Annotated in this window: 199 protein-coding genes, 1 tRNA gene, 1 rRNA gene, 3 pseudogenes and 1 other annotated feature (1 of these 205 cut by a window edge); of the genes and pseudogenes, 123 read left to right on the forward strand and 81 right to left on the reverse strand. The window is 45.5% G+C overall.

The features are described from left to right. From BS19_RS04905 to BS19_RS04940, 8 genes and pseudogenes are all read left to right on the forward strand, one after another. Window positions 1-369: the final stretch of a methyl-accepting chemotaxis protein gene (locus BS19_RS04905; protein ID WP_038173736.1), read on the forward strand. It extends 1,293 nt beyond the left edge of the window; the window shows 369 of its 1,662 coding nt (coding positions 1,294-1,662); its start codon lies beyond the left edge, outside the window; its stop codon occupies window positions 367-369. 36 nt (window positions 370-405) lie between these two features. After that, window positions 406-876: an ASCH domain-containing protein gene (locus BS19_RS04910; protein WP_051686498.1), complete on the forward strand. Its 471-nt coding sequence runs from the start codon at window positions 406-408 to the stop codon at window positions 874-876. Window positions 877-925: 49 nt separating this feature from the next. After that, window positions 926-1,282 carry a hypothetical protein gene (locus tag BS19_RS04915; RefSeq protein WP_038173737.1) on the forward strand — a complete coding sequence of 119 codons (357 nt, stop codon included), beginning with the start codon at window positions 926-928 and terminating at the stop codon, window positions 1,280-1,282. A gap of 21 nt (window positions 1,283-1,303) precedes the next feature. Then, window positions 1,304-1,570 (forward strand): hypothetical protein, encoded by a 267-nt coding sequence (locus tag BS19_RS04920; protein ID WP_038173739.1) that lies wholly within the window; start codon window positions 1,304-1,306, stop codon window positions 1,568-1,570. A gap of 166 nt (window positions 1,571-1,736) precedes the next feature. Further along, entirely contained in the window at window positions 1,737-3,023 is a 1,287-nt protein-coding gene (locus BS19_RS04925) for a methyl-accepting chemotaxis protein (RefSeq protein WP_038173741.1), read from the forward strand. 385 nt (window positions 3,024-3,408) lie between these two features. After that, window positions 3,409-4,953 carry a methyl-accepting chemotaxis protein gene (locus BS19_RS04930; RefSeq protein WP_245609256.1) on the forward strand — a complete coding sequence of 515 codons (1,545 nt, stop codon included), beginning with the start codon at window positions 3,409-3,411 and terminating at the stop codon, window positions 4,951-4,953. Window positions 4,954-5,066: 113 nt separating this feature from the next. Next, complete coding sequence (locus BS19_RS04935) at window positions 5,067-5,468, forward strand: DUF3319 domain-containing protein (RefSeq protein WP_051686499.1); 402 nt, start codon at window positions 5,067-5,069, stop codon at window positions 5,466-5,468. A 198-nt stretch (window positions 5,469-5,666) separates the two neighbouring features. After that, a pseudogene (locus BS19_RS04940) lies at window positions 5,667-6,086 on the forward strand (IS66 family transposase); the annotation flags it as partial. Here BS19_RS04940 and BS19_RS20745 read toward each other — a convergent pair. Beyond that, a complete protein-coding gene (locus BS19_RS20745) occupies window positions 6,048-6,503 on the reverse strand; it encodes a NifB/NifX family molybdenum-iron cluster-binding protein (protein WP_084185941.1) in 456 nt (151 codons plus the stop codon). The pseudogene BS19_RS04940 and the gene BS19_RS20745 sit on opposite strands and share 39 nt — an antisense overlap. 635 nt (window positions 6,504-7,138) lie before the next feature. Here BS19_RS20745 and BS19_RS20470 point away from each other — a divergent pair. From BS19_RS20470 to BS19_RS04960, 4 genes are all read left to right on the forward strand, one after another. Then, entirely contained in the window at window positions 7,139-7,747 is a 609-nt protein-coding gene (locus tag BS19_RS20470) for a helix-turn-helix domain-containing protein (protein WP_051686500.1), read from the forward strand. Window positions 7,748-7,865: 118 nt separating this feature from the next. After that, window positions 7,866-8,270 (forward strand): DUF1801 domain-containing protein, encoded by a 405-nt coding sequence (locus BS19_RS04950; RefSeq protein ID WP_038173746.1) that lies wholly within the window; start codon window positions 7,866-7,868, stop codon window positions 8,268-8,270. A gap of 146 nt (window positions 8,271-8,416) precedes the next feature. Continuing rightward, window positions 8,417-8,953, forward strand: coding sequence for a nucleotidyltransferase family protein (locus BS19_RS04955; RefSeq protein ID WP_211252987.1), 537 nt, complete (start codon window positions 8,417-8,419; stop codon window positions 8,951-8,953). A gap of 215 nt (window positions 8,954-9,168) precedes the next feature. Continuing rightward, entirely contained in the window at window positions 9,169-9,600 is a 432-nt protein-coding gene (locus BS19_RS04960; protein ID WP_038173748.1) for a GNAT family N-acetyltransferase, read from the forward strand. Between the two features lie 114 nt (window positions 9,601-9,714). On the opposite strand, the pseudogene BS19_RS04965 reads toward BS19_RS04960, so the two are convergent. Beyond that, window positions 9,715-10,227, reverse strand: a pseudogene (locus BS19_RS04965) (IS30 family transposase); the annotation flags it as partial. Between the two features lie 141 nt (window positions 10,228-10,368). On the opposite strand from BS19_RS04965, the gene BS19_RS04970 reads away from it, so the two are divergent. From BS19_RS04970 to trpS, 3 genes and pseudogenes are all read left to right on the forward strand, one after another. Next, window positions 10,369-10,812, forward strand: a complete 444-nt coding sequence (locus tag BS19_RS04970) for a GNAT family N-acetyltransferase (RefSeq protein ID WP_038173749.1) — start codon at window positions 10,369-10,371, stop codon at window positions 10,810-10,812. A 139-nt stretch (window positions 10,813-10,951) separates the two neighbouring features. Continuing rightward, window positions 10,952-11,378, forward strand: a pseudogene (locus BS19_RS04975) (GNAT family N-acetyltransferase). A gap of 412 nt (window positions 11,379-11,790) precedes the next feature. Then, on the forward strand, window positions 11,791-12,813 hold the full coding sequence (trpS, locus tag BS19_RS04980; protein ID WP_038173750.1) for a tryptophan--tRNA ligase: 1,023 nt from the start codon (window positions 11,791-11,793) through the stop codon (window positions 12,811-12,813). 75 nt (window positions 12,814-12,888) lie between these two features. On the opposite strand, the gene BS19_RS04985 is transcribed toward trpS, so the two are convergent. Continuing rightward, a complete protein-coding gene (locus BS19_RS04985) occupies window positions 12,889-13,821 on the reverse strand; it encodes an alpha/beta fold hydrolase (protein ID WP_038173751.1) in 933 nt (310 codons plus the stop codon). Between the two features lie 171 nt (window positions 13,822-13,992). On the opposite strand from BS19_RS04985, the gene BS19_RS04990 reads away from it, so the two are divergent. After that, complete coding sequence (locus BS19_RS04990; RefSeq protein ID WP_038173752.1) at window positions 13,993-14,712, forward strand: helix-turn-helix transcriptional regulator; 720 nt, start codon at window positions 13,993-13,995, stop codon at window positions 14,710-14,712. Between the two features lie 440 nt (window positions 14,713-15,152). On the opposite strand, the gene BS19_RS04995 is transcribed toward BS19_RS04990, so the two are convergent. Beyond that, window positions 15,153-15,890, reverse strand: a complete 738-nt coding sequence (locus BS19_RS04995; protein WP_038173753.1) for an SDR family oxidoreductase — start codon at window positions 15,888-15,890, stop codon at window positions 15,153-15,155. A gap of 93 nt (window positions 15,891-15,983) precedes the next feature. Between BS19_RS04995 and BS19_RS05000 the strand changes: the two genes are divergently transcribed. The 3 genes from BS19_RS05000 (at window position 15,984) to BS19_RS05010 (ending at window position 19,047) form a co-directional block, all read left to right on the forward strand. Then, on the forward strand, window positions 15,984-16,886 hold the full coding sequence (locus BS19_RS05000) for a LysR family transcriptional regulator (RefSeq protein WP_038173754.1): 903 nt from the start codon (window positions 15,984-15,986) through the stop codon (window positions 16,884-16,886). Between the two features lie 285 nt (window positions 16,887-17,171). Continuing rightward, a complete protein-coding gene (locus BS19_RS05005; protein ID WP_038173755.1) occupies window positions 17,172-17,744 on the forward strand; it encodes a YdeI/OmpD-associated family protein in 573 nt (190 codons plus the stop codon). Window positions 17,745-18,033: 289 nt separating this feature from the next. Then, window positions 18,034-19,047, forward strand: coding sequence for an AraC family transcriptional regulator (locus BS19_RS05010; RefSeq protein WP_038173978.1), 1,014 nt, complete (start codon window positions 18,034-18,036; stop codon window positions 19,045-19,047). Window positions 19,048-19,261: 214 nt separating this feature from the next. On the opposite strand, the gene BS19_RS05015 is transcribed toward BS19_RS05010, so the two are convergent. Further along, window positions 19,262-19,831, reverse strand: a complete 570-nt coding sequence (locus tag BS19_RS05015; RefSeq protein WP_038173756.1) for an outer membrane protein — start codon at window positions 19,829-19,831, stop codon at window positions 19,262-19,264. Window positions 19,832-20,048: 217 nt separating this feature from the next. Between BS19_RS05015 and BS19_RS05020 the strand changes: the two genes are divergently transcribed. The 12 genes from BS19_RS05020 (at window position 20,049) to BS19_RS05080 (ending at window position 32,082) form a co-directional block, all read left to right on the forward strand. Beyond that, window positions 20,049-20,711, forward strand: a complete 663-nt coding sequence (locus BS19_RS05020) for a DUF4386 family protein (RefSeq protein WP_038173757.1) — start codon at window positions 20,049-20,051, stop codon at window positions 20,709-20,711. A gap of 229 nt (window positions 20,712-20,940) precedes the next feature. Further along, on the forward strand, window positions 20,941-21,960 hold the full coding sequence (locus BS19_RS05025; protein WP_051686502.1) for an alpha/beta fold hydrolase: 1,020 nt from the start codon (window positions 20,941-20,943) through the stop codon (window positions 21,958-21,960). A gap of 3 nt (window positions 21,961-21,963) precedes the next feature. Beyond that, window positions 21,964-22,158 carry a hypothetical protein gene (locus BS19_RS05030; RefSeq protein ID WP_038173758.1) on the forward strand — a complete coding sequence of 65 codons (195 nt, stop codon included), beginning with the start codon at window positions 21,964-21,966 and terminating at the stop codon, window positions 22,156-22,158. Between the two features lie 142 nt (window positions 22,159-22,300). Next, window positions 22,301-23,188, forward strand: coding sequence for a chemotaxis protein (locus BS19_RS05035; RefSeq protein WP_157631136.1), 888 nt, complete (start codon window positions 22,301-22,303; stop codon window positions 23,186-23,188). Between the two features lie 151 nt (window positions 23,189-23,339). Continuing rightward, window positions 23,340-24,356, forward strand: a complete 1,017-nt coding sequence (locus BS19_RS05040; RefSeq protein ID WP_245609257.1) for an HDOD domain-containing protein — start codon at window positions 23,340-23,342, stop codon at window positions 24,354-24,356. Window positions 24,357-24,535: 179 nt separating this feature from the next. Continuing rightward, a complete protein-coding gene (locus BS19_RS05045) occupies window positions 24,536-26,176 on the forward strand; it encodes an EAL domain-containing protein (RefSeq protein WP_038173759.1) in 1,641 nt (546 codons plus the stop codon). 18 nt (window positions 26,177-26,194) lie between these two features. Then, window positions 26,195-26,551 carry a hypothetical protein gene (locus tag BS19_RS05050; protein ID WP_038173761.1) on the forward strand — a complete coding sequence of 119 codons (357 nt, stop codon included), beginning with the start codon at window positions 26,195-26,197 and terminating at the stop codon, window positions 26,549-26,551. A 473-nt stretch (window positions 26,552-27,024) separates the two neighbouring features. Further along, window positions 27,025-28,932: a methyl-accepting chemotaxis protein gene (locus BS19_RS05060; protein WP_038173764.1), complete on the forward strand. Its 1,908-nt coding sequence runs from the start codon at window positions 27,025-27,027 to the stop codon at window positions 28,930-28,932. A 665-nt stretch (window positions 28,933-29,597) separates the two neighbouring features. Further along, entirely contained in the window at window positions 29,598-30,164 is a 567-nt protein-coding gene (locus tag BS19_RS05065; protein ID WP_038173765.1) for a TetR/AcrR family transcriptional regulator, read from the forward strand. Between the two features lie 89 nt (window positions 30,165-30,253). Then, complete coding sequence (locus BS19_RS05070) at window positions 30,254-30,649, forward strand: nuclear transport factor 2 family protein (protein ID WP_038173766.1); 396 nt, start codon at window positions 30,254-30,256, stop codon at window positions 30,647-30,649. A gap of 48 nt (window positions 30,650-30,697) precedes the next feature. After that, a complete protein-coding gene (locus BS19_RS05075; RefSeq protein ID WP_038173767.1) occupies window positions 30,698-31,234 on the forward strand; it encodes a nuclear transport factor 2 family protein in 537 nt (178 codons plus the stop codon). A gap of 80 nt (window positions 31,235-31,314) precedes the next feature. Beyond that, the gene (locus BS19_RS05080; RefSeq protein ID WP_038173769.1) at window positions 31,315-32,082 is read left to right on the forward strand and encodes a DUF5131 family protein; all 768 of its coding nucleotides are present in this window, start codon (window positions 31,315-31,317) and stop codon (window positions 32,080-32,082) included. Between the two features lie 361 nt (window positions 32,083-32,443). On the opposite strand, the gene BS19_RS05085 is transcribed toward BS19_RS05080, so the two are convergent. The 7 genes from BS19_RS05085 to radC all read right to left on the reverse strand — a co-directional run bounded on the left by BS19_RS05085 (window position 32,444) and on the right by radC (window position 35,569). Then, window positions 32,444-32,671, reverse strand: a complete 228-nt coding sequence (locus tag BS19_RS05085) for a hypothetical protein (protein WP_038173770.1) — start codon at window positions 32,669-32,671, stop codon at window positions 32,444-32,446. A 40-nt stretch (window positions 32,672-32,711) separates the two neighbouring features. Further along, window positions 32,712-33,080, reverse strand: coding sequence for a hypothetical protein (locus BS19_RS05090; protein WP_038173771.1), 369 nt, complete (start codon window positions 33,078-33,080; stop codon window positions 32,712-32,714). A 30-nt stretch (window positions 33,081-33,110) separates the two neighbouring features. Next, the gene (locus BS19_RS05095) at window positions 33,111-33,845 is read right to left on the reverse strand and encodes a transcriptional regulator (RefSeq protein WP_038173772.1); all 735 of its coding nucleotides are present in this window, start codon (window positions 33,843-33,845) and stop codon (window positions 33,111-33,113) included. Between the two features lie 139 nt (window positions 33,846-33,984). Beyond that, entirely contained in the window at window positions 33,985-34,161 is a 177-nt protein-coding gene (locus BS19_RS20145) for a hypothetical protein (protein WP_157631137.1), read from the reverse strand. Between the two features lie 3 nt (window positions 34,162-34,164). Continuing rightward, the gene (locus tag BS19_RS05100; RefSeq protein WP_038173774.1) at window positions 34,165-34,608 is read right to left on the reverse strand and encodes a DUF2787 domain-containing protein; all 444 of its coding nucleotides are present in this window, start codon (window positions 34,606-34,608) and stop codon (window positions 34,165-34,167) included. Window positions 34,609-34,658: 50 nt separating this feature from the next. Next, on the reverse strand, window positions 34,659-35,096 hold the full coding sequence (locus BS19_RS05105; protein WP_038173775.1) for a DUF2787 domain-containing protein: 438 nt from the start codon (window positions 35,094-35,096) through the stop codon (window positions 34,659-34,661). Then, window positions 35,093-35,569 carry a RadC family protein gene (gene radC / locus BS19_RS05110; RefSeq protein WP_038173776.1) on the reverse strand — a complete coding sequence of 159 codons (477 nt, stop codon included), beginning with the start codon at window positions 35,567-35,569 and terminating at the stop codon, window positions 35,093-35,095. Before radC ends, BS19_RS05105 begins: the two co-directional genes overlap by 4 nt. 378 nt (window positions 35,570-35,947) lie before the next feature. Between radC and BS19_RS05115 the strand changes: the two genes are divergently transcribed. The 6 genes from BS19_RS05115 to BS19_RS20150 all read left to right on the forward strand — a co-directional run bounded on the left by BS19_RS05115 (window position 35,948) and on the right by BS19_RS20150 (window position 41,878). Then, on the forward strand, window positions 35,948-36,541 hold the full coding sequence (locus BS19_RS05115) for a tyrosine-type recombinase/integrase (protein WP_038173778.1): 594 nt from the start codon (window positions 35,948-35,950) through the stop codon (window positions 36,539-36,541). 153 nt (window positions 36,542-36,694) lie between these two features. Further along, window positions 36,695-37,768 carry a helix-turn-helix domain-containing protein gene (locus BS19_RS05120; protein ID WP_038173779.1) on the forward strand — a complete coding sequence of 358 codons (1,074 nt, stop codon included), beginning with the start codon at window positions 36,695-36,697 and terminating at the stop codon, window positions 37,766-37,768. Beyond that, window positions 37,749-38,237 (forward strand): PIN domain-containing protein, encoded by a 489-nt coding sequence (locus tag BS19_RS05125; RefSeq protein WP_038173780.1) that lies wholly within the window; start codon window positions 37,749-37,751, stop codon window positions 38,235-38,237. The genes BS19_RS05120 and BS19_RS05125 overlap by 20 nt, the downstream gene beginning before the upstream one ends. Before the next feature lie 97 nt (window positions 38,238-38,334). Further along, on the forward strand, window positions 38,335-39,714 hold the full coding sequence (locus BS19_RS05130; protein ID WP_038173782.1) for a Shedu immune nuclease family protein: 1,380 nt from the start codon (window positions 38,335-38,337) through the stop codon (window positions 39,712-39,714). Next, window positions 39,711-41,729, forward strand: coding sequence for a hypothetical protein (locus BS19_RS05135; protein ID WP_038173784.1), 2,019 nt, complete (start codon window positions 39,711-39,713; stop codon window positions 41,727-41,729). Before BS19_RS05130 ends, BS19_RS05135 begins: the two co-directional genes overlap by 4 nt. A gap of 8 nt (window positions 41,730-41,737) precedes the next feature. Continuing rightward, window positions 41,738-41,878 carry a hypothetical protein gene (locus BS19_RS20150; protein ID WP_211252988.1) on the forward strand — a complete coding sequence of 47 codons (141 nt, stop codon included), beginning with the start codon at window positions 41,738-41,740 and terminating at the stop codon, window positions 41,876-41,878. A 185-nt stretch (window positions 41,879-42,063) separates the two neighbouring features. Here BS19_RS20150 and BS19_RS05140 read toward each other — a convergent pair whose 3' ends face one another. The 3 genes from BS19_RS05140 to BS19_RS05150 form a co-directional block, all read right to left on the reverse strand. Further along, window positions 42,064-42,999 (reverse strand): LPD25 domain-containing protein, encoded by a 936-nt coding sequence (locus tag BS19_RS05140; protein WP_038173785.1) that lies wholly within the window; start codon window positions 42,997-42,999, stop codon window positions 42,064-42,066. A gap of 121 nt (window positions 43,000-43,120) precedes the next feature. Continuing rightward, window positions 43,121-43,813, reverse strand: coding sequence for a hypothetical protein (locus tag BS19_RS05145; RefSeq protein WP_038173786.1), 693 nt, complete (start codon window positions 43,811-43,813; stop codon window positions 43,121-43,123). A gap of 96 nt (window positions 43,814-43,909) precedes the next feature. Then, entirely contained in the window at window positions 43,910-44,350 is a 441-nt protein-coding gene (locus BS19_RS05150) for a DUF2787 family protein (RefSeq protein ID WP_038173788.1), read from the reverse strand. Between the two features lie 509 nt (window positions 44,351-44,859). On the opposite strand from BS19_RS05150, the gene BS19_RS05155 reads away from it, so the two are divergent. The 3 genes from BS19_RS05155 to BS19_RS05165 are packed head-to-tail and all read left to right on the forward strand — an operon-like array spanning window position 44,860 to window position 52,567. Further along, the gene (locus BS19_RS05155) at window positions 44,860-47,469 is read left to right on the forward strand and encodes a type I restriction-modification system subunit M (protein WP_038173790.1); all 2,610 of its coding nucleotides are present in this window, start codon (window positions 44,860-44,862) and stop codon (window positions 47,467-47,469) included. 1 nt (window position 47,470) lies between these two features. Further along, on the forward strand, window positions 47,471-48,721 hold the full coding sequence (locus BS19_RS19760) for a restriction endonuclease subunit S (RefSeq protein ID WP_038173791.1): 1,251 nt from the start codon (window positions 47,471-47,473) through the stop codon (window positions 48,719-48,721). A 9-nt stretch (window positions 48,722-48,730) separates the two neighbouring features. Further along, window positions 48,731-52,567, forward strand: a complete 3,837-nt coding sequence (locus tag BS19_RS05165) for a type I restriction endonuclease subunit R (protein WP_038173792.1) — start codon at window positions 48,731-48,733, stop codon at window positions 52,565-52,567. Between the two features lie 146 nt (window positions 52,568-52,713). Here BS19_RS05165 and BS19_RS05170 read toward each other — a convergent pair whose 3' ends face one another. The 6 genes from BS19_RS05170 to rpsU all read right to left on the reverse strand — a co-directional run bounded on the left by BS19_RS05170 (window position 52,714) and on the right by rpsU (window position 58,852). Beyond that, window positions 52,714-53,955, reverse strand: coding sequence for an integrase domain-containing protein (locus tag BS19_RS05170; protein WP_038173793.1), 1,242 nt, complete (start codon window positions 53,953-53,955; stop codon window positions 52,714-52,716). A gap of 165 nt (window positions 53,956-54,120) precedes the next feature. Beyond that, window positions 54,121-54,196: transfer RNA gene (locus tag BS19_RS05175), tRNA-Ile, on the reverse strand. 153 nt (window positions 54,197-54,349) lie between these two features. Beyond that, a complete protein-coding gene (gene rpoD / locus BS19_RS05180) occupies window positions 54,350-56,203 on the reverse strand; it encodes an RNA polymerase sigma factor RpoD (RefSeq protein ID WP_038173794.1) in 1,854 nt (617 codons plus the stop codon). Between the two features lie 98 nt (window positions 56,204-56,301). Next, window positions 56,302-58,059: a DNA primase gene (gene dnaG, locus BS19_RS05185; RefSeq protein WP_038173796.1), complete on the reverse strand. Its 1,758-nt coding sequence runs from the start codon at window positions 58,057-58,059 to the stop codon at window positions 56,302-56,304. A 107-nt stretch (window positions 58,060-58,166) separates the two neighbouring features. Further along, window positions 58,167-58,610, reverse strand: a complete 444-nt coding sequence (locus BS19_RS05190; protein ID WP_038173798.1) for a GatB/YqeY domain-containing protein — start codon at window positions 58,608-58,610, stop codon at window positions 58,167-58,169. Between the two features lie 26 nt (window positions 58,611-58,636). After that, window positions 58,637-58,852 carry a 30S ribosomal protein S21 gene (gene rpsU / locus BS19_RS05195; RefSeq protein ID WP_001145625.1) on the reverse strand — a complete coding sequence of 72 codons (216 nt, stop codon included), beginning with the start codon at window positions 58,850-58,852 and terminating at the stop codon, window positions 58,637-58,639. A 231-nt stretch (window positions 58,853-59,083) separates the two neighbouring features. Here rpsU and tsaD point away from each other — a divergent pair, with 231 nt between their 5' ends. Both tsaD and BS19_RS05205 read left to right on the forward strand, forming a co-directional pair. After that, window positions 59,084-60,100 (forward strand): tRNA (adenosine(37)-N6)-threonylcarbamoyltransferase complex transferase subunit TsaD, encoded by a 1,017-nt coding sequence (gene tsaD / locus BS19_RS05200; protein ID WP_038173799.1) that lies wholly within the window; start codon window positions 59,084-59,086, stop codon window positions 60,098-60,100. Window positions 60,101-60,185: 85 nt separating this feature from the next. Further along, window positions 60,186-61,001, forward strand: coding sequence for an alpha/beta fold hydrolase (locus BS19_RS05205; RefSeq protein WP_038173800.1), 816 nt, complete (start codon window positions 60,186-60,188; stop codon window positions 60,999-61,001). Window positions 61,002-61,029: 28 nt separating this feature from the next. On the opposite strand, the gene plsY is transcribed toward BS19_RS05205, so the two are convergent. Further along, entirely contained in the window at window positions 61,030-61,641 is a 612-nt protein-coding gene (gene plsY, locus BS19_RS05210) for a glycerol-3-phosphate 1-O-acyltransferase PlsY (protein WP_038173801.1), read from the reverse strand. A gap of 156 nt (window positions 61,642-61,797) precedes the next feature. Here plsY and folB point away from each other — a divergent pair, with 156 nt between their 5' ends. The 11 genes from folB to rpoS all read left to right on the forward strand — a co-directional run bounded on the left by folB (window position 61,798) and on the right by rpoS (window position 69,439). Next, complete coding sequence (gene folB, locus BS19_RS05215; protein WP_038173803.1) at window positions 61,798-62,151, forward strand: bifunctional dihydroneopterin aldolase/7,8-dihydroneopterin epimerase; 354 nt, start codon at window positions 61,798-61,800, stop codon at window positions 62,149-62,151. Further along, on the forward strand, window positions 62,148-62,636 hold the full coding sequence (folK, locus tag BS19_RS05220) for a 2-amino-4-hydroxy-6-hydroxymethyldihydropteridine diphosphokinase (protein ID WP_038173807.1): 489 nt from the start codon (window positions 62,148-62,150) through the stop codon (window positions 62,634-62,636). Before folB ends, folK (BS19_RS05220) begins: the two co-directional genes overlap by 4 nt. A gap of 14 nt (window positions 62,637-62,650) precedes the next feature. After that, window positions 62,651-63,454: an undecaprenyl-diphosphate phosphatase gene (locus BS19_RS05225; protein WP_038173809.1), complete on the forward strand. Its 804-nt coding sequence runs from the start codon at window positions 62,651-62,653 to the stop codon at window positions 63,452-63,454. Window positions 63,455-63,554: 100 nt separating this feature from the next. Beyond that, a complete protein-coding gene (ftsB, locus tag BS19_RS05230; protein WP_038173810.1) occupies window positions 63,555-63,833 on the forward strand; it encodes a cell division protein FtsB in 279 nt (92 codons plus the stop codon). Next, window positions 63,834-64,535: a 2-C-methyl-D-erythritol 4-phosphate cytidylyltransferase gene (gene ispD / locus BS19_RS05235; protein ID WP_038173811.1), complete on the forward strand. Its 702-nt coding sequence runs from the start codon at window positions 63,834-63,836 to the stop codon at window positions 64,533-64,535. 3 nt (window positions 64,536-64,538) lie between these two features. Next, window positions 64,539-65,015, forward strand: coding sequence for a 2-C-methyl-D-erythritol 2,4-cyclodiphosphate synthase (ispF, locus tag BS19_RS05240; RefSeq protein WP_038173812.1), 477 nt, complete (start codon window positions 64,539-64,541; stop codon window positions 65,013-65,015). 37 nt (window positions 65,016-65,052) lie between these two features. Continuing rightward, on the forward strand, window positions 65,053-66,096 hold the full coding sequence (truD, locus tag BS19_RS05245) for a tRNA pseudouridine(13) synthase TruD (protein WP_038173813.1): 1,044 nt from the start codon (window positions 65,053-65,055) through the stop codon (window positions 66,094-66,096). Continuing rightward, window positions 66,096-66,854 carry a 5'/3'-nucleotidase SurE gene (surE, locus tag BS19_RS05250; protein ID WP_038173814.1) on the forward strand — a complete coding sequence of 253 codons (759 nt, stop codon included), beginning with the start codon at window positions 66,096-66,098 and terminating at the stop codon, window positions 66,852-66,854. Before truD ends, surE begins: the two co-directional genes overlap by 1 nt. A gap of 2 nt (window positions 66,855-66,856) precedes the next feature. Continuing rightward, entirely contained in the window at window positions 66,857-67,483 is a 627-nt protein-coding gene (locus tag BS19_RS05255) for a protein-L-isoaspartate(D-aspartate) O-methyltransferase (protein ID WP_038173815.1), read from the forward strand. 2 nt (window positions 67,484-67,485) lie between these two features. Further along, the gene (gene nlpD / locus BS19_RS05260; RefSeq protein ID WP_038173817.1) at window positions 67,486-68,385 is read left to right on the forward strand and encodes a murein hydrolase activator NlpD; all 900 of its coding nucleotides are present in this window, start codon (window positions 67,486-67,488) and stop codon (window positions 68,383-68,385) included. A gap of 73 nt (window positions 68,386-68,458) precedes the next feature. Continuing rightward, window positions 68,459-69,439, forward strand: a complete 981-nt coding sequence (rpoS, locus tag BS19_RS05265) for an RNA polymerase sigma factor RpoS (RefSeq protein WP_038173818.1) — start codon at window positions 68,459-68,461, stop codon at window positions 69,437-69,439. 92 nt (window positions 69,440-69,531) lie between these two features. On the opposite strand, the gene BS19_RS05270 is transcribed toward rpoS, so the two are convergent. Together BS19_RS05270 and BS19_RS05275 are read right to left on the reverse strand one after the other, a co-directional pair. Then, window positions 69,532-70,812 carry an HlyC/CorC family transporter gene (locus BS19_RS05270; protein WP_038173819.1) on the reverse strand — a complete coding sequence of 427 codons (1,281 nt, stop codon included), beginning with the start codon at window positions 70,810-70,812 and terminating at the stop codon, window positions 69,532-69,534. Between the two features lie 137 nt (window positions 70,813-70,949). Then, window positions 70,950-71,744: a cytochrome C assembly family protein gene (locus tag BS19_RS05275; protein WP_038173820.1), complete on the reverse strand. Its 795-nt coding sequence runs from the start codon at window positions 71,742-71,744 to the stop codon at window positions 70,950-70,952. Window positions 71,745-71,953: 209 nt separating this feature from the next. Here BS19_RS05275 and ffh point away from each other — a divergent pair, with 209 nt between their 5' ends. From ffh to rplS, 5 genes are all read left to right on the forward strand, one after another. Beyond that, window positions 71,954-73,342, forward strand: a complete 1,389-nt coding sequence (ffh, locus tag BS19_RS05280) for a signal recognition particle protein (protein ID WP_038173821.1) — start codon at window positions 71,954-71,956, stop codon at window positions 73,340-73,342. 207 nt (window positions 73,343-73,549) lie between these two features. Continuing rightward, window positions 73,550-73,798, forward strand: a complete 249-nt coding sequence (gene rpsP, locus BS19_RS05285; protein ID WP_004742593.1) for a 30S ribosomal protein S16 — start codon at window positions 73,550-73,552, stop codon at window positions 73,796-73,798. A gap of 25 nt (window positions 73,799-73,823) precedes the next feature. Beyond that, window positions 73,824-74,372, forward strand: coding sequence for a ribosome maturation factor RimM (rimM, locus tag BS19_RS05290; RefSeq protein ID WP_038173822.1), 549 nt, complete (start codon window positions 73,824-73,826; stop codon window positions 74,370-74,372). A 25-nt stretch (window positions 74,373-74,397) separates the two neighbouring features. Further along, a complete protein-coding gene (gene trmD, locus BS19_RS05295; RefSeq protein ID WP_038173823.1) occupies window positions 74,398-75,147 on the forward strand; it encodes a tRNA (guanosine(37)-N1)-methyltransferase TrmD in 750 nt (249 codons plus the stop codon). Between the two features lie 48 nt (window positions 75,148-75,195). Continuing rightward, window positions 75,196-75,549, forward strand: coding sequence for a 50S ribosomal protein L19 (gene rplS, locus BS19_RS05300; protein WP_038173824.1), 354 nt, complete (start codon window positions 75,196-75,198; stop codon window positions 75,547-75,549). A 106-nt stretch (window positions 75,550-75,655) separates the two neighbouring features. Here the strand turns inward: rplS and yacG are convergent, their stop codons facing one another. The 8 genes from yacG to nadC all read right to left on the reverse strand — a co-directional run bounded on the left by yacG (window position 75,656) and on the right by nadC (window position 82,639). Beyond that, complete coding sequence (gene yacG, locus BS19_RS05305; RefSeq protein WP_038173826.1) at window positions 75,656-75,850, reverse strand: DNA gyrase inhibitor YacG; 195 nt, start codon at window positions 75,848-75,850, stop codon at window positions 75,656-75,658. A gap of 65 nt (window positions 75,851-75,915) precedes the next feature. Continuing rightward, entirely contained in the window at window positions 75,916-76,656 is a 741-nt protein-coding gene (gene zapD, locus BS19_RS05310) for a cell division protein ZapD (RefSeq protein ID WP_038173827.1), read from the reverse strand. A gap of 34 nt (window positions 76,657-76,690) precedes the next feature. Then, window positions 76,691-77,299 (reverse strand): dephospho-CoA kinase, encoded by a 609-nt coding sequence (gene coaE, locus BS19_RS05315; protein ID WP_038173829.1) that lies wholly within the window; start codon window positions 77,297-77,299, stop codon window positions 76,691-76,693. A 1-nt stretch (window position 77,300) separates the two neighbouring features. Beyond that, window positions 77,301-78,170: a prepilin peptidase gene (locus BS19_RS05320; protein ID WP_038173830.1), complete on the reverse strand. Its 870-nt coding sequence runs from the start codon at window positions 78,168-78,170 to the stop codon at window positions 77,301-77,303. 37 nt (window positions 78,171-78,207) lie between these two features. Beyond that, window positions 78,208-79,437: a type II secretion system F family protein gene (locus tag BS19_RS05325; RefSeq protein ID WP_038173831.1), complete on the reverse strand. Its 1,230-nt coding sequence runs from the start codon at window positions 79,435-79,437 to the stop codon at window positions 78,208-78,210. Window positions 79,438-79,443: 6 nt separating this feature from the next. Further along, window positions 79,444-81,135 (reverse strand): type IV-A pilus assembly ATPase PilB, encoded by a 1,692-nt coding sequence (pilB, locus tag BS19_RS05330; protein WP_038173832.1) that lies wholly within the window; start codon window positions 81,133-81,135, stop codon window positions 79,444-79,446. Further along, entirely contained in the window at window positions 81,135-81,539 is a 405-nt protein-coding gene (locus BS19_RS05335) for a pilin (RefSeq protein ID WP_038173833.1), read from the reverse strand. Before BS19_RS05335 ends, pilB begins: the two co-directional genes overlap by 1 nt. 212 nt (window positions 81,540-81,751) lie before the next feature. Further along, window positions 81,752-82,639, reverse strand: coding sequence for a carboxylating nicotinate-nucleotide diphosphorylase (gene nadC, locus BS19_RS05340; RefSeq protein WP_038173834.1), 888 nt, complete (start codon window positions 82,637-82,639; stop codon window positions 81,752-81,754). A 131-nt stretch (window positions 82,640-82,770) separates the two neighbouring features. On the opposite strand from nadC, the gene ampD reads away from it, so the two are divergent. Continuing rightward, complete coding sequence (gene ampD / locus BS19_RS05345) at window positions 82,771-83,322, forward strand: 1,6-anhydro-N-acetylmuramyl-L-alanine amidase AmpD (protein WP_038173835.1); 552 nt, start codon at window positions 82,771-82,773, stop codon at window positions 83,320-83,322. Here ampD and fldB read toward each other — a convergent pair. Then, the gene (gene fldB, locus BS19_RS05350) at window positions 83,319-83,840 is read right to left on the reverse strand and encodes a flavodoxin FldB (RefSeq protein ID WP_038173836.1); all 522 of its coding nucleotides are present in this window, start codon (window positions 83,838-83,840) and stop codon (window positions 83,319-83,321) included. The genes ampD and fldB overlap by 4 nt on opposite strands. Before the next feature lie 164 nt (window positions 83,841-84,004). Between fldB and xerD the strand changes: the two genes are divergently transcribed. From xerD to lpdA, 7 genes are all read left to right on the forward strand, one after another. Next, window positions 84,005-84,901 (forward strand): site-specific tyrosine recombinase XerD, encoded by an 897-nt coding sequence (xerD, locus tag BS19_RS05355; RefSeq protein ID WP_038173981.1) that lies wholly within the window; start codon window positions 84,005-84,007, stop codon window positions 84,899-84,901. Window positions 84,902-84,940: 39 nt separating this feature from the next. After that, on the forward strand, window positions 84,941-85,684 hold the full coding sequence (locus tag BS19_RS05360; RefSeq protein WP_038173838.1) for a thioredoxin fold domain-containing protein: 744 nt from the start codon (window positions 84,941-84,943) through the stop codon (window positions 85,682-85,684). 42 nt (window positions 85,685-85,726) lie between these two features. After that, window positions 85,727-87,463, forward strand: a complete 1,737-nt coding sequence (gene recJ, locus BS19_RS05365) for a single-stranded-DNA-specific exonuclease RecJ (RefSeq protein WP_038173982.1) — start codon at window positions 85,727-85,729, stop codon at window positions 87,461-87,463. Window positions 87,464-88,015: 552 nt separating this feature from the next. Beyond that, a complete protein-coding gene (gene pdhR / locus BS19_RS05370; RefSeq protein ID WP_038173839.1) occupies window positions 88,016-88,783 on the forward strand; it encodes a pyruvate dehydrogenase complex transcriptional repressor PdhR in 768 nt (255 codons plus the stop codon). Window positions 88,784-88,838: 55 nt separating this feature from the next. After that, window positions 88,839-91,502 carry a pyruvate dehydrogenase (acetyl-transferring), homodimeric type gene (aceE, locus tag BS19_RS05375; RefSeq protein ID WP_038173842.1) on the forward strand — a complete coding sequence of 888 codons (2,664 nt, stop codon included), beginning with the start codon at window positions 88,839-88,841 and terminating at the stop codon, window positions 91,500-91,502. A gap of 12 nt (window positions 91,503-91,514) precedes the next feature. Next, window positions 91,515-93,416, forward strand: a complete 1,902-nt coding sequence (gene aceF, locus BS19_RS05380; protein ID WP_038173843.1) for a pyruvate dehydrogenase complex dihydrolipoyllysine-residue acetyltransferase — start codon at window positions 91,515-91,517, stop codon at window positions 93,414-93,416. 267 nt (window positions 93,417-93,683) lie between these two features. Continuing rightward, entirely contained in the window at window positions 93,684-95,111 is a 1,428-nt protein-coding gene (lpdA, locus tag BS19_RS05385; protein WP_038173844.1) for a dihydrolipoyl dehydrogenase, read from the forward strand. A 115-nt stretch (window positions 95,112-95,226) separates the two neighbouring features. Here lpdA and BS19_RS05390 read toward each other — a convergent pair whose 3' ends face one another. After that, window positions 95,227-95,847, reverse strand: a complete 621-nt coding sequence (locus BS19_RS05390; RefSeq protein ID WP_038173845.1) for a LuxR/HapR/OpaR family quorum-sensing transcriptional regulator — start codon at window positions 95,845-95,847, stop codon at window positions 95,227-95,229. 318 nt (window positions 95,848-96,165) lie between these two features. Between BS19_RS05390 and hpt the strand changes: the two genes are divergently transcribed. After that, window positions 96,166-96,696, forward strand: coding sequence for a hypoxanthine phosphoribosyltransferase (gene hpt, locus BS19_RS05395; protein WP_038173846.1), 531 nt, complete (start codon window positions 96,166-96,168; stop codon window positions 96,694-96,696). A 78-nt stretch (window positions 96,697-96,774) separates the two neighbouring features. Here the strand turns inward: hpt and can are convergent, their stop codons facing one another. Then, window positions 96,775-97,443 (reverse strand): carbonate dehydratase, encoded by a 669-nt coding sequence (can, locus tag BS19_RS05400; protein WP_038173847.1) that lies wholly within the window; start codon window positions 97,441-97,443, stop codon window positions 96,775-96,777. A gap of 400 nt (window positions 97,444-97,843) precedes the next feature. Here can and BS19_RS05405 point away from each other — a divergent pair, with 400 nt between their 5' ends. From BS19_RS05405 to BS19_RS05415, 3 genes are all read left to right on the forward strand, one after another. Beyond that, window positions 97,844-99,514, forward strand: coding sequence for a SulP family inorganic anion transporter (locus tag BS19_RS05405; RefSeq protein WP_038173848.1), 1,671 nt, complete (start codon window positions 97,844-97,846; stop codon window positions 99,512-99,514). Window positions 99,515-99,681: 167 nt separating this feature from the next. Continuing rightward, complete coding sequence (locus tag BS19_RS05410) at window positions 99,682-100,599, forward strand: ABC transporter ATP-binding protein (RefSeq protein WP_038173849.1); 918 nt, start codon at window positions 99,682-99,684, stop codon at window positions 100,597-100,599. 1 nt (window position 100,600) lies between these two features. Beyond that, on the forward strand, window positions 100,601-101,371 hold the full coding sequence (locus BS19_RS05415; RefSeq protein ID WP_038173850.1) for an ABC transporter permease: 771 nt from the start codon (window positions 100,601-100,603) through the stop codon (window positions 101,369-101,371). Between the two features lie 83 nt (window positions 101,372-101,454). Here the strand turns inward: BS19_RS05415 and panC are convergent, their stop codons facing one another. The 7 genes from panC to sfsA form a co-directional block, all read right to left on the reverse strand. After that, on the reverse strand, window positions 101,455-102,354 hold the full coding sequence (gene panC / locus BS19_RS05420; RefSeq protein ID WP_038173851.1) for a pantoate--beta-alanine ligase: 900 nt from the start codon (window positions 102,352-102,354) through the stop codon (window positions 101,455-101,457). Between the two features lie 11 nt (window positions 102,355-102,365). Further along, on the reverse strand, window positions 102,366-103,160 hold the full coding sequence (gene panB / locus BS19_RS05425; protein WP_038173852.1) for a 3-methyl-2-oxobutanoate hydroxymethyltransferase: 795 nt from the start codon (window positions 103,158-103,160) through the stop codon (window positions 102,366-102,368). A 22-nt stretch (window positions 103,161-103,182) separates the two neighbouring features. After that, window positions 103,183-103,668 carry a 2-amino-4-hydroxy-6-hydroxymethyldihydropteridine diphosphokinase gene (folK, locus tag BS19_RS05430; protein WP_038173853.1) on the reverse strand — a complete coding sequence of 162 codons (486 nt, stop codon included), beginning with the start codon at window positions 103,666-103,668 and terminating at the stop codon, window positions 103,183-103,185. After that, entirely contained in the window at window positions 103,665-105,029 is a 1,365-nt protein-coding gene (gene pcnB, locus BS19_RS05435; protein ID WP_038173854.1) for a polynucleotide adenylyltransferase PcnB, read from the reverse strand. The genes folK (BS19_RS05430) and pcnB overlap by 4 nt, the downstream gene beginning before the upstream one ends. A gap of 81 nt (window positions 105,030-105,110) precedes the next feature. After that, window positions 105,111-106,001: a tRNA glutamyl-Q(34) synthetase GluQRS gene (gluQRS, locus tag BS19_RS05440; protein WP_038173855.1), complete on the reverse strand. Its 891-nt coding sequence runs from the start codon at window positions 105,999-106,001 to the stop codon at window positions 105,111-105,113. Between the two features lie 72 nt (window positions 106,002-106,073). Continuing rightward, window positions 106,074-106,520 carry an RNA polymerase-binding protein DksA gene (gene dksA, locus BS19_RS05445; RefSeq protein WP_038173856.1) on the reverse strand — a complete coding sequence of 149 codons (447 nt, stop codon included), beginning with the start codon at window positions 106,518-106,520 and terminating at the stop codon, window positions 106,074-106,076. A gap of 139 nt (window positions 106,521-106,659) precedes the next feature. After that, on the reverse strand, window positions 106,660-107,367 hold the full coding sequence (gene sfsA, locus BS19_RS05450; protein WP_038173858.1) for a DNA/RNA nuclease SfsA: 708 nt from the start codon (window positions 107,365-107,367) through the stop codon (window positions 106,660-106,662). 61 nt (window positions 107,368-107,428) lie between these two features. Here sfsA and hrpB point away from each other — a divergent pair, with 61 nt between their 5' ends. From hrpB to BS19_RS05500, 10 genes are all read left to right on the forward strand, one after another. Next, complete coding sequence (gene hrpB, locus BS19_RS05455) at window positions 107,429-109,882, forward strand: ATP-dependent helicase HrpB (protein WP_038173859.1); 2,454 nt, start codon at window positions 107,429-107,431, stop codon at window positions 109,880-109,882. Then, window positions 109,879-112,239: a penicillin-binding protein 1B gene (mrcB, locus tag BS19_RS05460; RefSeq protein WP_038173860.1), complete on the forward strand. Its 2,361-nt coding sequence runs from the start codon at window positions 109,879-109,881 to the stop codon at window positions 112,237-112,239. The genes hrpB and mrcB overlap by 4 nt, the downstream gene beginning before the upstream one ends. An 84-nt stretch (window positions 112,240-112,323) precedes the next feature. Beyond that, complete coding sequence (locus BS19_RS05465) at window positions 112,324-114,609, forward strand: patatin-like phospholipase family protein (protein ID WP_038173862.1); 2,286 nt, start codon at window positions 112,324-112,326, stop codon at window positions 114,607-114,609. Window positions 114,610-114,885: 276 nt separating this feature from the next. Continuing rightward, window positions 114,886-117,474, forward strand: coding sequence for a bifunctional aconitate hydratase 2/2-methylisocitrate dehydratase (acnB, locus tag BS19_RS05470; protein ID WP_038173863.1), 2,589 nt, complete (start codon window positions 114,886-114,888; stop codon window positions 117,472-117,474). A gap of 127 nt (window positions 117,475-117,601) precedes the next feature. Continuing rightward, a complete protein-coding gene (locus BS19_RS05475; RefSeq protein WP_038173865.1) occupies window positions 117,602-117,973 on the forward strand; it encodes a YacL family protein in 372 nt (123 codons plus the stop codon). Between the two features lie 186 nt (window positions 117,974-118,159). Then, the gene (gene glnK / locus BS19_RS05480) at window positions 118,160-118,498 is read left to right on the forward strand and encodes a P-II family nitrogen regulator (protein WP_038173867.1); all 339 of its coding nucleotides are present in this window, start codon (window positions 118,160-118,162) and stop codon (window positions 118,496-118,498) included. 26 nt (window positions 118,499-118,524) lie between these two features. Then, a complete protein-coding gene (locus tag BS19_RS05485; protein WP_038173868.1) occupies window positions 118,525-119,754 on the forward strand; it encodes an ammonium transporter in 1,230 nt (409 codons plus the stop codon). A gap of 161 nt (window positions 119,755-119,915) precedes the next feature. Next, on the forward strand, window positions 119,916-120,932 hold the full coding sequence (locus tag BS19_RS05490; protein WP_038173869.1) for a Fe(3+) ABC transporter substrate-binding protein: 1,017 nt from the start codon (window positions 119,916-119,918) through the stop codon (window positions 120,930-120,932). Between the two features lie 164 nt (window positions 120,933-121,096). Further along, complete coding sequence (locus BS19_RS05495; RefSeq protein ID WP_038173870.1) at window positions 121,097-122,722, forward strand: ABC transporter permease; 1,626 nt, start codon at window positions 121,097-121,099, stop codon at window positions 122,720-122,722. Beyond that, window positions 122,722-123,753 (forward strand): ABC transporter ATP-binding protein, encoded by a 1,032-nt coding sequence (locus tag BS19_RS05500; protein ID WP_038173871.1) that lies wholly within the window; start codon window positions 122,722-122,724, stop codon window positions 123,751-123,753. Before BS19_RS05495 ends, BS19_RS05500 begins: the two co-directional genes overlap by 1 nt. Window positions 123,754-123,839: 86 nt before the next feature. On the opposite strand, the gene BS19_RS05505 is transcribed toward BS19_RS05500, so the two are convergent. The 13 genes from BS19_RS05505 to BS19_RS05565 all read right to left on the reverse strand — a co-directional run bounded on the left by BS19_RS05505 (window position 123,840) and on the right by BS19_RS05565 (window position 144,709). Then, window positions 123,840-125,252: a phosphoglucomutase/phosphomannomutase family protein gene (locus tag BS19_RS05505; protein ID WP_038173983.1), complete on the reverse strand. Its 1,413-nt coding sequence runs from the start codon at window positions 125,250-125,252 to the stop codon at window positions 123,840-123,842. 56 nt (window positions 125,253-125,308) lie between these two features. Continuing rightward, entirely contained in the window at window positions 125,309-127,714 is a 2,406-nt protein-coding gene (locus tag BS19_RS05510; RefSeq protein WP_038173872.1) for a glycoside hydrolase family 94 protein, read from the reverse strand. 90 nt (window positions 127,715-127,804) lie between these two features. Beyond that, window positions 127,805-129,718 carry a beta-N-acetylhexosaminidase gene (locus BS19_RS05515; RefSeq protein WP_038173873.1) on the reverse strand — a complete coding sequence of 638 codons (1,914 nt, stop codon included), beginning with the start codon at window positions 129,716-129,718 and terminating at the stop codon, window positions 127,805-127,807. A gap of 11 nt (window positions 129,719-129,729) precedes the next feature. Beyond that, the gene (locus BS19_RS05520; protein WP_038173874.1) at window positions 129,730-130,605 is read right to left on the reverse strand and encodes a glucosamine kinase nucleotide-binding domain-containing protein; all 876 of its coding nucleotides are present in this window, start codon (window positions 130,603-130,605) and stop codon (window positions 129,730-129,732) included. Further along, the gene (locus BS19_RS05525; RefSeq protein WP_038173875.1) at window positions 130,602-132,320 is read right to left on the reverse strand and encodes a glycoside hydrolase family 9 protein; all 1,719 of its coding nucleotides are present in this window, start codon (window positions 132,318-132,320) and stop codon (window positions 130,602-130,604) included. The genes BS19_RS05520 and BS19_RS05525 overlap by 4 nt, the downstream gene beginning before the upstream one ends. A 65-nt stretch (window positions 132,321-132,385) precedes the next feature. Beyond that, a complete protein-coding gene (locus BS19_RS05530; RefSeq protein WP_038173876.1) occupies window positions 132,386-133,381 on the reverse strand; it encodes an ABC transporter ATP-binding protein in 996 nt (331 codons plus the stop codon). A 42-nt stretch (window positions 133,382-133,423) separates the two neighbouring features. Further along, a complete protein-coding gene (locus BS19_RS05535) occupies window positions 133,424-134,407 on the reverse strand; it encodes an ABC transporter ATP-binding protein (protein ID WP_038173877.1) in 984 nt (327 codons plus the stop codon). 2 nt (window positions 134,408-134,409) lie between these two features. Further along, window positions 134,410-135,438, reverse strand: a complete 1,029-nt coding sequence (locus tag BS19_RS05540) for an ABC transporter permease (protein ID WP_038173878.1) — start codon at window positions 135,436-135,438, stop codon at window positions 134,410-134,412. A gap of 2 nt (window positions 135,439-135,440) precedes the next feature. Next, the gene (locus BS19_RS05545) at window positions 135,441-136,427 is read right to left on the reverse strand and encodes an ABC transporter permease (protein ID WP_038173879.1); all 987 of its coding nucleotides are present in this window, start codon (window positions 136,425-136,427) and stop codon (window positions 135,441-135,443) included. A gap of 172 nt (window positions 136,428-136,599) precedes the next feature. Further along, a complete protein-coding gene (locus tag BS19_RS05550; RefSeq protein WP_038173880.1) occupies window positions 136,600-138,282 on the reverse strand; it encodes an ABC transporter substrate-binding protein in 1,683 nt (560 codons plus the stop codon). 653 nt (window positions 138,283-138,935) lie between these two features. Beyond that, window positions 138,936-142,319, reverse strand: a complete 3,384-nt coding sequence (locus BS19_RS05555) for a response regulator (RefSeq protein ID WP_038173881.1) — start codon at window positions 142,317-142,319, stop codon at window positions 138,936-138,938. Between the two features lie 209 nt (window positions 142,320-142,528). Next, window positions 142,529-143,551 (reverse strand): 16S rRNA (guanine(1207)-N(2))-methyltransferase RsmC, encoded by a 1,023-nt coding sequence (gene rsmC, locus BS19_RS05560; RefSeq protein ID WP_038173882.1) that lies wholly within the window; start codon window positions 143,549-143,551, stop codon window positions 142,529-142,531. Window positions 143,552-143,623: 72 nt separating this feature from the next. Then, window positions 143,624-144,709 (reverse strand): AI-2E family transporter, encoded by a 1,086-nt coding sequence (locus BS19_RS05565; RefSeq protein ID WP_038173984.1) that lies wholly within the window; start codon window positions 144,707-144,709, stop codon window positions 143,624-143,626. Window positions 144,710-144,758: 49 nt separating this feature from the next. Between BS19_RS05565 and BS19_RS20160 the strand changes: the two genes are divergently transcribed. Further along, window positions 144,759-144,926 (forward strand): hypothetical protein, encoded by a 168-nt coding sequence (locus BS19_RS20160; RefSeq protein WP_157631140.1) that lies wholly within the window; start codon window positions 144,759-144,761, stop codon window positions 144,924-144,926. A gap of 60 nt (window positions 144,927-144,986) precedes the next feature. Here BS19_RS20160 and hemL read toward each other — a convergent pair whose 3' ends face one another. After that, window positions 144,987-146,279 (reverse strand): glutamate-1-semialdehyde 2,1-aminomutase, encoded by a 1,293-nt coding sequence (gene hemL, locus BS19_RS05570; RefSeq protein ID WP_038173883.1) that lies wholly within the window; start codon window positions 146,277-146,279, stop codon window positions 144,987-144,989. Between the two features lie 256 nt (window positions 146,280-146,535). Here hemL and erpA point away from each other — a divergent pair, with 256 nt between their 5' ends. The 3 genes from erpA (at window position 146,536) to BS19_RS05585 (ending at window position 151,342) form a co-directional block, all read left to right on the forward strand. Then, on the forward strand, window positions 146,536-146,877 hold the full coding sequence (gene erpA, locus BS19_RS05575; protein WP_038173884.1) for an iron-sulfur cluster insertion protein ErpA: 342 nt from the start codon (window positions 146,536-146,538) through the stop codon (window positions 146,875-146,877). Between the two features lie 255 nt (window positions 146,878-147,132). Beyond that, complete coding sequence (locus tag BS19_RS05580; RefSeq protein ID WP_038173885.1) at window positions 147,133-148,212, forward strand: efflux RND transporter periplasmic adaptor subunit; 1,080 nt, start codon at window positions 147,133-147,135, stop codon at window positions 148,210-148,212. A 10-nt stretch (window positions 148,213-148,222) separates the two neighbouring features. Further along, window positions 148,223-151,342 (forward strand): efflux RND transporter permease subunit, encoded by a 3,120-nt coding sequence (locus tag BS19_RS05585; RefSeq protein ID WP_038173886.1) that lies wholly within the window; start codon window positions 148,223-148,225, stop codon window positions 151,340-151,342. A 56-nt stretch (window positions 151,343-151,398) separates the two neighbouring features. Here BS19_RS05585 and shyC read toward each other — a convergent pair whose 3' ends face one another. Beyond that, on the reverse strand, window positions 151,399-152,685 hold the full coding sequence (gene shyC, locus BS19_RS05590) for a peptidoglycan DD-endopeptidase ShyC (RefSeq protein ID WP_038173887.1): 1,287 nt from the start codon (window positions 152,683-152,685) through the stop codon (window positions 151,399-151,401). Window positions 152,686-152,814: 129 nt separating this feature from the next. Here shyC and tyrS point away from each other — a divergent pair, with 129 nt between their 5' ends. Together tyrS and BS19_RS05600 are read left to right on the forward strand one after the other, a co-directional pair. Continuing rightward, window positions 152,815-154,002 carry a tyrosine--tRNA ligase gene (gene tyrS / locus BS19_RS05595; RefSeq protein ID WP_038173888.1) on the forward strand — a complete coding sequence of 396 codons (1,188 nt, stop codon included), beginning with the start codon at window positions 152,815-152,817 and terminating at the stop codon, window positions 154,000-154,002. A gap of 441 nt (window positions 154,003-154,443) precedes the next feature. After that, window positions 154,444-155,289, forward strand: a complete 846-nt coding sequence (locus tag BS19_RS05600) for a magnesium transporter (RefSeq protein ID WP_038173890.1) — start codon at window positions 154,444-154,446, stop codon at window positions 155,287-155,289. Here the strand turns inward: BS19_RS05600 and dacB are convergent. Further along, window positions 155,268-156,698: a serine-type D-Ala-D-Ala carboxypeptidase gene (gene dacB / locus BS19_RS05605; RefSeq protein ID WP_038173891.1), complete on the reverse strand. Its 1,431-nt coding sequence runs from the start codon at window positions 156,696-156,698 to the stop codon at window positions 155,268-155,270. The two genes, BS19_RS05600 and dacB, sit on opposite strands and share 22 nt — an antisense overlap. Before the next feature lie 101 nt (window positions 156,699-156,799). Beyond that, window positions 156,800-157,861 (reverse strand): porin, encoded by a 1,062-nt coding sequence (locus tag BS19_RS05610; RefSeq protein ID WP_038173892.1) that lies wholly within the window; start codon window positions 157,859-157,861, stop codon window positions 156,800-156,802. A 556-nt stretch (window positions 157,862-158,417) separates the two neighbouring features. Between BS19_RS05610 and greA the strand changes: the two genes are divergently transcribed. After that, a complete protein-coding gene (greA, locus tag BS19_RS05615; RefSeq protein ID WP_038173893.1) occupies window positions 158,418-158,891 on the forward strand; it encodes a transcription elongation factor GreA in 474 nt (157 codons plus the stop codon). 70 nt (window positions 158,892-158,961) lie between these two features. Here greA and yhbY read toward each other — a convergent pair whose 3' ends face one another. After that, window positions 158,962-159,261 (reverse strand): ribosome assembly RNA-binding protein YhbY, encoded by a 300-nt coding sequence (yhbY, locus tag BS19_RS05620; RefSeq protein ID WP_038173894.1) that lies wholly within the window; start codon window positions 159,259-159,261, stop codon window positions 158,962-158,964. Window positions 159,262-159,374: 113 nt separating this feature from the next. Between yhbY and rlmE the strand changes: the two genes are divergently transcribed. The 6 genes from rlmE to rimI all read left to right on the forward strand — a co-directional run bounded on the left by rlmE (window position 159,375) and on the right by rimI (window position 165,276). Continuing rightward, window positions 159,375-160,004 (forward strand): 23S rRNA (uridine(2552)-2'-O)-methyltransferase RlmE, encoded by a 630-nt coding sequence (gene rlmE / locus BS19_RS05625; RefSeq protein ID WP_038173895.1) that lies wholly within the window; start codon window positions 159,375-159,377, stop codon window positions 160,002-160,004. Between the two features lie 107 nt (window positions 160,005-160,111). Beyond that, the gene (ftsH, locus tag BS19_RS05630) at window positions 160,112-162,061 is read left to right on the forward strand and encodes an ATP-dependent zinc metalloprotease FtsH (RefSeq protein WP_038173896.1); all 1,950 of its coding nucleotides are present in this window, start codon (window positions 160,112-160,114) and stop codon (window positions 162,059-162,061) included. Window positions 162,062-162,111: 50 nt separating this feature from the next. Continuing rightward, window positions 162,112-162,942, forward strand: a complete 831-nt coding sequence (folP, locus tag BS19_RS05635; RefSeq protein ID WP_038173897.1) for a dihydropteroate synthase — start codon at window positions 162,112-162,114, stop codon at window positions 162,940-162,942. 27 nt (window positions 162,943-162,969) lie between these two features. Then, complete coding sequence (gene glmM / locus BS19_RS05640; protein WP_038173898.1) at window positions 162,970-164,310, forward strand: phosphoglucosamine mutase; 1,341 nt, start codon at window positions 162,970-162,972, stop codon at window positions 164,308-164,310. A gap of 112 nt (window positions 164,311-164,422) precedes the next feature. Next, window positions 164,423-164,821, forward strand: a complete 399-nt coding sequence (locus BS19_RS05645; RefSeq protein ID WP_038173899.1) for a DNA polymerase III subunit psi — start codon at window positions 164,423-164,425, stop codon at window positions 164,819-164,821. A 2-nt stretch (window positions 164,822-164,823) separates the two neighbouring features. Next, window positions 164,824-165,276 (forward strand): ribosomal protein S18-alanine N-acetyltransferase, encoded by a 453-nt coding sequence (rimI, locus tag BS19_RS05650; protein ID WP_038173902.1) that lies wholly within the window; start codon window positions 164,824-164,826, stop codon window positions 165,274-165,276. Between the two features lie 5 nt (window positions 165,277-165,281). Here rimI and BS19_RS05655 read toward each other — a convergent pair whose 3' ends face one another. Next, entirely contained in the window at window positions 165,282-167,333 is a 2,052-nt protein-coding gene (locus tag BS19_RS05655) for a putative bifunctional diguanylate cyclase/phosphodiesterase (RefSeq protein WP_038173903.1), read from the reverse strand. Window positions 167,334-167,549: 216 nt separating this feature from the next. Here BS19_RS05655 and prfC point away from each other — a divergent pair, with 216 nt between their 5' ends. After that, window positions 167,550-169,139 (forward strand): peptide chain release factor 3, encoded by a 1,590-nt coding sequence (prfC, locus tag BS19_RS05660; protein ID WP_038173904.1) that lies wholly within the window; start codon window positions 167,550-167,552, stop codon window positions 169,137-169,139. A 208-nt stretch (window positions 169,140-169,347) separates the two neighbouring features. Here the strand turns inward: prfC and srmB are convergent, their stop codons facing one another. Both srmB and BS19_RS05670 read right to left on the reverse strand, forming a co-directional pair. After that, on the reverse strand, window positions 169,348-170,586 hold the full coding sequence (srmB, locus tag BS19_RS05665; RefSeq protein ID WP_038173906.1) for an ATP-dependent RNA helicase SrmB: 1,239 nt from the start codon (window positions 170,584-170,586) through the stop codon (window positions 169,348-169,350). A gap of 88 nt (window positions 170,587-170,674) precedes the next feature. Then, on the reverse strand, window positions 170,675-171,382 hold the full coding sequence (locus BS19_RS05670) for a tRNA1(Val) (adenine(37)-N6)-methyltransferase (RefSeq protein ID WP_038173907.1): 708 nt from the start codon (window positions 171,380-171,382) through the stop codon (window positions 170,675-170,677). Window positions 171,383-171,699: 317 nt separating this feature from the next. Here BS19_RS05670 and brnQ point away from each other — a divergent pair, with 317 nt between their 5' ends. The 5 genes from brnQ to BS19_RS05695 all read left to right on the forward strand — a co-directional run bounded on the left by brnQ (window position 171,700) and on the right by BS19_RS05695 (window position 178,274). Then, window positions 171,700-173,013, forward strand: a complete 1,314-nt coding sequence (gene brnQ, locus BS19_RS05675; RefSeq protein WP_038173908.1) for a branched-chain amino acid transport system II carrier protein — start codon at window positions 171,700-171,702, stop codon at window positions 173,011-173,013. Between the two features lie 172 nt (window positions 173,014-173,185). Continuing rightward, a protein-coding gene (prfB, locus tag BS19_RS05680) for a peptide chain release factor 2 (RefSeq protein WP_157631141.1) occupies window positions 173,186-174,284 on the forward strand; the annotation gives its coding sequence in 2 pieces (ribosomal slippage) (window positions 173,186-173,260 and window positions 173,262-174,284; 1,098 coding nt in all). 40 nt (window positions 174,285-174,324) lie between these two features. Then, the gene (gene lysS / locus BS19_RS05685) at window positions 174,325-175,857 is read left to right on the forward strand and encodes a lysine--tRNA ligase (protein WP_038173910.1); all 1,533 of its coding nucleotides are present in this window, start codon (window positions 174,325-174,327) and stop codon (window positions 175,855-175,857) included. Between the two features lie 328 nt (window positions 175,858-176,185). Next, window positions 176,186-177,520 (forward strand): cyclic-di-GMP-binding transcriptional regulator VpsR, encoded by a 1,335-nt coding sequence (gene vpsR / locus BS19_RS05690; protein ID WP_038173912.1) that lies wholly within the window; start codon window positions 176,186-176,188, stop codon window positions 177,518-177,520. Between the two features lie 502 nt (window positions 177,521-178,022). Beyond that, the gene (locus tag BS19_RS05695; RefSeq protein ID WP_038173914.1) at window positions 178,023-178,274 is read left to right on the forward strand and encodes a hypothetical protein; all 252 of its coding nucleotides are present in this window, start codon (window positions 178,023-178,025) and stop codon (window positions 178,272-178,274) included. A gap of 37 nt (window positions 178,275-178,311) precedes the next feature. Here BS19_RS05695 and BS19_RS05700 read toward each other — a convergent pair whose 3' ends face one another. After that, complete coding sequence (locus BS19_RS05700) at window positions 178,312-179,346, reverse strand: NADP(H)-dependent aldo-keto reductase (RefSeq protein WP_038173916.1); 1,035 nt, start codon at window positions 179,344-179,346, stop codon at window positions 178,312-178,314. A 129-nt stretch (window positions 179,347-179,475) separates the two neighbouring features. On the opposite strand from BS19_RS05700, the gene BS19_RS05705 reads away from it, so the two are divergent. Next, a complete protein-coding gene (locus BS19_RS05705; protein ID WP_038173917.1) occupies window positions 179,476-179,787 on the forward strand; it encodes a DUF6482 family protein in 312 nt (103 codons plus the stop codon). Here the strand turns inward: BS19_RS05705 and mutH are convergent. Continuing rightward, a complete protein-coding gene (gene mutH, locus BS19_RS05710) occupies window positions 179,784-180,449 on the reverse strand; it encodes a DNA mismatch repair endonuclease MutH (protein WP_038173986.1) in 666 nt (221 codons plus the stop codon). The genes BS19_RS05705 and mutH overlap by 4 nt on opposite strands. 618 nt (window positions 180,450-181,067) lie before the next feature. Between mutH and rppH the strand changes: the two genes are divergently transcribed. The 5 genes from rppH (at window position 181,068) to BS19_RS05735 (ending at window position 186,381) form a co-directional block, all read left to right on the forward strand. Continuing rightward, window positions 181,068-181,586: an RNA pyrophosphohydrolase gene (gene rppH, locus BS19_RS05715; protein WP_038173918.1), complete on the forward strand. Its 519-nt coding sequence runs from the start codon at window positions 181,068-181,070 to the stop codon at window positions 181,584-181,586. A 2-nt stretch (window positions 181,587-181,588) separates the two neighbouring features. Next, entirely contained in the window at window positions 181,589-183,835 is a 2,247-nt protein-coding gene (ptsP, locus tag BS19_RS05720; protein ID WP_038173919.1) for a phosphoenolpyruvate--protein phosphotransferase, read from the forward strand. Between the two features lie 35 nt (window positions 183,836-183,870). Further along, the gene (locus BS19_RS05725; RefSeq protein WP_157631146.1) at window positions 183,871-184,635 is read left to right on the forward strand and encodes a sulfite exporter TauE/SafE family protein; all 765 of its coding nucleotides are present in this window, start codon (window positions 183,871-183,873) and stop codon (window positions 184,633-184,635) included. Window positions 184,636-184,698: 63 nt separating this feature from the next. Further along, the gene (gene lgt, locus BS19_RS05730; RefSeq protein WP_038173922.1) at window positions 184,699-185,520 is read left to right on the forward strand and encodes a prolipoprotein diacylglyceryl transferase; all 822 of its coding nucleotides are present in this window, start codon (window positions 184,699-184,701) and stop codon (window positions 185,518-185,520) included. Window positions 185,521-185,529: 9 nt separating this feature from the next. Next, window positions 185,530-186,381 (forward strand): thymidylate synthase, encoded by an 852-nt coding sequence (locus BS19_RS05735; protein WP_038173923.1) that lies wholly within the window; start codon window positions 185,530-185,532, stop codon window positions 186,379-186,381. 138 nt (window positions 186,382-186,519) lie between these two features. Here BS19_RS05735 and BS19_RS05740 read toward each other — a convergent pair whose 3' ends face one another. After that, window positions 186,520-187,665: a Na/Pi symporter gene (locus BS19_RS05740; RefSeq protein WP_038173924.1), complete on the reverse strand. Its 1,146-nt coding sequence runs from the start codon at window positions 187,663-187,665 to the stop codon at window positions 186,520-186,522. Window positions 187,666-188,076: 411 nt separating this feature from the next. Between BS19_RS05740 and nhaR the strand changes: the two genes are divergently transcribed. Next, complete coding sequence (gene nhaR / locus BS19_RS05745) at window positions 188,077-188,967, forward strand: transcriptional activator NhaR (RefSeq protein WP_038173925.1); 891 nt, start codon at window positions 188,077-188,079, stop codon at window positions 188,965-188,967. 177 nt (window positions 188,968-189,144) lie between these two features. Beyond that, on the forward strand, window positions 189,145-189,438 hold the full coding sequence (locus BS19_RS05750) for an ArsR/SmtB family transcription factor (protein WP_038173926.1): 294 nt from the start codon (window positions 189,145-189,147) through the stop codon (window positions 189,436-189,438). 104 nt (window positions 189,439-189,542) lie between these two features. Here BS19_RS05750 and rpsT read toward each other — a convergent pair whose 3' ends face one another. Continuing rightward, window positions 189,543-189,803 carry a 30S ribosomal protein S20 gene (gene rpsT / locus BS19_RS05755; protein ID WP_038173928.1) on the reverse strand — a complete coding sequence of 87 codons (261 nt, stop codon included), beginning with the start codon at window positions 189,801-189,803 and terminating at the stop codon, window positions 189,543-189,545. A gap of 247 nt (window positions 189,804-190,050) precedes the next feature. On the opposite strand from rpsT, the gene murJ reads away from it, so the two are divergent. The 6 genes from murJ to ispH all read left to right on the forward strand — a co-directional run bounded on the left by murJ (window position 190,051) and on the right by ispH (window position 197,669). Further along, window positions 190,051-191,613 carry a murein biosynthesis integral membrane protein MurJ gene (gene murJ / locus BS19_RS05760; RefSeq protein ID WP_038173929.1) on the forward strand — a complete coding sequence of 521 codons (1,563 nt, stop codon included), beginning with the start codon at window positions 190,051-190,053 and terminating at the stop codon, window positions 191,611-191,613. Window positions 191,614-191,704: 91 nt separating this feature from the next. Then, window positions 191,705-192,652, forward strand: coding sequence for a bifunctional riboflavin kinase/FAD synthetase (gene ribF, locus BS19_RS05765; RefSeq protein WP_038173930.1), 948 nt, complete (start codon window positions 191,705-191,707; stop codon window positions 192,650-192,652). A 55-nt stretch (window positions 192,653-192,707) separates the two neighbouring features. Further along, entirely contained in the window at window positions 192,708-195,536 is a 2,829-nt protein-coding gene (ileS, locus tag BS19_RS05770) for an isoleucine--tRNA ligase (protein WP_038173932.1), read from the forward strand. 64 nt (window positions 195,537-195,600) lie between these two features. Continuing rightward, window positions 195,601-196,110 carry a signal peptidase II gene (gene lspA, locus BS19_RS05775; RefSeq protein ID WP_038173934.1) on the forward strand — a complete coding sequence of 170 codons (510 nt, stop codon included), beginning with the start codon at window positions 195,601-195,603 and terminating at the stop codon, window positions 196,108-196,110. 138 nt (window positions 196,111-196,248) lie between these two features. Next, the gene (gene fkpB / locus BS19_RS05780) at window positions 196,249-196,680 is read left to right on the forward strand and encodes an FKBP-type peptidyl-prolyl cis-trans isomerase (protein WP_038173935.1); all 432 of its coding nucleotides are present in this window, start codon (window positions 196,249-196,251) and stop codon (window positions 196,678-196,680) included. A 23-nt stretch (window positions 196,681-196,703) separates the two neighbouring features. Then, window positions 196,704-197,669 (forward strand): 4-hydroxy-3-methylbut-2-enyl diphosphate reductase, encoded by a 966-nt coding sequence (ispH, locus tag BS19_RS05785; RefSeq protein ID WP_038173936.1) that lies wholly within the window; start codon window positions 196,704-196,706, stop codon window positions 197,667-197,669. A gap of 103 nt (window positions 197,670-197,772) precedes the next feature. Here the strand turns inward: ispH and BS19_RS05790 are convergent, their stop codons facing one another. Next, entirely contained in the window at window positions 197,773-199,257 is a 1,485-nt protein-coding gene (locus tag BS19_RS05790; RefSeq protein ID WP_038173987.1) for a carbon starvation CstA family protein, read from the reverse strand. A 219-nt stretch (window positions 199,258-199,476) separates the two neighbouring features. Here BS19_RS05790 and BS19_RS05795 point away from each other — a divergent pair, with 219 nt between their 5' ends. Continuing rightward, the gene (locus BS19_RS05795) at window positions 199,477-199,803 is read left to right on the forward strand and encodes a DUF2799 domain-containing protein (protein ID WP_425425007.1); all 327 of its coding nucleotides are present in this window, start codon (window positions 199,477-199,479) and stop codon (window positions 199,801-199,803) included. A gap of 72 nt (window positions 199,804-199,875) precedes the next feature. On the opposite strand, the gene murQ is transcribed toward BS19_RS05795, so the two are convergent. Both murQ and BS19_RS05805 read right to left on the reverse strand, forming a co-directional pair. Then, a complete protein-coding gene (gene murQ, locus BS19_RS05800; protein WP_038173939.1) occupies window positions 199,876-200,808 on the reverse strand; it encodes an N-acetylmuramic acid 6-phosphate etherase in 933 nt (310 codons plus the stop codon). An 8-nt stretch (window positions 200,809-200,816) separates the two neighbouring features. Next, window positions 200,817-201,929, reverse strand: coding sequence for an anhydro-N-acetylmuramic acid kinase (locus tag BS19_RS05805; RefSeq protein ID WP_038173940.1), 1,113 nt, complete (start codon window positions 201,927-201,929; stop codon window positions 200,817-200,819). A gap of 101 nt (window positions 201,930-202,030) precedes the next feature. Between BS19_RS05805 and nagZ the strand changes: the two genes are divergently transcribed. Continuing rightward, window positions 202,031-203,017 (forward strand): beta-N-acetylhexosaminidase, encoded by a 987-nt coding sequence (nagZ, locus tag BS19_RS05810; RefSeq protein ID WP_038173941.1) that lies wholly within the window; start codon window positions 202,031-202,033, stop codon window positions 203,015-203,017. A gap of 44 nt (window positions 203,018-203,061) precedes the next feature. Here nagZ and btsR read toward each other — a convergent pair whose 3' ends face one another. Together btsR and BS19_RS05820 are read right to left on the reverse strand one after the other, a co-directional pair. Then, complete coding sequence (btsR, locus tag BS19_RS05815; RefSeq protein ID WP_038173943.1) at window positions 203,062-203,781, reverse strand: two-component system response regulator BtsR; 720 nt, start codon at window positions 203,779-203,781, stop codon at window positions 203,062-203,064. Window positions 203,782-203,793: 12 nt separating this feature from the next. After that, a complete protein-coding gene (locus tag BS19_RS05820) occupies window positions 203,794-205,467 on the reverse strand; it encodes a sensor histidine kinase (protein ID WP_038173944.1) in 1,674 nt (557 codons plus the stop codon). Between the two features lie 237 nt (window positions 205,468-205,704). Between BS19_RS05820 and BS19_RS05825 the strand changes: the two genes are divergently transcribed. Both BS19_RS05825 and tyrA read left to right on the forward strand, forming a co-directional pair. Continuing rightward, complete coding sequence (locus BS19_RS05825) at window positions 205,705-206,778, forward strand: 3-deoxy-7-phosphoheptulonate synthase (RefSeq protein WP_038173945.1); 1,074 nt, start codon at window positions 205,705-205,707, stop codon at window positions 206,776-206,778. A 22-nt stretch (window positions 206,779-206,800) separates the two neighbouring features. Then, entirely contained in the window at window positions 206,801-207,928 is a 1,128-nt protein-coding gene (gene tyrA / locus BS19_RS05830; protein ID WP_038173946.1) for a bifunctional chorismate mutase/prephenate dehydrogenase, read from the forward strand. Between the two features lie 52 nt (window positions 207,929-207,980). Here tyrA and BS19_RS05835 read toward each other — a convergent pair whose 3' ends face one another. The 3 genes from BS19_RS05835 to ettA form a co-directional block, all read right to left on the reverse strand. After that, window positions 207,981-208,958: a M23 family metallopeptidase gene (locus BS19_RS05835; protein ID WP_038173947.1), complete on the reverse strand. Its 978-nt coding sequence runs from the start codon at window positions 208,956-208,958 to the stop codon at window positions 207,981-207,983. Window positions 208,959-208,968: 10 nt separating this feature from the next. After that, window positions 208,969-209,340 (reverse strand): PilZ domain-containing protein, encoded by a 372-nt coding sequence (locus BS19_RS05840; protein WP_038173948.1) that lies wholly within the window; start codon window positions 209,338-209,340, stop codon window positions 208,969-208,971. 164 nt (window positions 209,341-209,504) lie between these two features. After that, window positions 209,505-211,172: an energy-dependent translational throttle protein EttA gene (ettA, locus tag BS19_RS05845; protein WP_038173949.1), complete on the reverse strand. Its 1,668-nt coding sequence runs from the start codon at window positions 211,170-211,172 to the stop codon at window positions 209,505-209,507. Window positions 211,173-211,436: 264 nt separating this feature from the next. Between ettA and sltY the strand changes: the two genes are divergently transcribed. Both sltY and trpR read left to right on the forward strand, forming a co-directional pair. After that, window positions 211,437-213,392, forward strand: a complete 1,956-nt coding sequence (gene sltY, locus BS19_RS05850; RefSeq protein ID WP_038173950.1) for a murein transglycosylase — start codon at window positions 211,437-211,439, stop codon at window positions 213,390-213,392. 14 nt (window positions 213,393-213,406) lie between these two features. Then, the gene (trpR, locus tag BS19_RS05855; RefSeq protein WP_038173953.1) at window positions 213,407-213,703 is read left to right on the forward strand and encodes a trp operon repressor; all 297 of its coding nucleotides are present in this window, start codon (window positions 213,407-213,409) and stop codon (window positions 213,701-213,703) included. 21 nt (window positions 213,704-213,724) lie between these two features. On the opposite strand, the gene yjjX is transcribed toward trpR, so the two are convergent. From yjjX to BS19_RS05885, 6 genes are all read right to left on the reverse strand, one after another. Beyond that, window positions 213,725-214,264: an inosine/xanthosine triphosphatase gene (yjjX, locus tag BS19_RS05860; RefSeq protein WP_038173954.1), complete on the reverse strand. Its 540-nt coding sequence runs from the start codon at window positions 214,262-214,264 to the stop codon at window positions 213,725-213,727. Then, window positions 214,230-216,566 (reverse strand): putative bifunctional diguanylate cyclase/phosphodiesterase, encoded by a 2,337-nt coding sequence (locus BS19_RS05865; protein ID WP_038173955.1) that lies wholly within the window; start codon window positions 216,564-216,566, stop codon window positions 214,230-214,232. Before BS19_RS05865 ends, yjjX begins: the two co-directional genes overlap by 35 nt. Continuing rightward, the gene (locus BS19_RS05870) at window positions 216,550-217,590 is read right to left on the reverse strand and encodes a polyamine ABC transporter substrate-binding protein (protein WP_038173956.1); all 1,041 of its coding nucleotides are present in this window, start codon (window positions 217,588-217,590) and stop codon (window positions 216,550-216,552) included. The genes BS19_RS05865 and BS19_RS05870 overlap by 17 nt, the downstream gene beginning before the upstream one ends. A 155-nt stretch (window positions 217,591-217,745) precedes the next feature. After that, complete coding sequence (gene pheA / locus BS19_RS05875; protein ID WP_038173957.1) at window positions 217,746-218,924, reverse strand: prephenate dehydratase; 1,179 nt, start codon at window positions 218,922-218,924, stop codon at window positions 217,746-217,748. A 13-nt stretch (window positions 218,925-218,937) separates the two neighbouring features. Further along, window positions 218,938-219,058 (reverse strand) — a sequence feature (Phe leader region). Window positions 219,059-219,169: 111 nt separating this feature from the next. Beyond that, the gene (hpf, locus tag BS19_RS05880) at window positions 219,170-219,508 is read right to left on the reverse strand and encodes a ribosome hibernation-promoting factor, HPF/YfiA family (RefSeq protein WP_038173959.1); all 339 of its coding nucleotides are present in this window, start codon (window positions 219,506-219,508) and stop codon (window positions 219,170-219,172) included. Between the two features lie 568 nt (window positions 219,509-220,076). Next, window positions 220,077-220,802 carry an outer membrane protein assembly factor BamD gene (locus BS19_RS05885; RefSeq protein WP_038173961.1) on the reverse strand — a complete coding sequence of 242 codons (726 nt, stop codon included), beginning with the start codon at window positions 220,800-220,802 and terminating at the stop codon, window positions 220,077-220,079. Between the two features lie 134 nt (window positions 220,803-220,936). Here BS19_RS05885 and rluD point away from each other — a divergent pair, with 134 nt between their 5' ends. From rluD to BS19_RS05905, 4 genes are all read left to right on the forward strand, one after another. Continuing rightward, entirely contained in the window at window positions 220,937-221,917 is a 981-nt protein-coding gene (rluD, locus tag BS19_RS05890; RefSeq protein ID WP_038173962.1) for a 23S rRNA pseudouridine(1911/1915/1917) synthase RluD, read from the forward strand. Between the two features lie 2 nt (window positions 221,918-221,919). Beyond that, on the forward strand, window positions 221,920-222,648 hold the full coding sequence (gene pgeF / locus BS19_RS05895) for a peptidoglycan editing factor PgeF (protein WP_038173963.1): 729 nt from the start codon (window positions 221,920-221,922) through the stop codon (window positions 222,646-222,648). Window positions 222,649-222,759: 111 nt separating this feature from the next. Then, on the forward strand, window positions 222,760-225,333 hold the full coding sequence (gene clpB / locus BS19_RS05900; RefSeq protein WP_038173966.1) for an ATP-dependent chaperone ClpB: 2,574 nt from the start codon (window positions 222,760-222,762) through the stop codon (window positions 225,331-225,333). 563 nt (window positions 225,334-225,896) lie between these two features. Continuing rightward, window positions 225,897-225,978 (forward strand): 16S ribosomal RNA (locus BS19_RS05905); the annotation flags it as partial.

Genomic DNA, 225,978 nt, shown 5'->3' on the forward strand with positions numbered 1-225,978 from the left:
ACACAAGAAAGTACCGGTGACATTCATCAAATGATAGAGCGGTTAAAAGCCGCGTCCGATGATGCGGTCAGTGCCATGTCATCGAGTCAGGCGAGAGGCATCGCTACGGTCAGTGAGGCGAAGGCAGCGGCGAAGGCATTGATAGAAATACAAAGTTTCATTGGTACCATCATGGATATGAACACGCTTATCGCCACGGCCACAGAAGAGCAAAGTCTGGTCGGACAGGAGATATCACAACGCGTTGTGGTGATTTCAGAGCAGAGTTTGCAGTCGGCTGAGTTGGCGAATGAGAACCGGTCGGGAAGTGAGACCTTAACGGGACGAGCCACCGAGCTTTACGATTTAGTGAGTCGTTTTAAGGTGTAGAGTTTTTAATTTGAAGTGATAACAAAGGAAATTATTGTGAATGAGGTTGTCATAGAGGGGGCTTCTGTAAACTTGAGTACCCTCGAAAGGCGTCAATTTTGTAACAATCAAGTAGACAGTAACCGGTGTGCGGAGCTGGTGAGCATGGGTGAAAAGAAGGCGACTTCGAGCCTTTATGATGCCTACCTTATAGAAGGTGAAGCGCTGCCAGAGAAAGGCTCACTGTACATTGTCGTCAATTGGTACGGGGAAGAGCAATGCATTATCAGGGTGACGGATGTGTCTCGACTGCCCTTTAATGAGGTCAGTGAAGAGCACGCCCGAATGGAAGGGGAAGGTAATCGGACACTCACATACTGGCGCAATACCCATGAAGCTGCTTTTCGGATGGAGTGCGCGGAGTATGGTCTGGAATTTAACGAGGCCATGCCAGTGGTGTTTGAAGTGTTCGAGGTCGTCCATACGTTTGCTCGAGTAGTCAAGAAGAGCATCGTACCAACGGCTTAGCTTGTTGGCGGCGTAACTGAAAGTGATAGGCAGAGAGGATATTAGGTAAATGTTACAGAAGTACTGTTGCAAACTATGTACGGCTGAAGTTTCGTTTGAGGAGCAGAATGTCACGCCATTTCATGTTGAACATGGCGTCTGTGAGATGTGCATGGGGGATATTTATGTCTATCTTCAATCATCGCACCAGCTTAGAAATGAGGAGCTTAGTCTTAAAGTGAATTTGCGCAAAATGCGGAATGTTTTGCAACGGGTCGATTGTCCCCAAAATATTGACCAGGTGCTAGAGCGTGTTCGTAAAGAAGTGTACGCCATTGAGAAACAGTTGAAAGACTCTGTTCAGGATTATCCATCAGTCTCAGAAGCACTTTCGGAGTACCATAGCCTTATTCGTGTCTACCGTTAAATGCAATAGGAATCGATAATTTTGGTCGAAGTCACATTCAAACATTATGGTTACTCAGGTTCGTTAACCGTTAGCGAGCCTTTGAATGTAAGTAAGATACAAGAATGCATTACGCTGGCAAATCGGGAAGCGCTATTGGTGCTGATTTTGTCCTTTCTCGTCAACCTTGAAGCGCGTCAGACCTTTGAGAGCCGCGTTGCAATGACGGCGATACAAATGGCAGAGTTATATAAAGTCAGTGAGGTGGTTGTTTGTTTAAAAAGTGGTGAGCGTTTTAGGGTTGTTTAAGTCCATTGGTGACGGTGAAGTCTCTCAGTAATCCATTCATTACCGCTAGTGGATTATATATTTATGATAGAGCGTTAAGGCTAGGAAGGCATATCGCCATAATTTGGCTTGAAAGTTTATAGGAAAAACAATGGAAAGGATTAACCTAATAGTAAAAGGGCTCGTAATGACTATTCTCAGCCTAAGTATTTACTTTGCAACTCTAAATTCATTGGGAATTGCGCTGGTCTTATGCGTCATTGCCGCAGCTTACTTGATTTATAAAAGCAACATTAATTTGAAAAGTCAGCTTCATTTGTATGAGCAAATTATAGATGCCGTCCCCCACCCATTGTCAGTTACCGATATGGACATGAAATGGACATTTGTCAATAAAGCGGCCACGGCTCCCTTGGGAGTGACGCGAGAGGATGTGTTAGGCAAACACTGCTCAAATTGGGGAGCGAACATATGCGGAACACAAGACTGTGGTGTCCATTGTTTGAGAAACAACACACCGACAACATTTTTTAACCAATGGGGTAAAGACTTCAAAGTCAGCACCTCTTATATTACGGACATGAACGGTCAACACTTCGGACACATCGAACTCGTTCAAGATATCTCAGAAAAAGTCGCGCTTCAAAATGTATACCACGAGGTAAAAGGATTAAGTGAGAGTTTGACTCACGGCTCAAATAATTTGAATGATGCCAGCAGCGCTTTGACGGTGGGTTCAACACAACAGGCGGCGTCCATTACTGAGATTAATCAATCCGTTACCCAGGTTTTAGAGCAAGCCAATGGCAACGCTCAGCGAGCAGAGATCGCCTTATCTACTTCCTTGAGTGTCGAAAGCGCGACACAGCAGATTTCCACTCAGATGAATGAACTGAGAAATGTCATGGCAGGTATTGAACAATCGAGTGGCTCTGTGAGTCAAATTATTACCGTCATTGGTGATATCGCATCTCAAACCAATTTGTTGGCTTTAAACGCTTCTATCGAAGCTGCAAGGGCTGGGGAGTTGGGGCGTGGCTTTGCAGTAGTAGCGGATGAAGTCCGTCAGTTAGCTGAGCGAAGCAACACTGCCGCGAGTGACTCAGCGACTCATATAGAGCACTCCGTCGATGGTGTTAAAAAGGCGACGGAGATTTGTCAACTGTGTGTAGAAACACTCGATCAAATCGTCACCGAGGTGAAAAGTAACTCAGAAATAGTTCAAACAATAGACAGAGCCTCAAAGGAGCAAGTTGAAAGTCTCTCTCAAGTCAATCAAGGAATAAGCGAGATTGATCAAGTGGTTCATTCAACGGCAGCATCCGCTGAGCAAACCTCATCATCGGCGAGTGAACTCAATCACTTGGCTGAGGCGTTGCGTGTTCAGTTAACCGAAATGGAAAGGATTGAAGGATTATTCGATCAAACCAGAATAGGTAGAGCGTCCGATCAAATTGACATTGTTCAACTTTAACTAACTGCTAAAAGAGCAAGTGTGTTTGGTATGAATACGAAAGAGCTAAATTGATAACAAAAATCATAGTTTGAGTGGATCCCGATAGATAGAGGAAGTCTGATTAAGACTAATTTTAGATGCACCTGAGGGGATATGATGGGGCATTGACAACAAGAATTATCGTCTGGCTAATTAAGGTAAAAGATCATGCTCGCGGCTCCCGTTGTAATCGATGGAGATGCGAGAATTTGGCTATTAAGTCGCGCTTGCTCTTGTCCTGCTTCAATATTGACCACTATCAATAGTAATTACTGCTAATGTCGTAGAATGTTTTTTCGACTGAACTAGAGTTCAATAAGCCTATCAATGAAGTGTATAACTAAGGGAAGTAGACGCAATGCCAATGGAAGACGAACGAGTACAATACTCAGAGCATGATAACTTAATTTCGACCACCTCACCGAATAGCCACATTACTTATTGTAATGAAGATTTTTGCCGTGTTGCTGGTTATGAAGAGGAAGAGTTGCTTGGTAAGCCGCATAATGTCATACGTCATGAAGACATGCCCAAAGCGGCATTTGGGCAGTTGTGGAGCTACATTCAGTCTGGGGAGAGCTGGATGGGCTTGGTCAAAAATCGGTGTAAGGAAAGAGGTCATTACTGGGTATCTGCCTTTGTTACTCCTATTATGGACAAAGATGGCAAAGTGTTTGAGTACCAATCTGTAAGAACGCAACCAAGTGATGAGCAGATAATAAGGGCGGAATCGCTGTACCAAAACTTGAAGCAAGGCAATTCAAGCCCAAAGCGTATCAGATGGATAAGCTTACTGACACTTTTCTTCGGCCTGCAAAGTACTGCGTTGTTTCTACTACTCACTGAGATTATCCCTTCCGCGATAACTTTGGGCGGACTACTTCTGTTTATGTCCTTGCAAATCATTGCTATTTTCTCTTTAAGTAAGCGGATGAACTCGCTGAATGACTTAGCTCTAAACTGTTATGACAATGCTTTAATGGAAAAGCCTTATACAGGATACTGCGATGACCTGTCACGCATTGAGCTTGCACTTATGATGAAACAAGCGGAGCTGAGAGCCGCAACCGCTAGAGCCACTGATACCACAGAGAGTATATTGCAGTCTGCAAGCGAAGACTTGATGAATAATCAGGCAATAGATAAGGAGCTTCACGATCAGCAAGTGGCGACAGATGCCATGGCGGTTTCTTCAGAAGAAATGTTGAGTTCGATTGGTGAAGTGTCTCAACATGCGAAACAATCGGTTGAATTTGTTGATAATGCGCGCCGTAGTGCACAAGAAGGCATGCAGACCGTTGATATTGCAGTGGAATCTGTTAGGACGTTGAGTCATCAGATTCATTCGTCAAGAGGTTCGCTTGAGAAGCTTAATAATGATGTACAAAGCATCGAGTTCATTCTAAGTATGATCCAAGAAATATCCGAGCAGACGAACTTGCTGGCTCTCAATGCAGCAATTGAAGCGGCGAGAGCCGGAGAGCATGGAAGAGGTTTTGCTGTGGTTGCTGATGAAGTGAGAGCTTTGTCTACAAAAACGAGTTCTTCGGTAAGTGACATACGTTTGAAAATCAACAGCCTGCAATTGGCGGTGACGGAGACACGTCAGGTTATGGAGCAAGGAATGGTGACGTCAAATCAAAATCTCACACACTCTCAAAAGAGTAAAGAGTCTTTTGAGGCGATTGTTAGCGATTTATCGTCAATTGCGGAACAAAGTGCGAGTACTTCTTTGGCTATCGAAGAGCAAGTAGAAGTAACGAAAGGTATGAGTGAGCATGTAGTACGGATGAATGAGGCCATTGTAACCACTAAGGAACTTTCCTCTCACTCGGTGAATAGAACTAATGGCTTAGTTGCAAATTTAAAAAGCCTGCAGAGACTGGTTATGCAGTTCAGTCAGACATAGGTCAATATTGCTCATACATAGATAAAGTAATAATTGTTTCATACATCTTTTACTTTAAGTTGTGGGCGGCCAATTGATTAACCTTCGGTATTTACTATAAACAAGGAATGGGCATGTTAGATATTTTATTAAGCCATCAGCGTCGTAAAAAGAAAGTAGTCGTAAGAACAGATTTTTATCGAAGCTTTCTCCTTAAAAGGAATTTAGAAACAGATAAATGGGCCGTGACAATTGACGGGCAGAGTTATGTCGGTCTGATTTCCTCAGTTAAACAATCGATCGATAACTGGTTGGATAATAGACAGCTTATCCCACCAGAGTATTTTGAACGTAATAAGTCACAACCTCAAACGCGAAAAATCGACATTCATAATAGCGTGAAAATTATAAACGACACCGGAAAAGACTATGACTGGTATGCAATTGTAGGCAGTCGATTAATAAAAGGAACGAAGCCCGCGCTAGTAGAAATTATAGATAAAGCTATGAATCAGGCTAATACTCTTAATGAGTAAAGGGCTTTGTTGCGTAATTCGATGGAACTAAATCAAGAAGTTACGACCTGATCGGCTAAATCAGCTAATCTTCGTAGCCTTATGCCGAACCTCGTTATTAAACAACTAATACCAATTAAAGAAAAAATATGATCTAATTAAGGCTGTCGAAACTATCGTTGAACGTCGCTATGGATAGCCTTAATAATACCGATTTTAGAAAGCTTGCTTGTTAATATCATCCTTGGCAAATACCAATACGCGATGCCACTTTATCGCCAAGAATCGCTGTTTACTCAGTCGGGTATCGAGCTATCACGAACCACCATGGCACGGTGGGTTATCCAAGTCAGTGAGAAGTTTGCACCACTCTACGCAGCCTTGAAAGAGCACCTACTAGAGCAAGTGGTGGTTCAGGCGGATGAAACACCACTCAATGTACTCAAGGAAGATAAACAGTGTTACATGTGGCTCTACTGCTCGGGTGCAGACTCGCCAGAAGCTACGTTACCGAATGTGAAAAACATCGCCTTGTACGACTACCAAAACAGTCGCGCGAGGGCGTGCCCTGTTGCCTTCTTGGGTGACTATAGTGGCTATCTACAAACCGATGGCTATGGTGCTTATGATGGGCTTCACTGGCGGCCGAGCAAATTCAATTTGAGTAACAGGAGTTAATAGGTTTTCATCAGAGCTCTCCAGAGAGAACCCACGCGGTGCACTCAGAACACGAACATTGAGCTTAAGTAGTGTACTCAACATGTTCGAACCAATGGAACGAACTACAACAGCATTGACCTGATTATCTTGCAACACTTCGCGCCAAAAGTGCTTACGACCACAACATGATGATGACTTAGGCAGCTCGAGAATTCGTTTGGCTTTGGTTTGGTTATCCCACAGCATAATCTGAGGAGCTTTGGCAAAATGATTGGAAAGAGAAGATTCGTGGCAGGGAATGGCAAATAACATAGTGTTCTCCTTTATGTGTGAGGAGGACACCTTACAATCATTATTGGCATATGCCAATAATGATTGTAAGAAGTTAGGATCCATTGAGTTACTACTTTGAGAGGCGACTCAGTGCCTGGATTGGTAGGACGACAGCTCTTTTTCTCTTAGTTTGACGATTTTGGTGAAAATCTAAGCGAATGCGAACAAACTAAACCCTGGGGGAAGTTCAGCTACTTCTACCTGGTGCTTTGATGGCTTCACACTCATGAGGCATTGTGATGGTTGGTCTCTACTTTTAGTGTATTTACCTACATTAACATCGACTGATCCGAAATTGTGAATAGATTACCAACTAGTATTCCAATAGCAAGCATCGTTGAAGTAGATAACGTTTAGATGAATTGCTTTTTTGTTAACTCCCATCTATTTGGGGTGGGGTCACAAGTAGTCAATAAAGGTGCTAGTTAAGTTTATGTATTTGGTGATAAAGCCCGACCTTTTGATAGTTGTGCATCTAAAACTACAAATTTGAGATTGTGTGCAAGGAAACAGACATATAACCAAATTAGGGTAAGCCAAGAGCTGGCGAAAGCAGAGCCAGATATCGATGTACTCCTACATTGGAACTTCAAACATTAGTAATATCGCCCCGTGGGTGCATGGAGCGGATACATTGATTTAGTGGCTTTAATCGATTTAATTAATACTATCAACTATAAGTAAAGGATTCACATGAAATGAACCATACTGAACGAGTCAGTTCGATTCTAGAATACTTGGAAGATCATTGTCATGAAGAGCTAAATTTAGAACATGTCGCAAAGCGTGCTAGTCTTTCCCCTTTTCATTTTCACCGCATATTCAAGTCTATCGTCGGTGAGACTGTCGCTGAGTACGTTCGAAGACTTCGCTATGAGAAAACGGCTCAAGCTCTGTTATTTCAAGATAAAAGTGTTACCGCAATAGCTCTATCGTTTGGCTATTCTAGCCCTCAATCTATGGCAAAAGGCTTCAAAAAATATTATGGAGTTACGCCCAGTCAAATAAAGCAATGCAAGAATTTGGGGGAATATGCAGCACTAATGCAAAATAGCAAGATAGGATCCTCTCTTCACAAGAATAGACACGAACTTCCTGACCATCTAACTTATGCTGATCTTAACAACAAACTAAATGGTAAATCTCAGATGAAAACTATTAGAATGAATGCAAGAAAAATAGCATATGTACGTGTAATTGGCCCTTATGGTGAAAGTTACGATCGTATTATTTACAGTTTAAGCCATGAAGTTCGGGTGCTAACAGTTCGTAATTGCCGTCAGATTTTGACGGAAAGTGACGTGTAAAACCGTGTTATAACAAGGCGTTTAAGAGTGATTCCAAACGCTTGCCGGTTTCGCTTCGCTCAAGTATGGCAAACGATTGTCACACCTTAACGCAGCGTTATGTGAATAGGAGGTTTCAGTGAACAATGTAGTCAAAGAACGCTTCGATGAATATCCGGAAAATGCTCGTATTAGGCTAGAGGAGCTACGAAATCTAGTCTTTCAAATCGCATCTGATTTGGAGCTGGGTGAAGTCGATGAAACTCTAAAGTGGGGTGAACCTAGCTATAGTGTAAAAACAGGCAGCCCGCTAAGAATGGACTGGAAGCTAAAATCTCCTAACAACTATTACCTGTTCTTTAATTGCCAAACTAAGTTAGTCGATACATTTCGAGAATTGTATGGTGAAGAACTGGTGTTTCAGGGAAACAGAGCAATCGTTCTGTCCATATCGCAAGTGTTGCCAGAAATAGCAATCAAGTCCTGTTTAGAGTTGGCTTTAACCTATCAGCAGCGTAAACATTTACCTCTTTTGGGCGCGTGAAAAATTCACATAACAAAGCGTTCAAGAGGGATTCCCAACGCTCTGCATTTTGGGTTTGATTCCGCTTCAGTGATTACGGCACAATGGTTTAGGTTGGGTGGCCTGCGTTGCTCACCCCCTAACGCGGCGTTATGGCGCAGGGCAAAATGAACAAAATCGTCGAATTAATAAAATGTGATCCAATAAGAACTGAGGCACTAAATCATGTGTCTAAGCTGAATCTACCTCAGTGCTATATAGCAGCGGGTTTCGTTCGAAACTTAATCTGGGACTCGTTACATGAGTTTGAATCTGCGACTCCTTTGAATGACGTTGATGTGATTTACTTCGATCCTAATGAATCCAATCCTGATGCCTATCTGTGTTATGAAGAATACTTGAAAGGCTGTATGCCAGAGCTTAATTGGCAAGTTCGAAATCAAGCTCAGATGCATGAACGTAATGGTGATGAACCTTATCAAAGTTCAGTGGATGCTATGAGCCACTGGCCTGAAAACGAAACAGCGGTTGGTGTTCGTCAAACAGGCGTGAATCAATATGAAGTTATATCAGCATTTGGGTTTGAATCTTTATTTGGTTACTGCGTCACGCATAATCCTAAAAGGTCACTAGCAACATTTGAAAATCGTGTAAATTCGAAAGAGTGGTTAGTTAGGTGGCCATCTTTGAGAACTGCGCCATAACAATAAATTTAAGCAGATTCGTAACGCTTGGCATTTTCGGTTTGAATCGACTTTAGTGTTTACGTCACAACGGCCTAGGTTTGGTGGTAGTGTTGCTCACTACTTAATCTGGCGGTTACTGACATTATGTGATTGGTGGACACTTCATATCTATTGGGGCTAAAATGCCTTCTCGCGGCTGCACATGAATTTCAGTCAACTTTAGAGAAAATACGATGATTGTAGAAAATGTGCTTCCTGAAAATTACGCAGAAATGCTTAGTGTTTGGGAAAATTCAGTTCGAGCAACTCATGACTTTATATCAGAAGAAGATATTGAGTTTTTTAAACCAATTATCATTGAGCAGACTTTTCCTGCTGTCACGTTAAGATGTGTGAAAAATGAAAGTGGTTCAATTTTAGGTTTCGTGGGTATCCACGACTCAAAGGTTGAAATGCTGTTCATCTTAAACGAAGCAAGAGGACAAGGTATTGGTGAGGTGCTACTGCAATACGCAATAGAGCAGTTAGGCGCAACCAAAGTGGATGTAAACGAACAAAACCCGAAAGCCGTAGGTTTCTACGAGCATATGGGTTTTAAAGCAGTTTCTCGCTCACCGCTTGATGATATGGGAAAACCTTTTCCCATTCTGCATATGACACTTTAGAGCTCGGTTTGTCGTAACCAGTTTGCTAGAAGAAACGCCCAAAGCTAATAACTTCGGGCGTTTCCGTATGCAATGAAAAAATCACTTAGTATCAAGTTTGAAGTGCGACACTTTCTACAGATACGCATGAATATACTCCGTTGGTGTCCTATACCCAAGCCTTTTGCGTGGGCGTGTATTTAATTTGTGTGCTATTTCATTGCAGAGCTTCTGTGTCACGTGTGACATAGAAGTTCATTTTGGTAAGTATTGTCGTATCAAGCCATTGGTGTTTTCATTAGTGCCTCGCTCCCATGATTGGTATGGATTTGCAAAGTAAAACAGACAGTTATGGTGTTTTTCTAGTTGTGCATAACCATGAAGTTCAGTGCCGTTATCTGCAGTTATCGTCTTAAAAGGTAAGTCAGAGCGGGTCATGATTTTGCTCATTCTTACGTTGAGTGACTCGCTTGTTCTGTCGTCCATTTGCCCAATAAAAGTGTAGCCAGTCATTCTGTCGACTAAAGTCACGATACAGTGCTTGGTTCCACGGCCAACGACGGTATCAATTTCCCAATGACCAGGCTCTTTTCTATGCTCAGCTTTTGCCGATCTTTCGGTAATATGGCGCTTTACTGCCAAGCGTCCACTGTTAATGTTAGTTTGACCTACAAGAGGTATCTGAAACGAGTAAGATTGTGGTCTGTTGAGTATGGTGCTTTCCTTATTAAGTGCAGTTTAAAGTAAAGCCATAATTTACTAGTACAATTTAGAGGTGAATGAGGGAAAATGAAAATTTCAAATTTAACTGATTATCCAGATGAGATAGAGACTATCGCCAATTGGTACTTTAACGAATGGGATTGCAAGGATTCGGGAGCTACTCTTGAAAGTGTTATTGAAAAGGTATCTTCTGTTTCGAATAGAATAGCATTTGTAGCTCATCTTGATGGAGAGTTGGCAGGAGCTGGAGAGCTTAAATATCGTGAGTACTCTAGTTATCCGAAGTATAACTATTGGCTCGATGGGATTTATATTCCTATAGAGCAACGTGGAAAAGGTATTTCAAAAGCATTAATCAAATTTGCTAAAAAAAAGGCTGGTGAGTTAAGAGTACCGACAATATATCTTCGCTGTGAAGAGCATCTCGTGAAACTTTATGAGGCTCATGGGTTTCAGGTGGTATGTACAGAAAAAACTAAACTCATAATGGAGCATAAAGTTAACACATAACAGAAGCTTCAAACCGACAAACAACGCGTGACATTTTTAATTTGCGGTGAATTTAGTATTTAAGGTGCAATGCCGCGGCTTTTTTGTGCGTTGTCTGCGGTTTAAGCTGGCGTTATACGCTTTTAGAAAACAATCGGATATGAACACGTTAGTATTTGAAGTTTGTGATGAGATTAGTCCGTATTGGGCAGAACTAGAAAGGTTATTTCAAAGTAATTGGACTGAGTTTTCGTTTGTAGATACCTACAAGGCGAAATCTGAGCTTCCTCCTGTTATTTTTGCTGTAAGAAACTGGTGGTTTAGCTTACTCTCGATGTCAAGAGCTACATGGTAGTTCAGAAGTGGTGTGGGTTAATGCTGTTTATGTTTTACCTGAGTGGCGTGGTAAAGGTATTGCTAGTGAACTGATCAATCGAGGTGTTAGCCAAGTATCATCAACAACTCAAAGCAACCTTTATAATGTACCATCGTTGTACGAGTCATTAGGTTGGCTAGCGGTTGGCATTGAAAGTGAGCCAAACCATAGCGTAATGAGTATCTCACTTAGGACTCAACCACGCGTATAACATGAATAGCCACCGACAGAACATCGGGAGGGGATCCCATGTCATTCGTTAATTGTCAGCGAGACAACGCAGCTAAAGTAGATGATTTCGGGTCAATGTAATTTACAGTTATGTTCGGATCTATTTCTAATTCTAGTTTGCTAAAGTTGTGTTCCATTTTTATTGTTGTGGTTTTGTTTTGCCGTTTCAGACGCGAGTGTACTAGTTGAAAGTATTTACTCTGGGGATTGAGTTTAGAACCAATTATTGTTAGTTTGCTTGGATGAAACGTATCTCGACACCTTTATCATTTTTCTCTTGGTGGCGCTCTAACTAGAGCGGCACAGGATTTTCACATTCTTAAGCTGCTGGAAGGTAGCTAAGACTGTGTTCTGATTATCTCCAGTAGCGATCTATTTACTAGGAGACGAACATGAACACTAACCACTACTCTGAAAATTCAGAAGTCATCTTAACCGGTGACAGAGCTACGGGCCCATTGCATCTTGGCCACTATATTGGTTCACTGAAGCAGCGTGTTGCTTTACAGCATGCTAACGACCAAACTATCCTTGTTGCTGACATGCAAGGTTTAACAGATAACGCTCACAATCCATCTAAGGTATCTTCCAACATACTTAATGTCGTCGCTGATTATCTGGCGGTAGGTATTGACCCAAGTAAAACCACAATTTGTCTCCAGTCGCAGTTACCCGCATTGGCTGAACTAACGATGTATTACAGCAACCTTGTGACAATAGCTCGGTTAGAGCGAAATCCTACGGTGAAAAGTGAGATTCAAAACAAAGGCTTTGAGCGCTCAATCCCTGCTGGTTTTTTGACATATCCCATTTCTCAGGCCGCTGACATCACGGCTTTCAACGCCACGCTTGTTCCTGTAGGGGATGACCAACTGCCGATGCTTGAACAAACGAATGAAATTGTAAGGAAGATAAACGCCCTAGCAGGCAAAATGGTTCTTAAAGAATGTCGTCCGCTACTGAGCAATGCATCACGTTTACCTAGCACAGATGGCAAGAATAAAATGTCAAAATCAATGGGGAACGCTATCAATCTTGGCGCTTCCCAGAAGGAGATCAGTGCTGCAGTAAAATCAATGTATACCGACCCAAATCACTTGAGAATAGAGGACGCTGGTTGTGTTGAAGGAAACGTTGTTTTTACCTATCTTGATGCATTTCACCCCGATTCAAACTACATTACTCACCTGAAGGAACATTATCAACGAGGTGGACTTGGCGATGGAACAACAAAAAAGATCTTGGAAGAATGCCTGCAAGAGCTACTTCGACCTATTCGAGAGAAAAGAGCCGAACTACTCGATGACAAAGCACAGCTAATTAGTATTTTGGCTGAAGGAAGCCAGCTATCTAAAGAGAAAACTGAGAGAGTACTTTTTGATATTAAAGATATATTTGGGTTAAATATCTTCTAAACAGACGTTACTCCGGGAGTGTCAACTCAAATTAATGAGTAATGCTCCCGAAGTGCTCCGCGTTACGTTAATACATCATTTGTTGAGCCAGTTTAAGATTGCCCGATTTGTTTCTTCCGGTAACTCTTGCTGTATCCAATGACCACAGTCTAAATGAATGACTTGTACATTGGGTACGAATTCTTTCAGATTTTCCGGTTGAGGTATCATGTCTCTATCACCATAAATCATCAGTGTCGGATGCTGGAGTACAGGGTTTACATCTGCTAATTGGTGCCAGTTCCGGTCCAGATTTCTGTACCAGTTGATACTACCGTTAAACCCCGAAGATCTAAAGGAAGATACATAGACGTCTAATTCGGACTCACTCATCACAGGATTCCCAGAAATCGTTTCCGATTGCGCGAGATTTATCATCATCATACCGGATTCGACACTTGGGGTGGGAGTATCTTTTCTGTACAAGTTATGAAGAAACTGAAATGTGTTCTCTTCTAATATGGCATCAGCAACCCCGGGTTGTTGATTAAAGTGAACAAAGTAATAATCCGGACCAAGTAGTTGTGACATGAGCTCTATCCAGGGCACCTCACCGCGCTCCTGATAGGGCAAGCTCAGGTTTATTATCTTGCTGACACGTGTGGGGTGTAGTAAAGCGAGCCCCCAGACAACCATTGCTCCCCAATCATGACCAACAAAAATGGCATCGTCGTATCCATAATGATCGAGCAAGGCAACAAGGTCACCAGACAAATGTTCGATATCATACGCCTCTACTTCCTTAGGGCATGAGGAATTTCCATACCCCCGTTGATTAGGAGCGATGACATGGTAGCCTTCAGCTACTAGGGCAGCCATTTGGTAACGCCATGAATAAGCAAGCTCCGGCCAGCCATGGCAAAGTATAATTGGCTTTCCAGCGTGTTGCTGGCCAGCTTCGAACACTTCTAGCTCGATATTATTAACGGAAATTAATTTGGGTGTGGGAAAGTGATTAAAATTTAACATAGTCCTTCTCCTGATTGGTGACATGATTGGTCTTACATTTTGGCTACACGTTTGTTTATTAAGATAATTGTCAGGGGCGAACACAGCATTTGGGTTCACTGACAAACATTGTTAAGTAATGTATAACTTAATGGTGACACTAGTTGGCACTAAATATCAGGAAGCGTAAAAATGAACGTTAGAGTAAGACAAGACGCTATCATTCGTAATCTTCGACGAAATGGAACATTAACTGTTGGGAGGTTGGCTGAAATTGTTAGCGCATCAAGGCGTACAGTATTAAGGGATATCAGTACGTTGAGAGAAGAAGGATTTATTATTCACTCGGAAGCAGGGCCTGGTGGGGGGCTTAGACTTGAGCCTCAGTCCGTCTTGACCAGCTCTCGAATTTCTGTTGTCGAGGTATTTTCTCTTATCATCAGTGTGACTGCGATGCGATCAACTGGTAGCATGCCTTTTTCATGTGTTGCAGATACAGGTTTAGCAAAAATTGAGGAGTCTTTGTCGTCAGACAAGATTAAAGACCTGCGCCGCTTGTTGGATGGTGTATATATTGGAAAGCTAGCACCAGGTGTTGATACTGCGAACATAAGAGAAATAGATACCAACCTTTTGTCTGTTTTCGAAACAGCTTTTTTACAACGCCAAATCATCCGTTTTAAATACTTTGATGTGAAAGATGTTACTACAAGTCGTGAAGTAGAGCCGCAAGCCGTACTAATTCTATGGCCTCTCTGGTATCTGGTTGCATGGGATCCACTACGAAGTGATTTTCGCCACTTTCGCATGGATAGAATAAAATTACCTGAGCTTGTTGAAGGTAGTAAATTTCGCCAGCGTTATGTACCGTTTGAAGACAACGTTTCTCAATATCGTAACCTAGTTCGTTGACCACACAATTTTTTTGTTCTAGGCTCAAGTGACACAAAACTTATTCAAAGTGTTTGCTGGTTGACCATACAGGCCATACAGGTTTTATGTACTTTTTTAAAGACATAGGTTGCTTTTCTAGTAATCTCTCAGTAGTACGGTGCCGACGCAACAGTATTCGTCAGTACCAAAGCGGTATCACCAGGCTCCAATGCTTCCATAGCGTTTTGGATGCCTTTCAGTCCGTTTATGAAATAAACTGCTATAGACTCAAACGCTTTTCTAATGGCTTGTTTGCTAGTAACGTTTTACCAGGCTCGACAACTAAGACTGCATCTCTGGTATACAGACATTAAGGTGTATCTATCTACCGCAACTATCGCTTTGTCAGCTCTTTCTATTTGATTGATGATTGATGATTGATGATTGATGATTGGATGACACATGTTCCAACTCCCGTGTCACACATTGATGCTCTCCTGGTCGTTATAGAGAACAGGCATTTCATTTTTCCAGATACTCCAGATTTGAGGTGAACAAATCAATTCCACCATAAAACTGGCGACATTGATGCGACTGCTCTCCTTTGACGCAAATATGGGGTCAGAAAGCGGTGAGGGGTGGACAGAAAACTCCGTTTTAAATGGTAGGTCAACTAAGCTATCTGGTCTGACTGCAACCCACTGCAATGGATGCTTGGAGCCGGAAATATTGTATTGCAGGTACTGGGCAGCTTCTTCATTATCCACATGGGGAGGCATGGTTTTTCTTAACAATTGAATCACCATTTTATGCATCCATGAAACTGACTCGCCGCTTAGTGAGTTTTGATATCCGGACGTACTCATCAAAACAAATTTTACTGGCTGTAATGGTTTCAGTTCTGCAACAGCTCTGCATATCCGCTTTGTGGTGTCTGCGACCAGTTTTCTTGGTTGGCCGTAAATGCCCTTCAGCGTCAAATTGTGCCCAAGGCAGCAAATCACAGCTTCGCAACCTCTGACATGGAAAAGCAATTGCTCCTCAGATAAATCAACTATGCTGGCAACCACTACTTCTACCTGATTGTTGTCAATCAGGTCACTTTCTACTCTATCTAATGATCGCACAATGGCTTTTACGTGGTAACCCCGCGAGATTAGTTCTCTTACGACAAGTCGCCCTGTTGCTCCTGTCGCTCCCAACACTAAAACTGTCATAAATAACCTCAATAAAACAATTGTGCAGATACTATATCTATACATATAGTTAATGGTAATTACTTGAAAGTGTATAGAGGTATACATATTTGTATGAATTGGAAATCAATTTCTTTTGACTGGAATCGGACAAGGGCCTTTTTAGCAACTGCAGAACTTGGAAGCTTGTCTGCAGCAGCAAAATCTTTATGTGTGACACAACCGACGCTGAGTCGTCAGGTGTCAGCCCTGGAGCACGAGCTTGGAGTTGCTCTTTTTGAGCGCTCAGCCCATAAGCTAAAACTCACTCGCAGTGGTGATGAGTTGCTTAATATCGCGCGCGAAATGGGAGATGTGGCCCATAAATTTTCAATGGCTGCAAATGGCCAGTCGGAAGCTCTGACAGGCGTTGTTGTGATATCAGCTTGTCAGCTTGACGCCGTATATAGGTTGCCACCGGTTCTTAGCAAATTAAGACGTAAAGAGCCAAATATATCCATAGAGTTGGTTGTCACAAACGACCTAAGTGATTTAAAACGTAGAGATGCCGATATTGCTCTTCGAAGTTTCCAACCTACTCAGTCGACTCTCATCGCAAAGAAGCTGGGTGAAGAGCAAGTCTATTTGTATGGTACCCGAGACTACCTCCAACCGTTCTTTGATCTAAGAGCCACAGGGGATTTCAGTGATATACAAATTATAGGGTTTGGAAATAACAGAAGAATAATTGAACAGTTTGCTGAGTATGGTTGGCAGCTAGTTGAAGATAATTTCAAGCTTTCTACTGAATTTCAGCCTGCTCAACTAGAGTTATGCAAAAACCATTTAGGGTTGATGTATTTGCCAGAAGACATAGCGAAACAAGAGCCGAAACTTATTCGAGCTCCCGAGGACTTCTTTCCGATGATGCAGATACCACTATGGCTTGTATGTCATGAAGAACTTAGAACAAACTTGCGGGTTCGCCGAGTGTTCGATCTATTGGCAGCAGAGCTGGAAGCTCTCGACATTCCCTGATTGGCTGCTTGTTCCGTTGTCAGGAAGCGTCTTCAGATGAGAGCACTGACCGACTGAAATTGAAGTTGAAAAAACAGAGAAGCTAAAGCTTATACAAGCTTTTCTCCGAACATCGAACATGGGTGTCAAGATGTGTCACCAATGCTTTTTATAATCCTCCTCATCCTAAGTTGAAAAGGGGCGGCGTCTGCATGAGTTGCGGTGAGGTACTCAATTTTAAACCGTTCATTCGTTTAACCTTAAAAAGCGTAAAAACACCAAAGCAAGTACATTTGGAGACAATAAATGTCCGATGTAATATTTTTTAAGAATCAAGAAGAAATGCACGCCTGGTTAGAGTTAAATCATGCTAAGCAAACTGAGGTTTGGGTGGGTTTTTATAAACAAGGCTCTCGAAAGTTAAGCTTTACATGGTCCGAATCAGTTGACATCGCGCTTTGTTTCGGTTGGATAGATGGCATTCGGAAATCAATAGATAAAGAGAGTTATAAAATTCGTTTCTCACCTCGGAAGATAGATAGTGTTTGGAGTGCTGTGAACGTGAAGAAAGTGCAGAATCTTCTACAAATGGGAAAAATGAGGCCGGAGGGCATTTTGTTATTTGACAATCGAAATGACGTGAAAGGCTATTCCTCTGAACAAAGAAATATCCCGCTAGATAAAAAGTATGAAGAGTCACTTAAGGCGAATGCACCCGCCTGGCAATACTTTACTAGTTTAGCGCCTTCGTACAGAAGAGATTCGATATGGTGGGTTATGACTGCTAAGAAAGAGGAAACTCGTGATAAAAGATTGCATGTACTCATTGAATCATCTGCAGCAGGTCAAAAAATACCTATGTTACGTAAACATAAGTAAGAATAGTTCCTACCCACTATGTGCTAATGAAATGATGAGTACGATTAAGTTTTGGTTGGATTAGAAAGGCTAATGGAGAGCAAAAGAGGCCAACTGGTTGAAAGGAATTTCTCAGAAGGGTGAAGGCCTTTAAACGTCTATGCTCACAAGCATTTTTATCGATGGGGTTACACCTTTGTATAGCCCTGGTAAATGTTTCTGGTAATCTAGATTGAATGTAAAGGCAAAGTAAGTTGGGAGTCCACCCTAATATGAGCCGGAAATTTTTGGAAAAGAAGGATGTTTGAAGTTGTCAAAAACTGATAATAGTAACCATGTTTCTGTAGCTGCGGCTCTTGACCTTGTTGATGAACTTAACACGGTTAATTTGGAATATAAGGAAGTGAGGTTACAACAGCTGTTAAAGAAGTTCTCTACCCTTGATTTGATCGATCGTTTACCAATCGCTGACTATTTCTACCTTTGGGATGTGATTCGCAAGAATCACACTATTCCTGAGATCGGACTCACTCTCGGGCAAAAGATCAATCCAAGCTCTAAAGGAGTACTAGCTAGCTGGGTTAGTCAAACAAGTTCTCTAGCTGAAGCAGTAGATACCTTCATTGAGAACACTTCTCTAATGAACACTGCAGAACAATGGCAAGTGGATATGAATGGGTTCACTTGCACCTTGAAGCTGACTATTCATAAATGTGATGATTACCCTACGATAGCCGTCGAAAGAAGTATGAGCGCAATGGTTGCTTGGGCTAACTTGTTAAGCGGGAACAAGGTCAAGATATCAAGGGCAAATTTTACTTTTGATGCTCCGGACTACAAGAGTAAGCTCGTACCAATATTTGGAAAGAATATAATCTTTTCATCCGATGTCAATTCACTAGAGTTTCCTTCTACCCTCTTAGAGGAACCAATTCAAACGAGCAGTATGTTCCTTAAAAGTATCGCAGAACAAAAAGCTAAGGAGGTATTAGTAACTATTCGAGGCAGTTCAATTATCAAGGACAAGACAAAGGCTTTAGTCGTTGATTGTTTGAACAATGGTCAAACCCCCTCTATAAATGTGATAGCTAAGCAACAGCACATGAGCAGACAAACACTCTATCGAAGACTTAAAGAAGAAGGATCGAATTTCAAAAAAATTGTTGACCAAGTCCGTAGCGAAAGAGTTCGAAGCTTGATCAGTTCTGGGCAGCATAGTATTACCGAACTATGTTTTGGCCTCGGATTTAAAGAGCCATCAAGCTTTTACAAAGCGTTTAAAAGGTGGTTTGGAGTTACACCAGCACAGTACATCAATGATTAGCTAGATAATTTGTCACTTGCAACACCCAGACTGTAAAACTGGCTCAATAGTTATAGTACTTGCTCATCAAACCGTATGATCATATCTACAAGTTGAGTAACAATTGTATAAATAGCTGAGTCCATATCTAGCTAAAAGGCGTCTAGGACATCAGTGGCGATTCATACCAGTTAAGTTGTTATAGATTTCAATCTAGCTAGATTAAGCAACTTTATTAAAAATGGTATCCGAGCGTCGCTCCCCATCCAAAGCCACCAGCGTCTCTCTTTTCACCGCTCAGCTCCACATCAACACTTGAGTAACGAGCGTCAAGACCCATAGACCACTGGCTGTAAAAGTGAAAGTCGATACCACCCCCAACCCAATAGCCAGTGCCAGTACCGTCATGGGTAGTTTTGGTTCCCGAGTTGATTTCCTCTAGTTCGACCGCTACGAAGCTGACACCACTACCCAAATAGGATGTAAATACATTTGATGTAATTTGGGGCTGATATCTTAGACCGATGTTCATTTCACCTATTGCTGATTCTGTTGTTTTACCAGCTACTTTGTTTTCATAGCTATTGCCATGAAGGTCAAATGCTATACCGAATGGCAGGGCTGCAGGTTGAAAAGTCGAAAGGACAGCAAACGTGTGCATTGAGTTATTTTTGCCCCAGTTTGATTCTAATGTTTTATTACCAACCATTACCTTTATAGAAGTTTGACTATTTGTTGCATTTACAACACCACTAGGTAACAGCACTAAACCAATCGTAGTAATTAAGATGGGGTTCTTCTTCATGTTAAGTCCTTAATTTGTCGTTCTTTATAAGCATGATTCTGTTGATGGAAGTATGTAGTAGAGGGTCAATCTATCAAACAATGATAACTGCAATGATGTCTACCGGTGACAATTTATTGTCCTTTGGTTTCAGTTCATTTAACTAGCTTGTGTTCAACGCTTATGGTTTAGTATCGTCATAGCGTATGTGGTGTTAGTAGTTGAAGGGAAAGCATAAATGGATAGATTTCAAAAATTTGTAGGTGCTGCAGCTTGGATTGAGGCACTCATTTATGTCTTTGCCTTTGTATACTTTGGTGCTTTTTGGGCATATCCCCCGGAGGGTAGTGCATCAGAAAAAATGACCTATTTAGCAGAAAATCAATTTTCTTTTTCAATGATGTATTTTCTCATGTATGTCGTATTTGGCGTTTTTCTATCCGTACTTGTCGTGGGATTATTTGAAAAACTAGAATCGACAAATGATCCACTTGTTAAAATCGGTTCAGTCTTCGGCTTTGTTTGGGTTGTTCTGGTCATTGCAAGTGGCATGTTGGCGAATATTGGGCTTGTACATGCTGTTGAGCTAATGGACCAATCCGCAGAGAAAGCTTTCGATATGTGGAGAGTGGTTACAGTAATAATAGAAAGTCTTGGAGGAGGAAACGAACTCGTTGGAGGACTTTGGGTTCTGTTACTTAGCCTAGCAGCTTTAAAGGCGACAGTATTTCCACGAGGGCTCAATTACCTTGGCATATCTGTAGGGTGTGCTGGAATCTCGACAATATACCCTGCCGAAGTCTTAAATGAAATTTTTGGTATCACTCAGGTTCTATGGTTTTTCTGGTTAGGTGTGTCCATGTTAGGTCAGCACTCCACCAGTAAATTAGCCGACAGTTAACGCGTGTGGTGATTCATCGCAGGCTGAACGCTAATGGAATTGAATGAACTTTATGAACGTGTGACAGTTCGGTGATGTTAAGTCATAGGGTGAAGAATTTAATTGTTTGCTTTTAAAATAAATTTAATAATTTCAATGCCTTAAGTGTTCTTTCAAGTTGCACTAAGAAAGAGAACAGAGACTAATAGAGTCCTATCTTTACCAACGGGCCTTATTTTAGAGAGAGTATATGTCTGCAGAAATTTTATTCATTAGACTACAGGTGTTTGTTTTTACATTGGTATTGCTATTGGTTCAGGCTCTTGTCTTCCCTATTAACGCGTTTGCCAGTCAATCAGATGATGGTGAAAGCCGTTTTTTCTCACTCAAAGAAATTCAGCTTTCTGAAAAAAAGGAATTAGCGCCTTTGGATTTTATATCGTCAAGCGATGGTGTGCCACTCGCCTTTAGAACTTACCGTTCCAAAAATACTAAAGCTATTCTGATTTTCTATCACGGTGCAGGAGCACATAGTGGGCTTCTATATAATCATATCGGAGTAGGGTTGAGAGACGAGTTTCAAATGACGGTATACATGCCTGATATCAGAGGGCATGGGAGCTCGGGTGGCGCGAGAGGAGATGCGCCCAGTGAAAACCAAGTTTGGCATGATATTACAACAATGATTAATCATATTAGGACTTTACATCCGGCTACACCTATTTTCTTAGGTGGTCATTCAGCGGGTGCGGGACTGGTACTGAATTACTCGAATTGGGAGCCGCGGCACGCCGTAGCAGGTTATGCTCTTGTCGCACCATACTTGGGTTTTCGTTCAAAAACAAACCGTGAACCTGACGATGAAGAGTATAGTTTTTCAGAGGTAAATGTAGCTAAATTTGTAGTTAACTCAATAACTAAAGGTCTGCTTTTTGGCCATTCAAAAGCTGTGGAATTTAACTTTCCCGAAGACATTCTCGAGAAAAATCCAGAAATAGTGACTTTTAATACAGTGGTAATGTCCAACGCTGTAACCCCAAATTCTCCAGATATCCAATTGCATCAATTGAAACGATTCGGACTTTGGATTGGCTCTGAGGACGAAGCTTTTGATCCGGATAAGGTCATAGCGTTTGTTGATAATAATACTCATAAACATGCAGATGTAGAAATCGGTGTGCTTGATGGGGAGAAACATTTCTCTATTGTTCTCAAAGCAGCAGATTTCATAGGCTCATGGGTGTCGCAATTACTCGAACAGGATATTTAGTGAGTGTGTTCAAAATTAATCGCGACAGCGGCAGAAGAGCAATCAGTCGTGGCTTCCCAAATTAATGAGTCTGTTTCAGACCTCAATGTGTTAGCTGGACAAACGCAGAAAGGCTCTTCTGAAAATAGAGAGTTAGCAAGTCAACTGAAAGGTAGCGCTGAGCGCTTGGAGCAGCAAGTCAGTCAATTTAAGTTCTAACACAACGCCTTTGAAGCCCGTATAGAGCTCAGTGATTCGTTTTTTTCCTGAGCTCTGTTCGGCAGTGAGCACACTCTGTATCATTATAACCAAGGATGAAGTTATCTTGACCATCTTATCAGAACAGCCCCAAGGCGCGCTGATGTTTCGTTTACACGCGCGCTCTACACGGTTTGCGCTTGGTACGATTAAAATTAAAGAAATCGTGCCTTATCAAAGACCCACGGTACTTCCAGCCTGCCACAAAGACGTAGTGGGAGCGGCCACGATTCGAGGTACGAGTATGCCCATCATTGATCTGTCCGCAGTCATGGGAGGGCAGGCGGTTCCGGTTGAAGAGAGAGACTCTCAGACACTGATTGTGGCTGATTGCATGCGTATATTAGTGGCGCTCATGGTGCATCAGGTTGAGCATATCGTGCCCTGTGATTGGAAATCTGTTACACCATTGCCAGACACGCTAGGACAAGAAACTTTTATATTGGGTACGACGCGTTATGAGGAGCAACTGGTGCAGTTGCTTGATATCGAGCAGGTGTTGGTGGACATTTTTCCGGCACAGACCGACGAAGCAGGGGTAAGACTTTCTCAAGAAGAAATCGCTCTCCTGCAACAAGTGTCGGTCATGGTGGTTGATGACTCCAGTATTGCTCGCAAGCTTATTTCCGAATTGTTAGACCGTTTTGGTGTGTCGTATCAAACCTTTGAGAATGCCGATGAAGCCTTGTCTGTGCTGAGGGAGCGTTCTGCCTCTCGTTCTGCATTCCATGTGTTAGTGAGTGACATAGAAATGCCGAAAATGGATGGGTATGAGTTGGTGTTTGCGGTCAACGATGACCCCAACACTCGAGCACTGTACACCATTTTACACACGTCTTTGTCCAGTGAGATGAGCCAAGAGCGTGCGAAGCAAGTCGGTGCTAACGAAGCGTTGTCAAAATTCAATGCGAGAGATTTGATGAACGCTTTGCTACGAGGAGCGAAAGAAAGCGCTGGCTTATCATCAAAACTAAAAGACCCTTTAACGTGATGCGAGATGTGGACGCTTGATAATGCAGACAATCAATAAATCGTCATATAAAGGGTCTTGCTCACTTAAAGGTCGAGCGGCCATAGTGACCGGGCGTCGTTATAGTGATGAAGCAAACACAATAGCAGAAAAGGTGGCACAAGCGACCAGGATGAGGCACGCCAAGTGGCTAGTGAATCGTCAGTTTGTACTAGACCAGAGTAATGTCGATGCCTCACTGAGTGAGCAAGCACGGTATTGCGAGAGTGTCATAAACGATGAGCGTGAGAGAGTGACGCGCAATCAACGTCTGCTACTTCAATGTGAGCGCGATAGAGTGAAAGACAAGTTACGCCAGCAAGAGGCTAGGCAACGTATTCATGCCGGTGTAGTGGATGACATACTGGCCGAAACCGAAAGCTCGATGAGTACGCAGCTGTTAGGCATGTCGCCGGTTCAGCTATTTGGTCGCTTTCCCGACTTTGCCTACTTCGCATCAACGGCATACTCCCCTTCTTTAAGTGTGAGTAAGCTATCTGTGTTGACGACGAATGATGCCTCATTAAATAGTGAAGTATTGTCTCTGATGGCGAATGCGAAGTTTCTTGAGCGGATTAAGCGCCGTCCGATGCCCCTGCAAGATGCAAAAGTCGCTATCGGCGCCTTAGGGCTGGATAACTGTATTCGTCTTTTCCCCATATTGATGAGTAAGCCTCTTTTAAAGTGGCAAGAGCCCGTGACAAAAAACATCGCTCCAAAGCTTTGGCAATATATGATGGTTACTGCCAACGCCACCTGTCAGCGGCTTCGAGCCGCCGGGTGGCGTACCCCTGAGCAAGGTCTGTTGCTTGGTGTCCTATTGTCGCTGGGCGCATTTTCGGTGGTTAACCAATACCCTCGTTTTTTTGAAGAAGCACTGATGACCAAAATGCAACAATACCGTGAGTCGAATGCGCGAGATAAGTATTACGCGTGTGCGGATGTCGCTCTCGATGTCAGCCGGCTACCTCATATATTGGCGTCCTTAGCCATCCCGTTGACAAAACATATTGTCAAAACGCTGCACTGGACGATGGCCACGCAGCCTCTCAAAGTCGCTTTGGAAGAAGAGTTAAGATCAGGTGCCCGTGCTCGAACGCAGCTTATTAGGTGTCGCTCTGGCGCAAGGTCATGCATTTTCTATCTATGAAGCATTAGAAAGTAGTGGCGTGTTTATTGAAAAACATAAACCCTTTTGGTTTGCCAATGTGCAGTTGTCAGCCAATGACCTATCAACATTGACCAATGCCCATCTTGGGCGACTTGAATTGTTGTCATGACGACATGGAGAAATGAAGGGGACGTTCCTTCTTATTAAAGGAAAACAATATGGACAAGCAGGCTTTACCCCAAGCGTTACTCAGCCTTTTTGACACGGCAAGTGAAGGTTTGTGGTTTATGAGTGATGACAATGTCGTTCAGTTCTACAACAACTCCTTCTACCAACAGTTCGCACTCTCGACAGATTATTCAACGTTGGATGATTGGCTCGCACTTGTTCACCCTGAAGACCGAGAGCGATTAGCGCAAGAAGTGGATGGCCATCAAAAAGAGCAAAGCTCGACACGTGTCAAAACCCGCTACCGGGTAAAAAACACCTCAGGCCGTTATCTATGGATTGAAGCCACGGGGGTGAGAGTGGAGTATCAAGGTGGCTTTGCCATGGTCGGCTCTCACAAAAACGTGTCAGAAGAAGTGTTCCTGAATCAGTATCTCACGCATATGGCTAACCATGACAGTGAGACGGGACTACTGAATCGGCACCAGTTTTTACAAAATGCGCCAAAGTTGAATAAAAACGGCTGGATTCTTGTGTGCTGCTTAACTCAACTGCAGCGGTTTCAACGACGAGTGGGGTATGATGCGACGGGCCAGCTTTCTTCAACTCTGGTGTCGACCCTAGATGATGTCTTGAACTTAAGGTACGGGTTGTATCGAATCAGTGCAGATGTCTTTGTGGTGACGATGGAGCAAGAGTTGGATGATGAGAAGGCGTATTCATTAATGAGTCAAATCGAAGCGGTGTTTCAGCAGGGGCGAATGTGCAGTACAACGCTGACCAGTCGACTCGGTCTTGGAGCACTCCCCGTCAGTGATTTGGATGTCACCCACCCTTTAGAGCAAATCTTTAATCTTTCTGAGTACACGCGATTGGTATGCTCCCCGGTCACCTATACGGGGCAGTCACAACGTGACATTGACCGACACTTTGCCATACAAGACGCATTAGAAGCGGCCATTGATACACACCAAATTGTGATAGCGTTGCAGCCAATAGTCGAAGCATCGACAGGGGACCTGATAAGTTTTGAAGCGTTAGCTCGGTGGGAGCACCCTGAGTTGGGCTCGATTTCACCCGCAGAGTTCATTCCTATCGCCGAGCGGTTAGGACATATACATGCGTTGGGCTTGTTAGTTCTAGAGCACGCGTGCCAATATTTGGTGATGTTTGACTCCACACACAATGCGAGACCTTTAGTCAATGTAAATGTGTCGGCGCATCAATTATTGAAGGCGAGTTTTGTTGATGATGTGTGTGAGATTGTCGCTCGATTTGGTGTTTCCCCTAGTCGTATTGTGCTCGAAGTGACCGAGTCCTACCTACTTGATGAAGACCCTACCATTACAACAACACTTAATGAGCTGCATATCCACGACTTCAAGTTGTCCATCGATGATTTTGGAGCAGGAATGAGTGCGATTACAAGCTTATTTAAGCTTCCGTTGTATCAGGTTAAATTGGATAAAGCGTTGATTCACGAAGCGATGCGACGTGATGCCTGCCTAAAGCTCATCACTCACTTGTGTGAGTTTGGTCGTACACACAATATCAGTCTAGTTGCGGAAGGCGTAGAGACATCGGCGATGTTTAATACATTAACCGGGGTAGGTGTACCTTACCTTCAGGGATATTGTCTTTACAAACCTTGCTCGCCTGAAGTGTGGTTGGAAAAGCGCGCGCTGGTTTAAGATTTAGGGAGAATACGAATGTTAAATTACACCTGCAAGTTATGTACTTTTGAATCAACGGTTGATGTACAAGAAACGGTTCCGTTTCAGATTGAGCATGGAGTATGCGAGTTTTGTATGGATGATGTCCACCACACGTTAAAAGCGAGTCATCAGTTCAACAAAGTTGAGCTTCATTTGAGAATCAATTTGCGTAAGCTCAGGTACAACTTACAGCGAGTGACACGCTATGACAAAGAAGTGAGTTCGGTGCTTGATATCGTTCAATCAGAGGTGAGCGCCATTGAGCATGAGTTGGGAGAGTTGATATCAGACTATCCTTCGATAGCTGAAGTGTTATCGGAATATCGAAGTTTATTATGTGTGTATAAATAGAGAGCAGGTAGCAACACATGGTCATTGCGGAGTTTAGTTTTATTCATTGTGGCTATTCAGGCTCATTGAGTGTGAGCGACCAAAATTTAATCAGAAGAATACAAGAGCATATCAACCAGGGGAGGCGTCGAGAGCTGTTTGGGATGCTTATCGTACTTTTACTTGGAGAGTCTGCGGGGGGAAATGTGGTTATAAATGTCAACTCTACTTTAATCGAGCTGAAAGAGCTTTATGAACTGAGCGATAGTTCGGTCAAGTTAAGTAATGGGGTGAACCTGCGAATTGTATAAAACCAAACGTTCAGTGGTTATTAATCATGGGGCAGACATTACCATTCAAGATTAAGTCGATGTTATGCGGCTAGTAAGACACGTACATATAGCCTTGATTCAATGTGTTTTCAACACTGCGTAGCACAATTAGGAACACTTATTTAGCGGTTTTTTATTAGGTACGATTAGGACGAACGAATTATGAAAAAAGGACTTTTTGGGTTTAAAGGGATACTGCTGAGCGCCATGGCTTGTTTGCTAACAACGGCCCTTATTGTAAGCGCTTGGATTGGCTATAATGAAACTCGCGAAATCGTCGTGGAAAATGTGGAGCGTTATTTTACTGACTATACACGACAACAAGCGATGGCTGCAGAGAGCTATTTCGGACAGAAAACACGCAGTATCAATAAAGTGGCGAAGCATTATAAGGCTCAGCCTTTTCCTGAAAACTATATTGAGCAGACTAAGTTACTCGCTAATGCCATGGACATAGACAGTGTTGTGATATCACTTGACAATGGTGATGCGTACTGGAATCAAACAGCCGATACATGGCCAAACCACAAATATAATGGCGATGTTACGACACGTGAGTGGTACCAACTGGCTCAAGGAAAATCACAGGTCTCTGTAACCGAACCGTATGTTGCTTCTGATGGTGTGATCTGGATTAGTTTTGTTGAAAAAACATTCAATGGCACGGTTTCTTCTGACTTGACACTGGATTTTCTAAACCAGATCGTCAATAGAGTGAGTGATATACCTGGCGCGGTTGCTGTTATGATGGATAGTGAGACGACAATACTTGCTTCATCTTCACCCGTCATTAAAAATGGCGAAAAGGCAAGGGACCTGAATGGGTTCCGGGATACTGCGCTGAATGCTGTCAGAATGCCTTCCGGTGTTCAGTCTTACGAACTGGATGGTCAAAAGAAGCTGTTCTTTTCTCACAGATTCCAAGTGGCGGATAAAACATGGTACCTAGGTGTAGGGGTTGATGAAGCAATTGCATTTCAAGAGTTAGGAGAGTTGGAAAACCGCCTTACTCTCAGTGTCGCGATTAGTGTCCTGTCTGCACTCGTTGTTATGTCACTACTCTTCCATCGCTTATACCAACCCGTCCTAGCTCTTAGGGATGTCGTAGAGGGGCTCGCCAAGGGGAATGGCGATTTAACCAATCGGATCCCAGTAACGTCAAGCGATGACCTTGGACGGATAGCCGTTGGTATCAATGAGTTTATCGCGCAGTTGCAGACAATGTTCCTAGAGGTTAAAACCTTGTCCAAGGAACTTGAAAGTCGCATTGGTACCCTTGCAACTCAATCCCAACAGAGTGCTCTGCGCCTCACAGAGCACGCTTCCGAAACCGAGCAAATTGCTGCAGCAATTGAAGAGATGAACTCCACCGCGGAAACGGTTGCTCAGAGTGCTGCGACAACTGCGCAACTGACACAGAAAGCAGAAGACTTGGGGCGTGACGCTTCTCAGAGTATTGACCAGTCCAAAACAAACATGAATTCATTGCGTCGAGAGGTTGATGTGGCCGTCGGACGTGTAGAAGAGATGAATGGTAAATCACAAGGTATCCACTCTATTTTAACGGTCATCAGTGATATTGCTGAGCAGACAAATCTGCTTGCCTTGAATGCGGCGATCGAAGCGGCTCGTGCGGGTGAGCAAGGACGGGGATTTGCGGTTGTAGCGGATGAAGTTAGAAATCTCGCGGGACGAACAAAATCCAGTACAGAGGAAATTGAGCAGGCGTTAAATGAGCTGTTAAGCAGCAGTCATCTAATGGTGGATTCAATGGAAAGTACCAAAGTGTGTTGCCAAGAAGCTGACTCTAGCGCTAATGCCTTGGAAACGAATGTTTCCCATGTTGCAGAGTTGGTCACACACATTAATGACGCCAGCATGCAAATAGCAACATCGGCTGAAGAGCAGAGCAGCGTTACACAGGAAATTGGTCGTAACATCACCCAAATTAACGATATTGTGAATGCACTAAAATTATCGGGCGTTGAAATTGAAGAGGAAACACTCAGACTAGTAGAAGTTAATCAGCAATTGAGCGGGTTGATGGCGAAGTTTAAAGTTGAGCAGTAGAAGGTGTAAATCTTAGTAGTCGAAGAGGAGTCGATAGACTTGAAGAGAGTCGTACTGACGTATGGGGATGCGCCAAGAGCTGTTTTTGATGCTGGTTGTGCTTTTACTCGGAGACTTTGCGCATAGAAGTTTGGGTTGAGAGGCTGACTTAACTTTTATGGGTGTTGAAAGAGCGGATAAGTTGGTAGTCGATGCTGCGAGAAACGACATCGACTAACACAACAATGCGGATTGTAGGTATCAACCCTACAATCCGCTATTGCCTGTTATTTGCGTTTTTCTAGATAACATATATCTGAAGGTGGATGCGATGTGGGAGTGAGAACGGGCATTAGAACAACCGCTCTCTTATAGCAATTTTTTGCCCCTTTCCAATTTAACGCAATGACTCAGTGGCAGATCGTGCCACTGGAATCACATACTTTTTCTCATGTTTGGCAGCGTAGAAGTGGTGAAAGGAATCTCCCAAATTCGTGCATGTACTTCGTATTGACGCTGTAACTTTCATTTGTATGGTTATGCAATTTCGCTGTAGCGTTGTGTGCTCGATTATTAACCACAACACTCTATTCAAAAAACCATTGACACCTTACTTACTAGTAAGTATTGTTCATCAAACAACAGGGCTCTTGCGCCGACCACAATAAAAGAACATGTAAAGTTATATGAGTAGTAGAAAACAGCAAGTATTAGATGTTGCAGCAGAACTTTTGCAATCAAGAGTGTTCAGTGCCTTTAGTTATCAGGACATTGCAGATCAACTAAGTATTTCTAAAGCTGCAATTCATAGTCATTACCGCACCAAAGAACAATTAGGGAACGCTCTGTTAGATAGCTACCTTGATGCAACCAAGCAAGTGCAGGCTATTGCAGATAATGCTGGCTCCAGTGCGTGGCAGAAGTTTGATGCTTATATCGATACGATGGCTTCGCGAACGATAAACTCAGGCCAAGTCTGTATGGCAAGTGTTCTTAGGTTGGAACATAACGTTATCTCCCCTGCTATGCAAAAAGGGGTAGAAAAAGTATATGAGCTTGATAAAGACTGGTTAGAAAAGGTACTTATACAAGGCCTTGAGAATGGCGAAATGAGTTTCAAAGGATCTGCTCGAAGTCAGGCTTCCTTGATCGTGATTGCAATTCAGGGCGCACTTATAAATGCCCGAGCTGAAGGAGAAGGTGCTTTTTTCGATACGATTGAACAGATTAGATGCAACATGATGCCAGATTAAGGTTTCATAGTTGAAAACAGACCTGTATCTATGCAGGTCATTTTTTTAAGCTAATAGCTTACCTACTAGTAAGTTGTATGGAGAGGGTTATGAACAAATACAGTACTAGCGCAGAAGAACTCATGGAGTTAGAGCGTGAATCTTATCGACGCAATGTCACCAGAGATATCGAATGGATGAAGAAGATCCACGCAAAGAATGCCCTTCTATTTAATCCTGGTTCGGAAGTTAAAAATGCACATGAGTTCTTTTCAGAAAGACTTAAATCTGTTTCTACGGAAGTTGTTTCTGAGAATGCACCCAAGTTCTCTTGGGAGCCTACGTATTCTGAGGTAAGCAGTTCCAATGACATGGGCTGGGTGCACGGAGTGATCACAATTGAATACCCTGATGGGCACAAGGAGTTTGGTAAATATGTTTCCGTTTGGATTCGGGAGGATGATGAGTGGAAAGTTACAGCAGAAATAAGAAATTCAGATAGTTAAATCAATTTATCGAAAATAATGTAAGCAATATTTACATAGGATCAAGTAATGAAATCACTAAGTCAAATCATCTTGTCTGGAGTAATGTTAGCTGTATCTCTTGTCCCTTTCATTGCGTCAGCAAAAGACTGGACAGACCCAGCTAATCAGACCAATGAGCCGTGTGTTGTCAACGGTGTAGAGAACTTTAGAAGCCCAATGTTTGTGGATACTGATGCGACAGCTGAAATTATGCAACTTGAAAGAGATCTATGCTGGATGGTGGCAAAAAAAGAGCTAGATAAGCTAGCTAGTTACCTCGACAAGGATGGTCTTTTGTTCCTTGATAGAGGGAATATCTTGTATGGTCGAGACCAGCAGATGGCCCTGTTTACTCAACTGTTACAAATCGAAGGCTTATTGTTTGCCTGGGAACCTATCGAGGCACATGTTAGCGCGTCTAATGACATGGCATGGGCGTTTGGTCTAGTAAAGCTTCAGATGCCAGGTGAAGAGATGCAAGTTGCTAAATATACTTCTATCTGGGAAAAAACTGATGGCAAGTGGCTAAATGTTTCAGAGATGCGTAATCCATTTAGGCGTTAACAGTTGAACCACCCTTTTAGCTGCGATGGAGAAATCCTATTTCTCCGTTTTTTTTTAACGTCTGAGCGAGTGTAAATTCGATGGCTGAACTTAAAGTTACCTCTTGGAATCCATTTACGGGTTGCACCAAAATATCCTCAGCTTGCAAAAACTGTTACGCCGAGAGTTTAGCGCTTAAGCTGAATCGATGGGGTACCAGCGGATACGACAACAAGTTTGTTTTTACTGTTCATGAGAATAGGATCACTGATGCACCCCCGCTGAAACGGCGCAAACCCACTCTCTACTTTATTAACAATATGAGCGATTCGTTCCACGAACATGTTACTGATGAAACATTGGATCGAATTCTCGAAATTGTGGAAAAGTGCCATTGGCATAACTTTTACATGCTAACTAAAAGAAGTGGTCGAATGAGAGCGTACTTTAGAAATCGCCTTGTACCCGCTAACCTCTGGCTAGGAGTCACAGTCGAAAACAAAAAGTATGGTCTAACAAGACTTCGTGACCTTCAGGCAATAAGAACATATAACAAACATATATGTTGTGAGCCTCTTTTGGAAGACCTTGGCAATATTGATTTAACAGGAGTTCGGTTGGTTGTTGGTGGAGGTGAAAGCAGCCAAAATGCAAGGAGAACATCGTTAGCTTGGGTTGAATCTTTGCGTGATCAATGTGAACAGTATAAAGCTCATTTCTACTGGAAATCTTGGGGAACTTACGACCAAGATGGAACCCGTAAAGGCAACGGAAAAAGTGGCTGCCTTGTGAACGGTATGGAATACAAGTCATTTCCTATTGAGATAATGCCTGGGCTTTCGTCGAAAACGCTTCCATTGTTTACTTAGACTGAAATTCCAGTATTGATTTAGTGATTCATGATATTGCGGTGTACTTACCTAACTTAAGTTACTACGGATGTGAATAAATCGTGTCTTTTTCAGGATAAAAATTATATTGATGCTAATAATAATGATGCATGACTATGTCCATTCTCTTCCATCTCATACTCTGCGAACTGCGGAGCCTGATCTTGCTTTGGGATACCAGAAGTTATCCGAAGGGTAGATTTCGTCCGAAGCGGCTAAGAAGGTTCTGTCCAGAACCTTCTTACTACTTTGGGGTGTGGGCTGTGAAATTTAGGTACAGAAAAAAAGAATGGGGAGCGTGATTGCTCCCCATTGTCATTTTTTACCGTCGCTGGTGGTGTTACTTTTCTTTGATTGCGTCACAGCCTTCAGGAACTGTGATGGTCGATATGTTCTTACCTTCCTGTTGCGCCGCTTTCACATCCATTTTGTATTGAGTGCATTTGCCTACACTGACGTTGACGGCTCCCGAATCTGCGGATGGGTTACCGCCCAGTGTTCCACCAGCAAAGGCGGAAGAGGTGGAGAAAACTAACGCTGTAGTGATAAGTAGAGTTGACTTGTTCATAGTTGCTCCTTACGAGTTGGTTGAGTGTGTTATTTGGAAGTTAGAAGGTGTAGACAAAGGTGCCAGCACTGGAAGTGACTTCGATTTCTTTCACGCTGTCTACGGTGCAGTTGTTGCTGTATCCGGTGTAGGTTTGGCCGAAGTTCAATGAAACGTTTCTTGATAGCTCTGAAGTTGTGCCTGCGGGTAATCGGCAGTTGCCACGGTTAATCACCACATTGCTAATTACGGTGTTGTCGGCGATAGCTTGCAGGTCAAAGACCAATGTTCCCCAGTGCGAGTTAGTCGATATCGACACTTCAATATCTGTCGTTGCTGCTTGAGTCTCTTCTTGATCGCCACAAGCGGTGAGTCCTATAAATAGGATGGTCATAGCGGCGTATCGGAGTAGGGTGTCGGTTAATGTCATAACGGTGCTCTCCTTATCGGTGAGTGAAATTTAGGACGCACTGACTCCATCGTGTTCACGCATGAACCGCTCTAGATTGAAATCAGTGGGATAGATAAAAGAAAACGTCGATACACTGGCCTCATCAATCAGAGGCAAGGCTAGGGTGCGTATCGTAGGTTGACCGGATAATCGAAAAAGCAGCAAGAGCGCGTCACATTGAACCGAGAGTCCCAATGGCTCGATGAGCGCTTTCTCTTGCTGCAAAACTTGACTCGATATTTTGAGCATGCGGTTGTGCAGTAATGCCGCGTGTACCGCATTCAATACTTGCCGCTGCTCATGACTCCACTCACGAATAGTGGGTAATGCCACATGTACTTTGGCTAACCATTCTTGCTCTTTTGAATGTGCTGACCCCTTGTGTGGCAAGGGTTTGTCTCTCTCCGAGGAGGACCCTTGCCCATAATTCAGTGCATCAGGAACTAGCGGTAGTAAGTACTTGTTGGTCAGTTGCCAATGGAGCATTTCCTGCTTGTTGAGCTTCAGTAATTGCTCTGAGGTTTTCCGATAAACATGGGGCATGCTCACCGAATCACACTCCACGTTAAACACCTCCACAATGACTTCATCGAGGTAGCGTTTAATGCTGCGCGTGGTGCGGTGGATATCGAGTAGGGCTAACTGCTGCTGCAACTCCCTAACGGTAATCCATCGATGTTGAGGAATAAGCATCAGCGTGTGCAGCAAAGCGGATAACCCTTCAATGCTGGTTTTATTGCTCATGACTACGCTCTCAATACATCAAAGCTCCAAGACCGGAGGTGGACATTTAATGTCGGGAGAATAGAGGTGGGTCAGACACATAATGTCCAACGGTGAAAACAGCATCAATCGGCTTCACTAAAGCGTGAGCCGATTAACATTAACGAGGCTTATGCTTATCACTGAGCTCTACAATGGCTGCCAATAACCCAATCAACAGCACCACCAGAAACCCTAAAGTGGATAGGGTCCCGATGGCGCCGAAGAACGGAGATAGTGAGAACAGCGTAATGAGGGCAGTGACAAGTTTGATGGTTTGTAGAAGAAGGGAAGTCATGAGCTATTGCGGGGTGACGGCTATCTCGTCGTAAGCGTCCATATCGACGTATGCGAGAAAGTTACTCTCCCATAGCCGATACAGCTCTTTGGCATCACGGCTACCTTGCATCGGTAGCCAGCCACGATAGGCCACAAAGAACTGCCCAACTCGAAAATCAAAGTCTAAGTTTCGCTCCAGCTCTGGGTAGTAGTTGCCCATATAAGCAAAGTCGGTGATGTACTCAATGCTCCATTCCCCTGATGAGGTTTGGCAAATCGCCATCTCAACCGGATGGAAGCCGCCTTCATCTGCACTGTAAGTTTTATCGCGAAAGTTAAACACCAGATACCGGCTGGTGGTCAGTGCTTCATTAATCAGTAAATGGGTGGTCAACTGCTCACTTAGCAGCTTATGCAGTTTCTTAGACACAGGTAGTGATGATGCTGTGAAGGTTAATTTGGACATAGTGAGTCCTCCTTGTTTCAGGATTCAAATAAGAAATAACAGAGTGAGAATTATTGGAGCGTACCGACCATCGTCAGCTGCACGTCATCAAAAACGTTTCGAGAGAGGTGGCGAGCAAAGGCTTTCATCCATACTGAGAGCAGCTCTTGTACTTCTGGGTGGGATAAATCCGTGCTCCCCACATCGGGCTGATAGCACCAGCGATTAGCCAGGTGAAAGTACAGCTCAGGCTCAACGGTTGTGCTGTGGTCATCGGGGTAAGAGAAGCTCGCAAAGAACGCCACCAGCCAAGGGCTGGTGGCTGACTCGCGTTTAAACTGCACCTCTATCGGATGCAAACCTTGCCGACGTCTGTAGTAACTCATCTGACGGCAGTTCAGGACGAGTCGCTCTGCGTTCTCTGGGAGAGTGTATCGATTCAAAAGGGCTTCCAGTGACGTATGTAATGCATCATCAATAGAAAGCTCACCATAATGTTGCTCAATCATAACCACCCCCTTTCGGCAAACGAGGTGCAGCTATCGCCTGTCACGATATGGTCAAGTACGCGAACGTCCACCAGCGCTAACGCGTCCTTGAGTCTTTCGGTTATGCGTCTATCAGCTTGAGACGGCGTTGAGTCACCGGATGGATGGTTATGGGCAAATATCACCGCTGCGGCATTCACTTCTAACACCGTTTTCACCACTTCACGTGGGTAGACGCTGGCCGCATCCACCGTTCCATGAAACAGCTCTTTAAATTCAATCAGTCGGTTTTGGTTATCCAGTAGCAATAAGGCAAACACTTCACGCTCATAGCTACCTAGCTTACAGCGCACATACTCTTTGGTGGCATCTGGGTTAGTTAGGGCATCACCACGCACGTAGCGTGTGGCGAGTATCTCAGCCGCATGCTCTAGGATTTCATTCTCCTGATAGCGCTGTTGTTTTTTGTAATCAGAATTTTGGGTAGTTGCCATTACGGGCTCCTGTCGGATTCAATGGTGGGTATTCACATTGATGACATATGCCTGAATATTTTTGGGGTTAGGGTGTGAAGCGCTGGAAGAGCATAAGGAAAGATGTGTTATTGAAGTGGGCGTATGGTTTGTTAGCTTTAGAGGTAGGTTAGAGAGGAAAGCTGCTTGTGTTAGAATGAGAGAGCGCTGGAGAGAGTCACTGGTGATCATAGTTAATTGAGTTGTTACTCTAAGTGATTTTTGCCCCCTTATCAGATAGAGCAAAGATTCTAACCCACTTTAGTCTGCAATATTTGTCAGTCCCTAACTGCATAACCATTCAATCTAACTCATCTAAACTTATTCAGGCCACTTCTAAAGTTAGACTGGAGGTCAATTATGTGGACGAAGAAAGGTCACTTAACTGGGCAGAAAAAGCCCTTCAAGCTCGAAGACATCTGGCGAATTCGCACTAGACTAGAAATCGAAGGCAATATCATGGAATTGGCCCTGATCAATCTTGCCATCGATTGCAAGCTCCGTTCTTGTGACTTGCTAAGAATGAAAGTGAGGGATGTTTCTTCCGATGGTGTGATTCAAGATCGCGTGCTTTACAGCCAAAGCAAAACGGGCAGAGAGGTACAGTTTGAGATCACTTCACGCACCGCACAATCATTGACTCAATGGTTAATTCACAGCCAACTATCGGCTCAAAACTATCTGTTTCCTAGCCCTCGCAAACAAGGGAGGCCAATGAGCTATAGCTGCTATGCCACCATTATTCGCCGTTGGGCAACTGCACTTGGCTACGATCCCTATCTGTATGGTACGCATTCCATGCGCTGCACCAAGGCGACATTGATCTATGCTCGAACCAAAAACATTCGCGCAGTTCAATTATTGCTTGGTCACGTGAAATTGGATAATACCATTCGCTATTTAGGAGTAGAGATGGAAGATGCACTCAACATATCTGAAAATTTAGAACTGTAACTTTGTTCTGATAAGACAGCTTCCATCTAAGGGTGTAATAATGCCAAACATTAAACCAATGTGACTTTTTCACTATAAAAGTGTACCAACAAGGTTTACAATTCTCTATAATTTATATTTTTTATAAACCAACCCGTTGCTTGAGAGGATACCATGTTTGCAGAACGCCTAGAACGAGCCCGCAAGGCTGCCGGGCTATCAATGAGTGCATTAGCTAGCGAAGTTGGCCTGTCCGCTAACGCCATTAAAAAGTACGAACATGGTACAACTATGCCTTCTTCTTCAAACTTGCTTAAGCTTGCGAAAGCGCTAGATGTACGCACCGAATATTTCTTTCGACCAACCAAGGTGAAGTTAGAAGGTGTTGAGTACCGCAAGCGTGCTAGCACCCCAAAGAAAGTACTAGATCGAATCAATGGTGACGTCTTAGATCAAGCTGAACGTTGGAAAGAGCTTTTAGAGCTTTATCCCGATTCAGTGAAACCTATCCCTGATTTCGAGCTACCAGAAGACCTTCCTGTGCAAATCAATTGCTTAGAGCAAGCCGAAGACTTGGCTGTTCAAATGCGCCACACATGGGATCTTGGTTTAAATCCAATCCACGATATGATCGATACCCTCGAATCTAAAGGAGTGATGATCATTACCACTGATGTGGAAACGGATAAAAAGTTTGACGGTCTTGCGGGGAAAATCGGGAACACGCCTGTAGTGGTTATTTCTACGGCTCAAAGCGGCGATCGCCAGCGCTTTACGTTGGCTCATGAACTAGGTCATTTAGTTGTGCATGGGCGCTTGGCTGAAGGCCTTGATGAAGAGAAGGCTTGTAATATGTTTGCTGGTGCGTTTCTTCTCCCTGCTCAAACACTTATTGAACACTTGGGCGAAAAACGCCGTCACATCGAACCACGTGAATTATTCATGGTTAAGCATGAATATGGTATTAGCATGTTGGCAGCACTGTTTCGTGCTGGGCAGTGTGGGATTATTACGCCAGCGACTCAGAAAAACTTGTTTATGTTGTTTAGTAAAAATGGATGGCGCACTCAAGAGCCTGGAAAGGCCTACCCTCATGAATCGACATATCTACACAAGCAACTGGTTTACCGTGCTTTAGGTGAGGAGTACATAGGGGAATCAAAAGCCGCTGAGTTACTTGGCATGTCTGTCTCTAGCTTTCATAAAGAACGAAAGTTGGAGGTGTTGAGTGCAGCAACTTTTAATTAGTGACGCCAATATCCTCATTGATATGGAAGAAGGTGGTCTGTTGGAAGCAATGTTTCAATTACCTTTTGATTTCGCAACGCCAGATATTCTTTTTTTCGAAGAGCTGGAAGAAGAACATTCCCACTTACCCGATTTAGGGTTAGCGTTAAAAGAGGTTTCTTCAGAATCAATGATGTATGCCATGCAGCTAACAGGCACCTATACCCAAGCAAGTAGAAACGATTGCTTTGCCCTTGCTTTAGCTAAGCAAGAGCAGTGCCCTTTGCTAACGGGAGATATGGCACTTAGAAAAGCAGCTGAGAAAGAAGCTGCCATTGTCAAAGGCACAATTTGGCTAGTAAGCCAGCTGGTAGTACATCAGCAAATTAACACAGAACAAGCGAGAGAGGCCTATAGGCAGATGCAAGCCAATGGTAGGCGTTTACCATGGACTATCGCAGAAAAAGCTTTAGTAGAACTAGAGAGTTGAGGGAGTAGTTGATATATGTCGTCAGAAGCAGATACCAGAGCAAACTACATAGACCCAGCATTAAAGGCCGCACATTGGCAAGCTATAGGGAGATAGGATGGCTAGGCTACTACCTGAAGATTTCAGCCCTGAAGATCTGAATATTGAGATTGAAGAAGTATACCCTAACTGTACGGAAGTTTTTTATGTTCCGAGTAAAGGGGAGCTTGAAGATGCAGGAAGAGGGATGGAAAAGCCTAGCCAGCATAAAAGAAAGATTGCACTATTTTGTGGTCAAGACCATTTCATTTCTATTTTTCCAATAGTTACCTTACCAACTCATCCAGATTACTTAAAAAACAAATACAAGGGTATAGATGAGATTAGTATTGAGGTCGCACTTGACTCAGCACCTTATACTAAAGAGGACGTATATGATTGCTTGCAACATTTACCTTCTGGGTTTATTAAAGACATTCGTTATGGATTGGGATTAAAAAAAGAATACAGAGCAATAATATCAGCGATCGAAGAACAAACTGAGCACCAATGCATTGCCATTGGTGATGAAAAAACCGGCGATACCGATTATGGTTACTTTCATCTAAACTTTAATGATTTTGACGAAATGCGCCGTTCCTGCAACCGTATTACAGAAAGAGCAAGGAAGGTTGCTCGTATTACGAAGGAAGTAACGGCTTACAACTATATTGCATATCAATTGGGAAATAATCAAAGACCATTACCAACCGACAATGATGCTATTAGCAAAATGCTTCGGATTAATATCACGAACACCGATAAGCAAGTTGCCATGAATCTGATTGCTGGAGATAAAGCTACCGTCAAACAAACAGATCCTGTTACTTTGGCCAAACTAAAAAGTGATATAGAGTTAGTCTCGCTTGAGCGTTTGATTAGTTCATATGAAGACTTATTAACTAAAAAGACTAAAGAGGATACTTGGCAGAAACTCTTTAATCAAAACCCATTTATCTTGAGCCTTGCTTTTGGTTACCCCGCAATAAAAATATCGGATCAAGCCAGTGTTGGCGGAAAACGTCTTAGTGGTGATGGCGAAAAAATCACCGACTACCTAATTAAAAATAGTATTACAAATAACCTAGCCTTGATTGAAATAAAGAAGCCTTCTTCTGTCTTATTAAACAAAACCGCTTATAGGGCTAGTGTTTACTGCGCATCAACAGAACTTACGGGCTCCGTAACACAAGTACTGGATCAGTCTTATCAGCTACAACAGAACATTGCCGCGATAAAAAATAACAATCGCCTTTATGACATTGAGTCATATGCTGCCCACTGTATTTTGATCATCGGAACAATCCCTGATGATGAAGACAAAAAAAAGTCTTTTGAGATATATCGTCGCAACTCTAAGAACGTGCAAATAATTACTTTTGACGAGCTCTTACTCAAGCTAAAGCAACTACACGAGTTTCTCAGTAATTATGATGAACAAAGGGAGGCTACACTGTGAGCCTACAAACTAACTTAAAAGGTCGCTTACGAAACACTTATCTACCCAAGAGCCACGGCCTGATGCCTGTTTTTGAGGCGGTGGTAAACTCTATTCACTCGATTGAAGAAAAAGGGAATAGCGATAACGGTAAGGTTGTTCTTCGGATCAATCGCGCGACTCAGGAGAGTCTAGATTTCGACGCCAAATCGCTACCACCTATATTGGGTTTCACTATAACTGATAATGGTTGTGGTTTTGATGAAACCAACTTTAAGTCATTTGAAACACTGGATTCCGACCACAAAATTGACAAAGGCTGCCGAGGTGTCGGTCGCTTGATGTGGTTGAAGGTGTTTGACTTAGTCGAAGTGGAAAGCCATTTTATCGATGTTGATGGCCAGCTTAAAAAGCGTGTATTTCGCTTTAACGATAAATCAGGTGTCCACAGTGAAAATGTTCAGGTAGCTACCGAGCAGCAGCCAGGTACTCAAATCAAACTGGTGGGATTTGATGAAAGTTATCGAAAGCAGGTACCTACCAAGGGGCTAACAGTAGCTAATCAGCTACTTGAACATGTGCTCTGGTACTTTGTTCGTCAAGGCAGTGCTCCCAATATACAAGTAGAAGACGCTGGTGAGATTTTCGAACTAGATTCCTTGCTCGAAGAACATATACACGCTAGTGCATTTCTCGAAACGATAAAAATACGCGATTATGCGTTCGACCTAACTCACATCAAGTTTCGTGCATCGGTGAATAAAAAGCATCAGTTAGCCTTGTGTGCCGCTAATCGTTTGGTTAAGGAAGAATCCATTCAAGGAAAAGTTCCCGGCTTATACGGCAAAATATCTGACGCATCAGGGGAATTTACCTATACCTGTTACGTGTCTTCAGGCTACCTAGATGAGCGTGTACGCAGCGAGCGCACCTCTTTTGATATTGCCGAAAACGTAGAGGACATGCTCAACGAAGTAAGCTTTAAAGATATTCGCGATGCAGTGCTCGCACGCACTAAAGAATATCTGCAAGATGTTTTGGCAGAAAATGTCTCAGCCGGTCGTAAACGCGTAGATGATTTTATTGACAGTCATGCTCCTCGATACCGGCCTATTGCTCACTATGTAGCAGAAGAACAGCTCATTGTTGACCCAGAAAAATCGGACAAAGACTTAGAGTTACATCTACATGCTCATTGGTATGAGGTCGAGCGACAGTTAGTAAGCGAGGGCCATGACATCATGCAACCTCAAAATGAGGAGCACGTAGAGGAGTACAAGGAACGGCTGAGTGAGTATCTGCGAAAAGCTGAAGACCTGAAAAAATCAGACCTCGCCAATTACGTATCACATCGAAAGGTCATTATTGATCTGCTGCAAAAATCCATCGAGCGACTGGATGATGGCAAGTATGCTCGTGAGGATATGATTCATGAGTTAATAATGCCTATGCGTAAAGATTCCAGTGAGGTTTTACTGGATTCTTGCAACCTTTGGTTGATCGACGAACGTTTAGCATTCCACAATTACCTAGCTTCCGACAAAACACTCAAAGCGATGTCGATTACAGGTAATGACTCAACAAAGGAACCAGATTTACTCAGCCTAAGAGTGTTCGATAACCCGCTGCTTGTTAATGATCAAAATAGCTTTCCCTTAGCATCTATCACCGTAGTCGAAATCAAACGCCCAATGCGCAACGATATGCGAGAAGGTGAAGATAAAGACCCAATTGATCAAGCGCTGGGTTATTTAGAGAGGATACGAGAAGGTAAAGTAACGACAAAATCTGGTCGCCCAATACCCGGCAACAACGATATCCCAGGGTATTGCTATGTGCTTTGTGACCTAACCGAGTCCATGCATCGTCGCTGCCGTCGAGCTAATCTGCGAATCACATCTGATGGGATGGGTTATTTTGGGTACAACGAGCCATCCCATGCATATATAGAGGTGATAAGTTTCGATCAGTTAGTAAAAGCGGCCAAAGAACGTAACCGTGCATTCTTTGACAAGCTTGGATTACCCTCTGTTTAGGAAATTTAGTGACAACATACAATGTCGATTGCGATGAAAGTCGACATACTTCCGATACGACTCAACACAATATTGTCGGACGCTTGCATGGCCTGATGACCAAGCATGGCTATTCAATAACACGCATCTTTAGTTTTATTCATTTTTAAAGAGTATTAATTCAAATTAATGGACACTATGGAACTTTAGTAGATTTTTTACTCTAACCAATAATGTGTCCAGAAATTAGTTTCAAACCTAGTAGGTTGATTGTGATCACCAAGCGATTCAGTCGTTGATAATGGCAAAAAATAAGACTACTTTGAGAGAGGCGAATTGATCGCCTCTCTTTCTTTTATTCGTTTATCGCGATCTCACCTAAGGGCACATAACGTGCTTTGTTGTCCTCTCTGTAAAAGTTTCGCTTTTTGACTTGCCATCCGTAACGAATGTATTTGGTGTCGGTTAGGTAATAGCCTTCTCCCATGGCAAAGCGCTCACGGTGTTCAACGCTTTTCTCTGGGTCATTAAGAAAAGCCGTTTCAGGGTGATTCAGACATGCTTTGCGCAGCTCAGGGAATAGGTTTCGAGAGTGTTTCGACCACGCGAGAATGATGGTCTTCAACGTTTTGGTGTGAAACTCTCCTGCATACGGCTCACTGATTTCAGCGTCATAGTCCGTGAGTGTGGCAACAATCACACCCTTGGCCCATTGTGGTACTTCTAAGGTTTCTTGAAACGCCTCCTCCGCTTGTTGGTGTTCACGCCATGCTCTTTCCCGCTCCTGTTGTTTGGCTTCTTCTTTTGCCGCTTCTTCGGCTTTAGCTTGCTCCTCGACCTGCTTAACCTGGATACGTCCTAGGTCTACGAATGAGTGGTTCAATTCATAAGTGTTTATGAGTTCGATTAACTGCTGGTGGTGTTTGTCATAAAGCCAAGGCTTGTCGACATCCCCTTTATGTTGACGGTAATAACGCTCCATACTTAAGCAGTGCTCAGCAAAGCCTTGGTCATTACCGCCACAGCCTAAATCTAAGCGGCATTCATGTTGGTGTTCATTATCGAAGGTCACGGTAACTTTTGTCTTATCGTACCCGCCTAATGGGTTGCGTTTGGCAACTTCCAGCGCTTTCTTTTCGAACTCATTAAAGTCATAGAGTGTCTCTTCAGTGAACTCGCGAGATTCAGACCATTGGACAAGTACCGTGAGTGGTTTAATTTTTTTTGCCTCTAACGTAGGTAAAGAATCATGTTGGTTTATCGATGAGCTGTTTGGTTGTGTTGTTTGCATAGTGGCTTCCTTTTTACGAATAAAATAAAAAAGACCACCTTGATAACAAGGTGGCCTCTAGAGTGGTGGGTAAACGTGTTTTTGGGTTGTTAAGCTGTGGTGCTAACGGGGTTAGGAGTTATTAGATTGAGTGCTTCTTTACAGCGTGATAGGGCGGCTCTGAGCCATTTATCCAGCACTTGCCTTGGTAGCGATTGATGAGCTGCTGAAATAGCCACATCTCAAAAGCAGACTTGGGTTTTATTGTGACATCAAAACCATCGTCACCAAATCGTTGCTGCTCTTTCCAAGTTGCCTCTAAATCGGAAAGGCGTATTTTTAACTCATCTAGTTGGGTTTGTTTCGAGGTGTCTAATGGTGCTTTAAGCCATACCTCTAGAGAGCGGCAATACGGCATCACGCCATAGTCTTTAGCGAGGTTCAGAGTGTTACGTAATGCTCGTATCCAACCTTCAGCTTTGGTGTCACGACCATTGAGTTTGACTTCACCTGACTCAGCGGCTGCTGACCAGTCACAACCGTATTTCACGAGTAGGTGGTTGAAGGGGTTTACACCACAAAACTGCCAGCTACGTGCTCGTTTGTTTGTTTCCGTGTCAACGAGATTGCTAGAGCCAATGAGCATGTGGAGCATGAATAGATCTTCAGCTCGTAGCGTTAGTCCGTAACGCTCATAGAGGGCTTGTTTAAGTTCGCTGGTGCTTTGGGGGTCGGTGTGGTTGAGGCGTTCTTTGAAGAAGGTACAGGCTTGCTGAACAACGTCTTCTTCTGGTACACGCAGTGCCAGTTGTTCATAGACAATGTCATAGGACATAAGGATTTCTCCTGTGAAAGAGTAAGGTAGTAAAATCATGGTGATAGCGAGAAGCGAGGGAGCGGTAGTGTGGTGGTTATCAATTGTGCTCAGGTCTTAGCGGCTACGCAGCTCGACTTGGCTGTAGGCTCCCTTGGCTAAGTTATCGATAAACCTGGACTCCCAAAGTGTATATAGCTTGTCGGTGTTGGGGGCGCTCATACTCTTTAAACCAGAGTATCGCGTAAAGACCGTGGCATGAGTGAAATCGAACTCTATGTCTCGTTCAAGTGTCGGGTAAGGGTAGCCATTGAAGCTAAAGTCAGTGATGCAAAAGATTGAATAGAGATTGTGAATGTCTTTCGCCAGGGCAATCTCAATAGGGTGATAGCCTCCATGTTCAGCGGTGTAGTGCTTGTTACTGAAATGAATGATGTGATGACCCTCTACGAGTCCTGTGTGTTTGTTTAGAACGTTGTTTAATGTATCTAGAAGAGTCAGAGAGATAGGCAAAGCTGTCTTGTTGAATGAAGTTGCGGGTAAGGAATTTCTATGCATAATCGGCTCCTTTTTTCTATCGATGGGGTTATGCATAGTGATGAAATATATTTGAAAAGATTTTGATTCGAATGAACTGTAGGAGCTGAAGGGCGTGATGCTGAATGGTGAGTTATTTCGGCTAAAACAAAAAATTGTATATGAAACCGGAGTGCTGAAAGTTTGGTTTTGCGCATTGTCGACGTTCTAATTCTCCCGTATTCTCCGTGTTTCAAAATGGATAAAGAATTCGCGAGTGTACAACTCGGTGGTTGCTGAAATAGTAGCGATTAAAAAAATCAGCGACATAGTTAAAGTCAGCTTAGAAAAACACTTAGAGACTTGCCTTTAAAGATCGGCTCCCATCGGCTTCAAAGTCGGTAGTTTTTGGCGTTTAAGAGTGAAGCTCTTGAAGCCTAGATACCAGAGCAAGAAGATCAGGTTTAACTGAGTCCCTAAACACAATATGACGAACATGTGCCGACTGTTTTCACGATGTCGGTCAATAGTTGAAATGAATTGAGCAGAATATGAATAAGCAACAATTAGCGGCAAAAATCTGGGAATCAGCGAACCAGATGCGTTCAAAGATCGAAGCAAACGAATACAAAGACTACATCTTAGGTTTCATCTTTTATAAGTACCTCAGCGACCAACAGGTGCAGTTTGTCACCAAAGAGGGAATGACGCCCGGTGAAATCAAAGCGCTAACAGAAGAAGACGCTGAAACAGTCAAGTACATTCAAGATAACCTTGGCTATTTTATTGCTTACGAAAATCTGTTTTCAACGTGGGTTGATCCAACGTCCGACTTTGATGAATCTAACGTACGTGATGCACTTTCTGCTTTTAGCCGTTTGATTTCTCCCACTTACAAAAAGTTGTTTGAAGGCATCTTTACTACTCTAGAAACAGGGTTAAGCAAACTCGGAGAAAGCGCGGGTAAGCGAACTAAAGCTATTAGCGACTTACTGCACTTAATCAAAAGTATCCCTATGAACGGTCAGCAAGGCTATGACGTTCTGGGCTACATCTACGAGTACCTGATTGAAAAGTTTGCGGCTAATGCGGGTAAAAAAGCTGGAGAGTTTTATACGCCTCATGAGGTCTCGGTTCTCATGTCGCACATCATCGCTCATGAACTAAAAAATAAAGACACCATTGAGATCTATGATCCAACGTCCGGCTCTGGCTCACTCCTTATCAATATTGGTGAGGCCGTTGAAAAATACGCTAAAAACAAAGACAGCATTACCTATTATGCACAAGAGTTAAAAGCGAACACCTATAACCTTACCCGTATGAATCTGATCATGCGTGGTATTAAAGCCAGCAATATTAAAACCCGCAATGGCGATACTTTAGAAGACGATTGGCCATACTTCGATGAGAACGATCCACAAGGCACTTACGATGCCTTATACGTGGACGCTGTTGTCTCTAACCCACCGTATTCACAACAATGGGACCCTAGCTATAAAGATAGCGATCCTCGTTATTCGCGTTTTGGTCTAGCCCCAAAAACTAAAGCCGATTTTGCCTTCCTATTACACGATCTCTATCACCTAAAGCCCGATGGTATTATGACCATTGTATTACCTCATGGTGTGTTGTTCCGTGGTGGTGAAGAGGGGGAGATCCGCAAGCAGCTGATTGAGCAGAACCACATTGATGCCATTATTGGTTTGCCGGGTAATATCTTCTTTGGTACGGGTATTCCAACCGTGATTTTAGTACTCAAACAAAAGCGTCAGAATACCGATGTATTGGTTGTTGATGCTTCTAAGCACTTTACTAAAGAAGGCAAAAACAACAAGCTGCAAGCGAGTGATATTAAGCGTACCGTTGATGCTGTGATCAATCGAGAGAGCGTCGATAAATTCTCGAAAGTAGTGAGTAAAGAAACCTTACGCAATAATGGTTATAACTTAAACATACCACGCTATGTAGACTCTTCAGCTGCGGCTGAAAGCTGGGACTTACACGCCACCATGTTAGGCGGTATCCCTAACAGTGAAATTGATGAACTCAATGTATACTGGCTTGCTTTCCCACAGCTACGCAGCGCTTTGTTTGCGGCTAAATCTTCTGCGTACAGTGAGTTAGCTATTGCTAAAGACGCTGTCAATACAAGTATTAGCAGTCATCCACAAGTAGTTGAGTTTATCGCTACTTATAAGCAGGCTTTTGCTGGGTTTGATGACGACTTAAACACCAAGCTAATTAAAGGTTGGCAAGGGGTTAACCGCAATCAACAAGAGGCTTCATTAAGTGCTGATCTCTTTAACCGCTTAAGTCCTATTACTTTAATCGACAAATACCAAGCCTATCAGCTTCTAAACAACCAATGGCAAATCATTAGCGCTGATTTAGAAATGATGCAAACTGAAGGTTTTGACGCGACTAAGCAAGTTGAACCGAATATCGTTATCAAAAAGAAAAATGGTAAAGATACTGAGGTACAAGATGGTTGGAAAGGTCACATCTTACCTTTTGATTTAGTACAAAAGGCTCTCTTAAGCGATGACCTAGCAGCACTGGCTAAACAAGAGAATCGTTTGGCTGAAATTGCCAGCACTCTTGAAGAAATTTTGGAGTCCCTCAGCGAAGAAGAAAAAGAGCAAGATACGGTCAAAGAAAGTAAAGACGCCTTTGCCAATGCTGAAGTCGCAAAGGCTGCTAAGACATTTTTGAAAGAACAGAAAGACAGTAATGTTAAGTTCACTGAAGATAGTCTTGTACTTGAAGAAAGCTACAAGGCAAAAATCATTCGTGTTAACAAACTTATCAGTGAAGAAAAAACACTGAAAAAGGCCGTGAAAGAAGCGACCACTAAACTACATCTTCAAACCAAAACTACCATTGAGGGCCTAAGCGACGAGCAAGTGAATAATCTACTGCACCTAAAATGGATCACGCCATTAGGTAACGAACTCGCTGCAATGCCAAGCAGCTTGATTGCCCAGTTGACCAACAAGGTACAAGCCCTTGCGGATAAATACGCTGTAACCTATTCGCAAGTCGCGAGTGATATCAAAACCACCGAAGATGAATTAGCGGAAATGATGGACGGGCTCACTGGTAACGAGTTTGATATGCAGGGCTTAGCTGAACTGACTAGTTTGTTGAAGGGCGAATAAGATGACTGTGGATAAAAATGTGCCAGACATCCGCTTTAAAGGGTTTAGTGGGGAGTGGGGAAGGAGTCCTTTGGGTAGTCTTTGCCTCATTGGAGATATAGACCATCGTATGCCAGAATCGAAAATAACGGGCATACCATATTTAATGACAGGTGACTTCTATGGTATTAACGGCCTTGACCTTAACAATGCCAAGCTAATATCCATTGAGGACTATGAGCAGTTATCAAAAAAAATAAAGCCTGAATTTGGCGATATATTGTTTGCTCGTTATGCATCTGTTGGGGCTGTAAGATATGTTGAAACAGATATAAAATTCTTGATTTCATATTCTTGTGCAATTCTGAAAACGAACAACACCACTTACGGTAAATATTTGTTCTATTTTTTTCAGACTGAAAAAACGCAAGGCCAGTTCGAATTAGGTATCAATACCGGATCTCAAAGAAATATTGGTATTGACTCACTAAAATCCCTTTTGGTGACTTTACCTAAACCAGTAGAGCAAACCCAAGTAGGAAACTACTTCCAAAAGCTCGATAGTCTAATTAACCAGCAACAACAAAAGCATGAAAAACTCAGTAACTTGAAAAGAGCCATGCTTGAAAAGATGTTTCCCAAACAAGGTGAAACCATTCCAGAAATCCGTTTTAAAGGGTTTATTGGGGAGTGGATAGAGAGTCCATTAAATAAGATAGCTATGGATATCACTGATGGTAATTGGATTGAAGCTGAGCATATTTTTGATAGTGGGGAATATAGGATTATTCAAACAGGAAATATTGGCGTAGGCCAATATTTAGATAGACCGAAGCATGCAAAATATTTCCAACAGTCTAATTTTGATACCGTTAGGGGAAATGAAATATTTCCTGGTGATATTCTGATTTCGAGATTGGCTGATCCTGCTGGTAGAGCTGTAATTTTGCCTGATACAGGTTATAGAATGGTAACAGCAGTTGATGTCGCGATTGTTCGTCCCGAGCCATGTTTTAACTCTTATTTTTTGATGATTCTATTAAACAGGAAAGAAGCACTTAAGTCTGTTGGTGAATGGGTTTCTGGTACATCGCATAAAAGAATTAGTCACGCTAATTTAGTAAAAATTAGGTTTGTAGTCCCTTGTGTGAAAGAGCAATCTCTAATCGGCAACTACTTCCAAAAGCTTGATACATTGATCGAACAACACCAACAACAGATCACCAAACTCACTAATATCAAGCAGGCCTGCTTGAATAAAATGTTTGTCTAGGGAGAGACTATGACTACCTTTAAAACTGAAGCGCAATTTGAGCAGGCTTTTATTGAAGTTCTCACTCAAAAAGGGTGGGAATCTAAAATACTCAAAAACAAAACTGAGGCCGAGTTGTTGCAAAACTGGGCAAACATTTTGTTTGAAAACAATCGCCAGCAAGATCGCTTAAACGATGTGCCGCTGACTGCAAGTGAAATGCAGCAGATTATTGAGCAGATCAAAGCGCTGAAAACGCCGCTTAAGCTCAACGGGCTAATTAACGGTAAAACCGTCGCGATCAAGCGTGATAACCCTGATGATACACTGCACTATGGTAAGGAAGTTAGCTTAAAAATTTATGACCGCCACGAAATAGCAGCAGGTCAAAGCCGTTACCAAATAGTCCAGCAGCCTAAGTTTGAGCGCGGCAGTCCATTACGCAACGATCGTCGTGGTGATGTGCTGTTACTGATTAACGGGATGCCGGTTATTCATGTTGAGCTAAAGCGCAGCAAAGTACCTGTTAGTCAAGCAGTCAATCAAATAGAGAAATACAGTAAAGAGGGCGTGTTTAGCGGCCTGTTTTCACTGATCCAAGTTTTTGTGGCGATGGAGCCTGAAGAGGCCAAATACTTCGCCAACCCAGGGCTAGATGGTAAGTTTAATCCAGACTATCAATTCCATTGGGCTGATTTTAATAACGAGCCTGTGAACCACTGGAAGGATATCGCCTCAACGCTGTTATCCATCCCGATGGCACACCAGTTGATTGGTTTTTACACCGTGGCCGATGATACCGATGGCGTGCTCAAAGTCATGCGCAGCTACCAGTATTACGCCGCTAATGCTATATCTGACCGCGTTGCCAAAACTACTTGGAATCAACTGGGTAGTGTAAATAATAAAGACAGACTGGGTGGCTATGTGTGGCATACCACCGGCTCGGGCAAAACCATGACCAGCTTTAAGTCAGCGCAGTTGATTGCTCAATCAAAAGACGCCGATAAAGTAATTTTCTTAATGGACCGTATCGAGCTTGGTACTCAGTCTCTAATCGAATATCAAGGGTTTGCCAGTGATGGAGAAGTGGTACAAGCCACTGAGAATACCCATGTACTGGTGACCAAACTAAAGAGCACTAAACCTGCTGATACTTTGATTGTTAGTTCCATTCAAAAAATGAGTAATATCTTTGAAGAAGTGGGTGATGAGGGAGTAGCAACAAACTCGGCTGATATTGAAAAAATTCGAGCTAAGCGCTTGGTGTTTATTATTGATGAGGCGCACCGCTCAACGATGAGCGCAGGAAAAGAAGATAAAGAAGGCATGTTGGTCAGGGTGAAAAAAAACTTTCCTAAAGCTCTCTTCTTTGGTTTTACAGGCACGCCCATTCATGAAGAGAACCAAGTCAATAGTAATACGACTACTGATGTGTTTGGTAATGAGTTGCACCGCTATAGCATTGCTGATGGTATTCGTGATGGAAACGTGTTGGGTTTTGACCCTTACAAAGTGTCTACCTTCAAGGATGGCGAACTAAGAAAAGAAATTGCCTTACAGCAAGCTAAGGCCGACTCGGTTACTGATGCGATGGCAGAGTCTGGCAAAAAGAAAAAGTTTAATCACTTTATGAATGATGTGCCGATGGCGGGTTATAAAGATGCCGCAGGCAAATATCATAAAGGCATTGAAGACTATGTCCCGAAAAGCCAATACTTAACGAAGGCTCATCAAGAAAAAGTCGTCGCTGACATCTTGGATAAATGGGATGTGCTGAGCCAAGGCAGTAAATTTCACGCCATTTTAGCAACGAATAGTATCGCTGAGGCGATTGATTATTATCGCCGTTTAAAAGCCGAGAAACCTGAGCTAAAAATATCGGCGCTATTTGACCCTAACATTGAGAACGATGGTAGTGGTGACCGTGGCCCTACGTTTAAAGGTGATGGTCTAGAAGAGATTATGGCTGATTATAACGCCCGCTATGGCCTAGAGTTTGATTTTGCCCGTCACTCGGCCTTTAAAAAAGACATCGCTGCGCGTCTTGCCCATAAAGAGCAATACAAGAATATTCACAAAGAGCCTTCAAAGCAGCTGGACCTACTAATCGTGGTCGATCAAATGCTGACTGGCTTTGATTCCAAGTGGTTGAATACTCTGTATTTAGATAAAGTGATTAAGTATCAGAATATCATTCAGGCTTTCTCACGCACCAATCGTTTGTTTGGTCCCGATAAACCTCACGGTATTATTCGTTATTATCGCTATCCACATACCATGGAGCAGCACATTAACGATGCAGTCAAACTTTACTCCGGCGATAAACCTATTGGACTGTTTGTTGATAGGTTGGTAAGTAACATTGAACTTATGAATCGGTTGTCAGCGGATATCTCTGAACTGTTTGCTAGTGCGGGTATTGAAAATTTTGAAACACTGCCAGACGATGTAGAACTCTGTGCTAAGTTTACCGAATTATTTAATACCTTTAACAAGCACCTAGAAGCTGCCAAAGTACAAGGTCTGAATTGGGAGCAGTCTACCTATACTGACTCATCAGAAAGTGAGGGCGGTGCTGAGCGTGAGGTCACTCTGGCTATCGATGAGCTCACTTACATGAGCTTAGTTCAACGCTATAAAGAGCTTGCTGGTAAAAGGGACGGCAATGGTGACGGTTCAGGTAGTGATGTTCCTTTTGATATCAGTGGTTATTTAACTGAAATAGACACCGGTAAAATCGACGCCGATTACATGAATAGCCGCTTTGATAAATATCTAAAAGAGCTTAATCAACACCAAGACTCTACTAGCGTTGAAGTCACACTCAATGAGTTACATAAGACATTTGCGTCGCTGAGCCAAAGTGAACAAAAGTATGCCAAGCTCTTTTTACACGATTTACAACGTGGAGATGCAAAGTTAATTGAAGGACATACTTTTAGAGACTACATCAATGACTATCAAAATCAGAAAGAACAGTTACGAATAGCCGCTATTGTTGAGGCTCTTGGTTTAGATAAGGATTTACTTCTTCAGTTGATGACTGGTGATGTGAATGAGCAGAGCATTAACCGTTTTGGTCGCTTTGATACGCTGAAATCAACGGTCGATAGAACTAAGGCAAAAGCCTACTTTGAGCGCATTGAAGGTGCGGCGATACCCCCGTTCAAACTGAACATGCGTATTGATAAGTACCTTCAAGAGTTTATCTTTGGGCAAGCGGAGGATTTTCTGGAAGATAGTCGAATAGACACTCATGAAGAGAGTCAAAATGTTTCACCTAAGCCACTTGTTTTTGGTGATATTAAGCTCTATCAAGCAAACCAAGTTCTAGAGCTTGAAAACGCTGTTGAGTTGGGTTCAGTTACCTTTAAAACAGATACCTTGTATGAAGACAATCCCGCTTCGTTATTATCCACAGGCTGCTACAGTGAGCTAAAGCAACTTGGTGTGGTGTCTTCTCATGTTTTAGATACGACGCTTACAGCACTTTTAGAGCTTGAACAAGTAACCAAAGAGCTTGATCTTCCTCTATATCAAGAAGGGAAGAGTGGTGTTGTTTGGGCTCTCAAAGAGGCGCGAGAAGGAAGTGTCGTTGATGAATTCATTGCGGTTGCCATTCAATATGCAGGTGATGAAAGTTATAAACCATTTATTGATAACATAATTTACGATGGTGCCAAAAGTGCTCTGTTTGCCAGCTTTGTTGTATTGCCAAAAATGGCATTCAGCAAACTAAAAGCTAAGCATGAAGAACAAAAAGAGCGCAACGCTGAAAAGGCTGCCATTGAAACTTCACCAAATGTCATCGATTTTAAAATGAACAAGAAGCTAGCAGAAAAATGGAAAGGCAGTCAGCACTAACATTGGGAACAACCACAATATAGGCTGAATGCAAAATTAGGGGAGCTTACCTGTATTAGCTCCCCGTTATATTCAAAGTTTGCATCGATCATTTTTTACGTTGGACTGGAACCGTTTAGTTTGATCTTTGCAAACCGATATTAGACTTAGCTGGCTAGCTTTAACCCTTTTTTGCCAGCCAATGAGAGATTCCCTTCAGCAGCAGAGGTGATATGTTCACTCCACCAGCACATGAGCGTCCTACGCTGTTCTAGGTACTCTGCACGGTTGTATGCCTTCCTAACGTCATTTCTGTCAACATGAGCTAATGCGGCCTCTATAACATCAGGATTAAAACCTTGCTCGTTTAGAGTGGTACTTGCTAAAGCCCGTAACCCGTGAGAGACCAACTCCCCATCAAACCCCATTCTTTTTAAGGCCATATTAGCAGACTGGCTGTTTACATGACTTTTCGGGTTTTTGTTACTTGGAAAAATGTAATCTCTATGATTACTAATAGGTTTCATGATCTCCAAAAGCGCCAATGTTTGTTCTGTGAGCGGGATAGTGTGAGGGCGCTTCATCTTCATTCTTTCTTCAGGAACAATCCAAACCTTATTTTCGAAATCAATGTCTTGCCAACGGGCTGTTGCGCTTTCAATTGGCCTTGTCATTGTGTGTAATTGCCATTCAAGTAAGCAGCGAGTAGATAGCGTAATGTTCGCATTTGCGATAGCTTGCATTAACTCAGGTAATCTTTCTGGTCTGATGGTTGCCATATGCTTACGCTTAGGTGCTGGAAATAGTTTGGTTATATCTGCCAGATAGTTAACTTCTATATGCCCAGAGGCTACGGCAAGGCGCATTACTTCGTTAATGATGCGACAGAGTCTTTTTACTGTTTCTAACGTTCCTTGAGCTTTTACAGGAGCAAGAATGTCTAGTACCAGTTTAGGCTTAATATCCTGAATGGGAACATTAGCGAGTTTGGGAAGGATATGCTTCTCAAGTGCTCGATATGCTTTTTCAGCTGTTTCTGGTTTCACACTTTCTTTTTTCAGCTCCAGCCACTTATCAGCAAGTTTGCCAAAGGTATTCTCAAGCTCAGCTCTTTCCATTAAGAGCTGTTCATCTTTATGTTGCTTAGGATCAATGTTGTGAGCGATTAGCTTTTTTGCATCTGCTCTTCTTTTTCTTGCTTCAGCAAGAGGTACGTCCGGATAACTACCGAAACTGATGTTTGTTCTTTTTTTCGTAATGGGGTGGGTGTATTTCAGAATCCATAGCTTTGTACCATTGGTTTTGATACGCAATTGAAGTCCATCACCATCAGAGAGGGTATATTCTTTGTCGGATTCTTTAGCTTGTTTGACTTGAGTATTCGTTAAAGGGACAACTCTTCTTGCCATGATGTACCACCAATATTGTCGATTCTTAGCCGTTGGTACATTCGATGGTACATTAAAACGTGGATGTTACAAGATGAGCATAGACAGCTATAGACAAGGATTGATTACTAAGTGTTGATTTTACTAGGGTAGATAGACGTCGGTAGATATGTGTAGAAGAGAAAGTGGTGGCCCCTCGCAGACTTGAACTGCGGACCAATCGATTATGAGTCGACTGCTCTAACCACTGAGCTAAGGGGCCGTTAGGGGATTGATTATAGGGGATGAGGATCTAGCTGTCTAGCCAGTAGATAGGGTAAATGCGCTTAGATTTTATCCACTTAAATCTAATAGAGACAAAAAAGGTGAGCTGTTGCTCACCTTTTAATCAATTGTGCTAAATCACAAGCTGTGATTACTCGTCAAGGAAGCTGCGCAGAGTTTCTGAGCGGCTAGGGTGACGAAGCTTACGCAGTGCTTTTGCTTCGATTTGACGAATACGTTCACGGGTTACGTCGAACTGCTTACCTACTTCTTCCAAAGTATGGTCAGTGTTCATATCGATGCCAAAACGCATACGCAGTACTTTAGCTTCACGAGGCGTTAAACCCGCTAGAACGTCTTTGGTTGCCACTCTGAGACTGGTTGAAGTCGCGGAGTCTAATGGCAGTTCTAGAGTGGTATCCTCGATGAAGTCACCAAGATGCGAATCTTCGTCGTCACCGATAGGTGTCTCCATAGAGATTGGCTCTTTAGCAATTTTCAGTACCTTACGGATCTTATCCTCTGGCATTTGCATACGCTCAGCCAGTTCTTCCGGTAACGGCTCGCGTCCCATCTCTTGTAGCATTTGACGCGAGATACGGTTGAGCTTGTTGATCGTTTCGATCATGTGCACCGGAATACGGATGGTGCGTGCTTGGTCTGCAATTGAGCGCGTGATCGCCTGACGAATCCACCAAGTAGCATAGGTCGAGAACTTGTAACCACGACGATATTCGAACTTATCTACCGCTTTCATCAGACCGATGTTACCTTCTTGAATCAGATCCAAGAATTGTAGACCACGGTTGGTGTACTTTTTAGCGATAGAAATAACCAAACGTAAGTTCGCTTCAACCATCTCTTTCTTCGCACGGCGAGCTTTCGCTTCACCGATAGACATACGACGGCTGATGTCCTTAATGTTTTGTACTGTTAAAGACGTCTCTTTTTCGATCACTTTCAGTTTGGCGATTGAACGACGAATATCTTCTTCGCTACGGCGGATTTTTTCTGCATACGGTTTATCCGATGCAAGAATCTCATCTAACCAAGCTTCACTTGATTCATTACCAGTGAATAGGGTAATGAATGATTTCTTCGGCATCTTACCGTACTCAACGGTCGCCTTCATGATCAGGCGCTCTTGGGTACGGACACGTTCCATTGACTTACGCAGCTCGTTTACTAAGTAATCAAACTGTTTTGGTGTTAGACGGAACTCTTTAAATACGTCAATAACAAGCTCGTGCGCGATTTGCGCTTTCGGGCTTTCTCTACCGTATTCGTTGCACGCTAACTGATAGTTCTGGAATGTGTTACGCAGCGATGTGAATTTCTCAAGAGCAAGCTCAGGATCGATACCTGTATCTTCCTCTTCTTCATCCTCATCGTCTTCTTCCTTATCTTCCTCTTCCTTATCTTCATCTTTCAGATCAGACTCAGCGAGTTCCGAACCGATATGAGTCGCAGTTGGTGCTGCAGTTTCATCGGCATCAGGATCGACAAAGCCATTGATAAGGTCAGTAAGGCGTAGCTCTTCGGCTTGAACTTTATCAAACTGTTCAAGAATATATGGGATAGTGCCCGGATACTCCGCAACCGCATTTTGAACTTGGTTAATACCATCTTCAATACGCTTGGCGATATCGATCTCGCCTTCACGAGTCAATAGCTCAACTGTACCCATTTCACGCATGTACATGCGCACAGGGTCAGTGGTGCGGCCGATTTCACTTTCTACGCTTGAAAGCGCAGCTGCAGCCGCTTCGGCCGCATCTTCATCGGTGATTGTATCGTCATCGTTCAGTGCTAGGTCATCGGCGTCAGGAGCAGTTTCTACTACTCGGATGCCCATGTCGTTAATCATCTGAATGATATCTTCGACCTGCTCTGAATCGACAATTTCTGCCGGCAGATGGTCGTTTACTTCTGCGTATGTCAGATAGCCCTGTTCCTTGCCTTTAATGACAAGTTGTTTTAGCTGTGACTGCGGATTTTGATCCATAGACGGTATCCAACTTAGTATCTGGTGAAGGAATTAGTATGCGAGTTGCAAACCACACATCATAACAAATTTATTTATTGCTGACTAATCGAACAGGGTTACGCTTTTAAATCTAGCATTAGTGCTAGCAGCTCCCTTCTCTCTTCGGTTGATAAACCGACACTTCTTTCTTTGGCCTGCAGGTTTTCAATTTGTTTTTCAACGCATTGGGCAAGTATCTTGTCCAATGAATCTAAAAATATATCTTGCTCGTTGTCGTCGTCGAGGGGGATTTCCCACCCTGCAAGACGCGACATCAGTGCTTCGTGGCGACTATTTCGCCAATACTCAAGTAACTGGCCTGTAGTGATATTGGGATGCTGATGACAATATTCAAGCACTTCCACAAATAAACTTAATCCTGGTACTGATAATTCTCTTACGCTAGAGAGGTCTGGTACCATTTCAGCATAGCTCGGATTTTGAATAAGCAAAGTGACCACTTGTCGCATAGGTGTACGTTTGATCTCTTTGTGCGGTTGAGATCGAGTTACGCCGTGTTTGTTGCGTGACTGGCGTAAGCGGTTATCAAAGCCTGTCCGCTCATCAAGCAATTTCTCTAATAGCTCTTGGAAGTACGGATCGGGAATTTTCTCGATCAATGCACTCGCGTGTGCGCGAAGAGCCGATTTACCTTCGTTACTGCCAAGATTCAGTTGATGAATCTCAATCAGGTTATCAAACAGATAGTTCGAGAGTGGCGTTGCTTGCTCTATTTGTTGTTCGAAAGCTTCTTTTCCATGTTGGCGCACATAACTGTCAGGATCTTCGCCATCTGGCAAAAAAAGGAACTTGAGTGTGTTACCAGTTTTAAGATACTGCAACGCATTTTCTAATGCTCGCCAAGCCGCTTCTTTACCCGCTCGGTCACCATCGTAGCAACACACGACCGTATTGGTTTGGCGGAACAAAAGTTGGATATGATCACCCGTTGTTGAGGTGCCCAGTGAAGCCACGGAGTAATCGACCCCATATTGCGCCAGAGCCACCACATCCATATAGCCTTCAACCACCAAGATCTGCTTAGGCTCGCGATGCGCTTGCATCACTTCATACAGGCCGTATAGCTCTTTGCCTTTGTGAAATATCGGTGTTTCAGGTGAGTTAAGATATTTTGGTGTGCCATCGCCAATCACGCGGCCACCAAAACCAATCACTCGGCCGCGGCGGTCATGAATCGGGAACATCACCCGACCGCGAAAACGGTCATAGCGATTGCCTTTGTCGTTTTCAATCAGCATACCGCCGGAAACGAGCATCTCTTGCGTCTGTGGGGTTTGACCAAAGTTCTTACGTACCAGATCCCATTCATCCGCCACATAACCGATGCCAAACTTTTGCACAATTTGTCCAGAAAGGCCGCGTTGTTTTAGATACTCGATGGCCACCTTACTGTTCGGTTGTTTAAGCTGATCGCGATAAAACTGTGCAATGCTGCCCATCAAGTCGTAAAGATTTCGTTTTTGCTCGGAATTGACTTGGGGTTGGTTCGTGTTGAAGTCGCCACCTTGGCGCTGCTCACGAGGAACATCAAGCCCTAGAAATGAGGCGAGTTCTTCAATGGCTTCGACAAAATCAAGACGTTCGTACTCCATCATAAAGTCGATGGCGTTGCCGTGCACACCACAGCCAAAACAATGGTAGAACTGTTTTTCTTGCGAGACACTAAATGATGGTGTTTTTTCGTTATGGAAAGGGCAGCAAGCGCCGTAGTTTTTGCCTTTTTTCTTAAGTTTTACGCGAGCGTCGACAATGTCGACAATATCAAGTCGAGCGAGGAGGTCATCAATGAAACTACGAGGGATGTGTCCTGCCATAAAACCTTAGAAAAACGCACTAACTATCAAAAAACATCGAAAGGGTAGATACAAACAAGCCGTGCATTCCAAAGGAGAGCACGGCTTGTTGCAATTGGGTTGGGAGGTTAAGCCAATTTAGCGCGAACTAAACCGCTTACTTTACCCATGTCTGCACGCCCTTGAATCTGAGGCTTGAGAATAGCCATTACTTTACCCATGTCTTGCATGCCCGCTGCGCCAGATTCAGTCATTGCACTGTCAATGAGTGTTGCGACTTCTTCTTCGCTAAGCGGTTGAGGCATAAAGTCCTCAAGTATCGTAATTTCTGCTTTCTCAGCATCGGCTAAATCTTGACGATTCGCTGATTCATATTGAGCGACAGAATCGCGACGTTGTTTAACCATTTTAGTCAGCACGGCAAGAATGTCGTCATCGCCCAGAGTAATCCGTTCGTCGACTTCACGTTGCTTAATCGCTGCTAAGGCTAAACGAATAGTACCAAGGCGCATTTTGTCCTTGGCTTTCATCGCTAATTTTTGCTCTTCTTTGAGCTTGTCAATAAGAGCCATAACTATAATCCTTTTGGACTTAGTTATTAGTACAGGCGAACGCGACGAGCGTTTTCGCGAGCTAGCTTCTTAGCGTGACGCTTTTGAGCTGCTGCTTTAGCGCGTTTGCGAACTGTAGTTGGTTTTTCATAGTGCTCACGACGACGCACTTCAGAAAGGATACCTGCTTTTTCGCAAGAGCGCTTGAAACGACGTAGTGCAACGTCGAACGGTTCGTTTTCACGTACTTTAACTACTGGCATATGCCTTTCACCTCAGGGGTTATTCGTTAACGCTGGTAACTTAGTGGACTGAACTAAATATTTTTCAGTCATAACCAGCTTGATCAAAAATGGTGCGGAATTTTAATCTGATCACACTAGCTTTGTAAAGTATTTTGTTGGGTAGAGTTTGCACAAAATTTGTTTGCAAAGCAAAGGCGCGGTAAGATTGCGCCAATTTTGAATTAAACACAGAAACATCCAAGGTAAACCATGCGCATTATTGGTATCGAAACCTCTTGTGATGAAACAGGAATAGCCATTTACGACGATGAGAAAGGCTTACTTTCCCATCAGCTTTACAGTCAAGTAAAGCTGCACGCTGACTACGGCGGTGTTGTCCCAGAACTGGCTTCCCGTGATCACGTTAAAAAGACCATCCCTCTTATTAAAGCGGCGATGGCACAAGCGAACTTAACGCCGCAAGATATCGATGGTGTCGCTTACACCGCAGGACCTGGCTTGGTCGGCGCCTTGTTAGTTGGTGCAACGATTGGGCGCAGCCTTGCTTACGCATGGGGCGTGCCAGCAGTACCAGTGCATCATATGGAAGGGCATTTGTTGGCTCCAATGCTTGAAGACAATCCGCCGCCTTTTCCATTTGTTGCGGTCTTGGTGTCGGGTGGCCACTCTATGATGGTGGAAGTTAAAGGCATTGGTGAGTACAAAATTTTAGGTGAGTCGATTGATGATGCGGCCGGTGAAGCGTTTGATAAAACCGCTAAGCTGATGGGGCTAGATTACCCCGGTGGCCCGTTATTATCTAAGTTGGCTGAGAAAGGCACTCCGGGTCGCTTTAAATTCCCACGCCCAATGACAGATCGTCCAGGTTTGGATATGAGCTTCTCGGGGTTGAAAACCTTTACGGCCAATACGATTGCTGCCAATGATGATAGCGAACAAACACGCGCAGATATTGCACTGGCGTTTGAAGAGGCAGTTTGTGCCACGTTAACCATTAAATGTAAGCGTGCATTGGAACAAACTGGCCTTAAGCGCATCGTGATTGCTGGTGGGGTGAGTGCTAACCGTCGTCTGCGTTCTGACCTTGAGCAGCTAGCAAAGAAAATTGGTGGTGAAGTCTATTATCCGCGCACTGAATTTTGTACCGACAATGGTGCAATGATTGCGTATGCAGGTATGCAACGTCTGAAAAATGGTGAAGTGGCCGATCTTGCTGTACAAGCAACGCCACGTTGGCCAATTGACCAGTTGGAGCCGATTGGTTAATCGGTTGTCATGATAAATAGGGTCGCCTTTATGGCGACTTTTTAACGCTTAGCGTTACCGTCAGATGAAATGAGTGAAAGAAGAAATGAATAAGTTTGCCGTTGATGGAGGCGAAATGGCCTACCTAGATGTAGGGCAAGGCCCCGTGGTTGTATTTGGCCATAGCTACCTTTGGGATAGTGCAATGTGGGCACCACAAGTTGCAGCCTTGAGTCAAGATTATCGCTGTATCGTGCCAGAACTGTGGGCTCATGGTCAGTCTGATTATTGTCCTGCGACAACACGTTCACTACAGGATTATGCGGCGCAAGTACTTGCCTTGCTCGACCATTTAAGCATTGAAAACTTCTCAGTCGTTGGTCTGTCAGTCGGCGGCATGTGGGGCACTGAGCTGGTGACGTTAGCGCCTGAGCGAGTGCAATCACTGGTTTTAATGGACACCTTTGTCGGTCTTGAACCAGAGGTGACGCACGCCAAGTATTTTTCAATGCTAGAGACTATCTCTGATCTACAGGCCGTTCCTGAGCCGATGGTTGCGGCAATCACGCCACTGTTTTTCGCCAATAACGTTGAGCAAGATAACCCGCAGCTTGCCAAGCGCTTTGCACAACAATTGGCAGAGTTAAAAGGCGAGAGTGCGGTCGAAGTCGCGCGTGTGGGGCGAATGGTGTTTGGTCGTCGCGATCAGATTGACGAGGTTGAAAAGTTTGCGTTGCCAGTATTGATAGCGGTTGGTCAAGAAGATAAACCACGCCCAGTGCTTGAGTCTTATCTGATGCATGATTGTATTTCAGGCTCAGAGCTGATTCAGATCCCTAAAGCAGGGCACATCTCTAATCTCGAGCAGCCTGAATTTGTCACTCAGATGCTTAAGCGCTTTTTGACACGTGTCTACGCGTAGATGACGTCGATGTAAAACAAAAGCCTTGCTATGAGGCTTTTTTTAATCCGCTTTTCTTGGCGCCAACCTTAGGTTCAGTCCCTTCAAACAGCCGCTTAATATTTTGATGATGGCGAAAGACAATCAGGCAGCACAACATCGCGACGGGAAGCGTGTATTGCGGTTTGACCATCCAAGTGTAAAAGGGAGCAAGTAACACCGTGATGATCGCAGCCAACGATGAGTAGCGGAATAAAAACGCCACCCCAATCCAAGTTGCAATGATCATCGCACTAAGATCGAGCCCGATTGGCGCGATTGCACCGAGTGCGGTTGCCACACCTTTCCCGCCTTTAAAATGGAAAAAAATCGGATACATGTGGCCCAAACAGGCCGCGATGGCGACGATGCCTAAAATGATTGGTTCAATATTTAAAAAATAGCCGCCCCAGACCGGAATTGTGCCTTTGAGCATGTCACACAGCAGCACTGCGACGGCCGCCTTTTTGCCACCAATTCGCAGCACATTAGTTGCGCCAGGGTTATTTGAGCCCACACCACGTGGATCGGGTAAGCGTAGTACCCGACAGATCAATACCGCACTTGAGATCGAGCCCAAGAGGTAGGCGAAAATGATCATGATCAGTGCTAATGGGGTCATAGTAGAGTAACTCGTCTGAAACAGGTGTTAGCCAAGCAAGTAACTGATATCATAACGCGCCTGACACTCTCAAACCATGGCAGTGGCCGAGTTTGAGCAACAAATAGTACGACTTTTTACCCCTCTTGGGTATCCGACCTGTAAAGGAAGACACACATGGATAAAGTATTTATCGAGCAATTAGAAGTCATTACCACCATTGGTGTTTACGATTGGGAGCAACAGATTAAGCAAAAGTTAGTGCTTGATTTAGAAATGGCTCACGACAACCGACCAGCGGGTAAAAGTGATGATGTTGTTGATGCTCTCGATTATTCACAGGTTAGCCAAGCGGTACTGAGTCACATCGAACAAGGTCGCTTTCTATTGGTTGAACGAGTCGCCGAAGAGGTGGCAGAGCTTATCATGACGCGCTTTAATGTGCCTTGGATTAAAATTCGTCTGACCAAACCAGGCGCGGTACCACAAGCCAAAGGGGTTGGGGTTGTCATCGAGCGAGGTCAGCTATGATCACAACCTATATTGGGGTTGGGTCAAACATACAACGGCGTAAACACATTGCAGCTGCTATTGATGAACTCAGTGGGATCGGCGAGCAGTTGCGTCTTTCGACGATATTTGAGTGTGAGGCAGTCGGTTTTGACAGCCAAGCGTTTTATAACCTCGTTGTTGAAATGAAAACGCCACTGAGCTTAGCCGAATTTGCCAAGCAGTTACGTACTATCGAGCAGAAATTGGGGCGGGCTGACAATGCCAGCAAGTTTGAGCCAAGAACCTTAGATCTCGATATTATTCTGTTTGGCGAGCAAGTGAGTGCATCGCAACCAGAGCTGCCTCGTAGTGACATATTTCACTATGCTTTCGTGCTTGAGCCACTCTACGAGCTTTGTCCACAACGGGTAGTCCCCGCAGATGGACGCAATATTGCTCAAATCAGGCAACAAACGAATTTTGATACCACCCTCACTCCAGTTCCACTGTGGTTTAGCTATTAATTAATGAGATTGTGATGAGTTATTTTGAAGCCTTTGTCCTTGCTTTAATTCAAGGGCTAACCGAGTTTTTGCCCATTTCTAGCTCTGCCCACCTGATTTTGCCTTCGGCGATCTTAGGTTGGGAAGATCAGGGCTTAGCGTTTGATGTTGCCGTTCATGTCGGTACTCTGTTGGCGGTAATGATCTATTTCCGTCATGAAGTGGTGAGTTTACTGCGGGCGTTTTTTGCGTCGATATTTAATGGCGATCGGAGCAAAGAAGCCAAGTTGGCATGGATGATCCTATTGGCCACCATTCCAGCGTGTGTATTTGGCTTGTTGATGAAAGATTTCATAGAGCTTTATCTGCGCAGTGCGTGGGTGATTGCCACCACGACAATCGTATTTGGCTTATTGCTTTGGTACGTTGATAAGAAAGCCACGCTGACCGATGATGAGTATCAAGCGGATTGGAAAAAAGCGTTATTCATTGGTATCAGCCAAGCCATCGCGATGATCCCTGGCACGTCGCGTTCTGGGGCCACCATCACCGCTGCGCTGTATCTTGGCTTTACTCGCGAAGCTGCCGCTCGCTTTTCTTTCTTAATGTCGATCCCTATTATCCTTCTTGCGGGAGGGTATCTTGGCCTTAAATTGGTCACCAGCGGAGAACCGATTCATATTGGCTTTCTCATGACAGGGATCGTGACGTCATTTATTAGTGCTTACATTTGTATTCACTTTTTCCTTAAGCTGATTTCGCGAATGGGGATGACGCCATTCGTGATTTATCGTTTGATATTAGGTGGCGCTCTGTTTGCGTTCCTATTGATCAATTAAGCGCATAATCTTAACCAAGGCCACACAGTGCAATCTCGCGCCAGCAGTGACATTGTGATATATATGTGGTCTTTCTATTCTCTCTGCTTAGATTGACGATATGCGAATTTTTGCTCTGTTATTAACCCTGATTTTAGGCTGGCTACAATATGAATTGTGGCTAGGTAAAAATGGTATTGTCGATTTTCAAGCGGTCAATGCTGAAACCCAAGTTCAGCATCAAGTGAATAGCAACCTTCAAACACGTAATGATGAAATGTTCGCTGAAATTGACGATCTGCGCCAAGGGCTCGACGCGATTGAAGAGCGAGCAAGGCACGAACTTGGAATGGTCAAAGACGGTGAAACCTTTTATCGAATTATCGGTGAGGATAATTAAATGCTAACGCCTTTTTCACTGGTTGCGATTGTTCCTGCTGCGGGGGTCGGTAGCCGTATGAAAGCGGATCGACCTAAGCAATATCTTACTATCGAAGGTAAAACGGTTCTCGAACATACCGTTGAGAAACTGCTTTCGCACCCTAAGGTTGGGCAAGTTGTCATTGCAGTGACCGATGGTGATCCCTATTTTGCTGAGCTATCGCTAGCAAGTCGTCCCGATGTGGTCCAAGTTTCAGGTGGCAAAGAGCGCGCTGACTCGGTGTTATCGGCGCTTGACTATGTGCAAGCGCAACAAGCGTCAGAGTGGGTAATGGTGCACGATGCCGCCCGGCCGTGTATCACTTTGGCCGATATCGACAACTTAATCGAGCAATCGCTAGCAAACGCGAATGGCGCTATTCTTGCTGCACCCGTGCGAGATACGATGAAACGTGCCAATGGTCAGCAAAAGATCGATCATACCGTTGATAGGGAAGCACTATGGCATGCACTGACGCCACAAATGTTTAAAACTCAAATGCTCTTTGATGCTTTATCTGGCGCATTAGCGCAAGGCGTCGCCATTACCGATGAAGCCTCGGCTATCGAGTGGCTAGGCCATTGTCCTGCACTGGTACAAGGGAGAGCGGACAATATCAAAATAACCCAACCGGAAGATTTGGCGTTGGCTGAGTTTTATCTCAACAAAAACAAAGGATAACTCATGATTCGAATTGGTCACGGCTTCGATGTCCACAAATTTGGTGGTCAAGGCCCCGTCATTATCGGCGGAGTTGCCATTCCTTATACGCAAGGTCTTATCGCGCATTCTGATGGCGATGTGGCGTTGCATGCGTTGTGTGATGCCTTGTTAGGCGCGATTGCCGCTGGCGACATTGGCCGTCATTTTCCAGATACCGATGATAAATGGAAGGGGGCAGACAGCCGCGCTCTACTTCGGGATGTGTATCGTCGTGTGCGTGAACAAGGCTATAAGTTGGGTAATGCGGATATCACCATTATCGCTCAAGCGCCTAAAATGGCACCGCACATTGAGGCGATGTGCCAAGTCATTGCTGAGGATTTAGATACCGAACTCGGTAACATCAATGTCAAAGCCACCACCACTGAAAAACTTGGCTTTACTGGCCGTAAAGAAGGCATTGCAACCGAAGCGGTTGTGTTGCTCATTAAAAAATAACTTGAGTTGCCCTCTGTTTGTGGCACGGAACTGAATTATGTCTGATCTTTTATCATCACTGGCGTACCTCCATGGTAAGCCAAGCGCAACAGGTAAGCTCAAAGCCAAGCCTGAGCATTTCCAAGTTAGCGAAAACTTAGGCTTTGACTTTACTGGTCAAGGCGAGCACCTGATGGTGCGCATTCGCAAAACAGGCGAAAACACCAGCTTTGTTGCTAATGAACTCGCTAAAGTTTGTGGCGTAAAATCCAAAGATGTCAGTTGGGCCGGCCTGAAAGATCGCCATGCTGTGACTGAGCAGTGGCTAAGTGTACATTTGCCGAAAGGGGAAACACCCGACTTTAGAGCCTTCCTCGCTCAGTACCCAAGTATCGAAATCCTAGCCACTGACCGACATAATAAAAAGCTCCGTCCTGGTGACTTAGTCGGTAACCAATTTGTCGTGACGTTGTCTGAAGTTTCAGACGTGGAAGATGTGGTTCAGCGCTTGGCGTTGATTAAGCAAAACGGTGTACCGAATTACTTTGGTAGTCAGCGTTTTGGTAACAACGGCAATAACCTTGTAGAGGCGAGACGTTGGGGACGTGACAATGTTCGCACTCGTAACCAGAACCAGCGTAGCTTGTACCTTTCGGCGGCACGTTCATGGATCTTTAACGCCATCGTTTCGGCGCGTATTGAGCAAACGGTGTTTACTCAGGCGGTTGTCGGTGATGTGGTGGTGAAGCAAGCTGAGCAATTGCCAGTGACTGCAGACTCGTTAGAGTCGATCAATCAGCAACTTTTGCAGCGTGAGTTAAGCTTAACGGCGGCGCTTGCAGGGGACAATGCTTTGCCAACCACAGAGCAAGCTCTCGCGATTGAGCAGCCGCACCTAGACGCTGAACCGGATTTAATGGCCTTAATTCGTTCTAACCGTATGCGCCATGAGCGCCGTGAAGTGGCATTATTTCCTCAACAATTGAGTTGGCAAGTCTCGGGGGATGAAATTTGCTTACAGTTTGCGCTTGATGCAGGCTGTTTTGCCACGGCGATTGTACGTGAGCTTATCGAAGAAATCGCCGTGGAGCGTCACTATTAATGAGCGATAAACGATTGAAAATACTCATCAGTAATGATGATGGTGTGCATGCCGAGGGGATACATGCCTTGGCTGACTCCCTGCGAGATATGGCCGACGTGACGATTGTAGCTCCTGACAGAAATCGCTCTGGCGCTTCGAACTCGCTCACTTTAGAGCAACCATTGAGAGTTAATCAAATTGCGCCTAATGTCTATTCAGTGCAGGGCACGCCGACAGACTGTGTCCATTTTGCGCTCAATGAATTGATGAAAGATAACTTACCTGATTTGGTCTTGGCTGGCGTCAATCATGGCGCTAACCTCGGTGACGATGTGCTCTATTCAGGAACGGTGGCGGCAGCAATGGAAGGTCACTTTCTTGGCGTACAGGCGATGGCTTTTTCACTGGTTGGCAAACAGCACTTTGCGACGGCTGCAGCGGTGGCTCGTCAATTGGTGTCTCAACACTCTGTATCGCCGATACCAACCAATCGGTTGTTGAACGTCAATATTCCTGATGTAGCATTGGCAGATCTCAAACCGACACAGATCACTCGATTGGGTGCGCGTCATCACGCAGAAGCGATGATTAAGCAGCAAGACCCGCGAGGCCATGATATTTATTGGTTAGGTCCTCCGGGTAAAGAGCAAGATGCTGGTGAAGGGACTGATTTTTATGCCATTGAGCACGGCAGCGTCTCGATTACACCACTACAGGTTGATTTAACCGCGCACGAATCGCTTTCAAGTATGGATAATTGGTTAAAGGAAAAATAACAATGGCAAACCCACATGCGGACAGATTAATCGACTTTCTTGTCGCGAGTGGCATTCAAGATCAGCAAGTGTTAGATGCTATCTATCGTTTGCCTCGAGAACAATTTGTTTCTCAGGCAATGATGCACCAAGCGTATGATAATAACGCGTTGCCGATCGGACAAGGACAGACGATTTCTCAGCCATACATTGTGGCTAAAATGACCGAGATGCTTGGTTTAGACCGAACGAGTCAAGTGCTGGAAGTTGGTACTGGATCAGGCTATCAGACGGCGGTTCTCGCTCAGTTAGTTGACCATGTTTATTCGGTTGAACGAATTAAAGCCCTGCAGTGGGAAGCGAAGCGTCGTCTTAAGCAGCTTGATATCTACAATGTTTCAACCAAGCACGGTGATGGTTGGCAAGGATGGGCGGCGAAAGGGCCATTTGATGCGATCATTGTGACTGCGGCTGCCGAATCGGTGCCTTCAGCGCTACTTGAACAGCTAAGTGAGGGCGGAGTAATGATGATTCCTGTCGGAACCGCTGAACAAAATCTGTATAAGATCACGCGTCATGGTGATGAGTACCAATCTGAATTAATTGAAATGGTTCGATTCGTTCCTTTAATTGCAGGTGACCTCGCGTAGCCATGAAGTTTCTTTCTTTGCCGTTATTATTGGTGGTGTTCTCCAGTGTGCTGATTGGCTGCGCTGCCCACTCACCTGCGCCAGTTTCAGGGTTAAAGAAAGACTACAGCTCGGTTGCTCGTGGGAGCTATCGCGGCAGTTATTATCAGGTGGAAAAGGGCGACACGCTCTATTTTATCGCTTACGTCACAGACAAAGATGTAAATGATCTGATTCGTTACAATGGTTTAAAAAAGCCTTACACGATAAAACCAGGTCAGAAGCTAAAGTTGTGGCAGCCTGCCTATAATCCGCCAGCCTTTGGTGGAACTGGTGCGGGTGGCGTCGTAGCGGCGGCGGCGATACCTGCGACATCAACACCAAGTAAAAAAACCACTCAGAAAACCAGCACAAATAGTACAAAAAATACCCAAAAACCGATCAAAAAAGAATCAATAAAGAAGGTTGATCAATCGAAATCAAAAGAGTATGTTGGAGTTAATGGTAAACAAAATGTTAACAAAAACGTCAGTGAGCCTAAACAGAATAACAATAAAATTTCCAAATGGTTATGGCCAACGAAAGGGAGAGTAATCAAACAGTTTTCTGCTGGAGACCAAGGGAACAAAGGGATTGATATCGCAGGACAGCGAGGCCAATCCATCGTCTCAACAGCAGGTGGCACCGTCGTTTATTCAGGCAATGCGCTACGTGGTTACGGTAATCTCGTGATAATTAAACATAACGACAATTACCTCAGTGCATATGCACACAATGATAGGTTGCTCGTACACGAAGGACAGAGTGTAAAAGCCGGCCAAAAGATTGCGACAATGGGCAGCTCAGGAACGTCCAGTATTCGATTGCACTTTGAAATTCGCTATCAAGGTAAGTCAGTGAATCCAAATCGCTACTTACCGTAAAAATTTACTTATTATAGTAATATGGCGACATTAGACGTAGTAATGTCTTGCTAGCTCGCCAGGGGGAGGCGCTATGAGTATCAGCAATGCAGCAACGAAAGTCGAAGAGTTCGATATGGCCAACGAAGCAAAGGAATCGCTTCGAACCAAGAATTCTACTAAACCCACCAAAACCGTCGATGCTAAAGAAGAGTTTGATGCGTCCACGAAAAGTCTCGATGCCACACAGCTCTATTTGGGCGAAATTGGTTTTTCTCCACTACTCACTGCAGAAGAAGAAGTTCTTTATGCTCGTCGAGCGTTACGCGGAGACGAAGCGGCGCGTAAACGCATGATTGAAAGTAACCTGCGCTTAGTGGTTAAAATCTCCCGCCGTTATAGTAATCGTGGTTTGGCTCTGCTCGATCTCATAGAGGAAGGCAACCTTGGTCTTATTCGCGCTGTCGAAAAATTTGATCCCGAGCGCGGTTTTAGATTCTCTACTTACGCTACTTGGTGGATTCGTCAAACGATCGAACGGGCGTTAATGAACCAAACTCGCACCATTCGTTTACCGATTCATGTCGTTAAAGAGCTCAATATTTACTTGCGTACTGCTCGTGAATTATCACAGAAGCTTGACCACGAACCTACCGCGGAAGAGATCGCAACACAGCTTGATAAACCCGTTGATGATGTCAGCAAAATGTTGCGCCTCAATGAGCGTATAAGCTCAGTCGATACACCGATTGGTGGTGATGGCGAAAAAGCATTGTTGGATATCATTCCTGACATCAACAACTCTGATCCTGAAGTGTCAACTCAAGATGATGACATTCGTGATTCTTTAATCCATTGGCTCGATGAGTTAAATCCGAAGCAGAAAGAGGTGCTAGCGCGTCGTTTTGGTTTGCTCGGCTATGAGCCATCAACACTTGAAGAAGTGGGTCGTGAAATTAATCTAACTCGCGAACGTGTTCGTCAAATTCAAGTTGAAGGTCTACGTCGCTTACGTGAAATCCTAATCAAACAGGGTTTGAATATGGAGAACCTGTTCAGCGTAACGGAAGATTAATGCTGTCTAAGTTGAAAAAAAGCCTTGGTTTCAAACCAAGGCTTTTTTGTTGGACAACATTTTTTATGGGACGATATAAAAACAGCGGACGCTTAAGCCGACTTCGCTTTCTTAAGAATAGGAAAAACCTTGACCAGCTTGATTCGATTCTCTTCCAGCTCGACGATTTCCATCGGGTGGCCGGAAACATGAACACTAAGGTGACTTTCAGGAATCTCTTCTAGGTGCTCTAAGATCAAACCATTGAGTGTTCGTGGCCCATCAGTAGGTAACTTCCACTTAAGTCCTTTGTTGATATCGCGAATGTTGGCACTGCCTTCGATCAAGAAACTGCCATCACCTTGCGGAGTAATTTCATCCGACAAGCTTGGTGCAATCGAAGTGGTAAACTCTCCGACAATCTCTTCGAGAATATCTTCTAGAGTCACTAGACCAATGATGTCACCGTATTCATCAACGATCAGGCCAATACGTTGTTTATTACGCTGGAACTTGAGCAGTTGTACGTTGAGAGGAGTGCTCTCTGGAATAAAGTACACTTCATCGGCTGCGCGCAATAGCGTCTCTTTGGTGAACTCATTCTTCTCTAACATCAGGCGATAAGATTCTCGTAGGCGCAACATCCCTACCGCTTCATCAATTTGATCGCGATATAACACGACTCGGCCATGAGGAGAGTGCGTTAACTGGCGTACAATCGATTTCCAGTCATCATTGATATCGATGCCGGTGATCTCATTACGTGGCACCATGATGTCATTGACGGTGACATGTTCGAGATCGAGAATCGAAATCAGCATGTCTTGGTGGCGGCGAGGGATCAAACTGCCTGCTTCGTTGACCACGGTTCTTAGTTCATCCGAACTTAAGTGATCATCTCCGCCGTGTACGGCTTTAAGACCTAATAAACGGATAAAGCCATTAGTGATCATATTGATAAACATCACTAGCGGCGACAACAGTTTCATTAAAATGGTCAGTAGGATACTGCTAGCGTATGAGACCCGCTCAGGGTAAAGCGCGGCCAGGGTTTTTGGTGTGACCTCAGCGAACACTAGGACGACTAAGGTAAGAGCGCCAGTAGCAATAGCAACCCCCAGATCGCCATACAGACGCATACCTAAAATGGTGGCAATCGCAGAAGCGAGAATATTAACGAGGTTATTACCGATTAAGATAAGACCAATGAGTCGGTCTGGTCGGTCGAGCAGCTTCTCGACGCGCTGTGCGCCTTTGTGCCCGTTATTGGCGAGATGCTTGAGACGGTAGCGGTTCAGAGCCATCATGCCTGTCTCGGAACCAGAGAAATATCCTGAAATAACAATAAGACACGCGAGTAGCGCAAATAAGATACCCGTTGATATGTCGTCCAAAGCTTATCTTTTCCTTGTTAGGTTTGATTAATTTATGACCTAAATTGTCATTGAAGTCAATTTCAAATAGGGAACTGCGTAGTGTAAAAGAAAGGTGCTCATGATGCACCTTATGTCGGAAATTTTATCTTTACCTGCTAACGCAAAATGATTTCACGCACAAAACGACTGCCAAAGTAGGCCAGAGTCAATAAGGTTGCCCCTGCGACCGTAAACCATGTCACTTTACGTCCGCGCCAGCCTTTTTGATAGTGACCCCAAAGCAGTACAGAGTAGGCAATCCAAGCAATAAAAGAGAGAATCGCTTTATGTGCTTTGCCTTGGGCGAACATATCTTGCACAAAGAAAAAGCCGGTCAATAAGGTACCAGTCAGAAGAAGGGTGCCAATTAAAATGATATTAAATAGCTGACGTTCAACCATCAACAGTGGCGGCAAATTGGGGTTAATGGCTAGCGCTTTTTTGGTTTTCAGTTTGTGGTCAAGCCAAGCCAATTGAAGCGCGTACAACGCACCAATGGTCAGTGTTGAGTACGAAAATAAGGCAAACGAAATATGAATCAGTAGTTTCGGATCTTGCTCGAGATGGGTAATAAAGGTGCTCGGCAATACCGCGGCTGCAACGAGGTTAATGGCGGCAAAGCTATAAACCACAGGCAGTAAGAACCACAAACGGGTTTTGAGCATCGCGATGCTCATCACCAAAGAGATAATAAAGCTTATCAACGAGGCGACGTTGAGAATACTGAGGTTTTGTCCGGAACTGCCTAATATCAGATCACTAAGTAGCCAAGCATGAAAAGCCAGCGCAAGAAAAGCACTGACAAACACAGTTTTAACGCGGATGCCTGTCTGGTGAACAAGTCCCGGAACTATGGTAGCAATCGCTAATAGATAGAGTATTGCAGCAACGATGGCGATTAGGTTATCCATTAGTCTCTATAAGCTGGTGGATTTTTAACAAATTATACCCTGCATCAACGGCTTGAGCTATGAATTATCACTTTCATTTGCGTGACATGAGATATCAAAAGTTATCTAGGCAGTGTCAAGCTTGGGTTGGCTAAGGTATACTTGTAGTAATTTGTCGCCGAAATGACACGGCGAGTCTCCCTAAACACCGTCAAGGTAAAGAGAGTAAGATGTTTGAGAATTTAACGGATCGTTTATCCAAAACGCTGAAAAACATCAGCGGAAAAGGTCGTTTGACCGAAGATAATATCAAAGAGACGTTGCGTGAAGTGCGTATGGCGCTTCTTGAAGCCGACGTGGCACTACCGGTTGTACGTGATTTTATTAAGCGCGTAAAAGAGTCTGCAGTTGGTGTTGAGGTCTCTAAATCGCTCACTCCAGGTCAAGAGTTCATTAAGATTGTTCAAAATGAACTTGAAGCCGTGATGGGTGAATCCAATGAAGCGTTGAATCTGGCTGCGCAGCCACCGGCTGTGATTTTAATGGCAGGTTTACAAGGTGCGGGTAAAACAACCTCGGTAGGTAAGCTGTCTAAATTACTGACTGAGCGAGACAAAAAGAAAGTCTTAGTTGTTTCTGCTGACGTTTACCGTCCTGCGGCGATAAAACAGCTAGAAACATTGGCATCAGATGTTGGTGTTGATTTCTTCCCTTCTTCAGCGGATCAAAAGCCGCTCGATATTGCTAATGCAGCGATTGATCATGCCAAGAAGAAATTCTACGACGTGTTGGTTGTCGATACGGCTGGTCGTTTAGCGATTGATGAGCAGATGATGGGGGAGATCAAAGATCTTCACTCGGCAATTAACCCGGTTGAAACCTTATTCGTTGTTGATGCAATGACAGGTCAAGATGCAGCGAACACGGCCAAAGCGTTTGGTGATGCCCTGCCTCTAACTGGTGTGATTCTGACCAAGGTAGATGGTGATGCTCGTGGTGGTGCGGCACTGTCTGTACGTCATATTACCGGTAAGCCGATTAAATTCCTCGGTGTTGGTGAAAAAACTGACGCGTTAGAACCATTCCACCCTGATCGTGTTGCCTCGCGTATCCTTGGTATGGGTGATGTGCTGTCTTTGATTGAAGATCTGCAGCGTAATGTCGATACCGAGCAAGCTGAGAAACTTGCGAAAAAGTTCAAAGAGAAAAAAGGCTTTGATCTTGAAGACTTTCGTGAGCAGCTAGGTCAAATGCAAAACATGGGCGGCATGATGGGCATGATGGATAAGCTGCCCGGCATGAGCAACTTACCAGATAATGTTAAAGATAAAGTTGATGACAAGATGTTCCATCAAATGGAAGCGATCATTAACTCAATGACGATGAAAGAGCGTCAACGCCCAGAGCTTATCAAAGGGTCACGTAAAAAGCGTATTGCGGCAGGTTCTGGTACTCAGGTACAAGATGTAAACCGCCTGCTCAAACAGTTCACTCAGATGCAGAAAATGATGAAAAAAATGCAGAAGGGTGGCATGAAAGGTATGATGCGCAACATGCAAGGCATGATGGGTGGCATGGGCGGAATGGGTGGCGGCGGCTTCAATCCATTTGGCCGTTAAATCCAAACTGCGACAAAAATTTCAAGGTGTTAGCTACGTCACAAACTTAGAGCGATTTTTATGTTGGTGAAAAAGTAGCTAAAGACCTTGCAATGATCCGGAATAAGAGTAAAATTCCGGAGCTTTATTTTGGCACGAGCCCCAAACTATTTAGCGATAAATGGTTCTTGGGGTTAATTTTATTTTTGAGAAAGCAAAGAGGACGACATGGTAACCATTCGTTTGGCACGTCACGGCGCTAAAAAGCGTCCATTTTATCAAATCGTAGTTGCGGATAGCCGCAACGCAGCAACTGGCCGTTTCATTGAGAAAGTGGGTTTCTTTAACCCAACGGCTCAAGGTCAAGAAGAAGGTCTACGTCTAGACCTAGATCGCGTTAACCATTGGGTTGGTCAAGGCGCATCTGTATCTGACCGCGTTGCTAAGCTAGTTAAAGACGCTCAAAAAGCGGCTTAATTCTTGATAAAGAAGAAATTAGCTTATGTCGATGAAAGGTAATGAAACGATGAGCGAAGACAAGATTGTTGTGGGTAAGTTCGGTGCTTCTTACGGCATTCGTGGTTGGCTTAAAGTTTTGTCCTATACAGACGATGCTGAAAGCATATTTGATTACACCCCTTGGTACATTAATCAAGGTGGAAAGTGGGTTGAGTACAAAGCTGAAAGTTGGAAGCGCCATAACAAAGGTTTGGTGGTAAAACTTGAAGGTCTGGAAGTGCGTGAAGATGCACAAATCCTGACAAATTTTGAAATCTCAATTGACCCTGCGGTTTTACCAGAATTGCCATCAGATGAATTCTATTGGCGTGATTTGATTGGAATGCAAGTCGTGACTGATAAAGGTTATGATCTCGGCATTGTCTCTGACATGCTTGAGACAGGTTCCAACGATGTTTTGGTAATTAAAGCAAATCTTAAAGATGCTTTCGGGCAAAAGGAACGACTAATCCCGTTCCTTGAAGAGCAAGTGATCAAAAATATTGATCGTGAAGCTCAACGGATCGAAGTTGACTGGGATCCTGGATTTTAACTCCAAGTAACGGAGCGATTGAACAATGTGGGTTGGCATAATTAGCCTATTTCCAGAAATGTTCCGCAGCGTTACTGATTTTGGAGTAACAGGTCAAGCGGTTAAAAAAGGTCTTTTGTCGATTAAGACTTGGAATCCTCGTGATTTCACGCACGACAAGCATCGCACTGTTGATGATAGACCTTACGGTGGTGGTCCTGGCATGTTGATGATGGTTCAGCCTTTGCGCGACGCTATTCATACTGCCAAGCAAGCAGCACCGGGAAAGACGAAAGTCATCTACCTTTCTCCTCAAGGTCGTAAACTCGACCAGCAAGGAGTTGAAGAGTTGGCAACCAATGAGAACTTGCTTCTTATTTGCGGCCGCTATGAAGGGGTAGATGAGCGTATCATTCAATCCGAAGTTGACGAAGAATGGTCAATCGGTGATTTTGTGATGACGGGTGGTGAAATACCAGCCATGACGTTGATAGATTCTGTTTCGCGGTTTGTTCCGGGAGTGCTAGGAGATTTCGCGTCAGCAGAAGAAGACTCTTTTGCCAATGGTTTGTTAGATTGCCCTCACTATACGCGCCCTGAGGTATTAGACGGTCGAGAAGTACCTGCGGTACTTAAGTCTGGTAACCACAAGGATATTCGTCTCTGGCGACTTAAACAATCGTTAGGCCGAACTTGGCTGAGAAGACCAGAGCTCCTGGAAAACCTAGCTCTGACTGACGAACAGGAACAATTACTGGCCGAATTTATCAAAGCACATCGCAATGGTGAAAAGTAAGCAGTAACCTATTTAATTTAGTATCAGTTTATTCTAGGAATTTATAAAATGAGTAACATCATCAAGGCTCTTGAAGAAGAGCAAATGAAATCAGGCCTACCTAAATTTGCACCAGGTGACACTGTTGTCGTTCAAGTTAAGGTAAAAGAAGGTGAACGTGAGCGTCTACAGGCTTTTGAAGGCGTTGTAATCGCAATCCGTAACCGTGGCCTACACTCTGCTTTCACTGTACGTAAGATTTCTAACGGTGAAGGTGTTGAGCGTACGTTCCAAACACACTCTCCAATTGTTGATAGCATCGAAGTTAAACGCCGTGGTGCAGTACGTCGTGCCAAGTTGTACTACCTACGTGAGCGTTCTGGTAAGTCGGCTCGTATTAAAGAGAAACTTGCTAAGAAGTAATGCTATAACTAGCGTTCTCATAGTATTAGCGGAGGCCTTAGGCCTCCGCTTTTTTATTTGAGGTTTTTGGTTTGCTCTTTTAATCGGCTAAAGACATTTTGCTTCTTTAGTATTGGTCTTCTGACCAGCCATCCGAGTCTGACATGTCTGGTGCTCCAGCAATGGCTTTTTCCTCATCGGCCCACTCGCCAAAATCGATCATTTGGCACTGTTTGCTGCAAAAAGGACGATAAGGACTTTGCTCGCCCCATTTGACGTCAGTGCCACATTGTGGGCATTTTACAATGGTTATTTTTGACATGGTTACTCTCTTACAAGGAAAGGGATAGATTGACTCGATACCGCGGCAAGTGCTTGAGTGTATGGCTAGCTACACACGGCCAACTGAAACTCAATATTGGCAACCGATGCTTGCCCTGAGCCAAACTCAATAAATTTAATCGCAAAACGGTTTTTATGACCTGAAATCATAGGGTACACACCATATTGCATTGGAATTTCTAAGCGTAGAATGTTCGCGTCTTCAGCATCACTTTGAAAAAATCCTGACTGAGCTTGAATCGAACGGAAGTGGCCTGTTTCGCGAGTCAGCTTTAGCCATAACGTTAATGCATTGGCTAACGGGCTTAATGAGCTAAGCCACTTTTGAGCATCGGCTTTTTTCTTATCCAGTGGCAGGTGAAGCCAATGGTGTAACGCTGGCAAGTCAAAACAGCAAGAGCCGCCGGGTAAGTTGAAACGCTGACGAATCGCACCTAAGAAGCGATCTTCTTTAAAGCTTTGGCCAAAACGCTCTGCTGCCATTAAGTCACTATGTACTTGATCAACTTCATTCAAAATCGCGCTCAGCATCTCTTGATCGACACCGTCAACATTTGACCAGGCGCGATACGCGAGGCGCTGTTTTTCGATATCTTTGGCCAATTCACTTTTGAGCTGGATCTGTTCGAAGATTTCGAGCAGATCAAACAGTGAGCGATAGAAAATTAAATGCTGCATATCATCACCAAATTGAGCCGCAATATTTAGTTGATTGAGCAGGGCTTCTACTCTCAAGTAAATACGCGTTTTCTCATTAAGTGGATGTTCGAAGTGATGCGTGGTCATTAATATGCAGCTCTGAATGATTCAGTCTTTATTCTCACAGATTTTCCCTACTCATTTCTAGGAACTTTTGATGCAATTCTGTGATTTGAGGCAAAAGTTTTTGGTTTGCTGTACTATTTTTAATCACATAGTCGGCAATTGCCAATCTTTGCTCTCGCGATGCCTGTGACGCAAGGATCGATTTGGCTTGTTCACGACTGACCTTGTCGCGCGCCATTGTGCGTTCAATTTGTATTTCTGGCTCGACATCCACCACTAAAACCTTGTCGGCAAGTGCTTGTAAATTATTTTCGACCATCAGCGGAATAACTAATAACGCGTAGGGGGTTTGGACTTGCTTTAATTGCTGCAACATCTGGCGACGAATCATCGGGTGCAATAACTGGTTCAACCAATGTTTCTCAGCTGGTTGAGTAAAGATAAGCTCACGCAACTGTGTGCGATCAAGTGTTCCTTGAGCCGTTAAGATCGACGCTCCAAAGTGTTCGACAATCGCTGCTAATCCCTCACTGCCAGGCTCGACAACCTCTCGGGCGATCACATCAGCATCAACAATCTCAACGCCAAACTGTTGGTGAAATAGGTTTGCCACTGTGGTCTTTCCGCTCGCAATGCCGCCTGTTAAGCCAATCACAACCGCCATGTTACACCCCCAAGAATTGGTTGAAATACCAAGCCATAATCGACTCGCCCCACATCATGCTTATCCAGCCGGCAATCGCTAGGTAGGGACCGAAGGGAAAAGCTTTATCTATGCCTTGCTGCTTGAGGCGTAACTGAATTAGGCCAAAGATTAATCCGACTAAAGAGGAGAGTAAAATGATCAGTGGGAGATGCTGCCAGCCAAGCCAGGCCCCAAGCGCCGCGAGCAGTTTAAAGTCGCCATAACCCATGCCCTCTTTTCCGGTGAGTAGTTTAAATAACCAATAAACCGACCAGAGCGATAAATAACCCGCCATCGCCCCAATGACTGAGTCTTGCAAAGAGAGTGGGCTGATATTAAGCAGCGCTAAGGCAATACCCGCCCACGTTAAGGGCAAAGTGAGCTGATCGGGGAGCAGCATGGTATCGAGGTCGATAAAGGTCGCGGCGATCAGAGTAAAAGTGAAAAACAATAAAGCGACGGAAAAATAGCTGAACCCTTGTTGGTAGGCAATGGCCAAACAGAGCGCCGCACTTAGCAGTTCAACCAGAGGGTAGCGAATACTAATCGATTCAGAGCAGTGACGACATCGCCCTTTCAGGCGTAACCAACTAAATAGTGGAATATTATCTTTTATTGCCACAGGCTGCTGACATTTGGGGCAACGTGAGCGCGGCACACTAAGGTTAAACTCTCCTTGTGGTGGCTCTATATGGTATTCGGCAAAGCTTTCTGCGCACTCTTGCCGCCACTCTCTTTCCATGATCAAAGGTAAGCGGTGAATAACAACATTCAAAAAGCTGCCAATGATCAGACCGAACACACTTGCGAGGGCAGCAAACAGCCAAGGGTAATCGTTAAATAGTTCCATTTATTTAGGTACGCAGGAAAAGTGTAAGCTCAATATACTATCCTAAGACATTCATTAAGTTAAAGATAGGTAAGTAAAGCGCAACCACTAAACTACCGACTATCGTGCCGAGTAGTAAGACCATTAAGGGTTCGAGCGATTTCTCGAGGTTTTCGATTTGATTGTCGATTTCCAATTGGTAAATATCCGCCACTTTTCTCAGCATATCATCAAGTTGGCCAGACTCTTCACCCACCATGATCATTTGGACCATTAACGCTGGAAAAGCGCCTCTTTCACGCAAAGCAATGTAGATCGGCATACCCGCTAAAGTTTGTTCAAAAACGTGCTGTATTGCCTCTTGGTAATAGTGATTAGGTGTGGTTTTTATCGCGCTCGCTAAACCGTGATGTATCGCTACGCCTGCACTGACGCTGGTCGATAGAGAGCGGCAAAATTTGCTCAAGGCCGCCTTCTCAATCGCACTGCCAACCACCGGTAGCTTTAACACCCAAGAGCTGAGGCGCAGCTTCATTATTGGCGAGACCGAAACTAGCTTACGACAGCCCCAGATAACAGCGCCAATCGATAGCAGCAGATAGCCAGTGTAATTTTGGATGAATCTTGACACCTTTAGTACCTGTTGGGTGAACCATGGTAGTTGAGCGCCAAGACCTGCAAACATAGCTTCAAATTGTGGGACCACGAAGGCCAGCATCAAATAACTGACTATGATGGCGGTGGCAAGAACCAAAGTGGGATAGATCAAGGCGGTTTTAAGTTTTGCTTTTAAGCGCTGACTTTTTTCACGATAAGTCGCCAGGCGCTCAATGACGTCGCTGAGTCGACCGCTCTGTTCGCCGACTTTGACCAGGTCGCGATAGAAGTCATCAAACAGTACGCTTGTTTGCCCCATCGCCTGTGAAATCGGTGTGCCAGATTCGACAATAGCGCTCATGCGTGTTATCAGCAGTCTCATTTCGGCTTTACGCTGGTTATGGCTAATCAGTTTGAGCGCATGCACTAGCGTCACGCCACTGGCTAACATGGTGGCTAATTGGCGTGTCATGACAGTGATGTCTTGTGGGCGAGCTTTATGTTGCCAGCGAGATAGTAATGAGCTGTTGCGTCGTTTGAGGCTCAGCAAGGTGATCGAGTTGTTTTTTAAGTGGTGGCGAATGTCACTCTCGTGACTGGCGAGCATTTTTCCGCAGCAACGTTTGCCAGCGGTGTTGATGCCTTTCCAGTGATAATGACTTAATGGCGTGCGCGAGGGTAACATCATCATTAAGCGCTAAAAGTAGAGTACGCGTTGTAACTCATCAATACTGGTAACCCCTGCGCGCACTTTTTCGATCCCAGATTGGATTAAACTCTGCATACCATTTTCTATCGCAATCGCTTCCAATTGCTCGGCTGTGGCCTGATTTGAAATCGCTTCAATAAGCTCGGCATTGATTGGTAACAGCTCGTAGATGCCTATTCGGCCGAGATAGCCATTGTGACAGTGCGGGCAACCTGCTGGGGTGGCGATGAACATATTCGAGTTCGGTGCGAGATGAAACTGTTCAGCGACAAGAGTTGGAGTTGCGATGCTTTGTTTGCAGTGCCGGCACAGCTTCCTGACTAGGCGCTGTGCGATAAGTAAAGAGAGCGAAGAGGCCATATTAAAGTGGTTGATCCCCATATTGGCTAAGCGAGTAATGGTCTGTACCACCGAATTGGTGTGCAAGGTAGACAGTACCAAGTGGCCGGTTTGAGCGGCTTTAATCGCGATCTCTGCTGTCTCAAGGTCGCGGATTTCGCCGAGCATGATGATGTCTGGGTCTTGGCGTAAAAACGCGCGTAATGTTTGACTAAAATCGAGGCCAATTTCAGGGTGAATGTGTACTTGGTTGATGCCGGGAAGATTAATTTCGACCGGATCCTCTGCCGTTGAGATATTAACATGCTGTGAGTTCAAGTGATTGAGCGCCGCATAAAGCGAGACGGTTTTACCACTGCCGGTGGGGCCGGTGAGCAGTATCATCCCTTGAGGTTTTTTCAGAGCTGATAGGTAGATGTGTTGTTGCTCAGGGTTAAAACCTAAAGCATCGATAGCGAGGGCAATGGCGCGATTATCGAGAATACGCAGGACGATTTTTTCTCCCCACAATGTCGGTAAGGTGGATACGCGCATATCCACTGCCATGGTGTCATTTAAACGCAGCTTGATTCGGCCATCTTGCGGTAGGCGGCGCTCGGCAATATCAAGTTTGGCCAATATTTTCAGCCTAGCGGCTAAACGGCGACTGAGTTGATGTGAAGGTTGCTGAGCGGAAATTAATAGACCATCACAACGTAAACGGACTCGATACGACTGTTCGTATGGTTCAAAGTGAATGTCAGAGGCGTGGCGAGAGACGGCATCTAACAAGATCTGTTGTATGTAACGACTGACGGGCGCTTTATCATGAATAAGGTCATCTTGCTCACGCTGTTCATCGGCGCTCAAGGTGACTAATTGGGTAAGTTGATGGTCATTGATAGCAGGGCTGTCAGTCAGAGGTGAGCGCGTTGAATCATGCTGTGATAGCCGCTCTATGGCGTTAATCAGTGCACTGTATTCGGTTATCACCAATTCAATCGCGAACCCAGTAGCAAAATGAAACTCATTTTCTATCTCGTGTTGGCAAGGGTCAGCGACGGCCAGTTGTAATGTTTGCTGCTCAAGGCGAACAGGAACGGCTTGGAAGCGATCGATTAATGGCCGCAGGTCGAACGGAAGGCTGAGCGCTTGATAATCAAATTCGGTGAGTTGAATCAAGGGCAGCGCAAGGTGTTCGGCCAGCTGTTTAGCTAACTCGGTGTCACTGATAACCCCATCTTCGATAAGGGCTGTGAGCGGATGCTGGCCAAGTTCGTCGATGCTTGCTTGGGCGCGTTGCTGCTGCTGTTTGCTTACGAGTTGCAGTTGAACGAGTAGGCTGAGTAATTCGCTTTGCATCAAGAGCACCCGGCGAGAGAGACACTGCTGGATGCACTGCAACGCCAGGCTCCATTGGCATCACGTTTTAAGGTTATGCTTTGACCCGAGCCTGATCCTTGGGTTATCGCGACCACTAAATCATTGGTGGCGTTGTCAGTGGCTAATGGCGCGGATTCAGCGCGAATGGTCCCAATCGCAAAGGTTTGTGAGATAGCAGGAAAGCGCCCTTCTAAAGCAATGGCATCTTCAACAATCACTTTGTACGCACTCGCGGAGGCAAGGGCGGTACTTAATGCCGCCTTCTTTACGTAACTTTGGTAGTGAGGAATCGCTAAGGCGGACAGCAGACTGATTACCGCAACGACAATCATGAGTTCAATCAGTGTGAAACCGAGGGCATGGCGCTGGCGTTGTGGGTGCATAGTCTCTTCGAACGGTTTGAATGGGACTAGAGAGACTAGTGGTCGCGAGTGTTAGCGTGGAGACGAATTGTGTGAAAGTGAGATCTGATTAGGTGGGGTTAACTGTGCGTCACTGTGATGATTCAATAAAGTATGAACTGGATCTGAGTTTCTCACCCTAGAAACAATAACGGAGGCGCACAGCCTCCGTTAGTTAAATCGCTCAGTGATGGCTACTTAAAGCGCATTGAAAGATCCATTGCTTTAAGGTGTTTGGTTAGTGCGCCGACGGAAATATAATCTACGCCAGTTTCTGCGAACTCTCGAATCGTTTCGAGCGTGACATTACCTGAGTTTTCTAACGCCGCGCGGCCAGCGTTGATCTTGACGGCTTCACGCATCATCTCGGTGGTGAAGTTATCTAACATGATGATGTCAGCGCCGGCGTCAATGGCCTCTTGTAGCTCTTGCAAGCTTTCGGTTTCTACTTCGACCGGTTTACCAGGGTTGAGCTCTTTCGCTGTTTTAATGGTCTGAGTAATGCCGCCGTTGGCGATGATATGGTTCTCTTTGATCAGATACGCATCGAAGACACCAATGCGGTGATTAAAACCACCACCACAAGCCACGGCGTATTTGAGTGCGCTGCGCAGCCCAGGAATGGTTTTACGCGTATCGAGTAGGCGACAACCAGTGCCTTGAATTTTAGCGGCGTACTCGGCAACAACAGTGGCACAACCTGACAGCGTTTGGATGAAGTTCATCGCGTTACGTTCACCGGTCAATAAAGCGCGTGCAGGACCCGAAAGGGTACACAACACTTGGTTTGGTTCAACGTGGTCTCCATCGTTGACATGCCAATCGATGTTGACTTCGCCACCAAGCTGCTTAAACACTTCATCGGCCCAGGCTTTGCCGCAGAACACGCCGTGCTCTCGGGTGATGATGGTGGCTTCATTGTGCGCATTGGCAGGGATTAGACTTGCTGTGATATCAGCCGCTGGGTCGAGCGTGCCACCCAGATCTTCTCTGATGGTGTCAGCCACGGCGCGGCTGATCTCAAGAGGCAGTTGCTGTTTCAAATATTCGAGACGTTGTTGGCTATTATGTGTGTTTTTCATCGCAAATCTAATACGCAGTTGAACAAGAGGTGGGCATGATACGCTGACTGAGTGCGAAATTCAGCCATTAATCTCGCATTTCATGGTCAAAGGGATAAAATCATAACAAGACGAAAACAGTGAGCCTTAAAATGATAGATGACAACGGTTGGTATTGCGCTGCGCGCCACGTTCCTTCGCCCTTTTTTGATCAAAGGCCGCCAGGGCAAGATGTCTCTTTGCTGGTGGTGCACAATATTAGCTTGCCGCCCGGTCAATTTGGCGGCCCTTATATCGAACAGTTTTTTACCGGTCAGCTTAACCCTGACACGCACCCATTCTTTGCTGTCATTCATAAAATGGGCGTATCGGCGCACTGCTTGATTCGGCGTGATGGAGAGGTGGTGCAGTTTGTCTCTTTTGCTGAGCGAGCTTGGCATGCGGGGAGCTCAAGCTTTGCTGGACGTGATAAGTGCAATGATTACTCGATTGGCATTGAACTTGAAGGAAGCGACTATGTGGTTTACAGCGATGCACAATACGCTGCGCTAACCGCGTTGACTCAGTCGATACAAAGTCGCTATCCGAAGATCACCATCCCGCGCATTACAGGCCACCAATATATTGCGCCGCTGCGTAAAACGGATCCGGGGTTGGTGTTTGATTGGGCCAAATATAGGCGTGCGCTGCTCGCTGCGGGCTAAAGTGTCTCTTGGTACTCAAGTAAGATCTGTTCAACCCAGTTGGCGATGCGCTCATCACTCAGTTCATATTGGGAGTCTTCATCGAGAGCTAAGCCAACAAACTGGCTGCCATCCTGCGTGAGAGCTTTGGAGGCTTCAAACTGATAGTTTTCATCATTGGGCCAGTAACCGATGATGTTAGCTCCGGTCTTCTTCAGTTCGTCGTGGAGCAACCCCATCGCATCCAGATACCATTCGCCATAACCTTCTTGATCGCCTAAGCCAAATAGTGCGACGGTTTTGCCATTTAGCGCTACGCCATCGATTTGATCCCATATTTCATTCCAATCTTCTTGGATTTCACCAAAGTCCCAAGTCGAAATACCCAAGATAAGAAAATCGTAATCTGCCATCAAAGCGAGTGGCGACTCTTTAACGTTGTGAATATCAACAAGGTCTTCACCAAGAATAGCGCGGATTTTTTCTGCTGCCATTTCGGTATAACAAGTGGTTGAGCCGTAAAACAGACCGATCTTCATAATATGCTTTTATCTATTGCAAAATGGATGGTGAATTCTAACCACAAAATGACCAGCTTTGCAGTCAATATCCGACTCAAAGACGATTTTTTATAGCATTATTCGCTTGTGCCCCTTACATTTGAGCGCAGAACAAAAATAAGAGGTTAGCTGTGTCAGAACAAATGTCACCCGATCAAGGGGTTGTTGAGCTGTTTTTAGATGCGATGTGGATGGAGCGAGGATTATCTGAAAATACGCTTTCATCTTACCGCAATGATCTGTTTAAACTATTACAGTGGATGGCGGCCAACAATTATCGACTCGACTTTATCAGCTTATCTGGCCTGCAAGAGTATCAATCCTGGCTGGTAGACCAACAATACAAGCAGACATCACGTGCGCGGATGTTGTCGGCCATCCGGCGACTGTTCCAATATTTGCACCGAGAAAAAGTCCGCGCGGATGATCCGAGTGCGCTGTTGGTTAGCCCTAAATTGCCCAAACGTTTACCGAAAGATCTTAGTGAAGAGCAAGTGGAAGCACTGCTTGATGCTCCGGATCCGAATGATGCGATAGAGTTACGGGATAAAGCGATGTTAGAACTGCTTTATGCGACGGGTCTACGCGTGACTGAATTGGTCAGTTTAACGATGGAAAATATTAGTCTGCGTCAAGGGGTTGTGCGCGTAACGGGTAAAGGCGGTAAAGAGCGTTTGGTGCCGATGGGCGAAAATGCGGTCGATTGGATTGAAACTTTTCTCCAACAAGGTAGGTCTGAGTTACTTGGGGATAATACTTCTGATGTAGTTTTTCCCAGTAAACGTGCGCGGCAAATGACTCGCCAGACATTCTGGCACCGTATAAAGCGCTATGCCGTATTGGCAGGGATTGAGACGGAATTACTGTCTCCCCATGTCCTGCGCCATGCCTTCGCGACCCACTTGCTTAACTATGGTGCGGATCTTCGTGTGGTGCAGATGTTACTGGGGCATAGTGACTTGTCGACCACACAAATTTATACTCATGTAGCAACAGAGCGTCTGAAGCAGCTACACAGTGAACACCACCCAAGAGCGTAATCGCTTTTGGCTCAACCAATCGAATTTAAGGTGACTTGAATGAGCGTATTACGCCGAATGACCCTACTGACTTTACCTTTGCTGTTAGCGGCGCAAACCGTATCGGCCAATGAGGTTAAGTTTGACAAAGCACAGCTAGAGGCGCGTTTTGCCAAGCTGGGTTTAGAAGTGAAAGATATTACTGCCGCAGATATTGATGGCCTAATCGAAGTGAACACCAGTGGTGGGGTATTGTTTGCGTCACCAACCGGGGATTATTTCTTAGCGGGAACCTTATACCAGTTGGATGAAAGCGGCCAATATCAAGATGTACTGGCTAAGCGCCAAGCACCGATTAACGCGGCGAAAATCGCTGCGTTTAAAGACAGCATGATTGAATTTAAAGCCGATGATGAGAAATACGTCGTGACAGTCTTTACCGATGTTACGTGTGGCTACTGCGTGAAACTTCACAGTCAGATGCAAGGCTACAATGATCTCGGTATTACGGTGCGTTACATGGCTTTCCCTCGTCAAGGTGCAACAGGCATGGTCGCTGATCAAATGGCGGCAGTATGGGGCGCGAAAGATCCGCAAGCGGCAATGCATGACGGTAAAGTGAATCGTCAATTCCCTAAAACGGGTGACGATTTCGCTAAGTTCCAACAGATCATCAAACAACACTACTCGCTAGGCCGTGAGCTTGGTATCAGCGGTACTCCTGCGATTTTCTTGCCAAATGGTGAGATGATTGGTGGTTACCTACCGCCAGAACAGCTTGCTCAGCGTCTTGAGCAACTTTAATTAACTTGATGAAGAGCCTCATTTGAGGCTCTGATGCCCTTTATGATAGAAATTCAACGTAGACCTGAAGTTGATTTAACCCTTCTTCCCGACACCATCGCACCACTGCTCAAACGCATTTATATTGCGCGTGGTATTCACCATGTGGAGCAACTAGATACCGCTGCGCGAGCGCTGCACTCTTACCAAAAATTGCATGGAATTGAAGCCGCCGTTACGCTGCTGTTTGAGGCGATTCAAACCGACAAACGCATTATTGTGGTCGGTGATTTTGATGCCGATGGCGCTACTAGTTCGGCGCTGTCGGTGCTGGCGCTACGCATGCTGGGATCGAACAATGTCGATTACTTAGTGCCGAATCGTTTTGAAGATGGCTACGGCTTGAGCCCTGATGTGGTCGATCAAGCTATCGCGCTTGGTGCACAAATGATCATGACGGTTGATAACGGTGTCTCTTCCATTGAAGGGGTTCGTTACGCCAAGCAGCAGGGGTTACAGGTTTTGGTCACCGATCACCATCTTCCCGGCCATGAACTGCCCGAAGTCGATGCCATGGTCAATCCTAATTTACAAGAGTGCGCTTTTCCCTCTAAAGCCTTGGCTGGCGTTGGCGTGGCTTTCTATCTGATGATGGCGTTGTGTGTTCACATGCGTAAGCACAACTGGTTTGTAGATAAAGGCATGGCAGAGCCCAAGTTGATGGAGTTGATTGACTTGGTTGCCCTCGGCACAGTGGCTGACGTTGTGCCGCTGGATGAGAATAATCGCATTTTGGTCCATCAAGGTTTGCAACGTATTCGCGCTGGCAAGGCGCGACCAGGTATTCAAGCATTGATTGAAGTTGCTAAGCGTGATGCACGTCGCTTGGTGGCGTCTGATTTTGGTTTTGCGCTCGGTCCACGTATTAATGCAGCAGGTCGCTTGGATGATATGTCTTTTGGCGTTGAACTGCTGATGAGCACCAATATTTATGCAGCACGGCGTATGGCGAGTGAGCTCGATGGTCTTAACCAAACGCGTAAAGAGATTGAAGAGGGCATGAAACAAGAAGCGATGGCTTTTTGTGAGCGCCTGCAGTTTGGTGAACAAGACATGCCCCATGGTTTGGTGTTATTCCAGCGTGACTGGCACCAAGGTGTGATCGGTATTTTAGCTTCGCGGATCAAAGACAAATTTCACCGTCCTGTAATTGCTTTTGCCGATGGTGGGGAAGGGAGCATCAAAGGATCGTGTCGATCGATTGCGGGCGTTCATATGCGTGATGTGCTTGATCGTATTGATACGCAAAACCCAGGTTTGATTGTTAAATTTGGCGGTCATGCAATGGCGGCAGGTTTGACCATCTTAGAACAAGACTTTACTCGCTTTGCAACGCTGTTTGATCAAGCTGTCAAACAGGATTTAGATGAAGCGGTGCTAAAAGGGGTATTACTTTCTGATGGTGAGCTAAAGCCTGAAGAATTTTCGATGCACACCGCAGAGTTACTGCGATCAGGTGGGCCATGGGGACAAGCGTTTCCGGAGCCTCTGTTTGACGGCGAATTTAAAGTTTTACACCAAAAATTGGTCGGCGAGAAGCACCTCAAATTGATGCTAGAGCCGCTGCATAAAGGCCATCCGACCAACATTATGATCGATGGGATCGCGTTTAATGTTGATCTGCGCCGTTGGCCTGATGCTTCTGTCAAAACCGTTCGCTTAGCCTACAAACTTGATATTAATGAGTTTCGTGGCAATCAGTCGTTGCAGTTGATGATTGATCATATTGAGGCGAGGTAGTGCCTTAACTTGTGTCATTGCATAGAACGTCGAGGGAGCGAGTAGGAATCTCTAAAGGTTTTCTGCTTGCTTCAAGAGCTCCTCAACTCGTGCTTCCCTCGTTCTTAAGGATGACGCTGCTTTACATGGTTTGTTAGATACATTGTCATTCCAGAAACGAGGGATGAGTTATCTGGAATCTATTGTCAACGATCACTTTGATTAGATTCTGAATCACGCTCGTACCTCACAGTTCAGAATGACGCCCTGATGTTCTTAATCTCTCGCTTTTTTCATCGCATCCCCTAATAACCTTTCATATTTCTTTAAAACTGATCAATTAAACCGTGATCGCTAGCACGTTTTATTCCCATCTGTATACAATTTGTAATTGGTCAGACCAATTAGATTGCTGTTTTAATCATCTATTGTTATCAAAGTGTTGGTGTTAGGCGCGTTCTATGATTTGGGTCAATTTTTGACTGGAACTTGCGTTTTAATTATGTTAATTTTCTCGCCAACTTAGAATTGGTATTACCAATTGACTGCGTACAGAGTAGAAGAAAAACAATTATGGCTTATCAAAGGATTCGTCAGCCAAAACTCTCAGACGTTATTGAGCAAGAGTTAGAAAGGCTGATTGTGGAAGGAACACTATCTCCAGGGCAGCAGTTGCCTCCTGAGAGAGAGTTAGCGAAGCAATTTGATGTCTCGCGTCCTTCAATCCGTGAAGCGATACAACGCCTAGAAGCGAAACGTCTTCTTACTCGACGTCAGGGTGGTGGCACATTTGTTAGTGAGAGTATTTGGACAGGTTTTTCCGATCCTCTGCTAAATTTATTGTCTAGTCACTCTGAAACTCAGCTGGATTTACTTGAAGCGCGTCATGCGATGGAAGGTATTGCAGCGTATTTTGCAGCAGTTCGTGGTACCGAGGAAGATTTTGCACGTATTCAGGCTTGCCTGACTAACATCAGCGAAGAGCAAACTAACAAGAATGTTGAAGCGGAGGCCGCTGCAGTGATGCAGTTTCTGATTGCTTTAACCGAAGCGGCGCACAATGTTGTGTTACTTCACATTGTTCGCAGTCTTGGTCCTCTGCTTGAGCAAAATATCTTACAGAATTTAAAGCTCTTACATCGCCGCGATGAAGTGGTCGATAAAGTAAGTACACACCGAGCTAACATTGTCGATGCGATTGTTTCTGGACAGCCTGAAAAGGCGCGTGAAATGTCACATTCACATTTAGCTTATATTGAAGAGACATTGTTGGATTTGACGCGTGAAGAGTCGCGAAGAAAACGTTCTTTACGTCGAATTCAGCAAGGTAACGATTCTTAACACAAGAAACGGTTACTTAAATAAGTAGATCCAACCAACAGAAGGATAGATCGCCATGTCTGACATGAAGCATGACGTAGACGCACTGGAAACTCAAGACTGGCTAGAAGCCCTTGAATCAGTTGTTCGTGAAGAAGGTGTAGAACGTGCACAGTTTCTACTAGAAACCGTACTAGAAAAAGCACGTCTAGACGGCGTTGATATGCCAACCGGCATCAACACAAACTACATTAACACCATTCCAGCAACACAAGAGCCAGCTTACCCAGGTGACACAACGCTTGAGCGCCGTATCCGCTCGATCATTCGCTGGAACGCAATCATGATTGTATTGCGTGCTTCTAAGAAAGATCTAGACCTAGGCGGTCACATGGCTTCTTATCAGTCAGCGGCTGCATTCTACGAAGTCTGTTTCAACCACTTCTTCCGTGCTCCAAATGAGACGGACGGTGGCGATCTCGTTTATTACCAAGGTCACATCTCTCCAGGCATCTACTCTCGTGCATTCGTTGAAGGTCGTCTAACGGAAGAGCAGCTAGATAACTTCCGTCAAGAAGTCGACGGTAAAGGTATCCCATCATACCCGCACCCTAAACTGATGCCTGAGTTCTGGCAGTTCCCAACGGTATCAATGGGTCTTGGTCCAATTTCTGCGATCTACCAAGCGCGTTTCCTTAAGTACCTAGAAGGTCGTGGTCTTAAAGATACTTCCGCTCAGCGCGTATATGCGTTCCTAGGTGACGGCGAGATGGATGAGCCAGAATCACGTGGTGCTATCTCTTTCGCTTCACGTGAGAAGCTAGATAACCTATGTTTCCTAATCAACTGTAACCTACAGCGTCTCGATGGCCCTGTAATGGGTAACGGTAGCATCATTCAAGAACTTGAAGGTCTATTCAAAGGCGCAGGTTGGAACGTTGTTAAAGTTATCTGGGGTAGCAACTGGGATGCACTACTGGCGAAAGATACCACTGGTAAGCTGCTTCAGTTGATGAACGAAACCGTTGATGGTGACTACCAAACATTCAAATCTAAAGATGGCGCATACGTACGTGAGCACTTCTTTGGTAAGTACCCAGAAACAGCGGCACTCGTTGCCGATATGACGGATGATGAAATCTTCGCTCTTAAGCGTGGTGGTCATGACTCATCTAAGCTTTTTGCTGCATTCAACAATGCCAAAGAGACTAATGGTAAGCCGACAGTAATCCTAGCTAAGACCGTTAAAGGTTACGGCATGGGTGACGCCGCAGAAGGTAAGAACATCGCACACGGTGTTAAGAAAATGGACATGACGCATGTTCAATACCTGCGTGATCGTCTAGGCCTACAAGATCTTCTTTCTGATGAGAAAGTGGCTGAACTTCCTTACTTGAAACTGGAAGAAGGCACTGCTGAGTACGAATACCTTCATGCTCGTCGTAAGGCGCTGCAAGGTTACACTCCAACTCGTCTGCCTAAGTTCACTCAAGAATTCAAAGTACCTGAACTAGAAGAGTTTGCTCCTCTATTGGGTGCTCAGAAGCGTGAAATCTCAACTACGATGGCTTACGTTCGTACGTTGAACATCCTGCTTAAAGATAAGAACATTGGTAAGAACATTGTTCCTATTATCTGTGATGAAGCACGTACCTTCGGTATGGAAGGTCTATTCCGTCAGGTTGGTATCTACAACCCACAAGGTCAAGAATACACACCTGAAGATAAAGGCATCGTTTCTTACTACAAAGAAGCAACGTCTGGTCAAGTTCTTCAAGAAGGTATCAATGAACTAGGTTCAATGGCTTCATGGGTTGCGGCGGCAACGTCATACAGCACTAACGATCTACCAATGATCCCGTTCTACATCTACTACTCAATGTTCGGTTTCCAACGTATTGGTGACATGGCATGGCTAGCAGGCGACCAACAAGCTCGTGGTTTCCTACTTGGTGCAACGGCTGGTCGTACTACACTAAACGGTGAAGGTCTACAGCACGAAGATGGTCACTCGCACATTCAAGCGAACACTATCCCGAACTGTATCTCTTACGACCCAACATTCGCTTACGAACTAGCGGTAATCATGCAAGACGGTATTCGTCGCATGTACGGTCCTGAGCAAGAGAACGTTTACTACTACCTAACAGTAATGAACGAGAACTACGCAATGCCAGCAATGCCGGAAGGCGCTGAAGAAGGCATCCGTAAAGGTATCTACAAGCTTGAATCTCACGCAGGTAGCAAGGGCAAAGTTCAACTAATGAGCTCTGGTACTATCATGAACGAAGCGCGTAAAGCGGCGGTAATTCTAAGCGAAGAGTACGGCGTTGCATCTGACGTGTTCTCGGTAACCTCGTTCAACGAACTGACTCGTGACGGCCAAGCGGTTGAGCGTGACAACATGCTGCACCCAGAAGCTGAAGAGAAAGTACCGTACATCACGACGGTTCTTGGCAGTGAGCCTGCAATCGCGGTCACTGACTACATGAAGAACTACGCTGAGCAAGTACGTGCTTACATGCCAACTGAGTCTTACAAAGTACTTGGTACTGACGGTTTCGGTCGTTCAGATAGCCGTGAGAACTTGCGTCGTCACTTCGAAGTGAACGCTGGCTATGTTGTCGTTGCTGCGCTAACTGAATTGGCTAAACGTGGTGATGTTGACAAGTCTGTAGTGGCTGAAGCGATTGCTAAGTTCAACATCGACACTGAAAAAACTAACCCGCAATACGCATAAGGTAGAAAAACAATGACAATCGAAATTAATGTACCAGACATCGGTGCTGATGAGGTTGAAGTAACTGAGATTCTAGTCAACGTTGGTGACAAGGTTGAAGAAGAGCAGTCACTGATCACTGTTGAAGGCGACAAAGCTTCAATGGAAGTTCCTGCGTCTCAGGCGGGTATCGTAAAAGAGATCAAAGTAGCGGAAGGCGATAGCGTTTCGACTGGTTCTTTAATCATGATCTTCGAAGCAGAGGGTGCTGCAGCAGCGCCTGCTGCGCCAGCAGTTGAAGCGGCGGCACCTGTTGCTGCAGCGCCTGCCGCGGCCGTTGAGCTGAAAGAAGTTCACGTGCCAGATATCGGCGGTGATGAAGTAGAAGTTACTGAAATCATGGTTGCAATTGGCGATGCAGTAGAAGAAGAGCAATCTCTTCTTACTGTTGAAGGCGACAAGGCTTCAATGGAAGTTCCAGCACCATTCGCGGGTATCGTTAAAGAGATCAAAATCGCTTCTGGTGACTCAGTTTCTACGGGCTCTTTAGTGATGGTGTTTGAAGTGGCTGGCTCTGGCGCCGCGGCTTCGGCTCCTGCAGCAGTAGAAGCACCAGCAGCACCTGCGGCGGCTCCTGCGGTAGCGGCTGACAAAGAAGTAAACGTGCCAGATATCGGTGGTGACGAAGTAGAAGTTACTGAGATCATGGTTAAAGTTGGCGACACAGTAGAAGAAGAGCAATCTCTAATCACTGTGGAAGGCGACAAAGCGTCGATGGAAGTTCCAGCGCCGTTCGCAGGCACTGTCAAAGAGATCAAGATTGCTGAAGGTGACTCAGTCACAACGGGTTCTCTTATCATGGTATTTGAGGTTGCAGGCGCAGCGCCAGTAGCAGCACCGGCAGCGACGGCTCCAACGCCAGCACCAACAGCAGCACCTGCGGCGGCTCCAGCAGCCAAAACAGAGTCTGCTCCAGCAGCGAGCGACTTCCAAGAAAACAATGAGTACGCTCACGCGTCTCCAGTTGTTCGTCGTCTTGCTCGCGAATTTGGCGTCAACCTTTCTAAGGTGAAAGGATCTGGTCGTAAGAGCCGTATCCTTAAAGAAGACGTTCAGTCTTACGTTAAAGAAGCGCTTAAGCGTCTAGAGTCTGGTGCGGCAGCATCTGGCAAAGGCGGTGACGGTTCTGCTCTTGGTCTACTACCGTGGCCAAAAGTGGACTTCAGTAAGTTTGGTGAAACCGAAGTTCAGAAACTATCGAAGATCAAGAAGATCTCTGGTGCAAATCTACACCGTAACTGGGTAATGATCCCTCACGTTACACAGTGGGATAACGCTGACATCACTGAGCTAGAAGCATTCCGTAAAGAACAAAATGCTATCGAAGCGAAGAAAGACACTGGTATGAAGATCACGCCTCTTGTGTTCATCATGAAAGCAGTAGCGAAAGCGCTAGAAGCCTTCCCAGCGTTTAACTCTTCACTGTCTGAAGATGGCGAAAGCATCATTCTTAAGAAGTATGTTAACGTAGGTATTGCTGTTGATACGCCAAACGGCCTAGTTGTTCCGGTATTTAAAGACGTGAACAAGAAAGGCATTTACGAGCTATCTGAAGAGCTGATGGTTGTCTCTAAGAAAGCACGTTCGGGCAAGCTGACTGCGGCTGACATGCAAGGTGGTTGTTTCACTATCTCTAGCCTTGGTGGCATTGGTGGTACGGCATTTACACCAATCGTCAACGCACCAGAAGTTGGTATCCTTGGTGTGTCTAAGTCTGAAATGAAACCTGTATGGAACGGTAAAGAATTTGAACCGCGCCTACAACTGCCACTGTCTCTATCATACGATCACCGTGTGATCGATGGTGCGGAAGGTGCACGTTTCATTACGTTCCTAAATGGTGCGCTATCAGACATTCGTCGTCTTGTTCTTTAATCGAGACTAGATGATAGAGAGGCGGCAAGTGAGCCGCCTCTATTACAAATAATTACTGAACAATTTGATGCGAGACTTTAGATAAAATAAGGTTTTCACAATCGAATTGTTGTCTAGCTCACAGGCTAAATTGATTTACTTTTCACTCCATTAACATCTCTGTAAACTGTTGGCGGTCTGAAAAATAACTGTTTAAAACAAATTGACTTGAACAAATAAATCAATACCCACTCAGCCTGTTAGGGATAATGACTACAAGAGGTCACAATGAGCAAAGAAATTAAAGCCCAAGTTGTTGTACTTGGTTCTGGTCCTGCTGGTTACTCAGCTGCATTCCGTTGTGCAGACTTAGGTCTTGAAACTGTACTTATTGAGCGCTACAGCACCCTAGGTGGTGTGTGTCTGAACGTGGGTTGTATCCCATCAAAAGCACTGCTTCACGTTTCTAAAGTTATCGAAGAAGCGAAAGCGATGGCTGACCACGGCGTTGTATTCGGTGAGCCACAAACTGACATCAATAAGATTCGTATCTGGAAAGAGAAAGTTGTTAACCAACTGACTGGCGGTCTTGGCGGTATGGCGAAGATGCGTAAAGTTAACGTGGTTAACGGTTACGGTAAATTCACTGGCCCTAACTCTATCCTTGTTGAAGGTGAAGGCGAATCAACAACAGTTAATTTCGATAACGCTATTATTGCTGCGGGCTCTCGCCCAATCAAACTGCCGTTTATCCCACATGAAGATCCACGTATTTGGGATTCGACTGACGCGCTAGAGCTGAAAGAAGTTCCTGGAAAACTGCTTATTATGGGCGGTGGTATCATCGGTCTAGAAATGGGTACGGTTTACCAATCTCTTGGTTCTAAAGTAGACGTGGTTGAAATGTTCGACCAAGTTATCCCAGCAGCCGATAAAGACATTGTTAAAGTTTACACTAAGCGTGTGAAGAACAAGTTCAACTTGATGCTAGAAACGAAAGTAACGGCAGTTGAAGCGAAAGAAGATGGTATCTACGTCTCAATGGAAGGCAAAAAAGCACCAGCAGAAGCTGAGCGCTATGATGCCGTTCTTGTTGCTATCGGCCGTGTACCAAATGGTCTACTTATCGACGGTGAAAAAGCGGGTCTAGAAATTGACGAGCGTGGTTTCATTAACGTTGATAAGCAAATGCGTACAAACGTACCGCATATCTTTGCCATCGGTGATATCGTTGGCCAACCAATGCTTGCTCACAAAGGTGTGCATGAAGGCCATGTTGCTGCAGAAGTTATCTCAGGTAAGAAGCACTACTTCGACCCGAAAGTGATTCCTTCAATTGCTTATACTGAGCCAGAAGTGGCTTGGGTTGGTAAAACAGAAAAAGAAGCAAAAGCGGAAGGTCTTAACTACGAAACAGCGACATTCCCATGGGCTGCTTCGGGCCGTGCGATCGCCTCTGACTGTTCTGACGGTATGACTAAGCTTATCTTTGATAAAGACACTCACCGTGTTATTGGTGGTGCTATCGTGGGTACTAACGGTGGTGAACTGCTGGGTGAAATCGGTCTTGCCATCGAGATGGGTTGTGATGCAGAAGATATCGCACTAACGATCCACGCGCACCCAACGTTGCACGAATCTGTTGGTCTTGCGGCTGAAGTGTTTGAAGGTACGATCACTGACCTGCCAAACCCTAAGGCGAAAAAGAAAAAGTAATCATCACTGGTGATTGAATGTTAAAAACCGCTGCTAAGTCAGCGGTTTTTTATTGGCTGAAATACAGCAATAAAAAAGCCCACTGGTAAAGTGGGCCTGATTCAGACGTGATTAATTAGCCATTTTTTGCGTGCTTGTAGATGCACAGCATGTCTAAGTAATTTGTCGTGAGCTTCTTCATCATCTCTTCATCATGTGTACGTGTTGCTTGGATAAACAGTGAGTAGAAGATACCGTGGAACAAGGTTGCAAGCTCTGCTGGTGAATGTTGATCGCACACTTCGCCACGTTCAATTGCTTTAACAAACATATTTTGTACCAGCAATTGGTTAGTGCGGTTAGTGGTCACAAACAGTGGCCAAACTTCGTCGCGAGTCGATGCGCTCCACTCGAACCATACCTTCAGCCAGTGACAATCGTTAATGACCAATTCGATCATTGCAGACGTCAGGTTGCTAAGGTTTTCTTTGGCGTGAAGGTCAAGATCGATATTGTCAGATAAGAAGTTTGAGAACTGACGTACAACGTAGTTAAGTACATCGTCGACTAGATCTTCGCGAGTCGGGAAGTAGTTAAACACGGTTGCAACCGAAACTTGTGCAATTTCTGCAATGTCTGCGTGGCCGCCACGGCCTATGCCTCGTCGGGCAAAGACTTCGACAGAAATTTCCATCAGTTGTTGCTTACGTTTTTGCGGAGATAGCCGCGTACGCGGTCTTTTCGCTATAGAGTCCATAGTTAATTTCCTTGCCAAATGACTTGTTTATAGTATTTATTGGGCTTTGCCCTAATTAGTATTATGTGTATTGCTTGACGCCCTATGAGTGTAATGGTGCATATCAAGAAGGTCAACGATTTACGTTTATTTTATAATCAGATTTATTAATATGTTATGAAACCTGAACATAGAAAATCCTGTTGTTCTGTGTTTATTTTTAGGCAAACGTTTTTCTCATCGCTGGGTAATGTTAGACTACGCGCCTCAAACATCAGACAGTACTTGAGCAAAGACAATACCGCTTAAGATACGGCTAACGTGAAAAAAGAGATCAGTATGAAACATACAGTAGAAGTGATGATTTCTGAGCAAGAGGTTCAGGATCGCGTACGTGAATTAGGTAAGCAGATCACTGCACACTATCAAGGTAGTGAAGATTTAGTCTTGGTGGGCTTGCTACGTGGCTCTTTTGTCTTTATGGCTGACTTGGCACGCTGTATTGAGCTGACGCATCAGGTGGACTTTATGACCGCTTCTAGCTACGGCAATACGATGGAAAGCTCGCGTGATGTGCGTATCTTGAAAGACCTTGATGATGACATCAAAGGCAAAGACGTATTAATTATCGAAGACATTATCGATACTGGTAATACGCTGCACAAAATCAAAGAGATCCTATCTTTGCGAGAGCCTAAATCGATTGCAATTTGTTCACTGCTCGACAAACCAACGCGTCGCGAAGTACAAGTGCCAGTAGAGTGGATTGGTTTTGAAATCCCAGACGAGTTTGTCGTTGGGGTTGGAATCGACTATGCACAAAAGTATCGTCATCTACCGTATATCGGCAAAGTGGTGCCACAAGAGTAATGTCTCGTGCTGCGACTATCATTGGTCGTGTTCTGACGATAAAAACGCCCGCATTTGCGGGCGTTTTGCATGATTAACTCAGCGACATAACAAACGGTGTTGAGGGTTAAGGATCGCTTCCATCGCTTTGTGGTAAGAGGTTTCAACCGAATCATGTGAGTGGGAGCGAACACCGAGGTATTGCAGTTTACCATCGCCAATACCATATACGACACCATGAATCTCTACATCCTGCCCTCGTTCCCATGCATTTTGCATTATGGTTGAGTTGCCCAAGTTGTACACTTGTTCGGCGACGTTGATCTCACACAGCTTATCGGCGCGATCTTGGGCTGGCATATGCTCAAGGTATTCACGGTGCTTGAAGTATAAATCGCGAATATGCAGTAACCAGTTATTGATCAAGCCGAGTTTAGGGTTATCGATTGCGGCATTCACGCCTCCACAATCGTAGTGACCACAGACAATTACATGTTTAATTTTTAATACATCGATAGCGTACTGCACGACGGAAAGACAATTAAGGTCAGTATGAATCACCTGATTGGCGACGTTCCGATGAACAAACAGTTCTCCAGAGTACAAACCCGTTAAACGTTCAGCGGGAACGCGGCTATCGGAACAACCAATCCACAAAAACTCTGGGCTTTGACCCTGTTCCAGTTTGGTAAAGTACTCGGGACGATCTGCTGTGATTGATTGAGACCATTTAGAGTTATTCTCAAATAGCTGTTTTATTTCTGGCATCTTAGTTGCGGTCCTTCAAAAATACTTGAATGACTATACACAATGTTACAATTTTGGTCGCGTTTAAAATGGTCTGATAGCGACTCATCTGACGTGTTTGAACTAAAAAAATCATAAACTTAGCGATTATGCTAACCAATAGTTATAACGTATGAATTATGTGGCGTAATTAACCCTTATCTGGTGCAGATGTCATTTGGTAGAGTGATGAAGTTAGTGGTTTTTTTAGCAAATCGATTACATTTTACTAAAAAATTTATGGTTATTTCGCCACACTAACCAATCCAATTAAAATAAGTTAAAACTAAGATGTTGTTTATTGTGTCGCAACACGCCTAGTGATGAGGAAGCGTCATGGCCAACTCGCGTGTTCGGACATCAAATGGAATGGAGTATTGCTGTGTTCACAAGTCGTTTTGAAGATTTTAACCTACGAGGAGATGCGTTTGGTGGGGTTACCACAGCGATCATTTCTCTGCCGTTAGCCTTAGCTTTTGGGGTTGCATCGGGGGCAGGGGCCGAAGCCGGTTTGTGGGGCGCGATTATGGTCGGCTTATTTGCCGCGTTGTTTGGTGGTTCAAATACGCTGATTTCAGAGCCGACTGGCCCTATGACGGTGATCATGACGGCAGTGCTGACCAGTATGATGGCCAAGTACCCAGAAACGGGTATGGCAATGACCTTTACCGTGGTGATGATGGCCGGGGCATTTCAGATATTACTCGGCACACTCAAGCTCGGTAAATACGTGACACTGATGCCTTACAGTGTCGTGTCTGGCTTTATGTCGGGTATTGGCGTTATCTTAATCATCTTACAACTTTCGCCTTTGTTAGGTCAGCCTGCGCCGCCAGGAGGCGTCACGGGGACGCTCTCTGCAATTCCTGACATTATCAGTAATATGAAGTTTAGCGAGTTGTTTCTTGGCTTATTGACCTTAGGCATTTTGTTTTTCTTCCCGCAACAGTATCGCAAGTACGTTCCTGCCCAGTTGGTGGCACTGGTTGCGGTTACCTTATTGTCGGTGATTATTTTCGATACTGATTCGATTCGTCGTATTGGTGAGATCCCTGCTGGTTTGCCATCATTGGTGATACCTCATTTTGACGGTGCAATATTTACTGAGATGGTGATTGATGCCTTAGTGCTTGGTACGTTGGGCTGTATTGATACCTTGCTCACCGCAGTTATTGGCGATTCTTTAACACGAAAAGAGCACGATTCAGATAAAGAGCTGCGAGGCCAGGGGCTTGCGAACATGATCTCCGGTCTGTTTGGCGCGCTACCAGGGGCCGGCGCTACCATGGGAACGGTCACCAATATTCAAGTTGGCGCGCGTTCTCCTCTATCCGGTGTTATTCGTGCGTTGGTGCTGGCACTGGTCGTGTTGGTCGCAGGCGGTTTAACCGAGCCGATTCCAATGGCGGTACTGGCCGGTATTGCTGTTTATGTCGGTTTTAACATTCTTGATTGGAGCTTTATTCAGCGCGCCCATCGTGTCAGCTTCTCTGGCATGGCGATCATGTATGGGGTGATGTTGCTGACGGTGTTCGTGGATCTTATCGCGGCCGTCGGTTTAGGGGTGTTTATCTCTAATATCATTATCATTGAGCGCTTAAGTCGCGAGCAGGCTCGTCAGGTTAAAGCGATCAGTGATGCCGATGATAATGATGTGCCGCTGACAGACAGTGAACGTAGCTTATTGGATAAAGCCAACGGTAAGGTGCTGTTTTTCTATCTTTCCGGGCCCATGATCTTCAGTGTTTCGAAAGCGATTTCACGTCAGCACTCAAGGATTAGTGATTATGAAGTGATGATCTTGGATTTAACCGATGTGCCTATGATTGATGTTACGGTAGGTCTGGCTTTAGAAAACGCGATCAAAGATGCGCAGGATGCCAATTGTCAGGTTTATCTCTTGTGTCCCAACGAGACGACACGTCAGCAGCTAGAGAAATTTCATGTGATCGATCTTATCTCAAGCCACAACAGTTTCAAGTTCCGTTATGAAGCGCTCAATGCGGCGATTAAGCATGTTAATGGTGAATTGCCACAGCTGCAGACTTACTAGCTTAGTCTGGCCCAAAACAGCGCCTTGGGAGTCATCTCAAGGCGCTGTTTTATTCTTGGTTAAGGCGAAAATATTATTTCCAAAACATTCGAAAGGTTTAATTGTAATCAAGGTATCCCAACGATAAACTGATTGACGTTTTAGTTTGAGCAATGGCAATACTATCTATGTACGCATTAGAAATAGAACAGCTGCGCAAAACCTATGCTGGTGGTTTTGAAGCGTTAAAAGGCATCAGCTTGAATGTGGCTAAAGGCGATTTTTACGCGCTATTAGGGCCAAATGGTGCTGGCAAGTCGACGACGATTGGGATTATTTCTTCACTGGTGAATAAAACCTCGGGCCAAGTGAAAGTGTTTGGCTACAACATCGATAACGACCTAGAACAGGCAAAACAGCATTTAGGTCTGGTCCCTCAAGAGTTTAATTTCAATCAGTTTGAAACGGTTGAGCAGATTGTCTTGCAGCAAGCGGGTTACTACGGTGTGCCTAAATCGCTCGCCAAAGAGCGCGCCAAAAAATACTTAACAAAACTCGATTTGTGGCAAAAGCGCGACGAGCGAGGAAGAAACCTATCCGGTGGTATGAAACGTCGCTTGATGATTGCTCGCGCGCTGATGCATGAACCACAGTTGTTGATTCTTGATGAACCGACCGCAGGTGTGGATATTGAGCTACGTCGCTCAATGTGGACGTTTCTTAAAGAGATTAACTCTGAACTTGGCATTACCATCATCTTGACGACGCATTACCTCGAAGAGGCAGAAATGTTGTGCCGTAATATCGGCATCATCAACAAAGGTGAGTTGATTGAGAATACCTCCATGAAAAGTTTACTCAGTAAGCTACAAGTGGAAACCTTTATTCTTGATCTCGAAGAGGGCGCACAACAGCCGCAACTTCAAGGCGTAACCAAGCAACAGATGGTCGCGGGCTCGCTTGAGATCGAAATTGACAAGACGCAGGGCCTCAATGACATCTTTGCTCAGTTATCAGAGCAAGGCATTAAAGTGTTATCGATGCGCAACAAAGCCAACCGATTGGAAGAGTTGTTCGTTAGTATTGTTCGTGAAGGGGACAAGTAATATGTATCGTCTATACTGGGTCGCTTTTCGCAGCTTATTAGGCAAAGAGATCAATCGTTTTACTCGTATTTGGGTGCAAACCTTAGTGCCGCCTGCGATCACCATGACGCTCTATTTTATCATTTTCGGTAACTTGATTGGTTCGAGAATTGGCCAGATGAACGGCTTCAGTTATATGGAGTACATCGTTCCGGGTCTGATTATGATGTCGGTGATCACTAACTCTTACTCTAATGTGGCGTCGTCGTTTTTCAGTGCCAAACTACAAAAAAATATCGAAGAGTTGCTCGTAGCGCCAGTACCTAACTATGTGATTATTGCGGGTTATGTGATGGGCGGTGTGACTCGGGGCCTACTCGTTGGCACCATCGTCACGTTTGTCTCTCTGCTGTTTGTTGATCTTCAGGTTGAGCACTGGGGGATTATCATTGCCACCGTTTTTATGACTTCGGTCGTGTTTGCTTTAGGCGGCTTGATCAATGCGGTTTATGCCAAAACCTTTGACGATATCTCGATCATTCCGACTTTTGTGTTGACGCCATTGACTTACCTTGGCGGGGTATTTTACTCGATTAGTCTGCTGCCTGAATTTTGGCAAGGGGTATCAAAGATTAATCCAATCGTTTATATGGTTAACGCTTTCCGCTATGGCTTCTTAGGGGTGTCAGATGTCGGCATTGTTACCTCATTTAGTGTGTTAACGGTGTTTGTGTTGGTGCTGTACGCGATTGCGCATTATTTGGTGACCAAGGGCATTGGTTTAAGAAGTTAGTGGATAAGGCTCGTCATTTGACGATCACAAGAAAATAAAAAGGGTTGGTGCTTTCGCGCCAACCCTTTATTTTATTTTGTTGTTTATTCTGTCTCTGAAGAAGATTCAGTGCTCTCTTCTTCTTTGCTTTCAATGACCAGATCAACCACTTGGTTATCAATCAGGCGTGCCTGACCTAAGAACGCTGACATCAGAATTACCGCTTGGGTGGTTTCTGCTGTGATCGCATGCAGTGTCCGGGCGTCTCGAATAAAGATCTCGTCGGGATGAAGACCAGCGGCACGTAATTGATCGCTGGCATCTTCAATCACAGAAGCGTAATCGTCGCGACCGCCACGGATTGCACTACTAATCCAACGCATGGTACGAGCCAGCACAGGCGCACGTTGGCGCTCATCAAGGGTGAGTAAACCATTACGTGAACTCATCGCCAAACCATCCATCTCGCGCACAGTGGCAACACCAATGATGTTGATATCCATCGCCAGATCGTCAGTCATCTTGCGGATCACGGCAAGTTGCTGGAAGTCTTTCTCGCCAAAACATGCCACATCAGGTTGAACGATGTTAAATAGCTTGGTTACGACGGTCGCAACGCCGCGAAAATGGCCCGGACGAGAGGCGCCTTCAAGCATGCTTGATAGCCCAGGAACCTCGACTGAGGTTTGGTTTTCGACCCCTTGAGGATAAATTACGTCAGCAGTAGGGGTAAAGACCAGTTCTACTCCTTCGGCGTTGAGTTTGCTTAAGTCATCTTCAAGTGTACGGGGATAACTATTGAGATCATCAGCGCGATCAAACTGCATCGGGTTGACAAAAATGCTCACCACGACAATATCAGCGTGCTCACGCGCTTTGCGAACCAAGGTCAAATGACCTTCGTGCAAGTTACCCATGGTAGGGACGAAAGCAATACTGCGTCCTTCACGTTTATACTGTTTGATCTGTTCGCGCAGTAGCGCAATTTCAGCAAAAGTTTGCATGGCAGTTATCCTTAAGCGATGGTGTGGGCGTCGTCAGGGAACGCGCCACTTTCAACATCTTGCTTGTACTTGGTCACGGCCTGGCGCATATCCCCTGTTTCAGTAAGGAAGTTTTTCGAGAACTTTGGCATGTAGTTCGCTGAAATTCCAAACATATCGTGCATTACTAAGATCTGGCCATCCGTCACATTACCCGCACCGATACCAATCACTGGCACCTCACACACTTCAGTGATTCGCGCGGCCAGTTCTTTTGGTATGCATTCTAATAAGATAATCTGCGCACCAGCTTCTTGCAGGGCGAGTGCATCACGAACCATACGGTCAGCTTTGTCTTGCTCGCGACCTTGAACCTTAAAACCACCAAAAATATTCACAGATTGTGGTGTCAGACCTAAGTGAGCACAGACAGGAACCGCGCGCTCTGTGAGCATTTTCACTGTGTCGACTAACCAGTCACCACCTTCAATTTTAACCATATTGGCCCCAGCGCGCATAAGCGTAGCCGCGTTTTCACACGCTTGCTCTGGGGTTGCATAGCTCATAAATGGCATATCGGCCATCAGTAGACAGTTAGGGCTACCTGCACGCACACATCGTGTGTGGTAAGCAATCTCTTCGACGGTAACTGGCAATGTGTCACGTGTTCCTTGCAGTACCATACCCAGAGAGTCACCGACTAACAGAACTGGCATTTCTTGGCTTTCAAACAACTGAGCAAAGCTCGCATCATAAGCGGTCGAGGTCGCAAATTTACGACCTTCTTGCTTCCAAGTCATCAGATCATTGATGGTAATTTTTTTCATGATTTTTCCTTACAGGAGTTGGCTATGATTGCCAAATACGCAGACCGTTTTGCTCAACGACTTGCAATAAGTCTTCTAGTCTGGTCCCACATGGGAGGGTTAAATTTGGTGCAATTTCCGCGAGCGGGTAGAGCACGAATTCACGCTCTTTCATTCCATAATGTGGAACGGTTAAACGCTCGGAATCGATCACCTCATTGCCGTAAAGAAGGATATCGAGATCAAGGGTTCTTGGCCCCCAGCGCTCTTCTTTACGGACGCGCCCTTGTTCTAGCTCAATTGCTTGGGTGCAATCGAGTAGCTCAAGTGGCGTTAATTCTGTCGAGATTTCAACCACGGCATTGATGTAGTCAGGTTGGTTTTGTGGTCCCATCGGTGTACTGCTGTACAGCGATGAGGCACGGACAAATTCTGACTTAGGTAATTGTTTTAAAGCATCAATGGCTGCGTGTGCTTGTGCGACAGGGGAGCTAAGGTTGCTCCCCAGTGCAATAAAGACCTGGCTCATGATGAGGCCTTAGGCTTCTTCTTACGACTGTTTTTACGACGGCGTTGCTTTGGTTGCCCTTCGCTGTCATCAAGGTCTGCAACCATGGCTTGGCGCATATTGCGCGCGGCACTTTGGAACACCTGCCACCATTTAGCTAATTGAGCTGTTTCTCCTTGCTCAACTTCGCCACGCATTTCTAGGAAATCAAAACCTGCGCGGAACTTATTTAGTTCCATTAAGCGGAAGGCGCGCTTGCCATTACGGCGAGGTAAGCGCAGCTGCAGTTGCCAGATTTCGCGAATGGTCGCGGTGTGGCGACGTGGAATCGCAATAGTACGTACTTGTTCATCAAGAATGTAATTGCTTGCTTCCATGATGGCATCGTAGAAAGAGAGCTTACGTTGTTCCATCAACAGTTTGGCTCGCTCTTGCAGTGGATACCACAACATAGCGGCAAACATGAAGGCCGGATTGATGCGTTTGCCTTCTTCAATACGTTGATCGGTAGAGTCCAGCGCTAGGTCTAGCATTTGCTCTGTCGGTGAAGAGTAGTCTTCAGTAAAGTGCTCTGCAATGATCGGGAACAGCTGTTGGAAAAGATTGTACTCACGCATTAGGTGGTAAGTTTCCAATCCATGACCAGATTGAAGCATCTTGAGCGACTCTTCATACAGGCGAGCAGCAGGAATATCTTGTAACAGCGTCGCGAGTTCTTCAATCGGCGCAGCAGTGTCTTCTTCAATATCGAAGTCCAATTTTACCGCAAAGCGGATCGCACGCAGCATACGTACAGGATCTTCGCGATAACGGGTTTCTGGATCGCCAATCAGACGAATTAATTTATCTTCGAGATCTTCCATTCCGCGCGCGTAATCGTGAATCGCGTAGTCGCTGATGCTGTAGTACATTGCGTTGACCGTAAAGTCTCGGCGTTCTGCATCTTCATCGATGGTGCCGTAGACATTGTCACGCAATAACATGCCTTCTTTTGACTGCTGAGCGACATTCTTGCTTGGCTCTTGGTGATGGCCTCGGAAGGTCGCCACTTCGATTATGTCGCGTCCAAACATGATGTGAGCAAGACGGAAACGACGACCGATCAAACGACAGTTTCTAAATAGCTGACGAATTTCTTCAGGTGTCGCGTTGGTTGCAATGTCGAAATCTTTCGGCTGTTGGCCAAGGAGCAAGTCACGCACGCCGCCACCAACAAGATACGCATCGAAGCCTGCACCATTGAGACGGTATAGTACCTTCAATGCATTATCGCTGATCTGTTTGCGCGAGATGTTATGCTCTTGGCGAGTAATAGTATTTAGAGCGAGCTCAGTAAACACTTTGGCTTCGCTTGCAGTATCATCAATTTTGTTCATGTGCATCTGGCAATAGTTGGTTGAGCCAACCTTGCTTTAAATTAATTTTTTAGGCCCTATCGGGGCGAATTTGCGGCTAATAATAGCTTACAGCGAGCGGTTTGAGAATATTGGTGTGATCTTCGTCGATGCGGGTAGTTGGGATAAGTGCCAATTATCAACGCCCCATTGAATGATCTCACCAATTGGCAAATCGCTAATTTCTTTATCAAAATCAAAACCTAACAATTGCATTGCGTCAAGTAGAGCCGGCTTAGGCTGGTCGTTGTCGAGCGCTTTTGCGTGGTTTTGTTTAGACAACTTTTGACCATTCACATCGAGTGCGAGTGGTAGGTGTAAATAGTTCACCGGAGCGACATCAAGCATTTTGTACAAGCTTATTTGCCGTCCTGTTGGTTCGATTAAGTCCGCGCCGCGTACCACTTCTGTTACGCCTTGGTCGATATCATCCAATACTACCGCGAGGTTGTAAGCAAACAATCCATCACGGCGTTTTATAATAAAATCTTCATCCGCCAGCGCGTTAGGGATGGTTAAGGCCCCATGACGTCTATCTTCAAACTGATAGACAGGGTGTGTCATTCTGAGTCGAATCGCACACTCATGATGATTGGTTAGTGTCAGCGTTCGGCAGGTGCCAGGGTAGAATCCCCCTAATGCTTTTATCTGCTTACGTGTACACTGACAATAATAGGCTTGCCCCGAGGCCAACCATTGCTCTATTTGTGCTTGATACAACGAGTGACGTTCGCTTTGATAAACGACGTTGCCATCCCAGTAGAGATGATACGCCTCTAGGGTCTTGAGGATCAACGAACTTGCACCAGGCATTTCGCGAGGGGGATCGAGATCTTCAATACGTACTAACCATTGGCCATGGTGTGATTTAGCTTGGAAATAACTTCCTAGGGCCGCGAGCAGCGAACCAAAGTGAAGTGGGCCTGATGGTGAAGGCGCGAAGCGACCAATATAACTCATAGCGTTTTATTTAGCATTAACAAACCAAAAAGGGAGCCAAAGCTCCCTTCAATAGTTATGGCAAAGGTTGAATTAACCTTGCATCTGCTTTTCTTTGATTTCTGCAAGTGTCTTACAGTCAATACAAAGGTCCGCAGTAGGACGAGCTTCTAGACGACGAATGCCGATCTCGACACCACAAGATTCACAGAAGCCGAAATCGTCTTCTTCGATTTTTGTTAGTGTTTTTTCGATCTTTTTGATTAAACGACGTTCGCGATCACGGTTACGTAGTTCTAAGCTAAACTCCTCTTCTTGAGAAGCACGGTCAACGGGATCGGGAAAGTTTGCTGCTTCGTCCTGCATATGGTGCACAGTGCGATCAACTTCTTCCCTGAGCTGGTTGCGCCAAGCCGATAAAATTTTTGTAAAATGAGCCAGTTGTTCAGGTGACATGTACTCTTCACCCGCTTTCGCTTGGTATGGCTCAACCCCTGCAGTGGCTAGGATGCCTAGCGCTTTTTTCTTTGATTCTGGCATGCAGCATCTCCTACTAATACCTAGTCAACTGCGCTCGCAGTCAATTTTAAGGCGGCTATCTATAGCAAAAAGAATCATTGGAGGCAAATACTGAAGAGTAAACTTATTGTCAATGTGAAGGTCACATCATTTTTTGTCGTTATTGACTAAATTTGAGTGACTTGACTAATCTCATCTCATTGCTTGAAAGCTGCGCCTTGTAGCACAAAACTTCCACTCCTTGTTCTTGCGCGTTTTTTAATAATTGTGAATATTCGGCGTCTATATGGTGTGCCGGAGAGACTTTTTCAATCCCTGAATGTAAAACAGTGAATAAAAGTACTGCTCTGCTTCCAGATCGAGCCATTTCGGTCAGTTCACGCAAATGTTTTTGACCACGGGTGGTGACGGCATCTGGGAAATAACCTTGTCCATTGGCAGCTAATAAAGTGACGCTTTTTACTTCTATATAACATGTTGGCTTACTTTGTGATTTGAGCAAGATATCAATCCGACTATTTTCATTGCCATATTTCACTTCAGTTTGCAGTTGTTGATAACCTTGCAGCTCGTCAATGACGCCAGTTTCGATCGCTTCAACGGCTAGTTGGTTGGCCCGAGCGGTATTAATACAAATCTGATGGCCCTGCTCGGTTTCACTCAACTCCCAACTGTTGGGGTACTTACGTTTTGGATTATCCGATGTCGAATACCAGACTTTATTGCCCGATTCGGCGCAGCCAGTCATCGCGCCTGTGTTGGCACAATGAATGGTACGTTGACTGCCATCCGGTAGGGTGATGTCGGCCAAAAAACGTTTATAACGCTTGATCAAAACGGCGGATTCAAGGGAGGGTTCAAACTTCATTAGGGACAGGCTACTGTTTTTATGTACAATATTTCCATTATTACACCACAAGGTTTCTCCATTGTCACAACTGCCTATTGAAGGCGTGATATCAGAATTGATTTCTGCTGTCCGCACTTGCTCGCAATTGATCCTTAAAGCGGCGCCTGGCGCGGGTAAGTCAACCTACTTTCCGTTGCAACTGCTCAAGCAAAAGGTAGTCGCAGGTAAGATGATCATGCTTGAGCCAAGAAGATTAGCCGCGCGTAATATTGCTCGTTATTTGGCCACGCAGTTGGGAGAGGACGTCGGTCAGCGCGTCGGTTATCGAGTGCGTGGGGAAAACCGAGTCAGTAATGACACACAGCTTGAGATCGTCACTGAAGGGGTGCTGACTCGAATGATTCAGTCGGATCCAGAGCTAACAGGCATTGATGTGGTGATCTTTGATGAGTTCCATGAGCGTAGCATTCATGCCGATACGGCATTGGCCTTTTGTTTAGAGATCCAAGAGGCTCTGCGTGATGATCTGAAATTGGTGGTGATGTCGGCAACGCTCGATCAACACGCCTTGTCTCGTTTGATGCCGCAGGCGCACTACATTGAATCACAAGGTCGCAGCTACCCGGTGGCGTATCGCTATGTGGCGCCATCGCCCAACCAGCGCTTAGAGGAGTTAATGGCCAAGCAGATACTGAGCTTGATGGCCAGTGAGTCTGGATCGCTGCTGGCGTTTCTTCCGGGGGTTGCGGCAATTAAACGGGTTGCACAACGACTTGATGGTTTAAGCGCAGACATTGAGGTTTGCCCACTCTACGGTCAATTAGACTTTGTCCAGCAACAAGCGGCCATTTTGCCTGCTCCTGCCGGGAAGAGGAAAGTGGTGCTGGCGACCAACATAGCTGAAACCTCATTGACCATCGAAGGGATTCGTCTGGTGGTGGATTGTGGTTATGAACGGGTGGCCAAGTTTGATCTTAAAAGTGGTGTGACTCGATTGGAGCAGGTGCGTATTGCGCAATCTTCGGCTGAGCAGCGCGCCGGGCGAGCGGGCCGAGTTGAGCCGGGTTTGTGTGTGCGTTTGTACAGTGAAAGCCAGTTAGCGCAGCAACCCTATGTGCCCCAAGCAGAGATTTTGCATAGTGATTTAGCTAATTTAGTGATGGAGTTAGCGCAGTGGGGAGCACAAGACCCGAGCGAATTGTCTTGGCTCGATGCCCCTGCTTCTGCCGCTGTCAATCAAGCGCGTGGTTTATTGACCCAGCTTGGCTTATTCGATGCGAAAGGTTCACTCAGTGATGCAGGAAAATTAGCGGGCCAGCTAGGGCTTGAGCCACGAATGTCGGCGATGCTAGCTAAGGCGGGTGGAGCGGTAACCACCGCGTTGGCCGTGGCGGCGTTACTGGAAGAGCCTGAGCGACAGATGATCAATTTTGTCCATAGTGTACAACGCTTTAAACAGGGGCAGCACAACCGACAAAAGCTCGTTTTGATGCGAGCCCAGAATTTAGCCCGTCGGATGGGCGTGCAATTTCGTCTTTGCGAGGTGGATGAAGGGTCGGTCGCTTGGCTATTGGCGCTCGCCTTCCCCGACCGCATTGCTCAGGCTCGATCTAATCAATTGGGCCGCTTTGTTTTGGCTAATGGTCATGGCGCCGAACTGCAAGACAGTGAAAAGTTAGCCGCGAGTGATTATCTAGTCGTGCTGGATCTGATGCGTAGTCACTCTGATTCTTCAATGATTTTTAGCGCGGTCGACGTGGATATCGCTGTTTTGCAAACGCGCTTTCCAGCGTTGTTTGACAGCGTACAGGTCGTGGATTGGGATGAGCACAAGGGGCGCTTAGTGGCAGAGCAGCAGACTAAGCTCGGCCGACTGGTTATCGAGCGCAAAGCCTTGCCGGAGCCCTCTAGCGAAAAAATGACTCAAGCTTTACTTAACTATATTCGTCGTAAGGGGCTGAGTGTATTACATTGGACGCCAAATAGCCGCGAGCTGCTCGAACGATTACGTTGTGGGCGTGAGTGGTTGCCAGAGCAATCATGGCCAGAGCTTGATGATCAAGGGTTACTTGAACATTTAGAACAGTGGTTAGCTCCCTACTTAAACGGCATTAATTCAGCCAAAGCGTTAACCAAGGTGGATTTACACGCAGCATTACTCGCGTATTTGGAGTGGCCGTTAAACCAACAGATTAATCAGTGGCTGCCAACGCATTATCAAGTACCAACAGGTAGCAACAAGAAAATTCGGTATCAACAAGGCCAAGAGCCCGTGTTATCGGTTCGTCTTCAAGAAGTGTTTGGCGAGCAAAGCTCTCCGGAGATTGCTCAAGGCCGTAAACGTTTAGTACTTGAGCTGCTATCTCCCGCGCAAAGGCCATTGCAAGTGACTCGCGACTTAGCCAGCTTTTGGGCTGGTGCTTACCGAGAAGTGCAAAAAGAGATGAAGGGCCGTTATCCCAAGCATGTTTGGCCTGATGACCCAGCCAACCATACCGCCACGACTAAAACCAAACGACAGTTAGATAAATGACCAAGAAAAACACCAGTAATAACAAAGCGAAGACGACCAAAAAAGCGCCGCGTAAACCTCATGCATCATCAACAAAACGTGCCACCAAGTCGCCGCAACGCCGCTGGTTAAAAACCGTGTGGAGTGTCGCTTGGAAGCTCGGTTTAGCGGTGTTCGCGATACTCGTCGTGGTGGGGATTTACCTCGATAGCGTCGTGAAGCAACGCTTTGAAGGGCAACTGTTTGATCTGCCGACCGTGGTTTATGCACGGATTCTTAATTTGGCGCCCGGTGATAATATCAGTATTCAAGAAGTGCGTAACGAGTTAGATGTACTTAACTATCGCAAGGTACGTCAACCTCATTACCCAGGAGAGTACTCATCTTCTGCAACGAAAATTGAGCTGATCCGTCGTCCGTTTGAATTTAGTGATGGGCCTGAGCCTGATCGCCGCGTGATGCTGCACTTCTCTTCTTCAGGTATAGAGCGCATTCAATCGCTAGAACAACGCGGTGAGTTAGGCTACCTGCGTATTGAACCTAAGATGCTTGGCATGCTAGAGAAAAACCAAGGTGAGCAACGTCTTTTTTTGCGTCGCGATCAATTCCCAGAAGTGATCGTTGATGCGCTATTGGTCACCGAGGACCGCAATTTTTATCAGCATGATGGTGTGTCACCGTTAGCCATTGCACGTGCGATGGTGGCGAACATTAAAGCGGGACGCACGGTACAAGGGGGCAGTACCTTAACCCAGCAATTGGCGAAAAACCTGTTTCTTTCTAGTGACCGAACCTTATGGCGGAAAATACGTGAAGCTTACATTGCGCTGATTTTGGATTATCGTTACAGCAAAGATCGTATCCTCGAGGCCTATCTTAATGAAGTGTACCTTGGCCAAAGTCAAGGCCAAGCGATTCACGGCTTTGGATTAGCCGCGCGATTCTATTTTGGTCAACCGATTCAAGAGCTACGTATTGACCAACTTGCTCTGCTCGTTGGGATGGTTAAAGGACCATCGTATTACAACCCTGTGCGTTTTCCTGAACGCGCAAAGCAGCGCCGCGATCTTGTATTAAGGCTGATGATGCAGCACGATATCCTAACCGCTCGCGACTATGATATGGCGGCGAGTCGTCCGCTGGATATTCAAGATAACCCTCGAACCGCGAGTCGTCAGCCAGCCTATTTTCAACAACTTAGTATCGAGCTAAAACAAAAAGTAGGTGATGCCTTTCAGGCGGATAGCGGGCTACGTGTGTTTACCTCTCTGGATCCTGTCTCGCAGCAGCAACTTGAGCGCGCATTGGCCAATAAGATCCCTCAATTAGCCAGTGTGGCAGGAAAAGAGCTCGAAGGCGCGGCAGTAGCGGTGGATCGTCACAGTGGTGAAATTCGCGCGATGGTGGGCGGGAAGCGTACTGGCTACGATGGCTTTAATCGGGCGCTTAATGCTCGTCGCCAAATTGGCTCGCTAGCTAAGCCTGCTGTTTATCTCACGGCATTACAGCAGCCAGAGAAATATAACTTAGCCACAACGTTACACGATAAGCCGATAAGTCTCAAAGGCAGCAAAGGGGATGTCTGGTCGCCGCGTAATTACGATCGAAAGTTCCGTGGTGATGTGCCGCTTTATATCGCGTTAGCTAAATCGCTCAATGTGCCTACTGTTGAGCTGGGGATGCAAGTAGGGATTGCTAATGTGGTCAAAACACTAGAGCGATTGGGTGTCGATGAAAATGAAATTAGCCCAGTGCCTTCGATGTTTTTAGGTTCGTTTACCCTGACGCCATTTCAAGTGGCGCAGATGTATCAAACCCTGACTAACTCAGGCAAACGTGCCGAGCTATCTGCGCTGCGATCGGTGATTGATCTCGAGGGTAATATTCTTTATCAATCTCTGCCAAGAGTAACCCAAACCGTTGATCAGCAAGCGGCTTGGCTGACAACCTACGCCATGAAACGTGGGGTGATGGAAGGGACAGGACGCTACTTAAATAACCAGTTCGCATGGGCGGCGCTAGCGGGAAAAACGGGTACCAGTAATGATACGCGAGACAGTTGGTTTGTTGGCGTTGATGGTCGTGAAGTGACGACCATCTGGCTTGGACGTGATGACAACAAGTCGACCAAGCTGACCGGTTCAAGTGGTGCGCTACGTGTGTATGCGGAATACCTCAAGCATCGTATTCCTGAGAAGTTATCTCTGCCTTGGCCGCAGGGAATAAGCACTCTTGGTTTTGCACAAACCACGCAAGGTAGCTTAAGTCTCAAGTGTGGGAGTGAATTCACATTGCCAGTTTGGGACGTTAATAACGCTCTGCAACAGCAATGTGACAACCAACCTAAACAGTGGCTGAAGAAACTATTTAGTTGGTAATGTTATTATGTTGAATATTAATGCTTTACCGCGTAGTCCGCGTTCAGTATAAACAGTCATTCGGCGAGAAAAAGGATCGTTATCGTGAGGAAACGGATAAGTATATTGTTGTGTCTTATCGCCAGTAGTGCGCTAAATGCGGCCACTGTCAGCAATACAGAAACAGAGTCTCGTCCTAAAGTGGCTGTGGTACTGGCGGGCGGTGGTGCTAAAGGAGCGGCGCATATCGGTGTTCTAAAAGCCTTAGAGGAACTCAAAATTCCTGTCGACATTATTACTGGCACCAGTATGGGTGCTTATGTCGGTGGTTTGTATGCGACAGGAATGAGTGCGAGTGAAATTGAGTCGTTTATCGAAACGGTTGATTGGAATAGTGGTTATCGCGACCGAGTTGACCGCAGTCAGCGCAGAGTGCAAGACAAAGAATACGAAGATAGGTATCAGCTGACAACGGACCTAGGACTCGGCTGGGGAGAAATTAAAGGCAAGCGCGGTCTGGTTCAGGGGCAGGGCATGCTTAAGTTATTGCGTGAAACCACTGGGAACCTGCCGCCGTTTGACTCTTTTGACCAACTCGCTATCCAATATCGTTCGGTCGCGACTGACATCATTGCATTGGAACCTGTGATCCTCGACAAAGGCTATTTGATTGATGCCATGATGGCGAGTATGTCTGTGCCAGGCGCGTTACCGCCTTATGAACTTGATGGACGACTGTTGGTCGATGGCGGTGTGACCAACAATATGCCAGTCGATATTGCACTCGAACTTGGCGCAGACATTATTATTGCCGTCGATATTAGTACCGAATACAAAAGTGAAGAGGACTTTAAGACCTTCTTGACAGTGGCCGATCAACTGTCTAACTATTTGGTTCGCAATACCACCAACCACCAAGCAGAGTTATTGAGCGACAAGGATGTACTTTTACGCCCTGACGTTGGGGATATGGAAACGACCGAGTTTGATAGGATGCCGCAAGCGTTCGCGACGGGGTATCAAACGGCGATAGCACATAAAGCTCAGTTAGCCGCCATCAGTCTCTCTTCTGCTCAATATCAAGATTATATTGATGCTAAGGAAGAGGCTCGTCGTCAACTTCGCTATGGGGACGAAATTCGTGTCGAAAACATCATCATTAATAACAACACTCACTACTCACAAAAACTACTAGAAAACCGTTTGGATTTATCACCAGGCAAACAGTACAGCCTAGAACAAGTTGAACAAAGTGTTCAAGATTTATACGCCTTAGATCGCTTCGAATTAGTCACCTATCGCTATGATGTTATTGATGGCCAAGACAGCTTGGTGATTGATGTCGATGAGAAATCTTGGGGACCAAACTACGTTAATTTTCGCTTTTTCCTTGAAGATGACTTTAGCACCGATAGTCAATATTCAATTGGAATGTCGAGCAATTTCACTGATCTCAATAGCCATGGCGCAGAGTTAAGAACGAATTTTGAAATTGGTACTGATAAGCTAATTGAGGCCGAGTTTCACTCGCCTTTTTTTTCCAGTCAAAAAACCTTCACCTCACTGAGGGTCACCTACAGTAATGAGAAGCGAAATGCGCCAATTTCAGGCTTTGATGATACCAGCCTTGAGGCGACAAAAAACTACTTCCCGGTAACATTCAATAAGTGGGAAACGGAATGGGCGCTGGGTTATCAAGATACCTTGTGGCGCCGCTTTAAGATTGGTGCGCGTTATACCGATGGTGAAGGGCAATTCTCGACCCTGCCAAGCCTAGGGGATGTACAATTTAAACGTTTAGGTGCTTTTGCCAATTACCGTGTCGATACACTCGATAACTATAGTCTTCCGCTTAAAGGTTTCTATCTTGACCTTGATTATCTTATCTCACACGATGATAGCGTTGGTTATAGTGCTCTGATTGATGACGTGGGGGAAGATACTGTTTATGAAGTGGGGGCCCAACTGATCGCCGCTCATACCTTTTCGCGCCATACTTTGGTCGCAAATATCGATTTAGGCGTTGTTAAAAGTAAAAAGTCATCACTGCCGATTGATCCACAGGAAATTGGTGGATTTTTGAACCTTTCTGGCATCCCTCGAAATAGCTTGATTGGTCAGAATAAAGTGTTTAGTCGACTGGTTTATCGCTATCGTTGGTTTGACAATGATTTTGGTCTATTTAAGTCCCCTTTCTATGTCGGAGCATCGTTAGAGTATGGTGGCGTATGGTCTGACCCTGATCTCAAAATAGACGAGGCGCCGCTGTATGCCGCTGGCTCATTGTTTGCTGGGGTCGATTCACCGATTGGTCCTGTCATGTTGGGTTATGGTCGGACTGAGCAAAACTTCGATTCGTTTTATCTCATTATTGGTACGACATTCAAATAATCTGCGGTTGTCTCATTTGGTGGTAAATGAACGGATTTTATAAACAAAATCATAGAACTTTAGTCTTAAGTTGCTATGTTGGTCAAAGTGATGAGATTTTAATTTAAGGTTAAATTTGCTATCCTACCGCCCACAGTTTGGCCTCTCTGGCACTGTTTCTCAATCAGCATTGAATGAAAAATACGGCATGGAGAGCCAAGTTTCCAAGGATGTTCACTCCCTATTTTATGAATAACGAGTAATAAAAGGGAGGAACCGCAATGAGAGGAAAAAGTCGTGCTTGAAGCCTACCGTAAACACGTCGAAGAGCGTGCTGCTGAAGGAGTTGTTCCTAAACCACTAGACGCTGAGCAAGTCGTCGGCCTAGTTGAACTTCTCAAAAATCCCCCACAAGGTGAAGAAGCCTTTATTCTTGACCTATTAGAGAACCGAATCCCACCAGGTGTTGATGAAGCCGCTTATGTTAAAGCGGGTTTCTTAACTGCGCTGACAAAAGGTGAAGTGGAATCACCACTGGTCAGTCGTGAAAAAGCTGCTGAATTGCTCGGCACCATGCAAGGTGGTTACAACATTCAACCGCTGGTTAGTCTGCTCGATGATGAGGCGTTAGCGCCTATCGCCGTTAAAGCCTTGTCTCACACTCTACTGATGTTTGATGCATTCTTCGATGTAGAAGAAAAAGCTAAGGCAGGCAATGCCCATGCACAAAAAGTGCTGCAATCTTGGGCTGATGCCGAGTGGTTTACCTCGAAAGAAAAAGTCGCGGAAAAAATTACCGTAAAAGTATTTAAAGTGACCGGTGAAACCAACACCGATGACTTATCTCCAGCACCTGATGCTTGGTCTCGTCCTGATATTCCAGTCCATGCGAGAGCGATGCTTAAGATGGAACGTGAAGGTATCAACCCAGATCAACCAGGTAGTGTTGGTCCAATTAGCCAAATTGAACAGCTGCAAAAAGATGGCATCCCACTGGCTTATGTTGGTGATGTTGTCGGCACGGGCTCTTCACGTAAATCAGCCACCAACTCAGTGCTTTGGTTCATGGGTGATGATATTCCTTATGTACCTAACAAGCGCACAGGCGGTATCTGCCTAGGTGGAAAGATCGCACCAATCTTCTACAACACAATGGAAGACTCAGGTGCATTGCCGATTGAACTGAATGTTCAAGACATGCACATGGGTGATGTTATCGACATTTACCCGTACGAAGGTGTGGTACGTAAAGACGGCGCTGAAATTTCAAGCTTCAAATTGAGCAATGTTCTGCTTGATGAAGTGCGTGCTGGTGGTCGTATCCCTCTGATTATTGGTCGCGGTTTAACTGGTCGCGCTCGTGCCTCTCTGGGATTGGAAGAAACCGATCTGTTTGCCAAACCTACGGATCCTTTAGCTTCTGAAAAAGGTTACACACTGGCGCAGAAAATGGTCGGTAAAGCGTGTGGCGTAGAAGGTGTTCGTGCCGGTCAGTACTGTGAACCTAAGATGACCACAGTTGGTTCTCAAGATACAACTGGCCCTATGACTCGTGATGAACTGAAAGATTTGGCGTGTCTAGGCTTCTCAGCAGACTTAGTGATGCAATCATTCTGTCATACATCGGCTTACCCAAAACCAGTGGATGTTAATACTCACCATACGCTACCTGATTTCATTATGAATCGTGGCGGTGTGTCATTGCGTCCGGGTGATGGTGTTATCCACTCATGGTTAAACCGTATGCTTCTGCCTGACACGGTCGGTACTGGTGGTGACTCACACACTCGTTTCCCTCTCGGTATTTCGTTCCCTGCCGGTTCTGGTTTGGTTGCGTTTGCAGCCGCGACTGGTGTGATGCCACTGGATATGCCAGAGTCAATTCTGGTGCGCTTCAAAGGCAAAATGCAACCAGGTATTACCCTGCGTGACCTGGTTCATGCCATCCCATATTACGGCATTAAGCAAGGCCTGTTAACGGTAGAGAAAGCCGGCAAAATCAATGAATTCTCAGGCCGCGTGCTTGAAATTGAAGGGGTTGAGCATCTAACGGTTGAGCAAGCGTTTGAGCTTTCAGACGCTTCAGCAGAGCGTAGTGCAGCCGGTTGTGCGGTTAAACTGTCTCAAGAGTCCGTTGAAGAGTACCTCAATTCAAACATCACTATGCTTAAGTGGATGATTGCGGAAGGTTACGGTGACCGCCGTACTATCGAACGCCGTATTACCGCAATGCAAGAGTGGTTGGCAAACCCTGAGTTAATGGAAGCGGATAAGGATGCAGAGTACGCGCATGTTATCGAGATTGACCTTGCTGAAATCAATGAGCCAATCCTATGTGCGCCAAACGATCCTGATGATGCGCGTCTGTTGTCAGACGTTCAAGGCACTCAAATTGATGAAGTGTTTATCGGTTCATGTATGACCAATATTGGGCATTTCCGCGCTGCAGGTAAATTGCTCGAGAAGTTCAATGGCCAGCTTGATACTCGTTTGTGGGTCGCCCCACCAACTAAGATGGATCGTGATCAACTCACTGAAGAAGGTTATTACGGCATCTATGGTCGCGCTGGGGTTCGTATCGAAACGCCAGGGTGTTCACTGTGTATGGGTAACCAAGCGCGTGTTGCTGATAAATCGACAGTGATGTCGACCTCAACGCGTAACTTCCCTAACCGTTTAGGTACGGGAGCAAATGTGTACTTGGCCTCAGCTGAACTTTCAGCCGTTGGTGCAATTCTTGGTAAAATCCCAACTAAAGATGAGTACCTTGCTTACATGGAGCAGATTGATGCAACGGCAGCAGATACCTACCGTTACCTCAACTTCCATCGTATGGAGCAGTACACTAAGAAAGCCGACCAAGTGATTTTCCAAGAACCAGCGTAATTTGGTTGTCAACGTCTAACGAAACGCCTACTCATTGAGTAGGCGTTTTTTTATCTCGTGATTTTGTACTTGCTAGCTCTTGGCGATATACTCGCGTCCTATTTTTTTGCAACCCACGAGTAGCACGATGGAATTTGAGTTTATTAGAAATACCTTGATGGGCGAATATTACGTCAAGTCCAGTATGGGGCATGAAATCATCGCTCGTTGGCTGCAAGAAGAAATTGGTAAAGATTGGTGCAAGATTGAGCAAGTTGAGGCGCTGGCTCAACAAGCTAAGTGTGCACCACAGCAAGAGTTCAATCTATATGGCGCTGAAATATCTCTTACTATTCATGGAGATGAAGTGACCGTTCAAGAAAATGTACTCAGCCATGATAGCCAAGTGGAACTTGAAAGTGAGTTTGACTTTTACGATTGCGAAAGTACCGCTTGTTGTGGAATCGAAGACTTTGATGACCTTATCGTACAGTGGAAGACTTTTTTGACCACCCGATAATGCACTTATATGGTGAAGTAAGGCAGGACTGCTTTAAATTTGTGAATAAGGCGCACCTTTTTGGTGCGCCTTATTGGTTTCTGCGCATTGAAAACTTGTTGTTTTTATATAAATCAATAAGTTAAAAAGTTGGCACGTACCTTGGATTATATAGAACAAAAGGATGACAGCTTCAGAGAGGATACGATGAAACTTATAAATGCAATTATCAAACCGTTCAAATTGGATGATGTACGTGAGGCTCTCGCCGATGTTGGTATCGAGGGGATGACGGTGTCGGAAGTTAAAGGTTTTGGCCGTCAAAAAGGCCATACCGAGCTTTACCGTGGAGCGGAGTACCAAGTCGACTTTCTACCGAAAGTGAAATTGGAAATCGCTACACAGGCTGAAAACGTAGACCGCGTTATCGAAGCTATATCAAAGGCGGCCCACACTGGCAAAATTGGTGATGGCAAAATCTTTGTTTACGACCTCAGTCAAGCAGTACGTATTCGTACCGGCGAAATGGACAATGAAGCGCTTTAAGAATTCAAAGGATTGGAGACAATAAAATGGAATTAACAACGACGGTAACAGAATTACGTTACGCACTAGACACTTTTTTCTTTCTCATTTCAGGTGCGTTAGTGATGTGGATGGCAGCCGGTTTCGCAATGTTAGAAGCAGGCTTAGTTCGCTCAAAGAATACCACGGAGATCTTAACCAAAAACGTCTGCTTGTACGCCATTGCTTGTACTATGTACTTGGTTGTGGGTTACAACATCATGTATGTCGATAACGGCTCAGGCGGTTGGCTACCTTCTTTTGGTGCGCTGATTGGCACTCAAGGTGAAGGCGCCGATCACTCACTAGAATCAGACTTCTTCTTCCAGGTCGTGTTCGTTGCGACAGCGATGTCAGTCGTATCGGGTGCGGTTGCTGAGCGTATGAAGCTGTGGTCATTCCTGATTTTCTCTGTGGTACTGACTGGATTTATCTACCCAATGGAAGGCTACTGGACTTGGGGTGGCGGTTTCCTATCGGAAGCAGGCTTTAGTGACTTCGCTGGTTCAGGTATTGTTCATATGGCTGGTGCTGCGGCGGCGTTAGCGGGGGTTATCTTACTTGGTGCTCGTAAAGGCAAATACGGTAAGAATGGCGAAATCTACCCGATTCCTGGTTCTAACATGCCACTGGCGACGTTAGGTACTTTCATCTTGTGGTTCGGTTGGTTTGGTTTTAACGGCGGTTCTCAGTTGATGGTTTCTGACTTCGAAAACGCAACGGCAGTCGGTCAAATCTTCCTTAACACTAATGCAGCGGCAGCCGCTGGTGCGATTGCAGCGTTGTTGGTGTGTAAGACCACCTGGGGCAAAGCTGATTTAACCATGATTTTGAACGGTGCCTTGGCTGGTCTGGTCGCGATTACCGCAGACCCACTATCACCATCACCACTTTATGCTGTCGCGATTGGCTGTGTGTCTGGTGCGCTAGTGGTGTTTAGTATCATCGGTCTAGACAAGCTTAAGATTGACGATCCAGTCGGTGCTATCTCAGTACACGGTGTATGTGGCTTCTTTGGCCTGATGGTTGTGCCACTAAGTAATGGTGATGCTAGCTTTGGTGCTCAGCTTCTCGGCGCAGCAGTTATCTTTGCTTGGGTATTCGGTGCAAGCCTAGTGGTTTGGGCGGTATTGAAAGCAACCATGGGTATCCGTGTTACAGAAGACGAAGAGATGGAAGGTATGGATATGCACGACTGTGGTGTCGGCGCGTACCCTGAGTTTGTTACGGTTAAGTAATTTACTCTAAATGTGACCTAACATTTAGTTACAAAGAAAATTATCAAAAACCTGCTCAAATGAGCAGGTTTTTTTGTTTCACATCATTGTTTTCAAAATCCAGATGAATATAATAACGCAACTGATAGACATTATCATTTCGATATTAAAGGATTGCACCAATGAAAAATCTGCTAACTCTTTCTGCTTTAGTATGTGCGTCAATTGCGCCTACCGCTGCCATCGCTGCAGAAGAAGTGAACGTATACTCTTACCGTCAGCCTTTCCTTGTTGAGCCAATGCTTAACGAATTTACCAAAGAGACCGGCATTAAAGTAAACGTTAAGTTTGCCAAAACAGGTTTAGCTGAAAAGCTAGCTCAAGAGGGTGAATACAGTCCAGCAGATGTGCTTCTAACCGTTGATATCATTCGTCTTGCTGAACTGACTGAAAAAGGTCTAGTTCAAGCCGTTGACAGTGAAGTGCTTGAGAAAAATATCCCAGCACAATACCAAGACACCAACAATGAGTGGTTTGCACTGACTACGCGTACACGTAGCGTTTACTCTTCGCGTGACCGTGTTGGTCGTTTAGGTGCTGATTTTACTTACGCTGATCTCGCCAAACCAGAATTCAAAGGCAAAATCTGTACTCGTAGTGGTAAGCACCCATACAACGTCTCCTTGGTTTCATCGATGATTGCTCACAAAGGTGAAGCTGAAACCAAGCAGTGGCTAGAAGGTGTTAAGGCTAATTTAGCCCGTAAGCCTCAAGGTAATGACCGCGGACAAGTGAAAGCGATCAAAGAAGGTCTATGTGACGTGTCTTTGGGTAATAGCTACTACCTAGGTAAGATGGTTAACGACGCTGAGCAAAAAGCGTGGGCTGACGCGGTATACATTAACTTCCCTAACCAAGAGACCACGGGTACGCACGTTAACATCTCTGGTATGGCAATGGCGAAATACGCACCAAACAAAGACAATGCTGTTAAGTTGATGGAATTCCTATCAAACGATGCTGCGCAAAGCCTATACGCAGAAGTAAACTATGAATACCCAGTTAAAGAGGGTGTTAAGCGTTCTGAGTTGGTTGCGTCTTGGGGTGACTTTAAAGCTGATACTATCTCTCTAGATCAAATCGCTGAACATCACGAAGCGGCCATCAAGCTGCTTGACGAAGTGAAGTTTGATCTGTAATCAAAACTCACAGCTTGAATTGAGATAGCCTCAAGTCGCTCTTTTGCTAGGGTGACTTGAGGTTATTGATTTATACAGGTATAAATACCCTTAATCTATTAAAGGGATATGAGATTTATTTGCAAACGCATTTATGTTTCATACAGCCTCGTTGTATTTAGGCGATGAAAGAAAAAAATTACTTATGGAAAACCAGTAGTGGAGCGTTAGCCCTGCTACTGGTTTTGCCGATCTTAGCCATATTCACTACCGCTGTTGGCGAAACAGATGAGTTGTTTGCTCATTTGCTGTCAACGGTTATGCCGACTTACGCCTTCAATACCGTGGTATTGGTGGCCGGAACCATGTTGTTATCAATGTTACTGGGGATTCCAGCAGCTTGGGTGATGGCGATGTGCCGTGTTCCGGGTGAGCGTGTATTGCAATGGGCTTTGGTGCTGCCATTAGCGATGCCGGCGTACATTATTGGCTATATTTTTACTGACTGGTTTGATTTTGCTGGTCCGATCCAAATCTTATTACGAGATTTAACTGGTTGGAGTGCGGGAGAGTATTGGTTTCCCGACATTCGCACTCTTACTGGCGCGATTATTGTGCTTTCGTTGGTACTTTACCCCTATGTCTACTTGTTATGCCGCGCAGCATTCATGGAGCAAAATATCTCTTTGCTGCAATCCGCGAGGTTACTCAAGTGCTCGCCTTGGGATAGCTTTCGCCGCATCTCATTACCATTAGTGCGTCCTTCGGTGGCGGTCGGGTTGTCTCTAGTTGCTATGGAAACTTTAGGCGATTTCGGAACCGTGAGTTATTTTGCCGTCAACACCTTAACTACGGCGGTTTACGACACTTGGCTCGGCTATTCGAGCTTAACTGCCGCGGCAAAAATTTCAGCCATTATGCTGGTGGTTGTAATCTTATTGCTCAGCAGTGAGCGTTATAGCCGCCGTAAGCAAAAGCTATTTCAAAACCAATTTAGTAGCCGTGAAGATTTTCGCTATGACCTCACTGGTTGGAAAAAGTGGTTGGCCCTCATTTGGTGTTGGGGCTTAGTCTGCGTCGCTTTCTTATTTCCTCTTGGTCAGTTACTGATCTACGCCTATAAATATTTCGCACAAAGCTGGACGGGTGAATTCCGAGCATATGCGTTAAACAGCCTCTATGTTTCGCTGGTCGCAGCAGTGATTGCCGTTTTGGTTGCCATCACTGTCAACTTTTGTCAGCGTTTATCGCCAAGTCGTTATAGTTTAGCCATGATGCGTTTATCATCGATGGGCTATGCAGTGCCTGGTACCGTGTTGGCGATTGGTGTGATGGTTCCCGTGCTGTTTATGGATCATTTAGTCAACGACATCGCTAAAGCGATGCAGTGGAGCAGGCCGGGACTGATTTTCTCAGGTTCAATGTTTGCGCTGATTTTTGCTATGGTAGTGCGTTTTTCAGCGGTCGCGATTGGTAGTATCGAAAGTAGCTTGAGTAAAGTGTCCCCATCACTGGATATGGCGTCGCGCACCATGGGCTGTAATGGCAATCGCATGCTGTGGCGAGTTCATTTCCCCTTAGTGCGTCGTGGTGCCTTGATCGCTGGGTTATTGGTGTTTATTGAATCAATGAAAGAGCTCAATGCTGCCTTGCTTTTGCGTCCATTCAACTTTGAAACGCTCGCGACTTATGTCTACAACTTTGCCTCTGACGAGCATCTTGAACTGGCAGCCTTACCGGCGGTTCTGCTGGTGTTTGTCGGCTTAATTCCGCTAGTTATTGTTAACCGTTCACTGGAGCATTCCCACTAATGAGCTGTGCATTATCGATCAATAATTTGACCTGCAAGTACGATCAACAAACCACGGTGCTTGAGTCGCTCTCATTAGAAGTGGAGCAGGGCGAAATTGTCTGCCTGCTGGGTGCCAGTGGCTGTGGAAAAACCACGCTGTTGAAAGCGATCGCGGGTCTGCTGCCATTAAGTTCTGGCACCATGAGTCTCAACTGCATGTTAATAGATGATGGGGATAACTGGTTACCACCAGAGCAGCGTAATATCGGCATGATTTTTCAAGATTATGCACTTTTTCCTCATTTGACTGTGGCGCAAAACGTTGCTTTTGGCTTGCGTGATATGAGCGCTGAGCAAAAGCTGCAAAAAGTGTCTGAAATGCTAGATTTGGTTCATTTGGCCGGTTTTGAACAGCGTTATCCGCATCAACTCTCAGGTGGTCAGCAGCAACGAGTCGCCATTGCGCGCTCTTTAGCCTACAAACCCGATCTATTGTTACTTGATGAACCGTTTTCCAATATAGACACTCAAGTTCGTCATGAATTGATTGGCGAGATCCGCAAGATTTTTAAAAACCAAGGCGTAACCGCGATCTTTGTCACCCATAGTCGTGAAGAGGCGTTCGCTTTTGCTGACAAAATGGCGGTGATGAACCATGGAGTCATAGAGCAATATGGTTCGGCCAGTGAGCTCTACTATCGCCCTTCTAGTAAATTCGTCGCCGACTTTCTTGGTGGCGGTAGCTACCTTCCGGCGACCCGACTTTCGGCAGGTGAATACCAAACTGAGCTAGGCACGATAGAAGCCAAAGCTCAGCAAACCATCGAGATTGGCCGCCAATGTGAATTACTATTACGTCCCCAACATGTACAGATTGCTGCCGCCGAAGAGAGCAGTGTTACGGTTTTAGAGCAGCATTTTATGGGCGATCATTGTCGTTACGTTATTGATGCGGGTGGCAAACGTCTATTGGCCAGTTCGCCAGAGCCTCTGACGATAGGACAACAAGTGTCGGTCAAAGTCGAAACCCAAGGCGTGCTGGCGTTTTAAGTTGAACGCTTTGGCCAAAGAAGAAAAAGCCCGGCAGTGATGCCGGGCAAGTGTTCTCACCTATAGGGTAGGGTAAAAGAGCGCAGTTATAGTTGCAAAAACGCTTTCACTTGTTGAAGAACACATTCTGCTGTCTCTTTGTCGGCCATCTCTGCAAAAATGCGCAACAAAGGTTCAGTGCCTGAGAAACGAGCAATCACCCATCCGCCATTTTTGAAGTAAACTTTAGCGCCATCTTCATAGCTGACTTTGTCTATTTCAAACTCAAATTCTGGCAACTGTTTCTCTACATAAATACGGTTGTAAAGCGCCTGTTTCTGAGCTGGTTTAAAGGTACAATCGCCTTCTGCAGTATAGGCATAGCCATATCTGGCATAGATCTCATCCAGCAGCTCAGAGAGCTTTTTGCCTGTCACTGAAATCATTTCGACCAATAAACTTGAAGCAAATACGCCATCTTTCCCTTTGATATGACCACGAATGGTTAAACCGCCAGAGCTCTCACCGCCGATTAATGAATCGTCTGCTTCCATTTGTGAGCTGATGTGTTTAAAGCCAACCGGAACCTCGAAGCACTTTTCGCCATGATCGGCCGCGACTTTATCGAGTAGATGTGTGGTCGCGATATTACGTACGACGGAGCCTTTCCAACCCTTGTATTCGAGTAGATAGTAGTAGAGCAAGATCAAAACTTCATTTGGGTGAATGAAATTACCCTTTTCATCGATGATGCCTAAGCGGTCAGCATCGCCGTCAGTACCAATACCGATGTCGTAACCTTCTGCTGCAACTAAGTGCTTGAGACGATAAAGCGTCGCGGCATTGGGTGAGGGCATCAAACCGCCAAAGTCGGGGTTTTTGCCATCATTAATCACATCGACATCACAGCGGCCATTGATCAGTACGGTTTGCAGCGCATTTTTGGCCACGCCAAACATCGGATCGATTAATACGCGAAGGTTGGCTTTTTTGATCGCTTCAATATCAATAAAGTCGATGATGGAGTCGACAAACTCGTTCATAGGGTTGATCACTTCGATCAACTTATCTTCAATAGCTTGCTCAAAGTCGACAGATTTAACTTGGTCTTGAGTTAGCGCTGCGATTTGAGTTTCAATTTTCTCTGTGATGACTTCATCGGCATCGCGTCCACCTTCAATGAACACTTTAACGCCGTTATAATCTGCAGGGTTATGTGAAGCGGTAATACAAGCCGAGTAAGCGCAGCCCATCTCTTTTGCTTTAAACATAACGATCGGTGTTGGGACAAATTTATCGATAAAGCTGACAGTAACGCCATTCGCCGCAAGAACTTCAGCAAACCAACGTCCTGCTTTGTCGGAAAGAAAACGACGGTCATAACCGATAACAAAGCCTTTATCCGCAACTTGTTCGTTGTTGATGATGTTCGCTAAGGATTGCGCCACTAAACGAACATTGTCTTTGGTGAACTCTTCACCAATAAATGCACGCCAGCCGCCTGTTCCAAATTTAATCATATTGATCATCCTTTAATCCAAGTTGCGAGCCTCTAGCGAGGCTCGCGCTTGGTCAATTAACCTAGAACAACGATAACTTCGTTGACGCTGCCTTCAGCTTGAACTGGAACTGCGCCGCTGATGGACTCGCCATTTACAGTGATTGATTTAACGCCCTTGCTAACGGAGCTTGGGTTCTCGACTTTGATGTTGTAGGTCGCACCTAGCCATTGGCGTGATACTTCAAAACCTGGCCAGCTGGTCGGAATACATGGGTCAATCGTTAAGCCATCAAAACCAGTACGCACACCCAAAATGAAGTTTGTAACAGCAAAGTAAGCCCAACCAGAGGTACCCGTTAACCATGGGTGGTTTGCACGACCATGATCTTGGTGATCGCGGCCCATAATGAACTGTACGTATGAGTAAGGTTCAGCAATACGCTTGTCGATGATGTCATTCTGATTGTATGGGTTAAGGGCATCGTAAAACTTCATGGCGCGGTCACCGCGGCCCAATTTAGCTTCTGCAACCCAAGCCCAAGGGTTAGGGTGTGAGAAGATAGCACCGTTCTCTTTGACGCCTTGGTAAACGCGCGTGACGAAGCCGATATCATCGTTTGGTGTCGCGAAAGAAGGCGCATTGAGATGCAGACCATATTCAGAGAACAAGTTTTCATCTACTGCGTCCATCGCTTGTTCACCGCGCTGTTGAGAGACTGCGCCAGAGAGTACCGCGAGCGTATTTGACTCAAGATGAACACGGCCTTCTTCTTGCTGCGCAGTACCAATCTTGTCGCCATTTTTAGTCAGACCACGAATGTACCAACCGCCTTCGTCGTCCCACAGGTGCGTTTCACACGCTTCGCGCACGTTGGCTGCCATTTGTGTGTATTTCTCAACATCGGCATCGCGACCTAGGTACTTAGCTAAATCGATAAACTCTTGTAGTGCCCAGAAATGTAGGAAGGAAACCATCGATGATTCGCCACCACCTAGGTTCAAACAGTCGTTCCAGTCGGCGCGAAGGCCTTTACATATGCCCGTTTGACCCACGTATTCAGCCGAGAAATCAAGCGCAGCTTTCATGTGATCATAAACGCTAGCGTCACCGCCATCAGCGTATGGGATCATCTCATCAAAGAAGCTGTGCTCACCAGTTTCCATCACGTACTTACAAATGGTCGGCACCAACCATAAATGGTCGTCTGAACAAGTATCTTCAATGCCGTGGATCTTGTCTTCGTCTGAAGGAGTCGGTACCACAGTCGGAGACTTTGACGGTTTGACATCGGCTTTTTCTGGATCGAACCAGTCGGGATCAAACAGGTGTAAACCGTAGCCAGCTTTGACCTGACCTCGCAGTAAATCGACTAAGCGTTTGCGTGTCATTGCCGCATTAGAATGTGGTACAGAGATAGCGTCTTGCGCGGTATCGCGGTATCCCAGACCAGTACGGCCACCCACTTCGATAAAGGAAGCAAATCGAGACCAAACCACACAGGTTTCTGCTTGGTAAAGGGTCCACGTATTGATCATGGTGTCGAGGCCTTCATTCGGCGACTTAACTTGGAACTTGGCGCAGCGCTCATCCCAATGAGCTTTAATACCTGCAAACGCTGCATCGACGTTGGCCAAATCTTGGTATTTGGTGCGCAGACGTTCACCATTGCCTTTACCAATACCAAGAATGTAGGCAAAACGCACCTCTTCTCCTGGTTGGATAGTGAACTGTTTGTGCAGTGAACCACAATGGTTGTAACAAGTTTGCGCACTGTTGAAGCACTGGCCTTGTTCAACGGCGATAGGGTTAGCTTCATCGCGGTAGAGACCGAGGAAACTATCGCGCTGACCGTCATATGAATCTGGGTCAAATGTTGATGCTAGGTAGTAGAAACCTTCGAAATCATTGGTGTTGTAATACAAGTCGTATTCAATCACCCCTTGGCGGTATGAAGTCCCCGCAGAGTAGAGCGACATCTGGTGATTTTGATTGTCTGACTGAATATGACTAAATGAGAATTCAACGAAGGAGAAAGCGCTAATCGTACGCGGTTTATCTGATGTGTTTTTGATCACCACATCCCAAATTTCTGCGTCTTCACCTTTAGGGACAAACAGGGTCTTGGTCGCTTCAATGCCGTTGTAGTCACACTTAAATTTAGAGTAAGACAAGCCATGACGGACTTCGTAGCTGGCTTCATCGAGACTTTTTGCCACCGGCTGCCATGAAATAGACCAGTAATCACCACTTTGGTCATCACGCAGGTAAACGTAATGGCCTGGGCGGTCAAACGTCGCATTAGGGCGAAATTTGGTGACTCGGTTATATTCTGGTGAATTATAGAAAGAATAACCGCCAGCATTGTGTGAGATAACCGTGCAAAACTTCTCGGTACCCAAGTAGTTGGTCCATGGCGCAGGGACATCAGGACGTGTGATGACGTATTCACGATTGTCGTTATCGAAATAGCCGTATTTCATGTTAATTTCCTTTTTACCAAGCTACCACTTTGGTAGCCAAAACGTTTAAAGCTAGTGAAAACGGCGAATGATGGTCATTCGCGGTGATGGTTATTTCCAAGGTGGTCGATATTCAATCTTTTGTTTATCGAGCAGCGGCAAGTGACCTTTTAACCGCGCCAGATAGTCGAGCCAGTTGCGTTGTGATTTTTCTGTCCAACAAGCTTCCGCTAATGCGGTTAATCGAGGGAAAATCATGTAGTCGAGGCGTGACTGGTGAGTGACAATCTCACTCCACAGCGCGCACTGAATACCTAAAATACGTTTACGAATAGGGTCGTTGTCGGGGACTTGCGCTAAAGGCTCATAGCGGTAAGCATTTTCAAGTGGAATCACTGCCGCCCAATCAACGCCTGGCTCTTCAGGTCTGTAGTCTTGCGTCATATCGAGATAGGTTGATTGGCCAGGTTGTAAGACCACGTCAAAACCTTGCTTGGCGCAGTTGAGGGCCGCCTCTTCGCTCAACCAAGAGTAGATAACGGTATCCTTACTGACTTTGTTACCATGCTGTGCTTCTTCCCAACCGACCATGCGTTTGCCTAAAGAACGAAGCTTCTTCTCTGCATAGCGCAGCAGGTGACCTTGCAAATCTTTAGCGCAGCGGTAGCCGTGCTGTTGCATCAATTGCTGACAAGCTGGGCTTTCTAACCAAACACCATCGGGCACTTCATCAGCACCGATGTGTATCCAAGGGGAAGGGAACAGATCTGCGACCTCTTCAAGTACCTTGTCTAAAAACTGATAGGTGCCGGGTAGCGCCGGAGAAAGAACATTATCGTTGTAATGTTGAATGCTGCGATATTGAGAGGAATCTTGTGGGTCGACAAGCAGATCAGGCAGCGATTTGAGCGCCGCGCGGCAGTGACCTGGGATGTCGATCTCAGGAATAATGTTAATCCCACGCTGTTTCGCGTATTCAATCACCTCGATAACCTCTTGCTGCGTGTAATAGCCGCCGTAGGTATGCGCGAGACTACTAAACTGAGGCTCAAGTGGATGATTAGCCCCACGATAGGCGCCACATTCAGTCAGTTGTGGAAAGGCTTTGATTTCGAGTCGCCAGCCTTCGTCATCGGTAAGGTGCCAATGGAAGGTATTAAATTTGTAGTGTGCTAATTGGTTGATTAAACGCTTAACCATGTCGATCGAATGGAAATGACGGGCGCAGTCGAGCATCATACCGCGGTACTTAAAGCGTGGTTTATCGCAAATTTTTACATAAGGTAGGGTGAGTGTACTGAGGTCCTCATCATGATCGATAAGCTGCAATAAAGTTGCGCTGGCATGAACAAACCCTGAGCGTGATCCCGCCTCAAGCCGTACGCCAGAACCAGTAATACTGATTTGGTATTCACCCTCGTCTAAGGTTGGGTTGTTACGATAGATGATGTCACTTTGACCGACCGTTTGGGCGCGAAACTGATAGAGGCGTTCGATCTCTTGTTGTAACCACGTCGCGGCATGCTCGGCCAGTGAAGCTTGGAGCGTGATTTGGCTCGAAGTGGTTAAGTGAAACTTGCCATCAAGCAGTTCGATTCGGTTTGGCATGGGGATCACCGCGAGCGCCGCAGGCTCAACGGAGGGCAGTTCGCTTTTTTCACGATAGGGTGAGGCCAGCATTATCGGCGTTAACGTCACCGTGTGCTGAGTCGCACCGCCATCAGCAATGATCAGCGCGTCTTTTAATCCATCGGTGTAAAAGCGCAGCGGCGCCGTGTTAATACTAAATTCGCAATAATAGTGTTGATTGGCAGGCAGCACTGTACGGTCAGGCGTTAGACAACAGAAACTGCCAGTCTGTTTGATAGCGCCGTGAGTAAAACTGTCGGGCTGAATAAATCGGTCGATAATGAACTGGAGGTGCCAGTCTGTGAGATCTTGGTCGCTGAGATTGTGCAGCGTCAAACCAAAGCGGCAAAAATGCTTTTTCTCGGCAAGTACGGCAAGTTCGACTCGATAGCTCATATTCGTATTCCTTAATACAAATTGTGTTCAGGCTTGCCAGCAAACATTAAGGCGCCTTCAATAGCGTCATACTGCGGCTCAACAATCCAAGCTTGAACAGGAGGCGATAACCAAGCTTTGATGCGCTCGGCGATACTGCCCATTAAACAGATACGCGTCGCCCCTTGGCGATTGAGCGCAACGAGAAACATTTCAATATCGGCAGCGGTGTGCTTGAGCATGGCAATGGCGAGAGTGTCACCTTGAGCTGCGTGTTGAAAAATAGCCGGTGAAAATTGGCCATAATCGCGCGGTAGTGCGTGTTTAGACCAACTAACAATTTGGTCGATGTCATGGTTGAAGTGTTGCATTACGTGCTCTGTGAGCGGTGTTACTTGACCAATTCCGTCTTGAACCAACAGCACCTGTTGAATCAAGCGCAGTCCCATGACAGCGCCGCCGCCTTGATCGGAAATAGGAAATTCGCGTCCGCCAACAACGTGTTGTTGCCCATCTGCGAGATAGATACCACACGATCCGGTGCCGGCGATCATAATCGCGCCTTCATCGCCTTGGTGTGCACCCACACAGGCGCCATAAGCATCGGTATTAAGGACTATCGAAGCGAAAGGGTGCGCGACTTGCATAAATTCAAACCACGCGTTTTTTTGCTCTGCGCCAGCAAGTGCAAGCCCTACATCCATGTCGGCAAAAGCTGACGCACTTAAACCGCCTTGAGCGGCGGCTTGCGTAATCGCGTCAACAATCGATGTCATGGCTGTTTCGACACCGAGTAATATATTGGCGCTGCCGCTTTTGCCTTCACCAATTAATTGACCATGTTGATCTCGAATCCGAGCACGGCAAGAGGTGCCACCACCGTCAATTCCGACTAGATACTGGCTCATGATTGACAGCCCTTAAAGTAGTGGTACTGATGAGAAATGGCGAGTAAGTACCATGCGCCGTGAGGAATCCACTGCTCTCCCCAGCGCCAGTTTTGCAACATGTCCTCTTTTTGTGGTTCAGGATTGAAAGCGATATCTTGCTCATCCTCAAACCCACCAGTGATACCGTTACACACGCCGCCTTTTGAGTTGAAAAAACCCAGCTGAGGCAAGTAATCTGGGTTGTTATGCCCGTGGCCGTCGAGCATGCACATATGGTACGGATTAAGGCCAACAATCCAGTTAAGGCTGTTTTGGCTAAACTTGAGTAAGCGTTGCTGCGTGTCGGTTTGTTGAAGATAAGGTAAGGCACAAAAGGCCATGGCACTAAGAGAGCCTAAACGGGCATTTTCACCTTGCCACCAGTAGCCAGATTCATTGTTATGCGCAACGAAGTAGGCGTCGCGCTTGGCTTCAGTTAGCCCTTTAACATATTGACGTGGGTAACCAAATGGGTTGGCCACTTGGGTGGTAATGCTGAGTTCAAACTCGACGGCGCGAGCAATGGTCTGTTTTGCCACCGCCGCTTTATCGCTATCTGTTTCGATCTTTAAGTATTGGCATAGCGCAATCACCGGCAGGCCTGCTTCTGCAGCGTGATAGTAAGGTCGGCTGCCATCGTGATTGGCTGACCAAAAATGCGTTTGTTGTTCATCGCTGCATTGACGTAGCTGGAGGCGTTCGCTCCAGTAACGACTCTCTGCTAAATAGTCGTCGTTGCGGGTGGTTCGATATAACTCGACCGCTGCAAGCAGTGCGCAATATTCATCGATAATGTTCTCTTGACCATCATCAAGATAATCAAGATTGTGCTGTTTGAGATGCCAGTATCCGGTTTGGGCTGCATTGAGGTAGTCGGTCTGAGTATATTGTCCGCTTTCATCAAGGCGCGCTGCGGCGGCAAGGGCTGCAATTGCCATCCCGCCACCTTGGCGAAACCCAGCTTGATAGTCGGCTGTTTTATCACCTTGTTGGGTTTGATAGGCGCAAATTTCACGTTGGTTGATATCTTTTGACCACTTATCAAACACCGTCATGTAGAAAAAGCCAGCTTGGTTTTGCATTCGGACTAAAAAGTCGGCGCCAAACAGCGCTTCTTCGATTAAACGCACGTGAGTGAAAGCCGCGACATCTGCGCTTTGGGCTAATAGCTCAAGTGCAGAAAGCATGTTCCAAACCACCATCGGAGTCTGCTGTGGGTTGAGATAATTGGCGTATGAGAGATGGCTGAGATACTTACTGATATCACCGGAGGCGTCATACCAGCCGCCATGGACATCGACCTGTTCGTCACTGCCCAATAAAGGAATATGATGATCTTGTTTGTCAAAACGGCCACCACAACGCTGTGATTTAAAGTAGTGCAACACGTCGGAAAAAGTGTTGTTAAACAACAGCCCAGTTACGAGCGAGAAAATCTCTGAGCGGAGGTTGTCTACCTTAAGGTAGTAGTTACCCGTTTGTTCAAAGTGCGAGAAATCAATGCGAAAAAAATACCCTTGGTGCCAATGTGCAACCTTAGTGCCTTTCTCTATGGCAAAAGTCGCGACAGTTTGATGGCTATCGGCACAGACTAACAGTGCAGTGGTAGAAGATAGACGCGCTTTACGAGTCATCAAAACAGCCTGCTTTGGCCCAAGGGGTTCATAACCAATATGGTTAGTAAGTAGCAGCATTAAACTCTCCGAAACATTTATTCATTATTGTTATTGAGCCAAGAGCGCACTCTTGGCTCTGTCGGTTAATTTTCGTATAAGTAGCAACGTACAAAGTGGTTGTCAGACAACTGAGTCACCTCAGGTAATTTCTCACGACATTTGTCGCTAGCTTGCTGACAACGACCTGCAAACGGACAGCCAACAGAAGCGGGGGTCCAAAGTGGAATTTCCCCTTTATTGCCCTTGAGCTTCTCGTGGATCGACTTACTTGGATCAGGTACTGCCGAAACCAGCAGTTGAGTGTAGGGGTGCTGAGGATCGTGAATGATCTCTTCGGTGTCGCCCCATTCAACCATATGACCGACGTACATAACGGCAAGATCTTCGGCGATATAACGAGCCGTGGCGATATCGTGAGTGATGTAAAGCAGAGACATCTGTTTCTCAAACTTCATCTCTTCCATCAGGTTCAATACACCAGCACGAATCGAGACATCCAGCATAGAGGTTGGCTCATCAGCAAGAACCACTTCGGCGCCAACCGCAATGTTACGTGCGAGATTGACACGCTGACGTTGACCACCGGAAAGTTGATGTGGGAACTTCTGCGCGGTTTCTTTTGGTGGAATTAATCCCACTTGTTCAAGCAAGTCATAGACGCGTTCTTCGAGCTCTTTTTTGTTGCTCGGAGACACCTTGTGGTGAATCAATAAAGGACGCGCAATATGGTGAAAAATATTATGCGTTGGATTTAATGAACCGAACGGGTCTTGCCATACCATTTGCACACCTTCGCGGTAGTGCATGAGCTCTTTTTTGGTTGTGATATCTTGAATATCGCGACCTTTGTACTCGATAACGCCATCGGTTGGGGCGTACATCTTGGCGATCATTTTCGCCGTGGTTGATTTGCCAGATCCTGACTCACCCACCACAGAAAGACCGCGGCTTTTGTACATTTTGAATGATACGTCGTTGATCGCACGCATAAGAGGTTGTTTTAGTGCGTTACTGTTGATTGGAAAATCTTTGACTAGATTTTTGCCTTCAATCAGTAGTTCGCCAAATGCTTTGCTCATAATTCTCTCCAGTAATATTCGTTCTTATTTATCAATCAATTGCTAGAGCTTGGCTTGAGCAATGGTTTCACCGTAAAGATGGCAATTTGAGAAACGATTTGGCTCAACTTGTCTTAACGCGGTCGGTACCTTAGTACAGGCTTCATGCACGCGGTCACAGCGAGCTTGAAAGCGACAACCTTGCGGAATTTCCAACAAGTTGAGAGGGTTGCCTGGAATACCGGTTAACTTGGTTTTTGGACCGATTAATGGAGGAAAAGAACTGCCCAACCCTTTGGTGTAAGGGTGGAAAGGCGTTTGCAAAATCTCTTTAGAAGGTGCGACTTCGATTAATTCGCCCGAGTACATGATGCCAATTCGGTCTGAGAACTCGACCATCAGTGACAAGTCATGGGTAATGAACAAAATAGAGAAGCCAAACTCTTCTTTTAAAGCGTAGATTTTTTGCAGAATCTCGCGCTGTACCACTACATCCAGTGCCGTTGTTGGCTCATCCATGATGATCATTTTTGGATTCAGTGCTAACGCAATCGCAATCACCAAACGCTGGCGCATACCACCAGAGAATTGGTGCGGGTAGTCGGTTAAACGACTTGGGTGGATATCAACGATTTCCAGCAGGCCTTCTGCACGCTTACGTGCCTGTTCACGAGTCATATTGGTGTGACGCATGATGACGTCACAAAATTGATCTTCCATGGTCAAGACTGGGTTAAGCGCATTCATCGCACTCTGGAACACCATTGACATTTCACTCCAGCGGAAAGATTGCATTCTTTCGTCGCTGTATTGGAGGATATTTTCGCCGTTGAAGATGACCTCACCACCGCTAATATACGCGGGCGGCTTATGTAAGCGCATCAGCGAGAAGGCAACCGTCGATTTACCACAACCAGACTCTCCGGCAAGGCCAAAAACCTCGCCTGGAGCAATATCGAAGCTGACATTGTTACAGGCGCGCACGTCGCCAGCATCGGTAATATAATCAACGCAGAGATTGCGGATCGAAATAAGTGGATTCGTCATAATTATTTATCTCCGCTCCAAAGTGCATTTTGTGGTGCTAGTTGATCTGGTTTGCGCTGTTGCTTGTCTTGTTGAGCCAGTTTTTTCCAACGCTTCATACCTTTATGAGAGCGAAGCTGAGGGTTGGCGATTTCGTCAACGGCAAAGTTAAGCAGAGCAAGGCCAGTAACAAGAATGGTTAATGCGACACAAGGAGCAAGTACTTCCCACCAGGCGCCAATCAGCATTGCTGAAGAGGTTTGAACGTTGTACAGCATGATGCCCCAACTGATGGTGCTTGGGTCGCCAAGGCCAAGGAATGAAATGATCGACTCCATACCAATGGCATACATCACCGAGCCGATAAAGCTCGCGCCCACGATAGGAATTAAGTTAGGTAAAATCTCAACGAAGATGATTCGGAATGAAGACTCACCCAGTACTTCCGCCGCTTTAACAAACTCTTTTTCACGTAAGGCAAGAGTCTGTGAGCGGATAACCCTTGCTCCCCACGCCCAGGAGGTACAGCCGATAATAATGGCAATGGTTAGAGGCCCAGCCTCACCGATAAAGGCCGCTAAAACAAACAGTAGTGGGTATTGCGGAATAACTAACATGATGTTCATCGCGGCGGTTAATATGTCATCAACCCGTCCACCAAAGTAACCCGCAGAAATTCCGATAACGGTGGCCAAGAAACACACTGTCAAACCCGCGCCGAAGCCGACACCAAGAGAGATACGTGCGCCGTAAACCAGTTGAGACCATATATCGCGGCCCATGCGACTGGTACCTAATGTATGATCGGCCTTCTTCGACATGATCATTGTGCGGCGGTCAGTCGCTAAGTTCTCTGCGACCCAACCTGTTGGATTCGCTTGCGCCGCTTTTACGACTGACGCAGGGTATTCATGAGGATTACCGGTGCGCTTGTCTGGAGCGTGTTTAGTAATCAACGGAGCCGCGATTGCCATGAAAATAAATAGCGAGACAATGGCTAAGCCAATACGAGCGTAGGCATTACCTAAGATGAGTTTAAATAGAGATTTCATAATTATTTCCCTCCCTTACGCAAGCGAGGATCAAGGACAACGTAAAGCATGTCGGCGATTAAGTTAAACGACAGCATAAATAGCGTCATGATGATCAACTGGCCCTGAAGAACTTGGTAATCACGTGCGTGAATCGCATTCAATAACACAGTGCCAAGGCCTGGGTAGTTAAAGATAATTTCAATGATCAACTGACCACCGATAGCCATACCAAGTGACATCGACAGAGCGGTGACACTTGGTAGTAGTGCATTGCGCGCAGCGTAGTTGAATACCACGCGGTTTTCGCTCAGCCCTTTGCCCTTTGCCATCGTAATGTAGTCTTCGGCCAGTAAGTTGATCATGTTGTTACGCATGTTGACCAAGAAGCCGCCGATTTGAATGATAGAGGCACAGAAGAGAGGCAACACGGCATGGTAGCCGACGTCTTTATAGAACTCCCAGCTTGTCCAGTCTGGCGTGGTGCCAGCGGTGTAGGCATAGCCAGTTGGGAACCACTTCAAGCCGATGGCGAAAATGAACAGCGCTAGCATTGCGATAACCACTTGAGGGACAGCTTGGATAATCAGCATGCCAGGTGTTACAAACGCATCGTATTTACTCCCTCGTTTCCAAGCGGCAAAGATACCTAGCGTAGAGCCAATAGAGAAAGAGAGGATAACAGCACTACCTGCAAGGAAGAGTGACCAACCAAATGCGCCGCCCAGAAGCGTATTAACTGAAAGAGGGTAAAATTGGATTGAAGTCCCCAATTCCCAGCTCAGAATGTTTTTCATGTAGGCAATGTACTGTACGAACAGGCCACCATCGACAAAGCCGAGCAGTTCTTTCATTGCCGCGATACGTTCTGGCGTTACCTGAACGGATGCATTAGCAAACATCATGGTGACTGGATCACCTGGCATTGCCCGAGGAATAATAAAGTTTAACGTCGCAGCAACTAACAGCGCGACAAAATAGAACGACAAACGTCTTAAAAAATAACCCATAACTCACACCTTACTTACCCAGATTTTCCCTGTTTCTGGTTTCAGGTCGCTCCTAGCTAAACTACAAATTTGGAGCGAAAAATCCCCTGACGACGGGCGTCATACTTTAAACAAGCTAAAGAGTGGGGATTGAGCGGCGCACAGAAAATGCGCCGCAAGATTGAACAACGACTTATTGAACTGGTTTTAGGTCCAGTACATGCAGTAGACGTTCTGGGATACCAGCCCAAATATTTGGACGACCTTGTGGATTCTCTTCGTTCCACCAACCCGTGAAGCGAGTTGTGTTGTATTGGTACATGTAAGCACCAGACATCACTGGAATCGTAACTTGGTCAGCTGCAATGATTTTCTGGATGCCGTGAGCGATTTCTAGCTGCTCATTCTTATCAGCGGTTTTGTAGAAGCTGTTAAGAAGACCATCTAGCTTGTCGTTCTTGTAGAAGTGCATCGCGAAACGAGGCATGCCATCACCCGCTTGTAATGCCGAGTTATATGCACTGTTCCAGTAGGTATGCGGATCGGCACCATGGAAGTAGTTGGTGTACGCTACGTCATACGTTCCTTCTAGCATCGCTTGGTTGTAGACAGAGAAATCAGGAGTACGAGCTTTCGCTTTGATTCCTACTTCTGCAAGCTGTTCAACCGCAAGCTGTACTGTGTTATTGAAATCAGTCCAACCGTTTGGTGATTGAATCAGAAGCTCAAATGACTTACCTGATGGAGTGTCAACGAAACCATCGTTGTTGACATCTTTAAAGCCGGCTTTTTTAAGCAGCGCTTTTGCACCCTCTTCATTGTACGTGTTGTAACCTTTGTACTTACCATGGGTATCTTCGTCAGACCAAGCTTCAAATGCGTAACCAAGACCAGAAGCGAAATCATTCACTGTACCGCCGCCGTAGAAAGCGATATCAATGATAGTTTGACGGTCAAGCGCCATAGAGAATGCACGACGGAAGTCGACGTTAGTCAGTGCTTCGTTCTTCGCTGCATCTGGGTTTTTGAAGTTCACGACGAACGCTTGAGTGCCTGATGGCGGGTACCAGTACTGGTGGTTTGGACTTGATGCTGCGTAAGTACGATCGATGTCTGGAATGAATGAAGAAGTCCAGTCCATTTCACCGTTAACCACTTTACCCAAGAACTGGTCGTTGTTAGCGATTTGTGGCACACGTAAACAGTCAATATCTAGGTTGTCTGCATCCCAGTAATTTGGGTTGGCACACTGGATGTAAAGTTGCGCTGTGAACGTATCGATCTCAGTGAAAGGACCAGAACCTACTGGGTTTTCGTTAGTAAATGACGCAGGATCTTTGATATCTTTCCATACGTGCTGAGGTACAACGGGTACTTTGGCAATTTCGTAAGGAACGTTTGAGTTCGCTTCTGTTAGGCGGAATTTAACTTGGTAGTCATTGAGTTTCTCAACACTGGTCACCCAAGAGTTAATACCACTTTGGTCCAGTTCAGGCTTCTCTTTAACTAAGTTGAATGAGAATACTACGTCGTTTGCATCAAATGTTTCACCGTCTGACCATTTTACGCCTTTACGAATGTCGAAAGTAACACTCATTAGGTCGTCAGACATTTTGTAGTTTTCTGCCAAACGGAATACTGGAGTGTTACCGTGCATTTCGTTAAACACGACAAGAGGCTCATACATAAAGTCTGTTGTTGTGTGCAGGTTGGTTGCACCCAAGAACGGGTTAAAGTTACGTACAAAAGTCGTAAATTCTTTAGGGTGTACAGTTAATTCACTGCGCTCAGCTGCTGTTGCAACAGAGGCAAAGCCTGTTGTTGCTGTAGCAATAATTGCTGTTGCTAGTGCTGTTTTTTTTATGTTGGCAAGCATAGCTGTTCCTTACTATTTGCTTTCATTTCACTAATGGATGGAATGTCATCAATTGATAAACACTCACTAAGGTCTACCTCTATCGTTAAAATCAAATCGGAGGAGATTTAATTTCGAGAGTGGCCTGTAGTCCTTAGGCAAGGGTAAGAAGACACCTTAATGTTAAAATACGCAATCGCTATTCCCGTCAAAAACGTAAAAACTGCGCCATTCCACGTCAATACTGTTAAAAAACGTCATTGTGTTTAATTTTTGCACCAAAAACTGGCTTTGAACTCGGTCGCACAATGCTTTTTTTAAGCTTGTTGGTGTGAGTGCTTGCTTACTTTTCAGGTCTTTATTTGACTGTTTTTTTTTGCGTTAGTCTTTGGGTGAGATCTAAGTCACGTGTGGTCTTGACGATTAATTCTCGTGGTTAAATAAAAACTGCCGTCTTGTTGTGATTGGTATCGCAATCTGAGTTCTTTGTGCCAGTTTTAGCATCAAAAAACCACTGGCAAAGCTTAAATGGGCGTAATTTAAGCGGTGGTTATACTGTAGGAATATGGGTTGTTTTACGTAGCGTATTAACTCTTTCGTCAGTGAAGTTACGCTTAGCGATGGGATAAAAAAAGCCCGCATAAGCGGGCTTCATCGTGTTGATTCGTTCGGACTTAGCTCGTCAGTAAGTGCTGTAATTTATCTTTTAGCGCCTCGATGTGGGCGCGCTCAGGGCTCTGCTCATTGCAATGCTCAAGAATGTAATCGAGTGAGCTAAGCACCGTCCGCCAGCGTGGGGTTTTTGGTAGCGTCTCTGGTCGAAGGTATTTGTCGAGCGTTCGTGTTTGTAAGGTACTGCGATCAAGATAAACGCGCCACAGACCACTTTGCTCAGCAAAGGCAAATTTGGTTTGTCCTGTCACCGACTCCCAGTAATCCAAAGCGCTGGTCATCGCATCAACCAGTACCTCACGCATCACTTCTTGCTTGGATTTGTTGTCACCCGCGACACGATCAGCCAAACGGGTAAACTCACCGCCGAGCTCTTTCAATTCCTGTAGCTTCGCTCGGTCGCCTTCAAATGCAAAGCTGGATAGCGCTTCGATTGCGGTTTCGAGGTTGTTGATGCGGTTCATATTAATGCCGCCGCCGACATTAAAGATATACATTGAACGTAATCCAGAGCCCGGGGGTAATTTGAGAATATCTGCCGAGAGGTGCTGTCTGACATCTTCAACATAGATATCGATTTGGCCACAATAGTGTTCTTGTTCAACATTGAGGAACTTAGGAGCGATGATCTCATCAGCGGTTGAGCGTTTGAGTTGTTCTGTAGAACGTTTGAACAGTTTCGAGGCGGCTTCGTTGGCAAAGCGAATCTTGTTATCGTCGCGAACACAAATAATCGCTTCAGGTGCTGTCTCTAATTGCTCGAGCAGACGACCTTGAGTTTCAAGCAAGCCCGCTTCTACCATTGCCCGCTGCTTGAGTTCGTGTTGTAGCTGCTGATTTTCAATACGGCGTTGCTCGGCTTTGCTCGCCGTGAGATGAGCAACGATACGCGCCGCTAGTTCTTGTTTATTGAATGGTTTAGGCAAATAGTCATTTGCGCCAACACTGAATCCGTGCACACGGTCATCGGTCTGATTTAGCGCGGTAAGCATGATGATCGGTAACTCTGCGTGATCATAGGTTTGACGTAGCGTCTCACACACTTGATAGCCACTCATGCCAGGCATCATGATATCGAGCAACATCAGTTCAGGTTTTTCCTTATTGATCGCCTCAAGCGCTTCATAACCATCTTTAGCGGTGCGAACACGATACCCTTCAAGGCGTAGGAAGCTATCAAGGACACGTAGGTTTACGGGTTCGTCATCAACCACCAGTAGCAGTGGGCCGTTACTGTTCTCTGGTAAGTTAGTTGGTTCTTCGAACTCGATGTCGTTATTTTCTGGTACTTTAAAGTGCGGCGCTTCATAGTGGTGAGTTGCTTGGATTTGCTCTTGCGTAGCCAACGGTAGTGTAAAACTAAAGGTGGTGCCAACCATTGGCTGACTACTCACATACAACGAGCCTTGCATTAATTCGATCAATTGACGGCTAATGGACAGACCTAACCCCGCTCCTTGACGATAACGGGTTGAATCATTGCCCGCTTGAATTAAGGGTTCAAAGATGTTCTCAAGTTGATCGGCGGGAATCCCTTGGCCAGTATCGACCACCTGCACGCGGATTTGATCATCGATCACACCGGCAGAGATGACAATTTTGCCTTCACTGGTGTATTTGATCGCATTACCAACCAGGTTATACAGCACTTGCTCAAGACGCTGCGGATCCGCGCTGACCCAAACGGGATCTTTTGGTACTTGATTGATAATTCGAATGGGCTTATTACCCAGTAGGTGTGACGATAGCTCCAAAACCAAGCGGGTCGATCCGGCTAGATCAACGGCGCAGGTTTCGATGTCTAAATTGCCATAGCGCATTTTGTGATAATCAAGTAAGTCGTCAACTAAGGTCGCCAAACGCTGACCACTGTTAATAATAATGTCGAGTTGATATTTGTGCTCGGCTGTTATTGGTCCATTGGCGCCAGAGGCCAACGCTTCAGCAATTCCCACCATGCCGTGCAGTGGCGTGCGTAACTCGTGCGAGGTAGTCGCAAGGAATTCATCTTTGAGTTTATTGGCCAGTTGCAGCTCGTCATTCTGCTTTTGAATCAACGTAATGTTACTTTCTAGCTCTTTGTTTTGTTGTTTGATGAGCAGGATTTTTTCTCGGATAGAGCGCTGCATACGTTCAAAGCTGACCGCTAGGCGGCCAATCTCATCTTTACGCTGGGTGTTGATCATATCGGCATCAAGATCGCCCGCCGAGACTTTCTCTGCAGCCCAGGTTAATTTGAGCAAAGGAGAAGTAATAAAGTTAGATAAGTAGTGTGATGCCATCACAACCAGCAAAATAGCAATAAGCATGGCAAAGACAAATACGGTTTCAAGTTGGTGCACACGAGCAAAGGCAACTTTCTCTGGCACTTCGACGACGATCGCCCAGTCAATGCCTTTGACGGAAATCGGGCTATAGGCCGCAATGATAGACTCATTGTCAGTATTCGAATAGGTCCCCACATTGGTCAGGCCTGATAGCGCTAAATCAATGACGGCTTTACTCTTATCAATATCTTGCTGCTGATAAGCAAGCGAACGCGATTGATGGTCACTGCCAACCAATAAAGTGCGTTTGGGATTATTCGGATCATCGGCGATGAGTTTGGTAATGCCGTTGTTTGGTAAGCGGAACATGGCAAAACTGTGCAGGTAACCTTGTTGAATGATTGGGGCGCCAAGCCAAGCGACCGATTTACCGTCTTCGGCTGAAAAGTCAGAGATGATCACTGGCGTGAAATCTTCGTTGGTCTTACGTTTTTCATTAACAAGATTGCGCAGTTTGGCAAAGGTTTGACCAAGGTTGTTATCTTTATAACGGCCAGTAAGTAGATTGGTGGCAAAATTGTCATGCTTGTAGATGGAGTAAGTTACGTTACCATCGCGATCGACGAGTAAGACGTCATCAAAGTCAGAACGTTTGAGCAGTTCTAGATAGGCCCAATGGTAGCGTTTGTGCAACAAACGGTAGCGTTCTGTACCATTAAATACGCTCGATTGTGGCAGTATCGAGGTTTTAATTTGGTCCCCTGAGCCTTGGATGTAGCGCTGCTGAGCGTTTTTACGCGCTTGTTCAATATCTAAGCCTAAATTACTAAACGCATTGACCAAACCATAGAAACGACCACCACTGGCATACGCAAGTTCAGAGCGGACGAAGCCCATCACCTCAGATTCTTTGGCATATAAGTAATCAATCACCTGCTGCTGCTTGCTGTCGCGCACTGACACTAGGTGCGAGGTGCTCTGCTCTTGAAGATCCTTGGTATGGGACTGCAAGAAAAAGATCGCAATGATGGTAAGTGGGGTAATACTCAAGACCAAAAACGCCCACATTAACGTACTTTGCAGACGCTTAAATTTCTGCTTTCGATACAACTTAAACATGATTTCTCTAGACTTTCCGTGCGAATGCGGCTTACCAGAACGTCGTGAGTACTAGCAAGCAAGACAAAAACGTTATTTTTAATATGACAAAACTAACGAGTTTTTTTACTTTGACAAGTAAGTTGCAAGCAAAGCGTGCAGAGAGGCGCAATTTTCAACTTGATGGGCGGGATAACGCCTAATCTTAGGTCAAGAGTAGGCGTGAATAGTTACTTCTTCGCGTGGTAAATTACGAATTTAGTGGTCTTATTTAGCGTCTCACAATTACTGTACGCTTGCTCAATGATCGGTGAGTATTTCAGAAAGCTATTGGCAACAATAAACAACTCACCACGTGCTGATTGATGCTTTGGTCCTTGGGCTAATAGCGTCTCGGTGGCGCTATAGCTTGTTTCTAGGCCTGAATGAAAAGGTGGATTACTGATGATATAGTCATACTGATCACCGCTATCGGAGTAGACATCAGAAGCAAACACCTTGCCGCTGAGACCATTGGCCGCCAATGTGGCACGACTAGACGCGACCGCAAGGGCGCTAATGTCACACATTTCCAGTTTGATGTCAGGGTTGAGTGAGGCCATCACAGAGCCAATCACGCCAGCACCGCAGCCGAAATCAAGTACAGTCCCTGATAGTGGTGGTAGGGTGTCGAGCAATAATTGGCTGCCAATATCGAATTCGCCATGGCTAAACACGCCAGGCAGACTCTTAATGGTTAATTCGCATTCTCGATAGTGGACGGTATAGCTTTTGTACCACTGATCAATATTAAAGCTGTCAGGTGCGTGTTGGCAGACGCCCCAATAGAAAGAACAGCGCCGCGCAGAATCATATTTCTTGATTGATCCGTAAGGTGCAAACATCTTCTCTGCGCTTTTTATCCCTGAGCGGTTTTCACCGACGATGACAATTTCTGTCTCACTGCCGAGTTTTGCCATCAGCATCGCCAGAAGGTATTCCGCCTCGGCTTTGGCTTTAGGCCAATAGAGCAGCACCATATCAGCCTGAGTTGGACGATCAAATTCAGCGCCAAAAACACTGTTAACTTGAGAGTAGGCTTGCAGCTGGCGGTGATAGCCATAATGGGTAGTGAAAACAGTCACAGAAAGACAGTGTTGAGATAACTCAACGGGGAATAAGTCTTCAGCTTCACCAGCAACCAGAACATGTTTGCCAGCAAAATAGTCAAGTTGTCTTTGAGCGATTTGGCTAGGCGCAATATAGGCGGACATAACGGTCTCAGTATAAAAAACGAAGGGAGGATTTTCGCATAATCCTCCCTGATCATAAACCAATCTTAGTCGTTAACTGCGATCTTGTTGATCCAAGAAACTTTGGAACTCTTCTTCATAAATATTAAACAGGACAATAGTGACGGCAAAAATAAGCGGGCCATAGATTAAACCGATTAAGCCGAACACGTGCAGACCGCCCAAAAGAGAGAAGAAGATCATCAAGGTGTTCATTCCGCCACTACCTTGCATTAACAGAGGTCGGAGCAAGTTGTCGATGGAACCGACAATCACAATACTCCAGATGGTCAGGAAAATAGCCCAAGTGGTGTCGCCAATTAAGAACAGATAAATCGCGGCAGGAATCCAGATAAGCGCCGTTCCGATCACTGGGATAAACGAGGCAAACCCCATCATGGTCCCCCAAAACAGGCCAGGGAATCCTGCAATCCACATCCCAATCCCACCAGCTAAGCCTTGTGCAATTGCGGTTAAAAACGATCCCATCACTGCCGATTTCGACACTTGTTCTATTTCATCGAGCAGCTTGTCTTCTTGGCTGCGTGAGAGTGGCAAGATATGGCGTAACGCACTGATTATTTTGTCGTGATCGCGTAGCAAAAAGAACAACACAAACAACATCAAGAAAAAATTGACTAGGAAATTGGTTGCATCACCTAAGATCTTGGCGCTGATACCGACTAGGTTACTGCCAAACGAGGTCGCAAACTGGCCGATTTTTTGTGCAATCTCTTGCGGTTCGATGCTATCAAACGGCAAATAAGTGTTCGCAATCGAAAGTACTTTGACGACCCAAGGGTGAGCAAAAATCGTCTGGATGCCCCCATGGGTGACCCATTGATAGAGATTTTGTGAAAAGGTCGACCCTTGTTGAACAATGGCTGCAAAAACAAACAGTAACGGCACGACAATGATAAATGTCAGCACCACACAAGAGAGCAGCGAGGCAATATTGGCATGGTTTGGCAGCGTTTTTTCAAACCATTGATGTATAGGAAACATCAGTAGTGAAATAATAAACGCCATCACAATCGAGTTAATATAAGGCTCGACCAATAGAAAACAGGCAAAGGCTGCGACCAATAAGGCGACAACCAACACCCAGTGGCTGGAAGTAATTTTGATTTTATTTGACACAACCATTGTCCAAATGTTTGACATGTCCTTGTATAATGGCGTCAAACCAGTGAGACATCAACGTAAAATCAAAAAGTTAACCATAGGAGAGAAATCGATGGGCTGCTGTAACAAAGAGAAAAGCTGCCAGACACCTAAAGCGTCGATGCGCCGTATTCCGTGGTTTGGGTTGTTACTCGGCTTATTGGCCGTATTGGTGATCGTTAACTGGCGATAGCCGCGACCAAAAAAGGCTGCTCAGTGCGCAGCCTTTGATTGTCTGTATTGGCTTAAGGTTTTACGCCTCGTCAGCGAGGATGGCAAAACAGCGAGCGGCGGCTTCTAACGTCGCTTCGATCTCTTTGCTACCGTGAGCCAGTGAAGTAAAGCTCGCTTCAAACGCAGAAGGGGCGAGGTAGACACCGTGCTTTAGCATCAAGTGGAAGAAGCGCTTAAAGCGTTCGATATCGCATTTAGCGACCTCTTCGTAACGCGTTACACTCTCTTGATCAGTAAAGAAGAAGCCGAACATGCCACCCACTTGGTTAACCACCAATGGAATTCCGTGCTCATCCGCGAGTGACTTAAAGCCTTCGGCGAGCTGTTTGGTTTTAGAGGCCAAACGTTTTTCGTTGCCTTCTTCTTTTAGCAGGTTCAAACACGCGTAACCTGCCGCCATTGCGACTGGGTTACCAGAGAGAGTACCTGCTTGGTAAACCGGACCCGTTGGTGCGATGTATTGCATCACATCTTTGCGACCGCCAAACGCGCCAACAGGCATGCCGCCGCCAATCACTTTACCAAGTGTGGTCAAATCTGGTTTGATGTTGTAATAACTTTGTGCACCGCCAAGAGCGACGCGGAAACCGGTCATTACTTCATCAAAAATCAGTAGTGCGCCTTCTTCATCACAGATTTGACGCAGCCCCTGATGGAAGCCTTCAACTGGCGGAATACAGTTCATGTTGCCCGCGACTGGCTCAACGATAATACACGCGATCTCGCCTTTGTTCGCCGCGAACAATTGACGCACTGAGTCTAAATCGTTAAAGGTAGCGGTTAATGTGTACTTGGCGAAATCCGCGGGTACACCCGGAGAGCTCGGTTGACCAAGCGTAAGGGCGCCTGAGCCAGCTTTTACTAACAAGCTATCGGCATGGCCGTGGTAGCAGCCTTCAAATTTGATGATTTTGTCGCGACCGGTGTAGCCACGTGCCAAGCGAATTGCACTCATGGTCGCTTCGGTACCTGAGCTGACCATGCGGATTTGCTCCATTGATGGCACCAGTTCAGAAACCAGTTCAGCCATCGCAATTTCCATCTCTGTTGGCGCACCAAAACTGAGACCACGTTGCGCAGCATCAATGACGGCTTCGCGAATGACAGCATGGTTGTGACCCAAAATCATTGGACCCCATGAGCCTACATAGTCGATATACGCCTTGCCATCAGCATCAAAAATCAATGGACCGTCGGCGCGTTCAATAAAGATCGGGGCGCCGCCTACGCCGTTGAAAGCACGTACTGGAGAGTTCACTCCCCCAGGAATTTTATGTTGTGCTTTTTCAAATAAGTCTGCTGATTTGGTCATAGGATATCCTCTTTATGATTGCTCGGACCAATTTGGGAAGGCATTGTACCTGTCGAACTCGATCGAATAAAACGCTTTGCGCCACATTATCAGCACTTTGGTAGCGAATAACGTTAGTTTTGCTGAAAAGTTGCTTACAAAGGTGGTGAATACTTGAACGCTTCACTCAGGTATTAGATAATCACGGTTAGTATTCTAAATATAAGGCTTCAAATGGAGTGATTCATTTGAAGACCGACGACTGAGAGAGGTCATCGTGAGCGAAGTAAATATTCCATTAACATTCTCTGATGCAGCCGCTAAACGAGTGGGAACTCTGATTGAAGAGGAAGAAAACCCGAACTTGAAGCTGCGCGTTTATATCACGGGTGGGGGCTGTAGCGGTTTTCAGTACGGTTTCACGTTTGACGAGAACGTCAATGAAGGCGACACCACGATTGTCAACAGCGGTGTCACGTTAGTCGTTGACCCAATGAGTTTGCAATACCTTGTCGGTGGTCAGGTCGATTATACCGAAGGTCTTGAAGGCTCGCGCTTTTTCATTGATAACCCCAATGCCACGACGACTTGTGGTTGTGGTGCTTCATTTAGCGTGTAGTTCTAATCACTAGGCTGTAGCCACTGCAGCCTAGTCATTTCATTGTCATATCACGATTTTTCCCTGCTAATTATTTCTGTATTGAGAATCCTGCTAAATAGTTGTCCGTACAGCTATATTTTTATTTGATTAATTTATATCCTAGTTGTTCAAATTTACTGCAATGGTCAGTAAGTGCTAGATCTTCAACTTTTTGCTCGTCATTTGTCGTTCGCAATCAGTATTTGGATAGATAGAGACACACTAAGGATAGTTATGGCTAGATTCTCTCCACTGCGATTTATCGCGGTTAGACCTTATATCGTTTCACTTTTTATCGTTGTGATTCTTACTGTCTGGTTAGGTGTTGGCATGCTCAATGCCGATGATTCTGCGCCGCCAAACAGTGCTGAGCCCATTCCTTTGGCGAAAGTGGCATTCCGCACGTTTGTTGCCGAGTCGACACATCAAACTCTTGAACTTTATGGACGAACTGCACCGAATAAGCAGGCTCGACTCGGCGCTGAAATTGCTGGAACGGTCGTCGCTTTGCAAGTGCAAAAAGGCGATGTCGTGACAAAGGGGCAGGCGATCGCCTTGATAGACAAAGGCGATTTAGAGATTCAATTACAGCGCGCTGAGGCGATGCGCAAAGTCCGCGAGCAAGAGTACAAAGCGGCGCAGTCATTAAAAAGCAAAGGGTTGCAAGGTGAGGTGGCTTTTACCAATGCTGAGGCCAACTTGGTTGAAGCCAAGGCCATGGTGAGTAATGCCAAGCGTGCATTAGCTAATACTCAAGTTTTAGCACCGTTTGCGGGTGTCATTGACCATTTATTTGTTGAAAGAGGCGATTTTGTTGCTATTGGTGACCCGGTTGCTACTTTGCTCGACCTAAGCAAAATTGTCATCGAAGCAGACGTCAGCGAGCGTCATATTCAGAATCTGCGCCTCAATCAACCCGCGCAGGTGCGGTTTATTGGTGACGAACAAACCACGGGAACTGTGCGTTATATATCGCGCGTCTCTTCTACTTCGACCAATACGTTTCCGATTGAAGTTGAACTGCCTAACCCACAGCAGCGTATTCCGGCGGGGATCAGCACCGAAGTGTCACTTAATCTTAAAGAGCAATTGGCTATCAAGATCACTCCGGCGATGCTGGCGTTAAATGAAGCCGGAGACTTAGGAGTAAAAACCTTGGTCGACGAGCGAGTGAAGTTTATTGCCATCAAACTGGTCAAAGCAGAGCAAGATGGAGTGTGGCTCACAGGTCTCGGTAAGCAAGTAGACATTATTACCACAGGACAAGGTTTTGTGCGTGATGGTGACCCTGTGCTCGCCGTACGACAGCAATAAGGAGACGAATATGTTTGCCTTAATTGATGCCGCGCTGTCGCGTACGCGCACCATGATGGTGCTATTGGTGTTTATTCTCATCGCTGGGGTCGGGACGTACATCACCATCCCCAAAGAGTCGAGTCCAGACATTACCATTCCAATCATTTATGTCTCTGTCGGCCACCAAGGCATTTCCCCTACCGATGCCGAGAGATTATTAGTTCGTCCGATTGAACAAGAGCTGCGTTCTATTGAGGGCGTAAAAGAGATGACCTCAACGGCGGCGGAAGGGCATGCGTCAGTGATGCTAGAATTTAGTGTCGGCGTTGACCTTAACAAAGCCATGGCCGATGTGCGTGAAGCGGTCGATTTGGCTAAGCCTAAATTGCCCAGTGACAGTGATGAGCCGACGGTTAACGAAGTCACCCTTGCGTCAGAAGAACCCGCTTTGTCGGTGGTACTTTATGGGACGGTACCTGAGCGAACCATAGTTCAAATTGCCCGTCAGCTTAGCGACAAGCTCGAAGGTTTCCGCCAAGTACTTGAAGTTGATATTGCTGGCGATCGTGAAGATATCATCGAGATCATTGTTGATCCGCTGTTGATGGAAAGCTACGGCCTTGATCAAGGCGATATCTATAACTTGATCGCCTTGAATAACCGAGTGGTTGCTGCCGGTTTTGTTGATACTGGCTATGGGCGTTTTTCGGTCAAAGTTCCTTCCGTGTTTGATTCCTTAAAAGATGTGTTAGAACTGCCAGTTAAAGTGGATGGAAAGCAAGTGATCACTTTTGGCGATGTTGCCACGGTGAAGCGTGCGTTTCGCGATCCTGAAAGTTATGCACGATTAGATGGTAAATCGGCCGTGGTGCTCGACGTGAAAAAGCGTGCAGGCGAGAACAGTATTGAGACGGTCGCCTTGGTCAAAGAGGTCATCGCGCAAGCGCAGCAACGTGATGATTGGCCTAACAATCTATTGGTTAAATACACATGGGATCAATCTAAAGACGTTAAGATGATGCTTAACGATCTGCAAAATAATATCTTGTCAGCGATTATCTTAGTGGTGATCGTGATCATCGCTATTTTGGGAGTGCGAACCGCGTTTTTGGTCGGTGTGTCGATTCCAGGCTCTTTCTTAACGGGTTTGCTGGTGTTATCGGTATTTGGCTTAACGGTCAATATCATCGTGTTATTTGCGTTGATCATGGCGGTGGGTATGCTGGTTGATGGTGCGATTGTTGTGACTGAGTTTGCCGATCGGCGCATGCAAGAGGGTATTTCAAGACAACAAGCGTATCGTGATGCGGCCAAACGTATGGCTTGGCCGATCACGGCGTCAACGGCGACCACATTAGCCGCGTTCGCTCCTTTGCTGTTCTGGCCGGATGTGACGGGCGAGTTCATGAAGTTTCTGCCCTTGACCTTAATCGCAACGTTAAGTGCGTCTTTGATGATGGCGCTCTTATTTGTGCCAGTGCTCGGCAGTGTGATTGGACGACCACAGCATGTGACCCAAGTACAGCGTGAAAAAATGGTCGCACTGCACGATGGCGATTTTTCTAAAGCGACCGGGATTACTAAGCTCTACTTCCAGACTTTAGATATTGCGCTCAAGCACCCGTTTAAGATTTTACTCAGCGCGATTTTATTGGCGATTGGTGTTGGCTTTACTTACGCCAAAGCGGGATTAGGCGCCGAATTCTTCCCGGAAGTCGATCCGCCGTTTTTTACGGTTAAAGTTCGTTCTTACGGTGATCTGTCACTGGATGAAAAAGACGCTATTATTCGTGATATTGAAGCGGTAATGCTCGGTCATCAAGAGTTTGAAAGTGTCTACTCTCGCACCGGGGGAGATGACGAAATTGGTCAGATTCAAATCACCCCAGTTGATTGGCAATATCGCCGCCCTGTCAAAACCATCATTGAAGAGCTGAAACAGCAGACCGATGGATACGCTGGTGTCGAGATAGAGTACAAGTTCCCAGACGCGGGACCGCCAGTCGAACATGACTTAGTCATTGAAATGTCAGCACGTACTCCTGACCAGCTTGACGAGTCCGCTAAACAGGTGCGCCAATGGGCTGATAGTTATCCAGCATTTACCAACTTGAGCGATACCTCGAGTAAAGAAGGCATTGATTGGCAAATCGATATTCGTCGTGATGACGCGTCGCGTTTTGCGGCCGATGCGACCTTGGTTGGCAATACGGTACAGTTTGTGACTAATGGATTGAAGATCGGTGATTACCTACCCGATGACTCAAACGAAGAGGTCGATATTTTAGTTCGCTATCCGGCTGATAAGCGAGATATTGGCCGATTTGATCAACTGCGTGTCAAAACACCTGCAGGCTTAGTGCCGATCACCAATTTTGCCACGATTGTGCCAGAGCATAAGCAGGACACCATTCGTCGTATTGATGGTCATCGTGTGATCAACATTATGGCAGATATTAAAGAGGGGTATAACTTAGCGCTTGAACTACCCAAGATTGAGCAAGCGGTTGCCGAGTTCGATCTGCCTCCAGGTGTTGAGTTTAAAATTCGTGGCCAAAATGAAGAACAGGAAAACTCGTCGGCATTTTTACAAAATGCCTTCTTAGTTGCGCTGGTGGTCATGGCGCTTATTTTGATCACCCAGTTCAATAGTTTCTATCAAGCCTTCTTGATCTTAAGTGCGGTGCTGTTTTCGACCGTCGGAGTATTTGTTGGCTTGTTGGTGTTCCAAAAACCGTTCGGTATCGTGATGTCAGGCATCGGTGTTATAGCCTTGGCAGGGATTGTGGTTAATAACAATATCGTTCTGATTGATACCTATAATCAACTGCTACGGCGCGGATTAGATAAGCGTGAAGCGATTTTACGCACCGGGGTGCAACGTTTGCGACCGGTATTGTTAACCACAGTCACGACCATTTTAGGTTTGCTGCCGATGGTACTTGAAATGAACGTTGATCTTATCAATCAGAAAATTGAGTTTGGCGCGCCCAGTACCCAGTGGTGGTCACAGTTAGCCACTGCGGTGGCCGGAGGCTTGGCCTTTGCCACCGTTCTGACGCTGGTTCTTACACCTTGTCTGTTGATGCTTGGCCGAGTGCATAAAGTGGAAGATAAGGCTAACCAAGTGATTGAAGTTGACCAGTGATTGACGCTTGAATCATCGGCCTAACCAAAAGACCCGCTTCAAGCGGGTCTTTTGGGTTATGGGGTAGCGAGCAGTTGTCCGTATCGCTCAAGCTTATCTAAACGCAACTTTGCATTGGCGATAAAGGTGGTTTTAGCTTTACCAGTTAGCGATTTGGACTGTGGCAGTTTGACCGTGCGCGCATTTCTATGTACGCCATTGACTAAGAATTCATAGTGAAGGTGAGGGCCTGTCACCCGGCCAGTGCCGCCTAATGTGCCAATGGTTTGGCCTTGTTTGACGCGTTGGCCTGTTTTTACAGTACGCTTGGTTAAGTGTAAGTATTTGGTGATGTAGGTATTGCTGTGTTTAATGAACACATAATTACCATTGAATTGGTTGTAGCTCGATTTTTGCACTATACCGTCACCTGCCGCCCAAATAGGGGTCCCCACGGGAGCGGCATAATCGGTGCCTCGGTGAGCGCGTACTTTTCCAGTGACTGGATGACGACGGCTTGGATTGAAGTTCGAGCTGACACGCCGAAAATCGAGTGGAGAGCGCAGGAACGCTTTCTTCATTGCGCGTCCGTTTTCGTCATAGTAGCTGCCAGTTTTGTCATCCAAAATGGCTTTAAAGGTATCACCTTGGTTGGTAAACGTGGCGGCGATAATTTTGCCGCGATCAACCACTTCGCCTTCAACCACTTTCTCTTGGTAGAGAATTTTAAAAGTGTCTCCGCTGCGAATATCGAGCGAAAAATCGATGTCCCAACCAAAAATTCCGGCTAATTCCATAATCTGATTCGGAGTAAGGCCCGCAGAGGCGGCTGCATTCCAGAAATTAGAAGTAATCATCGCCTCGGCATAATTATATTGATAATTGACCTCTTTTTTATCCAGCGACGAAACATAGCCATCTTCTGATTTCGTGATCAGGAAGGTTTCGAACGGGTTGATTTGACGAGCAATTTGAATCAATTGGTTGTCGCTATCAAACCCTAGTTGGAAGGAGTCACCAGGTCTAACTCGGGTCAGTTGGCGTTCTATCTCTTTGCTAGTCGATGTGAGTTGATAGAGTAAGCGAGAAGAGAGTCCGGCCCGCTGAAACAGCAGCGCCATACTATCGCCAGAACCAATAGTGTGCTTTTCCCAGCGCAAGAACACTAACTGAGGAACCGATTGTTGCTGAATCAGGGCATCGATATCAATCGATAAAGGGTACGCCTTGCCAACTTGATAGAAGCTCTCATGTTGGCGAAGCTCTTGAGGAGCGGGTAATAACAGCGCGATCACCATAAAAGCACTGAAAAAAGCAATAAGAGCTCGATGAATCCAAGGCAGGCGAGCAAAAAGAGACAACATCGTATGTCCGTTCTAAAAAAATCGTTAAAAAAGCATAGCTGTTTAGTCTAACTGGTTTCAAAAAGCATCGCTATTCAAGTAAGATGGCAAAATATCAAATTTTTGCCAAATCTGTGGGAGTGAACAAGAATGGCGAGCATTGAAGCTGCACTAGCCGAGATTAAGCGCGGTGTTGAAGAGCTAATTCCAGAAGACGAACTGATTGCTAAATTAAAAGAAGGTCGTCCTTTACGCATTAAACTAGGTGCCGATCCAACCGCTCCTGATATTCATCTGGGCCATACCGTTATTTTGAACAAGCTACGCGCTTTTCAAGAACTAGGTCATGATGTGACCTTCCTTATCGGTGATTTCACTGGCATGGTTGGTGACCCAACGGGTAAGAACACCACTCGTCCGCCGCTAACTCGTGAAGACGTTTTGCGTAACGCAGAAACGTATAAAGAGCAGGTGTTTAAGATTCTTGATCCCGCAAAGACTAAGATTCAATTTAACTCTGAGTGGCTTTCTGAGCTAGGTGCAGAGGGAATGCTTCGTCTTGCCGCTAACCAAACGGTTGCTCGCATGCTTGAGCGTGACGACTTCAAAAAGCGTTACGCAGGTGGCCAGCCAATTGCTATCCATGAGTTTATGTATCCACTCCTACAAGGCTATGACTCAGTCGCAATGGAAACGGATGTTGAGCTAGGTGGTACTGACCAGAAGTTTAATTTGCTGATGGGACGTGAATTGCAAAAAGCACACGGCCAGAAACCGCAAGTTGTTCTGACGATGCCGCTTCTTGTTGGCCTCGATGGCGAAAAGAAAATGTCGAAGTCTGCTCACAACTACATCGGAATCAGCGAAGCACCAGGTGAAATGTTCGGTAAGATCATGTCAATCTCTGACGATCTAATGTGGAGCTACTATGAGTTACTTTCTTTCCGCCCGTTGGAAGAAATTGCTCAACTGAAAGCGGATGTTGCCGCTGGTAACAACCCACGTGACGTCAAAGTTGCGCTAGCGAAAGAGATCATCGCTCGCTTCCACTCACAGGCCGACGCTGATGCCGCAGAGCAAGAGTTTGTTAACCGTTTTGCGAAGAATCAAATCCCTGAAGAGATGCCAGAGTTTGATTTTGACTCAGGCTTACCAGTGAGTAATCTGCTAAAAGAAGCGGGTCTTTGTGCATCAACATCTGAAGCGATGCGTATGGTAAAACAAGGCGCAGCGAAGATTGATGGTGAAAAAGTCGGCGATTCTAAATTGACGCCTGAAGCGGGCACTTATGTGTTCCAAGTGGGTAAGCGAAAATTTGCTCGCATTACTATCAAATAGTAATGTTAAGTAACTGAAATTAATCTGAATTAAAGCGCTTTTTGGGCGCTTTTTTTATTACTACCGTTGGTAAAACATAGCGTAATGAAAAATCAGGTTTTCTGTACGATTTTGACTGTTTTTTCTTAGCACTTTTGCTATTATCGCCGCGCTGCCAGTTAGGCGGTTTATTCGGAGACTTTTATGAACAATATCGACCATCCTCCTAGTATGAAAGGGGAAAAATAAACCACCTCGGTATTGTCGTCTCACGTCTCTACTTCAGTGGTAGAGTCTTCTCTCTTTAATGTGAATCCTCACGTTTTTCTCCTTTAAATTCTAGAATTCAATTCAGCGTCAACCGTGAAACAGTGTGCCTTTTTTTAATAATGCCTACTGTTGTTAGCTACTGCTGTCGCTGTATTCGATGGTCGTTACCATTTGCCAATCGGGAGATTCGCCATGACGGTAATGAACAATACATACATTGAAAACAATCAACACTTCTCTCAGCAAGAGATCGGTGCAGCTCGTAATGCCTTTTTGCAATATGAGCAAAATCAACAAGTACACCTATTAACCGTTATGCCAGTTGAAGAGGCGGTTGCGATACTCAATCATTGTTCGATTGGCTATGTGCAACAACTTATTTCAGCATTGGAGCATGAGGGACATGACAAGCAGGCGCGCCATTATGCGCACCAGTTAGGCTTTATTCATTCAGAAGTAGAAACATCAAGTAGTTATCTTGAAACGTCGGTACTTGAGCATGTGAAACAGCGTATTGGGTGGATTATCGCGTTGGCCTTATTGGGCATAGTGTCGGGCTTAATCATTGCTCAATATGAAGATATTCTGAGTCAATTGGTCCTGCTGGCGGTTTATATGCCAGTGATTGCGGCGGCCGGGGGAAATACTGGAACTCAGGCGGCCACCTTGGTGATTCGCGCCTTAGCGACCGGTGAACTGCGTAAGCGGCAGTGGTTAGCGGTATTTTGGAAAGAGAGCCGTGTAGCAGTTTGTCTCGCACTTGCGATTGCGCTCGTGATGATTGGGCGAATCTTGCTGTTCAGTGATGCAAACAGTGCTGGTGGCTTTAACTTAGATATCATTGCCTTAGCGATTGCTGTGGCGCTGTTTATCCAAGTGACGATGTCGACGACTTTAGGAGGGCTACTACCGATTTTAGCGCGTGCGTTTAAACTCGACCCGGCGGTATTGGTCAGCCCTGTATTGGCATCAATAGTCGATATCACCGGGATGTGGATCTACTTTAATGTGGTTAACTATTTCTTAGGTATTGCCTGACTAAATTTGATCACATCTTGATAAAACAAGGTTTCAAACTGGGTAATGGGAGCGGTGGTCTTAGGGGCATCGCTGCTTTTTTTGACTGGATGATAATCCGCCACAAACTGGACAAACAAAGTGCTCGGTTGCCCTTGTGGGTTTAAACCAAAACCGGCCATATTATGGCTGCCGTACACAGAGCCGCTTTTAGCGACCAACTGACCTTTAATCGGTGATTTACGCATACTGCGGCGATATTTTAGTGTGCCATTGGTGCCTGAAGTCGGCATCAAGGCGATCAGATCAAGTTCACTGTCGTGTTGCCAGATATAGCGGAGAACGTCGGCCATCTCTTGGCTACTAAAACGGTTATTGCGTGACAGACCACTGCCATCCGCGAGTGGCAGCGAATCGAGGTTGATGCCCGTATGCGAGAAGACAATTTGTTTGATCGCTTTGGTGCCATTAGCAAAGCTACCAGGTTGAATATAAAACGTTGCGCCTAAGGCCTTGGTTAAGTTATCGGCAATGAGATTGTCAGATTGTCTTAACATGGTTTCTAGCAACTTTGGTAGTGGTTCAGATTGATGGTTGGCAAGTGAGCGAGTGGCAAAAGGCGCCGGACCAATCTTTATTTCACCGTGTAAAGTGATGCCGAGCTGAGCAAGAAAAGTGTGCACGATACGCTGGGTGTAAAGCGCGGGGTCTTGAATTGCAAATTTAAGCGGGAGTGGTTTACTTCTGCTTTGTAAACACCCTTGTAATTGATAGTGGTTATCTGGTGATGACAGCAGCTCTAAATCGCACTGGGTGCTCTCTTGCTCTATTTTTGACACCGACTTGGCCGAGGTTGTGACATAAATAGGTTGATGCTCAGGCACGTAGACGCGGGTTTTCCCCTCTTGCTCGGTGTAAATCGATGCCTGGACACAATTACCGTCAAGCGATATCGCTGACGCTGGTGCACTGTAACAGACGCCGAGTATGTCCCAAGGCCAACCAACCGCACGATCATAGCCAGTAAAGGCGCTGTTATCGAGCCATAAATTTCCTTCAATGGCGTCGATACCTTGTTGTTTTAGCTGAGCTAATAAGCGTTGAAGATCATCACTTGATAACGTTGGGTCGCCGGAAAAACGTACCACGATGTCTTGATTTGATTGCTCAAGTCGAGTCTCAAAACGAAACGTGTCGCCTAACTCAAGCTTAGCGGCTAATGCGGTTACTAATTTTAGTGTACTGGCGGGTGGAAAGAGTTGTTGTTGATTGTCGGTTTGTTGATAAACCGTTGACTGCTCTAAGCTTTCTACTCGAGTGGAGACTCGGCTACCTTGCGGTAATAGTTCGACACTGAGGCTCGCCAACGCTTGGGAAGTCAATAGCGTCAAACAAAAAGCGGTTAGCAAAGTATAGCGATAAAACAGCATGGGAAGATTACGGGTCAGTGAAGGTTAACCCCAGTATAGCGATTAAAAAAACCGCCTACTAGAGAGCAGGCGGTTTAGATTGGTGACGTAGAGTCAGCAAATTAGAAGTCGTAACGTAGACCTAGTGCTAGCTCGTCTTCAGCATCGGCTTTAGTAATACCTTTCGCTGCATCTTCATCAAGTAGGTTGAAGTTGTACGAGATGTAAGTACGGAAGTTTGGCTTGAAGTAGTAAGTTGCATCGAATGCTAGGTTGTCAGCATCATCAGACTTAATACCAGCTTCTTTAGACTCAAGGTAGTTGTAAGTCATAGTGAAAGCAGTTTTGTCTAGTTTGTAAGCCGCAGCAAATTCGTAACCAGTTAGATCTGTTTTATCACCAGTTGTTTTTACTTTGTCTTGACCGTCAACAAATGTACCAGCAAAGTAGAAATCACTTACTGCGTATGACACTGCAAGCATGTACTGGTTGCGTTCATTCAATACGTTTTCGATAAATTGGTTACCATCAGCGTAACCTGCACCTAGTTTAACGCCAGAGTCACCGATTGCGTAGATAGCAGATAGAGAGTAGCCGTCCGCATCGTTATTATCGTAGCCGTTAACTTCTTTGTTTTCAGCGTCAGCGAAACGGTAGCTTGCTTTAAGACCTAGGTCAGCAAATTGGCCTTTGTAAGACACCATGTTATCAGTACGGTCTGCTACAGCAATTTTGTATGCTGCTGAGTTGCCGTGGTAAGACATGATATCGGTAAAGTCAGTGATAACACCTAGTGCACCGTCGTTTTTACCGTAAGTTACTTCACCGAAGTTACCGCCGATACCTGCGTAAGCGTAACGGTTAGTTAGGTCACTACCAGATTCGTCTGTGCCTTTACCGTTTTCAGCTGTGTTGAACTCACCTTCGTAGAAACCAACACCGTACAGGCTATCAGTGATTTGAGTCTTACCTAGGAAGTTTAGACGCACACGAGTTTTGTCTTCAGCGTTGCCATCTTTAAGAGATAGACGTGCTTCAGCACGACCACCGATCTCTAGAGAGTTACCGTTTGAGCTGTATACAGAAGTACCTTCGATACCGCCTGCTTGAATACCTTCTGCCGCGTTAGCGCCAGTTGCCACTGCTGCAGCTGCAACTGCTAGAGCAATCAGAGTTTTGTTCATCTTATTAGTCCTAAATTTACTGTCCATAAATAGTTGTTATGCGAGTGACACCCCACGAAGAGGTATCCTCTAACGATTACTCAGGTGAATCAATGCTCATAAGTAAGATTGTAATCATATACATGAGCAGCCAAGAATCATCTCTCGAGCAATTGGTGACCAATGTTGTACCGCTAAAGTTCCGGCCAATGGTAGTAAAACGATATAAATCAGATTATTGAACACTGTTTTGTTTTTCAAAAAAAACATCAAGTTAATGATTTTAAATGTTTTTTGTTATTTAGTGAGTGGTATGTAAATAACGCATGTTTTAGTTTTTTTTTGATGAAAGGATGGTTGTTCTATCGGTGCGGTGAATGTGAATTAGCACGTGCTAATTTAATGAAAGTATTGACTTAACAATTATAAAGCAGAAAACGGGTTGTCATGGATTTAAGGTGATTTCAGTGCTAACTTTGTTTACACTAGAGAAAATTGGTTAGCTTATAACACTACCTAATCCCTGCGGTTGGGTGGTTTTGTTTTGTCCAAAGAAAGCTTTGGAATGAGGTATAAAATGGAAAAAGTCCCTATGACATTGCGTGGCGAACAAAAGCTACGTACCGAACTTGAACGACTATTAAAGCTTCGTCCGCAGATCTCTGAAGCAATCGCTGAAGCCCGTGAGCTCGGTGATTTAAAAGAGAATGCCGAGTATCATGCTGCTCGCGAAGAGCAAGGTATCTGTGAAGCGCAAATTCGTGATATCGAATACAAGCTCTCTGTTGCTCAGGTTATCGATGTTACTAAAATGGATAACACGGGCAAGATCATTTTTGGTTCGACAGTGACCTTGATTGATTGCGATACCGAAGAAGAAAAGACTTACCAAATTGTTGGTGAAGACGAAGCAGATATTAAAGCTGGCCGTATCTCGGTAAGCTCACCGATTGCTCGTGGCCTGATTGGTAAAATGGAAGGTGATGAAGTCGTAATCTCGACGCCAGGTGGCGACCGCGACTTCGAAATCGACCGTGTCGAATATATCTAAGTACTCCCGAGTGCACAGATATTAAAAAAGGTCGCCTTGGCGACCTTTTTTATTGCTCATTGCAGTACAATTACTTGCGTGGCAACTCGATTTTACGCTGGTCTGCTGATTGACGGAACAGTACCAAAGTTTTACCGATTACTTGGACCTTCTCTGCGCGAGTTTCGCGCACGATAGCTTCGATAATCAGGTTTTTGGTGTCGCGATCTTCAGAGGCAACTTTTATTTTGATCAGTTCATGATGATCAAGAGCAATTTCGATTTCCGCTAGAACAGCTTCAGTAAGTCCATTTGCGCCCATAAGCACAACAGGTTTTAGACTGTGCGCTAGGCCTTTTAGATGCTGCTTTTGTTTCGTGCTTAGGTTCATTACGCGGCCAATTTTCTATACTATTAGGGTTGAAAAATACCATTTTAGCGCCATCTAACCCTGAAGACTATAATTTATTGGGTTAGTTGCTCCCTCTCTCTATTAGGAAACGAATGAGTAAACAAAAACACTCAGCCAGCTCAGGCCGTTGGCTGAAAGAACATTTTGATGATAAGTATGCTAATGAAGCTCGTAAAAAAGGCTATCGTTCGCGTGCTTATTTCAAAATCGAAGAGATCCAAAACAAAGATAAACTACTAAAACCTGGTATGACAGTGGTCGATTTAGGTGCTGCGCCAGGTGGTTGGTCTCAATATGCTGCTAAGATAGTAGGGGAACAAGGCCAGATCATCGCCTGTGATTTACTGCCGATGGACCCAATCGCGGGCGTCAGTTTCCTACAAGGTGACTTTCGTGACGAGGCGGTTTTAGAAGCACTGCTTGAACGCATTCAGCCGTCAATGGTTGATGTGGTGATGTCTGACATGGCGCCCAATATTGCGGGTAACAACTCGGTCGATCAACCTCGTGCAATGTATTTGGTTGAATTGGCTCTAGATATGTGTCGACAAGTTCTAGCGCCTAATGGTAGCTTTGTGGTCAAGGTTTTCCAAGGCGAAGGGTTTGATCAATTCGTCAAAGAAGTCCGAAATGAATTTAAAGTCGTAAAAACGAGAAAACCAGACTCCTCGCGAGCTCGCTCAAGAGAGGTCTTTGTTGTAGCCACCGGTTACAAAGGTTAACTATTTAAGCCTTGATAGGTCAGTTAACACTATAGCTACAGGTTATGAACTGTAGTACCCTACCTTTAATTACAATTAGTTATCGAGAGGCTGACACCTTGAGTGACATGGCAAAAAATTTAATTCTGTGGCTTGTTATCGCCGTCGTGTTGATGTCGGTTTTCCAGAGCTTTGGCCCTGGAGAGAGCAATGGCAGAGCGGTGGACTACACCACGTTTGTACAGGAAGTTGGCCAAGGCCAGATTCAGGAAGCAACTTTTAAAGATGGTGAAATTTCCTTCACTCGTCGTGGCGGTGGCGGACGTTTTGTCACTTACATGCCAGTCTATGACCAGAAGCTGCTTGATGACCTCATTAATCAAAATGTGAAAGTACAAGGGACTCCGCCTGAAGAGCAGAGTCTGTTGGGAACTATTTTCATCTCTTGGTTCCCTATGATCTTACTGATTGGCGTATGGATTTTCTTTATGCGTCAAATGCAAGGCGGCGGTGGCAAAGGCGCCATGTCGTTTGGTAAGAGCAAAGCTCGTATGATGAGCGAAGAGCAAATAAAGACGACTTTTGCCGATGTTGCTGGCTGTGACGAAGCGAAAGAAGACGTTAAAGAGTTGGTTGATTACCTACGTGATCCGAGCCGATACCAAAAACTGGGCGGTAAAATTCCGACTGGTGTTTTGATGGTTGGTCCTCCGGGTACGGGTAAAACCTTGCTTGCAAAAGCCATTGCTGGTGAAGCCAAGGTGCCATTCTTTACTATTTCTGGTTCTGACTTCGTTGAAATGTTTGTCGGTGTTGGTGCATCTCGTGTGCGTGACATGTTCGAACAAGCGAAGAAAGCGGCACCTTGTATTATCTTTATCGATGAGATTGATGCCGTCGGTCGTCAGCGTGGTGCCGGTGTTGGTGGTGGTCACGATGAACGTGAACAAACACTAAACCAAATGCTGGTTGAGATGGATGGCTTCGAAGGTAATGAAGGCATTATCGTTATCGCGGCAACTAACCGCCCTGACGTTCTAGACCCAGCGTTATTACGTCCTGGTCGTTTCGACCGTCAAGTTGTGGTTGGATTACCCGATGTTCGTGGTCGTGAGCAGATTTTAAAAGTCCACATGCGCAAAGTGCCTTTGGCTGGTGATGTAGAACCATCATTGATTGCACGTGGTACACCGGGCTTCTCTGGTGCAGATCTTGCGAACTTGGTTAACGAAGCGGCGTTATTTGCTGCTCGCGGTAACAAGCGCAACGTCTCTATGGTCGAGTTTGAACTGGCGAAAGACAAAATCATGATGGGTGCAGAGCGCCGTTCAATGGTGATGTCTGAAGAGACCAAAGCGTCAACGGCTTATCATGAAGCGGGCCACGCAATTGTTGGTCGTTTGGTTCCAGAGCACGATCCTGTGTATAAAGTCTCGATCATCCCACGCGGTCGTGCGTTAGGTGTGACGATGTACTTACCAGAGCAAGACCGTGTCAGTATGTCACGTCAGCATCTTGAGTCGATGATCTCTAGTTTATACGGTGGTCGTCTTGCTGAAGAGTTGATTTACGGTGCCGACAAAGTGTCTACAGGTGCTTCTAACGATATTGAGCGTGCAACTGATATTGCACGTAAGATGGTGACGCAATGGGGCTTCTCTGAAAAGCTCGGTCCACTGCTATACGCTGAAGATGAAGGTGAGGTATTCCTTGGTCGTAGCGTAACGCAAACTAAGCATATGTCAGACGACACGGCTAAACTCATTGATGATGAAGTTCGCAGTATCATCGATCGCAACTATGCGCGTGCAAAGAAAATCCTTGAAGAAAATATGGATATTATGCACTCGATGAAAGATGCGTTGATGAAATATGAAACCATTGATGCCGGTCAGATAGACGACCTGATGGAACGTAAAGAAGAGATTCGTCAGCCTGCTGGTTGGGGTGATAACCCGAGCAATAAGCCAGAGGCAAAAAGCGATGATACATCAGTGCAAGCGAGTCAAGAGCAAGAGCCAGAAGCTTCTCAAGACGACGCCACTGTTGAGCCTTCAGAGAAAAAAGACTCTGAATAATTAAGTCTTATGATTAAACCCCGGGGCGACTCGGGGTTTTTGCGTTTATGATGAAAATTACTGCTAATAATAAAACCCTCGATCTTTCTCAAACCCATGTCATGGGTATTGTTAACGTTACCCCAGACTCTTTCTCAGACGGTGGTCAATATTGCCGTTTAGAAGATGCCCTCACCCAAGCTAAGCACATGATTGACGCTGGCGTCACTATTATCGATATTGGTGGCGAATCAACGCGACCAGGCGCACCCGATGTGGAACTTGAGCAAGAACTAGCGCGGGTGATTCCGGTGATCAAAGCGATTCGAGCTCAGTCTGATGTGTGGATTTCGATTGATACCAGTAAAGCCGAAGTGATGCGTCAAGCGGTTAACGCCGGGGCAGACCTGATTAATGATGTACGCGCACTGCAAGAGCCAGGAGCACTTGAGGTTGCGGCTCAAGCCGGTGTGCCTATTTGTCTGATGCATATGCAAGGGCAGCCAAGAACCATGCAAGCCAGCCCTCATTATGATGATTTACTTGCCGAGGTCGGTGAGTTCTTACAACAACGAATAGAGGCGTGTGAGGCGGTCGGTATTCATCGCCAGCAACTGATCCTAGACCCAGGTTTTGGTTTCGGTAAAACGCTTGAACATAACTATCATATGCTCGCCCACCTTGAGCAGTTTCATCAATTCGGTCTCCCCCTGTTAGCGGGGATGTCACGTAAATCGATGCTGTTTAAGCTGCTCGATAAAAAGCCGGCAGAGTGTGTCGCGGCCAGTGTCAGTTGCGCAACCATCGCCGCGATGAAAGGGGCGCAGATTATTCGCGTTCACGATTTTGAACAAACGCTTGATGCGATAAAAATAGTCTCAATGGTTAACGCTAACCGTTGAGCTGAGAAAAAAGATAAAGGAATCACTATGTCGACGAAAAGACGTTATTTTGGTACAGACGGGGTGCGAGGCAAGGTGGGTCAATACCCAATTACGCCAGACTTTGTATTAAAACTGGGTTGGGCTGCTGGTCGTGTCTTGGCTAAACAAGGCACAAAGAAGGTCATTATCGGTAAAGATACACGTATTTCAGGCTATATGCTTGAATCTGCCTTAGAAGCAGGATTGGCTGCTGCGGGGCTTAAGGCGACATTTACTGGCCCAATGCCGACTCCTGCGGTTGCCTACTTAACGCAGACTTTCCGTGCTGAAGCGGGGATTGTTATCTCTGCGTCACACAACCCATACTATGACAATGGTATTAAGTTCTTTTCGTCAGAAGGTACTAAATTGCCGGATGATATTGAGTTAGCGATTGAAGCTGAGTTAGACAAAGATATTGAGTGCGTTGAATCTGCGCTGCTAGGTAAAGCCAGTCGTCTCAACGACGCTGCTGGTCGTTATATCGAGTTTTGTAAAAGCACGTTCCCATCTGCGTTGAGTTTGGCGGGTATAAAAATCGTGGTTGACTGTGCTCATGGTGCGACGTATCACATTGCGCCAGCGGTGTTTAGCGAGTTAGGTGCAGATGTCATTGCGATGGGTGTTGAGCCGAACGGTATCAATATTAACGCTGAAGTAGGGGCTACTGATGTTCGTGCATTGCAAAAGCGCGTTGTTGAAGAGCAAGCGGCTCTAGGCCTAGCGTTTGATGGTGATGGTGACCGCATCATTATGGTGGATCACTTAGGTAACAAGGTCGATGGCGACCAAATCGCTTACATCATCGCGCGTGACGCACTGCGTCGTGGTGAGTTGAAAGGTGGTGTTGTTGGTACACTGATGACCAACCTTGGCATGGAAAACGGCCTAAAGCAGTTGGGTATTCCATTCGTTCGCGCCGCCGTTGGTGACCGCTATGTGATGGAGCAATTGATCGCCAAGGGCTGGAAGATCGGCGCCGAAAACTCGGGTCATGTGATTTTACTAGACAAAGTCACTACTGGTGACGCGATTGTGGCTGCGCTTCAGGTTCTTGCTTCGGTTATTGATAGCAACATGTCATTGCATGAGCTCTCTCAGGGTATGACGCTTTACCCACAAGTTCTTGAGAATGTTCGTTTCTCCGGTGACTCTAACCCGCTAGAAGCTGACGCAGTCAAAGCCGCTGTGGTTGAAGTAGAAGCACAGCTGGGTGATAAAGGTCGAGTGTTGTTACGTAAATCGGGCACAGAGCCTCTGATTCGCGTGATGGTAGAAGGCGAAGATGCTCAATTGGTACAATCTTCTGCACTCAAGATCGCTGATGCAGTAAAAGCGAGTTTCTAATTGTAGTATCACTTTACCGCCACTTCGGTGGCGGTTTACTGACTAGGCCACGTTTGCCCATCTATCACGATTTTATGCTAGTATTCGGCTCTTCTAAGTAATGGCAAATTGTATGCAAATAGATCAGTTACCCTTGCTACATGAAATGGGCATTGACTACTACCAATTGAACCACCCTGAAAGATTGCAAGGTTACCAGGCTCCATCGATCACGATAGATCCATCTTGTCGATTGTTACTGGTTGCCCCCCAATGTCCCAGTGAGAAAAGTGCACAGCTTTTTGAGAGAGTACTCTCCAGTATCAATTTGACTCTGGCCGATGCGCGCTATCTCGCACCAAATCAACTCAGTCTAGTGACTCAACATAACCTTGAGTGGGTTTGGTTTGCAGGATGCGAAGTTGACGAGTCGATTAGTGCTAAGGCGCTAGTTTCTCCACGCTTAAGTGACATTGATGGCAATAACCAACAGCGCCGAGCGCTGTGGCAACAAATTTGCTCGTATCAATAATTATGACATATTCAATCATCCCTTTAGCGAAGCAACACCTTGATCAAGTTTGGGCTATCGAGCGCGCCGCACATAGCCATCCTTGGTCTGAAAATATGATTCGTGATTTAAACAGCCGTGGTGGCTGTCACCATGTTTTGATCGATAGTAACGATACGGTTGTCGGCTACTACTATGCGCAAAATATTGTCGGTGAAGTCACTTTGCTCAATATTGCGATAGCAACGGACTACCAAGGTCAAGGACTCGGCAAGCAATTACTTAATGGCTTGCTTGAACAGTGTGAGGCGAGCAAAGCCGAAAGTGTTTGGCTTGAGGTTAGGGCAAGCAATGTCAGCGCTTTTCACCTATACCAAACACTCGGGTTCAATGAGGTGGATCGTCGTCGAGACTATTACCCCACCGCAACTGGCAAAGAGGACGCTATCATCATGAGTTATTTGTTGTTTTACTAGTTAGGCTATTTGGGCATTGCTTTAATCACACTTGGGTCTTCCACATCGTAGAAGTTTCTCTCAAAGCGTGAATTCAGCTCACTCGCTGGTAAGGGTTTATCAAACAGATAACCTTGGAACTGCTCACAACCTAGTTGCTTGAGTGCTCGAAGTTCAAACACATCCTCGACTCCTTCGGCGATGACCTCTAAGTTTAAGCGTTGTGCGGTCATAATAATGGTATCGACGATCGCTTGGTCGCTTTCATCCAAATGCAGTTGGGTGACAAAAGATCGATCAATCTTAAGCACATCGACTGAAAGGTGCTTCAAATATCGTAAGGACGAATAACCGGTACCAAAATCGTCAATCGACGTTTTTAAGTTGTGTTGTTTTAACTCGGTCATTTTTTCAATTGCGGCCTCGACATTTTCTAGCAGTAAGTTTTCAGTAATTTCCAATTCGATATGATGACCATCAATGCCAGCTTGAGCCAACGAGTCGACGATATGCTCAACGAAAGAGCTTTTCGAGAACTGCAACGGACTGATATTGATCGCTAATCGGCGAAACGTGTCTGGTAATATCCCCTGTTTGAGCCAGTGAGCGTACTGATAGCAAGCTTGCTCAATAATCCAGTTACCAATTTGCAGAATTTGACCGGTTTCTTCGGCTATCGGCATGAATAGCCCTGGCGGTAGTAGCCCTTTTTCTGGATGGTTCCAGCGGATTAATGCTTCGACCCCAATAATTCGATGTTGTGCATCCACCTGAGGCTGGTAGTAGAGCTCTAATTGACCTTTATTGAGTGCTTCGTGCAGCCCTTTTTCTATCTCAAGGAATGACTCTACCTGAGCTTGCATCTCGGGTTCGTAAAAGGTGTATTTATTACGACCAGCCACTTTGGCGCGGTAGAGCGCAGTATCGGCTTGTCGAAGGAGATCGATATTGGTGCAACTTGTGGTTGGGAATAGGGATATGCCAACGCTGACAGTGCAGTACAGTTGGTGATCGTCAATAGAGTAAGGGTTGGAAATTAACGCCAAGAGTTGCTTGGCTAACTCTTCGGCTTTTTCACTGTCAACGTTGGGCAGCAATAGGGCAAACTCATCGCCACCGATGCGTGCCGCGGTGTAGTCACTTTTTATCCAAGCTTCAATTCGCATCGAAATCGCTTTAATCAGGTTATCGCCAATGGTATGGCCAAGAGAATCATTGATGGTTTTAAAACGGTCAAGGTCGAGGTAAAACAACGCACCGCTAAGTTGGCTGTTGCGGCTATCGTCAATCGCTTTCCCTAGCATTTGTAGCAGTAGACTACGATTGGCTAGCCCCGTTAACGAGTCGTAGTAGGCTAGCTGGTTTAACTTAACTTCAGCGGCCTCACGCTCTTGCCACAGGGTATGGAAGGTCTTAGCTAATTGCCCCAGCTCGTCGTCACGGTATTGAGTAGGCGGTGGAATATCTTTGCTTGCCCCTTGCAGTGAGCGAACCCAGTCAATCAAGGTCACTAGCGGTTTAGAAAGCTTCTGGTAAAAAAACAGCAGCAGAACCGTGGTAAGAATAATATTACGCAGTAAATCAAACAGTAAAATGCGGGTGGTTTTATTAATAAAATTTTGCGCGATATGTGCGCCATTAACGGAAAACGTAAGGCTACCGACGACGACATGTGAATTGGGTTGATGTAATTCAGAGGTGAACGTCGGCGTGGTTGGGGTAAGGTACGAAGAGAGTGCCTCAATAAAACTGTTTTTGGTCGAGATATCACGCTTTTGGGCGGTCAATACATCGCCAAAGTCATCAACAATCTCTACGCTATACACCGCATTGTCCATCATCAGGCTCGACGCCACTTGCTTAGCGAGCAACTGGTTAAGATGGTAGGCCGCTTGACTGGCATTCGAGTAGTTTTGTAACAGCTTAAATTGGTAGTGTTCTTGAATGCGTTTTTGCTCCTGATGGAGATCCACCAAAATGTGATACAAGCTGAAACAGATGCCTAGAATAACCGAAACTAGAAACACCGTTTTTGCTTGGCGAAAAGCTAATGAGTTGACTTTTTTGCTTTGTTTCATAGTTTCAAGCGGCTCCCTCTACTTCTTTAGTTATAGCTCATTTTTATTGATAATTTAAACTATAGAAAAATAGCGCGTGTTTTTAAGTCATTTTGCACAGTGAAGTTGCCCATTAAGCCAATATAAGCGAGAATACCGCGCAAATTCGAATCGAACCGCTAGAGCTAGAATCAAGCGCTCGTCTCCTCTAGCCCAAAGACAGAAGAAGACCTTTTGATGTCCAATACTCCTTTTCTTGACCAAGTCTCTAAACGTAGGACTTTCGCTATTATCTCGCACCCGGATGCGGGTAAAACCACTATTACTGAAAAAGTACTATTGTTCGGACGCGCGATCCAAACGGCCGGTACCGTAAAAGGTCGTGGTTCAGCGCAGCACGCTAAATCTGACTGGATGGAGATGGAAAAAGAGCGTGGCATTTCGGTAACAACCTCGGTAATGCAGTTCCCTTATAACGAGTGTTTGGTCAACTTACTTGATACTCCGGGACACGAGGACTTCTCTGAAGATACTTATCGTACTCTTACAGCAGTAGACTCATGTCTGATGGTGATTGATGCGGCAAAAGGTGTCGAAGATCGTACTCGTAAATTAATGGAAGTTACTCGACTTCGTGATACGCCTATCGTTACCTTTATGAACAAATTGGATCGAGATGTACGTGATCCGATGGAAGTGCTGGATGAAGTTGAAAGCGAGCTCGGCATGGCTTGTGCGCCAATTTCATGGCCGATTGGTTGTGGTAAAGAATTTAAAGGGGTTTACCATATCCACCGCGATGAGACTATCTTGTATGAGTCTGGTCATGGTCACGAAATCCAAGACGTTCGCATTATTAAAGGGTTAGACAACCCTGAACTTGATGTCGCTGTTGGTGCTGATTTGGCCGAAAGTGTCCGTGAAGAGTTAGAACTGGTGATGGGGGCATGCCCTGAGTTTGATTTAGAGCTGTTCTTAGCCGGTGAATTAACGCCAGTTTATTTTGGTACGGCATTAGGTAACTTTGGTGTTGACCATATGCTTGATGGCCTGACCAAGTGGGCACCAGCGCCTCAAACTCGTCAAGCGAATGAGCGTCCGGTCGAAGCAACAGAAGAGAAGTTCTCTGGCTTTGTCTTCAAGATTCAAGCCAACATGGATCCAAAACACCGTGACCGTATTGCCTTTATGCGAATCGTATCAGGTACATACACTCAAGGTATGAAGATGAACCATGTTCGTCTCGGCAAAACCGTCAGTATCTCTGATGCGGTGACCTTTATGGCAGGTGATCGTTCTCGCGCTGAAAAAGCTTACGCGGGCGATATTATTGGTCTGCACAACCATGGAACCATTCAAATTGGCGATACCTTTACTCAAGGTGAAGAGCTTAAGTTTGCCGGTATCCCCAATTTTGCGCCAGAGCTGTTCCGTCGCATTCGTTTAAAAGATCCACTGAAGCAGAAGCAGCTGCTTAAAGGGTTGGTGCAGTTGTCAGAAGAGGGCGCCGTGCAGGTATTTCGTCCTCTGCAAAACAACGATCTGATTGTGGGCGCGGTAGGTGTACTTCAGTTTGATGTGGTTGTGGCTCGTTTGAAAGCGGAATACAACGTAGAAGCGATCTACGAAGGGGTTAACGTTGCTACAGCACGTTGGGTTGATTGTGAAGATGGTAAGAAGTTTGATGAGTTCCAACGCAAGAACCAAGCTAACCTTGCCCTTGATGGTGGTGATAATCTCACCTACATTGCGCCAACCATGGTCAACTTGAACTTAGCCAAAGAGCGTTTTCCAGAAGTGGAGTTCCGTGCGACTCGCGAACACTAATCTTCTTCAGCTTTGAAGATAAACAATGTAAATACCGTCTTTGTTAAGGCGGTATTTTTTTGTTTGGAGATGAGAACGGGCTTCGCTCAATCAGCGGTCATGCTGATAAATGAGCCGAAAGTTGTGGGCTGTTGTGGCTCTCGTTGTACTCTAATGATGATTAAAAGAAAAGGGTTGGAACAATGTACCAACCCTAGAAACTTTCTCGCTATTTTTTCTTTTTCGCGCTTTTCTTTTTACTTTTAGCGGGCGTCTTTTTGCTGTCTTCTTTTTTCTTGTTCTTCTTCTTAAACACTGGCTTCTTGTGTTTAGGACGCATCTCTTTGATAAAGCGCTCTTTGATCTCTTCTTTAGTGTAACGTATCACGCGGTCAATCATTGGTTGATCGTGCGCTTCGACAAGTGAGACTGCACAGCCTTTTTTACCTGCGCGAGCGGTACGACCGATACGGTGCAAGTAGACATCGGCACTGCGCGGCATATCATAGTTAATCACATGGCTCACGTCAGGGAGGTCGATACCACGCGCCGCAACATCTGTGGCGAGTAACACATTGACACTGCCGTCACGGAAGCGGCTGATAGCGTTATTACGTCGATCTTGTGGCATTTCACCTTGGATCCACGCACAAGCTATATTCGCTTTTTCCAATTCGATACGCAGTTCAGCCAAACGCTCTCGCGTTTTCAAAAACACAATTGAGCGCTCTGCTTGCTCTGTCAGAATCTTTTTTAACAGCTCAAGTTTGTGCGTCATATCATCGGCACGGTGGTACCACTGTGCAATTTTTTTGCGTTCACGGCGTGATGGTTCTGCATCAAGTTCAGCCGGGTTCTTGAGTAGGTCTGCAGTAAAGCCCTCGACACCTTTGCCCTCTAAGGTGGCAGAAAATAGCAGAGTCTGTTTACGCCAGCGACATTCGTGCGATAGTTTATCGACGATTGGACCAAAGCCCATGTCAAGCATGCGATCGGCTTCATCAAGGATCAGCCACTCAATTGCTCGACAATCAAAGCGCTCTGAATTGATATATTCCATCAAGCGCCCTGGCGTTGCCACGACAATATCCTGCGTAGTCGCAAGAATGTTGGCATGTTCTTGATACTGAACGCCGCCGGTGATGGTAAAGATGTTGAGGGTCGTATGTTTTGCCAACTCACGTGCTTGATCGGCAACTTGCATCGCCAATTCACGAGTAGGTGTCAGAACCAGTACACGAGCAGGCCCAGGCTTACGGCGCGGGAAATCTTGTAAAAACTGCAGAGCAGGCAGAATAAATGCCGCTGTTTTACCGGTTCCTGTTGGCGCTGAAGCTAAGATATCTCGACCATCTAGCGCTTGTGGAATCGCTTCCGCCTGAATTTGTGTTGGGCGGTCATAACCCATTTCTTCTATCGCGAGAAGTAGGTTAGGGTCTAACTCTAATTCGGCAAAATTTTTGATCACTATGATGTCTCCACAAGCCTGTTGGGATGAGCAATAAAACAAGGGGCGTATTATAGAGTGATCGGTGACAAGGATCACACCTTATTTTCTACATATTAAGATAAAACGCTTTGGTCAATTGAATAAAGTCTGCGCTGTACCCGTCATTATCGGAAATGAGCAATGATTGATACTCGGGTGTACTTGCTTGCTTACTTAATTCTATCAGTAAGCGATGAACAGGTTTATGTTGATTTGGTTGCACGTCGCAGCGACGTTTTAGCTGCCAACCACACGTTAATGCCGCTTGAATAAATTGCTCTCCTTCCGTGATCGGCAGAATAAAGTGAGCACTGCCATCGGCGGCGAGTAACTGCCAGCATTTATCCAGTAGCGCTTGATGGTCAAGCGTAACAGTATGTCTTGCGGTTGCACGCGAGTGGTCTTGCGCCTTTGCGCCGTTGTTAAAATAAGGTGGGTTACAAATAATCGCACTAAAAAGTTTATCGCATGGAAAATTGAGGACATCACCTTGATGTAGCTTTAAACGTTTAGCCCATGCTGACTGAGAAAAGTTAATCTGAGCGGCGTCAAGGGCGTGCGGATCGATATCAATCGCTTCAATTGACCATTGTGGATAGCGCTGGGCACACATTAAGCTCAGTAAGCCAGTGCCAGTGCCGATATCGAGTAGATTGCCCTCCTGAGTAAGGTTGACCCAAGAACCAAGCAAGACGCCATCAGTGCTCACCGGCATGCCAGAATATCCGCCATCGATTCTAAATTGTTTGAACTCAAAGCTTTTGGTTTTTTTCATTTCTACATACGTTCGTCGGCTAATAATGGGATATTGAGTTATTTGATCTGTTGTTAATTGTTTGTGTGGTGATTTGTACTGCCTGTTGGCTGTTTGTAATCAAAATTGATTAGTTTATTGGTCTGGTTATTTTAAAAAAGCTAGATAAATACACTGCTTTTTTGACTTATTTATAAATTTATATGGCGTTTTTCGCCTTTGGGTTGCGACTTGGTGAGGATTTCGTCATCATGCGCGCCTATTTTTTAAGAGTGTGCGCTATGTCTCAACACTCATGCAACACAACATCAATTAAATTATAAATAAAAGGGTCGACAGTGAATCAGACTTTAAAACTAACAGATATTATTGCGGTAGGCTTTATGCTTTTCGCGTTCTTTTTAGGTGCAGGTAATATTATATTTCCACCACTTGCAGGACAACTCGCAGGGGATAATTTACTCGCTGCGATGAGCGGCTTTTTAGTGACAGCGGTAGGCCTACCACTTGTCACTATTATTGCCATTGCCGTTGCGGGTGGTTCATGGGAGCATTTGACCAAAGATCTACCAAAACGCGGTGCAACCATCATGGCTGTGTTGATCTTCATTATCATTGGTCCAGCGTTTGCTGCGCCACGTACTGGCTTGGTCGCTTATGAAATGGCGGTTAAACCTTTCTTCATTGATGCTGCGCAGTCTCACTTAACGATTTTTTCGATGCTCTTTTTTGCTGTCGCGATGTTTTTTGCTTGGTCACAAGGCAAATTAATTGATGTGATTGGTAAAGTGTTAACGCCTGTCCTGTTTCTTGGCTTGATCGTTTTAGCGGTTGCGGTGTTTGTTGATCCACAAGGTGAAATGATTGCTGCACAAGGTGAATATCTAACGCATCCATTGCAAAAAGGTTTCCTTGAAGGTTACAACACCATGGATACCTTTGGTTCACTAATGTTTGGTGTATTGATTGTTGATGCGCTGCGTCAAAAAGGCATTACTGATCAAAAAGCGACCTCAAAATACTTGATTAGCGCTGCGTGTATTGCAGCGACTGGCCTTGCGTTTGTATATATTTCACTGTTCTACTTAGGTGCGACGAGCGCTGCTGTTGCTGCAGGTGCGGACAATGGTGGTGTGGTGCTGAGCCTTTACGTGCAATCACTGTTTGGTCCATACGGCCAAATCGTATTGTCAATCATTGTGCTATTGGCCTGTTTAACAACGGCGATTGGCCTGATCTCAGCATGTTCTGATTACTTCAGTTCACTGACGCCAATCTCGTATAAGAGTTGGGTGATCATTAACGGTGTTGCGTGCGCGGTGGTTGCGAACGTTGGTCTTTCTCAATTGATCTCGCTCTCTGTGCCCGTGTTATTTGCGCTTTATCCTGTGGCAATTGCTTTGGTTGCTTTGACGTTCTTACGTCCAAAAATGCCAAATCCACAAGCAGCTTATCGCGTGGTTCTTTTGGTTTCTTTATTATTTGCGCTGATTGATGCCGCCAAGGTTGCGGGTGTTGATGTGTCGGCACTTTCGATGTTGCCACTATTTGATATCGGTATGGGTTGGTTACTGCCAACGACGGTTGCCATTGTTGCAATGTTCTTCGTTGGTAAAGTGGAGCAACCAGAACTGGCTCAGGACAACGCATAATTCGTCTTGTAGCGTCTTGTAGCAATGCTGAAAAATCCCCTCTCACGTCAGGCGTGGCAGGGGATTTTTTGTCGCTATGGATTTTCATTGACGTTTAAAAAATTCCTGTATCTTCATCACACTTTTCAGTACAATTCTCCGGTTAAATTCTACTCATAAATGTTGAGCAAACATGTTTGAAATCAATCCTATTAAAAACCGCCTGAAGGACGTGTCTGAGCGCACTAATGTCCTGAGGGGGTACCTTTGACTATGACGCCAAGAAAGAGCGTTTAGAAGAAGTCAACGCAGAACTAGAGCAACCCGATGTATGGAACGAACCTGAGCGCGCGCAAGCGTTAGGTAAAGAACGTTCTTCACTTGAAGCGGTTGTTGAAACCATTGATCAGCTCGAGCAAGGTGTTGAAGACGTTGAAGGTCTACTCGAACTTGCTGTTGAAGAAGAAGATCAAGAGACGTTTGATGAAGTTGAACCTGAGCTTGCTGAACTTGAAGCTAAGCTCGAAAAGCTGGAATTTCGCCGTATGTTCTCTGGTGACCATGACTCATCGGATTGTTATATCGATCTACAGTCAGGTTCTGGTGGTACAGAGGCGCAAGACTGGACTTCAATGCTACTGCGGATGTATTTACGCTGGGCTGAAGCGAAAGGCTTCAAAACTGAAGTGATTGAAGTTTCTGAAGGCGAAGTCGCGGGCCTAAAAGGTGCCACGGTGAAGGTCTCTGGTGAGTATGCTTACGGCTGGCTACGTACTGAAACTGGCGTACATCGTTTGGTTCGTAAGTCTCCGTTTGATTCAAGTGGTCGTCGTCATACTTCGTTTGCTTCTGCGTTTATTTATCCAGAGATTGATGACAACATCAACATCGACATTAATCCGTCTGATTTACGTATTGACGTATACCGTGCTTCGGGCGCTGGTGGTCAGCACGTCAACACGACTGAGTCTGCTGTGCGTATTACTCACGTACCGACCAATACCGTGGTGCAATGTCAGAACGATCGCTCTCAGCATAAAAACAAAGATCAGGCAATGAAACAGCTTCGTGCGAAACTGTTTGAACTTGAGATTCAAAAACAGAATGCCGAGAAGCAAGCCAATGAAGATGCGAAGTCTGATATAGGCTGGGGAAGCCAGATCCGTTCTTACGTTCTGGATGACTCACGCATCAAAGACTTACGTACCGGCGTTGAAAACCGTAATACTCAAGCGGTTCTTGACGGCGACTTAGACAAATTTATCGAAGCTAGCCTGAAATCAGGTCTTTAAGCTTTTCACCGACACTCAAGCGAAACAGGATACATCGAAAATGACTGATGCTGTTCAAAACGACACCGAACAAGAAGCCCAATCACCTGAAGAGAATAAGCTGATTGCTGAACGCCGCGCGAAACTGGACGAGATTCGCAAGGGCTGTAAAGCCAACGGCCACCCAAACGACTTCCGTCGTGACGCATTGGCGGGCGACCTGCAAAAAGAGTTCGGTGACAAGAGTAAGGAAGAGCTAGAAGCGCTTAACCACGTGGTGGCGATTGCTGGTCGTATCATGGCAAAGCGTGGTCCATTCCTCGTGATTCAAGAGACGTCTGGTCGTATTCAAGCATACGCTGCAAAAGACGTTCAGAAAGCACTTAAAGAGCAGTATCAAGGTCTTGATATCGGTGACATCATCGGTGTTAAAGGTGCGCTGCATAAATCAGGTAAAGGCGATCTTTACGTTAACATGGAAGAGTATGAGCTGCTGACCAAAGCGCTGCGTCCTCTGCCAGAGAAGTTCCATGGTCTGACTGACCAAGAGATGCGTTATCGCCAGCGTTACGTTGATCTGATTGTCAACGAAGACTCACGTCACGCGTTTATCATTCGCTCTAAATTGGTTTCAGCGATTCGTAACTTCATGAGCTCAAAAGGCTACCTAGAAGTTGAAACGCCAATGATGCACGTGATTCCTGGTGGTGCAACTGCGCGTCCATTTGTCACTCACCACAACGCGCTCGATATCGATATGTTCTTGCGTGTTGCGCCTGAACTTTATCTCAAGCGTTTGGTGGTTGGTGGTTTTGACCGTGTATTCGAAATCAACCGTAACTTCCGTAACGAAGGGCTTTCTCCGCGTCACAATCCTGAATTCACTATGATGGAATTCTACCAAGCTTATGCTGACTACAAAGATCTGATGGATCTGACAGAAGAGATGCTAAGTACCGTGGCGATGGAAGTGCTAGGTTCAACATCTATGCCTTACGGTGAAGAGACGGTTGAGTTTGGCGGTACTTACGCGCGTATGAGCATGTTTGAAGCGATCAAACACTACAACCCTGATCATGCAGAAATCCAAGCGTTAACGGAAGCGGACTTACAAGACCGTGAGAAGATGGTTGCGATTGCGAAATCAGTACATGTTGACGTAGAACCATTCTGGACATGCGGCCAATTGCTCGAAGAGATCTTTGGTGAAACCGCTGAGCCTCAGCTTATGCAGCCAACCTTCATTACTGGCTACCCAGCGGACATTTCGCCGCTGGCACGTCGTAGCGATGATAATCCATTCTTTACCGACCGTTTTGAGTTCTTTATCGGTGGTCGTGAAGTGGCGAATGGCTTCTCTGAGCTTAATGATGCCGAAGATCAAGACGCGCGCTTTAAAGCGCAAGTTGACGCAAAAGATGCTGGTGACGACGAAGCAATGTACTACGATGCCGACTACATCACCGCTCTTGAGCATGGTTTGCCGCCAACAGCTGGTCAGGGCATTGGTATTGACCGCCTCGCGATGTTGTTTACTAATACGCATACTATTCGTGACGTGATCCTATTCCCAGCGATGCGTCCACAAGCTTAAGTCTTAAGTGAAATCACTATAATAAAAGCCATCTTCGGATGGCTTTTTTCGTTTCTGCTATTAAGCGATAGAGCGGCAATCTGACCGATTTGTGAAATCCTATCCAACAACCTTTATCGAACTCTGTTTGGTATGTGTTTTAAAGTGCGATATTAGCCGCAAAAAATGTTGTCGTGTTTTTCTCTATGTATGGAAAAAAGGCAATTTCGTCACTAGTCTTATTATTGAGACAGACTCTTGAGTCCAGTCTCTATAATGTAACAACATCACAGAGACTATGCCTAAGTAGGTATGGCATTGACATTATCAATAATAAGGAACAAGCGTCATGCGTAGTCAATTCCGAATGGACTCCGTTCCCGGTTCTTTGGTCGTGGTAGGGGGGACCTACGAACCATGGCTTTCTGTACTAGAACAGGTTGGGTGGCGATGTACTCAATGCGGTGATTTACGTAAAGCGGATGCTCTCTTCACTGAAACGGGGCCCTGCATCGGCATTGTCGATCTCAGCCATGATGAATTCAGTTTAAATGGCATTGCTAACTTGGTGAGTAAGCACAAGCAAGTGCGCTGGTTAGCTTTTATTCGTGAGTCTCAACTGAGTTCTGATACCATCTGTCAGTTTATCGTTAACTTCTGTATCGATTTCTTCACAGCGCCAATTCCTGATGCACAACTGCTCAGCACCATTGGTCACCAGCTTGGTATGCTCAAACTAGAAAAAAAAGTGTGGCCACATTATGGCAATCAGAGTGATATGGGGCTTATCGGTGACTCTATGCCAGTCAAACGTCTACGCGATCAAGTGAAACGCATTGGACCAACTGATGTCAGCATTCTTATTTATGGCGAGAGCGGCACAGGTAAAGAGACGGTGGCACGGGCGGTGCATCGTACATCGGCAAGAGCAAATAAAGAGTTTATTTCGGTGAACTGCCGTGCAATGTCAGAGCGCCGGATTGAAAGTGATCTATTTGGTATTAATCGTGAAGATCACAGCGAGCCATCGATTCTCGAGAAAGCCGATGGCGGAACGATTTTGCTTAATGACATTTTGACACTACCGAGCTCGCAGCAATACAATCTATTGCGCTTCTTGCAAGAGGGGATGGTTGACACGCCCTCGGGGCGAAAAGAAGTGGATGTACGTGTATTGGCGGCAAACTCAGCCGATATTGAAAAGGCATTGATAGATGGTGACTTTAATGAAGAGTTATACCACTACATTAATGTTTTACGCATCAGTGTACCGAGTCTAAAAGAACGATCAGGTGATGTAACGATACTCGCACGCCATTTCTTGCAAGAGTATTCCAAAGAGTACAATGCTCAGGCTCGCAGTTTTACCGAAGAAGCCAGTCGTGCGCTGGCTCGTTATCATTGGCCAGGCAATGTCCGTGAACTGATGAATCAGATCAAACGAGTAGTGTTGATGTCAGAAACGGTAATGCTCGACGAGTGTGATTTAGACTTGCCAAAACGCAGTGAAAATCGACGTAGTCTTAAAAGCATTCGTGAACGTAGTGAGCGTGATGCATTGTTGTTGGTTTTGGAGTCCCACTCTGGGCAGGTTTCGATGGCAGCCAAAGAGTTAGGTGTTTCGCGTGCCACCATGTATCGATTATTAAACAAGCACAATCTGATCACAGACATTGCTGTGTAATTGATTGTTTTGTAGTTAAAAAAGCCACAAATTGCTATTTGTGGCTTTTTTATATCTAAAAATAATTCACCAATATCCACATATAACCAAGGTGAATATCTTATTTTGTTTAAGTTACCTGGCGAGATTTTAGTTGATCTCGTCGTTTTGGTTATATTGATGATAAAGCAGTTGAATAAATCATCGCTGAGGTTAGAATTTAACCATGAGCTAAAGGCTCATACCCATTCAACTTCGGATTAATTACATTTTAGCTTAGGAGGCGCACCATGAACCACTTCACCGTTCAAACTACAGTTTGCGCTTCTCACGATCTATTCATCATTGCGCTGGCTGCGAATAAATTCGCGTCTGCCATGTCTGATCGTAAGTTAAATAAATCATGTAATTAGCCCGTATCCTTTTATTTTTAATTGGCTGCGGAAAAGCAGCGAATTAAAAGTGTTTTGATAAGCTCGTAATCGTTGTCTTTTCCCAGTCTCAATCCAACTGGAGAAAAACCATGAGTCATTCTGTATATCTAAAACTTGCCACACTATTGATTAAGGCTGATTTACGTCGTGAAGACCGTCAATGGAAACGCAAAATAAGACGTGATGCTTACCAGATCCCTTGGAACAATGCTTATCTACTAAAAGATATTGGCCTTGAACAAGATGGTCGTCCAATCGGCACGTCTGAACCTGACATCGTTAAAGCCAAGCGTCGTGTTCGTCATCTTCGTCGAGTGCTGAGTGCGCGAATACCGACGTAATCTCAAGGGGCAGGTTGCTTCACCTGCCCCGTATCATCTAAGGACAAGGGTTGGAATACGTCGTACCAATCTCTTGAATACCTTGAAGCAACTCATCTGACAATACGACATCTAAACTATCAATATTGGCTTTAAGCTGATCCAGATTTGTCGCCCCAATGATGTTGGCGGCGACAAATGGTCTCTGGTTGACAAAGGCAAGAGCCATTTGTGCCGGGTCAAGACCATGAGCTTTCGCCAAATCCACGTACGCTTTGGTAGCTTGCTCCCCTTGCGGAGTAAAGTAGCGCACAAAACGTTCAAACAACGAGCAGCGTGCATCTTTTGGCCTTGCTCCGTTTAAATATTTGCCACTTAAGCAACCGAAAGCGAGCGGAGAGTAGGCGAGCAGTTGTACTCCCTCATAGTGACTAATTTCTGATAGCCCAACTTCAAAGCTGCGGTTAAGCAGATTGTATGGGTTTTGGATAGAAACGATACGTGGAAGGTCATGTTTTTCGGCTAAACGCAGTAAAGACATCACGCCCCATGGTGTCTCATTTGATACACCGATATAGCGAATTTTTCCCGCCTTGATAAGCTCTGCCAACGCCTCTAATGTTTCAATCAGGGTTACTTCTTGCTGTTCATCAGGGTATGGGTAGTTGAGTTGACCGAAGCAGTTGGTTTGACGTTGTGGCCAATGCAATTGATAGAGGTCAACGTAGTCGGTTTGCAGACGTTTGAGACTGTCATCAATGGCGAGATGAACATTGCGCCGATCTAAACTCATGTTGTCGCGAATATAAGGCACATTACGTGGGCCAGCGATTTTTGTTGCCAGTACCACTTTTTCGCGCTTGCCGGATTTGGCCAACCAGTTGCCGATATATTGTTCGGTTAGCCCTTGGCTTTTCCCACTTGGTGGAACTGGGTACATCTCTGCGGTGTCGATAAAATTGACCCCACGTTCCAACGCATAATCAAGCTGGTCAAAGGCTTCTTGTTGCGTGTTTTGCTCACCAAAAGTCATGGTGCCAAGACAGATCTTACTCACTTCCAATGTTGAGTGAGGTAACTTGTTGTATTGCATAGATCTTCCTTGTCGTAACAGTTCAAGTGATCCCACTATAGGGGATTTAAGTAGAAGATGAAAAGAGGCTTGTGCAACAAATTCGCAAAATGCTTAGGGTTGGCTAATACTCAATAGTGGAGGTGAACTATGCAAAAAAGTCAGTTAGACAAATGGATCCATGGTCAACATAAGGAAAGTTATCAACCACCAAAGGTGTTTGTTATCAGCTGTTCTGACCTGTCACACTACTTGCTTGCGGTGGAGTACAAGCACAAACTCGAACCGATTCGAGTCGATGATAAACCCGTTCACTTTGAATCTCTAGAACGGGTCAAAGAAGAACTACAGCGTCTCGGTGTCGAGCGGGCATACCTAAGGCTGCATAACGCTTACGATGAGTGTGGGGCTAGCGATGGTCCGATGTTCCATGATCTAGAATTGCCAATAACCACTCATTAAACAAAGTTTTGCTCTAATAGCTGCGCGGTGAATTGGGTTCTTAAATAGAACCCTCTTGGCAGCGTCTTTATTGGTTTACCGCTCGCGCCATAAGCTTCAGTTAACACTCGGCCATTGGCCGCTTTTGGCCTCAATTGCATGACCTCACCGTGACGGGCGTTGATCTGTTCAACACGCCCAAGCACGATCATTTCCATTAACTCTTCCCAATCTGCTTTTAACTGCTGCTCTTGTTCTTGAGTGGGAGACCAAATAAGTGGAGAGCCAACACATCGCTCTCCAAGAGGGATTTCTCGCTCTCCTTCGACTGGTACCCATAACACTCGAGACAGTTTATTGCGCACATGACTGGTTTCCCAAGTTAATCCGTGAACACCAATTAATGGCGCGACACAGACAAAGGTCGTTTCAAGGGGTTTACCACTGTAGCTGATAGGAATGGTCTTTAGTTCTATTCCGAGCTGTTCGAAATCTTGCTGTGGTTTACTTCCTGCGCTCGCCCCTAAATGCCATTCAAGTAGCTGGCCCACCCAGCCTTTATCGCGGCGTAAATCGGGCGGGACATCAATTTTAGCTTCATCGGCGAGCTCTTGAAAGCTGATGCCAGCGATACTGTTCGCTCGTGTTAGTAGTTCTTGCTCTGATTGGGGTTCAGTCTTCATGATCATTGATAACTCATAGTGCTGGCGCCTATTGTAACCTAACTTGAGTAAATATCGACTGAAGAGATATTGATCATAGTGGAGAAAAGATCATCAACCAGCGACTTATCCACAAGATAATGACGTTATAAAGGAAAAAAACCGAACATGTATGAATTAACAGTGGTTTTTGTAGTGAAAAGTGGTTGAAATTTCCATTTTAAGCTCAGGGTTGATGTGGTGGTGTGGATAAATACAAGCGTGGTGGATCTTTGACCGATCTGTGGGTGGGGATTATTTCTGGTGATTTTTTGCCTGATGTTCATGAGGGTTTTACAATAACGTTATGAAAATAAAGTAAAAATAATAACCTTCTTGGTACAGTGTTAGAATTAAAAAAGAACGATGATGTTTAAATGATCAGTTGCGCGCGTATTTTTCACATGGTTATACACAGAAAAGGTGAATAAATGTGGACTAGGTCTCATCCTTATGTGAGTAACCAAGGTTTTGATTAAAAGTTATCCATAATGGCTGTGTATAGTCATATTTTCTGTGTGAGTCACACTAGTAAGTTTGCTCATATTGGGGATATGTGGAAAAATCACTGTAATTAAAGATTTTATTAGAGGTTGGCCAGTGATAGATGGCGACGGTTACCGCTTAAATGTCGGTATTGTAATCTGTAACAGCCATGGTCAGGTCTTCTGGGCAAAACGATACGGACAACACTCTTGGCAATTTCCCCAAGGTGGGATTGATGAGGGGGAAACCCCAGAACAGGCTATGTATAGGGAACTATATGAAGAAGTTGGCCTGACCAAAAAAGACGTGAAAATCGTCGCGACAAGTCGTCACTGGTTAAGATATAAGTTACCAAAGCGCCTTGTTCGTTGGGATTCAAAACCGGTTTGTATTGGCCAAAAACAGAAATGGTTTCTATTGCGCTTGGATTGCGATGAATCTCGTATCAACATGCAGCGTGGTAATTCCCCTGAATTTGATGGTTGGCGTTGGGTAAGTTATTGGTATCCTGTCAGACAAGTGGTTTCTTTCAAGCGTGATGTGTACCGTCGAGCGATGAAAGAGTTTGCCTCAATGGCAATGCCATTCAAAGAACGCAGAACAAAAGGCAAACGTAAACACCGAAGAGGGTAGACATGCTTTCTCAACTAAGGGAAATAGTTGAACAAGTTTCTAAGGTCGATGAAGTTCATCAGGCATTAGACATCTTGGTAAAACAAACATGCAGTGCGATGGACACTGAATGTTGTACTGTCTATTTAGCAAATGAAGAGATGCAGCGCCTAGAGTTAATGGCAACTCAGGGGCTGCGCTTTAAAGGCGACAAAATTCATATCGGCTTTAACGAAGGCTTAGTCGGCTTAGTTAAACGCAGCGCAGAGCCTCTTAATCTGGCCGAGGCCTCAAAACACCCAAACTTTAAGTACTTTTCTGTGCTAGGCGAAGAGCTTTATCAGAGCTTTTTAGGCACCCCCATCATTTATCGCAAGCAAGTGTTAGGTGTGTTGGTCGTCCAGCAAAAAACGCCGCGCCAGTTTAACGAGATGGAAGAGTCGTTTCTCGTCACTCTTGCCGCGCAATTGGCGGTTATTATTGCCCATGCGCAAACTCAAGGTCACTGGCGACTAGAAAAAAAACAGCAAGCGATTAAAGGTGTTCCTGCCTCATCTGGGGTCGCGATTGGCGAGTTGTGGTGGGACGATACTCAACCCGATCTCGCCTATGTTTATCCTGCTTCTACCTTAGATGTTGAGCGTGAGCAAGAGTGGTTACTGCTGGCGATTGAAGAGGCGTTGGGTGATTTTCGTCGTATGCGGAAAAAACTCGATAGTGAAATCAACAAAGACGCGTTAGCGATATTTGATCTCTTTACTCACTTACTTAATGATCCTATGTTGCGTAAGGATCTCAAAGCACAAATCCAGAAAGGCGATCGGGCAGATTGGGCACTCAGACAAGTCGTCGAGTCTTATTCGAACCGATTTGCGCGGATGTCCGATGTCTATTTACGCGAACGAGCGCAAGATATCCGTGAACTTGGTCAGCGGTTACTTTTTTTCCTCCACAATACCGAACAAGATCGTCAGGTGCTCGATAAGCCAGTGATCTTAGTCGTGCGTGAGCTCACGGCCTCACTGCTTGCGTCGGTCCCCAAAGACATGCTGTTAGCGGTGATTTCTCTTGAAGGGGCCGCTAACTCACACGCCGCGATTTTATCTCGTGCGTTAGGCATTCCTGCTGTTATGGGAGCCAATTTCAATCTTAAGGCAGTCAATGGTAAGCAAGGGATCGTTGATGGTTACAGCGGTAAAATCTTTGTTTCTCCAAGCCGTCAACTGTTACGTGAGTACCGCGCCTTAGCTGATGAAGAGCGAGATCTGGCGAACATGGTCAACTCTCGCATTGAGCAGCCAGCCTTCACTAAAGATGGCCAACGTATCGAAGTGATGCTCAATGCCGGGCTCAGCGCGGATACCAACATTGCCATTAACCTAGGGGTTGATGGGGTTGGGTTGTACCGTACCGAGATCTCTTTTTTACTTCAACATCGTTTTCCATCTGAAGAAGAACAAACACAGCAATATCAAGCCGTCCTGGGTAGCTATCCGGACAAACGAGTGGTGATGCGTACCTTGGATGTCGGTGGTGATAAAGCGCTACCTTATTTGCCCATTGAAGAAGACAATCCGTTCTTAGGTTGGCGAGGCATTCGGTTCACCCTTGATCACCCTGACATCTTCCTGATGCAAATTCGCGCCATGATACGTGCCAGTGCTCAGCATCAAAATTTAAGTATCTTGTTGCCGATGGTCTCGGGAGCGCAAGAATTGGATGACGCCATCGAACTGATTGAAAGGGCTTATCATGAGGTCTCTGAGCAAGACTCACGAGTCAAAATGCCAGAGCTTGGCGTGATGATTGAAGTCCCTTCGATGATCTACTTGTTGCCGTTAATTGCCGATAAGGTCGATTTTGTCTCGATTGGGACCAATGATTTAACCCAGTACCTTCTCGCGGTTGACCGTAATAATGCCCGAGTGGCTGATGTCTATGAATCGTTGCATCCGTCTGTGATCATGGCACTGCGCCACATTCATCAGAGCTGCCAACAGCTCAATCTACCCGTTTGTATTTGTGGAGAGCTGGCCGGTGATCCTATCGGGGCACTGCTTATGGTCGGGCTTGGCTATCGTAGTTTAAGTATGAACACTTCCAACGTAGCAAAGGTGAAATATTTACTGCGCCATACCGAAATCGACGAGCTACGCCAACTTGCTGACAAAGCACTGATGCAAGCTTACGGCAAGGGCATATATACTATGATGCAGTCATTTTTCGAAGATAAAGGCTTTGCGGGCTTTATTCGTGCGGGTAACAAATAAGGGTTAATGTGTCGTTAGAATTACTGTTGTCATTTATGCTGCTCGGTGCGTTCGTTGGAGTCATGGCAGGCTTGCTTGGTATTGGTGGAGGGTTGATTGTTGTGCCTGCGCTGCTGCTGCTGCTACCGATGGCCGGTATTGATGCTAGTGTTAGTATGCAAATAGCACTGGCGACGTCACTGGCGAGTATTATAGCCACGTCAGGTTCGTCGGCATTGAACCACTTTAAGCTCGGCAACGTCGATATGTTTGTAGTTAAGTGGCTAATGCCTGGTGTGATCATTGGCGGTTTCTTTGGTGCCAATCTAGCCGAGTGGATACCCTCACAGTACTTACCGAGGGTGTTTGGCGTGATTGTTTTACTGCTTGCCATTCAGATGTTGTTTTCCATTCGAGGCAAAACGACCAAAGTGATGCCAGGCACCGCCGTGACTATGGTCTATGGTACTGGCATCGGTGTAGTATCGAGTCTCGCAGGTATCGGCGGTGGTTCCCTATCAGTGCCCTTCTTAAACCGCCATGGGATCGAGATGCGTAAAGCCGTCGGGTCATCCTCTGTTTGTGGTTGCATGATTGCCATTTCAGGTATGTTAGGTTTTATTCTCCATGGTTATCAGGTTGAGGATTTGCCGCTTTACAGCATCGGTTATGTTTACCTGCCTGCGTTGGTTGCAATCGCCTCTACTTCGATGTTGACGACACGCATTGGCGCGAAATTAGCAACGTCACTTCCCACACAGACGCTTAAAAAAATATTTGCGGTGTTTTTAATGTTTGTTGCAGGAACTATGTTGCTGTAAAACACTCTGATCTATACGTATCGTAACAATTAAAAAATTTCATAAGATAAGAGTAGTCTTCCTATGTCTCAAGGTTATTTAACTTTCCCCAACATTGATCCCATCTTGGTATCAATCGGTCCTCTTTCCATCCGTTGGTACGGTTTGATGTATCTGGTTGGTTTTGTCTTCGCTTTGTGGCTTGCCAACCGACGTGCGGATAAATCGGGTAGTGGTTGGACACGCGAACAGGTTTCCGATCTGCTATTTGCTGGCTTTCTAGGTGTCGTTATTGGTGGGCGAGTTGGTTACGTTATGTTTTATAACTTCGACCTGTTCTTACAAGATCCGCTGTACCTGTTTAAAGTGTGGACTGGTGGAATGTCATTCCATGGTGGTTTACTTGGTGTGATCACGGCAATGGCTTGGTATGCCAAGAAGAATGGCCGCACTTTCTTTGGGGTTGCTGATTTTATTGCGCCACTTGTACCGTTTGGTTTAGGCATGGGACGTTTAGGTAACTTTATGAATAGTGAGTTGTGGGGGCGTGTGACTGATGTGCCATGGGCATTTGTTTTCCCAAATGGCGGTCCGCTTCCACGCCACCCATCGCAGCTGTACGAGATGATGCTTGAAGGAGTGGTGTTATTCTTCATCATTAACTGGTTTATTAAAAAACCGCGCCCACTTGGTTCGGTTTCAGGGATGTTCTTAGCGGGTTACGGAACCTTCCGTTTCCTAGTAGAATACGTTCGCGAACCTGACGCGCATTTAGGCTTGTTTGGCGGCTTTATCTCAATGGGACAAATCTTGTCACTGCCAATGGTCATTATCGGGATACTGATGATGATTTGGGCCTACAAACGCGGTCATTATAAAGATGAACTCCCACAACAAACGAAGTAAGGAATTGGTGTGAAACAGTATTTAGATCTCTGTCAGCGTATCGTTGACCACGGTGAGTGGATTGAAAACGAGCGTACTGGCAAGCGCTGCCTAACGGTTATTAATGCCGATCTAACGTACGATGTGGCCAACAATCAGTTTCCTTTAGTGACGACCCGTAAGAGCTTCTGGAAAGCGGCGGTTGCCGAGTTACTCGGTTATATTCGTGGTTATGACAATGCCGATGATTTTCGCCGATTAGGTACCAAAACCTGGGACGCTAACGCAAACCTCAACCAAGCATGGTTAAATAATCCTTACCGTAAAGGTGATGACGATATGGGCCGAGTTTATGGGGTACAAGGTCGTGCTTGGGCTAAGCCTGATGGTGGTCATGTCGATCAACTCCGTAAAATTGTTGATGACTTAACCCGTGGTGTCGATGATCGCGGTGAGATCTTAAACTTCTATAACCCTGGCGAGTTCCATATGGGCTGCTTGCGTCCGTGCATGTACAGCCATCACTTCTCACTACTGGGTGACACTCTGTACTTAAACAGCACTCAACGCTCGTGTGATGTTCCGCTTGGTTTGAACTTCAATATGGTTCAGGTTTACGTTTTCCTTGCGATTATGGCTCAGATTACAGGTAAGAAGCCTGGGCAGGCCTATCATAAGATTGTTAATGCACACATCTATCAAGATCAGCTTGAGTTGATGCGTGATGTCCAGTTGCAACGCGAACCTCTTAAAGCGGCAACCTTCCATATCAACCCAGAGATAAAGTCTCTTGAAGACTTAGAAACTTGGGTTACTTTGGATGACTTTTGGGTCGAAGGTTACCAACATCATGATCCTATTCGGTACCCGTTCTCAGTGTAACTGTTGAGTTATATTGTCTAAACCGCCTATCGTTAGGCGGTTTTTTTATGCCCAGCAGGTAGAGGAATACTCGCTAATCTCAAATAAAAAAAGCCCGCAACCAAGAGGTGCGGGCTTAGCAAAACGATGGTGCTGTGATTACGTTGTCAGCGCTAGGATCGCACCAGGTAGTACAACAAAGACTGACAATAGGTAACCTGCAACTACGGCTTTATTCTTCACCGCCATATCAGAGATTAAGTCCGCACCTTTAATCGGAAGCTCTCGCAAGAAAGGGATCCCAAAGATAAATGCTGTCGCCATGATATTAAACACTAAATGGACTAGAGCAATCTGCAGTGCAAACACTGCAAACTCACCAGATACCGCTGTTGCCGCCAGTAGAGCGGTGATACAAGTACCGATGTTTGCGCCTAGCGTAAAAGGGTAAACATCACGTACTTTGAGAACACCTGAACCGACAAGAGGAACCATCAAGCTTGTCGTTGTTGACGACGATTGAACCAAAACAGTCACAATTGAACCAGAGACGATACCGTGAATAGGGCCACGACCAATCGCGTTTTTCAAAATCTCACGTGCACGGCCAACCATTAAGCTCTTCATTAGCTTACCCATTACCGTAATCGCAACGAAGATGGTCGCAATACCCAATACAATAAGTAGCACACCACCCATGGTGTCACCAAATGTTGCTAGAGGCTCTTTAATCGCACTCACAACTGGCTTAGTTATTGGCTTGATAAAGTTGAGCCCTTTGATACTCATATCACCTGTCGCCAAGAATGGAGACACTAACCAGTGTGAGATTTTTTCAAGGATGCCAAACATCATTTCCAGCGGTAAGAAGATAGCCACGGCCAGCAGATTAAAGAAGTCGTGAATGGTTGCACTGGCAAACGCACGTTTAAACTCTTCTTTACAGCGAACGTGTCCAAGAGACACTAAGGTGTTGGTCACGGTGGTACCAATATTGGCACCCATAACCATTGGGATCGCGGTTTCGACTGGCAGACCACCAGCGACAAGGCCGACAATAATAGAGGTGACCGTACTTGACGACTGGATTAGAGCGGTTGCCACTAAACCTATCATCAAACCAGCTACTGGGTGTGAAGCGAATTCAAATAAAACTTTAGCTTGATCGCCAGTTGCCCATTTAAAGCCGCTGCCTACCATAGATACTGCTAGAAGTAGCAAATACAACATGAACGCCAAGTTAGCCCAACGCAACCAACGAGTCGTACTCGAAATCGGCGCCGCTGTAGTAGTAGCTTGGTTCATAATTTTTCTCCGTGGACCTATTAAAGTAAGTTGAGGTCTGTTGTTGAGTCTGAGGCTGATGGTAGAGTCGAAATATTTCAGTAATATGACAGTTATGTGTAACCCGACTGTTTTTATTGTGAGAGAGGGTTTTGGAGTGTAATGATAGATTTACAAGTATCACAAGATATTGATTTTTAATAATTATTTATCGTTATTTCGCCGTATTCTTTGCTGTGATTAAAGTTGAAAAAAACATAAAAATTTGCCTCTCAGTACGCTATTTATCAATGGTGAGTGGCGTAATTAAAAATAACACTTCGTTAAAAGTATAGGCTTCTTGTTTGATTGCATGGTTTTAGCGAACTATTGTTGTCATTGAACTCATTTGTTATAACCTAACCATTCTCCCCCTCTGTTGAGTGAGTTCTGATGTCACATTTAAATTATAACCATCTCTATTATTTCTGGATGGTGTGCAAACAAGGTTCTGTTACTAAGGCGGCAGAAGCCCTTTTTCTTACTCCGCAAACGGTCACTGGCCAAATTAAAGCGTTAGAAGAGCGCATGGACGGTAAATTAACTAAACGGAATGGACGTAGTGTTGAGCCGACAGAGTTAGGTCAGCTGGTGTTCAAGTACGCCGATAGAATGTTTGGTTTGAGCTATGAAATGCTCGACATTGTTAACTATAGCCAGCGGTCTAATATTTTATTTGATGTGGGTGTCGCCGACGCACTGTCTAAGCGTCTAGTAAGTAAGATATTACTCACGACCGTCCCCGATGATGACAGTCTCCATTTGCGCTGTTTTGAATCTACGCATGAAATGCTATTGGAACAACTCTCGCAACATAAGCTTGATATGATTTTGTCTGACTGCCCAGTCGATTCGAGTCAAAGCCCAGGCTTATATAGCAAGAAACTGGGTGAATCGAACACGAGCTTCTTTTGTTCTGGTAATGTGACGAATGTGAGCTTTCCTGCGATTTTAGAACAAAGAAAGCTCTTGATACCAGGTAGCCGAACGGCGATGGGGCGCAAAGTGTTGCAATGGTTTGATCGCCAAGGATTGCAGCCTAACATTTTAGGCGAGTTTGATGATGTGGCATTGATGAAAGCTTTCGCTCGTTATCACCACGACGTCATATTTCTAGCTCCTTCGATCTATGTCTCTGAAGTCGATAGTGATTTAACGTTACAATTAATTGGTCATATTGATGAGTTGAAAGAGGAGTATTACGTCATCTTTGCTGAACGTATGATTCAACATCCCGCGGTTAAAAATGTTTGTGACGCTGACTTTACCAACCTTTTTAATTAGAGGTTATTTTTCAGCCTAATAAATAGATTAATTGTTACATTTCGATTAATATTCAAAATAATTCACTGCATAAAAAATTAAATATCAAGTGAATTGGTTGAAAGTTGGTGGTCAATAAGCATTTTTAATGGCCAATTGTTGTAGAAGTTGTTGTGGTATCAAGGGGTGTAGTGGCAGATGAACCTACAAGAGATGGAAAAAAACTCTGCGCAGGCGGTAGTGCTACTCAAGGCGATGGCAAATGAACGTCGCTTACAAATATTGTGCTTGCTGCACAATCAGGAGCTATCGGTGGGAGAGTTATGTACTAAGTTGGAGTTGAGTCAGTCTGCTCTGTCTCAACATTTAGCTTGGTTGCGAAGAGATGGTTTGGTCAACACGCGCAAAGAAGCTCAAACCGTTTATTACACATTAAGTAGCCAAGAAGTGAAAGCAATGATTCAATTGTTGCATACACTTTACTGCTCTTAACTGAGTTTGTCTTATTTAGAGGAGGGTCGTTCAACCTCTAAATAAGACAGGCATAAAAAAACCGGCCAAGGCCGGTTTTTCTTTCACTGGAAATCAGAGTTCTATTACAGAGCTTTGATTGCCGCAGTGAAACGAGACTTATGACGTGCAGCTTTATTCTTATGAATAAGGCCTTTAGTCGCCATGCGGTCTAGGATTGGTGTAACTGTAGCAAATGCTTCAGTTGCAGCAGCTTTGTCGCCTGCTTCGATAGCAGCAACAGTTTTCTTCATGTAAGTGCGCATCATAGAACGACGGCTAGCATTGTGCTGGCGACGTTTCTCAGCTTGGATAGCGCGCTTCTTAGCAGATTTACTATTTGCCAAGGGTCTAACTCCCAAAAACTTAGTTCGGTGACAATTTAAGGGCGAGGAATATCCCTCATTTGCGCTTAATTGTCAAATGATTTGTGCAAAAACCAATCGAGCCAAACAAACTTTGGATTGAAAGGTCTTCACGGTTAAGATGGCGGGGATTCTAACAGTATTTTTTTTTCATTGCTAATACTAATCTGCTCTGCTTATGACATTCCTGATGTAAAGTAGGGCAAAAGTTTTGATTTCCGAGGTAATTGTGAGTAAACGTCTGCTCAAGTCAGGCATGATTGTCAGTGCCATGACATTGATCTCTCGAGTGTTAGGTTTAGTTCGAGATGTCGTTGTTGCTAATCTTATGGGCGCAGGCGCAAGTGCTGATGTGTTCTTTTTTGCCAATAAAATTCCTAATTTTCTGCGTCGCTTGTTTGCAGAAGGCGCTTTTTCACAAGCTTTTGTCCCCGTACTGACTGAATATCACGCCAGTAAAGATCTCGATAAAACGCGTCAGTTAATCGCACGGGCGGCGGGCACGCTAGGCGTAATTGTCTCTATCGTCACCATTCTTGGGGTATTAGGTTCTGGTGTGGTCACAGCTCTGTTTGGCTTTGGTTGGTTTTTAGATTGGCTCAACGGCGGTCCATCGGCCGAGAAATTTGAGCTAGCCAGTCTTATTCTCAAAATCACCTTTCCTTACTTATGGTTTATCACCTTTGTTGCTCTGTCTGGTGCCATTCTCAACACCCTAGGTCAATTTGCGGTCTCTTCTTTTACGCCAGTTTTTTTGAATGTGATGATCATTCTATCGGCTTGGTTTATCGCCCCGCAGCTTGACCAGCCAGAAATTGGTTTAGCGATTGGGGTTTTTATTGGCGGTTTAGTGCAATTCTTATTTCAAATTCCGTTCTTAATCAAAGCTGGGGTCATGGTAAAGCCCCAATGGGGATGGCGCGATCCTGGCGTGGTTAAAATTCGCACCTTAATGATACCGGCCTTGTTTGGTGTCTCGGTTAGCCAGATTAACTTGTTGTTTGATACTTTTATTGCCAGCTTTCTTCAAACGGGGTCAATCAGTTGGTTGTATTATTCTGATCGGTTACTTGAATTTCCCCTTGGACTGTTTGGTATCGCGATCGCGACAGTGATATTACCTGCGCTCTCTCGTAAACATATTGATGCGCACAATGATGGTTTTGCCCAAACGATGGACTGGGGCGTTCGCATGGTCACCTTACTTGGTGTTCCGGCGATGCTCGGCTTGATGGTGCTGGCTAAGCCGATGCTGATGGTGCTGTTCATGCGCGGAGAATTTTCCGCGCAAGACGTGCAGTTTGCCTCAATGTCATTGATGGCTTATGCCTCAGGTTTGCTTAATTTCATGCTGATTAAGGTACTTGCCCCGGGCTATTACTCGCGTCAAGATACTAAAACACCAGTGAAATACGGCATTATCGCTATGGTGACGAATATGGTTTTTAACGCCATTTTTGCATGGTTTTATGGTTATGTTGGCTTAGCGATTGCCACCGCACTATCGGCGTTGGTCAATATGTCGCTTTTGTATCGTGGATTACACCGAGCTGGTGTTTATCAATTAACCCAACGAACCATTGTCTTTATGATGAAGTTACTGGTTGCTGGTGGATTAATGGTCGCAGCGATTTTGTCACAGCTTGAAGCAATGGATGTATGGCTGTCTTGGACCTTGCTTGAACGAGGAACAACACTAGCGGCTTTAATTGGCTTGGGTGCGGGGGTTTACTTGTTAACGTTACTTATACTGGGCGTACGTTTAAAAGACTTAAAAGCAGCGACAGAGTGAGCAAGATTGGTATATAATCCGTCGGTTTCACGCAAGGTAAACTCATTATTTGAGTGTTTAACAAAAATTGATAGGTTTTTAGCAGTCTCCAATGGAATTGATTCGAGGTATTCACAATATCAAATCACATCATAAAGGATGTGTATTGACGATCGGAAACTTCGATGGTGTGCATCTTGGCCATCAAGAAGTGTTAAACCAAGTTTCTGCGAGAGCAAAGGAACTTGACTTACCATCAACGGTCATGACGTTTGATCCTCAGCCGTTGGAACTGTTTGCAAAAGATAAAGCACCAGCACGCTTAACGCGTTTGCGCGATAAATTTGTTCAATTGAGCAAGCTCGATATTGAAAGGTTGCTGTGTGTTAACTTCAACCATCAGTTTGCAAATCAATCGCCACAGTCCTTTATTCGTGACTTGTTGGTCGAGCGTTTGGGTGTTAAGTTTCTCGTAGTGGGCGATGATTTTTGCTTCGGTAAACAGCGCAAAGGTAACTTTGCCATGTTAGAGAAGGCGGGACGTGAGTTAGGCTTTGAAGTCGTTAGCACACAAAGTTTTTGCCTTCAGACATTGCGCGTAAGTAGCACCGCGATTCGTGAAGCATTAGCACAAAATAAGCTTGATGACGCCGCCAAAATGCTGGGGCGTAATTATAGCATTAGCGGTCGAGTGTCTCATGGGCGAAAACTGGGTAGAACGATAGGTTTTCCCACCGCAAATATCCCGTTAAAGCGCTGTGTCTCGCCTGTCTCCGGTGTCTATACCGTAGAAGTGTTGGGCCTTGGTGAACAAGCTTTTGGTGGTGTTGCAAACATTGGCAATCGACCAACGGTAAATGGCATACGCCAGCAACTAGAAGTGCATTTATTTGACTTTAAAGCCAACTTATATGGCAAGCAGTTAGAGATCGTGCTTTTAGATAAAATCCGCGACGAACATAAATTTGAATCGTTTGACGCGCTGAAACAACAAATTGAATTGGATGCTGAAGCAGCAAGGGTGTGGCTGCGTCAGCGAAAGCCAGCCCAAGTGGTTTAGTTCGCTGCTTGGCATAATGTCTAACTGTCACCCAAGACAACGGAATTAAGAATCGATGAGTGAGTATAAAGATACCCTGAACCTTCCTGATACAGGGTTTCCGATGCGCGGCAATCTGGCCAATCGAGAGCCAGAAATGCTTAAGCGTTGGTACAAAGAAGACCTTTACGGCGAAATTCGTAAAGCGAAGAAAGGCAAAAAATCTTTCGTTCTACACGATGGTCCTCCATACGCGAACGGTGATATTCATATTGGCCACGCACTTAACAAGATTCTTAAAGACATTATTATTAAATCCAAAACGCTTTCTGGTTTTGATGCGCCGTATATTCCTGGTTGGGACTGTCACGGCCTACCAATTGAACTAATGGTAGAAAAGAAAAAAGGCAAACCTGGGCAGAAAATCTCTGCGGCTGAGTTTCGAGCTGAATGTCGTAAGTACGCGGCAGGTCAGGTTGAAGGCCAAAAAGAGAGCTTCAAGCGCTTGGGTATTATGGGTGAGTGGGATAAACCATACCGCACAATGGATTTTGCAACCGAAGCAAACATCATCCGTGCACTAGGCCAAATCGCTGATAATGGTCACTTACTCAAAGGTTTCAAACCGGTTCACTGGTGTACTGATTGTGGTTCAGCATTGGCTGAAGCTGAAGTTGAGTACAAAGACAAAGTCTCTCCGTCGATCGATGTTCGCTTTAAAGCGGCAGATGAAGCAGCACTGCTGTCGAAGTTCGCACTAAACGAAGGTCATCAAGGCGAAGGCGATATCTCAATCGTTATCTGGACGACCACACCATGGACACTGCCTGCAAACCGTGCAGTTTGTCTACGTGATGATCTTGAATACGTATTGATCCAAGTCGAAGGTGACGCGAAAGAGCGTATCATTGTCGCTTCTGACCTTGCTAAATCAGTAATGGATCGCGCTGGTATTGAGCACTTCCACAATCTTGGTTTTGCCAAAGGTAGCGACCTTGAACTGTCTCAGTTTAACCATCCATTTTATGACTTCACTGTGCCAGCGATCCTTGGCGATCACGTGACCACTGAATCGGGTACGGGTGTGGTACACACTGCGCCTGGTCACGGTCAAGAAGATTTCGCGGTAGGTAAGAAATACAACCTCGAAGTGGCGAACCCTGTGGGGTCTAACGGTGTTTATCTACCCGATACAGAATTGTTTGCTGGCCAGCACGTGTTTAAAGCCAATGACTCGGTTGTTGAAACGCTTAAAGAGCATGGCGCTTTGCTCCATCATCACGCGTACGAGCACAGCTACCCACACTGCTGGCGCCACAAAACGCCAATCATTTTCCGTGCAACACCACAATGGTTCATTTCAATGGATCAAGCGGGCTTGCGTGCCAAAGCGCTTGAATCCATCAAGAGTGTTGAGTGGATGCCTGAATGGGGTCAAAGCCGTATCGAAGGTATGATCGAAGGCCGTCCTGAGTGGTGTATCTCTCGTCAACGTACATGGGGTGTTCCTATTGCTCTGTTTGTCCATAAAGAGACATCAGAACTGCACCCAAATACTTCTGAACTGATTGAGAAAGTTGCTCTATTGGTTGAAGAGAAAGGTATTCAGGCTTGGTGGGATGCTGAAATTGCAGATCTACTAGGTGAAGACGCAGACAAATACGAAAAAGTGCTCGATACGCTAGACGTATGGTTTGATTCTGGTGTGACACACTACTCTGTGGTTGATGCGCGCGAAGAGTACAACGGCAACAGTGCGGATCTCTACCTAGAGGGTTCTGACCAACATCGTGGTTGGTTCCAGTCTTCGCTAATCTCATCGATTGCAATGAAAGATGAAGCACCATACAAGCAAGTGTTAACCCATGGTTTCGTTGTTGACGGTCACGGCCGTAAGATGTCGAAATCTATAGGTAACGTTGTTGCACCAAAAGATGTCACTAACAAGCTTGGTGCTGATATTTTGCGTCTTTGGGTTGCCTCAACCGACTACACGGGTGAAGTTGCGGTATCTGATGAGATCCTAAAACGCTCTGCCGATGCGTATCGTCGTATCCGTAATACCGCGCGTTTCTTCCTTGCCAACCTTAATGGATTCAACCCAGCGACAGATATCGTTGCGGCGGATGAAATGGTGGCGTTAGATCGTTGGGCGGTTGGTCGTGCACAAGCTGCGCAGCAAGAGATTGTTAAAGCATACGAAGAGTACAACACTCATGGTGTCACTCAGCGTCTCATGCAGTTCTGTTCAATCGAAATGGGCTCTTTCTACCTTGATGTAATTAAAGACCGTCAGTACACCGCGAAACGTGGTGGTCACGCTCAGCGTAGCTGTCAAACGGCGCTTTACTACATCGTAGAAGCACTGGTTCGTTGGATGGCACCAATTATGTCGTTCACTGCCGACGAGATCTGGAATGAAATGCCAGGTGAGCGTGACAAGTTCGTGTTTACTGGTGAATGGTTTGACGGTCTGTTCGGTCTGGCTGAAGGCGAAGAGCTGAATAACGAATTCTGGGCAGAAATCCAAGCGGTTCGTGGCAGTGTAAACAAACTGCTTGAAGCGGCGCGTAACGAGAAAACCATCGGTGGCGCTCTACAGGCAGAAGTAACACTTTACGCTGATGAAGCTCTTGCGGCGAAAATTAACTTGCTTGAAGATGAGCTGCGTTTTGTTCTGTTGACCTCTGCGGCGGCGGTTAAGCCACTGAGTGAAAAAACAGAGGCAGCGCAAGCAACAGACATTGATGGCTTGTTGGTAGAGGTTGTCGTAGCGGAAGGCGAGAAGTGTGACCGTTGTTGGCACCATACCGCTGATGTCGGTACCATCGCTGGTCATGAAACAATCTGTGGCCGTTGTGTGTCTAATATCGATGGCGAAGGTGAAGCGCGTAAATTCGCATAATTCATTGAACTTTCGTTAGTTTTAGCAGCCCCAGTATTTACTGGGGCTGTTTTTAGGTAAAGAAATGAGTGAGCAAGAATTAACTCTTAAACAATCAGGTGTTCGTTGGTTATGGCTAGCGGTCGTCATTTTTGTCGCGGATATTAGTATTAAACTGTTTGTGATGGACAGTATGGGCTATGGTTGGGCGAACCGTATTGAGGTTTTACCTTTCTTTAATCTGCTTTATGTCCACAACTATGGCGCTGCATTCAGCTTTTTGAGTGATCAAGCAGGCTGGCAACGTTGGTTCTTTACCGCGATTGCCTTTGCTGTGACCGCTATGCTGACTTACTGGATGAGCAAACTTCCCGCCAAAGAGAAGTGGAACAATATCGCTTATGCCATGATCATTGGTGGTGCGGTGGGCAACGTCTTTGATCGTGTGGTTCATGGTTTTGTGGTCGATTACTTAGATTTCTATTGGGGAACGTATCACTGGCCTGCCTTTAATCTTGCTGACTCTACGATCTGTATTGGCGCAGCGATGATCATCCTCGATGGTTTTCGAAAAAAAAATCAAACCACGGCATAAAGCGTGATTGAGCGAATAACCTTAGGCGCTGTCCGTTGATTCGGAGGGCGCTTTTTATTATGTTGAAGCGCAAATTAGCGTATTACAGCAACCACACGTAAAAACGCGGAATAATCCAAAAAACAAGGAAGCAGTCACGTGACCACTATTGGCCAAAATAGCGCAGTAACTCTGCATTTTACCATCAAGATGAAAGACGGCTCTGTTGCCGATAGTACCCATAATATGGGCAAGCCAGCCAAATTAGTGATTGGTGATGGCAGTTTAAGTGACAATTTTGAGCAATGCTTATTTGGCCTTACTGCAGGTGAAAGCAAAGTGATTGAACTGCAGGCCCAAGATGCGTTCGGTATGCCTAACCCTGATCATATTCATTATATGGATCGGACTAAATTTGTTGGAGATGCCGAAGTTGAAGTGGGAACCGTGATGGCCTTTTCTGGTCCGGATGGCATGGAAATCCCTGGTATTATCCAAGCGATCGCTGGTGATTCTGTCACGGTTGATTTTAACCACCCATTAGCAGGGCAAGATGTGACTTTTGAAGTTGAAATTTTGTCAGTAGAATAAGCGACCCAGAAGATAACGACTCGATGAGCAATGAAATGAAAATCCTGTTAGCGAATCCACGCGGTTTCTGTGCGGGTGTTGATCGTGCGATCAGCATTGTTGAACGTGCATTAGAAATGTATCAACCACCGATTTATGTGCGTCACGAAGTGGTACATAACCGTTTTGTTGTCGAAGGGCTCAAGCAACGTGGCGCTATCTTTGTCGAAGAGCTGCATGAAGTTCCAGATGACAATATCGTTATCTTTTCTGCTCATGGCGTCTCTCAAGCGGTACGTAAAGAGGCTAGACAGCGTGCTCTGACGGTATTCGATGCGACCTGCCCATTGGTGACTAAAGTGCATATGGAAGTCGCACGTGCCAGTCGCAAGCATATGGAAGTGGTTCTAATTGGCCATGCTGGTCATCCAGAAGTCGAAGGAACCATGGGGCAGTATGCCAGCGAACAAGGTGGGATGTACTTAGTCGAGACTCCAGCTGATGTCATCACACTAAAAGCGCAAGTCCAAGACCCAAGTAACCTGCATTATGTTAGTCAAACGACACTGTCTGTTGATGAAACCGCCGATGTGATTGATGAACTGCGCCGCGTCTTTCCCGATATTCAAGGGCCACGTAAAGATGATATCTGTTACGCCACGCAGAACCGTCAAGATGCGGTACGTGAAATGGCAGAAGATGTTGATGTGCTGATTGTTGTTGGCTCGAAAAACTCATCTAATTCGACTCGTCTTAAAGAGTTGGCCGAAAAATTAGGTACGCCGGGTTATCTGACCGATTGCCCTGAAGATGTTCAATCACAGTGGTTTGATGGGAAAGAAAAGGTTGGTGTGACAGCGGGGGCATCAGCACCAGAAGAGCTGGTCAACCAGATTCTTGAACGGATTAAAACTTTGGTTGGCGCAGATAGCGTAGAAGAGCTTCAAGGTCGCGAAGAGAACATGTTTTTCGAAGTCCCTAAAGAGCTGCAAATTAGGCAAGTCGATTAGTTTATTCTCTGATGAGTCTGACTCTCAATGATAAAACCAGCGCGATTGCGCTGGTTTTTTGTTGGAATAAAGGCTCTTCAAGGAGCCTTTATGGCCGCGGGTGTTAAACCGTCTCTGTTACGGCTTGAGGTTTTTCTTCATCAGCAAAGTCGGTATCACCTTTGCCTTTTGATGTTTTAATCACGTAACCTGCTACTGCCAGTGCGAACACAATCCCTGCTGTGGTTGAGATTTCGATAGGCATACCAAAACCTAGTGTGTGGTTATTCAGAATGAAGGTTGCACATACGGTCGTCATGAATACGGCTGGAACGGTAGTAATCCAGTGGAGCTTATTGTGACGCAGCAGGTAAGCCGATGCGGTCCACAGCATCATCACTGCCGTGGTTTGGTTGGCAAAACCGAAGTAGCGCCAGATGATGCCGAAGTCTACTTGAGTCAACACACCGCCGATAATGAACAGTGGCATTGCCATCAGCAGACGGTTACGCATTGTTTTTTGCTCCATGTTGAAGTATTCAGCTAGGATCAAACGGCTTGAACGGAACGCGGTATCACCAGAGGTAATCGGTAGGATAACCACGCCTAGGAAAGCAATGATGCCGCCAAACACACCCAGTAGACCAAATGAAGCGCTGTAAACTACATTGCCAGGGCCACCATTTTTCACCGCTTCAGATAAGCCTTCGAGTGAACCAAAGAAAGAGAGCGCAATCGCACACCAGATAAGCGCGATAACACCTTCACCAATCATTGCACCATAGAAGACAAAGCGACCGTTGTTTTCATTTTGCATACAGCGCGCCATTAGAGGTGACTGCGTTGCGTGGAAGCCAGAAATCGCACCACAAGCAATAGTGATGAATAGGGCAGGCCATAACGGCATATCATTAGGGTTTAAATTACTGAGCATATCGCTGACTTGAAAATCGCCCATTACCGTATGCTCGCTTGAGAAGGCAACGGCAGTCATTAGACCAACGGACATAAAAATCAGCAAGGCGCCAAACAGTGGGTAGAAACGACCAATGATTTTATCGACAGGAACAATAGTCGCGATAATGTAGTAAGCAAAAATGGCGATAACCATGGTTGTCATGCTGACATTTAGGCTAGTTTGATCATTGATTAGATTGGTGATCATGCCTGCAGGCGCCGAAACAAATACCACACCAACAAGCAACAAAAGAACAATGGCAAAGATATTCATAAAGTGTTTAGCGCCATTGCCTAAGTAGCGGCCAGTAATCGTCGGAACTGAGGCTCCGCCATTACGAACTGACAACATACCCGAGAAGTAGTCGTGCACCGCGCCAGCAAAAATACAACCGATAACAATCCATAGCATCGCAGCAGGACCGTACAGCGCCCCCATTATCGGACCAAAAATAGGGCCGACACCGGCGATGTTGAGGAGTTGAACTAGGTATACTTTTTTGGTCGACATTGGGACGTAATCAACCCCATCGGCTTTAGTATGCGCGGGGGTTTGACGATTTTCGTTAATGCCAAAAACTTTCTCAACGAAAGCTCCGTAAATAAAGTAGCCGCCGATTAGGGCTGCAACACAGGTTAAAAACCACAACATAGCACTCGTTCCTTTATAAAATTCGATAAGCTCACCATGCATACTATGCTGAACAGAGACAATCAGCATTCGCTTATGCAGTGAGTGGTCGTATAGTGAAATGAGTGGTTGATAGAGAAACTGAGTGGTTTTGAACTCGGCTAAGTGGTAATCGGGCGTGATTAGTGGTTTGATAGTCTGACTCGAAAAAAACAAGGAAAAACAATGAGAAAGTTAATTATGACCGCGCTAGTGTCATTGTTGGTTGCCTGTGCGAGTAGCCCACAGCAGTTGGCACAACAAGGTGATTGGCAGCAAATTGGTTATCAAGATGGGATCAGTGGCCACACATCACGCAGCTTTAAAGAGCTATCAAGTTTAGGCAGTGTCAAACAATCGGATTACGACCAAGGTTATCTTGAAGGGGTTACAGAATATTGTAATCCTGACTTTGCCTATCAGATAGGGGTATCAGGTCAGTATTACCAAGGCGTGTGTGAAGGCACTGATCAAGCGCAGAAGTTTCGAATGGAATGGCAACGTGGCTGGAATGAGCATCAGAATTAATGCTTGATGATACGAAGTGGCGGATTGGTATCAGGGAGAGTTGGGCTCTCCCTTTTGTAGATTTGTCGGATCTTAATGCGGCTTATCTTGATGAAGCTGAACCGCTTTACGCAGAAATCCATCTTGTCTTGCGAGGTGATGCTTAGCATTGTCGACGTCCATTCCAGTCAGTAACATCAAAATCGCCAGTTTAACATCATAGTCGGTCTGGATAAGCACCTTGGCAGCGGCATTTTGATCACACTCAGTGGCTTGCATGACGATACGCACCGCACGAGCAATCAACTTTTTATTGGTCGCTTTTACATCGACCATTAGGTTCTCATAGCTCTTGCCGAGGCGAATCATGCTGGCGGTTGTCAGCATGTTCAACACTAACTTTTGCGCAGTGCCTGATTTTAGGCGAGTTGAGCCGGTTAATGCCTCGGGGCCAACCACCGGGCTGATGGCAATATCAGCAATCTCAGCAATGGTAGAGTCTGGGTTACAAGACAAGGCAACGGTTGTGGCGCCAAGATCGTTGGCATAATCGAGAGCGCCAATGACGTATGGCGTTCGACCGCTTGCCGCAATACCGACCACGACATCTTGGGCGCTAAAATTGACTGATTTGAGATCGCTGACCCCCAGTTCTGGGTTATCTTCCGCGCCTTCTTTGGCTTTGAACATGGCGTCTGGACCGCCAGCGATTAACCCAAGCACCATTTGATCACAAACGCCAAAGGTTGGCGGACATTCCGAGGCATCTAATACACCAAGGCGACCACTGGTGCCGGCGCCGATATAAATCAGTCGCCCACCGACTTTGAATGCTGAGGTGATCTTATCGACTGCCAGAGCAACCTCAGGCAACACCTTTTCAACCGCAACAGGGACCAGTTGATCTTGTTGATTGATTCGCTGAACGATTTCAAGAGAAGACAATAAATCGATATCCATTGTCTCGGGGTTACGGCCTTCAGAAACCAGGTGTGATAGCGCGGCGATCAGAGCATCATTAGTCATAGTTATCCTTATTTATCAGCAAAATACATCACACCCAGAGAAACCGCTTTACTGGCTCCGGTGACTTCAGGCAAGTTGCTTGGCAAATTGTGCATGCGGCGATAGGCGAGCCAAGCAAAGGCCATCGCTTCCATATTATCGCTGTCGACGCCTTTATCGTCAGTCGACATGACCTGCCAACCTGGCAATAAGGCTTGTAAACGCTGCATCAACAGTGGGTTATGTGCACCGCCGCCGCACACCAGTAACTCTGGTTGTTCACCTTGTTGATACTGTCGGACTTCATTGGCAATGCTTTGGGCGCTAAATTCACATAAAGTGCGCTGTACGTCGGCAGGTGATAGGCAATCGTCAGCTAAGAGCGCTTCTAACCAAGGCAGATTAAATAACTCGCGGCCAGTGCTTTTCGGTGCTTGCGTCTGTAAGTAGGGCTCACTTAGAAATTTGGTTAGCAGAGTTTGGTCAACCTGACCTTGCTGAGCAAACAGAGCATCTTTGTCGAATGGTTGATGACAATGTTTGTGACACCAAGCATCCATCAGCATGTTACCAGGGCCAGTGTCATAGCCGACCACGGCGTGGTTGGGTCTAAGTACTGATATGTTGGCGATACCACCGATATTGAGCACCACCACACTGTCGGCGTGTGAGTGAAATAGACAGTGATGAAAAGCAGGCACCAGAGGCGCCCCTTGCCCACCCAGAGCAATGTCTTTACGCCTAAAATCGGCAATGGTATCGATGCCAGTCATTGCCGCGATGATATTGGCATCGCCAAGTTGAGTGGAAAACGGCATTGGGCCTTGTGGCTGGTGATAAACCGTTTGTCCATGATTGCCGATGGCAGTGATTTGCTCAGATGAATAACCACTTTTATCTAACAGCGCTATAACCGCTTGAGCGTAGAGTACACCAAGTTGGTGATCAATCTGGCCAATGGTTACCAGATCCGTTGCTTGACCAAGACAAATCGCCAAAACTTGTTGTTTGAGCGTCTCAGGCATCGGGCTTTGATGACTCGCTAACAAGCGCACTTGCCCTTGGTCTATTTCGACTAAAGCTGTGTCGATACCGTCAAGGCTGGTTCCCGACATTACGCCAATGTAGAGTTGTTTTGTCATCATGCTCAAATTCGTCAACAGTCGTGGGTAATTGATTGTAAATAGAGAATAATCCTAATAACCTCGGTAGCATAGCAAAATGGCGTTAGGATGGAGAAATTATGGGACCGTTATGGTTAGACGTCGCAGGTTGTGAACTGACTGCCGAAGACAAAGAGATTCTTGAGCACCCAACGGTTGGCGGGGTAATTTTGTTTGCGCGTAACTATCATGACAGTGAGCAGTTACTGGCGTTGAATCAATCGATTCGCAAAGCGGCGAAGCGGCCAATTTTGATTGGGGTCGACCAAGAAGGCGGCCGAGTTCAGCGTTTTAGACAAGGTTTCTCTCTCATTCCTGCTGCTCAGCAATATGCACAATTCGACCATGGTGAACAGTTAGCCAAACAAGGCGGTTGGTTGATGGCGGCAGAGCTGATTGCTCATGACATTGACCTAAGCTTTGCGCCTGTGCTTGATAAAGGCTTTGATTGTAAAGCGATTGGCAGCCGTGCCTTTGGTGACGATATCGAGAGCATCATTCGCCATAGTAGCGCCTATATGCAAGGCATGAAAGCGGTCGGAATGTCGACGACGGGTAAACACTTTCCGGGCCATGGCGGTGTTATTGCTGACTCCCATCTAGAAACGCCTTATGATCACCGTGATACCGTTTTTGAACTCGATATGCAGGTATTCAAGCTGCAGATTGAAAGCGGCATTCTTGATGCGATGATGCCCGCTCATGTGGTCTATCCTCATTATGACGATCAGCCTGCGAGTGGATCTCCATATTGGTTGCAACAAATACTGCGCGAACAATTGGGCTTTAAAGGGATTATTTTCTCTGATGATTTAACCATGGAAGGGGCGGCCATTATGGGTGGCCCTGCTGAACGTGCTCACCAGTCGCTGGTTGCCGGCTGCGATATGCTGTTGGTGTGCAATCAGCGTGATGCCCAAGTGGAGGTGCTGGATAATCTTCCCGTTATGCAAACGCCACAAGCTGAGACTTTGCTGAAAAAGCAGAGCTTTACATTGTCAGAGCTGCAACGCAGCGAGCAGTGGAAGCGGGCATCAGAGGCGATGAAACCGCTTATCCAAGCTTAACCAATAACAAGAGCTGCAGATTGCGGCTCTTTTGCTCTCAACGGTTAATGAAAACCCAACATCTCTTTAAGGGTTTTTAGATAGCGGCGGCTCACTGGCAGAGGATGGGAGCTGACGGTAATGATTTCAGCCAGACCATTGTCCAGTAACTTAATTTCTTTGATCGCTTTGATGTTGACTAAAAACTGGCGATGGCAGCGAACCAGTGGCGTTTTCTCTTCCAGTACTTTCAAGGTCAGTTGTGAGGTTGCTTTTTGCTCATGGGTTTGCACGTGGACACCACTAATATCACTGTAGGCAAATTCAACATCTTGAGTAGGGATGATCACAATGCGATTCAAACCGATACATGGAACTTGATCTAAGCTTTGGGGGGCAATCGCAGCGAAGTGCTGACGATTTGTCTGCTGAGATTTGAGTAATCGCTTAACCGTTTTTTCGAGGCGGCAGGTATCAACGGGTTTGAGTAGGTAATCAAAGGCATTGTCTTCAAACGCTTGTACCGCGAACTCATCATAAGCGGTGACAAAGACCACTTTTGGCATGGTCTCTGGATCAAGCATCGCCAGTAGCTCTATCCCAGTAATTTGTGGCATTTGAATATCGAGAAAAACCACGTCAGGTCTAAGCAGATTGATTTTCTTTAATCCTTCAACGGCATTACTCGCTTGATCAAGCACCTCGATATGACCGGTCTCTTCCAATAGCTCGGTGAGTTCCTCTCGAGCAAACAGTTCGTCATCGATGACTAACGCGGAAAGCATATTTTTACCTTATTAACAGGGGGGACTGGGAATGAGGAAGCTCATTCGGGTGTAGTGATTGGGGGCTACGTCAATATTGAGCGCAGCATCGCGGCCAAATTTGTTGGTTAGGCGTTTATCGACGATTTGGATTCCCAATCCCACATGATCCGCTTGCGGCGCTTGATAACTGCCAGCATTGTCCTCGACCACGATCTGATAGCCATCTTCAACGGCTTGGCTATAAATGCGAACTTCTCCTCCCTCCAACAGCTGTGAGATACCATGTTTGATGGCATTCTCTACCAGTGGCTGCAGGGTAAAAGTCGGAATCCGACGTTCAAGCAGTGACTCATCGATATCGATGGTCACTTCAAGACGATCAGTAAAGCGTGCTTTTTCGATGGTCAGGTAAGCATTAACGTGAGCCAGTTCCTCTTTGAGTGTAACCACATCGATGTTCTGCTTGAGGTTGCTGCGGAAAAAATGCGACAGATGCTGAATCAATTCGCGCGCTTTAAGTGGATCTCGGCGAATCACGGCGCTAATAGTATTGAGTGCATTAAAGAGAAAATGAGGGTTAACCTGCGCATGTAACAGTTTGATTTCGGCTTGCGACAGTAACGTCTGTTTTTGTTGGTAGTCTCCAAACAGAATTTGGCTCGATAGTAACTGTGCGATCCCTTCCGCCATCGACATATTGATGGTTGAAAACAACTTCCGCTTTGGCTCATACAGTTTAATGGTACCTATCACCTTATCGCCTGTGCGCAGTGGAATGATCAATGCGCTGCCGAGTTTACAGTCGCGGGAAAGGGAACATTGATAGGGCTTCTCTTTACCATCGAGATAGATGATGTCGTTTTGTTCTATCGCATCTAAGGTACTTTGTGAAGAAATTGGCGTATTTGGTTTGTGGTGATCATCGCCAATGCCGACAAAGGCTAATATCTTGGTGTCATCAGTAATGGAAACCGCGCCGACGTTGGTCTCTTCGTAAACAATTCGAGCGATTTTCTCTGCATTGTTACTGTTAAAGCCAGAAGCTAAAACACCGACGGAACGCTCAGCAATGTTGAGAGCACGGCGCGAGAAGGTGGCAGAGTACTCTTCGAAAATGGTTTTTCGGTCATGAAGAATACTCATAAAGAGCGCCGCGCCAACGGAATTGGCGATGATCATTGGGGCGGCAATCGCAGAGACTAAGACATAGGCTTGATCAAACGGCTTAGCGACCAGCAAGATGATCGCCATCTGAGCGATTTCAGCCACTAAGGTGATAGAAAACACCACGCTTGGGTTAAAAAGTTGCGAAGACTTGCCCTTACGCACAAAGTAGATATGCAGCAGCCCACCGATTAAGCCTTCTGTGGTGGTGGAGATAGCACAGGCGAGATCGGTAAATCCGCCTAAACTGTAACGATGTAAACCGCCAGTTAGCCCGACAAAAAAACCAACAATCGGCCCGCCAAATAATCCCCCCATGACCGCGCCAATAGCACGGGTATTGGCAATCGCATCGTTGATTTGTAGGCCAAAGTAGGTGCCCATAATACAAAACAGCGAAAACAGCACATAGACACTGACTTTGTGGCTAATGCGGCTAGAGATATTGAGCAAAGGCAGAAAGATCGGCGTCTTACTGAGCATATACGCCAGTACTAAATAGACACACATCTGTTGCAGTAATGAGAGGATCAGATCCATAACAATCTTAATGGCGAACTTTAGGTCTATTTTAGTTAAGAAACGTTGTAGAAAACATACGTATCTCATGTTTCTGATAATAAACGTGTTAAATATCTTTGTGTAAACTAATCATTACACCTGTGTTTTTTATAATTTACACCTTGAAATCTTTTTTTAGCCTGTTATTTTATAGTCATTAAGCCAGAGGTAAGATAATAAGTTCTGGGTGTACACAAATTTATACGGGTTATGATTATGCAAAAAAGTGAGTTGAGCAACGTAAACATTAGTAATGAGCAGGTTCTGATTACGCCTGAAGAACTGAAAGCCAAGCTACCTCTGAGCGATAACGCACGCCATTTTATACAACAATCTCGTCAAACGATTGCCGATATTATTCATAAAAAGGATCACCGCTTGCTGGTGGTGTGTGGCCCATGCTCTATTCACGATATCGACGCTGCAAAAGAGTACGCCAAGCGACTAAAAGCGCTCTCAGAGCAACTGAGCGATCAACTGTACATTGTTATGCGTGTTTACTTTGAAAAACCGCGCACCACGGTGGGTTGGAAAGGCCTAATCAATGACCCACACCTAGATGGCAGCTTTGATATTGAGCATGGTCTGCATGTTGGTCGTGAGCTTTTAGTTGATCTGGCTGAAATGGAAATTCCACTAGCAACAGAAGCGCTTGATCCAATCAGCCCGCAATATTTAGCTGATACCTTTAGTTGGGCGGCCATCGGCGCACGTACCACAGAGTCTCAAACTCACCGTGAAATGGCTAGCGGCCTTTCGATGCCGATTGGCTTTAAAAACGGCACAGATGGCAATTTGGCCACTGCGATTAACGCGATGCAGGCTGCCTCTTCAAGCCACCGCTTTATGGGCATCAACCGCGAAGGGCAAGTGGCACTGTTAACCACTCAGGGAAATGCCAACAGTCATGTGATTTTACGTGGCGGTAAACAGACTAACTACGATTCAGTCTCTGTTACTGAATGCGAACAAGATATGGCTAAATTTGGGTTAGACGCCTCATTGATGATCGACTGTAGTCATGCGAACTCGCGCAAAGATTACCGTCGTCAACCGTTGGTCGCTGAAGATGTGATCCATCAAATTCGTGAAGGCAATAAGTCGATTATTGGTTTAATGATTGAGAGTCATATTAACGAAGGAAGCCAGTCATCTGATATAGCTCTCAACGAATTGCAATATGGTGTGTCTATCACCGATGCGTGTATCAATTGGGATACAACTGAGGCACTATTACGTCATGCTCATCAAGAGCTGGTCCCATTTTTACAAGACCGTTTACCAGGCTAAGTAAAGAGTACAAGGAATATCAATGGCCGTAGAATTAAACCATTTGCGTGATCAGATTGACGCAGTAGACAAACAGATGTTGAGTTTGTTAGCCCAAAGATTGGCATTAGTTGAACAAGTTGGTGAGGTGAAAAGTGAGCATGGTTTGCCAATTTACGCCCCCGATCGCGAAGCCGCAATGCTTGCTTCTCGTCGCCATGAGGCGGAAAAAATTGGCGTGCCTCCGCAACTGATTGAAGACATTCTGCGTCGAACTATGCGTGAGTCTTACGCGAGTGAAAAAGATTCCGGCTTTAAGTGCCTTAATCCCGAATTGCGTTCGGTGGTTATCGTCGGGGGTAATGGTCAGCTAGGTGGCTTGTTTGGTCGCATGTTCACCCTGTCAGGATACGAGGTTAATATCCTTGGTAGCCAAGATTGGCATCGCGCAGACCAATTACTGGCCAATGCCGGTATGGTGGTAGTGACGGTACCGATTCATTTGACGGAAGCGGTGATCGCAAAGCTTGGCAATTTGCCACCAGATTGTATTTTGTGTGATCTCACGTCAGTAAAGTCTAAACCGCTGGCGACGATGATGAACATTCACTCGGGGCCGGTTGTTGGCTTACACCCGATGTTTGGCCCAGATGTGCCAAGTCTGGCTAAACAGGTGATTGTTTACTGCGATGGGCGCGGAGAAGAGCAATACCAATGGCTATTGAAGCAGTTTTCGATTTGGGGCGCGAGTTTATGTCAGATCGATGCGGCTGAACATGATCATGGTATGACCTTGATTCAGGCGTTACGTCACTTCACTTCTTTCGCGTACGGTCTTCATTTGAGCCGTGAAAATCCTAACATTGATAAGCTGTTACAACTGAGCTCGCCAATTTATCGCCTAGAGCTTGCGATGGTTGGGCGTTTGTTTGCACAAGACCCTAATTTATACGGTGATATCATCCTCTCGTCGCAAGAGAATATTGATATGATTAAGCGTTTTCATCGCTGTTTTGGTGAGGCGCTAGCAATACTCGATAGCAAAGATAAGCAAGCGTTTGTTGCCAGCTTTGACAAAGTGAGTGACTGGTTTGGCGATTATTCGCAGCAGTTCCTCGACGAAAGTCAGAAGCTACTTAAACAGGCCAATGATTCGATTCATCGTGGCTAGGTGAGCCGGCTGTTGTGTTATAAAAAGAGCGACCTCAGGTCGCTCTTTTTTGTTATTGCACCGTGATGTTATCGCTTTGCTGCGATTCACTTTCATTTTTTACCGTGTTGACGGAATGATCTTGGAATGGGTGATTGGTAAGGTTCACTTGTAACCTGACGGTCTCATCAATCAATTTTACCAAAGGTGCCCACTTGACCTTTTTTTCTTTCTCAAATAGGTAGTGGAAGTTTTCTGGTGTCCAATCCATGGTGTATTGCGGATTGAGAGCTCGGCCTAAAAAACGGATTTCGTAATGAAGATGCGGCCCAGTCGAGTTACCTGAGTTACCACAAGTGGCGATCAAATCACCTTTACTGACAAATTGACCACTGCGTACTTTAAACTTTGCTAAATGAGCGTAAGAGCTCATAAAACCAAATGAATGTCGCACGGTAAGGAAGTTGCCAAACCCTTTTGAACTCGGGCGCACTGTCTCTACGACACCGTCCGCAGGGGCATAAATCTGTTCGCCACGCTTACAGGTCAAATCAATCCCCGTATGGGTATGACGCTTACCAGTAATCGGGTTTGTTCTTCTGCCATAAGAAGAGGAGATACGCTGGTAATTGAGCGGAGTATCATTGGGTATCATACGAAACATGGTGGCGCGCACAGCAGAGTCGACGGCGGCAGCATCTAGGCGATCTTCAAGACTGTAATCTTCAGGCAAACTTTCGTCCGCAAGGCCCAGTACCGATTCAACATCATACACGCGCTTACCTAGCATGGTGATCTGGTTGCGTTTGTGCTCGAGTTCTTGTGACAGTGTATGAGCGGTATCAATTTGCTCGGCGTAGAGTTGCTCTAGTTGTTCTTTTTGCACTTCAAGTGCTTGAAGTTTATTTTGCCAATGATAACCAAAGTAGCCAACGCCAGACGTGATACTGACGCTGAACAAACTGAGGGCGACAATGAGCGCTTTTCTCGATACGTGGAAGGTCTGTCTCCCTGATTTGTCAGGGATAGAAATAGTAATTTTGTTCGACATAGAATATTAGTTAGGTGTACTCACCAAGGTCAGATAAGTGTTCGATGTCTCGGTGTAACAGATCATCATCACCGACATTCAATTCAACTAATCGCTTCAGGTGACCAATACTCTCAATATCAATATGATCAATACTTAGACGTATCACATTGTTATGTAGACCAACAACATTGGCTACAAGTTGGAGGGTAATATCACTGTCTGGGAGCGAGAAGGTAACATTGACTTGTTTATCGGTGTCCAATAGGCCAAATTGCTCACTGGTTGCTAACACACCGTGCAGCGACAGGTCACAGATTAAGGCGTTGACCTCTGTTGAGTCTTGAGTCAGTACTGCTTTTGCTTGATAAACAATACGCGAAAAACGACGACGTTCGATCATAACTTTCTCTCTTAATTCCAACTCATAAGAGTAACAAAACCAAAGCGGCCACTATGCGCGGTTGTTCGCATTCTTCGCTTGCCACTAGCAAAACTTATTCGCAGTGTGAGCTCGATAATAAAGGCCGCTAATGGTAGCGGCCTTTGAACAAATTTCAAGCAATATTACTTAGTGATACGCTTGTATTTGATGCGATGCGGCTCAGCAGCTTCAGGACCAAGGGTTTTCTTCAACCAATCCATATACTCAGTATAGTTGCCTTCGTAGAAGTTGACTTGACCTTCATCGCGGTAATCGATGATGTGGGTCGCGATGCGATCGAGGAACCAACGGTCGTGCGAGATAACCATGGCACAGCCAGGAAACTCGAGTAGTGCTTCTTCAAGAGCACGTAACGTTTCGACGTCGAGATCGTTGGTTGGCTCATCGAGCAATAGAACGTTGCCGCCAGCCTTTAGTAGCTTAGCAAGGTGGACACGGTTACGTTCACCACCAGATAGTTCACCGATGATCTTCTGTTGATCTGAACCCTTAAAGTTAAAGCGTGAACAGTAAGCGCGAGCAGGGATCTCAAAGTTGTTGATCTTGATAATATCCGCCCCTTCAGAAATCTCTTTGAAGACGGTTTTACTGTCATCCATAGAGTCGCGGAACTGATCAACTGAAGCCAGTTTAACCGTTTCACCCATCTCAATCGTGCCAGAGTCAGGTTGCTCGGCACCGCTTAGTATCTTAAACAGGGTTGATTTACCCGCGCCGTTGGCACCGATGATACCGACGATCGCCCCTTTAGGCATGCTGAACGATAGGTTATCAATCAAAACACGACCATCGAATGATTTGGTTAGATTGTTAACTTCAATAACCTTGTCACCAAGACGTTCACCAGGTGGGATGAACAGTTCATTGGTTTCATTACGTTTCTGGTGATCGCCACTTTGTAGCTCTTCAAAACGTGCCATACGCGCTTTCGATTTCGCCTGACGACCTTTCGGGTTTTGACGTACCCACTCAAGTTCTTTCTCGATGGTTTTCTGACGAGCTTTCTCTTGTGACGATTCTTGTTGTAGACGCGCGTCTTTTTGCTCAAGCCAAGAAGTATAGTTTCCTTGCCATGGAATACCTTCACCACGGTCAAGTTCAAGAATCCAACCAGCAGCGTTGTCGAGGAAGTAACGGTCGTGAGTAATCGCAACCACTGTCCCCGCGTAGTCAACCAAGAAGCGTTCTAGCCAAGCGACTGATTCCGCATCCAAGTGGTTGGTTGGTTCGTCGAGAAGTAGCATGTCCGGCTGTTCAAGCAGAAGACGACAGATAGCCACACGGCGGCGTTCACCGCCTGATAAATGTTCAATCTTGGCATCCCACTCAGGCAGGCGAAGTGCGTCGGCGGCACGCTCTAGAGCGTTATCCAGATTGTGGCCATCTTTGGCTTGGATCAGGGCTTCGAGTTCACCTTGCTCTTTGGCCAGTGCATCGAAATCTGCATCAGGTTCTGCGTATGCTGCGTATACTTCATCCAGACGTTTCATGGCGCCAGCCACATCCGATACCGCTTCTTCAACGATTTCACGAACGGTTTTTGACTCATCAAGCACTGGTTCCTGAGGCAGGTAACCAACCTTAAGGCCAGGCTGTGGACGTGCTTCACCATCGATGTCAGTATCAATACCTGCCATAATGCGTAGCAAGGTCGATTTACCTGAACCGTTGAGACCCAAAACGCCGATTTTAGCGCCAGGGAAGAAGCTTAGAGAGATGTCTTTAAGGATTTGTCGCTTTGGTGGCACAATTTTGCTCACTCGCGACATGGTATATACGTATTCAGCCATCGCCGATCGTTCCTAAATTGTCAATTCACGTAGCAAGCTATTTTATACTAACTGAGCATAGTTTGTTACTAGAGAAACACACTCTGTCATTTGTCGTGTGTGTTAATGATGAATAAATGAGCAAAGGTGCGGTGGTAGCTAGCGAGATGTCACAGTTATGTGAATTTATTATTATTTACATCTGTCTGCTTTACACGGCTGTTTACAATGATCATTAATAGGGAAATCTAAATTAAAGATTGCTAATCTCAGGATGAGACTTATATGACGTTGACTTCTATCAAGTCGCTGCATCGCATTCCTTCATCGTTACTTGTTATATCTTCGATGGTTTGCAGCGCCAGTTTTGCCACGATGAGCGTGGCGGCTGACATACAACAACAACGAGACTTGTACGACCAAGCACAACAGCTTTTGGATGATAAACAGGTCGAAAAGTATCAAACGTTAAGGTCAGAAATCGCCGATTACCCGTTAACGCCTTATGTCGATTACCGGAGCTTTTTGGTCGACATCGGTGAGCGAACGCCACAACAGGTCGAACAGTTTATTGATCAGCATACCAGTTTTCCTTTTTCGGGGCGGATTCGTGCCCCTTACATTGACGAGTTAGCAAAGCAAAAAGATTGGACACGGCTACTAGAATTTCAAACCACTGAACCGCGTGGCGAAACTTACCAGTGTCACTATTATTATGCGCACTCACAGCGTGGTGATAAAGCGTTAGCGTATCGTGGCGCTGAGCAATTGTGGTTGTCTGGTCATAGTATTGCTGATGCGTGTGAGCCACTGTTTTCAGCTTGGGATGAGGCAGGATTAAAAACCGAACAACTGGTCTTGGATCGCATGCTTTTGGCATTTGAAGCGCGTAACGACAGCTTGATGCGATATTTGCAAAAGCAGCTCAGTACAGAGCAAGCGAAGCGTCAAGCGAGCGAAATGCGGCAACTGTTTGCAAACCCCGGCGCCGTTGCTACCTTTGCTAAGCAGCACTCGGTGAGCGCGTTTAATCAAAAACAAGTCGAGTTAGCATTACAAAAGCTGGCACGTAAAGATGTCGAGCAAGCGCAGCAGATACTGGAACCCGTCGTCAAAGCGCAGCAGTTTTCGGCGTCGCAAAGACAGAATTTGGCTGATTATCTCTCTTTCCGTTTGATCAATACTGAGTCGGAATCATTAGCACGCTGGCGTGACAAACAGATAGCCAATACCGCGAGTACGGCATTGCTTGAGCGTCGGGTACGCTTAGCGATTCAATCTGCCGATTGGCAGCAAGTCGTCGATTGGATAGCTAAATTACCGCCAAGTAACCAGCAGGAGTTACGCTGGCAGTATTGGCTTGGCCGCAGTGAAATGGAGCTAGGCCAAAGCGTTACTGGCCAGCAACGTCTTGAAGCCATCATCGGTCAACGCAATTTTTACAGTGTTGCCGCGGCAAAAGAGCTCAAGCGATCGATTCAATATCCGACCACTGAGATCCGTTTAGATAAATCGAAGATACAGTCATTTCACCAAGAATTAGTTCGGATTGAAGAGTTGGTCGACCGGGATAAAATTGCTGCCGCGAAAAGTGAGTGGCGCTGGTTACTTGGGCGCGCCAGTGGTAACCAAAAAGAGATGTTGGCAGCTTATGCTTCCTTTATGGGGTGGCATAACCTGACGGTGACCGCCAGTATCCAAGCTCGGATGTGGGATAACCTGCAAATTCGCTTCCCAGTTGCCCATCGCTGGTGGTTTAACTTTTTTGCCGATAAACACAGCATTGATCCGATCACCTTGATGTCACTGGCGCGTCAAGAAAGTGCGCTAGATATTGAGGCCCGCTCACCCGTTGGTGCGCGAGGCATTATGCAAATTATGCCCTCAACCGCCAAATATACCGCGCGTAAATACAAACTCAGTTATCAAAGTAGTGATGACTTATATGAAGTAGGAAAAAATATTGAGATCGGTAGTCATTACCTCAATGGTTTACTTGAGCAATATGATAACAATCGAATTTTTGCCTTAGCTGCGTATAATGCAGGGCCAAATCGAGTAAAAACTTGGCGAGAAAGAACCCAAGGTAAATTAGACGCTTATGCATTTATTGAGTCGATTCCGTTTAAAGAGACTCGCGGTTATGTGCAGAATATCTTGATGTTTGAAACCTACTATCGAGAGGTATTAGGCGTCGATGGAGCGTTTTTGAATCAGCATGAGCTGAAGACTAAATATTAACGAGCAATGTGTAGATGTCTTTACAACCTGAGTATCAAGAGTGGCAGCAGATCCTCGATCTGATAAAACATAGCACTGAGTCAGAGCAGCATGAGATGTTGTTGACGATGTTATTAACCCCAGATGAGCGCGATGCTCTGGTGGCGCGCGTGAATATTTTTCGCGAGCTACTCAAGGGCGACTTGTCGCAGCGCCAAATCAGTCAGATGCTCGGGGTCGGGATTGCAACCATTACGCGCGGCTCTAACGAACTCAAATCAAAAAGCGACAGTGATAAGCAGCAAATTGCTCAACTACTGGATAAAAAATAGGCGGCTTGAGCATGCTATTTTTTATTTCGATAGGTTGGCTGGAAAGTGGTCGGGATTGAGGAAAGGAATCAAGGCTAAAATAAGGGCTTGGTGGTAAACCGAGCTGCGCGTAAGTAAGTTATGAGTAAGCAAACCGATCGCACCGCCTTTTTGTTTAATATTCTCAGTAGCAAACACTTGGTCCATCACATCGCCGAGTTCATTGGCGTACTCGAGCTTTTCTAACACCACTGGTGGCAACATCAGACTTGCCGAACGAGATTCACCCCGATGTGTGTGCGACTCGATGACCATCCAAGCAAAGGTGATATGACCTTCAATGCCCGCCTCTAGGCCAACATAAAAGTCGCCGTTTGGCTCTAATGCCTTAGCATTTTTAACCCGATTGAGTGCCCCTAAGTGAGTTTCCTCATTACCCATAGGCTGATCCGCAACGTCACTGGCGACATCCACGCCAATAAATTCAAACGATTGCTGGGCAAAACTCGCAGAAAATGCACTTTGTACTGCGCGTATTTTGGCGGGATTAAGCGAAGCGACAATAACCTTCTTCATGGACATTTCGATTTCCTTTTGTCTGACTGATGTTTGATTGTAACTCAGTTAACGTCAGCGGCGGTGAAAGATAGAACCCTTGCAGGTAGTCACATTGGTTTGAGGCTAGCCAGTGCTGCATCTCTTCCGATTCGATGCCTTCTGCGGTCACTAACATCGATTGTGAATGACACAAATCAACCAAAGGTTTTACCACTTGATGGTGTCCGGTTCGCAGTAAGGTTTCCAAGAACTGGCGATCAAATTTGATTTTTTGCACTGGGTATTCAAACAATTGAGTAATTGAGGTGTAGCCAGAACCAAAATCATCAATCGTTAAATTAAAGCCCATCTTAGATAGCTCATAGAGCAGTGGATGACTTTGCGAGTCAGAAGCGAAAGTTTCGGTGATTTCGAAATCAATCCATTCAGGGTTAATCGGGTACTGGGTCATCAGTTGGTGAATATCACGTGCGAGCTGTACAGAGTCAAGCTCGGCCGAAGACAAATTGATTGAGATCTGAATCGGGGTGGTAAAATTACGTTGAACAGCGGCGAAATCTTTAAAGGCTTGTTCGATTACCCAACGATCAATGGTACCAAACAGGCCAATTTGTTCAGAAATGGGTATGAACTCACAGGGAGTGACTTTGCCAAGATCCGGTGAGTTCCAACGAAGTAGTGCCTCAACGCCAACCACTTGCAGACCGCTTGCGTCAAAATAAGGTTGATAAAGTAAAGTGAACTGATTGGTCAGATCATGGCTACGTAGTGCACGTTCAATTTGCGTGCGGCGGAATACGATCGCATCTAACTCACTTGAGTAATGGGCAACCTGATTTTTTCCAGCTCGCTTAGCTTGATACATTGCAGTATCGGCACGTGATAATAGTTTGGTTAAATCTCTACCATCTAATGGGTAAGTCGCAATACCGATGCTGGCAGTGATAGGAAAATTACCAATCACTTCAGCGGTATGGTTTTGAATTGGCGCCAAGACTAAATCCGCCAATTCATCGGCATAAGTTTTACTGTGTTGTGCGGCAACAAAAATGGCAAACTCATCGCCTGATAGGCGTGACGCGAGGCATTGAATGGAATGTGTGTGTGCCATTTTTTGAGTAATTGCTGTGATATGGCGAGCAAAATTTACCAGTAAAGCATCGCCAATTTGATGGCCGTACTTATCGTTAACGTACTTGAAGTTGTCCAAATCAATATAGAGTATCCAAGCGTAAGGGGTTTGAGTCAGCTTACGTTCAACAAAGGTCTGGAACTGATAGCGGTTGGGAAGTTGTGTCAAATGATCGTTTTCTGCCATCGCCTTGGTTTTTTGATAGCTAGAGTCAAGCTCTTGGTACATATCATAAAAGCGAGCGGAAAGACGGCCTATTTCATTATTGCTGCCGAGACGCTCAATATTAGAGCGCTGACGTAATTCAACTTCGCGCAGTTGCCCATCGAGCTGAGTGATCGGTTTGATGACATGACGGCGAAGCAAGAAAAGAAGAATTAAAACCGTAGCCAACGATGAGAGTCCAAACGCGAGCAGAAGGTGCAGCTCTATTTGCGATAGTTTTTGCGTGATCAAGTATTGTGCGGGATCGAGCACGGCATGTAAATCAGGCTGAAGCTCAACCGACTGAGCGAGTCCGGAGGTCATTATTGGCTGTTTGGAAAAGAAAATGCTGCTGTCATTATCGAACTCAAGAATACGTTTGATCTGATCGAATTGCTCGAGTGACAGTGAAACCACAACAAAGAATACTTGGTCGCGATTGTAGCTAAGCGGTGAGGCTAAGGTATGGTTATCTAATACATCGTAGCGAATCAGAATACTCTGCCCCTGATAGCTTTTGGTATACCCGGTATGAGAAGTCGCGCCTGTTGTCTGATAGGTGGTTTGAATGTAGTTGAGTACATTTTGGTCTAACGTCGAAAAAGGATCGCTTTGATTATCAGAGTAGAAGCGAACGTGTTGCTCACCATCGACAATGGCAATACTAATGTCATCTCTTTGATTGGGCTGTAGGCTACGAATAGTGGTCTGTAAGGCCTCAATCAGCTTCATTTCCCTATATGGGTTGTCTAGCTGATGAAAGTAGTGGCGAATGATATCGCTTTTGGTCAAGGTTAACGAATAGCTGTTAATCAATGCAACAGACTGGCGAAAGTGACCCGCCAGCTTTTCCATCGAAAGTTGGAGGTAACTTTGCTCGCGCTTGATCAATGCTTCCTTCTGACTGATATAAATACTGTAGCTAGATAGGATGGCGCTGAGCAAAACAACGGGCGCGACCAGTAATAAAACCCTAGTGTTTAGCTTCATGACGTTTCAGTAGTTGATTAATTATTTTCGCTCGCAGGGCGATGTTATCTGCCGAGAGTTCGCTATCTATACGAGCTTTTTTTATGCGCTCAGGCTCAGGGAATAATGATGCATCATTCACATACCAATCGGGCAATAGTTTCATAGCACTTAAGTTAGGTGTTGCAGCTTTGATATTTTTTGCATTGATTGCAGCAACTTGCGGGCGCATAAGAAATTCCAGAAATGCTTTTGCCCGTGGCTTATGCTGTGAATAGTGACTGATGGCTAAACAGTCGACCCACACAAACAGTTCTCCGTCAGGAATGACAAAATCCCACTGGTCTTGCTGGTAGAAGCGGTTGAGTGAATATTGATCGCCGCTGTAAGCGAGCGCCATATCCATTTGTGATGCATCAGACTGGCTGCGGACGTAACTCAAAACATAATCATAGCTAAGAACATGCTGGTTAAACTCAATCAGGCTAGGGTAGGCATGCTTGAGTTGCTTGGGGTCATCCGTTATGGGCGATAAACCTAAGCTGTACAACACGGGTAAAAATGTTTCAGTACTGTCGTTGATCATCCCGATTCGGCCGCTCATTGAAGAGGAAAGATCCAGAAATTCTTGCCATGAGGTGGGGGGTGTATCGATAGCCGACTTGCGATAAGCGATGCCGACTGAACCCCAAAAATAGGGCACTGCATAGTCACCACAGGCTTGATTCCACATGGGAGCATTGTGCTCTCGTCCTTTCAGCGTGGAAAGATCCTCGAATGCGCCTAAACGGCCATATATTTGCGCTGAAACATTGTCTAATACCACGACATCGAAGGGCAGTTGAGGGTTGTTCATCATCAATAAGCTACGTTCGTCGTCATTGTCGAAATGGGAGAGAGACAATGAACTTCCAGCCTCTGATTGCCATTGTTGGAGAACAACAGGAGCTAGGGTATCTTCCCACATGAAGACATTAAGTGATGGATGGTCTGCGTGGACAGCACTAGGAATGAGAAACAAAAGAAATAGGAATAAAGCTCTCATACTGACTAACAAATACCTTATCGGAAGTAGAATGCGTATCAGAGTATGAGTGAGCTGACACCGAAACTAATATGCAACTTATTGTTTTTAATAGTATGGATATTAGTTAATAGTGTCAGCTAGTTAGTGACGGTTATTTGAGCCAGTTAACTTAATTACTGTAACTTAACTTGGGTCGGCTTCACATTTTCACTCGGGTAACAACCAAGTACTTTCAGGTGTTTGGTGATCTTGGTTAACTCAGCAAGGGCTTGTTGCATCTGTTGCGAGTCGAGGTGAGATTCCAAATCAACGTAGAACATCTCTTCCCAAGGGTTGCCCATAATAGGGCGAGATTCCAATTTGGTCATGTTGATATCGTAGCGTTGCAACACGAGCAAGGTTTCCACCAGTGAACCTGCCTGTTGGGAAGTCGACATGATTAAGGTTGTTTTTGCAGGGATCTGGGCGGACACTTCAACCGGTTTACGTGCGACCACAATAAAACGTGTGTGGTTTTCGGTTTGGTTAGCAATGTTGCTTTGTATTGGCTGCAATCCATACAACTTACCGCTTGAAGCATTACCAATGGCTGCGACATCGTCTCGATTCATCTGCTTCACTTTGAGCATGGCATCGGCGGTACTCGGACAGGATTCAAGCTTAACCCCATCAAGCTTACTCAAAAACTCACTGCACTGAGCGTGCGGCTGAGGGTGAGAATAGAGTGTTTTGAGCGCCTCGAGACGAATTTCTGATGTGGCGACTAAGCAGTGTTCAATTGGTAACGTTAACTCACCAACGATATAGAGCGTTGTGTGTTGCAGTAGATCGTAGACTTCGTTGATTGAACCTGAACTGGTGTTTTCAATCGGTAATACACCATAGTCAGCATGGCCAGATTCAACGGTATTGGTGACTTGCTTAAAATGTTCGCAGTTAAGTTCAATCAGCTCAGTGTTTTTACGGCTGAAGTATTCTCTACTCGCAAGGTGTGAGTAGGAGCCTTTTGAGCCGAGGAAAGCAACTCGAGCTAAAGGTTTGCGACTCAGTTCTGGGTTGGCAAGGTTTTGCAAATATGATTGCTGCAGTAAAACAGAGTCTTCAATAATGGTATGGAATAATTTGGTGATGTACTGAGCGTCTAAATTGTATTTATCGTGGCCATTATTGATAAGTTTAACCAACAGTTGCTGCTCACGCGTGGCATCACGTACTGGCTTAGAGGTTTTTACCTTACTTTTCGCCACTTCAATACTCATTTGACGACGTTCAGACAAAAGCTGGAGTAATTGGTCATCAAGCTCGTTTAGCCGAAGTCGAATTTGTTCAAGTGAGTATTTTTGGTCAGTCATCCTAATATTCCTCATAAAAAAAGCCTCCCGAGGGAGGCTTTCTGTTCGTTTTTGACTTATCTTTCGAAAACGAGAGCGCCTCTCCGGTTTAGTGGAGAAAAAATAAGTCGAAAAAGAACAGGACAGGTGTGCGCATAGTTATCTACTTAGTTATCAATCCTTAAACACAATAAGCAACCCACTATGGGGCGTCAAGCAAAAAAATAGCGCCTTGCAGCGCTATTTTTACTCTGAGTACTTATTGACTACTCAACTTCATCTTGCAGTTCATCTTCAAGCTCTGGCTTGTCAGTACGACGTGATTCAGGCTTATGACGCAATTTGTTTAGCTGACGTTCTAGTTTCTGTTCTACCTCGTTGACGGCAGCGTATAAATCTTCGTGAGTCGCAGATGCAACCAGTTGTCCTTTTGGCACAGTAATCACAGCTTCAAATTTCTTCTGTTTGTTTGGCTCCTCGCTGAAGCTTGCCTGACAACCGATAATGTCCACTTGCCACTTTTCTAGTTTTTGAAACTTGCTCTCTATATGAGTGCGAATTGCAGAGGTGATGTCGATGTTTTTGCCTGTGATATTTACTTTCATAGATAATTTCCTCTGTTTTCTCCCTCATGGGTTACGTTCAGATTACTTATCCATGGCTAAAATAATGTGATCTAAATCACTATTTTGTGGGTGTGTTTGAGAGTTAAATTCAAACGTGATCCAACTCAAAGAGTCAGTGAAATGAGTCACGAAAAAGCTTGTATCATGCTGAAAACAGATTAGATTGGTAGAGGTAACACACTAAAATTCAATCGTTTTTTAGAGCCTAGTTACGACCTAACAAAACAATTGCTTAGCTTTTAAGCTGCAATAAAATGTGAATGGAATACCTCAATCGGCACTATTTTATTTTCCTACCACTTATTGCCGTTCGATCACTACTAGAACGAGAGTTTACCCGTCCCTTACTTTGTCGAATATATAAATGGTTTGATAGATAATCGAACGTACCGATAAAGATTCAAGACATGTGCGCTGCAAAATGCTCCGCATCATACATCGCTTTATCCTATTTGTTTTAAATGACGTGGCAAAATAGTTGTTTTATCAAACGTTAAGATATAAAAACGCCTCTAGAAAAAGGCGTTTTTTTACTTTTAACAATGAGTTACTTAGGGTTGAGTTCGATCAGTTCTTGAGTTCGTTTTACGGCATCTTCTAAACCTAGCTGCTGGTAAGCTTGGAGTTGAATCTCGAGCGATTTACGCGCGGCTTCAGTATCCGGATAGGTTTTTTGCAACTCTTGAGTACGCTTAATTGCCGCAATCCAAGCTTCGCGACGCAGATAAAAATCTGCAGTAGCTAAGTCATATTCAGCTAAACGATTCTTCAAAGCGAACATACGTTTTTGTGCATCTTGGGCGTATGGACTCGCCGGGTAGCGTTCTAGCAACTTTTTAAAGTCACTAAAGGCGCTTTTGACCGGCTCGGGATCGCGATCACTACGATCTACATTAAATAAATCGTGCATAAAGTTGCGATCTTGTGCCATATGAGTGAGCCCGCGCATATACAGAACCCAGTCGAGCTTTTCGTGGGTTGGGTTCAAGCGTGTAAAGCGTTCAATGGTTGCAAGCCCGAGCGCCAAGTCGTCGTTTTTGTAGTATGCGTAGATTAAATCCAGTTGTACTTGCTCTGAATAGGCGCCAAATGGATAACGAGAGTCCAGCGCTTCTAATCTCTCGATCGCTGTCAGCCAATTACCACTTTGAAGCGAAATCTGTGCTTCTGAGTAAAGCTCAGATGGTGGCACGTCTGGAACAATCTCTTCGCTGCTTGAGCAGCCAACCAGTACAGATAGTGCCAACAAGCTAGATAAAGTGTGCTTTTTCATGTCAGGGTTCGATTCCTTGAGATAAATATTTCTGTTGCTCTCGTTACTTTCTATCCAGTAACGGATACAATGCTCGATATTATATTTTTCCACAGTAGAGACAATTAGTCTCACGGTTTTTAAAAAAGTTCGATATGGCTCAGCAGATTGAATTAACAAATACAGTAAAAGATAGCCAATTAGGCCAGCGCCTAGACCAGGCTATTGCCGAATTATTTGCCGATTTTTCACGTTCGCGACTCAAAGAGTGGCTAGTGGAAGGGAAGGTTCGAGTAAACGGCGAAGTGGTTACCAAGCCTCGCACCAGAGTTATGGGTGGTGAGGAAATTATTCTGCAAGCAGAGCTTGAAGATGAAGAGCGTTGGGAAGCGCAAGATATTCCATTAAACATAGTGTTTGAAGATGACGACATTATGGTGATCAATAAACCGCGTGGTTTTGTTGTTCACCCTGGTGCCGGCACGCCAGATGGCACTGTGCTCAATGCATTACTATACCATTACCCAAACATTGCCGAAGTGCCACGTGCTGGTATTGTGCATCGTTTGGATAAAGATACAACTGGCTTGATGGTTGTTGCGAAAACAGTACCTGCTCAAACGCGTTTAGTACGTGCTCTTCAGAAGAAGCGTAACTTTATTCGTGAGTATGAAGCGATCGCAATCGGTCGGATGACGGCGGGTGGTCGCATTGAGCAGCCTATTGGTCGACACTCGACAAAACGCACTCTAATGGCAGTCAGCCCAATGGGTAAACCTGCGATTACCCACTACCGTGTGGCAGAACATTTCCGTGAACATACGCGTATTCGTTTACGTCTAGAAACGGGGCGTACGCACCAGATTCGTGTTCATATGTCTTACCTTCAGCACCCGCTGCTAGGTGACACTGCGTACGGTGGCCGAGCGCGCATCCCAAGTGGCGCAACCGAAGAGCTGGCAGAGAAAATTCGTGGCTTTGATCGTCAAGCGTTGCACGCTGTGATGCTTAAATTTGAGCATCCGATAACTGGCGAAGAGGTTGAGTTTCACGCGCCAGTCCCTGACGATATGGTTGAAATGGCCGAAGCGCTGCGTCAAGACACGCAAGAGCACGGCTTGGAAGACGAATATTAATCATGCAGGTGATTATCCCCAACTGGCCCGCACCTAAAACGATCAAAGCGTTTGCATCGACACGATGCGATGGCTTTTCTCGTGGTGTATATCAAGGGCTTAACCTAGGTAGCCATGTTGGGGATGACTTAAGCACAGTGCAGAAGAATCGTGATTGGTTGACCCGACAGTCCGACATGCCATCGGCCCCTGTTTGGCTTAATCAGACTCATTCTACGTTGGTCGTTGAACAATCTGAGCTAACAACTCAGGTACTTGATGCTGATGGTGTCTCTACCCATATTCCAGGTGTGGTTTGTTCGGTGATGACTGCGGATTGCTTACCTGTGTTGCTGACTAATGTTCAAGGCACGCAAGTGGCAGCGGTGCATGCAGGTTGGCGTGGATTGGCCAATGGTATTATTGAAAATGCACTTGAACAGTTTGATGGGCAAGTCATGGCGTGGATTGGGCCTGCGATAGGACCTAGTGCATTTGAAGTCGGTAAAGATGTGCTAGACGCATTTGTATCCGCTCACCCTGAAGCTTACAAAGCCTTTACTTTGACCAGCAAACAAGGGAAGTGGTTAGCCGACATGAACCTACTTGTTCAACAGAGACTTAACCGTGCAGGAGTTGAACAGGTTTACTTCAGCAACCTTTGTACCTACACAGACTCACAACGTTTTTACTCTTACCGCCGCGATGGCGTCACTGGCCGACAAGCTAGTTTTATTTGGATAGACAACTAGTCGCTCCATTTCGATTGTTTTATTCTTCATCTTTCCCTTGAAAATCCCCTTCAGCGTATCCATCTTTCATACTGATTAGTTCATTTTCTCAGTTGAGGTAGGAAGGTAGATATGCGTCTTGATAGATTTACCAGTAAATTTCAAATCGCTATATCCGACGCTCAGTCGTTGGCGTTGGGACGCGATCATCAATATATCGAACCTGTGCATCTAATGGTGGCGCTCATGGACCAAAATGGTAGTCCAGTTCGCCCTCTATTAACTATGCTGGATGTCGATGTTACTCATCTACGTTCTAAGCTAAGTGAAATGCTTGACCGATTGCCTAAAGTCAGTGGTATCGGTGGGGATGTACAGCTATCTGGCTCAATGGGAACTTTGTTCAATTTATGCGATAAGGTAGCTCAAAAGCGCCAAGATGCTTACATCTCATCTGAAGTGTTTTTATTAGCGGCCTTAGAAGACAAGGGGCCTCTCGGTGCATTACTTAAAGAGCTGGGGTTAACGGAAGCCAAAGTAAGTGGAGCGATTGACAAAATTCGCGGTGGTCAAACGGTGAATGACCCGAATGCGGAAGAGTTACGTCAAGCGCTTGAGAAATTTACTATCGATCTTACCGAGCGGGCTGAGCAAGGTAAGTTGGATCCGGTTATTGGTCGCGACGATGAAATTCGCCGCACAATTCAAGTTTTGCAACGCCGGACTAAAAACAACCCAGTCATTATTGGTGAACCGGGTGTGGGTAAGACCGCGATCGTAGAAGGTTTAGCACAACGCATCATCAACAATGAGGTGCCAGAAGGTTTGCGTGGCCGCCGAGTGTTGTCGCTCGATATGGGCTCCTTGATTGCGGGTGCTAAATACCGTGGTGAGTTTGAAGAGCGCTTAAAGTCGGTGCTCAATGAACTATCAAAAGAAGAGGGCAATGTTATCCTCTTTATTGATGAGATTCATACCATGGTTGGCGCTGGTAAAGGCGAAGGGTCAATGGACGCAGGTAACATGCTTAAACCTGCATTAGCCCGCGGTGAGTTACATTGTGTTGGTGCTACAACCTTAGATGAGTACCGCCAATACATTGAAAAAGATCCGGCATTGGAGCGTCGTTTCCAAAAAGTGCTGGTGGATGAGCCTACAGTCGAAGATACCGTGGCAATTTTACGTGGCTTGAAGGAGCGATACGAACTTCATCATCACGTTGAAATTACTGACCCGGCGATTGTCGCTGCGGCGAGCTTATCTCATCGCTATGTCTCGGATCGACAATTGCCCGATAAAGCTATCGACTTAATCGATGAAGCCGCGTCGAGCATTCGCATGCAGATAGATTCGAAGCCTGAGTCTCTCGACAAGCTGGAACGTAAGATCATTCAGCTTAAAATCGAGCAACAAGCGTTAGGTAACGAACATGATGAAGCGAGTGAAAAGCGTTTAAGCACGCTTAACCAAGAGCTAGCCGAGAAAGAGCGTGAGTTTGCGGAACTTGAAGAGGTGTGGAATGCCGAGAAAGCAGCATTGTCTGGTACTCAGCATATCAAGTCTGAACTCGAACAGGCGAGGATGGATATGGAGTTCGCTCGCCGAGCAGGTGATTTGAACCGAATGTCAGAACTGCAATACGGTCGTATCCCTGAACTCGAGAAGCAACTGGACTTGGCAACACAAGCAGAGATGCAAGAAATGACATTGCTGCGCAATAAAGTCACTGATAACGAAATTGCTGAAGTGTTATCAAAGCAGACCGGGATACCAGTCTCGAAAATGCTTGAAGCAGAAAAAGAGAAACTGCTTGGCATGGAAAATGTGCTGCACAACCGAGTGATTGGACAAGCTGAAGCTGTTGAAGTGGTGTCCAATGCCATTCGTCGTAGCCGAGCTGGACTATCTGATCCGAATAAACCGATTGGTTCCTTCTTGTTCTTAGGGCCAACTGGGGTCGGTAAAACTGAACTGTGCAAAACACTGGCTCATTTCATGTTCGACAGCGAAGACGCCATGGTGCGGATTGATATGTCGGAATTTATGGAGAAGCATTCAGTGGCTAGATTGGTTGGCGCGCCTCCGGGTTACGTCGGCTATGAAGAGGGAGGTTACTTGACCGAAGCGGTGAGACGTAAACCTTATTCAGTTATCTTGCTCGATGAGATAGAAAAAGCACATCCAGATGTGTTCAATATCTTACTGCAAGTGCTCGATGATGGACGTTTAACTGACGGTCAAGGTCGTACGGTAGATTTTCGTAATACAGTGGTGATCATGACATCGAACTTGGGGTCAGCGAGAATCCAAGAAAGTTTTGGTACGGTTGACTACCTCGGCATGAAAGAACAAGTGATGGAAGTGGTGAGTCAACATTTCCGTCCAGAGTTCCTCAACCGAGTTGATGAGAGTGTGGTATTCCATCCGCTAGCTAAAGACCACATTAAGTCGATTGCTTCTATTCAGTTGCAGCGATTGGCTAAGCGCATGGAAGAAAAAGGCTACATTCTTGAGGTGTCAGATAAAGCACTTGAATTAATTGCTCAAGTTGGTTTTGACCCTGTCTATGGTGCAAGGCCGTTAAAACGAGCAATTCAAAATAGTGTAGAGAACCCTCTAGCGAAAGAGATTCTCTCCGGTACGATTGTTCCTGACAAACCAGTCAAACTTGTGGTGAGCAACGATCAAATCTTAGCGCACCAATAATAGCGTTCTTTAAACCATAGTTAAGGGCTCCGAGAGGAGCCCTTTTGTTTTCTTTTTAGACGGCTTGGTGGTTTAGTGAGCAAACGAGCTTGAAAGAACGTTTTTTTCTATTTTAACTATTGTGCTTTGTCGAGAACTGCCTATAATCCGCTTCCGTTGTCACGGGAAACCGAGCTGAAAAGTAATGACAACCAAGACGGTGAAAGTTAAGCAATAACTTTCGAAGAAATAGCAAAAAAAGTGTTTGACACTGAATGTTATCTCGATAAAATAGCCGTCCGTTTTGAGCAAGGCTCAAACAACGCTCTTTAAAAATATAGACCTATCAATCTGTGTGGGCACTCGTTGATGATAATCCAATACGTTATTGCTTAGGCAATGACCGTTTCTTCGGAAACACATTGGGTTCAATGAACTGAGTGACCAATACGAATAGCTACTTGTAGCTATTTGGCACAGTCAATTCATTATCATTCTGTTGGAATGATAATAGCTTTAAAATTACCGTTTACTTTCGAGTAAGCGCAGTTTTGAAGTCAGTATTCATTGAGCCGAAAAAACTTAAATTGAAGAGTTTGATCATGGCTCAGATTGAACGCTGGCGGCAGGCCTAACACATGCAAGTCGAGCGGAAACGACAACATT

The sequence above is a fragment of the Vibrio pacinii DSM 19139 genome, assembly GCF_000711795.1.
Taxonomy (GTDB): domain Bacteria; phylum Pseudomonadota; class Gammaproteobacteria; order Enterobacterales; family Vibrionaceae; genus Vibrio; species Vibrio pacinii.

What these genes read in the sequence shown, in the direction of transcription:
- BS19_RS04915 (WP_038173737.1), top strand. Translation starts at nt 926, where the DNA reads ATGTTACAGAAGTACTGTTGCAAACTATGTACGGCTGAAGTTTCGTTT.
- BS19_RS04925 (WP_038173741.1), top strand. Translation starts at nt 1,737, where the DNA reads ATGACTATTCTCAGCCTAAGTATTTACTTTGCAACTCTAAATTCATTG.
- BS19_RS04930 (WP_245609256.1), top strand. Translation starts at nt 3,409, where the DNA reads ATGGAAGACGAACGAGTACAATACTCAGAGCATGATAACTTAATTTCG.
- BS19_RS04935 (WP_051686499.1), top strand. Translation starts at nt 5,067, where the DNA reads ATGTTAGATATTTTATTAAGCCATCAGCGTCGTAAAAAGAAAGTAGTC.
- BS19_RS20745 (WP_084185941.1), bottom strand. Translation starts at nt 6,503, where the DNA reads ATGGATCCTAACTTCTTACAATCATTATTGGCATATGCCAATAATGAT.
- BS19_RS20470 (WP_051686500.1), top strand. Translation starts at nt 7,139, where the DNA reads ATGAACCATACTGAACGAGTCAGTTCGATTCTAGAATACTTGGAAGAT.
- BS19_RS04955 (WP_211252987.1), top strand. Translation starts at nt 8,417, where the DNA reads ATGAACAAAATCGTCGAATTAATAAAATGTGATCCAATAAGAACTGAG.
- BS19_RS04960 (WP_038173748.1), top strand. Translation starts at nt 9,169, where the DNA reads ATGATTGTAGAAAATGTGCTTCCTGAAAATTACGCAGAAATGCTTAGT.
- BS19_RS04970 (WP_038173749.1), top strand. Translation starts at nt 10,369, where the DNA reads ATGAAAATTTCAAATTTAACTGATTATCCAGATGAGATAGAGACTATC.
- trpS (WP_038173750.1), top strand. Translation starts at nt 11,791, where the DNA reads ATGAACACTAACCACTACTCTGAAAATTCAGAAGTCATCTTAACCGGT.
- BS19_RS04985 (WP_038173751.1), bottom strand. Translation starts at nt 13,821, where the DNA reads ATGTTAAATTTTAATCACTTTCCCACACCCAAATTAATTTCCGTTAAT.
- BS19_RS04990 (WP_038173752.1), top strand. Translation starts at nt 13,993, where the DNA reads ATGAACGTTAGAGTAAGACAAGACGCTATCATTCGTAATCTTCGACGA.
- BS19_RS04995 (WP_038173753.1), bottom strand. Translation starts at nt 15,890, where the DNA reads ATGACAGTTTTAGTGTTGGGAGCGACAGGAGCAACAGGGCGACTTGTC.
- BS19_RS05000 (WP_038173754.1), top strand. Translation starts at nt 15,984, where the DNA reads ATGAATTGGAAATCAATTTCTTTTGACTGGAATCGGACAAGGGCCTTT.
- BS19_RS05005 (WP_038173755.1), top strand. Translation starts at nt 17,172, where the DNA reads ATGTCCGATGTAATATTTTTTAAGAATCAAGAAGAAATGCACGCCTGG.
- BS19_RS05015 (WP_038173756.1), bottom strand. Translation starts at nt 19,831, where the DNA reads ATGAAGAAGAACCCCATCTTAATTACTACGATTGGTTTAGTGCTGTTA.
- BS19_RS05020 (WP_038173757.1), top strand. Translation starts at nt 20,049, where the DNA reads ATGGATAGATTTCAAAAATTTGTAGGTGCTGCAGCTTGGATTGAGGCA.
- BS19_RS05025 (WP_051686502.1), top strand. Translation starts at nt 20,941, where the DNA reads ATGTCTGCAGAAATTTTATTCATTAGACTACAGGTGTTTGTTTTTACA.
- BS19_RS05035 (WP_157631136.1), top strand. Translation starts at nt 22,301, where the DNA reads ATGTTTCGTTTACACGCGCGCTCTACACGGTTTGCGCTTGGTACGATT.
- BS19_RS05040 (WP_245609257.1), top strand. Translation starts at nt 23,340, where the DNA reads ATGAGGCACGCCAAGTGGCTAGTGAATCGTCAGTTTGTACTAGACCAG.
- BS19_RS05045 (WP_038173759.1), top strand. Translation starts at nt 24,536, where the DNA reads ATGGACAAGCAGGCTTTACCCCAAGCGTTACTCAGCCTTTTTGACACG.
- BS19_RS05050 (WP_038173761.1), top strand. Translation starts at nt 26,195, where the DNA reads ATGTTAAATTACACCTGCAAGTTATGTACTTTTGAATCAACGGTTGAT.
- BS19_RS05060 (WP_038173764.1), top strand. Translation starts at nt 27,025, where the DNA reads ATGAAAAAAGGACTTTTTGGGTTTAAAGGGATACTGCTGAGCGCCATG.
- BS19_RS05065 (WP_038173765.1), top strand. Translation starts at nt 29,598, where the DNA reads ATGAGTAGTAGAAAACAGCAAGTATTAGATGTTGCAGCAGAACTTTTG.
- BS19_RS05070 (WP_038173766.1), top strand. Translation starts at nt 30,254, where the DNA reads ATGAACAAATACAGTACTAGCGCAGAAGAACTCATGGAGTTAGAGCGT.
- BS19_RS05075 (WP_038173767.1), top strand. Translation starts at nt 30,698, where the DNA reads ATGAAATCACTAAGTCAAATCATCTTGTCTGGAGTAATGTTAGCTGTA.
- BS19_RS05080 (WP_038173769.1), top strand. Translation starts at nt 31,315, where the DNA reads ATGGCTGAACTTAAAGTTACCTCTTGGAATCCATTTACGGGTTGCACC.
- BS19_RS05085 (WP_038173770.1), bottom strand. Translation starts at nt 32,671, where the DNA reads ATGAACAAGTCAACTCTACTTATCACTACAGCGTTAGTTTTCTCCACC.
- BS19_RS05090 (WP_038173771.1), bottom strand. Translation starts at nt 33,080, where the DNA reads ATGACATTAACCGACACCCTACTCCGATACGCCGCTATGACCATCCTA.
- BS19_RS05095 (WP_038173772.1), bottom strand. Translation starts at nt 33,845, where the DNA reads ATGAGCAATAAAACCAGCATTGAAGGGTTATCCGCTTTGCTGCACACG.
- BS19_RS20145 (WP_157631137.1), bottom strand. Translation starts at nt 34,161, where the DNA reads ATGACTTCCCTTCTTCTACAAACCATCAAACTTGTCACTGCCCTCATT.
- BS19_RS05100 (WP_038173774.1), bottom strand. Translation starts at nt 34,608, where the DNA reads ATGTCCAAATTAACCTTCACAGCATCATCACTACCTGTGTCTAAGAAA.
- BS19_RS05105 (WP_038173775.1), bottom strand. Translation starts at nt 35,096, where the DNA reads ATGATTGAGCAACATTATGGTGAGCTTTCTATTGATGATGCATTACAT.
- radC (WP_038173776.1), bottom strand. Translation starts at nt 35,569, where the DNA reads ATGGCAACTACCCAAAATTCTGATTACAAAAAACAACAGCGCTATCAG.
- BS19_RS05115 (WP_038173778.1), top strand. Translation starts at nt 35,948, where the DNA reads ATGTGGACGAAGAAAGGTCACTTAACTGGGCAGAAAAAGCCCTTCAAG.
- BS19_RS05120 (WP_038173779.1), top strand. Translation starts at nt 36,695, where the DNA reads ATGTTTGCAGAACGCCTAGAACGAGCCCGCAAGGCTGCCGGGCTATCA.
- BS19_RS05130 (WP_038173782.1), top strand. Translation starts at nt 38,335, where the DNA reads ATGGCTAGGCTACTACCTGAAGATTTCAGCCCTGAAGATCTGAATATT.
- BS19_RS05140 (WP_038173785.1), bottom strand. Translation starts at nt 42,999, where the DNA reads ATGCAAACAACACAACCAAACAGCTCATCGATAAACCAACATGATTCT.
- BS19_RS05145 (WP_038173786.1), bottom strand. Translation starts at nt 43,813, where the DNA reads ATGTCCTATGACATTGTCTATGAACAACTGGCACTGCGTGTACCAGAA.
- BS19_RS05150 (WP_038173788.1), bottom strand. Translation starts at nt 44,350, where the DNA reads ATGCATAGAAATTCCTTACCCGCAACTTCATTCAACAAGACAGCTTTG.
- BS19_RS05155 (WP_038173790.1), top strand. Translation starts at nt 44,860, where the DNA reads ATGAATAAGCAACAATTAGCGGCAAAAATCTGGGAATCAGCGAACCAG.
- BS19_RS19760 (WP_038173791.1), top strand. Translation starts at nt 47,471, where the DNA reads ATGACTGTGGATAAAAATGTGCCAGACATCCGCTTTAAAGGGTTTAGT.
- BS19_RS05165 (WP_038173792.1), top strand. Translation starts at nt 48,731, where the DNA reads ATGACTACCTTTAAAACTGAAGCGCAATTTGAGCAGGCTTTTATTGAA.
- BS19_RS05170 (WP_038173793.1), bottom strand. Translation starts at nt 53,955, where the DNA reads ATGGCAAGAAGAGTTGTCCCTTTAACGAATACTCAAGTCAAACAAGCT.
- rpoD (WP_038173794.1), bottom strand. Translation starts at nt 56,203, where the DNA reads ATGGATCAAAATCCGCAGTCACAGCTAAAACAACTTGTCATTAAAGGC.
- dnaG (WP_038173796.1), bottom strand. Translation starts at nt 58,059, where the DNA reads ATGGCAGGACACATCCCTCGTAGTTTCATTGATGACCTCCTCGCTCGA.
- BS19_RS05190 (WP_038173798.1), bottom strand. Translation starts at nt 58,610, where the DNA reads ATGGCTCTTATTGACAAGCTCAAAGAAGAGCAAAAATTAGCGATGAAA.
- rpsU (WP_001145625.1), bottom strand. Translation starts at nt 58,852, where the DNA reads ATGCCAGTAGTTAAAGTACGTGAAAACGAACCGTTCGACGTTGCACTA.
- tsaD (WP_038173799.1), top strand. Translation starts at nt 59,084, where the DNA reads ATGCGCATTATTGGTATCGAAACCTCTTGTGATGAAACAGGAATAGCC.
- BS19_RS05205 (WP_038173800.1), top strand. Translation starts at nt 60,186, where the DNA reads ATGAATAAGTTTGCCGTTGATGGAGGCGAAATGGCCTACCTAGATGTA.
- plsY (WP_038173801.1), bottom strand. Translation starts at nt 61,641, where the DNA reads ATGACCCCATTAGCACTGATCATGATCATTTTCGCCTACCTCTTGGGC.
- folB (WP_038173803.1), top strand. Translation starts at nt 61,798, where the DNA reads ATGGATAAAGTATTTATCGAGCAATTAGAAGTCATTACCACCATTGGT.
- folK (WP_038173807.1), top strand. Translation starts at nt 62,148, where the DNA reads ATGATCACAACCTATATTGGGGTTGGGTCAAACATACAACGGCGTAAA.
- BS19_RS05225 (WP_038173809.1), top strand. Translation starts at nt 62,651, where the DNA reads ATGAGTTATTTTGAAGCCTTTGTCCTTGCTTTAATTCAAGGGCTAACC.
- ftsB (WP_038173810.1), top strand. Translation starts at nt 63,555, where the DNA reads ATGCGAATTTTTGCTCTGTTATTAACCCTGATTTTAGGCTGGCTACAA.
- ispD (WP_038173811.1), top strand. Translation starts at nt 63,834, where the DNA reads ATGCTAACGCCTTTTTCACTGGTTGCGATTGTTCCTGCTGCGGGGGTC.
- ispF (WP_038173812.1), top strand. Translation starts at nt 64,539, where the DNA reads ATGATTCGAATTGGTCACGGCTTCGATGTCCACAAATTTGGTGGTCAA.
- truD (WP_038173813.1), top strand. Translation starts at nt 65,053, where the DNA reads ATGTCTGATCTTTTATCATCACTGGCGTACCTCCATGGTAAGCCAAGC.
- surE (WP_038173814.1), top strand. Translation starts at nt 66,096, where the DNA reads ATGAGCGATAAACGATTGAAAATACTCATCAGTAATGATGATGGTGTG.
- BS19_RS05255 (WP_038173815.1), top strand. Translation starts at nt 66,857, where the DNA reads ATGGCAAACCCACATGCGGACAGATTAATCGACTTTCTTGTCGCGAGT.
- nlpD (WP_038173817.1), top strand. Translation starts at nt 67,486, where the DNA reads ATGAAGTTTCTTTCTTTGCCGTTATTATTGGTGGTGTTCTCCAGTGTG.
- rpoS (WP_038173818.1), top strand. Translation starts at nt 68,459, where the DNA reads ATGAGTATCAGCAATGCAGCAACGAAAGTCGAAGAGTTCGATATGGCC.
- BS19_RS05275 (WP_038173820.1), bottom strand. Translation starts at nt 71,744, where the DNA reads ATGGATAACCTAATCGCCATCGTTGCTGCAATACTCTATCTATTAGCG.
- ffh (WP_038173821.1), top strand. Translation starts at nt 71,954, where the DNA reads ATGTTTGAGAATTTAACGGATCGTTTATCCAAAACGCTGAAAAACATC.
- rpsP (WP_004742593.1), top strand. Translation starts at nt 73,550, where the DNA reads ATGGTAACCATTCGTTTGGCACGTCACGGCGCTAAAAAGCGTCCATTT.
- rimM (WP_038173822.1), top strand. Translation starts at nt 73,824, where the DNA reads ATGTCGATGAAAGGTAATGAAACGATGAGCGAAGACAAGATTGTTGTG.
- trmD (WP_038173823.1), top strand. Translation starts at nt 74,398, where the DNA reads ATGTGGGTTGGCATAATTAGCCTATTTCCAGAAATGTTCCGCAGCGTT.
- rplS (WP_038173824.1), top strand. Translation starts at nt 75,196, where the DNA reads ATGAGTAACATCATCAAGGCTCTTGAAGAAGAGCAAATGAAATCAGGC.
- yacG (WP_038173826.1), bottom strand. Translation starts at nt 75,850, where the DNA reads ATGTCAAAAATAACCATTGTAAAATGCCCACAATGTGGCACTGACGTC.
- zapD (WP_038173827.1), bottom strand. Translation starts at nt 76,656, where the DNA reads ATGACCACGCATCACTTCGAACATCCACTTAATGAGAAAACGCGTATT.
- coaE (WP_038173829.1), bottom strand. Translation starts at nt 77,299, where the DNA reads ATGGCGGTTGTGATTGGCTTAACAGGCGGCATTGCGAGCGGAAAGACC.
- BS19_RS05320 (WP_038173830.1), bottom strand. Translation starts at nt 78,170, where the DNA reads ATGGAACTATTTAACGATTACCCTTGGCTGTTTGCTGCCCTCGCAAGT.
- BS19_RS05325 (WP_038173831.1), bottom strand. Translation starts at nt 79,437, where the DNA reads ATGATGATGTTACCCTCGCGCACGCCATTAAGTCATTATCACTGGAAA.
- pilB (WP_038173832.1), bottom strand. Translation starts at nt 81,135, where the DNA reads ATGCAAAGCGAATTACTCAGCCTACTCGTTCAACTGCAACTCGTAAGC.
- BS19_RS05335 (WP_038173833.1), bottom strand. Translation starts at nt 81,539, where the DNA reads ATGCACCCACAACGCCAGCGCCATGCCCTCGGTTTCACACTGATTGAA.
- nadC (WP_038173834.1), bottom strand. Translation starts at nt 82,639, where the DNA reads ATGAAAAACACACATAATAGCCAACAACGTCTCGAATATTTGAAACAG.
- ampD (WP_038173835.1), top strand. Translation starts at nt 82,771, where the DNA reads ATGATAGATGACAACGGTTGGTATTGCGCTGCGCGCCACGTTCCTTCG.
- fldB (WP_038173836.1), bottom strand. Translation starts at nt 83,840, where the DNA reads ATGAAGATCGGTCTGTTTTACGGCTCAACCACTTGTTATACCGAAATG.
- xerD (WP_038173981.1), top strand. Translation starts at nt 84,005, where the DNA reads ATGTCACCCGATCAAGGGGTTGTTGAGCTGTTTTTAGATGCGATGTGG.
- BS19_RS05360 (WP_038173838.1), top strand. Translation starts at nt 84,941, where the DNA reads ATGAGCGTATTACGCCGAATGACCCTACTGACTTTACCTTTGCTGTTA.
- recJ (WP_038173982.1), top strand. Translation starts at nt 85,727, where the DNA reads ATGATAGAAATTCAACGTAGACCTGAAGTTGATTTAACCCTTCTTCCC.
- pdhR (WP_038173839.1), top strand. Translation starts at nt 88,016, where the DNA reads ATGGCTTATCAAAGGATTCGTCAGCCAAAACTCTCAGACGTTATTGAG.
- aceE (WP_038173842.1), top strand. Translation starts at nt 88,839, where the DNA reads ATGTCTGACATGAAGCATGACGTAGACGCACTGGAAACTCAAGACTGG.
- aceF (WP_038173843.1), top strand. Translation starts at nt 91,515, where the DNA reads ATGACAATCGAAATTAATGTACCAGACATCGGTGCTGATGAGGTTGAA.
- lpdA (WP_038173844.1), top strand. Translation starts at nt 93,684, where the DNA reads ATGAGCAAAGAAATTAAAGCCCAAGTTGTTGTACTTGGTTCTGGTCCT.
- BS19_RS05390 (WP_038173845.1), bottom strand. Translation starts at nt 95,847, where the DNA reads ATGGACTCTATAGCGAAAAGACCGCGTACGCGGCTATCTCCGCAAAAA.
- hpt (WP_038173846.1), top strand. Translation starts at nt 96,166, where the DNA reads ATGAAACATACAGTAGAAGTGATGATTTCTGAGCAAGAGGTTCAGGAT.
- can (WP_038173847.1), bottom strand. Translation starts at nt 97,443, where the DNA reads ATGCCAGAAATAAAACAGCTATTTGAGAATAACTCTAAATGGTCTCAA.
- BS19_RS05410 (WP_038173849.1), top strand. Translation starts at nt 99,682, where the DNA reads ATGTACGCATTAGAAATAGAACAGCTGCGCAAAACCTATGCTGGTGGT.
- BS19_RS05415 (WP_038173850.1), top strand. Translation starts at nt 100,601, where the DNA reads ATGTATCGTCTATACTGGGTCGCTTTTCGCAGCTTATTAGGCAAAGAG.
- panC (WP_038173851.1), bottom strand. Translation starts at nt 102,354, where the DNA reads ATGCAAACTTTTGCTGAAATTGCGCTACTGCGCGAACAGATCAAACAG.
- panB (WP_038173852.1), bottom strand. Translation starts at nt 103,160, where the DNA reads ATGAAAAAAATTACCATCAATGATCTGATGACTTGGAAGCAAGAAGGT.
- folK (WP_038173853.1), bottom strand. Translation starts at nt 103,668, where the DNA reads ATGAGCCAGGTCTTTATTGCACTGGGGAGCAACCTTAGCTCCCCTGTC.
- pcnB (WP_038173854.1), bottom strand. Translation starts at nt 105,029, where the DNA reads ATGCACATGAACAAAATTGATGATACTGCAAGCGAAGCCAAAGTGTTT.
- gluQRS (WP_038173855.1), bottom strand. Translation starts at nt 106,001, where the DNA reads ATGAGTTATATTGGTCGCTTCGCGCCTTCACCATCAGGCCCACTTCAC.
- dksA (WP_038173856.1), bottom strand. Translation starts at nt 106,520, where the DNA reads ATGCCAGAATCAAAGAAAAAAGCGCTAGGCATCCTAGCCACTGCAGGG.
- sfsA (WP_038173858.1), bottom strand. Translation starts at nt 107,367, where the DNA reads ATGAAGTTTGAACCCTCCCTTGAATCCGCCGTTTTGATCAAGCGTTAT.
- mrcB (WP_038173860.1), top strand. Translation starts at nt 109,879, where the DNA reads ATGACCAAGAAAAACACCAGTAATAACAAAGCGAAGACGACCAAAAAA.
- BS19_RS05475 (WP_038173865.1), top strand. Translation starts at nt 117,602, where the DNA reads ATGGAATTTGAGTTTATTAGAAATACCTTGATGGGCGAATATTACGTC.
- glnK (WP_038173867.1), top strand. Translation starts at nt 118,160, where the DNA reads ATGAAACTTATAAATGCAATTATCAAACCGTTCAAATTGGATGATGTA.
- BS19_RS05485 (WP_038173868.1), top strand. Translation starts at nt 118,525, where the DNA reads ATGGAATTAACAACGACGGTAACAGAATTACGTTACGCACTAGACACT.
- BS19_RS05490 (WP_038173869.1), top strand. Translation starts at nt 119,916, where the DNA reads ATGAAAAATCTGCTAACTCTTTCTGCTTTAGTATGTGCGTCAATTGCG.
- BS19_RS05495 (WP_038173870.1), top strand. Translation starts at nt 121,097, where the DNA reads ATGAAAGAAAAAAATTACTTATGGAAAACCAGTAGTGGAGCGTTAGCC.
- BS19_RS05500 (WP_038173871.1), top strand. Translation starts at nt 122,722, where the DNA reads ATGAGCTGTGCATTATCGATCAATAATTTGACCTGCAAGTACGATCAA.
- BS19_RS05505 (WP_038173983.1), bottom strand. Translation starts at nt 125,252, where the DNA reads ATGATTAAATTTGGAACAGGCGGCTGGCGTGCATTTATTGGTGAAGAG.
- BS19_RS05510 (WP_038173872.1), bottom strand. Translation starts at nt 127,714, where the DNA reads ATGAAATACGGCTATTTCGATAACGACAATCGTGAATACGTCATCACA.
- BS19_RS05515 (WP_038173873.1), bottom strand. Translation starts at nt 129,718, where the DNA reads ATGAGCTATCGAGTCGAACTTGCCGTACTTGCCGAGAAAAAGCATTTT.
- BS19_RS05520 (WP_038173874.1), bottom strand. Translation starts at nt 130,605, where the DNA reads ATGAGCCAGTATCTAGTCGGAATTGACGGTGGTGGCACCTCTTGCCGT.
- BS19_RS05525 (WP_038173875.1), bottom strand. Translation starts at nt 132,320, where the DNA reads ATGCTGCTACTTACTAACCATATTGGTTATGAACCCCTTGGGCCAAAG.
- BS19_RS05530 (WP_038173876.1), bottom strand. Translation starts at nt 133,381, where the DNA reads ATGAGCAAAGCATTTGGCGAACTACTGATTGAAGGCAAAAATCTAGTC.
- BS19_RS05535 (WP_038173877.1), bottom strand. Translation starts at nt 134,407, where the DNA reads ATGACGAATCCACTTATTTCGATCCGCAATCTCTGCGTTGATTATATT.
- BS19_RS05540 (WP_038173878.1), bottom strand. Translation starts at nt 135,438, where the DNA reads ATGAAATCTCTATTTAAACTCATCTTAGGTAATGCCTACGCTCGTATT.
- BS19_RS05545 (WP_038173879.1), bottom strand. Translation starts at nt 136,427, where the DNA reads ATGGGTTATTTTTTAAGACGTTTGTCGTTCTATTTTGTCGCGCTGTTA.
- BS19_RS05550 (WP_038173880.1), bottom strand. Translation starts at nt 138,282, where the DNA reads ATGCTTGCCAACATAAAAAAAACAGCACTAGCAACAGCAATTATTGCT.
- BS19_RS05555 (WP_038173881.1), bottom strand. Translation starts at nt 142,319, where the DNA reads ATGTTTAAGTTGTATCGAAAGCAGAAATTTAAGCGTCTGCAAAGTACG.
- rsmC (WP_038173882.1), bottom strand. Translation starts at nt 143,551, where the DNA reads ATGTCCGCCTATATTGCGCCTAGCCAAATCGCTCAAAGACAACTTGAC.
- hemL (WP_038173883.1), bottom strand. Translation starts at nt 146,279, where the DNA reads ATGACCAAATCAGCAGACTTATTTGAAAAAGCACAACATAAAATTCCT.
- BS19_RS05580 (WP_038173885.1), top strand. Translation starts at nt 147,133, where the DNA reads ATGGCTAGATTCTCTCCACTGCGATTTATCGCGGTTAGACCTTATATC.
- BS19_RS05585 (WP_038173886.1), top strand. Translation starts at nt 148,223, where the DNA reads ATGTTTGCCTTAATTGATGCCGCGCTGTCGCGTACGCGCACCATGATG.
- shyC (WP_038173887.1), bottom strand. Translation starts at nt 152,685, where the DNA reads ATGTTGTCTCTTTTTGCTCGCCTGCCTTGGATTCATCGAGCTCTTATT.
- tyrS (WP_038173888.1), top strand. Translation starts at nt 152,815, where the DNA reads ATGGCGAGCATTGAAGCTGCACTAGCCGAGATTAAGCGCGGTGTTGAA.
- BS19_RS05600 (WP_038173890.1), top strand. Translation starts at nt 154,444, where the DNA reads ATGACGGTAATGAACAATACATACATTGAAAACAATCAACACTTCTCT.
- dacB (WP_038173891.1), bottom strand. Translation starts at nt 156,698, where the DNA reads ATGCTGTTTTATCGCTATACTTTGCTAACCGCTTTTTGTTTGACGCTA.
- BS19_RS05610 (WP_038173892.1), bottom strand. Translation starts at nt 157,861, where the DNA reads ATGAACAAAACTCTGATTGCTCTAGCAGTTGCAGCTGCAGCAGTGGCA.
- greA (WP_038173893.1), top strand. Translation starts at nt 158,418, where the DNA reads ATGGAAAAAGTCCCTATGACATTGCGTGGCGAACAAAAGCTACGTACC.
- yhbY (WP_038173894.1), bottom strand. Translation starts at nt 159,261, where the DNA reads ATGAACCTAAGCACGAAACAAAAGCAGCATCTAAAAGGCCTAGCGCAC.
- rlmE (WP_038173895.1), top strand. Translation starts at nt 159,375, where the DNA reads ATGAGTAAACAAAAACACTCAGCCAGCTCAGGCCGTTGGCTGAAAGAA.
- ftsH (WP_038173896.1), top strand. Translation starts at nt 160,112, where the DNA reads ATGGCAAAAAATTTAATTCTGTGGCTTGTTATCGCCGTCGTGTTGATG.
- folP (WP_038173897.1), top strand. Translation starts at nt 162,112, where the DNA reads ATGAAAATTACTGCTAATAATAAAACCCTCGATCTTTCTCAAACCCAT.
- glmM (WP_038173898.1), top strand. Translation starts at nt 162,970, where the DNA reads ATGTCGACGAAAAGACGTTATTTTGGTACAGACGGGGTGCGAGGCAAG.
- BS19_RS05645 (WP_038173899.1), top strand. Translation starts at nt 164,423, where the DNA reads ATGCAAATAGATCAGTTACCCTTGCTACATGAAATGGGCATTGACTAC.
- rimI (WP_038173902.1), top strand. Translation starts at nt 164,824, where the DNA reads ATGACATATTCAATCATCCCTTTAGCGAAGCAACACCTTGATCAAGTT.
- BS19_RS05655 (WP_038173903.1), bottom strand. Translation starts at nt 167,333, where the DNA reads ATGAAACAAAGCAAAAAAGTCAACTCATTAGCTTTTCGCCAAGCAAAA.
- prfC (WP_038173904.1), top strand. Translation starts at nt 167,550, where the DNA reads ATGTCCAATACTCCTTTTCTTGACCAAGTCTCTAAACGTAGGACTTTC.
- BS19_RS05670 (WP_038173907.1), bottom strand. Translation starts at nt 171,382, where the DNA reads ATGAAAAAAACCAAAAGCTTTGAGTTCAAACAATTTAGAATCGATGGC.
- lysS (WP_038173910.1), top strand. Translation starts at nt 174,325, where the DNA reads ATGACTGATGCTGTTCAAAACGACACCGAACAAGAAGCCCAATCACCT.
- vpsR (WP_038173912.1), top strand. Translation starts at nt 176,186, where the DNA reads ATGCGTAGTCAATTCCGAATGGACTCCGTTCCCGGTTCTTTGGTCGTG.
- BS19_RS05695 (WP_038173914.1), top strand. Translation starts at nt 178,023, where the DNA reads ATGAGTCATTCTGTATATCTAAAACTTGCCACACTATTGATTAAGGCT.
- BS19_RS05700 (WP_038173916.1), bottom strand. Translation starts at nt 179,346, where the DNA reads ATGCAATACAACAAGTTACCTCACTCAACATTGGAAGTGAGTAAGATC.
- BS19_RS05705 (WP_038173917.1), top strand. Translation starts at nt 179,476, where the DNA reads ATGCAAAAAAGTCAGTTAGACAAATGGATCCATGGTCAACATAAGGAA.
- mutH (WP_038173986.1), bottom strand. Translation starts at nt 180,449, where the DNA reads ATGAAGACTGAACCCCAATCAGAGCAAGAACTACTAACACGAGCGAAC.
- ptsP (WP_038173919.1), top strand. Translation starts at nt 181,589, where the DNA reads ATGCTTTCTCAACTAAGGGAAATAGTTGAACAAGTTTCTAAGGTCGAT.
- BS19_RS05725 (WP_157631146.1), top strand. Translation starts at nt 183,871, where the DNA reads ATGCTGCTCGGTGCGTTCGTTGGAGTCATGGCAGGCTTGCTTGGTATT.
- lgt (WP_038173922.1), top strand. Translation starts at nt 184,699, where the DNA reads ATGTCTCAAGGTTATTTAACTTTCCCCAACATTGATCCCATCTTGGTA.
- BS19_RS05740 (WP_038173924.1), bottom strand. Translation starts at nt 187,665, where the DNA reads ATGAACCAAGCTACTACTACAGCGGCGCCGATTTCGAGTACGACTCGT.
- nhaR (WP_038173925.1), top strand. Translation starts at nt 188,077, where the DNA reads ATGTCACATTTAAATTATAACCATCTCTATTATTTCTGGATGGTGTGC.
- BS19_RS05750 (WP_038173926.1), top strand. Translation starts at nt 189,145, where the DNA reads ATGAACCTACAAGAGATGGAAAAAAACTCTGCGCAGGCGGTAGTGCTA.
- ribF (WP_038173930.1), top strand. Translation starts at nt 191,705, where the DNA reads ATGGAATTGATTCGAGGTATTCACAATATCAAATCACATCATAAAGGA.
- ileS (WP_038173932.1), top strand. Translation starts at nt 192,708, where the DNA reads ATGAGTGAGTATAAAGATACCCTGAACCTTCCTGATACAGGGTTTCCG.
- lspA (WP_038173934.1), top strand. Translation starts at nt 195,601, where the DNA reads ATGAGTGAGCAAGAATTAACTCTTAAACAATCAGGTGTTCGTTGGTTA.
- ispH (WP_038173936.1), top strand. Translation starts at nt 196,704, where the DNA reads ATGAGCAATGAAATGAAAATCCTGTTAGCGAATCCACGCGGTTTCTGT.
- BS19_RS05790 (WP_038173987.1), bottom strand. Translation starts at nt 199,257, where the DNA reads ATGTTGTGGTTTTTAACCTGTGTTGCAGCCCTAATCGGCGGCTACTTT.
- BS19_RS05795 (WP_425425007.1), top strand. Translation starts at nt 199,477, where the DNA reads ATGACCGCGCTAGTGTCATTGTTGGTTGCCTGTGCGAGTAGCCCACAG.
- murQ (WP_038173939.1), bottom strand. Translation starts at nt 200,808, where the DNA reads ATGACTAATGATGCTCTGATCGCCGCGCTATCACACCTGGTTTCTGAA.
- BS19_RS05805 (WP_038173940.1), bottom strand. Translation starts at nt 201,929, where the DNA reads ATGACAAAACAACTCTACATTGGCGTAATGTCGGGAACCAGCCTTGAC.
- nagZ (WP_038173941.1), top strand. Translation starts at nt 202,031, where the DNA reads ATGGGACCGTTATGGTTAGACGTCGCAGGTTGTGAACTGACTGCCGAA.
- btsR (WP_038173943.1), bottom strand. Translation starts at nt 203,781, where the DNA reads ATGCTTTCCGCGTTAGTCATCGATGACGAACTGTTTGCTCGAGAGGAA.
- BS19_RS05820 (WP_038173944.1), bottom strand. Translation starts at nt 205,467, where the DNA reads ATGGATCTGATCCTCTCATTACTGCAACAGATGTGTGTCTATTTAGTA.
- BS19_RS05825 (WP_038173945.1), top strand. Translation starts at nt 205,705, where the DNA reads ATGCAAAAAAGTGAGTTGAGCAACGTAAACATTAGTAATGAGCAGGTT.
- tyrA (WP_038173946.1), top strand. Translation starts at nt 206,801, where the DNA reads ATGGCCGTAGAATTAAACCATTTGCGTGATCAGATTGACGCAGTAGAC.
- BS19_RS05835 (WP_038173947.1), bottom strand. Translation starts at nt 208,958, where the DNA reads ATGTCGAACAAAATTACTATTTCTATCCCTGACAAATCAGGGAGACAG.
- BS19_RS05840 (WP_038173948.1), bottom strand. Translation starts at nt 209,340, where the DNA reads ATGATCGAACGTCGTCGTTTTTCGCGTATTGTTTATCAAGCAAAAGCA.
- ettA (WP_038173949.1), bottom strand. Translation starts at nt 211,172, where the DNA reads ATGGCTGAATACGTATATACCATGTCGCGAGTGAGCAAAATTGTGCCA.
- sltY (WP_038173950.1), top strand. Translation starts at nt 211,437, where the DNA reads ATGACGTTGACTTCTATCAAGTCGCTGCATCGCATTCCTTCATCGTTA.
- trpR (WP_038173953.1), top strand. Translation starts at nt 213,407, where the DNA reads ATGTCTTTACAACCTGAGTATCAAGAGTGGCAGCAGATCCTCGATCTG.
- yjjX (WP_038173954.1), bottom strand. Translation starts at nt 214,264, where the DNA reads ATGTCCATGAAGAAGGTTATTGTCGCTTCGCTTAATCCCGCCAAAATA.
- BS19_RS05865 (WP_038173955.1), bottom strand. Translation starts at nt 216,566, where the DNA reads ATGAAGCTAAACACTAGGGTTTTATTACTGGTCGCGCCCGTTGTTTTG.
- BS19_RS05870 (WP_038173956.1), bottom strand. Translation starts at nt 217,590, where the DNA reads ATGAGAGCTTTATTCCTATTTCTTTTGTTTCTCATTCCTAGTGCTGTC.
- pheA (WP_038173957.1), bottom strand. Translation starts at nt 218,924, where the DNA reads ATGACTGACCAAAAATACTCACTTGAACAAATTCGACTTCGGCTAAAC.
- hpf (WP_038173959.1), bottom strand. Translation starts at nt 219,508, where the DNA reads ATGAAAGTAAATATCACAGGCAAAAACATCGACATCACCTCTGCAATT.
- BS19_RS05885 (WP_038173961.1), bottom strand. Translation starts at nt 220,802, where the DNA reads ATGAAAAAGCACACTTTATCTAGCTTGTTGGCACTATCTGTACTGGTT.
- rluD (WP_038173962.1), top strand. Translation starts at nt 220,937, where the DNA reads ATGGCTCAGCAGATTGAATTAACAAATACAGTAAAAGATAGCCAATTA.
- pgeF (WP_038173963.1), top strand. Translation starts at nt 221,920, where the DNA reads ATGCAGGTGATTATCCCCAACTGGCCCGCACCTAAAACGATCAAAGCG.
- clpB (WP_038173966.1), top strand. Translation starts at nt 222,760, where the DNA reads ATGCGTCTTGATAGATTTACCAGTAAATTTCAAATCGCTATATCCGAC.